Raw genomic sequence first — 229,888 nt, forward strand, 5'->3', positions numbered from 1 at the left:
ATATGAAGATACGCTCCGACGGGCCTTGTCGCGAGCAGGTCAACGCTTGCCAACTCTTTTGATTCGGTCAACAAAAAAGGCGGCCACAGCCGCCTTTCTCACTATTAAGCAGTGCGCCTTAATGCAACGCCGCTTCATCGGCTTCATTCTGCCAATCAGGATTCCGCTTGTTATAGCGAATAGATGAATAGAGGGAGAGACCGATCAACACAGCACCAATCAGGCCCGTGATAACTTCCGGAATATGGAAAAGCGTCTGCACATACATGATCACAGCAAGCACCAGAATTGCATAGAATGCGCCATGTTCGAGATAGCGATACTGACCAAGCGTCTTCTTCTCAACCAGCATAATGGTCAGCGACCGGACATAGAACGCACCGATACCAAGACCAATTGCAATCACGAACAGGTTCGTCGTCAGCGCAAAGGCACCAATCACGCCATCAAACGAGAAGCTGGCATCCAGCACTTCCAGATAGATAAAGGCGCCTAAGCCCCCGCGATGCACCATATCAACCTGTTCCTGCGACGCATCGAGAACCGCACCCAAGCCCTCAACGGCTAGGAAGGTCAGAAGACCAAACAGTGCAGCTACGAGGAACGTGTGCGAATGCTCTGCATCAAGCTGGTATGAGAAAAACAGGATCAGCGCAATTGCAACGCCGATCTCGATGCCCTGAACAGATGCAAACTTCGACATTTGGCTTTCGATGACTTTGACCCAATGCACGTCTTTTTCGACATCGAAGAAGTATTTCATGCCGACCATCAGCAGGAATGTGCCGCCGAAGGCCGCAATACCTGTGTGAGATTCCGCAATCACCCGCGCATATTCATCCGGCTGCCAGATCGCGAGTTTGAGCGCTGAAATCGGATCAGTCCACATGGCTACCGCAACAATCGCAAGCGGAAAGATAATCCGCATACCGAAAACGGCGATTATGATGCCCCATGTTAGAAACCGATGCTGCCATTCAGGTGTCATATCGCGCAGGATGCGTGCATTAACGATAGCATTATCAAACGAAAGCGAAATTTCGAGAACACTCAACACCGCACAGATGATGAAAACGGAAATCATGCCGCCGATCGTGCCGGTCGTCGAATATCCGAGCCAGAGCGCACCCAGAAGGCCAATGACCGTGAAAATCGCAGGCCAAATGAAGTATTTATAAGTGGTCATCGCAAACCGTATAATTATTGTGTCTGTGAGGCAGGCCGAACTATCGATCTGAAAATTCTCCAGATAAACGGCGCTACTCCTGCGGGGCTTATGTTATGTAAGAAGCCCCACTGCCGCGAACAAGAAAAACAATGGCAAAATTGTGTTCACGAAAAAACGCAAAACTCAAGATTACGTGATCAGTCATGCTCTCTGCCACCTTACGCAAAAAATATGTGGCAATTATCGTGTTTGATCATAAGCTCGTTACAGCATGCAAAAACTATAAGACATGATTGAACCGGAGAATAATATGCTTACAGGCCCTCAATGCCGCGCTGCTCGAGCGCTCGTAGAATTCTCCCGCGATCGACTTGCACAACTCTCGGGCATTGACGCTACTGTCATCGAGCACTTTGAGCGTAAGATCGGTACACCGACCACGGAGCAAAAACAGGCTTTACAGGATACGCTTGAAAGGGTCGGCGCTCAATTTATCTGGGAAAACGGTGGCGGCCTCGGCGTGAGGTTAAAATTCAACCGTTCTGAAGCAAAACGAATTGCCAGCTTGGAAAACGAAGGCGGTATTCCGGGTTATGACGACGTTCCATGAATGTAGACGGGACGGCCTCACCTTCGCTTCCCGACTATCATCAGACCCCCTCTAAGCTTCAATGATACAGGCGGGGTAAAACCGTTCAAAATTCAATTTTTTGGTTTATTTCTGGGCATGATTAACATATTGATACGAATAGACCTTTTGAGGTTATACTTTCATTTTTTCTAAATTACGCTCCAAGGGGATTGATCCGTGATGAAGCTAAATTCAAGCATATATAGCAGGAATTTTGCGGGTAAGACTGTGCGTAATATTGCTTTCATGAGTACCTTTTTTATAGCACCAACAGCTTCTGCTCTTGCCGCAGACGTAATCGCGCCTGCGCCTGCTCAGTCAGAGTTTCAAGATCAACAACGTTGGAGGGTGATTTTTAGCCCTTATGTCTGGGGCGCTTCATTGACTGGCAATGCCGGTTTAATGGGCCGCTCGACCAGTGTTGACGTGCCCTTCAAAGACATACTCAATAATCTCGATATGAGCTTCATGGGCAATATCGAAATTACGAACGGAACTTACGGCGCTTATTTTGACGGCCAATACACAAAGACCAGTCAGAAAGAGGATGTTCTTGACAGGCAGCTCGGCCTCGACATCACTTCGACTACTTTGACTGGCGGTGTTTTCTACCGAATTTATCAACATGATCTTGATGGTCTGACCTATTACGGTCGTCAGCGTGTATTTGCGATTGAGCCGACAGCGGGCATCCGCTGGACTCAAATCAAAGCAAAATTGAATGTCGATCCATTTACTGAAAGCCGGCAGGCAAACTGGACAGATCCCTTCATCGGTACGCGTGTATTGTATGACATCGGTGAACGCTGGAACATATCTGCCGAAGCTGACATCGGCGGATTTGGAGCTGGAACGAAGTTAAGTGCAAATGGCCAGATCTATCTCGGCTATCGTACGAGAGTATTCAATCTTCCAACAATTTGGCGTGTAGGCTATCGCGCGCTTTATCAAGATTATCACGACGACGACAGCCGCGAAAAGTTCAAGTATGACGTAACGCAGCACGGCCCGGTTGTCGGCTGGTCAGTTCAATTTTAAGAACACCACGGGTTGAAATTGCAAAGAATTAAGCCGCCTCACACCATTGGCGGCTTTTTCTTATTAAAATAAGCATAATTGAAAATTCATAGTTGCAACATTTTTCGTTCTCACTTCAACTTGAATAATGGGACCCATTTTTAAGAAATATGCATTAATGCATGATCTATATCAAAGCGCCCAATGCACTGGAGAATGAATGTCGTTGATCTTTGAGCTTCCAGTTTACGCATCTTTTTTTGTCTTTGTTATATTGGGCGTAGGCGTTTTCCTGATTGGGCGAGCGGCGCTTTTCATTCTTTTCAAACATGCAAGCCATGACATCCTCTCCATACCAATTGGCGCCTTTATTGGTACAATCGCGACTGCATGGGCGCTTTCTTTAGGGTTCGTTGCAGCAGATATATGGGCTGCAAATTCAAAAGCTGATCAGGCAACGAGCGAAGAAAGGTCATCAATTTCGAGGCTTATTGGCACCTCAAGTCCTGATATTTTGAACGAGGCTGCATTACGAAACGCTCTTATTGAATATCGCGAAGCTGTTGTGAAAGATGAATGGCTTAAAAATAACAATATCGAGCCAGCGCCACAGGTGGAGATCGCACTGCAAAATATCCGCCGTGAAATCGTTAGTCTTGCGAGGACTGATATACCCTCGCCAATTATTTCCCAGATCGTCCATGATTTCGATGAATTGCAGGATGCACGTAATACCCGCCTATCAGTAGGATCAGCGTCTATTGATATGTATAAATGGTATTTGCTATTATTCTTAACAATTCTGACCGCTATTACTATAGCAACCACCCATGCAGACAGAGTAGTGGCAGGCATAAAGGCGCTGATAATCTACTCAACCACGGCCTCTTTTTGTCTCTGGATCCTGGCAATTCATGCAAATCCTTATCAAGGGATTGAGCGGATTGAGCCATCTCTTCTTTTTACCAACCATAAAATCGGATAGGCCACCATCATCAAGCTCATGAAAAGAAACGGCCTAATAGGACCATCCCTCGTAGCTGTAGCGGCAGCCGTTTTGTGCATGGCGCCGTCGCAGTCTTCAGCGGCAACTTTTCGAGTATGTCACGGCTACGACTGCTACTATCAAACGAAAGTCATTTTAAGTGCAAAGGATTTGAGTCGCATTCGGGACTTGCTGCATAAAGGTTCCAAGTCTCCAGCTCTTGAGCGCGAAGCACTGCGCAAGGCCATTGCAATCTTTGAAGAACGCAGCACTGCTACAATTGGTGTACGGGACAAGCCTCGTATGCAATTTGGTAAAGCACGCATCAAAGGTCAGATGGATTGTGTGGATGAATCCACCAATACGGATAATTTTATACGCTACCTTCATTCTCAAGGCCGGCTGAAATATCATCAGCCTACGCGCAAAACGACACGCGGCAGTTTTTTTGATGGGCGCTACCCACACTGGACCGCTGTCATGCAAGACAATGAAGGCCTGAAATGGGCTGTAGATTCATGGTTTGAGCCAGGCGGAGGACTACCCGATATTATGCCTCTCGCTGAATGGAAACGCCGCGGTTACGGTGGAGAGAGATAAGTATCTGCATGTCGTATTTCGCATAAGCGACGACTTACAGATTTAACATTGATAACGCATAGTAAGTTAACTGCATCACCAAGGGGGTAACTATGACTATTTTGAAGAAGTCCTTTGCCGCAGCTTGCACCAGCGCGCTCGTCGCTGTCAGTATGTTTGCAGCACCTGTTGTCGAGGCCTGCACACGCGTGGTTTACCTCGGCGCGAATGATCACGTGATCACCGCTCGCTCGATGGACTGGAAGGTTGACGTCGGCACAAATCTTTGGATTTTCCCACGCGGTATGGCCCGCACCGGCGAAACAGGTCCAGATTCCATCAAGTGGACCTCCAAATATGGCAGCGTCATCGCTTCTGGCTACGATATCTCGACAACTGACGGCATGAACGAAGCAGGGCTTGTTGCAAACGTTCTCTGGCTGGTCGAATCCGAATATCCAAAATTCGATGGTACAGGCCCTGGCCTTTCAATCGCAGCATGGGCACAATATGTGCTGGATAATTTCGCAACAGTTGATGAAGCCGTACAAGAGCTTAGCAAAAACCCATTCACAATTGTAACGGATGCCGTGCCGGGCGAAAGCCGCTTGGCAACGCTGCATCTTTCGATTTCTGACGCCAGCGGCGACAGCGCAATTGTTGAATATATCGATGGCAAGCAGGTCATCCATCACAGCCCGACCTATCAGGTGATGACCAACTCCCCGACGTTTGAGCAGCAGCTTGCGCTGCATTCCTACTGGGAGCAAATCGGCGGGACGGTGATGCTTCCAGGTACAAACCGCGCTTCAGACCGTTTCACGCGTGCTGCCTTTTACATCAACGCCATTCCAAAATCAGAAGATCCTGTTGAAGCCATCGCCAGCGTGTTTGGCGTCATCCGCAACGCTTCTGTTCCTTTTGGCATTACAACTCCAGATGAACCGAATATTTCCTCAACGCGCTGGCGCACCGTGTCTGACCAAAAAGAAAAGCTTTATTTCTTTGAATCTGCACTCACGCCAAACGTTTTCTGGGTGGATCTAAAGACTATTGATTTTTCGGCTGACAAGGGAAAAGTCCAGAAGCTTGATCTCGGACCAGATCAGAAAAATATTTTTTCTGGTGTCGTGAACACTGAATTTAAGGATGCTAAGCCGTTCAAATTCCTAGGAATTTGATTGGCCTAGAATGACATTCGCATTTTCTCGCGGAGAAAAATCTGAACCAATCGCCTGCTAGAGCATTGTCTTAGTACAACAAACCAGAACGGAGGAAATCCAATGGACTGGAATCGCGTAGAAGGCAATTGGAAGCAGGCTAAAGGCAAGGTCAAGGAACAGTGGGGCAAACTCACTGATGATGACCTTGATCAGATTAATGGTCGCCGTGAGCAGCTGGAAGGCAAGATTCAGGAGCGCTACGGCATCGCCAAGGATCGTGCGAAGTCTGATATTGATGACTGGTACAAGCACCAGCAATGGCTTTCTTAGAAGCCGTAGTACCTATTTAACAATGAAGCCCCGCCTTTGGCAGGGCTTCATTTTTTATATGCGCTTAGCAGCGATCAACGCGCTGAAGCGAAGCAGACAATCCCATCAGTGAGAAAGTGTAACGGGTCTGCGTACCGCGTGCAGAAGTGGCTTGGACATTGACCGATTTGCCCGACCGCATAGCACTTAAAATACGAGCCTCATCACCAACATTCTGTGCCCATGCGCGGTTGCCTTCGCTAAAGAAGGGGAATTGCGCGCCGTCAACCATAACGTTGACGCGGCTATCTGCTTTCAATTGATAGCCCATAACAAGCTGCGGGCTATAGCTTCCGCCAGACTTGGAAATAATTATGAAATTGTCACCATGCTGCACTCCTGCCGGAAGGAAGCTCGACGGCACAGTCAATGCGTAGCATTTGTTTCCGGGCAATTGCGTGTTCTGATAGACACCCCAATCCCTGAATTCGCCGATATGGCTTGTCTTAGCCGAAGCCGCGAGAGAACTCGCCACCAACCCTGCAAGCGCCAACGCAACAGCGGTTGTTTTTCTAGTCATTGCCTGAGACCTCCTAAATTAAATTCACGTGACATGAAAAATTGTTTCATTACGTTACTATTTCTTTAACAAACTCCTAAAAACTTGTTGAACGCGCAAATTCCATAGGCGATGCGGCTAAAGCACAAAGGTTTATCGCAGGATATTTGGTAAATTTGTTTAAGAGAAAATGGTGGGCTCGGAGGAACATGAACACGGGCTTTAACTAATTGATTTAACTAGATTTTCTAGGTAGAAAGGTCGGGTGATGCCAACGCTGATGCCAACACATTTTGGGCTGCTATGGGACTTCTGTGGACGATCAGCTCAAAATGAACGCTCGCCAGGTATCCCAGTCACTCTCCCACTCCGGTGGCCTATCTGTTGCTATGATACTCTGGACAGAACAACTGGCGTCCGAAAAGCAGCCACAGCCGCCTATCTCCGACGGATCGAATTCGCCGCCGCGCTCCAGATGCTCGCGATACTGTTTAAGGGTGAGGTAATGGGTGACTTTGTTGCGGACGATCCGCAGGAATGGCCTGACCGTGGGTACAGCCTCCATTAGCCGTTCCTGTTCCTTTTCGTGGCGAGTGTAGACCTCCGGCAATTTTTCTAGCAGGTTGGCGAAGTGGGACTGCCCCGCCTTCACACAGAACCCTCCGCAGTTGTTATGGACGAACCCCATTCCGTAGAGCCTCGGAAGTTCGATGTCATAGTCGTCGATAATCTGGTGGACTTGGGCCTTGCTCAAATACGGCGGCGCGCCAAGCAATGCTTCGCACAGATACGGGTCCCAATTTTTCCTCGCTTCCTTGAGACGGTGCTCCTCGTACCAATCAAAACCGAAATGCAATACGCACTCACTCGGCTGATAGGTTGCTGCTAACCACCGAGCGAAGGTCTTACCTTTTAGCTCGACCGTACAGTGGGCCGTTCGCGTGTTGCCCTGATACCGAACGTCTCGGAAGACCTCCCACGGATCACGGCCATCCGCCAGCCTAAGAAGTTCGCACCCAAGTGCGCGTGAACCCTCTTCGATAAAACGATAGAGATCCGGGTCTTCAATTAGCGTGTCGCAAAACACCAGGAGAACGTTTTCTCTGCCGTATTTTTCTACGGCCAAGTGCGCGGCAACAAATGAAGCGGCGCCGCCACTGAAGGAGACGATGTGCTTGATGGGCATGTGAGTGATTACCAGAAAAGATGTCGATTCGATTCTACTACACCACAAGTAGCCTATTCAACTAATCGTTGAATATCTGTCGTTCAACCATCACTTGGGGTGCGCGGCCGGTGCCAACAATTTTCGGCGCTGCCCTGGGTAGGAAGGACTCGAACCCACAACGGGTGGGACTCTTAATTTTAGTTTCACAACAGATTCTTTAATGAATTGAATCGCTTAGAGAAACTGGAGCTTTGTTGGCATCACTCAAAACCACCGATTTGATGCCAACAAATACGCCAACAAATTCCGCGAGCGGGACCCACATTTGCCTGCTAAGTCATTGATTTTATTGGATAAAAAAGTCATTGGTGGGCCCGGAGGGACTCGAACCCCCAACCAAGCGGTTATGAGCCGCCGGCTCTGACCAATTGAGCTACAGGCCCACACAACACTGCAACTACCTTAAAGAAACATGGGACACAAGCTGTCAATTACACAAGTTGCCCTAATACGCACATATTCGATTGCCATTCATGCAACTCAAGTCACAATTGATCTCATTTGAAACAGTTGATTGCAATTCAACTGCATTTCAGATCAGATAATGTGGCGTTTTGCTTTAGAGGAAACTTAAATACACGAGCAACAAAGCAGAAATAGCACTATAGCAAAGAATGCTTTGTAAAAGCTGCCTCAACATTCTCTACAGGAGATCTCATGAAAAACCGCGCTACTACTCTTCTTGCCACCTCCATTTCGGCAATCATGCTTGCAGGCATACTTGCACTGCCAGCCAAAGCGCAGGAGAATCAGATGACGAAGCAGCCCGCACGCATCGCCGTTACCGGCGAAGGCAAGATGAACTCTGCACCAGACATGGCTATTCTGAACCTCACTGTTTTACGTGATGCAGAAACTGCACGCGAAGCAATGACCGCAAACAATGAAGCGATGGCCAAAGTTCTCGATGCGATGAAAATGGCTGGTGTTGAAGAGCGTGATCTCCAGACAAGCGGCATCAATATTCAGCCACGTTATGTTTACCCAGACGACAAGAATGGCCTGAAAGAGCCAAAGATCAGCGGCTATAGCGTTTCGAACAGCCTGACAGTCCGCGTGCGCGATCTGGCCAAGGTTGGCAATGTTCTCGATGAATCCGTGACGCTCGGCGTCAATCAAGGCGGCGATCTGACCTTTGTAAACGACGATCCAGCATCGACAATCAACGAAGCACGCAAGCGCGCCGTCGCTGATGCTATTGCCAAGGCGAAGACCCTTGCCGATGCCGCAGGTGTTGGCCTTGGTCGCGTCGTTGAAATCAACGAACAGAGCCGTGGATATATGCCGATGCCAATCGCACGCCAGGCCAAGATGATGGCAGCAGCAGCGCCTGAAGACTCAGTTCCAGTTGCAGCTGGCGAAAACAGCTACAACGTTTCGGTCAACGTCGTCTTCGAAATCAAAGAATAAAGAAAGGGCGCTCTAGTGTGGTGGATTTGAAGTTCCTATCATTGGTGTTGCATTCACGTTTAGGAACTTCAAATCCGTAGACCACACTAGATTCAAAAGCTTACTAGTATGGCTTCGAACCCGAAATTCGCTTCGAGAGCTGCTTCTAGGTGATACGAATTTCGGGTTCGCCATACTAGCGCCCTCCTCTTCTTTTCCGTCTTCAAACAAAAAAGCCAGCCTGAAATTCAGGCTGGCTTTTGTTCATATTAGGCGACCGTTAGCGGATGATTGGGCAACCGCGTGCATTGGCAAAGACAACGCCGGTTGGGCGACCATGACGGATGCCGCGCACCTGAACCGACTTTCCACGATACGCAACACGAGCACTACGAATGCCCATACGATGCGCTTTCATCTTGGCATTTTCAACCGAGCACGCAGGGCCACGATAAGCGGGGCGGCCATGATGACGATTGCCACGATGATCAATCTTGATCAAAGGCGAATGCGCCGACGTGCTAAACGCTGGAGCGGAAGAAGGCGATGCAGCATTTGCAGATGCACCCGCTGAGAAGACGGCAGCAAGACCAATTGCAGCAGTAACAACAAGCGACTTGAACGAAATTGCGGACATCTTGAAACCCTTTCAAACTTTTATCAGGTGATGCTCACCTGAGACGCTTAATAAGTAGTCCATGAAAGATGAACGGAAAGCCAAGCCACCGTTCATATCGCGTTCAGTTTCATAAGCATCACAAAACAATCGCGCGCGACACGACGAATATAATTCATATAAAGCAATGGCTTATTCACACTCCGTGCGTGAACAGGTGCTTACAGACTTCAATATTAAACTTAATTAATGTGCAGCAGACGCGGTTCAGTCCAGCGGAACCATGTGCTGGATATACTCTTCTTCATCGGCCAGCTCATGATCAAAGGCTGTTACTTTTCCGCGGATAGAGACGCCTGCTTCGTAGATCGTGTCCGGAGAGCCCGACACTAGCGGATGCCACCAGTAAAGATCAGCACCTTCCGCAACGAGACGATATGCACAGGTCGCAGGCAGCCAATTAACCTCATAAACAATCTCAGGCGTCAGAAACACGCAGTCAGGCACCGTCTTGCGGCGGTTGGGATAATCGCTGCACTTGCAGCTATCCTTGTCCAGCAGCGTACAGGCAACCGTCGTCCAATAGACTTCCTCGGTATCGTCATCGAGCAATTTATGCAGGCAGCATTGACCACACCCATCGCACAGGCTTTCCCATTCCTGTCGGTTGAGTTCTTCAAGAGATTTGGTCTGCCAGAAAGGTTTCTTATCCATGGGGCTGCATATAGAGCATTTGCAGCAAAAGTGCGTAGCGGTTTTGCCTTGAATAGCGTGGGCAAATCGCCGCCCTTCGCTATTGAAACAAAAGCCATGCTGCGATACATAACGCGCATCATCCTTATGATCGTAAGCGTCTTACGTTAAGCAACGCATCAATTCTGCCGGGAACGGCTATTCGCTTTGATGTTTCGTTGCGCGTTCCCCGCATAATATTCAGGAATACACATGTCTCAGTTGAACGGTTCACGCCGCAGAAAACTGCCAGCGCGTTATGCATCTGTTGTGATGCCGCTTATTCTTTCAATCATGATGACATTCGTTGTCTCATTGATCGCAACCGCAAAAAGCCTCGGCTTTACGCATCCAGATCTCGCTTATAGCTGGATGACTTCGTGGGCGCTCTCATGGGCCATCGCGTTCCCGGTCCTGCTGGCTATCCTGCCAATGGTCCGCAAGATGGTCAGCTTCGTCTGCCATCCGCACTAATAACAAATAAAACCGCGCATTATTCATGCGCGGCTTTTTTCAAAACTAGCAAAACTGATTATCGAAAAATCGTTTCACCCTGCTCATCGATAATCTGGCGACCCTTGTTGAGCGAAATGCTTGCAGCATCTTCAATGCCCGGGCAACGATCCGCACGCACAAATCGATGCTCTTTCAGTTCGCCATCAATGGTCTTGGAGATCACACCACACACCTGATACTGGCCGCCTTCACTATAAGGCGTTGCAACAATCAGGAAGTCTTTGTGCTCAAGGCGTCCGGCTTCTTTTGGTGCTGCTGGCGTTTCTTCTGCTGAACCACCGCCAAAAAGGCGTTTCAAAAAAGACATAACGCTCCCTCTCTTTCGAGCGCGTTTCGATCTGACTCTATAAGACCAGCGCTCTAAGTCTTTGTTTTGACGCGTATCCCGAAAGCCGTTTCGTACTGTGCGGAATGCGTCCTCATAAAATCGCCCGAAACCATGTCTGGCATCGGGCGAAAAGGTCTTAGCTGTCGAGGAACGAACGCAGCTTGCGCGAACGGCTCGGATGCTTGAGCTTGCGCAGTGCTTTCGCTTCAATCTGACGAATACGTTCACGCGTAACCGAGAACTGCTGACCGACTTCTTCAAGCGTGTGGTCAGTGTTCATGCCAATACCGAAACGCATACGCAGCACGCGTTCTTCACGTGGCGTCAGCGATGCCAGAACACGGGTGGTCGTGTCACGAAGATTGGCCTGAATGGCAGCATCGATTGGAAGCAGCGCATTCTTGTCTTCGATGAAGTCGCCAAGATGTGAATCTTCTTCATCACCCACTGGCGTTTCAAGCGAAATCGGCTCCTTGGCAATTTTCAGAACTTTGCGCACTTTTTCAAGCGGCATGGCCAGCTTTTCAGCCAATTCTTCCGGCGTCGGTTCACGACCAATTTCATGCAGCATCTGGCGCGATGTACGAACGATCTTGTTGATCGTTTCAATCATGTGCACCGGAATACGAATGGTGCGCGCCTGATCAGCAATCGAGCGGGTGATTGCCTGACGGATCCACCATGTCGCATAGGTCGAGAACTTGTAACCACGGCGATATTCAAACTTATCAACCGCCTTCATCAGACCGATATTGCCTTCCTGAATAAGATCAAGGAACTGAAGGCCACGATTGGTGTACTTCTTGGCAATCGAAATAACGAGACGAAGGTTGGCTTCCACCATTTCCTTCTTGGCGATGGTTGCTTCGCGTTCGCCCTTCTGAACCTGATTGACGATACGGCGGAATTCACCAATCGAAATCGCGGTTTCAGTGGCCAGCATCTGAATTTCAGAACGCAGACGATCAATCGCGCGTTCTTCTTTTGCAGCGAAATCTTTCCAGCCACGAGCCGAGAGAACACTGACGCGTTCTACCCAGTTCGGATCAAGTTCATGGCCCTGATATTCTTTCAGGAACTCCTCGCGACGAACACCAAAGGATTCAGCCAGACGTAGCAACTTGCCTTCGTTCTGAACGAGACGCTTATTGATGTCATAAAGCTGTTCAACGAGCTGCTCGATACGATTCTGGTTCAGCGAAAGCGACTTAACCGCTTTAATCAGCTGATCTTTCAGTTCCTTGTAACGACGTTCCTGGCTCGACGACAGATCAGCCGAAGCAAGCAGGCGGCTTTCAACCTGTTGGTCCTGCAACTTGCGAAGCTTGCGGTAAGTATCGGCGATCAGATCGAGCGTTTCCATAACCTGTGGGCGCAATTCGGCTTCCATAGCCGCCAGCGACAGGTTGGCTTCGTCCTCGTCTTCTTCCTCTTCTTCCGAAGAAACGTCACCACCTACATTGGTGATGTCATCATCGTCACGCGAACGGCGCGGAGCCTTGTCGTCACGTGGCTTTTCTTCTTCCACGCGCTCAACAATCGGCGCCTGCTTGGCTTCTGGGCCAGCATAAGTGGTTTCAAGATCGATGATTTCACGCAGCAGAATGTTGGATTCATTGAGCTGTTCGCGCCAGATGATAATCGCCTGGAATGTCAGCGGGCTTTCACAAAGCCCAGCGATCATCGTTTCACGACCCGCTTCAATGCGCTTTGCGATGGCAATTTCGCCTTCGCGCGACAGAAGCTCAACCGTTCCCATTTCACGCAGATACATTCGGACAGGATCGTCGGTGCGGTCGGTCGGCTCTTTCTTGGTGGTGGTGGCAGCAACGGCGGTGCCACTGGTTTCAGCCAGTTCGCCGCCTTCTTCCTGCTCGTCATCACTGCTGTTTTCGTCACGATCAGCTTCCTGCTCATCGTCTTCAACAACATTGATGCCCATATCCGACAGCATAGCCATCGTATCTTCGATCTGCTCAGATGTCACTTCTTCGGAAGGAAGCACAGCGTTCAGCTCGTCCATTGTGACGTAGCCGCGCTTCTTCGCAACCTTGATCATCTTCTTGACAGCATCGTCAGAAAGGTCGAGAAGCGGCCCGTCGGTCGCACCTTCGCGCTCGACTTCGGCTTCTTCGTTTTCCTTAGCCTTCGTTGCCATATTGCTCGTCTCCAGGCGACACCAGTCGCTTCTAAGATATATAGAGTGGCCAAACGGTTTTGCGAGAGCGCCGTTTAACTGTTGATTCTGCGAATAGCTGATTTCACGTTAATGCCGAATTAACCCTGCGGTTATTAACGAGCCCTGTTGGTTCTAAAATCCTGTGGGTTGATCCGGGAACACTGGTCGCCTTGAAGGCCCTGCCCGCTCTTTAATTCTTGCCCACTCAGGATGATTTCAGAGATCCACTCAGGGAATATTGATCAATATCAGTTCTTTAAATCCTTGCTCGAACTGTCGTGATTCCGTCATTTGTGCCGCACGTCAAGAGCGACTCACCTGATTCGGGTCTAAAAAGCGAATCATTTATTGTCGCGGCCCATTCTCTGGGCTTTTACGCAATGATACTTTCTATAAACGGCATTCCCAGCAGGTTTGAAATGCAAACTCGAAACTCTGGCGTTCGAAAGTGATTCGCCCGTTTCGAATTACGAAGCACTGGGGGCACGTCCCGACGAAAGTCCGAAACCATCAATAAGAGCTTCGGTGGCCTCTGCCTGCGCAATCTGCTTTTGAATGTCGATAAGCCGAGCAAAAACTTCGCCTGTTTCATCCGTATCAAGCGATGCTTCGACGGCGCGCAGTTCCCTATGTAGGGTGCGCGCGCGCTGATGCAAGTGAAGCGCCTGTTTTAAAGCTTCGCGCACATCATCTTCTGCGGCCTGTGCCATCGCGGTCCATTCGCGTGTACGACGGACCATGGCTTCCAGTGTTTCAATCAGTTCACCATGACCGGCTGCGACCAGCGCCTTGCGCATGGCAAAGCCGTCCTGAACATGATCGGATGCCAAAACATCAAGCATGGCGAAATGCAGTACCCTCAAAGCGTCGTGTTCAAAATCGAGCGTCGACATCGCCTCGAAATCTTCTTCGATAAGACGTGGGTGATTAAGCAACATCAAAACGATTGCCGTTTCACGCGCTGGTGCATTGCGGCCTTTGACCATGTTCGAACGCGTCAGGCTGTCTGAAAATGCCATACGCCCACCAAAGGCAGCGCCGCCACGACCTTGCTGCTGCGGCCCACGTCCCTTGCCTTTGTCGCGATTGAACGAACTGCCACCATTGCTCTGCCGCCTTTGGCCAAAAAATGCCTGCGCTCTGTCACGCATTTCCTGGCTATAATGACGCCGAATGTCCTCATTCGCGATACGATTGGTGATTTCGCGCAACCGGGCTTCGAGCTCGGCACGACGCTCCGGCGTATCAAAAACACCTGATGCCGTTTCCCGCGTCCAGACCATATCGACCAGCGGCTTTGCATCCCGCAACACAGCATAGAACGCCGACGGACCTTCCGCCTTGACCAGATCGTCCGGGTCTTGTCCTTCCGGCAGCATTGCAAAGCGAAGTGACTTTCCCGGCTGCAAAGTCGGAAGCCCAAGATCAGCCGCACGATGCGCTGCACGCACACCTGCACCGTCACCATCAAAACACAGGATCGGCTCAGGGCTGATGCGCCACAGTAATTCAAGCTGCTCTTCGGTCAATGCAGTGCCCAGTGGAGCGACGGCCTGGTGGATGCCAGCCTGCGCAAGCGCAATCACATCCATGTAGCCTTCAACCGCGATGATTGGCTTTGCCTCTTCACCGCCCTGTGGCTGACAAGCTTTTCGCGCGCGCAAACCGTTATAAAGGATGCGGCCTTTGTGAAAGAGTTCGGTCTCTGGGGAGTTCAGATATTTCGCAGGCGCATCGGCGGAAAGCGCACGGCCACCAAAGGCAATGATACGTCCGCGCAAATCCTCAATCGGAAACATGATGCGGTCGCGGAAGCGATCATAGGAAACGGCAATGCCTTCGCCGTGCACTACAAGACCACAGGCCTCAATCTGATCTTTTGCAACGCCTTTAGACGCCAAAAACTCTTTCAACGCATTGCGTGATTCAGGCGCATAGCCAATGCGAAATGCTTGTTGAGTAGCACTCGAAAGCCCACGGTCGCGCAAATAGGCACGCGCTTTCGCACCGGCTGCAACCTGCAACTGGCCTTCAAAAAACTGCGCCGCAAGTTCCATCACATCGAATAGCGTCGCACGTTGCGCCTCGCGCTTTTCCATTTCAGGATCGCGCTCAGGCATCGGCACGCCTGCCATATCGGCAACGCGTTGTACGGCTTCAGGAAAGCTTGCACCTTCCAGTTCGGTCAAAAACTTGAAGTGATCGCCGGTAACGCCGCAACCAAAGCAATGGTAACGGCCCTTGCGATCTTCGCAGTGGAAGCTTGGCGACTTCTCGCCATGAAACGGACAACAGCCCCAGAAGTCACCTTTCGAGGTGTTGCTTTTCTTACGGTCAAAAGAAACGCGCGTTCCGATCAGCGTCGAGATCGGCACGCGATCTCTGATCTCATCAAGGAATGAAGGCGGAAAACGCATTACAAGTGTCTCTTTCGGGTCAGCAAACTCTACGGTTTAAAGACTATATAGGCTCGCGCGCACACGCAGTCCATCGCCCGCGCCAAACGCTCCCCGTTAATCACATGCTCCAAGCAGCCATTTGGACATGCTGTTTTGTCACAAAACTGTCATATAACTTTCACATGTCAGTAGCCCGGCTTGATTTTAAGGGACTTCAGGCCCATATTCTCTTAATTATATGATTAGCCGGAACATATTTTTTCTCTTTTTGTTGCGTAGACTTAACTGAAATAGTTGTTCCCCCGCCTCCAAACTGAAAGGAGTTCCCGTGAACGGTTCTCTGGTCCTTTTGCATCTTGCTGGTGCTGTTGCTCTCCTTCTTTGGGCGACACGCATGGTGCGAACGGGTGTGGAGCGTGCCTATGGTGATCGTCTGCGCCGTCGTTTGCGCAACCAGATGCAAAACCCGCTGCTCTCCATCGCCTTTGGTCTTGCGCTTGCAATCGCGCTGCAAAGCTCGACGGCTGTAACGCTTCTGGTCGGCTCCTTTGTCGGATCAGGCATTGTCGGTGGCGTCGCAGGCCTTATGGCTGTGCGCGGTGGTGAGCTTGGCTCAGCACTTGTCGTCAAAATTTTGAGCTATGATCTGACTATTCTGGTGCCGCTCTGCCTTGTATCGGGCACCGTCATTTTTATGACGACGGAACGCCGCGACTGGCGACAGATCGGGCGCATTCTGGTCGGTATCGGCCTGCTTATCATGTCTCTGGAAATGACAGGTCATGCGACTGAACCGCTCCGCCAAAGCGAGCTCCTGCCAGTCATCGTCGATTATCTTTCAAGCGATCCGGTTACAGCTTATCTTCTGGCTGCCTTGATGACATGGCTGTTTCACTCAAGCATTGCCGCCGTCATTCTGCTCACCACATTTGCTTCGCGTGGATTGATCACACCCGAACTGGCCGTGGTTATGGTGCTGGGTGTCAATCTCGGCTCGTCGATCATCGCACCAATTCTCACCCGTCAGGCACCGCCAGAAACGCGTGTCGTGCCGCTCGGCAATCTGTTGATGCGTGGCGCAGGCTCACTTGTCATGCTCATCCTGTTTGAGACATTCAAACCCTCGATTGCTTTCTTGGGTGGCGACCCCGTCTCGCAGGTGGTCAACGCGCATATTCTCTTCAACGTCATCATCATGCTCGCTGGCATTCCACTCTCAGGACTGGTTCTGCGTGCAACGGAAGCATTGGTGCATCTCAACACTGATAAAAATGCCCCAACGCAACCGCTTGAAGTCGAAGAATATAGTGCGCTGGATAACGCCGTCCTCGACCGGCCGTCACAAGCACTGGCGAATGCGACGCGTGAAGTTGTTGGTGTCTGCGACACGATTGAAGTCATGTTGCGCCGCATTATCGACCTCTATGAAAAGCCCGATCAGGCGCGCATCCACGAACTCGCGGCACTCGATGACCGCGTGGATAAGAAACATGCCGCCATCAAGCTTTATCTAACCAGGCTTGCCAGCAAAAACCTCGATGAGTTTGAAGCACTGCGCATGCAGGAATTGATGGGCGCTTGTGTGAAACTTGAACAGGTTGGCGATATCATCGTTCGCAACATGCTCGCGCATGTGCAGAAAAAAATGGATCACAATCTCGAATTTACCGAGGAAGGCTGGAAGGAACTAAGCCATTTCCACGCCATGGTGCTTGCCAATGCGCATATGGCCTTTAACGTGATTGTTTCGCGTGACGGACACACGGCACGCCAGCTCGTGCAGGAAAAGGACAATCTACGCGATCTGGAAAAACAGACGAGCATGCACCACTTCTCGCGCCTTCGCGATGGTTCAACACGCAGTATCGAGACCAGTACGATCCATCTCGATACAATCCGCGATCTTAAGCAGATCAATTCACTGCTGGCATCAATGGCCTATCCAGTCCTTGAAGAACAAGGATTGCTCGGCACCACCCGCTTGAAAACAATCAAGCAAAGTTCATAAAAAACGTTCAGAAAGGTTACCGCCTTTCTGAACGCACAAAACATAATTTTACCTGACCAATGAATGATGCGGTTGCGCTAGAAATCGATCACGACTGAAGGTGCGCTACGCTGTGCCTCGCCATGGAATACGGCCTCAATATTATTGCCATCGGGATCAAGAACAAAGGCCGCATAATAATCAGGATGATAAGGACGCTCGCCGGGGGCACCATTATCCTGTCCACCATTATCGAGTGCGGCACGATAAAAGGCATCCACGGTCGCGCGATCTTTTGCCTGAAACGCCAAGTGATGCCGCCCGGTTAAGACGCCAAGCGCCGCCGGACTGTCTGCCGAGGAGACAACAAGTTCATCGGCCCAGAAGTAACCGTCAGATGTCGCATTGATGGGAATATCCAGTACAGCCAGAACAGCCGTATAGAAATCCTCACTGGCCTTTAAGTCGCGTACGACAAGCTGAATATGGTCGATGAGCCGACCACGATGAAGTTGATTTGTTTCCATGGCCGTTCATCCCATTTTTATATGTGCAACATCACAGAAACCAACTGTTCTGAGAGCCGTGAACAACCAGAATGCTTCAAGAAGATATTTCCGGCAATATAATATGCTCGAAACACACATCATGCGCAGCAATCAAAATACATTACGCATGTCACGTTAGGGACGGCCCACTCATGGGCCATCCCAAGCGGTTTACTGAAGGAGCGTTTTCACGAGAGCGCTTGCTTTCGTGAAATCCATCTGTCCGGCATAGCGTTCTTTCAGCGCTGCCATGACCTTGCCCATATCGCGCAAACCGCTCGCGCCAATATCAGCAATGACAGCTTCACAAGCCGCTTTGGCTTCGTCATCGCTCATCTGAACCGGCAGAAAGTCACTGATAATGACAATTTCAGCGCGCTCGCCTTCCGCCAATTCAATGCGATTGCCTTCTTCATAGATGCGAGCAGACTCTTCGCGCTGCTTGACCATCTTTCCCAAAATGCCAAGCAATTCTTCGTCGCCAACGGGATCTTTTCCCGCACCGCGATTGGCAATATCGCGATCCTTGACCGCAGCCATGATCAGACGCAGTGTGGACAAGCGAAGCTTATCCTGCGCCTTCATAGCGGCGGTCATTGCATCAGAAATCTCTTGGCGCAGCATATGGTTCTCCTAAAATCTGTAAACTGTTCAATTAAACCCGCTTCTATTCTAAAAGCGGGGGCATAAGCAATCACACGCTTAAATCCAACATTTCCCGAAAAGCTTGCATTCAGGCGATTGACCCGGCGTACAAGTTTCTCTATTTCTCAAAGCTTAGCAGGACATCGGCATGTGCTCACGGCGGGAAGTTTAATCCCCGCTGCGTTTTGGCGCATATATGGCCCCGAAAACACCGGTTTTCAAGTTGCTCAGCCTTGAGTGGCTGAAACTCGGATACATGCCGCATGACTGATAAACCGCAAACGCGCGCCAGACGGCAGCGCGAAACCACGCAGGAGTGCACGCCATGACCGAAGCCCCATCGAAGACAGCACCCTGGACAATTGCCAAGCGAACCGCCGTTCTCGTGCTGGCAGACGGCACCGTCATCGAAGGTCAGGGCGTTGGCGCAACCGGCGCAATTGAAGCGGAAGTCGTCTTCAACACTGCCCTCACCGGCTATGAAGAAATCCTGACCGACCCTTCCTATGCAGGCCAGATCGTCACTTTTACCTTCCCGCATATTGGCAATGTCGGCGCAAACCCAGAAGACATTGAAGACCTGACACCAGCCAACCGTCACGGTGCTGTCGGCGCGATCTTCAAGGCAGACATTACAAACCCGTCCAATTTCCGCGCCTCAGAACACCTTGATGCATGGCTGAAGAACCGTGGCGTTATAGCATTGACGGGTATCGATACACGCGCCCTCACCTCTCTCATTCGCGAGCGGGGAGCGCAGAACGCTGTCATCGCGCACGACCCGGAAGGCAAGTTCGACATTGATGCCCTGAAAGCGCGTGCTGCTAACTGGAGCGGTCTTGAAAATCTCGATCTTGCGAAAGATGTCACCATTGGCCAGAGCCAGACTTGGGACCAAACCCCATGGACCCTCGAAGATAGCTTTGGCGCACAGACCGATGCGCAATATCACGTTGTCGCACTTGATTTTGGCGTGAAGCGTAACATTCTGCGTCTGCTTTCAGGCCTCGGCGCAAAAGTTACCGTCCTGCCTGCAACGGCCACGGCAGAAGACGTGCTGGCCTATAACCCAGATGGTATTTTCTTGTCGAACGGTCCTGGCGATCCGGCTGCGACAGGTGCATATGCCGTGCCAACAATTCAGAAGCTGGTTGATAGCGAATTACCTGTTTTCGGTATCTGCCTCGGCCACCAGATGCTTGCTTTGGCACTCGGTGCAAAGACCGAAAAGATGCATCAGGGCCATCATGGCGCAAACCATCCGGTCAAGGATTACACCACCGGCAAGGTTGAAATCGTCTCCATGAACCATGGCTTTGCGGTTGATTCCGACAGCCTGCCTGAACATGTCGAAGAAACCCATGTGTCGCTTTTTGATGGCACCAATTGCGGCCTTCGCGTTATTGGTAAACCTGTCTTCTCCGTGCAGCACCACCCAGAAGCTTCGCCCGGCCCACAGGACAGCCACTATCTGTTCCGCCGGTTCATCAATCTGATCCGCGAAAACAAGGGCGAAGCCCTTCTGCCTGAACGCGAAGAAGCTGCATAAAGCTAGAAACAAAAAAGCCGGGATAAAATCCCGGCTTTTTCTTTGTCCATATTTATTAGCGATCAAATATCCCCGCTGAATGTATCGCAGGAATCGATCTTTCCGCTGTCAAACCCACGCTGGAACCATTTAGCGCGTTGCGCCGACGTGCCATGATTGAAGCTCTCCGGCACCACATAACCCTGAGAGCGCTTTTGCAGCGTATCATCACCAATCTGATGCGCGGCATTGATCGCTTCTTCAAGATCGCCAGCTTCCAGAATGCCCTTCTGGTCAGTGTAATAACCCCAGACACCCGCAAAGCAGTCTGCCTGCAGCTCAACACGCACCGACATCTGATTGGCCTGCGCCTCGTTCATCTGCTGACGCATCTGATTAAAGCGCGGCAGGATCCCAAGCAGGTTTTGCACATGGTGTCCGACTTCATGCGCAATCACGTAAGCATTGGCGAAGTCACCCGATGCGCCAAACTTGGTTGCAAGCTCATTGAAGAATGCCAGGTCAATATAAAGCTTTTTATCGCCGGGGCAGTAGAATGGTCCTGAAGCAGACGATGCCATGCCACAAGCAGAACGCACACCGTCAGAGAAAATAACCATTGTCGGCGGAGCATAGGTTTGTCCACGCGACTGAAAAATGCCGCTCCAAGTATCTTCGGTTTCCGCCAGAATAGTGCGTGCGAACTGCGTCGCCTCGTCATTGGCAACCTTGCCACCAGTGCTTTGCTGCGAAGTCTGGGTCGGGTTGATGCTGCCGTCACCAAACAGGAACGGCATTGGATCAATACCAAAAGCACGCAGCGCAAAGAACATCACAACCAGAATGAGAATACCGGAAATACCGCCGCCGCGCATGATGCGAAAACCGGGGCCACCGCCCATGCCGCCGCCGCGAAAGCCTCCGCCTCCGCTCTGTTGTCCACGAACGTCTTCGACATTATCGCTTTGTCTACGGCCTTGCCAACGCATGGACCAACTCCCCTTCACCGTGCCACCTGTGAACAGCGGCACCAAACTAACGCTTACAATTGTCGCACAAACAGTTGGTACAGCAACATAAAAAGTAAATGCGCATGAATCACAAACAAAGACGCATCTGCAACAAATGCGTCTACAAACCGGTATTACAACCAAGCTTGCCCATAAGTTTTGGTGAATGCCCGCATTTTCTTTGAAATAAGGGCATTTGTGGGGTTCCGCTTTGGCTCATCATTGCCTATAAGGCCCACTTAGCCCAAAGAATATACTTCTGCCAACCCGCCGGAAATCCGTGCGGGCTTTTCTGGCAGGCTAAAACCGAAGATAGGATGCCCCCATGCCGAAACGTACAGATATCAAGTCAATCCTGATCATCGGCGCGGGCCCAATTGTCATCGGTCAGGCTTGTGAGTTCGATTACTCCGGCACGCAGGCTTGTAAGGCGCTGAAAGAGGAAGGCTATCGCATCATCCTCGTCAACTCCAATCCGGCCACAATCATGACCGACCCGGATCTGGCAGATGCGACATACATCGAGCCGATTACACCTGAAGTCGTTGCTAAGATCATTGCCAAGGAACGCCCTGACGCGCTGCTGCCAACAATGGGCGGACAGACCGCTCTTAACACTGCATTGTCGCTCCGCCGCATGGGCGTTCTTGAGCGTTACAATGTTGAAATGATTGGTGCACACGCAGAAGCCATCGACAAAGCAGAAGACCGCGCGCTTTTCCGCGAAGCCATGGAAAAGATTGGTCTTGATACGCCGAATTCCATGCTGGCCAATGCCACCGAAATTAAAGACGAAGACCGCAAGCGTCACGAAGCCAAGCGCAACGAAGTAAAGTCGCAACACACGGGCGACGACCTCGACAAGGCGCTCGACAAGCTCGAAACCGAATGGCAGCTCGGCGAAGTCGAACGCAAGCAGCGCTATATGAGCCATGCGCTTGCCAAGGCTGCACAGGCGATGGATTTCGTTGGTCTTCCAGCAATCATCCGCCCAAGCTTTACGCTTGGGGGCACCGGCGGCGGCATTGCCTATAACCGTCAGGAATTCTTCGAGATCATCGAGCGTGGTCTTGATGCGTCGCCAACCACCGAAGTGCTGATCGAAGAATCGGTTCTTGGCTGGAAAGAATATGAAATGGAAGTGGTCCGCGACAAAGCGGATAACTGCATTATCATATGCTCGATCGAAAACCTCGATCCAATGGGCGTTCACACAGGCGACAGTATTACAGTAGCCCCAGCGCTTACGCTCACCGACAAAGAATACCAGATCATGCGTAACGCTTCGATTGCAGTATTGCGCGAGATCGGCGTTGAAACCGGCGGCTCAAACGTTCAGTTCGCGATCAACCCGGCGAATGGCCGTATGATCGTAATCGAAATGAACCCGCGTGTATCGCGTTCGTCGGCTCTTGCGTCGAAGGCAACCGGCTTCCCGATTGCCAAGGTCGCAGCCAAGCTTGCAGTCGGCTACACACTGGATGAACTCGACAACGACATCACCGGCGGCGCAACACCTGCATCGTTCGAACCATCGATTGACTATGTCGTCACCAAAATCCCTCGCTTTGCCTTTGAAAAATTCCCCGGCTCTTCACCAATCCTGACCACCGCTATGAAGTCGGTCGGCGAAGTGATGGCCATTGGCCGTACTTTTCAGGAAAGCTTGCAGAAAGCACTGCGTGGTCTTGAAACCGGCCTCACCGGTCTTGATGAAATCGCCATTCCGAACATTGAAGAAGGCGACGAAAAGAACGCAATCCGTGCGGCCATCGGCACACCAACGCCAGACCGTCTGCGTATGGTTGCACAGGCAATGCGCCTTGGCCTGACCACCGAACAGATTCACGACGTATCGAAGATCGATCCTTGGTTCCTTGAACAGATGGAAGAGATCGTTCTGACGGAAGCCCGCGTCCGTGAACATGGTCTGCCAAAAGATGCAGAAAATCTGCGTATGCTTAAAGCCATGGGCTTCTCTGATGCGCGCCTTGCAAGCCTGATCGGCAAGGATGCCGAAGATGTTGCAAAGCTGCGTAACGAGCTGGATGTGCATCCGGTTTACAAGCGCATCGACACTTGCGCGGCAGAGTTTGCATCGCCAACGGCCTACATGTACTCGACTTATGAAACGCCTTTCGTTGGTCAGCCGCGTTCGGAAGCAGAAGTTTCGGATCGCAAAAAGGTTGTCATTCTCGGCGGCGGTCCAAACCGTATCGGTCAGGGCATCGAATTCGATTACTGCTGCTGCCATGCAGCTTTCGCACTCAATGATGCCGATTATGAAGCCATCATGATCAACTGTAATCCGGAAACAGTTTCCACGGATTATGACACATCAGATCGTCTCTACTTTGAGCCACTGACTGCCGAAGACGTGCTGGAAATCCTGCGCGTTGAGCAGGAAAAAGGAACATTGCACGGCGTCATCGTCCAGTTCGGCGGTCAGACACCGTTGAAACTTGCGACGGCACTCGAAAAGGCTGGTATTCCGATCCTGGGTACCTCGCCAGATGCAATTGATCTTGCAGAAGATCGCGACCGTTTCCAGAAGCTGCTGATCAAGCTCGGCCTAAACCAGCCAAAGAACGGCATTGCCTATTCGGTTGAACAGGCTCGCCTGATTGTTGCTGACCTCGGCTTCCCGCTGGTTGTGCGTCCGTCTTATGTTCTGGGTGGTCGAGCTATGCAGATCATTCATGATGAGCGCGGCTTGCAGACCTATCTGCTCGACACTGTTCCTGAACTGGTGCCAGAAGACATCAAGGCGAAGTATCCAAACGATAAGACCGGCCAGATCAACACGCTTCTCGGCAAAAACCCGCTTCTGTTCGATACCTATCTAACACAGGCCATCGAAGTGGACGTCGATTGCCTTTGCGATGGCAAAGACAGCTATGTGTCCGGCATCATGGAGCATATCGAAGAAGCTGGCATTCACTCCGGCGACAGTGCCTGCTCGCTGCCAGTGCACACGCTTTCGCCGACAATCGTTGCCGAACTTGAACGCCAGACAGCATTGCTTGCAAAGGCGCTTAATGTCGGTGGCTTGATGAACGTGCAGTTCGCCATCAAAGATGATGAAATCTTCATTCTTGAAGTCAACCCACGCGCATCGCGTACCGTTCCATTCGTCGCAAAAACCGTTGGTACACCAATTGCCAAGGTTGCAGCCCGCATCATGGCTGGCGAAAGCCTTGAAGAAGCGATTAATGCCTATGGTGGCAAGCCACAGCCAAATGCGCGCCCGCACATCGCGGTTAAGGAAGCCGTATTCCCGTTTGCACGCTTCCCCGGCGTCGACACGTTGCTCGGACCGGAAATGCGCTCGACCGGCGAAGTCATGGGCCTCGACTACGACTATGCACTGGCTTTCGCCAAGGCGCAGCTTGGCGCAGGCGTAGAGCTTCCGCGTGAAGGCACGGTATTTGTCTCGGTTCGTGACGAAGACAAGGAACGCGTACTCGGTCCAGTCCGCAAGCTGGCAAGCATTGGTTTCAAGGTCATGGCGACTGGTGGAACACAGCAATTCCTCGAAGCCAATGGCGTGGAAGCAGTTAAGATCAACAAGGTGATCGAAGGTCGTCCGCATGTTGAAGATGCGATCCGCAATCGTCAGATCCACCTGGTCTTCAACACGACCGACAGTGCGAGCGCTGTTTCGGATAGCAAGTCGATCCGTCGTGCAACACTGATGCAGAAACTGCCTTACTACACCACCATGGCGGGTGCAGAAGCTGCGGCAGAAGCCATTGCAGCACTCAAGGCTGGTTCAATGGAAGTTCGTCCGCTTCAGGATTACTTCCGCGCATAAGCTGTATATGAGCAATTAACAAAGGCCGCAGATGAAAATCTGCGGCCTTTTTATTTTTAAGCTCTTACTTAGGATTGATGCGGCAAGCGCAGTGGCGTGGCGTTCAAGTCGATCTCAAGATGAAGCTTGGTCGGAAACAAGCCGTTATGGCCTAATCCCTTACCGATATGGATTACGGACGCAGCTTTCAGCGGCCCTTCCAGAATGGTATAGGCACGCTTTCGCGCATCTTCATCCATCCCATCCAGCGTCCCATCAATCACAATCCAGCTCGGATTTTGCAGCACCAACCGCGCCAGTGCTAGGCTTTGTTGCTCGTCAGCTGTTAGCGTCCGGTCCCAGCGCACAACACGGTCAATTTGCGGCACAAGTCGCTCAAGCCCGGCTAGTCTCAAAACTTCAGCGACCTTTTTTTTTGAAAAGTCGGTAGCGTTGAGTGGATAGACAACCGCATCATGCAGATTACCGGGCGGGATATACGGCGCATGGGGAATGAACACCACGCGGTCGCCCGCAGGCAATCCAATCCGCCCACTGCCCCATGGCCATAACCCACCGAGTGCACGGAAAAGCATACTGCGCTCAGATTCTGTGGCACCCGTTACGAGTAGACGCTCACCGGGATTAATGACCACATTTTTCTCAACCAGATTGAGACAACCGTCCGGCGCTGCAATCGACAGATTGTCAATCGTCAATTGCTCCTCCGTATTGGTCTCAACGGTAATTTGTCGATCAAGATGGCCAATTTCATCCATACGCAAAATCGCCTGCCGGAAGCTCGCGACACGCAGCAGCGTTGCACGCCAATCGGCAATCGCACCAAAATTATCGACAAACCAGCGCAGCGAATTATGCACCTGCGTGAAAGCACCGACCGCCATCATCAGACCGCCAAATGTCAGACCACCGGAGAAATAAACCGGGGCTGCGACGAGAATGGGCGCAACGATGGTAAACCAGCCATAGCCTGCCGTAACCCATGTGAGATTTGTGGTCGCAATGACGATGCGTTTGATAGCAAGCAGCACCGCATCAAGATCACGGTCCAGTCTGCGACGCTCATCGGCCTCACCACGCGCCAGCGTCACCGCGTCAATATGCTCGTTCACGCGCATTAGCGAAAAACGAAAATCGGCCTCTCGCGCATAGCGATCTGCATTGTGATTGACAAGGCTACGCCCCACAAACCAGGATAGCAGCGAAGCGGAGCCTGCGTAAAACACAGCCGCCCAAACCATGTAACCGGGAATAGAAAAACTATAGCCCCAGACATGGAAGACAAAGCCGCTCGAAAGCGACCACAGCACACCGACGAAGCTTACAAGAATGACCGTCGATTGCAGCAGGTTGATGCCGAGGTCGCTGGTTGTTTCCGCAAGGTGCCGCGCATCTTCCTGCAAGCGCTGATCGGGATTGATACCAATTTCGCCCGCTTTCGCCAGACGAAACGCCCGCCCCGGCTGCAACCATTGACCAACGAGATCGCGTGCCAGCCCATCACGCAATTTCAGCTTGAACATTTGGTTCAGCCAAGTCTGCGACACATTGAGAATGAGAACCGTGCCTGCAATGGCAAAAAAGATCAGCAACTGGTGGAAGAAAGCACTCAGATTACGATCGGACAACGCATTGTAAAAAGGCACATTCCAGCGATTGATAGCGACCTGCCCAACTGCAATCAGAACGATCAGCGCAAATATGCCGGTTCCCAGAGCAATAAGCTGATTACGCACCGGTGACACCCAGAATGCGCTCATCATCATGCGCGACTGCGAGAAAAGATCGTTACCGTCCGACAGCACTTCACCTTGCGGCTTCGTGAGAAGACGATCAGCGCCTTGCGGCTCATCCTGCTTAACTTCGGATACCAAGTCTTTCCTCATCGTATGTACGATTTCACGTTACCGCTATTACTGGCGAAATATAGTGACCAAAACCAGACGGAACCCCGTCGTTTTCAACAGCTCGCGCGTTCTTGAGCGCAGATATCATGTAACTTTCATGCGAGGGCAATCGGGAAGCTCTAAAACCTTCGGAAAATCGCATTACCGCCAAAACTCTCTTCATAGACGTCCCTCCTAATTGGGCCGACGACATGAGAAAAACTATTACGAAAATAGGCCGCCAGAGAGTGCAAAGCCTATCTTGTGTTGGTCAAATTTGTCGCATATAGTTTCTCTATCGATTTTTCGGTCAAGTGACTTTGCGACCCGCCCGGCCTGCCGTGCTTCCTGACGATCTCCTGTCCATAATTTCGATCCACAGGGACGTGTGCGAAGCATACGGACTATCGACTACTAATGTTACAAAGGAATTTCCCATGGCTACGGGAACAGTTAAGTGGTTTAACACAACCAAGGGCTTCGGCTTCATTCAGCCTGATCAGGGCAACACAGACATTTTCGTTCACATCTCTGCCGTTCAGCGCGCTGGTCTGACCACGCTTGATGAAGGTCAGAAGGTTTCGTTCGAAATCGTAGAAGACCGTCGTTCGGGCCGCTCGTCTGCTGACAACCTCGTCGCAGCTTAAGTTTCGCCGAATAGGCTAAAGCATGTCTCCCAAAAGTGGTAATCGGTTTTGAGATCAAGACATGCGTTTAAATAAATGAAGGCGGGGTAATACCCCGCCTTTTCTTTGTCCCGAGCATGTCACGAAAAAGTGGGAACCGCCTTCGCGGGAAAATCAGTCCACCGGACTGATTTCTGATCCCGCTTCGATCCGACAACGCCATGGGTTATAAAACATTGCTCACGGCAACCAATCCATGGTCACATGTCCCTCGTCAGCAGCAACGCGCGCAAGCCATGCCTGAACAGCCGGATATTGGTCCATATTAAAGCCACCGCGATGGGCCTCATGCGTATAAGCATAAAGCGCAATATCCGCGATGCTTAACGCATCCCCTGCCAGAAATGGCGTTTTCTTGAGCTGCGTTTCCATCACGCTGAGCGCCTTGTCGCCACCCTCAAGCGTAGATGCCAATCGTTCAGGCGTCGCATCACTTGCGCGCTCTGGATAAACCATCAAAGCACGACGCACCGCAACATATGGCTCATGGCTATATTGCTCGAAGAACAGCCACTGATAGACAAGTGCTCGCTCGTAAGCATCTTTGGGCAGATAGGCTGTGCCTTCTGCGAGATGGAGAAGAATAGCATTTGATTCGGCTATGAACCGCCCGTCTTCGAGTTCGAGCAACGGAACCTTGCCGTTTGGATTTTTGGCCAGATATTCCGGCGTTCGGGTTGAACCATCAAGCGCCGAAACAGTGACGTGCTTAAACGGCTTGCCGATTTTCGCAAGCAAAAGCCGTGGCTTATAACAATTTCCAGAATCTGGCTGTGAGTAGATCGTGAGCATCTGCTTCTCCTGTACCGCTATAACATGTCGATCCGGCTACACCCTGTCCAATCAGTTTCGTTGAACGAATATGCGCGGATCACTGATGGATCAGAACTTTTAAGCAACACAATTGCGCGAGACCACGGAATTTGTTGCGAAACTGCAAAGCTTTTGTTGCGATTCGTGCGCCAATGCGACATAGAAAGCCCGCAAGACCGGACCACGCCCGGTGCCGGTTATCTGATCCTGCCATCTATGGAGATCTATCATGGCATTTCTCGCCGACGCCCTTTCTCGTGTAAAACCATCTGCGACCATCGCGGTCAGCCAGAAAGCACGTGAACTGAAAGCCAAGGGCAAGGACGTGATTGGTCTCGGAGCGGGTGAACCCGATTTCGATACACCAGACAATATCAAGCAGGCTGCTATCGACGCGATCAATCGCGGCGAAACAAAGTATACCCCAGTTGCTGGCATTCCTGAGCTGCGTCAGGCCATCGTTGCTAAGTTCAAGCGCGAAAACGGTCTCGATTATAAGCCAGAACAGGTCATCGTCGGCACAGGCGGCAAGCAGATCCTGTTCAATGCCTTCATGGCAACCCTGAACCCAGGCGATGAAGTGATCGTCCCTGCACCATACTGGGTAAGCTATCCAGAAATGGTTGCGATCAACGGCGGCACGCCGGTTTTCGTTAACACGAAGATCGAAGACAACTTCAAGCTGACCGCTGCGGATCTCGAAAACGCGATTACACCAAAGACCAAGTGGCTGATCTTCAACTCGCCATCGAACCCAACCGGCTCGGCATACACAGAATCCGAACTGAAGGCACTGACCGACGTTCTCGTGCGTCATCCGCAGGTCTGGATTCTCACCGACGACATGTATGAACATCTCGTTTATGGCGATTTCGTCTTCACGACGCCGGCACAGGTTGAGCCTTCGCTTTATGACCGCACGCTCACCATGAACGGCGTTTCAAAAGCCTATGCGATGACCGGCTGGCGTATTGGTTACGCAGCAGGTCCGCTGCAACTCATCAAGGCTATGGACATGGTGCAGGGTCAACAGACCTCCGGCGCTTGCTCCATCGCTCAGTGGGCGGCTGTTGAAGCATTGAACGGCACGCAGGACTTTATTCCGAAGAACAAGGAAATCTTCCAGGCACGTCGCGATCTGGTCGTATCCATGCTCAATCAGGCAACCGGCATTCATTGCCCGACACCTGAAGGCGCGTTCTACGTCTATCCGTCATGCGCTGGACTGATCGGCAAGAAGACAGAAGCTGGCAAGGTGATTGAGTCTGACGAAGACTTCGTAACCGAACTGCTTGAAGCAGAAGGCGTTGCCGTTGTTCACGGTTCGGCTTTCGGCCTCGGACCAAACTTCCGCATTTCCTATGCGACTTCGGACGAACTGCTTGAAGAAGCCTGCTCACGCATTCAGCGCTTCTGCGCAAGTCTGCGTTAAACACTTCTATATAGATTGACGAAGGGGCCGAAAGGCCCCTTTTTCGTCTCTGCATTTCTCGTAAAATCATATGCCCCGGCGTAAAGCCAAAAAAAAAGCCAGACAAATGTCTGGCTTTGAGTTTTGAAGGTGCCATTGAGGCAAACCTCCAGAGGGGAACACTCAGCGCGCGCAAATGGGAGGAGGAAACGCAGCGCTGAGATGACTCTTATATGCCTTGTGATTATTGTTTTTGCAACTCAACTTTAGCACAATGCAGCCATGCATTTTTTGCATAGCTTCGCCATTCAATATTATCAATTAAAATCAATAGCTTGCACATTAACCAACCAATCATGTTTCTTCATACTGCATTAATGAGCCGCCTAAACGAAAGGCACATAGCCATCATGCATGCCTCATAAAATGGCAAGAAATCACATGGAAGACCAAATCAGACCACCTGACGTCTGTCATCAAACAATCATCCAACTGCAACCTATCTGTCATGAGAGGCTCCTAGATACCGTTTAAAATTCGCAGCCTCTCTCCCCCATCGCGCTGCGCCGGAGCCTATCTTGCGGATCATCCAGATTACCGACACACATCTCAGTCCAACCAAGCTGCACTTCAACGGCAACTGGTCGCCGCTTATTGACTGGATGGCTGATCAGAAACCAGACCTCATTATCCATACCGGCGACTTCACGGTTGATGGCGCTGATGTGGAAGATGATCTGATCTTCTGTCGTGAATTGATGGCAGACCTTCCCGCTCCGATGCTCTGCCTGCCGGGCAATCATGACATAGGCCATTTACCGGCAAGCAGGCAGCCGGTTAATACCGAACGCTTACAACGCTGGCGCGACCACTTCGGCCCCGAATACTGGACGCTGAATTTCGGACAGTGGCTGCTAATTGGCCTCAACAGCCTGATTATGGGCGATGGCTCCGTGCTGGAAGAAAAGCAATTCCATTGGCTCGAACAACAGCTCAACCATAGCGAAGGCTGCCCTGTCGCTATTTTTGCGCACAAGCCGCTGTTTATCGACAGCCCAGATGAAGGCGAAACCGGGCTCTGGGGCATCCCACCTGTTCCACGCCAGCGTTTGATGGAGCTTTTCGCACGCCATCACGTGCAGCTTCATGCCAGTGGCCACCTTCATCGGGCATGGTCCGGTGAAGCGGCAGGAATAAGCTATGTCTGGGCACCGTCAGCGGGCTTTGTTGCGCATGCAATAGATCGTGAACTTCCCGGCGACCGGATTGTCGGTGCTGTCATTCATGATCTTGATGACACAGCGACAAGCAAAATCGTTGAGATCGAAACACTTAGCCATCACGTCATCGACGATGTCATGCATGAGGTTTACCCAAGCAATCTCAATCGGGAAAAGCTAAAGCCTCAAGAGAACCTGCCCGCTTAAGAACATCCAATAAAAAGGCCGCGTAAGTAAACTCACGCGGCCTTTTCTCGACCTTTGAAACAGATCAATAGGTCCAGTTACGCGCCTTTGAAAACAGGAAGTCGCGGAACGCATGAAGCTTGGCCGAATTCTTCAACGCTTCCGGGTAGCAGAAGAACGTGTCGAAGGATGGAATTTCCTCAAGATCGGGCAAAAGCTGCACCAGACCGGATTCCTTGTCGGCCATATAATCAGGCAAAACTGCCATGCCGACGCCACGCTGCACAGCACGACGCACCGACAGAAGGTTATTGACCTGCAAAACCGGAATACGCGAACTGCCATCTGTACGACCGGCAATTTCCAGCCAGTTGAGCCCAGTCAGATAGCTTGGCGCAGGCTCACCGAACGTCACCACGCGATGCTGGTCGATTTCTTCAATGGAATTGAGCTTCCCGTGCTTGGAAACATAACCCGCCGATGCATAGACGTGCATATGCACGGTGAACAGGCGACGCTGGATCAGGTCCGGCTGCTGCGGCTGACGCAAACGAATTGCGCAATCCGCGTGGCGCATGGTCAGATCCAGTTCCTCATTGTCGAGGATAAGCTGCAACTGAATATCCGGGTAAAGCTCGACGAACTCTTGAATACGCTCGATCAACCAGCCAGAACCAAGACCAACCGTTGTGGTCACGCGCAGGCGACCTGTCGGCTTTTCCTTGCTCTCTGCAAGCTTGGAGCGGACATTTTCGAGCTTCATCAGCACGTCATGCGCTGTGCGATAGAGCGTTTCGCCCTGCTCCGTCAGAATAAGGCCACGAGCGTGGCGATGGAACAACGGAACTCCCACATCCTGTTCCAACGCACTGACTTGGCGCGAAATAGCTGACTGCGACAGATGCAATGTCTGTGCGGCATGGGTAAACGACCCCGCTTCCGCGGCGGCATGAAATATGCGCAGTTTATCCCAGTCGAGTGGTGCAACCACCTTCTCCCCCTCTCATTACTCCGCAGCTTCGTGCAGCGGTTCCTGTGCAGCCAGATAGCGCTCGGATTCAAGCGCCGCCATGCAGCCCATACCAGCGGCAGTCACTGCCTGCCGGTAAATATCATCGGTAACGTCACCAGCAGCAAAAATGCCCGGAACATCCGTCGCCGTCGAATCAGGCGCAGTCCACAGATAACCGTTTGGCTTCTGCTTAAGCTTGCCTTCGAACAAAGAAACGGCAGGAGCATGACCGATGGCGACGAAAACGCCATGTGCATCGAGAATATGCGTTTCGCCTGTAACAATGTTCTTGAGGCGCACACCGGTCACCGTCGCGCCCACTGGTGGCTTTGCTTCTGTGCCGACGATTTCATCGATCACGCTGTTCCAGACAACATTGACATTTTCACGCGACAGCAGGCGATCCTGCATGATCTTTTCAGCGCGGAAGCCTTCACGGCGGTGAACAACTGTCACGCTCTTTGCGATATGCGAAAGATAAAGTGCTTCTTCAACAGCGGTATTGCCGCCACCAACAACCACAACATCCTTGCCGCGATAGAAGAAACCGTCACAGGTCGCACAAGCAGAAACGCCGCCGCCCATGAACGTCTGTTCGCTTTCAAGACCAAGCCACTTGGCCTGTGCGCCGGTCGCGATAATTAGCGCATCGCAGGTATAAACCGTGCCACCATCGCCAATCAGGCGGAAGGGACGCGATTTGGTGTCAACTTCAGTGATGATGTCATAGACAATTTCCGCGCCGACTTTTTCAGCCTGTGTTGCCATCTGCTCCATCATCCATGGACCCTGAACAGGTTCGGCATAGCCCGGATAGTTTTCAACATCAGTGGTGATCATCAACTGACCGCCCTGCTGCAAACCTGTGATGATGATCGGTTTAAGCATCGCACGCGCTGCATAGATTGCGGCGGTATAACCCGCCGGACCTGAGCCGATGATGATAACGGGCGCGTGACGCTGTGACATAGGGAAATCTCCGGTCCAAAAATCGTTTCAGGCCATTTTCGGCAAGTGAGAAAAACGATCCTGCACCCTGCTTTGCCAATATCCTGATATTGTTTGACAAGGTAGGTTCACAAACCCGCCTTTGCAAGGTTTGAGCGGCGTTTGTCGGCCTTAGCCCACAGCTTGTGACCTTTCAGCAAGCCTATAAGTCACAGGTGCATTGCAGCGGGCAAATTCCCGCGTTAAAGACACAGAATACATCGCGTTTATAAAAGACGCTGGGCGCTTTCAAAAAACGCTGGAGCCGACCGCCATTTATAAGACAGTCGCCAATATCTGTGCGCGTTTCGGCCTCGTTATGGCTGTTGCAATGCTGCTGCCTGCGGCTATCGACCTGCGCGACGGCAGTGACGATTGGCTGATCTTTATCCGATCAGCTGCGGCAACCGGCGCTTTATCGTTGCTGATTCTGCTCGCCACACAAAACCAGAATACGCGCTTTACCCCGCGCCTTGGCTTTCTGCTGACAGCGTGTCTTTGGCTGACAGCAAGCTTTCTTGGCTCGATCCCGCTCTATTTCTCACATCTGCCGATCAGTTATGCGACGGCATTCTTTGAAGCGATGTCAGGCGTCACCTCGACGGGTGCGACCGCTCTGACCGGTCTTGATGATATGCAGCGCGGCATTCTGCTCTGGCGTTCACTCTTATGCTGGATCGGAGGCGTCGGCTTCATCGGCTTAGCGCTTTTGATGCTGCCATCGCTGCGCGCTGGTGGCTTGGCGCTTTTCCATATGGAAAACTCCGACAAGTCTGAGAAGATTTTGCCGCGTATGAATCAGATCGCGCTTGGCATCGTCATAGCCTATCTCAGCCTGACAGCTGCTTGCATGATCGCTTATTTTGCGGTCGGCATGAGCATCTTCGATGCGGTCAATCATGGTCTGGCAACTGTCGCCACCGCAGGTTTTTCTACCCACGACAACTCGTTTGCCTATTATGAAGGCAACCGAATGTTGCTAGTGGTTTCGACCATATTCATGGTGCTATCGGCCCTGCCCTTCATTCTCTACATCAAAGCTTTCATGCCGCGGCGCACCGAACTGTTAAAAGATCCGCAGGTGAAGCTCTTTTTCACCATCGTGATTGGTTTCAGCTTCATTCTTGCGGTCGTCTTACGCCTTGGCACGCATATTCCATTTGGCGACGCGCTGATTGCAGCATCGTTTCATTTTGTCTCGGTCATCACGACAACCGGCTTCACAACAGAAGATTATTCGCTGTGGGGACCGCCAGCCATCGGCATCTTCTTCCTCGCCTGTTTCCTTGGCGGCTGTGCAGGCTCGACCTCAGGCGGCATCAAAATGAACCGTTTGATCATACTATGGAGCCTGACCAGAGCCAATCTCGCGCGCCTCGTGATGCCGCACGCGGTCATCAAAATCCGGTACGGTTCTTCCGAAGTCTCCGGCGAGATCGCACAGAACGTCCTGCTCTATCTGTTTCTCTATATTGCTTCGCTGGTTATCGGCGCGGTTCTGCTGGCATCTCTCGGCCTGGATTTCGTCTCGGCCTTCACCGGCGCACTGACCGCACTATCCAATGTTGGACCGGGATTTGGCGACGTCATCGGCCCGGTCGGCAACTTCTCGACCATCCACGATCCGGCACTCTGGGTGCTTTCATTCCTGATGCTGGTTGGCCGTCTCGAGCTCATCACAATCTTTATCTTGTTCACACGCACTTTCTGGATGCGCTAACAACTCTTTAGATGGTTTACATCCAGTCGTTTCTTTTGGTATGAGCAAGATAGTATTGCGCTATAATGGCGCTGAGTGTTTTAAAATTACAATTGACTGAAATTTCCTTGCGCGGAGTTTTATATGCCTATTAAGGCTGATCTGGACGACATCGATTGGAAAATCCTTCGGGAGCTCCAGAATGACGGGCGCATCACCAATGTCGAACTCGCTGAACGGGTCGGAATTTCCGCCCCTCCTTGCTTGCGCCGCGTGCGCAAACTTGAGGAGAGCGGCGTCATTCGTGGCTATCGTGCCATCCTTAACGGCAACGCACTCGGTCAGGATCTTGTCGCCTTCTGTTCTGTTGGTTTGCATCGTCAGGCAGACGCCGATTTGAAGGCTTTTGCGGAGAAGACAAAGCAGTGGCCGTTGGTACGCCGTGCATGGATGGTTTCAGGCGAATCTGACTTCCTGCTGCATTGCGTTGCACGCGATCTTAACACGTTTCAGACCTTCGTTATCGAAGAACTGACAGCAGCGCCTAATGTGGACTCAGTCCGCACAGCGCTGACCATTCGTCCCGTTAAAGACGAACCTCTGATGATTCTCTGATCAGATCAAATTCCAAGAAAAGCGACTATGTCCTGCGCAGTCGCTTTTTTATTTGGACAAGAAGTCAGCTATTAAATACGCGCTCGTAAACCGCGCTGATTGCAGCGGCCTCTTTTTCGAGCGGAAACGCTTCGCGCACATATGTTAGCGCATTTTCACCATGACGCTCAGCCATCGCTGGATCCGCCAGATATGGCTCGATTGCATCACGCAACGCATTGCCGTCACCCGCAGCAACAAAACTGCCCGTGCCTTCGACAATCATTTCCGCATAAGCGCCAGCATCACTTGCAACGACAGCGGTTTGTGAAGCCATTGCCTCCAGCGGCGTCAGCCCAAAACCTTCATTGCGTGACGGGGCAACATAGAGCGTCAAGCGCCGATACCAGATGCGCACATCCGGCACTTCGCCAAGGATACGAATACGATCTTGCAAGCCAGCCGCCGCAATACGCGCTTTAAGATCATCTTCAAAAGCCTGATGCTCAGACGTGGTGCGGCCAGTAATGATTGCTGTCCATTCCGGATATTTTGGCAAAAGCGCAATCATCGCATCGACAAACAGGTCAGTGCCCTTGGAATGACGCACACGCCCAAAACAACCAATGGCATACTTACCCGGCAAGCCTGATGCACTGAACTGATCATCCTCGCCGACTGGCGGATGAAAACGTTCAAGATCAACGCCATGCATAATCACATCATGCGGCACTTCAAGAAAGCTTCCCGAGCGGCCACTGGTCGCAATCACCGCATTCATGCGGCGGATCAACCATTTGGTGAAAGGCTTGTGATGTCGTTGTGCAGCCGATGTAAACACCAGCCGCAGCTTCATGCGCAGCACGTCACGCATAAAAATTCCGGCCAGCATTTCAATGTTGCGGCGCGCATGCCAAATGCGAAAGCGTCGCTTTACGGGCTTTTTCCAGAAGGAGAAAAGAGCCGACCAGCCAAGATGCGGAAGGCTCTCAGGCAGTCCCGGTCCCATTGTGGCAATGCCCAATCCCTTTGCACGTTGCAAAGGGATGAGCTGCACTATGGTTGAAGTCACACCTGAAAGGCGGCGCTTGAAATTAGGCGCAATGACCTCAACCTCACCGACAGGGACCGTCACTTCAGACATCAGATAAACTTGAAGCTGATGATCTCATATGAACGCGAACCGCCCGGCGCGTTAACTTCAATCGTGTCGCCTTCGCCCTTACCGATCAGTGCGCGTGCGATTGGCGAAGAAATCGAAATGCGCCCCTGCTTCACATTGGCTTCCTGGTCGCCAACGATCTGATAGACTTTTTCTTCTTCGCTCTCTTCATCGATCAGCGTGACGGTGGCGCCAAACTTGATTTTGTCGCCGGAAAGCTTCGTAACATCAATGACTTCTGCGCGACCAACGAGATCTTCCAACTCGTTGATGCGACCTTCATTCAGGCTCTGTGCTTCTTTCGCTGCGTGATATTCCGCATTTTCGGAAAGATCGCCATGCGCACGTGCTTCAGCAATCGCCTCAATAATATGTGGGCGGTCAACTTGTTGACGCGTGCGCAGTTCTTCCTTGAGGTTTTCGAAACCGCTAGGGGTCATCGGGAACTTTTCCATACCCAGTCCAGTCCTTTCCATCGCCCGCCGCACTTCCCTCCGGGATTAAATGCGACGGCAGTTTGATTGCCCGCCTGATTTTGCTTCACACTGGAGACAAAACCACCGTCCGACAGATGAAATCACCCGGCGGCACACAAAAAGAAAACGGTCCCCGAAGCAATCGCTTCGGAACCGTTCAAAGAGATGTTGGTGAAACTATAGCATTTTAAAAGATCATTTCACGAACAAAAATTTCTGCCTGTTAATTATGCGCGGAAATCGCGCTATTTTTTCGAGACAGGCCAGCTTGCAGGCCATTTTTCGGGGCCACCGGCATAATTGCCGTCACAATCGCCTTTCGAGCGCTCCTCAAGAAGCACGAAGCGGACCTTGCCATCCACGTCGTCAGTCGCTTTCCAGACATCATAGGTTCCGCAATCACCAATGCCACGACCTTTGAAAAAGGCGGTCAGTGTCTTGGATGATTGCGACCAGTCGATATTCCAAGCTTGATCAACGGTGCTCGGACCATCATCGGAAATGGTCGGCAATGAGATCGGAACCACCTTGTCATCCGACTGGCTGTAAAAGGCATAGGGCTGGTTATAGGCGCCCGGAGAACCGCACGGCACTCCAATGAGGTTCGTGCCATCAGTTATTTTTGCATTAAACCCGCCACCATTCTGAAAGGGATCTCCGTCGTCAGTGCCACAAATCGAATCCTCGCCACTGAAATCTTTACGAATGGACTCTGGCAGTTCATTAATCGTTGTTATCTGTGACACATCTGGAGCGGGCGGAGCCGCCTTATTGCCCTTGCTCTGCAACGCCGCAACAGTGCCACTGAGCGCCTGTTGGTCATCCATATAGATCAGCCCGCCAACAAAACCTGAGAGCGAATAGTTGTAGGTCTTGTTATTGAATTGCAGCGTCAGCTTCTGACCGGCTTTCATGGCATCAATCAGCTTTTTTACGTCTGCTGCATTTTCATAATAGCCTTGGCCATCATCAAGTTTTAGCGCCGAAAGGTCGAAAGAAATCACCTGTTTGCCATCAACAGCAACCGCAATTTTGCCAGCCTTAGCGCCTTGATCAAACCCCGACAGACGCAACGAGGGCTGCGAATTAACTGCACTACTGCGATAAAGGCTGAACGATATCGGACCATTATCCGTACTTTTAAGTGCAAGTGTGCAATTTGAAGCAAAATCGCACTGAACCCAGCTATCGCGAATTTGCTTGAAAGCAGCAGTAGCAGGACCAGCATTGGCCAAAACAGCTGCAAGCGCAGCTCCTGCCAGAATGGCTTTGTTTCTAGTGAGAAAAAAAAACACGTAGCCCCTCCCGAAAAAGCGTTCCCAAACACGCCGCACAAGGAAATCCCTTGCCGCCGTTATCGACTATTGCCTATAGCATAGCCGCGAAGGGATGACGCGCCAAGCCGCTAACCTGATCCCGCATTTATGAGGCAATGATGACACGCGTTCAGGCAAATCTACTCCTTCTTCTGGCGGGCGTCATTTGGGGTATGGGCTTTGTCGCACAATCAACCGCGATGGCCAGCATTGGTCCATTTCTGTTTATTGGTGTCCGTTCGGCGATCGCCGCAGTCACTGTGCTGCCATGGTCGATTGCCGAAGGCAGACGCTCACCCCATAGGCTGCAACGCTCGAACTATCTTTACTTTATGTTTGTTGGTTCGATGCTGTTTATCGGCCTTGTCCTGCAACAGATCGGCTTGATCACCACGTCTGTCACCAATGCAGGCTTTCTCACCGGCCTTTATGTTGTGATGGTACCGGTGCTAGGTGTCATTGTGTTTCGCAACTGGCCGCATCCAATCGTCTGGCCAAGCGCTGTTGCCTGTCTTGCAGGGATATTTCTGCTATCCGGCGGCACTTTAAGCGCGCTCAAACAAGGTGACTGGCTCGTCATCATTGGCGCAGTGTTTTGGGCAATGCAGGTTTTGCTCATCAGCCGTGCCAATCGTGCAGGCCGACCAATAACACTGAGCTGCGTGCAGTTTGCCACCGCTGCGGTGGCTGGGCTGGCGATTGCCGTGGTGGTTGAAGACATCAATTGGAACTTTATTGCACTGACGTGGAAAGAACTGCTGTTTACCGGCGTGTTTTCATCAGGCGTTGCATTCACGCTGCAAGCTATCGGCCAGCGCTACACAACGTCTGCACAGGCGGCGATTTTCCTCTCATCCGAAGCAATCTTTGCCGCGATGTTTGGCGCGATCTTCCTCGGCGACCGCCTGACATTCATTGGCTTCATAGGCTGCGGGCTATTGTTTATCGCAATGATGGCAGTGGAATTGGTTCCGATGTTCTGGAAACGCAGAGCGGAACCAATCCCAGCAGCGGCTGAATAACCCTGCATTTCCAGCAAAAGTGCGAAAAGTAAAACTAGCCTCGAAAAATCAGTGCTGCACCACCGGCTATCAGCGCAAAGCCCATCACGTGATTCCACGTGAAAGCTTCTTTGAGATAAAAAATCGAGAACAGGCTAAAAATCACCAGCGTGATAACTTCCTGCATCGTCTTGAGCTGTGCAGCTGAATAGACTTCATGCCCGATACGATTAGCGGGTACAGCCAGAAAATATTCAAACAGCGCGATACCCCAGCTGATGAAAATCACTGTTATCAGCGGCGTGCTGGTGAATTTCAGGTGCCCGTACCAGGCAAAGGTCATGAATACGTTTGAGCCGATGAGAAGCAGAATCGGCAAAACGCTTGGCGAAATGAGTGCTGACATGGGAAGAACTTTGGGGACCGGAAGGATCATGTCGCGGTCTGGCCCTCAACCGCAAGATAGTGTTAGCAGAGTGACATGGAGATTTCGCCAATCTTATGACCACGAACTGCCCGATTATCGCCATAGGCTTTAACAGCGGCACTGACTGTTCGTTTACGCTTATGGTCTAATATGTGGGCAGAACCGTTTCCAGAATGAAAGGCAGGGACATGAGTTTTGCGTTGTCCAACCGCTTTCATCGTCTTGCATTGCCGACAGGTCTTGCACTTTTGACACTCTTAGCCAGTTGTTCGGGTGATCGTCCGCCGCGACCGCAGGCAGACATTGCCAATGCAGATATCGTCGTGCCGCCGCAAGCCCCACGCGAGCCGCGTGTTGTTGGTCTCGCTGAGGAAATCGAAAACAACGCCAATGAAATGACAACACAAAGCCAGCCGCATTACGCGGGCGACTATGGCTTTGCCACACCAGTGCAAAATCCTGTCAGCACGGTTGAAAACATTTATGCGATGTCGAATTCCGAAGCCGCCTGCCGAACACGCCTCAAGCGTCTTGGTGTCGTCTTCACCGAAAAATCGCCGATCAATCAGGGTGGAAGCTGTCGCATCAACAACCCGATTGAAGTGCGCGGCTTCAACAGCGGCAACATCGCTTTCAAGCCAGCAGCAACATTGAACTGTGAGGTGACGGAAGCCTTCGCACGCTGGATCAAGGGCGACCTGCAACCTTCAGCGCGGCTGCGTTATCTCTCCGGTATCAACACGATCCACAATGCGGGTGGTTATTCCTGCCGCACGATGAACCATCGTCGCGGCGCGAAAATGTCGGAGCATTCCAGTGGCAATGCCATCGATGTTACGAAAATCGTTCTGAACAACGGCAAGAGCATCACCGTTCGCAAACCCGGCTTCTTCGCCTTCCGCGAAAAAGGCTTGCTCAACAGCGTGCGCTCCGATGCTTGCTCTTATTTCACCACCGTTCTCGGACCCGGCTATAACCGCGAACACGCGGATCATTTTCACTTCGATCTGATGCAGCGCCGCAGCGGTTATCGCGCCTGCAAATAGCAAAAAGCCCGGACATATCCGGGCTTTACATTATTATTCCGCAGGAACCGGCGTTGGCTGGCCGGTCTTGTCGAGCGCGACCATAACAAACTCACCATGTGTCACCAGATCCATCTCTTCGGCGAGATAACGCTGTGCCCACGCTTCAACGCGAAGCGTGATCGACGTGCGCCCAACACGCGTGATTTCAGTGTAAACACAAAGAACATCACCAATCTTGACTGGCTTCGCGAACGACATTTCGCGCACAGCCGCCGTTACAACACGCCCCTTGGCACGCTCTGAAGCGCGAATAGCACTTGCAATATCCATCTGCGCCATAACCCAACCACCGAAAATATCGCCCGCTGCGTTGGTATCATTCGGCATGGCCTGTGTACGCACGGTCAACATGCCCTTTGGCGCGTTCAAATCAATCATCAATGTTTCCTTCGATCACCTAAAAGAGTCGGGTGAATTATGCGGCAAGCCGCGAAAGACGAAAAGTGCGACATGCGCACCGCAGCCATGCGATAAAATCTATCATTTAAAAATCGAGTAAAATTACAATTATTAATCATCATAGTAGAACAAGTTTGATTCTTTAAAGTAAAAATAATAAAAAGATAGTATCCTAGATTTATATACAAATATAAGGATATTCAAATGAAAACAATAATAACATCTTCTATTGTTGCATTAGGACTTTTATTTGCAAGCAATGCCGAAGCGGCCAGCGGTTTAGCGACAGCTACTATAAATCTTCGTACCGGCCCCGGTACACAATATCAATCTATGGGACGCATCCCAAATGGCGTTGTCATTGGTGTGGCAGGCTGCACCAACGGATATGGCTGGTGCCGTGTCAATTACCGCGGTCTTGATGGTTGGGCGTCGTCCCGCTACATCGCCGTGCAAACGGGCGGCGGATATACTACCAATGATAATTTCGGTCCTTCAGCAGCAGCCATTGGCATTCCACTCATTGCTGGACTCGTAATTGGCTCGGCAATCAACAACAACAATCGCTGGGATGATGGTCCCGGCTGGGGCTGGGGGCGACGCCCCTACAATACGGGCTGGGGGCCAGGATGGGGCCCCGGTCCAGTTCGCCCGGGTCCGGGTTGGCGCGGTCCCGGTCAATGGGGGCAGCCAAGGCCACATTGGGGTGATCGTCCCGGCTGGCGTGACCATCCCGGTTACCACCCAAATTTCTACGGTCCGGGCGATCGCTGGCGTCCAAGAGGACGATGGTAGGTGACGCCTCCTGACAGCCTGATGTCAGGAGCCACACAATTCTGATAAGGGGTGCGGCGGTTTTAATCGCTGCACCCTTTTCATTTGTGCTGCGAAATTCCATATTGTGTGCATGGCCTCCTCAAAAGACAAATACACTCAGGATTCGCAAGACGAAACACGCGGCTTTGGCGAAGTGCCACAGCGCGGTTTGTCAGGCACCCCGCTTTCAGGCTCAATCTCCGATTGGGCAAAAGATATAGGTGAAGAGGCCGACAAGCCTCAGCCACAAGCCAAAGCGGCGAAGGCGCCTAAAAAGGTGCCTGAACGCAGCAAAGAATCTTCGCGTAGTTCTCGCGGGACATCTATTGGCGGCGCTGCATCAGCCAAAGAACGTGCGGCTGCTGGCCTTAATCCGGTTTCGGGCCTCGACATGAGCCTCGAAGAGGCCACGGCGCTCAACCCTACGGGCGCGACCGCGACCGTACAGGCACTGTCAGACCTGATTGAATCGGGCAATCCGCTGTTCAAGAATGGCGAGCTATGGACGCCGCACCGCCCTGCCCGACCACCCAAGTCGGAAGGCGGCATTTCGATTCAGATGGAATCGAGCTTTGAACCATCCGGTGATCAGCCAACCGCCATTCGCGATCTGGTCAGTGGGCTAGAAGATCAAGACCGCACACAGGTTCTGCTCGGCGTCACCGGCTCCGGTAAGACCTTCACCATGGCGAAGGTCATTCAGGAAACGCAGCGACCTGCGCTCATTCTTGCGCCAAACAAAACGCTGGCAGCGCAGCTTTACGGCGAGTTCAAAAACTTCTTTCCGAACAATGCTGTCGAATATTTCGTTTCCTATTACGACTACTATCAGCCGGAAGCCTATGTGGCGCGGTCTGATACGTTCATCGAAAAAGAATCGACCGTCAACGAACAGATCGACCGGATGCGCCACGCAGCGACACGCGCGCTGATCGAACGCGATGACGTGATTATCGTCGCATCAGTCTCTTGCATCTACGGTATTGGTTCCGTCGAAACCTACACCGCCATGACGTTTGAGATGAAGATTGGCGACCGTCTCGACCAGCGCCAGCTTCTCGCCGATCTCGTGGCCCAGCAATATAAGCGGCAGGACATCAACTTCGTGCGCGGCTCGTTTCGCGTGCGTGGCGATACGATTGAAATCTTCCCGGCCCACTTGGAAGATCGCGCATGGCGTATTTCGCTGTTTGGTGATGAGATCGAAACCATCGCTGAATTTGACCCGCTGACCGCCCAGAAAACCGGCGATCTGCAATCGGTCAAGATTTACGCGAATTCGCACTATGTAACGCCGCGCCCGACGCTGAATCAGGCAATCAAGTCCATCCAGAACGAACTCCAGCATCGCCTTGTTGAGTTAAACAATGCAGGCCGTTTGCTCGAAGCACAGCGCCTTGAACAGCGCACCACTTTTGACCTCGAAATGCTGGAAGCAACCGGCGTTTGTAACGGCATCGAAAACTATTCGCGTTACCTGACAGGGCGTCAGCCGGGTGAACCACCGCCGACCCTGTTTGAATATATCCCGGACAATGCGCTCGTCTTCCTCGATGAAAGCCACGTCACGGTTCCGCAGATTGGCGGCATGTATCGCGGCGACTTTAGGCGCAAGGCAACGCTGGCCGAATATGGCTTCCGCCTGCCCTCCTGCATGGACAATCGCCCTCTGCGCTTTGAGGAATGGGACGCCATGCGTCCGCAGACCATCGCGGTTTCGGCAACGCCGGGCAAATGGGAAATGGAAGAAGCTGGCGGCGTGTTTGCCGAACAGGTTATCCGCCCAACCGGCCTGATCGATCCGCCAGTGGAAGTGCGTCCTGCGAAAAATCAGGTGGATGATGTGCTGGGCGAAATTCGCGAAACCGCACGCAAGGGCTATCGCACGCTCTGCACGGTGCTGACCAAGCGCATGGCCGAAGACCTGACCGAATATCTGCACGAACAAGGCGTTCGCGTGCGTTATATGCACTCGGACATCGACACGCTGGAACGTATCGAAATTATCCGCGACCTGCGCCTTGGCGCATTCGATGTGCTGGTGGGTATCAACCTGCTCCGCGAAGGTCTTGATATTCCCGAATGCGGTTTCGTCGCCATTCTCGATGCCGACAAGGAAGGTTTCTTGCGTTCGGAAACGTCACTCGTGCAGACCATTGGTCGTGCAGCGCGTAACGTTGACGGCAAGGTCATTCTTTACGCCGACAACATCACCGGCTCCATGACGCGCGCGATGGATGAAACCAGCCGCCGTCGCGAAAAGCAGGAAGCATATAATCTGGAGCATGGCATCACGCCTGCCTCGGTGAAGAAGAATATCACGGACATTCTGAATTCCGTTTATGAACAGGATCACGTCCGCGCAGATATTTCCGGCTTTGCCGAAGAAGGCGCGATGATGGGCAACAACCTGACCGCCCATCTCGAACATCTGCAAAAGCAGATGCGTGATGCAGCTGCCGATCTCGACTTCGAGAAGGCCGCTCGACTGCGCGACGAGATCAAGCGTCTGCGTGAAATGGAACTGGCGATTTCAGACGATCCGCTGGCGCGCGAAGTGGAGCTTGAAAGCCCGGTCACGGGTCGCACCAAAGGCCGCCACAATGCTGGCCGGAAGGTTCATCGCACGGTCGATGCGGAGCCGAAAAAGTCGCTTTTCGCTAAGCCGTCGCTCGACAATATGGGTCCCGGCACGGATATGGCAAAGCCGCTTTTCCGCAAGAATACGCTGGATGAAATGACCGTCAAGCGCACGGAAAAACCAGCGGGTGCGAATGATGCGATCATCCGCCGCGAACGCGCTGGCGTCGGTTCCTATGAAGACCCGGCTGAAGCAGCCCGCAAAAAACGTCGCCCCGGCAAAACTGGCCGACCGGGGCGGTAACATCACTCAGCTTGAGGGCTGTTTACCAGCCTTCAAGCACGATCTTGCCTTTGGCCTTACCGCTTTCCAGCACGCCATGCGCTGCTTTAAGATTAACGGCATTTATTGGTGACATAACTTCCGTCACCGTCGTTTTGATTTTGCCTGCGTCGATCAGCCGTGCAACTTCATTCAGAAGTTTGCCCTGTTCATTCATATCCGCCGTTTCAAAAACCGGACGTGTAAACATCATCTCCCAATGGATTGAGACTGACTTACGTTTCAGCGGCGCGACATCAAAAGTATCGAAATCGTCAATCAAGCCGAACCGCCCCTGTGGCGCGATCAATGACACAATCTCATTGAAGTGATCCATCGTCTGCGTGGTGGAGAACACAAAAGCCGGCGCACCAATCCCCAAAGCCTCGACCTGTTGTGCCAGAGGCTTGCTATGATCGATGACATGATGTGCGCCGAGCTCTTTCACCCAATCCTGTGTTTCAGGGCGCGAGGCAGTGGCAATCACCGTCAACTCCGTCAAAGCGCGTATCAGCTGAATGGCTATTGAGCCAACACCGCCTGCTCCGCCAATAATAAGAACAGCATTGGCAGCACCTGGCACTGGCTTACGAATGTCGAGCCTGTCAAAAAGCATTTCCCACGCGGTGATTGATGTCAGCGGCAGGCCAGCAGCCTGACTGTTGGAAATCGACGCAGGCGGCGTTCCCGCAATACGTTCGTCAACCAGACCAAACTCGCTATTGGCTCCCTGTCGAATATACGAACCCGCATACCAGACTTTATCACCAATCTTGAAATTCTCTACCGCTTCACCGGTTTCAACCACAGTCCCAACAGCGTCCCAGCCCAACACTTTCCACTGGCCTGGCTCTGCCGAAACGCCTTTGCGGATTTTATAATCAACCGGATTAACCGCAATGGCTTCGACCTGCACCAACAGATCGCGGCCTTTCGCAACAGGCTTCTCCAGTTCGACATCCAGTAGTGAATCTGCGCGATCCAGTTTGCCGGCGGTTTGATAGGCAACAGCTTTCATAGTCTTTGCTCCATTTGCTATGGAACAAATATTAGACTACAATCAGAAAATGAAAATACGCACAAAAATTGCACATAGTGTCGTGTTTTGTACTTAGTATATATAGGATACTTATGACCAAGGTTAAGCATTCCCGTTTTGATTGCAGCCCCGGTTGCTCCGTTGAGGCGGCGATCGGCCTCATCGACGGTAAATGGAAAAGTGTTGTGCTATTTCATCTCCTGGATGGAACGCTGCGGTTTAATGAATTGCGACGCCAGATACCCGGCGTGACGCAACGTATGCTGACAAATCAACTGCGCGAGCTTGAAGAAGACGGCCTGATTGACCGCAAGGTCTATGCGCAGGTTCCGCCAAAGGTTGAATATAGCCTGTCGCCGCTGGGGCGCAGCATCGAGCCCATTCTGCTTGCTTTGAAAGATTGGGGAGACACCAATATCAACCGCTTCGGCAAGCAACAGCCTGCGAAAACCGCCGCCTAGAAAGCGCGGCCTTTAACAGCCGCTCCTTCTATTGCTTAGTTTACTTACCGGCACTGCCCGCCATTCGTAATGCGATAGCCGGCGCGTTCCGCTTCACAGCGGTTTGAGAATGTCTGTGTAACACTCCCTCTGCGGGCACAGACCGGCATAAATTCGCGCGTGCAAGCACCAGCGCCCGGACGACCGGGTCTATTGCCTTGGTGTGGAGGCCGCCCCGGGCGCTCACCTCCCCAGCCGGAACCCGGCCCCGTAATAGGTCTTGAACTGCACTGGCCGTTTCCAACAATCCGATAGCCATCAGCACGGGCTTGGCAGGCATTGCCAAAAGTCTTTCGCGACGAACCGCGCTCGCCACAAACCGGCGCATAAATCATCGGGCACATTTGCGGCTGTGATGGCCCCGGCCTGACTGGTGGCCGATAATCCGGCCCACCTTCGGCGACGCAGCCCGCCAGAAACATGACGCCCGCCAACACGCTCAAACAACTGATTTTATTAAGCAGCATGACTCTCTCCCTCTATTATCTGAGTGCTAAAATGGCGCAAAGATCATTTAGAGCAAGAACATATTTTGGATATTCGATCTCCACATACGAACCCATATCGACATGTCAAAAACTTGCTTTACTCTGCACTCAAGGATTTCGGGGTTTATGAGCGGAAAAACTGCATGACGCATTCGCATCTGGCTATCGCAATCATTGCGCTTTTTCAGCTTTTTTGCTGGCCGGACGCTATTAGATCCGTATTCGCTCAAAGCGAAGCTGCAGTGGAAGTCTACGGTCCGCCGATGCCGCCGAAAAAAGCGGAGCCCACTGTCACGCGCATCTGCGAACTCATTGAAGAAAGCGCAGAAAAACGCGGCATTCCAAAAGATTTTTTCGCGCGTCTTATCTGGAAAGAAAGCCGCTTTGATCATCGCGCCGTCAGCCCTGTCGGTGCGCAGGGCATTGCGCAGTTCATGCCCTATACGGCCAAAGAACGCGGACTGGCCGACCCGTTCGACATCGAACAGGCAATTCCAGCCTCGGCAGGTTTTCTGAGCGAACTAAAAGGCGCTTTCGGAAATTGGGGCTTGGCAGCAGCAGCCTATAATGCGGGTCCGGGTCGTGTTGGCAACTGGATGCGTTCTGGGGGCTTTCTGCCGCTCGAGACCGAAGATTACGTGCTAGACCTGACCGGCGCACCTGCCGATAATTTCGCAGCTGGTCAGGAGATCACCAACAGACCACTTGATGCGAAGCTAAGCTTCAGCGAGGCCTGCAAACGCCTGCCCATCGTTCGCACCGCAACAATTCCAATGTCGCGGATCAAGCCGAAGCCTTGGGGCATTCAGGTTGCGGGCAATTTCCGGCGCAGCGCCGCAGTTAATCAATGGAACCGACTGCGCAAACAATTCAGCTCCGTGCTCGCCAGTCATAACCCGGTGATCAGCCGGGTGCGCACGCCAATTGCACGCCGAGGCATCTACGCAGTTCGTATTGGGGCGGACAGTCGTGGGGAAGCGGATAACATCTGCGCTAAACTGCGTGCAGCCGGCGGCGCATGCATAGTTTTGCGTAATAAATGAGCAATTGAGCATACTATACCATAGTATGAAACGATATATTGCCTTAAGCTTGTTCTTTTTTGGTATAAAATTAGCAATATTCTGGTAATTTTTATACAAAATAACAACGATACCGTTTCAAAGATAACCAATCTCATATTTGGTGAAAAATTTGCTTGCCAAACCTCGCATCTTAGATCAGTCTTCACGTGTCCGGGCAATTTGAGTACAACGGAAGACTGGAAGAACGGCGTGCCGGAACCGCTAGAAGTTCCGGGTTGGAGATTTAATCTCCGGCAATGATCGGTTCCTTTCCTAAGTCGATAACTGCCTGCATAACCCTCTGCCGGGTGTGTGGTGCGTTCGGCAGAAGTTGTAATTCCACCGTCTCTAATCAAGCGGTGGCGCCAAGGAAAAGGAACGGATCCCATGGCACAGACCGGACAGGTCAAATTCTTCAACTCCGAAAAAGGTTTCGGATTTATCAAGCCTGATGATGGCGGCGCAGACATCTTCGTGCACATCTCTGCTGTACAGGCTTCGGGTCTGGCAGGACTTGCTGACAACCAGAAGGTTTCTTACGAAACTGAACCGGATCGTCGCGGTAAGGGTCCTAAGGCCGTAAATATCTCGGTTAATGACTAAAACCGAATTTTACTGATAAAGAATTTGATCCCCGGCTAACGCCGGGGTTTTTTATTGTCTGAACTCTAACGTGATTTCTGCCTTCAATAAGCGGAAACTCCTGTTTAAGGCCGTTACCGAATACCTGATCAGAGCGCGAAATATTACAGACTCTGCTTCTAATTTACCGGATTATGGCGCTTTCCAAGATGTCCTTACCATTGTTCAGCCTCCATTCATGTCCAAACTATTAACTTGTTATTCATGATTGAAGCAGTGTGCCGATCCGGCCCTGCACATCAAAGAGATTAAGTTGTGCCTCTGAAGGAGCGGACAATGAACAAGTTACTTAAGACAGCTATTCTGGCAGTTGCCTCTATAGCAGCAGTCTCGGCACCGCTCGCAGCGGCTTCAGCAGATTCCTGGGGTCGCCGTGGCTGGGATAATGGTGGCTATAATCGTGGTGGATGGGACCGTGGCGGCTGGGATCGCCGTCCATACAGGCATCGTGACCGTGGCGGTGATGCTGTTGCTGCTGGCGTCATCGGCCTTGCAGCTGGCGCACTCATCGGTAGCGCGCTGAGCCAGCCACAGCCAACCTACGTGCAGCCAGCACCGGTTTACGCACCACCACCACCACCGCCTGCATATTATCCAGCACCGCCAGCGCGCAGTGTGCAATATCGCGCAGGTTATGAGCCATGGAGCCGTGGCTGGTACCAGTATTGCTCCGACCGCTACCGGTCGTTCAATGCAAATACCGGAACCTATCGCGGCTATGATGGCCGGGATCATTTCTGTTCCGCAAACTAATCGGATACACGAAACAAAAAAGCCGCCTCAAAAGGCGGCTTTTTTCATAACTCAAGTAGATCAGGCATATCCGAGATCGTTCAAAAACGGATTGTTGCGGCGTTCTTCGCCGAAACGCCCACCCGGGCCATGACCGCACAGGAAGCCAATATCGTCGCCGAGCGGCAGAAGTTTCTCTTTGATCGAACGAATGAGTGCGGCATGATCGCCACCCGGCAAGTCAGTACGTCCGACTGATCCGTTAAATAAAACATCGCCAACAATCGCAAAATGCGCTTCTGGATTATAAAAGACTACATGACCCGGCGCATGCCCCGGACAATGCAGAACGTCAAACACATGACCTGCCACGGTGACTTGGTCACCATCCTCCAACCAGCGATCTGGCGTAATGTTCCGCACGCCCTCGGTCAGGCCGTATTTCAGGCCAGTCGTCACCAAATTATCGAGCAAGAACTCATCGTCTTTGTGCGGGCCGATAACATCCACACCCAGTTCATCTCTTAATTCTGATGCGCCGCCCGCATGATCAATATGGCCATGCGTAATCCAGATCGCTTCTACTTTAACATCCTGCGATGCAATCGCTTCCTTGATGCGCTCAAGATCGCCGCCCGGATCAATCACGACGCCTTTTTTTGTGTCGCCATCAAAAAGGATTGTGCAGTTCTGCTGAAATGGCGTCACCGGAACGATGATTGCCTGCAATTGTCCCATCAAAAACTCCATTCAGTCAGCATGTTCAAAAATTTCCGTCGCTCATGAGATAATGCAGCGCATCACGCTTTCAAAGGCATAAAATAAAACGGGCGACCAAAGCCGCCCGTTTCCCCTCTCACAGGAAATCAATCGGTTGTTGTCCCCACAACCGCGTTATTCAGTTAGGCTTTGCTTGCCAGCGAGTTTTTGATCAGACCGACTATTGCCGTGAGAACGAGACCGCCCACACCACCACCCGCTACCTGACCAATCACACCATTAAGAACAGAATCCAAACCGCCGCCGGATAACATCGGCAGAAGCTGACCAAGAATGACACCACCAATGCCACCGGCGACAGTATTGCCAGCAGTACCGAGGCTCAGGTTTTTAACGGCGCCGGCAATATTGCCACCGACCGCACCCGAAACAAGCTGAAGAATGATAGGCAGTAGAGATTCCATAATCGTCACCCCATCTGAGTTAAATGCCGGAATAACGCGAGTCCGACTGGCAGAATCTTGAACTGAAACTTGCCAATGTCAAACAATAAGCATCCAAATAACAAAAAAGCGGCTCTAAAAGCCGCTTTTTCTGTTTAAAACAATGTTATTCTGCCGCTATTCGCTTCGGCTGAACTTCATTTACATAGTCCTGCATAAGCAAGCTCGTAATTTCGCCGGGCGTAAAGTGATATTTGCCAATCTCTGAAACCGGCGTCACTTCCGCAGCCGTACCACACAGGAAGCATTCGCTGAAATCTGCCAGTTCTTCTGGCATGATGACACGCTCAACAACTTCGAGACCACGACGCTTGGCAAGATCAATGATCGTGCGGCGCGTAATACCGTCGAGGAAGCAATCAGGCTTCGGCGTATGCAAAGCGCCTTCTTTCACGAAAAAGACATTGGCACCCGTAGCTTCTGCCACCTGACCGCGCCAATCAAGCATAAGCGCATCGGCATAGCCTTTGGCTTCGGCTGCATGTTTGGAAATGGTGCAGATCATGTAAAGACCAGCAGCCTTGGAGCGCGAAGGCGCTGTGCGCGGGTCTGGGCGGCAATATTCTGCGATATCGAGGCGAATGCCCTTCATTTTTTCTTCAGGCGAGAAATAGCTTGGCCACTGCCAGATCGCGATTGCCAGATGAATGCTATTGTTCTGTGCGGAAACGCCGAGCGACTCTGAACCGCGCCATGCAATCGGGCGCACATAAGCATCTTCAAAACCCTGCTTTTTCAGCAGTTCACGGCAGGCATTGTCGATTTCTTCAACACTGTAAGGAATCTCAAAACCAAGAATTCGAGCCGATTCATGCAGACGCTCAGTGTGCTCTGTCAGCTTGAAAATCTCGCCGCCATAAGCGCGCTCACCTTCAAACACTGCACTCGCATAATGCAGACCATGGGTCAGCACATGCACCTTTGCATCCTTCCAGGCGACAAATTCGCCGTCCTGCCAGATAAATCCGTCGCGTTGATCGAATGGAATCGCAGCCATTTTAGCATCCTCAAAGTTGGGCTTTGTTTTCCTGTCAGCCCGTTTGGCCCTGATGGGCCTTTCCCTAGTCAAATTCAGTCAGTTAAATCGATTAACTGGCAAGCAAGTCGTGTTTTTCTTTTAGTACAATGGTATTTTACGATCATGTACACTGATTTCCGCGCAAACAATTGTGCTGAAATCAGCCAGACAAAGCATGTAAAACAAAGATATTTCCGGTAATTACGGAAAATAACGCTCGCTATTATGCATTACCGTCCTTATTGGACAGTATGTCACAGCAAACCGCGTAATTATCTCTCCTCCAACATGCCCCAGCGCAAACTTTATTCCAAAAAAACCGGCCTGCACTTACCAAAAATTATCTTGGCGATTGAGTTATGTCAACAATGCTGACATATTTATCGCAACAGGATGGAGCCTAGATGTGAATTCGACCAACGACGTGAACTATATCAGCGATCCTCTGACGTGTCGGGAGGCTGACGATCTCAACGTCATTGAACTGCTGTTCTTCTCTTATCGCGATTTCACTGCCGATCCGGACCTGATCCTCGAAAAGATTGGATTTGGCCGCGCCCATCACCGTGTGCTGTATTTTATCAATCGTAAGCCGGGCATGACGGTTGCAGAACTTCTGGATGTGCTGCGTATTACCAAGCAAAGTCTGTCACGCGTTCTCAAGCAACTCATTGATACAGGCCATGTCGTTCAGGAAACAGGCCTAGACGATCGCCGTCATCGTAAACTTTATCCAACGAAAAGTGGCCGACAGCTTGCTCTCTCGATCACTCTGCCACAGTCGCGCCGTATCGCGCGGGCATTGGAGGGAAGTCAGCCTGACGACCGGAAAGTAATTGAGCGCTTTCTTTACAACATGGTCAATCCTGAACGGCGTGTTCAGATTGATGACTTTGCAGCAGCCGAAGCAGCTGTGGAAACGCTCACATAGACGCGCCACTTTCCTGTCGTTAAGATGTAGCATGTCGGCATATTCTGTCAGGAAAACCAAAACTGGTTCACCTGATACGAGATGCTTAGAGCGCATCCCGAAAAGTGTGTAACGGTTTTCGGACAAGATGCGCGTTAAAACAAAGAGTTGAGACGCGCCGATCTGATTCAATCAGATCAAAACGCACTCTAAAATTATTGCCACGCCCACACGATTATGCGTAGGGAGACGTGGAACAGGATGGGATCTAACGACGCCATGGCTCTAGAAGAAAAGAACCTTTCAGACGACGCGCCTCATCTTCTTGTTGTCGATGATGACACCCGCATTCGTAGCCTTCTGTCGCAATATCTGACGACAAGCGGCTTCCGGGTCACCATGGCAGCCAGCGCCGCTGAAGCGCGCCGCAAGCTCGAAGGCATTGATTTCGATCTGCTGATCCTTGATGTGATGATGCCGGGAGAAACCGGCGTATCGCTGACCCGTTCGCTGCGTGAACAAAAGACCGTGCCAATCCTGATGCTGACGGCTTTGTCAGAAACAGATAGCCGCATTGATGGTCTGTCCGCAGGTGCGGATGACTACCTGCCAAAGCCTTTTGATCCGCGCGAGTTAATCCTGCGCATCAATAATATTCTGCGTCGCGGAGCTGCTCCGGCGCAACCAAAGATCGAGCAGATCGTTTTTGGTCCATATACTTTCTTCATACCGCGCCGCGAATTGAAGAAGGGCAGCGAGACAATCAAGCTGACGGATCGCGAACAGGACATCATGGCGATTTTCGCTGAACGCGCCGGTGATACAATTCCACGTCATGAGCTGACGGGAACAGATGGTGATGTCGGCGAGCGTACCATTGACGTTCAGATTAACCGTCTGCGTCGTAAGATCGAGCAAGATCCAGCAAACCCGGTTTGGCTGCAAACCGTTCGTGGTATCGGCTACAAGCTGAGCATCGAATAGAGCGGAGCGTCGCAAATTTCAGAGCGTGACCGAAAACATAAATTAGCAGAAGCGTCTGGAGTATTCTGAGACGATGACGTCCCTCTGGAGAACCCTATCGCGTTGGTTTGCGCGCCGTATGCCCAAAGGGCTGTATGCGCGTTCGCTCATCATCATCATCGCACCGATGGTGTTGCTTCAGGCGATCATTGCTTATGTGTTCATGGAACGTCATTGGCAGATGGTGACGGAGCGGCTCTCAACCGCCGTTGTGCGCGATATTTCTGCGATCATCGACACGCTGGAAACTTATCCGCAAGAACCCGGATACGACAATCTCATCCGCATTTCGCAGCAACGTCTGGGACTTAATATCTCCATCCTGCCGCCGGACCCGCTACCACCGCCGGGACCGAAGCCTTTCTTTGCCATTCTTGATTACTTCCTGAGTGAGGAAATCACGCGCCAGATCAACCGCCCCTTCTGGGTGGATACGGTCGGCGATTCCGATCTCATTGAAATCCGCATCAAACTTGAAGACAAGGTGCTACGCGTCTTTGCTCGTCGCAGTCAGGCCTACGCATCCAATACCGGCATCTTCCTGACATGGATGATCGGCACCGCTCTTGTGTTGCTAATTATCTCTATCGCTTTTCTGCGTAATCAAATCAAACCGATCCAGCAGCTTTCACAAGCAGCGGAGAGCTTTGGTAAAGGACGGCCCATGCCGGAAGGCTTCCGCCCGCATGGCGCGGAAGAAGTCCGCCGTGCCGGTATTGCGTTCATTCAGATGCGTTCGCGCATTGAGCGCCAGATCGAACAGCGCACAGCCATGCTTTCAGGCGTCAGTCACGATCTGCGAACCATTCTGACTCGCTTTAAGCTGCAATTGGCCCTTACCGGAAATGCCATTGATACCGAGCCGCTTAATCAGGATATTGCTGACATGCAGACCATGCTCGAAGGCTATCTGGCCTTTGCGCGTGGTGAAGGATCGGAAGAAGCCGCGACATATGACGTGCGCCTGCTCTGCGATAAGCTCGCCAATGAAGCGCGGTTACGCGAGCGGGGTTTCCAGTATTCGATTGAAGGCGACAGCGAAGTCAATGTGCGTCCCAACGCGTTTTCGCGTCTTGTCAGCAATCTGGTCTCCAACGCCTTTCGCCACGCGCAGAATGTCGAGCTTTCCGTAACCCACGATGATGGCTGGTTAAAAATCGTCGTTGATGATGATGGGCCGGGCATCCCCGAAGACCGACGCGAAGACGTGTTCAAACCCTTTGTGCGCCTTGATGAAGCACGCACGCAGGATTCAGGCGGTACAGGCGGGCTTGGCCTCGCTATCGCCCGCGACATTGCCAGAAGTCATGGCGGCGACATTGAACTGGAAAACGCTCCCAAAGGTGGCCTGAGAGCGATTATTCGGATTCCGGCCTAGCGCATCCCGAAAAGCTGGGGAGCCTATTTCGGATAAGATGCGCGGCAAAAAAGTGTTAAACCTTATTCAGTGCCTGTGCCACGACATAGCCAAGCGCTGTTGCTGCAAAACATGCAGCCAATGAAATGCCGACGTTTAAAAGTGCTCGTCCGGGCATTCCCGAACGCAGCAAATCAACGGTTTGCATGCTGAATGAGGAAAAAGTGGTGAAGCCACCGCAGACGCCGACGAGGAAAGCGACACGCCAGATTTCTGGCAATTCAAAGCGGCTGGAAGCAATCGTCATTGCGCCGAAAAACGCGATGGCAAAAGAGCCAATGATGTTGACGACAATGGTGCTCCAAGGCAGATCACGGCTGATCGGTGCCAGCCACAGCGAAAACCAATAGCGCAACACGCTTCCAAACGCCCCGCCAATAGCGACGACAATCGTTCCCTGCATCTGTTCATTCCAATGACGTTAAGTGCGTTGAGACTGCACCTAAAAGATCAGAATAATTTGACGCCGTCTTGAACTTTTTTATCAATTGCAGCGAGAACGACCTCGCCATTTTCATCAGGGAAGCCGAGCGTCAGCACTTCGGACATAAATGGCCCAATCTGGCGCGGTGGAAAATTGACCACGGCCATGACTTGCCGACCGATCAGATCTTCCGGCTGATAGTGCTTGGTAATTTGCGCAGACGACTTCTTAATACCGATCTTGTCACCAAAATCGATCTTCAGCTTGAAAGCTGGCTTGCGCGCTTCGGGAAATGGCACCGCTTCAACGATTGTTCCCGTGCGAATATCGACCTGCTCGAAATCGGCCCAGGTAATCGTTTCAGTTCCGCTCATCTCATTCCCCCAAAATAAATCCCGGTCTCATCGACCGGGATCAAAATTCATCATGCACGTCCGACGGTTTCAAACAGAACGCTTTCCAGCGATTCACGCGCACTTACACCAGACCAGACGACAAACTGAAACGCCTGAAAATAGGTTTCGCATGCTTCCAGTGCCGCAGAAAGCAAAACTTCAACCTGACGGCTTGTCGGCTCTGCACCACCCGCAAGAAGGAGCGACTGACGATACATAATCGCGCCTTCCTGCTGCCAAAGGTCAAAATGGCCCATCAGAAGCTTTTCATTGATGAGCGACAGCAACCGCATCACTTCATTGACGCGAGGTTCAGCAACCTTGATATCAAAGGCACAGGCCAGATGCAGCGCTTCAAAATCCTCCATCCAGGAGAACGAGATATGGTAGTCAGTCCAGTTACCCGCTACCGAAATTGCAATTTCGTCGTCGCCAGTCCGCTCGAACGTCCAGTCGTTTGAATTCGCAACATGCTCAATCACATCCACCGGATGCGCGTCGCGTGCAAATTCAAGCTCAAGAAGGCTCATGTCCGTTTCCTGTTCTGCGAAGCGCCTCGAAAGGCACTTCCAAATTCCCGGCGCGCAAGTCACTGCTCGCCCGCGCCTCGCCCCGCACAAGACCAAGTGCAGAAAAAAGACACGAATTGATCGGTCGAGGAATCGACATGCTTTAAAAACATGCAACGCCTCAATGGCACACGCACATACGCAACTGATACTGGAAAGCAGCCTGAAGACGCGAAAACTAAAACTACAGCCCCTCGCCGCTGCCTACATGACCACATTACGAATCATGTAGTGTTTTCAGTCTATTGATGCTGAATCTGAACGCCAGCCCCTTTTGTCGAAAGAGGCATTAAAGCATGTGGAAATATGAGAAGGGCAGGTCGGAACCCCTGCCTTAAGCGACTCTAAGACAAGGGTTTTTGGCAGTTACAGCCTGTTAATAAAAAATTATGAATTATCTTTGGATTTCGCTGCTGCCACAGAGGTTTTTGCCGTTTTCGCAGTCGAATCAACTTCAAATTTAGCAAGACGCGCTTCAAGTGCTTCGATTTTGACAAGCAGAGCGGCGTTTTCGGCGCGTGCTTTGATCGCCATTTCACGCACTGCTTCGAAGTCTTCGCGCTGCACAACATCAAGCGTGTTGAGCACGCGTTCGCTCTGCGAGCGCAAAGCAGTCTCGACTTCGCGGCGCACACCTTGCGCAGCGCCTGCCGCATCCGTCACAAGCTTTGCGAGTTCATCGAGAACCCGGTTCGATCCGCTGGTCATAGCTTTATTCCCTATTTCGATACGGTCTTGTTGAAAACCTCAATTTGAAATAGGGCCGTCTCGGTTCTGATGCAAGTGAAGCTGTATAAACGTGATGACTTGACCACTCAGATATCGTCGCGCATGGTCCGCCGGAAAATGGAGTTATTGAATTATGGAGACTTTGCAGTCTGCCTCTGGCCTCGCCTTTCCGAATATCGATCCGATAATCTTTTCGATCGGCCCGTTTGCCGTGCACTGGTATGGGCTGGGCTATGTCATCGGCATCATGTTCGCATGGTGGTATGGCAAGAAGCTGCTTCGTAACCATCGCCTGTGGGCCAACAACCAGCCGCCAATGAAGCCAGAAGCGCTGGATGACTTTGTCATTTGGGCAGCGCTCGGCGTGGTGATCGGTGGACGTCTTGGCTACGTACTGTTCTACAATCCCGCTTATTACTTCTCCAACCCACTGGCCATTCCAGCTGTGTGGGACGGTGGCATGTCGTTCCATGGCGGCATCTTAGGCACCACAATTGCGATGATCTGGTTTGCACGCTCACGCGGCGTCAAAGTCTGGAGCATGTTCGATACGGTTGCCGCTGGCGTTCCTGTCGGCCTTGGCGTTGTGCGCGTTGCAAACTTCATCAATGATGAACTGTGGGGCCGCGTCAGTGACGTGGCATGGGCTGTGCGCTTCCCGAATGGCGGTGGCCTGCCACGTCATCCAAGCCAGCTCTATGAAGCATTCCTCGAAGGCTTTGTTCTATTCTTCGTTCTGCTCCTGCTGGTATGGGTTGGCAAAAAATTGAAAGCGCCGGGCTTTATCGCGGGCACATTTGTTCTGGGCTATGGCCTCAGCCGTATTGTCGTTGAGTTCTTCCGCGAACCCGATGCGCAGCTTGGTTATCTATTCGGCGGATGGCTTACTATGGGCATGATCCTGTCGCTGCCAATGGTCATCATCGGACTTTGGGCCATGTGGCGCGCCAACAGAGCCGCAGCAAAACATGCCTGAGGCAACGCTTAAAGAGCGGGTGAAACGACTGATCGGCACCACGGGGCCGATCAGCGTGGCCGACTATATGGCCGCGTGCCTTGGTGATCGCGAGGCTGGCTATTACACGACGCGCGAACCTTTCGGGCGCGATGGTGATTTCATTACCGCTCCCGAAATAAGCCAGATGTTCGGCGAACTGATTGGCATATGGTGTGTCGGCGTATGGGACGCACTTGGACGCCCAACCGATGCAGTGCTTTGCGAAATCGGTCCCGGTCGTGGCACATTGATGAGCGATATGCTGCGCACGATTGCAAAGCTTGCGCCACAAATGGCAGCATCTGTTCGTGTTGCCATGGTCGAAACCAGTCCACGTCTAATAGAAAAACAGAAAGAGAAGCTTGCTCCTCTTAATACTTCTGTCGAATGGTTTGAACGCTTTGCCGATATTCCAAACGGGCCACTGATCCTCGTTTCCAACGAACTGTTCGACGCAATCCCTTTCAGGCAATTCGTGAAAGCCAATGGCCGCTTTGTGGAACGATTGATCGCGCTTGATGAACAAGACGAGTTTCAGTTTGTCAGCGGCGCTGCAGGCATTGATGCGGCACTCCTGCCCACAAAACATCAGACAGTACCCGAAGGCGCCATTTTTGAAGCAGCGCCAGCCCGAACCGCATTAATGCAGGAAATCGCGCAACGCATTACCGCGACGCTTGGTGCAGCACTCTCCATCGATTACGGCCACCTACAATCAGGCTTTGGCGACACGCTGCAAGCCATGCTGAAACATGCCTATGATGATGTATTTGCCCACCCCGGAGAGGCAGACCTAACCAGCCATGTCGATTTTGACATGCTGGAAAAAACCGCGCGCCATTGCGGCTGCAAAACCGCAACCATGACCCAAGGCGATTTTCTGCTCGCCATGGGCCTCATCGACCGCGCCGGTCGTTTGGGCGCAGGACGCGACGAAACCTTCCAACATAAAATTCGCGAAGATGTCGAACGATTGGCATCACCCGATCAGATGGGAACGCTGTTCAAAGTGCTGGCCATTAGCGACCCAAAGACAACCATCTTTCCATTCGATAAGGCCTAACAAAGGCAACCGTCAAAAAGCTGCGATTGACAAGCAAACCAGCCTCCCCCACCATCCAGCCGTTTTGAAAAGAGAAAATCCATGACCGATAAGCCGCAACCGCTTCGCTCCCCTCTGCTGGATGGCCCTGCCGGAACAAACGGCAAGCGCATTGCGCATGGTTTTTTCACACGCAAGGGCGGAGTATCTGGCGGCATCTATGCAGGTTTGAATGTCGGCAGCGGTTCCAATGACGTGCCGGAACTGGTCACCGAGAATCGCCGACGCGTTGCTGAAACGCTTGGCGTTGCATCCGATCACCTAATGACAGTGCATCAGGTCCACTCGCCTGATGTGGTTTATGTAACCGAGCCGTTAAGCACGCCGCGCCCGAAGGCTGATGCGATGGTGACCAATATTCCGGGCATTGCACTTGGTGCTTTGTCGGCAGATTGCGGCCCGGTTTTGTTTGCAGATCATGAAGCAGGTGTTATCGGTTCTGCTCATGCCGGTTGGCGCGGCGCTTTCACCGGCGTTCTCGAAAACACCATTGACGCTATGATTGAACTTGGCGCAAAGCGCGAAAACATTATCGCTGTGCTTGGACCGACAATCGGACCTGACAATTATGAAGTCGGACCGGAATTCTATGCAGAATTTACCAGCAAAGACGCATCTTTTGCCAAGTATTTTCAGCCTTCCGATAAGGAAGACCACAAGCTTTTCGATCTCTGGACCTTCATCACCGACCGCCTGACTGCCGCAGGCGTGAAAGCTGATGCGCTGCGTCAGTGCACCTATGCCAATGAAGACCAGTTTTATTCCTACCGGCGCACAACGCATCGCTCTGAGCCGGATTACGGTCGCCAGATTGCGGCAATCGCCATTGTAGAAGATTAAGGAGAACCGCATGGCCCTTCACTTCGAGCCGGAAGAATTCGCCGCACGTCGCGACCGCTTGATCCTGAAGATGGAGGAAGAAAAACTGGATGCAATCCTGCTGTTTGCGCAGGAGAGCATGTATTGGCTCACAGGCTACGACACATTCGGCTTCTGTTTTTTCCAATGTCTCGTGGTCAAGGCCGATGGGTCTACCGTTTTGATGACGCGCTCTGCCGATCTGAGACAAGCGCGTCACACATCGAACATCGAGAATATCGTGGTCTGGACGGATCGCGACAACGCAAACCCGGCAATCGACTTACGCAATATTCTCACAGAGCTTGACCTGCTGGGCACACGTATCGGTATTGAATATCAGACACATGGCCTGACAGGAGCTAATGCCCGCAAGCTCGATGAACAATTGCAGAGCTTCGCTAAACTCTACGATGCGTCTGGCATGGTGGACAGGCTGCGTCTGCTGAAAAGCCCGGCTGAAATCACCCTCACCAAACGCGCAGCGGAACTCAGCGATGATGCACTGGATGCAGCCTTAAAACTCACCAAAGCCGGCGCCAGCGAAGCTGACATTCTAGCCGCCATGATGAGCGCCAATTTTGCAGGTGATGGCGACTATCCTGCCAATGAATATATCATCGGCTCCGGTGCCGACGCCCTTCTGTGCCGCTATAAATCCGGTCGCCGGACACTCTCCGCCAACGACCAGCTGACGCTCGAATGGTCTGGCGTGTTTCGCCACTACCATGCACCCATGATGCGCACCGTCATTATCGGCGAGCCGAAACCAGAACATCATCAACTCTACAATGCAGCACGCGAAGCGCTGGAAGCCGTCGAACAAGCCATGACACCGGCCTCCACCTTTGGCGATGTGTTTGACGCGCATTCTCGCATCATGGAAGCGCACGGCCTCACCCGCCATCGGCTAAACGCCTGCGGCTATTCTGTGGGTGCTCGTTTTGCGCCATCTTGGATGGACCCGCAAATGTTCTATTCCGGCAATCCTGAAAGCATCCAGCCGGATATGACACTGTTTGCCCATATGATCATCATGGATTCAGACACACAAACCGCCATGACTTTGGGCCAGACTTATCTCACCACAAATGGTGCGGCACTGCCACTTTCACGGCATTCGCTGGATATGCCCGTCATTCCCTAGAGATGATTGTCAAGTGAGCCGGGATGAGCGATAAACTCCGTTCACAGTGCAGGAGTGGTCTGCGCTTACTGGAGAATGAAGCTGAACATGAACAAGGCTCATCTTTCAATATTGCTGTTACTGACAGGACTGCTAACCGCGTGCAACAGCACGGAATCCGCATTGAATGTGCAGGGCTCCAATCAGCAACCCGCACAAACCACCCAAAATACAACGACGCCAACACCTGCCCAGCCAGCAGCAACGACGCCAACTCAAACAACAACCCCCGCCACAACACCGGCACGCACCGCGTCTCTCAAGCCGGGCAAGCTTTACATAGCGCCGATCATCGGCGCGCCGGTCAATGTCGTGACGCCCCTCACCCACCGCATCAATGACGATGCGCGCGCCAAAGGTGTTGAGCTTGCAGGCAATGGCGGGGCGGATGCTGCCTATGTTATGAAGGGCTATTTCTCGGTTCTCTCCGAAGACAACCAGACCACTATTCTCTATGTCTGGGATGTTATGGATGCCTCTGGTAATCGTCTGCATCGTATTCAGGGACAGGAAAAAGTGCCGGGCGCAGCGGCAGACTCATGGAGCGTTGTGCCCCCTTCTGCCATGCAATCCATCGCCGATAAGACCATGCAGGAATATTCGAGCTGGCTTGCGGCAAATCGCGCATGAAAAATCAGTTATCTGGCAAAAGACTGAAATCTTTTGCTGAATCAACGGTGCCCGCCTGTGGGAAAGCACTTCGAGAAGGCTTTTTACCGCAATTGTGACCTCACAGGACTTGCAATGACGGTGACTCTTTGCAATAGGCCGCTCATTCGAGAAAACCTTGAAAGCTGCGGCACTTGACACTTTGTGAAAGAGTACGCGGCTTTAAAGTTTTTAAAGGATGACAAAGCGAAGCTGGACCTGTTTCCGTTTCGCTTGAAATCAGAGATCACGTCCGTTTCACGGACTTTTTGCGACAGAACGAAACTGCTCCGGCTTCAGAGGCAAAAAGAATGAAACTTTTCGCAGGCAATTCCAACCGGGTTCTTGCTGAATCCGTTGCTAAACATCTCGACATTCCGCTTGGCAAGGCCACTGTGCGCCGCTTCGCTGATCAGGAAATCTTCGTAGAGATTCAGGAAAACGTGCGCGGCGAAGACGTATTCGTTTTGCAATCGACCTCCTATCCAGCAAACGACAATCTGATGGAACTGCTGATCATGATCGACGCCTTCCGTCGTTCATCGGCACGCCGCATCACTGCCGTTCTGCCTTACTTCGGCTATGCCCGTCAGGATCGTAAGCCCGGACCACGCACGCCAATCTCGGCAAAGCTGGTTGCCAACCTCATCACCGAAGCCGGTGCAAACCGCGTTTTGACGCTTGATCTGCACGCAGGTCAGATTCAGGGCTTCTTCGACATTCCAACCGATAACCTCTATGCGGTTCCGGTCATCGCGCGCGATGTGAAAGCCAATTACGCCACCGGCAATTGCATGGTTGTTTCGCCAGACGTTGGCGGTGTGGTTCGTGCCCGTTCGCTCGCAAAGCGCATCGATGCACAGCTCGCAATCGTTGATAAGCGTCGTGAACGTCCGGGTGAATCGGAAGTCATGAACGTTATTGGTGACGTAACCGGCAAAGATTGCCTGCTGTTCGACGACATAGTTGATTCCGGCGGCACGCTCTGCAATGCGGCAGAAGCTCTGCTTGCCAAGGGCGCAAAGAGCGTTACTGCATACATCACGCACGGTGTTTTGTCGGGTGGCGCTGTTGCCCGTATCGCTTCGTCAAAGCTGAAAGAGCTGGTCATCACTGACTCTATCCAGCCAACAACAGCGATCAACGACGCGCATAATATCCGCGTCCTGCCGATTTCCGGTCTGATCGGCGAAGCGATTGCACGCACCGCGGCTGAAGAGTCGGTTTCAAGCCTGTTCGATTAATCTAATCAGAATACCAAGACATGCCGCAAGCAATAGCACCAGCGGCATGTTGAGCTTCAAGACGATAAGCAATAATGCCGCCGCGCCTGCGATCAGGACGGCGGCATTGTCTATTGTGCTGACATCTGGCAGCGGCAGACTGAAAACGCCGATCTGATGATCGACCACTTTGCCAAACAGCACATGCAGTGAAAACCAAAGCGCCAGATTGGCAATCACACCAACAACCGCAGCAGTGATCCCGCCAAGCATGGCAGACAGCCAGCGTAGTTGCCGCAAGCGCTCCACAAACGGCGCTCCCGCAAGTATCCAGAGAAAGCACGGCACAAAAGTAAACCAGAGCGCAATCAGCCCTCCGAACAAGCCCCCGACAAGCGGCGGCAGACCGGACAGATTGGCTGCACCCACAAAGCCGACAAAAACAAGCACGAGGATCAATGGCCCCGGCGTCGTTTCAGCCAGTCCCAACCCAGTCAGCATCTCGCCGGGTTGCATCCAGCCAAAGTGATCCACCGCTTGCTGCGCGGTATAGGAAAGCGCTGCATAGGCACCGCCAAAGGTCACAGCAGCCAGCTTTGAGAAAAATGCGGCTTCTGCGGTGAACACATGGGTACTGCCAAAGACCATATAAAGCGCAATGAGTGGCACCAGCCACAGCCCGCCCCAGATCAGGGTTTGCAGCGAAAACTCGCGAAACGCATTGGGCACAGCTTGCGCGACACTAATGCTCGCTGCTCCACCTCGCAGCCAATGACGCAATCCACCCGCAAGCGCTGCCAGCACCACGACAATCGGAAATGACAGTTTTAAAAAGGCGATTGCAATGAAAGCGGCAATTGCCACCGCATAAGAAAAGCCGGAAGCCAGTGTGCGCTTTGACATCCGGTAAAGCGCTTCAAACACAATGGCCAGCACCGCCGCTTTGAGGCCGAACAAAAGTCCCGCAACAATGTCGACATGGCCGAAGGCAACATACAGTGCTGACAAAGCCAGCATAACCACAGCACCCGGCAGAACAAACAACAGCCCGGCCAGCAACCCGCCACGCCAGCCTTTCACCGTCCAACCCGCATAGGTCGCAAGCTGCATAGCTTCCGGCCCGGGCAATAACATGCAGAAGTTCAGCGCATGAATCAGTCGCTCCTGATCCATCCAGCGCTTTTCATCGACCAGAACCCGCTGCAGCATAGCAATTTGCGCAGCCGGTCCGCCGAACGACAAAAGCCCGACTTTGCCAAAAGTGATAAATAACTCTCTGAAATCAGGCTGCGGCTGTGTTGTCATTCTTGCTCTCTGTAAAATCCTCCCAGCAGTTGCCGAGGATCATTACAGTTTCATGACAGTTTGCACAGAAGCGCTTTATTCCGCAGCCGTCGCTTCATCCGCCTGATCATCCGGCGCGTTTGGATCGCCCGGTGCGGTCTCGCATTGAAGATCAGGGAAATTGACGATACGCAAGCCTTTGAAGTCATTGCGCACTACCAACAATCCACGTTCCTCAAAATAGGTCAGCAAGCGTCGGGCACGGCTCAAGGAATGCGTACCATAAGCACGCGCGAGTGCCGCATCCGAAGGGCAAGTCGCCCCTGTCACCGCCGCCTGTGCGACAATCAGAAACACGCCCTGAACATCATCTGTGAGGCTTTCAGAAAGTGCCAGCGCCTTCTGCCATGTCTCGCCGGTTGCCACATCGCTCTCAATGCTTGCTTGCGCAACGGCAAGGCGACGGCGGAACGCAGGCAAAGCCAGCGGTTCACCCGGAACGCGATGAATGCGACAGCGCACCAGAAAGTCCTGATAAAGCACCGCAACTGAACGGAAGGACGCCTCAGGATCATCAACGATCTCGCGCATCACCTTTTCAAGCAGGCTATCGCGCTCCGCCTCGATTATTCCGGGGAACAATGGCGCTTCGACAGGTTCCGCTTCCGGCTTTGGCTTTGCCACCTGTGCGAGAATTTCAGCCGTTGATGGTGCCGGAGGCGGCGGCGGCGTGCGACGCACAACCGTGCGGATTTCCTGCGGCGCAGGCGTGAAAATCAGATCGCGCGCATCTTGCGGTGCGTCAGGCAATGGCATGAGCTTTGGCGACGACGAGCGCGCAGAGGTTTCGACTTTGCCAATTTTAATCGGCAAGGGGCGACGCGACAAAGCAGGTCCAAGGGCAATGAAATGACCGCGCTGCAGATCGCGGAACTGTTCCGCCTGCTTGCGTTCCATCCCGAGGAGATCAGACGCACGCGCCATATCAATATCAAGGAAAGTACGGCCCATCAGGAAGTTCGACGCTTCAGCAGCAACATTCTTCGCAAGCTTTGCAAGACGCTGCGTGGCGATCACACCCGCAAGGCCGCGCTTACGGCCACGGCACATCAAGTTTGTCATAGCGCCAAGCGAGAGCTTGCGCGCTTCGTCTGACACTTCACCTGCAGCAGCGGGCGCAAAGAGCTGAGCCTCGTCAACCACCACCAGCATCGGATACCAGTAATCGCGCTCGGCATCGAACAGACCGCCAAGGAAAGCTGCGGCGGCACGCATCTGCTGCTCGACGTCCAGACCTTCAAGGTTCAGCACCACAGAAACGCGATGCTGGCGAATGCGGCTTGCAATACGCGTGAGTTCTGCTTCCGAACGCGCAGCATCGACAACCACGTGGCCATGAAGATCAGCAAGCGTTACGAAATCGCCTTCCGGATCGATGATGCATTGCTGCACCCATTGTGCGCTCTGCTCAAGCAGACGGCGCAGAAGATGCGACTTGCCGGACCCTGAATTGCCCTGCACGAGAAGGCGGGTTGCGAGAAGCTCTTCAAGATCAAGCATGGCCTGCTTGCCACCACCAAGCGCCGCTGCCGAGGCAGAACCGCTTCCAGCAACAGAACCCATGTCGATACCGACCTGCATCTCGTTTCCTTTGTTTCATAAATGAAATAGCGACTCGCAATACAAAGGCGGTCGATCGGCCATCCGCTTAACATTTTTGACGCGACCAATGCCACCCGTTAAGACAAAAGCCCACAGAAGCTGTGGAACGGGTTGCATGAAAAGCCCCTTTGTTCTATAGCACCGCCATCCGCGTAGACACCCTTGGAGGCAACGCGGAATGGATCGGTCCGGTCTTTCACCTTGTGGAAGGCATTACGGGCTGTTTCATGTTGTTTGTTGGAGCATGATCCCGAAAAGTGGAAACCGGTTTTCGGACAAGATCATGCTAATAAAACCGGCAGGCGACACTCCAGTAACTTTGAAAGGTAATGCCATGAGCGATACTTACGTGCTCAAGGCCGATCTGCGCAGCCGGGTTGGTAAGGGGTCCTCCCGCGAACTTCGCCGCAACGGCCTAATTCCTGCAGTCATCTATGGCGACAAGCAGGAACCAATCTCGATTGCTGTTTCCTATAAGGAAGTTTACTACAAGATCCACGGCGGCGGCTTCAAAACCACTGTTGCTACGATCGAAGTAGACGGCAAGAAGATTCAGGTTCTCCCTAAGGACTACCAGCTGGATCCAGTTCGTGACTTCCCACAGCATGTTGACTTCCTCCGCGTTTCCGCGAAGTCGGTTGTCCATGTTAACGTTCCTGTTCACTTCAAGAACGAAGAAGCAGCACCGGGCATCAAGCGCGGCGGCGTTCTGAACATCGTTCGTCACGACGTTGAACTGATCGTTCCAGCAAACGCAATTCCAGAAGCTCTGGAATTCGACCTGACCGGTCTCGAAATCGGCGACTCGGTTCACATTTCGGCTATCAAGCTGCCGAAGGGTGCAACTGCTGCCATTCAGGATCGCGATTTCACGATTGCTACCATTGCTGCACCTGCCGGCCTCAAGTCGGAAGAAAATGCAGAAGGCGAAGCAACGGACGGCGAATAATCGCTTTCGGCATAAGAGGGTCAGAAAACCATGCTGCTCATCGCAGGACTTGGCAATCCCGGCCCTCAATATGCGCGTAACCGACACAATATCGGTTTTATGGCGGTGGATGAAATATTCCGCCGCCATAGATTTTCCAACTGGCAGAAGAAGTTCAAAGCCGAGATCGCCGATGGCGTGATTGATGGCGAAAAAGTGCTTCTCATCAAGCCAATGACCTTCATGAACCTTTCTGGCCAGTCGATTGGCGAAGCCATGCGCTTCTACAAGCTGACCTCTGCCGATCTCGTTGTGATTTATGACGAGCTTGATCTTGCGCCTGCAAAGCTGCGCATCAAGACTGGCGGCGGCTCTGGTGGTCATAACGGCATCAAATCTATTGACGCGCATGTGCAGACGTTCGACGGCGGTAAAGACTATCGCCGTATGCGTCTTGGCATCGGGCATCCCGGCGCGAAGGAACTGGTGCACAATTACGTCCTTGGCGATTTTGCTAAGGTCGATAGTGAATTGCTGGATAAGTTGTTCGGCGCCATTTCCGACAACATTAGCTTACTCGCTAAAAAAGAAGACAACAGCTTCATGAACCGCGTAGCGGTTGCTATGGGCGACGGCAATCAGCGTCCCAGTGGGTTCAAGGCTGATCCTGCACAAGCAGCAAAAGCACCGCCAAAAGCACAGAGCCACATTCGACAGGCGCGTCAGAACGCAGCCAAGCCGAACATTCCGGCAAGCGGCCCAATGGCTGAAATGCTGAAAAAGCTGCTCGGCAAGAAGGACTAAACCATGAGCGATGTCGTTTACATGTTCGCCATGAGTCTCGATGGCTTCATTGCCAATGATGACGGCAGTTTTGACTGGCTGGAACAATTTCCGCCGGACGATGGCTTTGGCTTCGATGAATTCATGAGCGGCATCACTGGGATAGTCATGGGGCGCGAGACATTTGATGTTGTCGGCTTGGTACCGGAATGGCCTTATGGCTCGCTGCCAGTCGTCGTTGCAACCCATCAGACATTCGACAATTTGCCAGCAAATACCGTCACGATGGCTGGTACGCCGGATGAACTGATCGCGAAGTTGCAAGCCATGGGAGCGGATGGCCCTATATGGCTCATGGGCGGCGGCGATCTGGCGCGGCAATTTCTCGATGCCGGACTGCTTGACATCATCGATATAGGAACTATTCCGGTCATACTGGGAAGCGGCAAACCGGCTTTCAAAAAATCATCACGCCACTGGCTGGAGTTGCAATCCGCCAAGGCGCTTCATAATGGCGCCGTGCGCTCAATTTACCGCGTCAAGCGATAAGGGACGAATATCATGGGTTTCAAATGCGGCATCGTCGGTCTGCCTAATGTTGGCAAGTCCACGCTTTTCAACGCTCTGACCAAGACGGCAGCAGCACAGGCTGCAAACTATCCATTCTGCACCATTGAGCCAAATACGGGCGAAGTGGCGGTGCCTGACCCACGCCAGAGTGGCATTGCAAAAATTGCAGGCTCGAAGGAAATTATTCCGACCCGCATCAACTTTGTTGATATTGCTGGTCTCGTACGCGGCGCCTCGAAGGGCGAAGGTCTGGGCAATCAGTTCCTCGCCAATATCCGCGAAGTCGATGCCATCGTGCATGTTCTGCGTTGTTTTGTAGACGACGACATTACGCATGTTGAAGGCCGTATCGACCCTGTATCGGACGCTGAAACCGTTGAAACAGAACTGATGCTGTCGGATCTTGAAAGCATTGAACGCCGCATCGTGCAGATCCGTAAGCGCGCTTCGTCGAAGGACAAGGAAGCAACGACGGTTCTGCCGGTGATGGAACAGGCACTGGAACTGCTGCAAAATGGCAAGCCGGTTCGCTTGATGCTTAAAGATATTGCGCCAGACGATCTGCTGATCCTCAAGGGCTTGAACCTGCTGACCTCAAAGCCAGTGCTTTATGTCTGCAATGTTGCCGAAAGCGACGCAGCGAAAGGCAATGAGTACAGCGCTGCTGTCGAAAAAATGTCCAACGAACAGGGTGCGCAGAGTGTCATCATCTCGGCAGCTATTGAAGCCGAAGTCGCTCAGCTCGCTGACGAAGAAGCCAAAGAATATCTCGACGCCATGAACCTTGAAGAGCCGGGTCTCGACCGCCTCATTCGTGCGGGCTACAAGCTTCTTGACCTGATCACCTATTTCACGGCAGGACCGAAGGAAACCCGCGCATGGACTATCCGTCGTGGCACCAAGGCTCCGGGCGCAGCTGGCGTCATCCATACGGATTTCGAGCGCGGCTTCATTCGTGCGCAGACAATTGCGTATGAAGACTACATCAAGTTCAATGGTGAAGTCGGCGCAAAGGAAGCAGGGAAAGCGCGGGACGAAGGCAAGGAATACATCGTCCATGACGGCGATGTGATGCTGTTCCGCTTCAATACCTGATAAAACAAAGGCCGCTACAAAATAGCGGCCTTTTTTCTACGCATGTCTCCCAAAAGTGGGAACCGCCTTCGCGGGGAAATCAGTCCACTGGACTGATATTCTAATCCCGCTACGATGGGATTAAGACATGCGCAGGCAAAGAAACAGAGCGGCCTTCGCCGCTCTGGTGGGAGGAGACCGGATTGACTGACAAGACGCCTAAATATGCGTATGAAGATTTCACGCAAGGACTGAAGCTTCCCTTCGGTCCGCGCACTCTCACCAAAGAAGAGATTATCGAATTCGCCCGTGAGTTCGATCCGCAGCCTTTTCATCTTGATGAAGAAGCAGGCAAGGCAAGCCTCCTTGGAGGCCTCGCTGCTTCGGGCTGGCATACAGTGTCGCTTTTCATGCGCATGGTCTGGGATGCCTATCTCAAAGATTCGACTTCACAAGGCAGCCCCGGCATTGAATTCAACCGCTGGAAGCGACCAGTGCTAGCAGGCGACACACTGAGCGGCTGCTCAACAGTACTTGATCGTCGCCGCTCTAAATCCATACCGAATGTCGGATTCCTCACAGTCCATAACGAGATCGTCAATCAGCGTGGCGAGGTGGTTTGCGAGCTTCAGCATACGGCCATGGTCGGCCTTCGCAATCCTGAGCGCGAAGGAGATGCCGCATGAGTTTTATCGAAGACCATCTCGGCGAAGAACTTTCCATCGGCAGCTATACATTCACCGCAGAAGAAATCATTCACTTCGCCTCAAAGTTTGACCCGCAGCCGTTTCATCTAGATGCGGAAGCGGCCAAGAATAGCGTACTCGGCGGCCTCTGTGCATCGGGCTGGCATACAACGGCAGTGTTCATGAAGCTCAATGTGGCATCCATCGTTGAGGCAACCAAAGATGCGATGAAGCTCGGCGAGGTCCCGCCGACATTTGGCCCCTCACCCGGCTTTGAGAACCTCAAATGGCTACGTCCGGTCTATGCTGGTGATACAATCACCTACAAGCGAACGGTCCATTCTGTACGTCCGCTTGGATCGCGTCCCGGCTGGTCGATGCTTAACATGAGCAGCACCGCGTACAACCAAAACGGCAACAAGGTTTTGTCATTCGACAATGCCGCTATGGTGAAGCTGCCCGCTTAACAAAAAAGGCCCGGAGCAATTCCGGGCCGTTTTTCTGCGGGTTTTTGCGACTCAATCGCCTTCGAATTCCACAAGCGTACGCACCGGGACGCCAAGTGCTTCGAGCTTCTTGCGTCCGCCAAGGTCCGGCAGATCAATGATGAAGCAGGCCGCAACGATGTTGGCACCCATCTGCAAAAGAAGCTTCGCCGCAGCTTCGGCGGTGCCACCAGTTGCAATCAGATCATCGACCAGAATGATACGCTCACCCTTCTCGATGGCATCGCGATGCATTTCCATTTCATCAATGCCATATTCAAGGCTGTAAGCAATCCGCACGGTATCGCGTGGCAGTTTACCCTTTTTGCGGATCGGCACAAAACCCGCCGAAAGCTGATGCGCGATTGCGCCGCCGAGAATGAAACCGCGTGCTTCAATTCCTGCGACCTTATCGACCTTGTTACCAGCAAAAGGATAAACCAATTCATCAACCGCACGACGGAACGCCTGTGCGTCACCCATCAGTGTGGTGACATCACGGAACTGGACACCCGGCTTAGGATAATCAGGAATTGTTCTGATCGCGTCTTTCAAAGTGGTTTTGAGCGTCGATTCCATTTTCAGTCCTTTCAGAGGAGAAGCTTATGGCTTCGGCCCAATCATTGTATTGCCCACTCTTCAACCACGATATGGAGAGCGCGCCAAGCGGCTTCCCGTTCTTTTGAGCAACTTGTGATACTCATCCAACAAAAAGGGCGCCTCGCGGCGCCCTTTTCAACAGTCTGATTGATCAATCAGTGCTTTACATTCGACCAGATCGAACGCTTGGCGATGTAAACAAGGCCCGCAAACAGGATCAGAAAAATAATGACCCTAAAGCCGGTCTTCTTACGCTGCTCCAGATGCGGCTCAGCAGCCCACATCAGAAATGCCGAAACGTCATGCGCATACTGGTCAACCGTTTGTGGCGAGCCGTCATCATAAGTCACCTGATCATCGCTTAGCGGCTTAGCCATGGCCAGCGACTTACCCGCAATGAAGTAAGGGTTATAATGGGTGCCTTCAGCAACCTGCATACCTGCTGGCGGCTGTTCATCATAGCCGGTCAAAAGCGCGTGGATATAATCCGGTCCAGCTTCGGCATATTGCGTGAATATGTCGAAGATGAACGTCGGGAAGCCACGTTCCACTGCACGCGCCTTGGCAATCAGCGAGAAGTCTGGCGGCGCCGCACCATTATTGGCAGCGGCAGCAGCATTCACGTTCGGAAATGGCGACGGAAAATGGTCTGTCGCAATAGCCTTACGGGTGAACATTTCACCATCTGCATTCGGACCGTCTGTAACTTCATATTCCGCAGCAAAAGCCTTCACCTGATCCGGCGAATAACCAAGCGCTTCCAGATTGCGGAAAGCGACAAGGTTCATCGAATGACAGGCAGCACACACTTCCTTATAAACCTTAAGACCGCGCTGAAGCTGTCCCTTGTCATAAGTACCGAATGGGCCTGAAAAGCTCCAGCTTTCCTGCTTTGGATGATGGATAGGATAATGCTCAGGTTCCCCCTCGCCGCCACCGGCAGCAAATGCACCACCCATCGTCACACCAAGTGCCACCAGCGGAGCAATACCGAAAGCAGCGAAACTCTTGAGGATGTTTTTCATTGTTACGTCCTTCATCTCGCGCTTCAGCCTTTGATTTCCACTGGGGTAATCTCAGCCTTGCTTTCGCTCTTCTCAAGCACTGCCTCGGTAATCGAGTTCGGCAGGCGCTTCGGCTTTTCAACCAATCCAAGGATCGGCATGATGACGATGAAGAATGCGAAGTAGTAAAGCGTGCCAAACTGCGCCAACAGCGTGTATGTGCCTTCCGCAGGACGCGAACCCAACCAGCCAAGGAAAATCGCGTTGATCACGAACAGCCAGAAGAACAGCTTGAACCAAGGACGGTAAACAGCCGAGCGCACCTTCGATGTATCGAGCCATGGCACGACAAACAGGATCGCAATCGAACCAAACATCACCAGAACGCCACCAAGCTTAGAGTCGATCGGGCCAATGTTGAAAGTAATCGCACGCAGCATCGCGTAGAAAGGCAGGAAGTACCATTCAGGCACGATATGCGCCGGTGTTTTCAGCGAGTCAGCCTGAATATAGTTATCCGGGTGACCGAGGAAGTTCGGCATGTAGAAGACGAAATAAGCGAAGAAGATGAAGAAGACGAGCGCACCGAAAGCGTCCTTGATGGTCGCATAAGGCGTGAACGGCAGCGTATCGGTCTTCGATTTAACTTCGATGCCAGTCGGGTTGGTCTGGCCTGTTACATGCAACGCCCAGACGTGCAGGATAACAACGCCCACAATCATGAACGGCAGCAGGTAATGCAGCGAGAAAAAGCGGTTAAGCGTTGGATTATCAACCGCAAAGCCACCGAGCAGCAATTGCTGGATCGGTTCGCCTATCACCGGAAAGGCCGTGAAGAAGCCCGTGATAACTGTTGCACCCCAGAAGGACATCTGGCCCCATGGAAGCACATAGCCCATGAAGGCAGTTGCCATCATCAGCAGGAAGATGACCACGCCGAGAATCCACAAAAGCTCACGTGGAGCCTTGTAGGAACCATAGTAAAGACCACGGGCAATATGAAGATAAACAGCGATAAAGAAGAATGACGCGCCGTTCGCATGCATATAGCGCAGCAGCCAACCGGAATTGACATCGCGCATGATCTTTTCGACCGAATTGAACGCAATCGTCGTTTCAGCCGCATAATGCATCGCCAGCACAATGCCGGTCAAAATCTGGGCAATGAGCATGAAGCTCAGAATGCCACCGAAAGTGTACATGTAGTTCAGATTACGCGGTGTCGGATAGGCAACAAATGAATCATAGACAAGACGCGGCAAAGGTAGCCGCTCGTCGACCCATTTCTCGATGCCGGTCGAGGGCGTATATGTGGAGTGATGACCACTCATATTTTATCTCCCCAAGATCTGTTTAGCCGATCCTGATGACCGTATCGGAAGCGAATGCATATTCTGGAATGTACATGTTTTCCGGCGCTGGACCGCTGCGGATACGACCGGCGGTGTCATAGGTCGAACCGTGGCATGGGCAGAACCAGCCACCAAATGACCCGGATTCACCGAGCGGCACACAGCCAAGGTGCGTACAAACGCCGACCATGACGATCCAGTTTTCCTTGCCTTCACCTGCCGAACGCGCGACGTCTGTCGCTTCTGCATCCAAAGGAAGATTGGCATTGCGAGCAGCAATGTCTTTGAGATCGGTCAAGGCTGTAACCTTGGCGTCTTCAATTTCCTTAGCGGTACGATTGCGAATGAAAATTGGCTTGCCGCGCCACTTGACGGTCATGGATGCTCCTTCTTCGAGCGAAGATACATCGACCTCAATAGACGCTGCTGCGAGTGTCGAAGCATCGGGACGCATCTGGTCGATAAACGGCCATGCCAGTCCACCGACAGCAACGACACCGGCCATTCCCGTCGCAATATACAAAAAATCACGTCGTGTCGGCTCAGCCGTGTCGTGTGCGCTCACGTGCCAATTCCTTTTTAACCTGGATATTCAATTGATAACTCCCCTCGTCCTTCGTGCACCTGCGCAAAAGCGGTCCCGCCCTTTGCGCTCACACGCAAATTGCAGTTCTACAAGTGCTTGCAGAACGAAATTCCCTCCATCTCAACATTAAGGTGTAGGCAGGTTGAAATGCCTTGTCCAGACGCCAAGCCTAAGGGACGGCACCATGTCGCAGGGAGCGTTTTTGCGATCTTTAAATCGCTGCCAAACAAAAACCTCCGCGCAAATCTCACTTTGCGCGGAGGTTTTTATGATGCTGCAAATAGGCCTAAATTAGCGATCGATGCCCAGAAAACCGCCGGATTGCCGCGCCCAGAGGCCTGCATAAATGCCACCCTGCGCGATAAGCTCATCATGCGTGCCCTCTTCGGCAATGCGCCCCTTGTCCATAACAATCAAACGATCAAGCGCTGCAATTGTTGAAAGCCGATGTGCGATTGCGATCACGGCCTTGCCGTCCATGAGCTGACGCAGGTTCTCCTGAATGGAAGCTTCAACCTCTGAGTCGAGCGCTGATGTGGCTTCATCCAGAATAAGGATTGGTGCATTTTTCAAAATAGCGCGCGCAATCGCAATACGCTGACGCTGACCACCCGATAGCTTGACGCCACGCTCACCCACAAAGGCATCAAAGGATTTGCGGCCGTTGAAGTCTTCAAGCCTTGCAATGAACTCGTCCGCCTCTGCCTGTCGTGCGGCCTCCGCAAGATCGTCATCGGTCGCATCATCGCGCGCCAGCATGATGTTATCGCGCAATGAGCGATGCAACAGTGCCGTTTCCTGACTGACGACCGCAAAAGCGCGCCGCAGTGAGGCTTGCGTCACATCACGCACATCCTGCCCATCAACGAGGATCGCACCCTTCTCAACATCGTAGAGCCGCAGGATCAGATTGACGAGTGTGGACTTACCGGCACCGGAGTGCCCCACCAGCCCGATACGCTCGCCACCCTTGATGGAAAAGTTGATGTTATCCAGAACACCTGCAGCTTTGCCATAATGGAAAGTGACATTCTGTATATCGATCCGTGCATCCGTAATAAGCAATGGCTTTGCGTCGCGCTTATCTTCCAGACCAAGCGGTGCAGACAAAAGCTTCATCGAGTTTTCGATCAGCCCGAGCTGCCGCAGCATACCGTTTAACTGCATCATCAACCGGCCAAGCAGCATATTGAGACGCAGGATCAAACCCAGCGTGAAGGAGACCTGCCCGACGGTGATCGCGTTTTTTGTCCACAAATCGATAGTGATGCCCGCAATCACCACAATCATAACGCCCGAAAGGGCTGTCATAGCAAGTCGCACGCCTGTCAGTGAGCGCATGAATGGAAAGACTGCCGCGAGATAGCGCGTGAAGCCTTCACGCATGTAGCGCTCGTCATCATCAACGGTATTAAGCTTGATCGTCTGAATGTTCGAATAGCTATCGACGATGCGCCCATTGATCATCGATCCCGCTTCAGCAGACGCTTCCGCATTCTTTCGGATGCGCGGAAGATAGTGCCGTGCGATTAAGCCAAAAGCCACGATCCAGACAATGACTGCCGCGGCCAAGCGCCAGTCGAGCTGCCCGACCAGAACCAGCGTCGTGATGCTATAGATCGCCATAAACCAGACGACCTGAATGAGACTTTCAATCAGATCACCTGCCGCCTGTCCGGCCTGCCAGACCTTGGTGGCGATACGTCCGGCAAAATCATTCTGAAAGAAGGCGTAGGACTGTCGCTGGACATAGGAATTCGCCTGCCAGCGGATCATATTATAGAAACCCGGCGAAAGCGTCTGGCCTTCGAGCATCGTCGTCAGCGCTGTCACCACAAATCGGATGACGAGAACCGTTACCGCCATGAACAGCAGTTCCGGGCCAGCCGCCTGAAACAGTTCTGACCAGCTTCGCTCCACACCTGCACGACCGGCCTGATCAAGAATATCGACCAGCCTGCCGGTGAAATAAAACAGCCCTGCCTCAACCAGTGGCGCAAGACCGCCAACAGCCAGTGCCGTTGCAAGCGGCCATTTGGCCTGACGCGCATAATGCCAGAGAAAGGCCAGCGTTGTTGAAGGCGGTCTGAGCTTGTCCGGTTCGCGGAAGGGATCAACCCAGCGCTCGAACAGGCTGTAAACCGCTTTCATCAATTGCATATTCCTTACTGTGTCAGTTCAGCTTCGCCCTGCTCGTCAAAGCCAAGGAAGCCGCCCGACTGACGCGCCCATAGTCCAGCATAAATGCCACCGAGCGCTACAAGTTCCTCATGCGTGCCATCTTCAACAATTTGGCCCTTATCCATCACCACGAGACGATCAAGGGCTGCGATGGTCGAAAGACGATGCGCAATCGCGATAACGGTTTTGCCTTCCATCAGCGTGTTGAGGCTGTCCTGAATGGCCGCTTCCACTTCTGAGTCGAGCGCAGAGGTTGCTTCGTCCAAAATGAGGATCGGCGCATCTTTGAGCATCACACGCGCAATCGCGATACGCTGGCGCTGACCACCCGAAAGTTTCACGCCGCGTTCACCGACATGGGCATCCAGTCCGCGCCGACCTTTGGCATCGGTCAGCAAAGGAATGAACTGGTCAGCCTGTGCCAGACGAATAGCTCGCTCAACCATTTCCTCACTCGCATCCGGGCGACCATACATGATGTTCTCACGCACGGAGCGATGTAGCAGCGATGTATCCTGCGTCACCATACCGATACTTGCGCGCAGCGAATCCTGTTTGACTTTGGAGATATCCTGCCCGTCAATCAGGATGCGGCCCTTCTCCAGATCGTAGAAACGCAGCAACAGATTGACCAGCGTGGATTTACCCGCACCGGAACGCCCGACAAGACCGATTTTCTGGCCCGGCTTAATGTCAAGCGACAGGCCTTCGATAACGCCTTTGCCTTTGCCGTAGTGAAAGCCAATCTTATCGAAATCGAGCGCACCTTGGCTTACCTGCAAGACAGGTGCATTCGGAACGTCGACAACTTCATGCGCGCGCGAAATCGTGGTGATGCCATCTTCGACTGTGCCAATATTCTCGAACAGCGCCGACATTTCCCACATGATCCATTGCGACATGCCGTTGAGACGCAACACAAGGCCAATACCAACGGCCACAGCGCCGACAGAAATCGACGAGTTCATCCAGAGATTAATGCCGATCAAACCCACCGCGAAAAGCAGAATGCAATTCGACAGATAGAGCGTGAAGTGGAACATCGTGATCATACGCATCTGGCGATGCACAGTACCCAAAAAGCCATCAAGACTTTCTTTGACGTATGACTCTTCGCGGCTTGAATGCGAGAACAGCTTCACGGTCGCTATGTTGGTATAGCTATCAACAATACGACCCGTCATGGACGACCGCGCATCCGCCTGCTGTTCCGAAATCACCCGCAAGCGCGGAATGAAGAAGCGAAGCAGGATCATGTAAACGCCAAGCCACACCGCAAACGGGATCATCAGAACAATATCGGCTGAGGCTGCGATAAACAGCGTTCCAGCGAAATAGACGATCACGTAATTGAGCACGTCGAGAAGCTTCATCACCGTTTCACGAACGGCGAGCGCTGTCTGCATCAGCTTGGTCGAGATACGTCCGGCAAACTCGTCCTGAAAGAACGACATCGACTGACGGATCAGATAGCGATGCATCAGCCAGCGCACACGCATCGGATAATTGCCGAGCAATGTCTGATGAATGAGCAGCGAATGGATCAGCACCACGCCCGGCAGGATGACCAGCACAACGCCTGCAATCAGCGAAAGCCGCCAGCCTTCATTGCTCAGAAATGTCTCGCGCGACTGGTGCGAAAGCCAGTCGACTATATTGCCCATAAAGGCAAACAGAGACACTTCGATAATTGCAATCAGTGTCGTGAAAATAGCCATGCCGATAATCCACGGCCATGAGCCACGGGTGTAATACATGCAAAAGGCTACGAGCCCGCGCGGTGGTTCACGCGGAGGCTCTTCGGGATAAGCATCGAGTCGTTTTTCAAACCATGTAAACATGGTGTCCCTTTTACGTGCACCCTATAAAATTTGAAAGACAACAACAGGAACAAAAAGGGAATATTTTTGTGATCTGTGAATAAGCCAAATTCGCAACACATAGCTGCGCAGAGATGTGTTGATGCGAGCGTTTCAGCAAAGCTCTACTCTTGCAGCCCACCGATTTGTGGGCTACCCGGCTTGTATGGATCTGCGCATTGCCCTTTACCAGCCTGACATTCCCGGCAACACCGGAACCATTCTGCGCATGGCCGCTTGCCTCGGCTTCGCGGTGGACCTTATCGAGCCTGCGGGCTTCGACGTCTCGGACCGCTCGCTGAAACGCGCCGGCATGGATTATCTCGAACAGGCAGCCCTCACCCGCCACGCCAACTGGCAGCAGTTCAATGACTGGCGTCTTCAGGCAGGCAAGCGACTGGTGCTGCTTTCCACTAAGGCAGCTGTTCCCTACACGACTTATCAGTTTCAGGAGAATGACATTCTTCTGTTTGGGCGGGAGTCTGCCGGTGTTCCAGACAGCATTCAGGACATCGCCGATGCGCGGCTGATCATCCCGATGGTACCGGGTGCGCGCTCCCTCAATCTTGCGGTTTCTGTAGCACTTACAGCAGGCGAAGCTATGCGCCAGCAAAACCTCGAAAGTGATTCTTTTTCAGTCCCATAAGAGAAGAAACGGAATCAGTTCCCGAAGCAGATTTGAATGCGCCGCAATCTTGCCGGCAGCACAGAATAAACAATTCCAATATCCGGCCAGAAAGGTTCTATCTGAAATGAAACCATCGTTCCGCACCCTTACTTTGTCGGCTTCGCTTCTTGCGACCGCACTCGCTGCACCAGCATTCGCGCAGGCTTCCGAGACCATTTCGCCAAAGGTCATGGTCATCACCATGTTTGGCGAAGAAGCAAAGCCATGGCTGGAAGGTGAAAAATTCACGCAGAAGATCAAGCTTGCAGGTCTAAGTCCTGAATATCCCGAAATCGATTGCACGGCGGAAGGCCTCTGCCACATGACCACCGCCATGGGCTTTGCTAATGCCGCAAGTGCGGTTGCTGCCATGGCACTGAGCGATAAGCTTGACCTCAAGCACACCTATTTCCTGATCGCGGGCATTGCAGGCGTTGATCCAAAGCACGGCACACTTGGTTCTGCCCATTGGGCGAAATACGCCGTCGATGCGAACTTGAACCACCGCATTGATATTCGTGAAGCTCCTGAAGGCTGGCCAACAGACTTCTTCGGTCTTGGCGGATCAAAGCCGGGCGAAAAGCCAAAATGGGCAGCAGGCACAGAAGTTTTCGAACTTAACGGTAAGCTTGCCGATTATGCACTGGCAACAACCAAAGGCGTTGAGCTTCTCGACAGCGATGATGCGAAGGAATATCGCAAGCATTACACGCAAGAAGCTGCAACCAGCGCACCAAAAGTAACGATCTGCGACACCGCATCGGCTGACACTTATTGGCACGGCACCAAGCTTGGCGAAGCAACCGAACAGTGGACCAAGCTCTTGACCGAGGGCAAGGGCGAATATTGCACCTCGCAGATGGAAGACAATGCCACGCTGACCGCGCTCAAGCGCGCAGGCGATGCAGGCAAGCTCGACTTCAATCGCGTGGCCCTTCTGCGCACCTCTTCAAACTTTGATCGTCAGGGCAAGGACCAGACCGCAGCGGAATCGCTTGCAGCAAAATCAGGCGGTTTCCCGCTGGCCACAACCAATGCCTATCGCGTTGGCAAGACCTATGCAGACAGCATCATCAAGGATTGGAAGTCGTGGGAACAGGCACCGCAGACTGACGCCAAGTAAGTCGGTAATGCTATAACGACTCAAAAATCAAAGCGCCTTTCGATAATATCGGAAGGCGCTTTTTTTGCGAGCGCATCCCGAAAAGTGTGAAGCGGTTTTCGGATACAGATGCGCGTTATCTCGAAATGGCTAATTTGAATCTGAGTTCAAAGACTTAGCGTCGGAAATTGAATCAGTTCTCTAATCCGAGGTTGGCAAGCGCCGCATTGTGAATTCGATCACATCATCAGGCCGTTCGCACCAGCTCTCGATTTCAGTCCAATAGGCAGCTTTCGGAAAACTCTCGAACCATTCACGTGCCTTATCGCGTGCAGCCTGTCGCGGCAGGGCAAATGTCTCACGGACAAAGCCATCACGCGGGAGTCGACTTTTGTTCGCGCGGCCTTTTTCAAGCTGCTTGCGCAAGCCTTCAAGCGGCGGTTTGGGCGGTGATGCTTTCATGCAATTGCCTCCCTATAGGGAAATTTACGATCCCTTCAGGGATTAAGATAGGCAAGCAACACGCCTATGACGAGTCTTTTCTTGGGGAGAGGAAATTGCCCCTGCCACTCATCTTGTGTTCGCGCTATGCCAGCGCACAGGACTTTGCTAAGTCTCATTTATATAAAACGATGACGATACATTGCGTGAGAGGATACAAAAATGCAGCGCGACGAAATTCCGGCAATCATCCCGCAAGATATCGAAGAGAAAAAACTAGCTGCTCAAAACTGGTTTGAAGAACTGCGCGATCGTATCTGCGCGAGCTTCGAGCAGCTTGAAGACGACTTGCAGGGCCAGCTTTCTGATCAGGAACCAGGCCGCTTTGTCCGCACCCCATGGCAGAAGGATGAAGGCAACGGCGGCGGTGGCGTTATGTCCATTATGCATGGCCGCGTCTTTGAAAAAGTCGGCGTCCACGTCTCGACAGTGCATGGCGAATTCACCCCGGAATTTCGCAAACAAATACCGGGTGCCGAAGAAGACCCGCGCTATTGGGCCAGCGGAATTTCATTGATCGCGCATCCGCAGAACCCGAATGTGCCAGCCGTTCATATGAACACGCGCATGGTCGTGACCTCGCGCCAGTGGTTTGGTGGTGGTGCTGACCTCACCCCTGTACTTGATCGTCGCCGCACGCAGGAAGACCCGGACACGCTGGCCTTCCACAAAGCTTTCCGCTTCATCTGCGAAAAGCACAAAGACATTGTCGATTACCAGCGCCTGAAAGAATGGTGCGACGAATATTTCTTCCTGCCGCATCGCGATGAAGGGCGTGGCATTGGCGGCATCTTCTATGACTGGCTGCATTCATCCGAAGAACAGGGCGGCTGGGACAAGGACTTCGCTTTCACCCGCGATGTGGGTCGTGGCTTCTCTGTCGTCTATCCGCATCTTGTACGCCAGAATTTCAACAAAGACTGGACGCCGCAGGATCGCGAAGAACAGCTTATCCGTCGCGGACGTTATGTGGAGTTCAATCTGCTTTATGATCGTGGTACGATCTTTGGTCTAAAGACTGGCGGCAATGTGAATTCCATTCTCTCGTCCATGCCGCCAGTGGTGAAGTGGCCGTAACATTTATTAAAACAAAGGGCCGGATTTTCCGGCCTTTTCTTTATGCGTTAAACGCTGCGTGATAGCTCACTTCGCCTATTGGTATCTCGCCATTAAAAGACAGGCACTGAAAATACTCGGCCGGTACACCGGGAAGTTTTAGCCTGTCATCTGCCTTAAAGCCAAAGCGTTGATAATAACCTGGATCACCAAGCAGCACGCAGCCCTTGGCTCCCGCCTCTTGCAGTCGCGAAAGCCCATCACGGATCAATGTACTGCCAATCCTCTGGCCATGCCTTTCGGGCGAAACGGATACCGGACCAAGTCCATACCAGCCGAGATCCTCACCGTTGATAAGAACCGGCGAGAAAGCCACATGGCCAACAAGGTCATTATGTTCTTCTGCAACCAGCGACACAGTTAGGGCAGATGCCAAACGAAGCCCATCGACAATATCTGCTTCTTTCTGGTTGCTATGTGGTGCATGCAAAAAGGCCATCTGCGTGAGATTGCGAATAGCTGTCTCGTCGCCCGCTTTCTCGTCTCTCACTAGCATAGGCCTTATGCCTTTGGCTGATTGCGAAGCTTTTCAGCCTGCGCATAGAACTTCTTTTCCCACTCGTTGTGGTTATCCAGCCCTTCTTTGATGAAAGGGGTGAAAATCGCCAAATTCATCAGCGCCCAGTTGACGAAACGCGCCGGGAATTTCAGCGGCTTCACAAAATCCACAAACAGCACCACACGCGTATGCTCGGTGTGGTTCCATGCCTCATGCTCATAGGCATCGTCGAAAATCAGGACCTTGCCTTCCTGCCAATGACAAATCTGCTTATCCACGCGGATGGCAAGCTTATCGGCAGGCTCCGGAACGATCATGCCCATATGCAGGCGCAGCACGCCATTATATGGACCGCGATGCGGCGGCAGATGCTTACCCGGCTCGAAAATCGAAAACATAGCAGTCGTCAGACCCGGAATATGCTGCACAGCATTCCATGTGTTCGGACATGCTTTGACATTCTGCTCAGACTTCACACCGAAGCCCAACAGGAAGAATGTCTTCCAATGGTTGTCAGTCGAGATTGTCTTCACGTCTGACGAAATATCCTGAAACGATGGCAGCTCGCTCTGGCGCAGCAACACCTTTTCCAGTTCCGCACGAATTGCCGGATAGGCCTTCTCAACCTCTGCCGCCCACGGGAATGTCGCATTGTCATAAACGGGCGGATTGCCGAGCTTGGCATATTTCAGATTAAGCCGCTCCGCCCATGCAACGATACCCATGAAGAAACGCGTTACCGCACCCGGACGCTCCATTGGCGCAATGCCTTGCGTGCCGAAATTCTGCTTGGGATCAGAAGAAGCACTCTGCGAAGTCGATGTATCAGGATTGGACATGCCAAGACGCTTTCAAAACAAACTAAAAAACATTCGATCATAAGTTAATGAAACTATGGCTGAATTTTACAAGTCATCAGCCGTTCATTTTATTGCGATCAAGTTTGTCCAGAAGCGTTTCGCGGTCAAGACTAAAACCGGAGTCAATCCATAAAGTTTCGAGGTTGCGCAGCACTTCACCAAGTCCCGGACCTTTTTCAATGCCAAGTTCCAGAAGATCGCTACCCGTCACCGGAAAGACCAGAGGCTCATATTTTTCCGTCATTTCAAGCAGCCGCGAATAGCCGCCAGCACGGATCATCGCGTCGTCGCTGGAGGCCGCTTCCTGACGCGCCGATGCATAAGCAAGCCGGATGCGATCTTGTATCGCCTGCGAACTGCCGCGATAAATAAGTTTCTTCAACGCCTGCTCGGAAGTCTCAGACTTAACAGCGTCCGCCCTCGCCCATGCTTCAAGCCGCGCACGCTCGGCATTCGACATTTTCAGCCGCTTGCCCAGTTCCGTCATGCGTGCCGCATCCGGCGGAACAATGCTTTCAAGCCGCAAAAGCGCATCAACTGGCCAGCCAAGATCGGCTTCCGTGCGCACGAGGCCATGAATGGAATCTATGCCCCATTTTTCGCTTTCCGGCAGAATGGCACTCAGCACGCCCGACTGCCGCATCCAGAGCAGCGAGCGCGAAGGATCAGGTGCGGCCAGAAGCTTTTTAAGTTCCGCCCAGACGCGCTCGGCAGACAGTTGCTCAAGGCCGTCTTTCAGCCGTGCGCTGGCACGCAGGCCTTCCGTTTCAGGTCGCCCTGTTCCATACCACGCAAAGAACCGAAAGAACCGCAAAATGCGCAGATAGTCTTCGCGAATACGTTCTTCCGCATCGCCAATAAAGCGCAGAGTCTTTGTTTCAATATCGGCAAGACCGCCAACATAATCGATCACATCGCCATTGGCCGTTGCATAGAGCGCATTGATGGTAAAATCACGCCGTTCGGCATCCGCTTTCCAGTCGGTTCCAAATGCCACCTTTGCATGACGGCCATCGGTCTCAACGTCCTTACGCAAGGTCGTCACTTCAAATGGCTGACCATGAATAACCACTGTTACAGTGCCATGCTCAATGCCGGTTGGCACAGGCTTAAAACCCGCTTCTTTTGCCAGTCGCACCGTATCTTCGGGTAGATGGGTCGTGGCAAGATCAATATCGCTGACAGCTGTTCCGAGCAGCGTATTGCGAACAGCACCGCCCACCACGCGCACTTCACCACCGTCGCGATTAAAAGCGGCAAAAAGCGCCTGTAATGGCTTTGCATGAAGCCAGCTGGCCTTGTCAGAAATATTCACTGTATCGCTCAACGGTAGAGCCTTTCATAAAGTCCGCGAATGATACCTGCGGTCACGCCCCAGATGAATCGTTCGTGATATGGCATTGCGTAATAAAAGCGTTCCTGACCATTAAACAACCGGCTTTCGCGCCGGTGATTGGCCGGGTTCATCAGGAATGAAAGTGGCACTTCGAAAATATCCGCAACCTCGTCCGGGTTCGGATACACGTCAAAAGGCGTATTGACCACCGCCAGAACCGGGGTAATGGAAAAGCCGCTGCCCGTGAGATAGCGCGGCATATGCCCGATGATCTCCGCCCGATCAGCAATCAGCCCGATTTCCTCATTGGCCTCGCGCAGCGCTGCATTTTCCGCCGTTCCGTCCTCCGGATCTATGGCGCCGCCCGGAAACGCAATCTGGCCGGAATGTTGGCGCAACTTTTCCGTGCGCCGCGTGAGCAGCAGAGTTGCTTCCGGCCCGCGATCCACCACTGGCACCAGCACAGCCGCATCGCGCATTTTCGATGTGACCATAGATTGCGTGAAGTCCGGATTGAGCAAATGATCACCCGTCAGATCGTCATGATCCGGCTTCCAGTGACGTACGCGTTGCGCAAAATCATTCGCGGAAAACAGGCTTTGCACATGCTCATTCATGCAATGCAGCCTCCAGCGCATCCGCAGGCATCATCGGGAAAACCGTTCCATTCGAGCGCACTGCAAACATGGTCACGCCATCAACCTCAATCTCTTCGCCCAATGCCACCAGATCATACATAACCGCACGTCCGACCAGCGCCTCAAGTCGTCCACGCATAGTGATATAGGGTTTAAGACCGCCGCTTTCATCATCAACGACAAAGCGCAACGGATGCTCAGCATCGACTTCGACAACATCACCGACATTGGTGCGGAAAGTCAGTTTCTGTGCCTCACCCTCGCCAGAGACCTGCATTTCAACAGCAATGAAATGCGCGTCCTCCACCCGAATGCCAATTTTTTCCACCGGGGTTACAAGATAGGTTTTACCGTCTTCATCCTTGCGCAACACCGTCGAAAACAGTCGAACAAGCTGCGGGCGGCCAATCGGTGTTCCCATATAGAACCATGTGCCATCGGCAAGGATTTCCATATCCAGATCACCGCAAAACGAAGGGTTCCAGCGCTCAACCGGCGGAATCCCGCGCTCTTTGGTGGCGGGTCCACTGGTAGCATCAGCATGAGCGCGCGCAATCAGCGCTTCCAGTCCGCCCATATTTTCAGCATCGCGTTTTATGCTTTGCGGCGTTTCGTTGCCTTCGGGGGTGATTTTTATCATCCGACTCGGTTATCCCTGTGCGAATGTGATTAAAACTCTTAAAGTCATGAAATAGTCACCGTTTCACGGCTTGTCAGCATATATAGTGATTTAATCGATCACATGCAGGTGCGGATATTTTTGCGAGGTCCTTATGAGCGTAGTTGTTAGCCCCGAAATCGCCAACCCCGACCAGATTGTTGCCGAAGCAGAAGCCGCACTCGCCGACATCGCACGCATAAAGGAAAATGTCGGAACGGTTATCTTCGGGCAGGAAAGCGTCATCGAACGCACGCTCGTCGCAATTCTGGCTGGCGGTCATGCACTGCTCGTCGGTGTTCCCGGCCTTGCCAAAACCAAGCTTGTAGAAACACTCGGAACAGTTCTTGGCCTTTCAGGTCAGCGCATTCAGTTCACGCCTGATCTAATGCCATCCGATATTATCGGCTCGGAAGTGATGGAACAGGATGCAGACGGCCGCCGCTCGTTCCGCTATCTCAAAGGCCCGATCTTCACGCAGCTTCTGATGGCCGACGAAATCAACCGCGCCTCGCCACGTACCCAGTCGGCCCTTTTGCAAGCCATGCAGGAATATCACGTCACCGTCGCCGGTCAGCGCTATGACCTGCCCGCACCGTTTCATGTGCTTGCAACGCAAAATCCACTGGAGCAGGAAGGCACCTATCCACTGCCTGAAGCACAGCTTGATCGCTTTTTGATGCAAATCGACATTCTCTATCCTGAACTCGATGCCGAGCGCCGCATTCTGCTGGAAACAACAGGCGTTACTGAGGCAAAGCCGCATGCGGTTCTGGATGCCGAGCGTCTGCGCCAGATGCAGGCACTGGTGCGCCGTATGCCTGTTTCAGAAAGCGTCGTTGACGCTATTCTCAAGCTCGTGCGTTCTGCACGTCCCGATGCCGATAATGAACATGCAAAGAAACACATCGCATGGGGTCCGGGTCCACGCGCAAGTCAGGCGCTGATGCTCTGTGCGCGTGCGCGTGCGCTTTATGAAGGGCGTCTCGCCCCATCCGTCGATGATGTGAAAGCGCTTGCTGAACCAGTTCTGCAACATCGCATGGCGCTTAATTTTGCAGCGCGTGCGGACGGCATGCATGTGCGTGATGTCATCGCCAATCTGGTGAAGGCTTCTGCCTGATGGTGATTGGCGCAGAAGTTTCATCGGCAGACCGCAAGGATACTTTAGCGCGTGCACGAGCGCGCGCAGCCAGTATCCCCGATCTGCTGGTTGAAGCGCAACGTGTCGTCAACACTGTGATGAATGGCTGGCATGGCCGTCGCAAACGCGGCCCCGGTGAAAACTTCTGGCAGTTCCGGCCCTATGTGCAAGGCGAAACACTGGCCCATATCGATTGGCGGCGCTCAGCGCGTGACGATCATACCTATGTGCGCGACCGCGAATGGGAATCCGCACACACTGTCTGGCTTTGGTGCGATTTCTCACCCTCGATGCTTTATCGCTCGCAGCTGTCAACGGTTTCGAAAGAAGCCCGTTCTCTGGTGCTGACCCTTGCACTGGCCGAACTTCTTTCGCGTTCAGGTGAACGCATTGCTTTCCCATCGCTGTTGCAGCCCTTTTCGGCGCGCAATGGTGCGGAACGCCTAGCAGGCGCATTGATGCATGACACCGCCTCACGCCCTTTACCCGACATTGATCTAATCCGCCGTTTTTCGGAAGTTGTGCTGGTGTCAGATTTTCTTCAACCGCTTGATGAACTGACAACTTTGCTTGACGATCTGGCGAAGCGCGGAGTTCGCGCACATCTTGTGGAAGTGGCCGACCCGGCAGAAGAGACGTTCCCCTATTCGGGACGCACCGAGTTTCGCGACCCTGAAACAGGAACAACGCTTGTTGCAGGCCGAGCTGAAACCTATGCGGAAGACTATCGCCGTCTTTATATCGCACGCCGCGATACGGTGGCCGATTTTTGCCGACGCCTTGGCTGGAGCTTTACCGTGCATCGCACCGACACACCGGCAACGCAGGCTCTGTCGCTATTGCATGATGCTTTAAGTGTATCCTCTTCAGGAGGTGCGCGCTGATGAATTTCCTGCCGCTCGCTTTTAGCTCACCACTTATTCTCGCAGGTCTTCTTGCGCTACCGGTCATCTGGTGGCTGCTACGCATGACGCCGCCGCGCCCGCAGGAAGAAACCTTCCCGCCATTGCGCATTCTGGCACAGGTTTTCAAACGCGAAGAAGTGCCGTCGAAAAGCCCATGGTGGATGACGCTGCTTCGTCTGCTGATTGCAGCGCTCGTCATTCTCGCGCTTGCTTCGCCCATCTGGAATCCGCGTCCCCTCGCCCTTTCCGGCAATGAACCGCTGGCCATCGTCATTGATAATGGCTGGGCATCGGCAGAAGACTGGCCGCAACGCGTAACGGCTGCGGAAAAACTAATTGCCGATGCGGAAGGCACCAACGCACAGATTTACGTACTTGGCACCGCAGAACCAGCCAATGCCGAGATTGGCCCTTATGATGCCAGCCGCGCATTAGAACGCTTGCAAGCCCTGCAGCCGCGCCCAATCCCCGTTGATCGCAAAGTGGCATTGGATCGCCTCGCATCGACAGTGCCACAAGGCGAAAAAATTCGGCTGGCTTTCATGAATGATGGCCTGTCGCAGCCGACTGACAACGATGCTTTCGCAAAGCTTGATCAGGATGGTCGCTTGGCCTCAGTTCTCTGGTATGCGGCTGATCTTGACCGCGTTGTGGCGCTGACCAGCATCGACAACAAAGTCGACAGCCTCGAAGCAAAAGCAATCCGTCCGGAAGGCATAACCATGCCGCGCACGCTGACGGCCTCTGCCTTTGACGACAAAGGACGTCGCATTGCGGAAGCGCCACTCTCTTTCGCCGTTGGCAGCACAGAAGCGACAGCGCGCTTTAATCTGCCGGTCGAATTGCGCAATGACTTCCGCGTCATCCGCATTGACGGCATCCAGCAGGCCGGAGCCACACGTCTGATTGATGCAGGATCAGAGCGCCGCACCATCGGCCTTCTTGCCAGTGGCGATGGCGATCTCGCACAGCCACTTTTGTCGCCGCTGCATTATATTTCGCGTGCGCTCTCGCCTTATGCAAACCTGATCGAACCACGTTCCGCAGACCTGATGAAGACTGTGCCGGAACTGCTAGATGCGAAGCCCTCCGTCCTGATCATGGCCGATATCGGCACCTTGCCAAAGCCTGTTGAAGAACAGCTTTCCAAATGGGTTGAAGATGGCGGCACACTGGTTCGCTTTGCCGGACCACGCCTCGCCGGTGCCGGTGAAAATGATCCGCTTTTGCCGGTGCGTCTGCGCAAAGGTGAACGCGCTTTGGGCGGAACACTATCATGGTCCGAGCCGCAAAAGCTTCGTTCATTTTCAGACAAAGGCCCATTTGCGGGGCTGACGGTCCCGGATGATGTGACAGTCACACGACAGGTTCTGGCGGAGCCATCTTTCGATCTCAACGACAAGGCTTATGCCACGCTTGCCGATGGTACGCCGCTTGTAACAGGCGAAAGCCAAGGCCGGGGCAATGTGGTTCTCTTCCACAGCTCGCCCGATGCCACATGGTCGAGCTTGCCGATTTCCGGTTCCTTTGTCGAAATGCTGCGCCGCATCGTGTCGCTGTCGCAGCGCACCAATGCGCAAGGCGACCAGCAATCCGTTTCACTGCCACCTTACCAGCTTCTTTCTGCCTCTGGCGAACTCACACCGCCCTCGTCGGAAGCAAAGCCTATCGTCGTGGAAAAAGACAAACTGCCCGATGTCAGCATCAACACACCGCCCGGCTTTTACGGCAATGAAGACGGTTTGAAAGCGCTCAACATTTTTGAGGGAAGCAACATCAAACTGCTGCCAATGACCCCACCCGCTCTTTCTGTTGGATTAACGCCCGCATTCTATGGTGCAGACCAATCCATTTCGCTGCGCGGTCCGTTCTTTGCAATTGCCGCAATGCTTCTGGCGCTCGACACATTGCTGATGCTCTGGCTGCGTGGCGTGTTCCGTCGTCGCATGAAAATCCGCTCGAAAATTGCAGGTATCGCCATTCTGGTCGCTGCCGCTTCTGCTATCAGCCTGATACCCGTTTCCGTGCCTTACGCCCAGGCGCAACAGGTGCACGATGATAGCAAACCCGGCGATGAAGCCATTATCAATTCCGTCTCGCAAACCCACCTCGCCTATATCATCACCGGCAATGCCGCGACCGATGACATAAGCAAAGCAGGTCTGCGCGGGCTGACTTTTGCGCTTAGCGATAAAACCGCACTAGAGCCGGGTGATCCGATTGGTGTAGACCCCGCAAAAGACGAACTGGCCTTCTACCCGCTGATTTATTGGCCGATTGACCCGGATGCGCCAATGCCGACGCCAGAGGCAATCGCTAAGGTTGACGCCTATATGCAGCAAGGTGGAACCGTGCTTTTTGATACGCGCGACCAGCTGCAGGCAGGCGCAAGCCTTGATGCATCTGCCTCGCCTGCCAATCAGCGTCTGCGTACAATTCTCGACGGAATGAATGTGCCGCCGCTTGAGCCAGTTCCCGACGATCATGTGCTGACCAAGTCTTTCTTCATCATGCCGAATTTTCCCGGCCGCTATGAAGGAAGCCCGCTCTGGGTTGAGGCAACCGCAGCGACCGATGCAGCGCGGGACAGGCCAGTGCGCACGGGCGACGGTGTTTCGCCGATCATGATAACCGCCAATGATTTTGCGGGCGCTTGGGCCGTGGATGAACAGGGCAATCCGATGTTGCCAACCGTGCCCAATGATCCGATGCAGCGCATCTATGCCATTCGTGGCGGCGTGAATATCGTCATGTATATGCTCACCGGCAATTACAAATCTGATCAGGTCCATGTTCCCGACCTGCTAGAGCGGTTGGGGAATTAATATGAATGTAGAACTTGAACCCTTCCTCTCATTGCCATGGCTGATCGGCATACTGGCACCGCTGGCGCTACTCGTTCTGGCGACAATCGCGCTGCGTATGCGCGGCGGAATTATTCGTGGCCTTGCAGCCATTGCCCTTGCGCTGGCATTGCTTAATCCGGTCATCGTCAGCGAAGAACGCGAACCGCTGAAAAGCGTCGTGGCGCTAGTGGTTGATCGCAGCCAGAGTCAGCAACTCGGCGAACGCCGCGCTGATACAGATGCATCCCTTAAATCCGTGCGGGATCAGCTTGCTACGATGCCACAGTTTGAAACGCGTGTGGTGGAAGCAGCAGAACCCGGCGAAAACGACAATGGCTATGCAACGCGGCTCTTCGGTCCGCTTGCACGCACATTGCTGGATGTTCCGCCGTCGCGCGTTGCAGGCGCCATTATGATCACCGATGGTCAGGTGCATGACATTCCGACCAGCGCAAACGCTCTCGGCTTTGACGCACCTGTTCATGCGCTTATCACCGGCAAGCCGAATGAGTTCGACCGCCGCATCAAGTTCAATAAGGCGCCGCGCTACGGCATCAGTGACAAACCGTTGGAAATGTCCTTCACTGTCATTGATGAAGGCAAAAGCTTAGGACAGTCCGCCCCCGTCGAAATCCGCGTTAATGGCGAAAAGGTCAGCGAAGAACAGGCAAAAGTTGGGCAGGAAACGCCGGTCACGATTGAACTGCCGCGCGCTGGCGTCAATATTGTTGAGATCACCACGCCAACACTTCCCGGCGAAGTGACCGGTGCTAACAACCGCGCCGTTGCAACAATCGATGGCATTCGTGAAAACCTCCGCGTGCTGCTGGTTTCAGGCGAGCCGCATAATGGCGAGCGCACATGGCGCAATCTGCTGAAATCCGATGCCGCCGTGGATCTTGTGCACTTCACTATTTTGCGCCCACCCGAAAAACAGGATGGTACACCAATCAACGAATTGTCGCTGATTGCTTTCCCAACGCGCGAGCTTTTCGTCGATAAGGTCAATGAGTTCGATCTCATCATTCTTGATCGCTACCAACACCGCGATGTGCTGCCGCTGCTCTATTATGATTACATTGCGCAATATGTTGAAAATGGCGGCGCGCTGCTGGTGGCAGCAGGTCCGGAATATGCAAGCGATATGTCAATCGCCCGCACCCCGCTTTATAGCGCCCTTCCTGCAATGCCGACCGGAACGATAACGGAAAAGGCTTTTTATCCGCGCCTGACCGACCTCGGAAAGCGTCACCCGGTAACACGCGGTCTTGATGGCAGCGATCAGGAGCCACCGCATTGGAGCCGCTGGTTCCGTACCATCGACATTGACCAACCGCGTGGCGAAACCGTCATGAACGGCGCGGACGGCAAGCCGCTTCTGGTGCTCGACCGAGTCGGCAAAGGCCGCGTTGGTATGTTCCTATCCGATCAGGGCTGGCTCTGGGCACGTGGATTTGAAGGCGGTGGTCCCTATGCCTCGCTTTATCGCCGCATCGCACACTGGCTGATGCAGGAGCCGGAACTGGAAGAAGAAGCGCTGACCGCTGGCGGCAATGGCCGCACGCTCGCAATTCATCGTCAGACCATGGGCGACAATCCCGGTCAGGCAACTGTCACCACACCATCGGGCAAGGAATTGCAGGTCAACCTTACACAGGGCAAACCCGGCCTGTTCGACGGCACATTGCAAACCGATGAGATCGGTATTTTCCGTGTGAAGAATGGTGATCTGGAAACACTTGCCCATGTGGGACCAGTGGATGCGCCTGAATTTTCAGACAGCATATCAACCACTGAACGCCTGCAACCACTGGCAGATGTCACCGGCGGCTCGGTCCATCGCGTGCATGAGAGTGCGGAAAGTTCAGTTCAGGTCCCAGCCATCACTGCTGTTGCGGCTGGCCGCACGGCAAGCGGTAGCGACTGGATTGGATTGCGCGAAACATCAGACACGCAGCTTAAAAGCGTCAATCGTCTGCCATTGTTTTCAGGATTGTTTGCGCTCGCCGCCCTGCTCTTTATCTTTGGCGGAATGTGGTATCGCGAGGGACGGTAAACCGACCCCTCGCTTTCCCCTCTTTTTAACTCTCAAACTCTGTTTGCGTGCTGAACAACACCGCTCACACCATTGAGCGCATTTGGCGCAATCTCGCAGGCAAGCATCCGCCTCGGATCGACCGGCGCTGGCATAATCATCGAACCCGGCTGCACCATTTTAAAGCCGAAAGGTGCATAATAAGGCTCGTCACCCACCAGAACGATCAGCTTATGACCGGCTTTTTCGGCCGCCTCAATCGACATGCGCATCAGCTTGCCGCCGATGCCCCGCTTCTTCCACTCAGGCCGCACAGCCAAAGGTCCGAGCAACAAAGCTGGTGTCTTGCCAACCATAACCGGCGTCTGACGAACTGAACCAACCACGATACCGCCCATCAGCGCCACAAATGACAGATCGAGATCATGTGGGCCACCTTCACGAATGAAATGTGCCGCTTTGGTAAAACGGGCAGGACCAAAAGCCTCGGCATTGATCGCTTCGATCTCGATATCGTGCGCCGGGTTTTCCTGTGCGTAGGTCAGTTCAAGTTGCTGCATGGTGGATTTGCCTGAAGAGAGAGCTGGTGGCCATAAAAGCCCAATGGAATGCAATCTGCGCAGTTTGAGCGCAGTTCTAACTTTCATCGTCGGATGAAGCGCATTCCGGTCATTGTTCTCTCCAGTGCGGCGTGATTTGACGATACCGCAATTTGACAGTTGCCTAACACCAAATTGATCACAGGTAAAACAAAATCTTTCAAAACGGCGGTGCAAACTTATCTTTTTGGCACCGTTACGCACTGTTCACGCCTTGATAGGCTGTCAAACGGCAGTTTTGGCGCTATTTTCCTTATCAAAAGGAGAAATCACATGGGACTTCTGGTTGACGGCAAATGGCAGGATGTCTGGTATGACACGAAAGCCACCAAAGGCCGTTTCGAGCGCTCAAAATCACAGTTCAGAAACTGGGTCACAGCAGATGGAAGCGCAGGCCCGAGCGGCGAAAGCGGCTTTAAAGCCGAAGCTGGCCGCTATCATCTTTACGTCTCCTATGCCTGCCCTTGGGCGCACAGAACCCTGATTTTCCGCGCTTTGAAAAAGCTCGAAGACGTCATTTCTGTTTCAGTGGTCGATGCGCTGATGGTTGAAGAAGGCTGGACCTTCTATGGCACCACTGGCAGCACGGGTGACGCGCTTTATGGCGCGGAACGTCTGCACGAGATCTACACGAAAGCTGATCCGCATTATTCTGGCCGCGTGACCGTTCCGGTTTTGTGGGACAAGCAGCGCGAAACCATCGTTTCAAATGAATCGTCTGAAATCATTCGCATGTTGAACAGTGCTTTTGACCAATTCGGCGATGCATCGCTTGATTTCTATCCGGAAGATCTACGCAGCGAAATCGATGCGCTCAACGATTTCATCTATCCAAACATCAACAATGGCGTCTATCGCGCTGGCTTTGCCACCGAACAAGACGCCTATGAAGAAGCCTTCGGGCAGGTATTTAACGCGTTAGACAAGCTGGAAGATACGCTCTCAAAGAACCGCTATCTGACAGGTTCAAACCTCACCGAGGCCGATTGGCGTTTGTTTACCACACTCGTGCGCTTTGATCCCGTCTATGTCGGGCATTTCAAATGTAATTTACGCCGGATCGCCGATTATCCAAACCTTTGGAACTACACGCGTGAACTTTATCAGGTTCCCGGTGTGGCAGAGACGGTGAATATGGAGCACATCAAGGGCCATTATTACCGCAGCCATAAGACGATCAACCCGACGGGTGTCGTTCCGCTCGGGCCTGAGATCGACTTTGCCGCACCGCATGACCGGGACCGGTTTGACGACTGAGCCTTTTCTGCAACAGTCCTTTCAGAACATCTTTGTTTTCTAAAATCTTGAGCGCCTCTTTGATCCTGATCAATGGGGCGCTTTGCTGTGCGGTCCAGAGTGCGCGCATCACTACCCCAGACTACCGGGATCAAGACTTTGAGACTAAGAATTTAGGAGAGACTGATGAACCGCTTTGCCAAAGGGCTTCTCGCAGCAACAGCACTGACATTCGCCGCACCTGCAGCCTTCGCTGCTGACGCGATTGTCGCCCAGCCCGCGACCGAAATCGTTGCCGTTCCGCAGGCGCTGTCGCCATGGCAGATCCGCGTGCGCGCACTCGGCGTCGTCGCTGAAAACAAGGGCTACGTAAACGGCGTTGATGGTTCCGGTCTCGATTACTCGGAGTCGATCACGCCAGAACTCGACATCACCTACTACTTCACCGATAACCTAGCGGCTGAACTCATCCTCGGCACCACCTATGCCAATATCAACGGCACAGGCTCAATCGAAGGTCTCGGCAAAGTCGGTAAAGTCTGGATGCTGCCGCCAACGCTGACCATGCAGTATCACTTCACCAACTTCGGTGCTTTCAAGCCTTATGTCGGTGCAGGCGTGAACTACACGATTTTCTACAATCAGGATGCAGCAGGCGTTGATTATCTGAAAGTGAAGAACACCTTTGGCGGCGCGCTTCAGGTCGGCTTCGACTACATGCTTGATGAACATTGGGGTATCAACTTCGACGTGAAGAAGCTGTTCCTCGAACCAAAATTCGACGCAACACTGGCTGATGGCGTTACACAGGTTAGCGGCAAGGCCAAACTCAACCCTTGGCTGATCGGTACAGGTATCACCTACCGCTTCTAAGCATCGATAAGGGCGCGAAAGCGCCCTTTTCTTTACCAGTTTGCAAGCGGCTCCAGATCATGCAGCGCCTCTTGCAAGCGACGTTTGGTGGAAGGCGTTGTTCCTTCCGGCAATTTATCAAGCGGGAAGAAGCCAGCTTCGGCTATTTCCCTGTCACGCTGCTTTGGTCCGGTCTGCTCGAAAGCCCGACAGACATAAAGTGCCACATGATCCCGTTTTGACGCATGCGCATTCTTATAAAGCGCAAAAAGCTCAGGCCGTCCCGTCAGGCGGATATTGCCCTCCTCACGCAGCTCTTTCTCCAGCGCCTGTCCGAATGTTTCACCGCTATCGACGCCGCCGCCTGGTAATTGCCAGCCCGGAACATAGGTATGCTTCACCAGAAAAACGGAATTGTTCTTTTCATCAATCACAATTGCCCTGACACCAAGCGTCATCGGGCGCCGCAATAGAAAATAAGTATGAAATATAAAATGGCGGAAGCGCATACCGTCAATCCTGAGCAAATGTCCTGCACGCATCATTGCTACAAAGACATCAACAAAAAGTCGCTAAACACGGTTTCGATTTAAAAAATAATACAGTACACCGAAACTATGTTTCGCCTCACCCATATTTCAGACATCCACCTGTCGCCGCTGCCCCGCATTCGCTATCGCGAGCTGGCATCAAAGCGTATCACCGGCTACATCAACTGGATGCGCAATCGCAAAGGCGCGATGCATGGGACAGTTCTGGACAATCTCATTGCCGATATGCTGACCCAGAACCCCGATCATATTGCCGTAACAGGCGATCTGGTCAATCTGGCACTCAATCTCGAAATCGACGTTGCGCATGACTGGCTGCTGAAACTCGGAGACCCAAACAATGTTTCGGTCGTCCCCGGCAACCATGATGCCTATGTACCCGGTGCGCTGGATAAATCCTGCCGCAAATGGGAGCCATGGATGCGCGGCGATGGCGTGGATAACCACGGCCAGCGACCTCTGTTCCCTTATATGCGTGAACGCGGACCCGTAGCGATGATCGGTGTCTCATCTGCGCGCGCGACAGCGCCTTTCATGGCGAGCGGCGATTTCCGCTCGGCACAGGCCAAACGTCTTGCGCTTGCACTTGATGAAGCGGGTTCACGCGGACTATTCCGCGTTGTGATGATCCATCATCCGCCGATCCATGGGGCGACACCTGCACATAAGCGGCTCTATGGCATACGCAGGTTTCAAAAGGTTATTCAGAAGCATGGTGCCGAACTGGTCATCCATGGCCACACGCATCTTGCAACGCGATACGACATTGAAGGGCTAAACGGCAAAGTGCCGGTCATCTGTGTGCCGTCGGCCAGCCAGAACTTTGGTGGGCATAAACCACCTGCACGTTATAACATCTTCAACATCGACCGGAAGCCGGAAGGCGGTTGGTCATGCCAGTGGGAACAGCACGGCATTGAAGATGCGAGCGAACGCATCATCAAAATTTCAGAGCAGAAATTATATTAGAGCGCCGTGGGCCTAAATTGGCCCACAAAGGCCGCTCTAACACTGTAAATACAAAAGGCGGCATTTCTGCCGCCTTTTCTTTGATCACTTACCAACCACCCGGTTGGCCGCCGAAACAATTGCTTCGAGCGAAGCGCTCACGATATTGTCGTTGATACCAGCACCGAACAATTTGCCGTCTGGATAGGCGACTTCAACATAGGAAATAGCGGCTGCATCCGAACCCTGCTTCAGCGAATGCTCGGAATAATCGATAACCGACATCTTCACGCCGAGATATTTCGACAGCGCATCGATGAAACCATCAATAGGGCCGGTACCCTTGCCTTCAATATTCTTGGTCACGCCATTATCAGTAATTTCAGCGGTCAGAATACGACGACCCTTCTGATCAGGATCAGGATAGGTATGATGATCGACAAACTTGATGCGGCCTTCCGCCTGTTCCACATAGAGCTTCTGAAACTCTTCATGAATGCGCTTTGACGGCAGTTCCTTGCCTTCGTCATCCGTGATGTTCTGGATGATTTCGCGGAACTCGACCTGCAGATTGCGCGGCAGGTTCAAGCCGTAATCAGCCTGCAGTATATAGGCGATACCGCCCTTACCCGACTGCGAATTGATGCGGATGATCGCTTCATAGGAACGGCCAACATCCTGCGGATCGATTGGCAGATAAGGCACTTCCCAAACAGGAGAATTGGCGGTCTTGCGAACCTTCATGCCCTTGTTAATCGCATCCTGATGCGAACCGGAGAAAGCCGTATAGACCAGCTCACCCACATAAGGATGACGCTCGGCAATCTTCAACTGGTTTGAATATTCATAGACATCCTTCATGCGATTGATGTCACGGCAATCCAACTCGGGGTCGATGCCCTGCGTGTACATGTTGAGCGCCAGCGTCACCACGTCCACATTGCCAGTGCGCTCGCCATTGCCAAACAACGTGCCTTCAACGCGGTCAGCACCAGCCATCAGTCCCAATTCGGTTGCAGCAATGCCGGTACCACGATCATTATGCGGATGCAGCGAAATGATCAGGTTTTCGCGATTATCGAGATTACGGCACATCCATTCAATCTGGTCGGCATAAACATTTGGTGTGTTCATTTCGACAGTCGATGGCAAGTTCAGGATAAGCTTGTTTTCCGCAGTCGGCTTAACAATCTCCGTCACCGCATTGCAGATTTCCAACGCCACATCCAGCTCTGTACCGGTGAAGCTTTCCGGCGAATACTGGAAGCGGTAACCGCCACCAGCCTTGGAAGCCATGTCCATGATCATCTTGGCGGCATCGGTCGCAATCTGCTTGATGCCCTTGACGTCTTTGTTAAACACCACTCGGCGCTGCAATTCACTGGTCGAATTGTAGAAGTGAATGATCGGCGTCTTCGCACCTTCCAGCGCTTCAAACGTACGGGTGATCAATTCAGGACGGCACTGCACCAGCACCTGCAAATCAACTTCATCAGGCGTATCGCCCTGCTCGATTGCCCAGCGGCAGAAGTCAAAATCGGTCTGCGAAGCCGATGGGAAACCGATTTCGATTTCCGGGAAACCCATGTCGACCAACAAGCGGAACATACGTTCCTTGCGGTCGTGGCCCATTGGATCGATCAGTGCCTGATTGCCGTCACGCAGATCAACCGAACACCAGATCGGCGCTTTTTCGATGCGCTTTGCTGGCCATGTGCGGTCATCGAGTTTTGGAAACGGGAATGGCGTATATTTTACAGCCGCGTCAGACATGCTCTTGATTGGAGCTTTACGCTGAGCGTCAGAATTTTGGGCGTTCACGTTGTGGTTCATGGTCTTCTCATCCTCCCGGCGTACTGGGCAGTTCTAAACTGCGCACACGACACGGATATCTCGTCTTAAAATTCTAATTCGGATTTTGAGAAAGGAGCATGCGTCAGCGGGACTGTCATCGACCGCCGGACGCTCCTTTCAACGAGCCCGGCGATCGCCGCTAAGGCCGAGGGTAAGAAGCGAGTTTAGAACGCAAACGTTCACGCGCGCGCTGAAAGCGACGGCGGAATGTTCCAAAGATGTTGCGTTCTTCATAACCATGTCGATGCTTTTACACGCGGGGTTTCAAACGCGCAAGACGGATTTTTTTACGCAAAAGGCACAGAACTCGTGCCAATCGGCAGCTTTGCTTCATCTTCCGGCTCCACATGGATCACGACACGCGCACTTTCGATCTGCGTTTTCAGCGCATCTTCGATTCGGTCGCATATGATATGCGCGTCGCCCACGCTCATTTCAGCAGCAACAACCAGATGAAACTCGACGAAGGTAACACGACCTGCAATGCGGGTTTTGAGATCATGCACCTCAATCGCACCACCGGCATTGGCTGAAATCACATCGCGAATCCGCATTTCCTCGGAGGGCTCAACACCAATATCCATCAGGCCCTGAACCGACTTATTTATGACGCCCCAGCCCTGCCAGAGAATGTTGATGGCTACCAAAATAGCGAGCAGCGGATCGAGAATGGCCCAGCCGGTGATAACCGCGCCAACAAGGCCGAACAGAACACCCACGGACGTAAACACATCGGTCATAATGTGCTGACCATCGGCCTCCAGCGCTGGCGAACGCGCGCTGCGACCCGTGCGAATGAGCAACAGCGCCCAGAAGCAGTTTATGGCTGCCGCAGCGGTATTGATTGCAAGACCCAGCCACGGCTCTTCAATCTCATGCGGCGCTTGCAAGGCTGACCATGCTTCTTTTGCAATCAAAAGCGCTGCAATCGTGATCAACACGCCTTCGACAACCGCCGAAATATACTCCGCCTTGTGATGACCAAACGGGTGGTTCTCATCGGCTGGCTTGTAGCTAACACTGATAGCCCACCATGCGCCGAAAGCCGCAATCACATTGACGATGGATTCGAGCGCATCCGAATAAAGCGCGACAGATCCCGTGAGCGCATAAGCCACATATTTCAAACCCATAACGCCCAGCGCAACAGGAATAGACCAAGCGGCAAGGCGCCGAACTTTTACACTCGCGTCCATCACAAACCCTAATTCTTTAAATTCTTATCCCGACAAGCGGGTTTGAGCTTAAATATAAGCTCACTGCGCATTCACTCTGGCCAAGCCAGTTAGCCGCATTTCGATAGGCGTTCTATAGCCCAGAAATTCCGATAATCGAACCCCTCTTTTTTACTTCAGCAACTTAATTTTCTCTTGCGAATGCAATGCATTACAGTTGCAAATGGTTCGCTAAAGCATAATCCGACCGGAGTGAAACGAGTGTCGATAAGATTATGCTTAAGGTAAAAAGAGTTAGAGCGCCGATCTGATAAAATCAGATCGAAACGCGCTCTAGAGCAGCTCCGAAAAGGCGTTATTTTTGAACCCCATAAACGAAAAAACCGGCCGCAGTTTTCACTACGCCCGGTTCTTTGATTGTCAGATAAAATCGCGTTTAATAGTTGGTGCGGCGTGCTTTGTGCTTCGCTGCAAAATGCACCACCACATTTTCGATCATTCGCATCCCCGCATTATGACCCAACGTCATGATGGATTCGGGGTGGAACTGCACCGCCGCCACAGGCTCTTTTTTATGTTCAAAAGCCATAATGACACCATCTTCGGTTTCTGCTGTCACCAGAAAATCATCGGAGAGACGTTCAGGATCAGCAAAGATCGAGTGATAACGACCGACCGTTATTTCCTTCGGCAAACCTGAGAAGATGCGCTCTGGCTTTGAAACCCGAATACGCGACGGCTTACCATGCATCGGAATGCGTAGCTGACGTAGCGTTCCGCCATAGGCTTCTGCGAGTGCCTGAAGCCCCAGACAAACACCGAAGATCGGCAGCTCACGCTTACGCGCTTTATCGATAGTCGCCTTGCAATCAAAGTCCTGCGGTGTTCCTGGTCCGGGCGACAGCACAACGAGATCAGGATTGATGCGATCAAACACCTCGTCTGCCACCGGCGAACGCACGGTCGCAACCGTTGCACCTGTCTGGCGGAAATAATTGGCGAGTGTATGCACGAAAGAATCTTCGTGATCGACCAACAGGATTGAAATCCCCTCGCCCACCTTTGCCGCCACGCGCTCTTCAGCAACTTGATTGCTCTTCTGCGCTTCACGCACAGCGGCAATCATAGCCGATGCTTTCAGTTCGGTTTCGGCTTCTTCTTCTTCAGGATTGGAATCAAACAGCAGCGTCGCACCGGCGCGGATTTCAGCCACGCCTTCCTTGATGCGAATTGTACGCAGCGTCAGGCCAGTATTCATGTCACCATTGAAATGCATCATGCCGATAGCACCGCCATACCATGCACGCGGGCTGCGTTCGTTGTCTTCCAGAAAACGCATAGCCCAGAGCTTTGGTGCGCCAGTAACCGTCACAGCCCATGCATGGCTCAAGAAGCCGTCAAAAGCATCCATACCGTCGCGCAGACGACCTTCAATATGATCAACCGTGTGGATGAGACGTGAATACATTTCGATCTGACGACGACCGATCACACGTACCGAACCCGGTTCGCACACGCGGCTCTTGTCGTTGCGATCCACGTCGGAACACATGGTCAGCTCGGACTCGTCTTTCTTCGAATTGAGAAGCTTCAGAATCTGCTCAGAATCTGAGATCGCATCTTCACCGCGTTTTATGGTGCCGGAAATCGGGCAGGTCTCGATACGACGACCATTCACACGCACAAACATTTCCGGCGAAGCACCAACCAGATATTCGTTCTCACCCAGATTGATGAAGAACGAATAAGGCGATGGATTGATCGACTTCAGACGACGAAAAATTTCCGAAGGAGCCGTGTGACAGCGTTCATAGAAAGTCTGCCCCGGCACGACTTCAAACAGATCACCGCGCCTGAAGCTATCCTTGGCGCGTTCAACCAGCTTGGCATATTCGCCCGGATTATGATCGCCGCGTGGCAGGTCACGCTCGGCAGGTTTGAAAGCCTGTACAGGCGTCGCGCGTGCAAGATCATGCGTGGACGAACCGCCACAGCTAAACTCATAGCGGTCCACCCATGCGCGTGCGGAGTAGTGATCCGCCACAAAGATTTCATCAGGAATGAATAGCACCAGATCACGCTGATCATCCGGGCGCTTCAACTTGTACTGGATCGCGTCAAACTGGAATGCGAGATCATAGCCGAACGCACCGTAAAGGCCGAGATTTGCATCTTCTTCGGAGAAGAAAAGGCCAACAATTGCGCGTAGCACGGTGAAGACCGAAGGCATACGCGAACGTTCTTCTTCGGTGAAGGTGCCGGTGGGTTCAGCAATCGTCAGCTCGATACGATCTTCATCGGCCTTATCGACCTTCACTTCGACAAGCACCTCAACCGTCTTGAGGATCGGGCGCAGCAGGATCACGCCGCGCTTGTTCAACGCTTCAATGCGTATTTTACGTTCTCGAGACGTGATCACCACTGGCGGATCAACGATTGCCGTGTCCCATCGCGTGTAGCGGCCCGGATATTCGTAGTTGGAAGAAAACACCGCGCCGCGCCGCTCATTAAGAGCATCGATATAGGTCTCGATGGCTCCCTTATAAGCAGTCAGATGGCGCACACGTTCGACAACAATGCCGCCCGCTGTTTCGTGCGTGAATATCTCGCTATCCGCAATTTTCGCATTCATGACTGGCAATTCCCAAGTGTTATTCGTTATCGAGCACTTCCAAAGCTCAGGCCCCTCAACCAAAGCGCATCGTGCTTCGGCTTTTTATGCTCGCATGTCTTTCCCCCAAAACCGGTTTCCACTTTTGGGAGGCATGTGATGGTCTTATTCAAACAGCCAAACAAAAAGGCCGCCCGGATAATCCCAGCGGCCTGTTTCTAAACGCAAATGCACAAACGCCTGCGTGGCCGCTTTTAGCGAGCCCACCACCAGATTTTTGTTTCAATGCGCGAAATGTTCATGACGATACTGTTAGCCTTCCCTTGCATCGCTTGCAACCGGAAAATTCACGCCTTCGTCGCGCTTTGAAGTGGGAGCGCCTTAAAGCCAAACACAAAGAAAATCCGGACTCAGTGAAGCGTCCGGATTCTCCCTTTGCCCTTAATGAGAACAAACATGATGCAAGTTAGCCAGCACCTTCCATCACACCTAAACGGGTACCGCCCACAATGCCAAATGTATAAGCATAATATAACTCTCAGTATGCTGTACCAATAGCATAGATTGCATCAATACTGCAACCATAAAGTGCATTTTAGCTACTTGATACATTCATAAGGTACAATGACCACTGATATCTCAAGCTGTCGACTTTATCAGCGCTCAACCAGAGATAAGTAAAAGTATGATGTTTCAGGAATTTTGTATGAACGATTAAGCATTTTCGTCTTGCGCCTGTCCCCAATTTGGGATTCATTTCGTTCGCAGATCATTTGCAAACAAACAAAAAGAACCGTTCTTGCAGGCGGTCAAATGGGGACATCAATGAAGAATCTCGATGTGATGGACAGGAGCATTCTGTCTGCGCTTCAGGAAAATGGCCGACTGACCAACACTGAACTTTCTGATCGTATCAATCTTTCGCAAACAGCAACTGCTGAGCGCGTCAAACGCTTGACCCGCGAAGGCTATATTCTGGGCTACTCGGCACATCTATCGCCAAAAATGCTCGATCGTTCAATGCTGGTTTTCATTGAAATCAAGCTGGACCGCACCACGCCGGAGGTGTTTGAGACGTTCTCCACGTTCACGCGCGGCAATCCAGATATTCTGGAATGCCATATGGTTGCAGGCGGCTTCGACTATCTGATCAAGGCCCGCGTCACTGATATGGACCACTACCGGCGCTTTTTGTCAGAAGCCCTGCTTTCCCTTCCCGGCGTGCGTGAATCCCACACCTATGCTGTGATGGAAGAGGTCAAGGAAACATCGCATATCGCAGTTTAATTCGATCTTCATTTTGTTGAACACGAGTCACAATTTTTAAAATTCATTTCGGCATATTGCCAAAGACATAATGCGGGTATATACCCGTATTATGTCTCATTCCTGTATTTGCATAGATCTGCGTCAGGCAGCCCGAAAAACTTCAGCCATTTATGATGAAGCATTGGCTCCGCTTGGCATCAGCGTGGCGCAGTTCAGCCTGCTGCGAAAAATCTCCCGCGCATCTACGATCTCACTCACCGAACTGGCACGCATCGCTGAGCTGGACCGCTCGACCATGGGGCGGAATGCAAAAGTGTTGCAAAAAATGGGTTTGATTGAACCCGCCACCAGCAATGACCATCGCGAGACAAGCGTCGCTCTCACCAGTGAAGGACACAGACTGGTCGAGCTGGGCGGACCATTGTGGGATCAGGCCCAAAATGAAATTGAAGCGCGACTTGGTCACAAGGGTGTCGAGCAATTGCTGGCACTTCTTGGTGCTTTGTAGCGGTTGTAGCGCACCCCGAAAAGTGTGAAGCGGTTTTCGGAACAAGATGCGCGTTGAACGAGTGAATGCAATTTGACTGAAAACAATGACTGAAGCCCGCCCCAACTTTAGTTAAGTGGACGGTTTCGTCTTCCAATATGTGGCTGGTCGAAATCCAGCCGAAACAGAGAGTTCCGAAGATGATCTCAGCTCGCCTAGCCAGTTTTCTAGCGCAACGAAACATCCACTATGGATGGGTTGTCGCTGGCGTCACCTTTCTGACCATGCTGGCGACTGCCGCCGCCATGGGCTCGGCTGGCATATTGATCGAGCCGCTCCAAAGTGAGTTCGGCTGGACCAATGCGAATATCTCTTTCGCAATGGCATTGCGGCTTGTGCTGTTCGGATTGATGGGACCATTTGCGGCCGCTTTCATGAACCAGTTTGGCCTGCGCCGTGTGGTCATGGCAGCGCTTATCATGATTTCTTTTGGGCTCGTTGGCTCAATCTTCATGACCGAGCAATGGCAGATGGTGGCACTATGGGGCGTGGTCATCGGCCTTGGAACGGGCATGACCGCACTTGTCCTTGGCGCTACCGTTGCTGCGCGCTGGTTTGAAAAGCGTCGCGGTCTGGTCGTCGGCATGATGACTGCCAGCAATGCAACAGGTCAGCTTATTTTCATGCCAATTCTGGCAAGTGTCAGCCAGAATATCGGCTGGCGTTCATCACTGATCATTGTCATTTCATTCCTGCTAGCAGCCCTCGTGCTGGTGCTGATATTAATGCGTGATAAGCCTTCAGACATTGGTCTCAAGCCCTATGGCCGTACGGCACCAATGCCCGCACCCGAGCCAAAGAAACAGTTCGGCGCCATGCTTCTGTCTCCCTTGGTGACATTGCGTGAAGCATCCTCGACAACCACGTTCTGGGTCTTGTTTCTCACATTCTTCGTCTGCGGCTTTTCCACAAACGGTCTGATCCAGACCCACTGGATTGCCCTTTGTGGCGACTACGGCATTGTGCCTGTGGGCGCGGCTGGGATTCTCGCGGTGATCGGTGCTTTCGATCTGATCGGCACAATTGCATCTGGCTGGCTTACCGACCGCTACGACAATCGCTGGCTCTTGTTCTGGTTCTATGCGCTACGCGGCCTCTCGCTGATCTATCTGACCTTCACTGACTTCTCGATCTATGAACTCGCTCTCTTCGCCGTTTTCTATGGTCTTGATTGGGTTGCGACCGTTCCGCCAACGGTGAAACTTGCAGCCGAACAATTTGGCCCGGAAAAAGCCGGCATGGTCTTTGGTTGGGTCTTCACCGGCCATCAGGTGGGAGCAGCAGCGGCAGCGGCCTTTGCAGGTTTCGTTCGCACCGACTACGACAGCTACACACCTGCGCTTATTCTGGCCGGAGCCATGTGTTTTGCAGCCGCTGCAATGGTATTCCTGATCAATCGGCCCAAGTTGCAGGCAGCTTTCCAAGCATCATGATCTTGACTTGCGGCTCTTTTTGTTCAGCGCCAAAACACCGACGCTGATCAGAAGGGCCGCAAGAGTATCAGTTAGACCGGGCACTTCGCCCAACAACAAAAGCCCAAGCACCAGCGTCACAACCGGAATAAGCGCTGACAGTGCAGCCCCTGCCGCCGTACCCAACAGAACCACGGCACGGTTGAACGCAAAGATGCCAAAGGCCGACGTCAAAACGCCCTGATAGAAACCTTGCAGAACAATGTCGTTCCACGAAGTTTCACCAATCCCCTTTTGAAGAAACAGTATGTAGATCGGCAAAAATACAATCGCTGATGCGACCGAAGAAATCGCGGCCGCATGCAGGCCATCCATGTTCTTTTTGCGAAACACCATCACATAAAGCGACCAAACGAGAGCAGCGGCAAAAAACGCGATATGCCCCATCATCTCCGCGCCGCCAAATTGCGAGAAGCCTGCAATCAATGCACTGCCCAGCAGGATCAAGCCAACTCCTGCCCAGCGCACAGGCACCAGTCGTTCATGCAGTAGAAACACGCCGAAGATCGCAACCATTGCCGTCATCAATCCCGGAATAAGCGCTGCTGCATGGGACGCTGGCGCATATTGCAGACCAAAGGCCGTTAACAATGCATAGGGGAAACCAGCGCCTGCAACCAAAAGCACAAAGCCCAGCGCGCCCAATTGCCGAAAGCCAAAGCCTTTCGCCAGCACCACCGGCAGAAGAACAAGCCCCGCAACACCAAATCGCAAAGCGATAATATCAGACGGCAATAAAGCCGTTTGAAACCCAAAGCGGGTCAAAACAAATGACCCGGACCAGACGAGGACGCCCGAAAGCCCCCATATCAGTCCTCTGATTGTATCGGACTTGGCTGCTGAATTTATCGTTTCGCTTGTGGCGACCATATGCTTTGAACTCTGATTCATAAAACTGTCTGGCGACCATCGCAGAAAACTGCCGTGTCAGCGCCACGGATAAATCAGATATGAGATATTAGTTTTTCTTATCCCGCCTTTTGCCTTCGCTTGAATGCGAGATCACAAAAGCTTTCGATCAGTGAGCGAACGGGACTATCCGCCCGCGACACGATATAAACCGTGCGAAAAGCTGGCGGATCAAAACGACAAATGCGCAGATCATGCAGATCAGCACCCGGCAAACTGATCTCTGAAATCAATGTCAAACCAGTGCCATGGCGCACCATTTCAAGAACAGTCGCAATGTCACGCGTTTTCACCTGCTCACTGCGCGCGCCACTATTTTCATGAATAACGCGGTCGATAATCAACTCACATCCCGCAGCGGCGAGTAATTTCCTGTCACGAAGCTGAGCCGGGGCAAGGGTTGCCTGCTGCATAAGCGGATCATCACGCCGCCCTATAACGACCAATTCTTCTTCGCCAATGGCTTGTGCCTGCAATTCTTCAATCGGTAATGATGTGATGCCAAGATCAGCAATACCGTCTTTGACCCATTGGCTCACATCATCATGTCCGCCTTCAAAGGCACTGAACTCTACATAGGGATAAAGCCGGGAAAATGCTTTGCGCAATTCCGGCAACACATGCTCAAGCTGACTTGGAATGGCCGCAATGCGCAAGCGCTCTTGTCCGCCACTTGTCTTGCTTCGCGCCTGACTCTCGATGCGCTCAACAGCGGAAAGTGCTGCGCGCGCATCATCAAGAATAGATTGCCCAAAGGCAGTCAAAACCGCACCATCGCGTTTGCGTGCCAGCACGGCAATTCCGAGTATTTTTTCTAGCGTTGCGATCGCCTGACTGGCTCCTGATTGCGTCAACCGCAACCGACGACCAGCAGCACCCACGCTGCCCGTTTCAGCCACTGCTTCCAACAATCGCAATTGAACCAGACTGATTTTCATCTTCGCTTACCCTGCGCTTAATCGCGCAACAACGCATCACCCCAATCAGCACGACGCGCCCAACGGAAAAGCTCGCCATCCCGCTTGGTCAAAAGCCCCTCTTCCGCAGAGCCATCATCCTTGCAAAGTTTGATGGTGACCTTGCCGCCACCGACACGCGTTGGCGCGATAACCCGCGCTGACGCCGCAAGCGATGGATCGCGTGTTGCCGCAAGATAAATGAATTTCTCGTCTTCCCACGGCACTTCGGCATCCTTAGTCAAACGATGAATCCGCGACCGCGCAACACGACGCGAAAAATGACACCAATCCGGTGCCGCTATCGGACAATCCAGCTGATGGGTGCAAGGGGCTGCGATATGCGCGCCTTGTTCTAAAAGCACAGCACGTGCATCGAGAATACGCTGCCAGCCAGCCGGTGTTCCCGGTTCCACAATCACGAACAAATGTTGCGCAGAAGCCCAGAGCTTTTCAACCAGCGTCTTGCGGTCAAGCGGTGCCAGTTCATCCAGCACATAAGCAATCGTCACCAGATCAGCCTGCGGAAGATCCGGCTTTTCTTTAATCAGATCTGCCGCCCGCCATTCGGTTTGAAGACCGATATCTGTCGCAAGTTTGCTTCCCACAGCGCGGATTGCCGGGCTTGCTTCAATCATTGTGGCAGATTGCAGATCCGGCCAACAATCGCGTGCAGCCCAAAGTGCCGTTCCCGGCCCACATCCCACATCCAGCATCGTCTGAGGCACAAATTCCGGGCACACCTCCGAAACACTCTCTAAGCTTGCACGCACCGCGGCATAAGTCGCAGGAAGGCGTGCCGCCAGATAGGCCTTGGCCGCCAGATCGTCAGAAATATGCAAACGCCCATCGCGCGTTTCCGCACGATAGCGCCGCGACAGCAGATCAGATGCGCGCTTGAGGTCGGCCAGAGCCACACCTTCGAGCGCAGCATCCACGGCCTGTCGCAAGAGTGATGGTAGTTCCATTAAGGTTTAGCGCTCCAGAACCTGCTTCACGTCGACCAGATTGGAACGCACACGCAGAATGTAAAAGCCCATAGTCGTTAGATGCGATGGCGTAAACCATGCATCCGGGCTACCGTTGGAAACAATGAATGGCTGCATATCGAGCGCCGAGCGCAACTGCCGCTCCATTTCGTCCCATACGCCATCCAGATGCTTTTCTGCCAACACACCACGGAAATCCGAATGTGCAGCACGCAGGATGCCGTAATAAGCATAGAGCTGGCCATAGGCAAACCAGAAGCGATCATCAGCACGCGTATCAAACCAACCGGCATGATAATTCTCGGCGCGGTCCTTAAGGATTGCCGAGGTCGAACCCAGATCGCTCGCAATACGGTCAACAAGCTGGATCAGATTATCAGCGCGTGCATCAAAGGTAACCTGACAGGTCTGTAGACGTGTGTTGAACGAACGCAAATCCTTGATCGCCGAACGGTAATAGCTTGGTGTTGGCGTCTTAGGGCCAAACGGGCTCAAGCCAAAATACCAGGAATCTTCCGCAAACTGCAGATTTCCACGCGCCTTCTGCAGATCGCTATCAATCTGCGATGTGCCACGCAGACGGCCAATATTGTCCACCAACTCGATAGCGGTACGACGTACCGCAGCATTGATGCCACGCTGGAACGAAGCCTTATTATCGAGAAATGGTGTGCGGTCCCAGTCAATGCCAAAGAAACCAAGCTTATAAAGCAGCATGGAGGAAATCCACGCATTCTGGTTCACGTTGAAATCGGTAAGATCAGCGGCCACTTCGGCAACGGCAGATGGCGAACATTTGCGCGCAGTCGATGGAATTTGCGCTGCCTGCATCGGCTGCGTGTCGACTGGAGTTTCAGATGTAGTTTCGCTATCGCCGGTGGTCGGTGTAGTATCCGTCCCACTTGGCGTAGGTGTCGAAGGTGCTGGCGTTGCGGCCAATGGCGCAGGTGTCGTCTGCAACTCTTCACCCGGCGTCACAGCCGTTTGGTAGCTATATTTGGCCGGATAGTCGGGATCGAAGTTTGTCCAGACCTGCGTTTGCCAGATAAAATAGACGTAAAGACCACCAAATCCGATAACGAAAACCGCAACAGCGACTTTCCACAAATTTCCGAGCTTCAGAAAAAGCCGCCATAAAGCACCGAGCGGAACAGCAATTAATCGCGCCAATGCTGCGATAAATCGGCCAAGGAAGGAGAAAACGCCCCGAACTGCATTCCACACTGTCTAAAATCCTTCCTGTTGCCTGCAATCACAGGCTCTCTGGCACTTTTATCCAACCAGCAATGTCGCATATGAAATGCAACATATCACCAGCCACTAAACACGAACGCTTGTCTCGTTCTTCAAATAGAGTGTGGCTGGCTTTTCGACAACCATCGAGCAGCATCTCATGCCAATTATCGAAGCTTTTCGCGTTGCGAGGGTTGAAACGAAACAAGCCGTGGGTAACATGGCACCACTTCGCCCTGCTTCGGCCAGAACGCTTTCTGCGCCGAACTTTTGTCTGACGGCCCAGAAAAACGAGTACAACACCCCCTAAAGTCGCAATCAGAAATATTTTCGCCGCAATGGTACTTGATCGGCGAAATCTTTGGTGTTTGCTAAACGCTGGAACCGGAACAATAATCAATTCGACAAAGGGGCCCGGTTAGAGCGCATCCCAAAAGGTGTGAAACGGTTTTTGGATAAGATGCGCGTAAAACAAATAATGAGGGCGCCGGTCTGATTTAATCAGATCGAAAGCGCTCAAATGGAGAGAGAAATGAAGTCCACATCAACGCCTTCAATGAAACGCGTCTTGAATATGCTGGCGGTCACAACAGCAATCTTTGCCATTCCAGCAGCCGCCAGCGCTGCCGAGGCGGAAAGCTGCTCAACCATTCGCTTCTCCGATGTGGGCTGGACCGACATCACGTCGACCACGGCTGTAGCAACCGAGGTTCTCAAGGGTCTTGGCTATAAGACCGACATCAAGGTTCTCTCCGTGCCAGTGACCTATGCGTCGCTGAGCAAGAAAGACATTGATGTTTTCCTTGGCTACTGGAACCCGTCAATGAGTGCCGATCTCAAGCCGTATCTGGATGATAAGAGCGTTGAGACGCTGCGCACCAATCTGACGGGCGCGAAATACACGCTCGCCGTACCAAAATACGCTTACGACGAAGGCCTTAAAGACTTTAAAGACATCGCAACCTTCAAAGACAAACTCGGCGGCAAGATTTACGGCATTGAGCCAGGCAATGACGGCAACCGCCTGATCCTCGACATGATCACCAAAGATGCCTTTGGCCTCAAATCTTTTGAACTGGCAGAATCGTCGGAACAAGGAATGCTGGCGCAGGTCGCACGCAGCATTAAGAGCAAAGATCCGGTCGTCTTCCTCGCATGGGAGCCACATCCGATGAACAAGCGCTTTGAAATCGCTTATCTCACAGGCGGCGATGATTTCTTCGGCCCGAACCTTGGTGGCGCGACCGTCGAAACCAATATCCGCGCTGGCTACGCGCAAGAATGTCCGAATGTCGGCAAGTTCCTGACCAATCTTGAATTCCAGCTTGAAATGGAAAACGAGATCATGGGAAAGATTCTCGATGACGGCGAAGAACCAGCCAAAGCTGCAACCGCTTGGTTGAAGGCAAACCCTGCCGTTCTCGATAAATGGCTTGACGGCGTGACCACGCTCGACGGCAAGGAAGGTCTGCCAGCTGTCAAGGCAGAACTCGGCCTGTAATCTTCACATTAAGGGCCGCGGGCAACCGCGGCCAAATCATTTGCACACCATGAAAACGAAAAAGCACTCAGCAGGAGACAGAATCGTTGAACTGGCTGACGGACTATAAAATTCCGGTCGGACCTACCGCAAAATCGGTGGTCGACTGGCTTACCGACAATATGAGCGGCTTTTTCGACGCGTTGGCGGCTGTGATGCAGTGGCTTATCGATGGCTTGCTGTTTCTGTTGCAGCTTCCCCATCCGTTGATCCTCATCGCCATTTTTTCTGTTATCGCATGGTTCATACAGCGCCGCATTTCCGTGGTGATCCTCACGATTATAGGCTTTTTGTTCATCATCAATCAGGGCTATTGGGATGCAACGCTCAAGACGCTGACGCTGGTGCTTTCGGCTTGCTTTCTTTGCATGGCAATCGGCGTTCCGCTCGGTATCGCCGCAGCACATCGCCCAAAGCTCTATGCCGTCATGCGCCCCATTCTCGACCTGATGCAGACGCTGCCAACCTTCGTCTATCTCATTCCGGCAATCGTCTTCTTTGGCATTGGCATGGTACCGGGTCTCCTTGCCACGGCGATTTTTGTGCTGCCTGCGCCGGTGCGACTGACACATCTTGGCATCTCATCAACACCGTCATCGCTGATCGAAGCCGGTGAAGCCTTCGGCGCATCCCGTCGTCAGCTTCTCTGGAAAATCGAGCTGCCCTACGCCATGCCGCAAATTCTGGCAGGCCTGACACAGACAATCATGCTGTCGCTCTCCATGGTGGTGATTGCAGCACTTGTGGGTGCAGACGGCCTTGGTGTGCCAGTGGTTCGCGCACTCAACTCGGTCAATACATCGCTTGGTTTTGAGTCGGGCTTCGTCATCGTCGTGGTCGCCATCATACTCGACCGCATCTTCCGCGCTTCACGCGGCAAGTAGGAGATAAAGTCATGACGATCATTTCTGTAGAAGACGTCAGCATCATATTCGGCAAGAATGTGGATAGCGCGCTGGACTTAGCTGATCGCGGTGCTTCGCGCTCGGAAATTCAGGCCGAAACTGATCTGGTGCTGGGCGTGCACGACTGCTCGCTCAATATTCAGGAAGGCGAGATTCTCGTCTTGATGGGCCTGTCCGGATCGGGAAAATCGACCCTTCTACGCGCTATTAATCGGCTTAATCCTATTTCACGCGGTCGGGTTCTTATCCGCGATGGCGAACGCACAATTGACGTCGGCAATGCTGACCGCAAAACACTGCGACACCTGAGGACCGAACTCGTCTCGATGGTCTTCCAGCAATTTGGCCTTCTGCCTTGGCGTTCAGTCGAAGAAAACGTCGCCTTCGGCCTCGAAATTTCCGGCATGAGCAAGCAGGAACGTCTCAACCACGCACGCGACCAACTCGAACTGGTCGGCCTGAAAGAATGGTCTAAGCGTAAGGTGGGCGAGCTTTCCGGCGGTATGCAGCAACGCGTTGGCCTCGCTCGCGCCTTTGCAACCGGCGCACCCATTCTGTTGATGGATGAGCCTTTCTCGGCGCTTGATCCGCTGATCCGCACACGCTTGCAAGATGAACTTTTAGCGTTTCAGTCACGACTTAAGAAAACGATTGTGTTCGTTAGCCACGATCTTGATGAAGCCATGAAAATCGGCAATCGCATCGCGATCATGGAAGGCGGACGCATTGTGCAATGTGGAACACCGCAAGACATTCTGCTCAACCCAGCGGATCGATATGTTGCAGATTTTGTCGCGCATATGAACCCGCTTGGCGTCTTGCAGGCTGGAGACATCATGACTCCGTTTGACCGCAATGCAGCCCCTCGCCCGTTTGCGGCAACGACACGAAAAGAAACACTTGTTCGGGAACTGATGAAATCAGTTGCTGATAGCAGCGGCGATGTGGGTATTGTTGAGAACGGCGCTATTATCGGTAAAATCAATTCCGATGACATTGTTCGCGCGCTCTCCTGGCATCAGCAGCGCGGACAGCATTAGAACCCAATTTTCAAAACAAAAACGCCGCCTTAAGAAGGCGGCGTTTTTCATTTCTAGCAGAACCCAGCTTTACGCCTGAGCAGCCGCACGTGCTTCTACACGAGCGCGGATTGCATCAACATCCGCACGCGGCGTCGCAGCAAACAGCTTCTTGGTATAGTCGTGCTGCGGGTTGTTAAACACCTCTTCACGCGTGCCATATTCGACCACTTCGCCAAAATACATCACCATCACTTCATCAGCGATGTAACGTACGACCGAGAGGTCGTGGCTGATGAACACGTAAGTCAGACCAAATTCTTCCTGCAAATCAGAAAGAATATTGAGTACCTGTGCCTGCACCGAAAGATCAAGCGCCGAAACCGGCTCATCAAGAATGAGCAGTTTCGGATTGAGCATCAAAGCACGTGCAATCGCGATACGCTGACGCTGACCGCCAGAGAACATATGCGGGTAGCGATTGAAATGCTCTTTGCCAAGACCAACCTTGAGCAGCATTTCCATCGACTTTTCGCGACGCTCTTTGGCAGACATGTTGGTGTTGAGCAACAAAGGCTCAGCCAGAACATCACCGATCTTCTGGCGCGGATTAAGCGAGCCATAAGGGTTCTGGAACACGATCTGCACCTTCTGACGCATTTCGGCAGTCAGACCATCGCGGGCAATGTTCACATTCTCGCCGCCGATCATCAGATCGCCAGAAGTCTGTGGGTCGATCATGGTCAGGATGCGGGCAAGCGTTGACTTACCGCAACCCGATTCACCGACGATTGCCAGCGTCTTGCCTTTTTCAAGCTTGAAGCTCACGCCTTTGACGGCATGAACAACTTTTGGCTTGCCAAAAAGACCGCCACCAACATGGTAATCGCGCTTGATATCGCGCGCTTCGAGAACGATCTCGCTCATCACGCTTCTCCTGCGGCACTATTTGCCAAAACAAAGTCGGAAACAGTCGGCAGGCGATCACCCGTCGCATTTTCCGGCAAGGAGGAAAGCAATGCACGCGTGTAAGGATGCTTTGGCGCGGAAAACAACGACAACACGTCGGAGTCTTCCATCTTGTGACCCTTATACTGCACGATCACGCGATCAGCAGTTTCTGCCACAACACCCATATCATGGGTAATCATGATCAGACCCATGCCGTGCTCAACCTGAAGACGCATCAGCAGATCAAGAATCTGCTTCTGGATCGTCACGTCAAGCGCTGTTGTTGGTTCGTCAGCAATCAGCAGCTTTGGATTACACGCAATCGCAATCGCGATCATCACACGCTGACACTGGCCACCCGACATCTGATGCGGGAAGCTCGACAAGCGTTCTGCTGCATCACGAATACCAACCAGTTCAAGCAGCTCAATGGCGCGCGCACGGCTTGCAGCACCCTTAAGCCCCAGATGGCGCTTAAGCACTTCTTCAAGCTGATAGCCAACCGTGAAGCACGGATTAAGGCTTGCAACAGGCTCCTGAAAGATCATCGAAATATCGCGTCCGATAATCTTGCGGCGTTCCTTATCGGACATGCCTTTGAGGTCCTGCCCGTCAAAAGTCATGCTGTCGGCAGTCACAGTCGCGGTCTTGGGCAAAAGGCCCATGACAGCAAGCATACCCACCGATTTGCCAGAACCGGACTCGCCAACAATCGCCAGCACTTCGCCCTTATCGACCGAAATATCGATGCCATCAACGGCCTTGAATGGGCCGGTCGAGGTATCAAACGAAACCGTCAGGTTTTTGATTTCAAGCAAAGCCATCGATCAGCTCCTTTTCAGTTTCGGATCGAGCGCATCACGAAGACCGTCGCCGACCAGATTGATCGCAAGAACGGTGATTAGGATCGCAAGACCGGGGAAAGTCACAACCCACCATGCGCGCATGATGAACTCGCGAGCTTCGGCAAGCATTGTGCCCCATTCCGGTGTCGGCGGCTGCGCACCCATGCCAAGAAAGCCAAGCGCTGCAACGTCGAGAATAGCGTTGGAGAACGACATGGTTGCCTGAACGACGAGTGGCGCGAGGCAGTTTGGCAAAATGGTCTTGAACATCAGACGCAGTTTACTTGCACCGGCAAGCTTGGCTGCCGTCACATATTCACGCTCTTTTTCTGCCAAAACCGCTGCACGCGTCAAACGCGAGAAGTGTGGCAGCAGAACGAGTGTAATCGCAAGCACCGCATTGATGAGGCCCGGCCCGAGAATAGCCACCAGAACTAGCGCCAACAGCAGCGATGGGAACGCCAGAATAACGTCCATGATACGCATAAAGACAGTATCAACGCCACCACCAAAAAAGCCGGAGATGACACCAATCGTAATGCCAAGGCACATCGAGATGATAACGATCACGAAACCAACGAGCAGCGAATACTGCGCGCCATAGATGAGACGCGAAAGCATATCGCGACCGACCGCATCGGTTCCAAGCAGGAACTGCGTTGAACCGCCCTGTTCCCAGAAAGGAGGAGCCAACAGAAAATCGCGGAACTGTTCGGTTGGATTATGCGGAGCGATAACAGGTGCCAGAATAGCAACGATAACCAGCGCCAAAAATACGAAAAGACCAATAACAGCGCCGCGATTGACGCTGAAATAGAACCAGAAATCTTTCAAAGCCCGGAGTTTCCCGACTTCCATTGGAGCTTCCGGCTGAATTGCGGAGTGTGTCATGATACCCTCACTTGTGCCGGATACGCGGATTAATCAGGCCGTAAAGCAGATCGACGATCAAGTTTACGATCATGATGATGAACGCAATGATCAACAGTCCGCTCTGCACGACTGGGTAGTCGCGACGCGAAATCGAATCGAGCATCCATTTGCCGATACCAGGCCATGAGAAGATGGTTTCCGTCAGGATCGCACCTGCCATCAACACACCGACCTGAAGGCCAATGGTCGTGATAACCGGGATCATGGCATTGCGCAGCGCATGAAGACCGATAACGCGGCGAACCGGCAGGCCTTTTGCGCGAGCGGTACGCACATAATCCTCACCCAAAACTTCAAGCATCGCAGACCGTGTCTGACGCGCAATCACCGCAAGCGGAATTGTTGCAAGCACGATGGTCGGCAAAATGAGATGCGACACAGCCGATGTGAAGGCGCCCTTCTGACCCGACAAAACACTGTCGATCAGCATAAAGCCTGTAACCGGCGGGAAGTAATAGAGCAGTGATAGGCGACCCGAAACTGGCGTCCATTGCAGCGTGCCGGAGAAGAAAATGATAAGCAGCAAAGCCCACCAGAAAATCGGCATCGAATAGCCAACCAGCGAGATGCCCATCAGACCCTGATCGAACCACGAGCCGCGCTTGACAGCCGCGAGAACACCGGCAGGAATGCCCAGCAGGATCGCTACGATGATCGCACAGACAGCCAGTTCAATTGTTGCCGGAAACAGCGTGAAAAATTCTTCAATCACGGGCTTTTTCGTGACCAGAGACTGGCCGAAATCACCGTGCAGAAGGTTCCAGACATAATTGAGATATTGTTCCCATAACGGACGATCAAATCCGAGCTGAGCCAATAGCTGTGCATGGCGCTCGGGGCTGACGCCACGTTCACCTGCCATCAACAAGACAGGATCGCCCGGCAACACGCGGACGAAGGCGAAAGCCACAATCGTGATGCCGATAAAAGTCGGTATCAGATAAAGCAGTTTGTTTAAAACAAAACGGAACATACAAAAACTCCGACCGGGCGCGGAGGAAACCTCCACACCCGGCCGCTGGTGTTGTCAGATTTTACTCGGAAATATCAACTTCTTCGAAGCGATAATCACCAAGTGGGCTCTGTTTGAAGCCAGTTACCTTAGCGGACATCGGCACGAAAACAGTCGAGTGAGCGATGGTGTTCCAAGGAGCCTGTTCCTTGAAGATCACCTGTGCTTCTTCGTAAAGCTTCACGCGTTCGTCGTGGTTGGTCGTAACCTTTGCCTTCTGGATCAGGTCTTCAAATGGCTGGTAGCACCACTGAGCGCGGTTGTTGGAACCAACGCCGGCGCAACCAAGCAACGTGCCAAGGAAGTTGTCCGGATCACCATTGTCACCGGTCCAGCCAAGAATAACTGCGCCGTCACGGTCTTTTTCGCCGGACTTCTTGAGGTACTCACCCCATTCCATCGAAACGATTTCAGCCTTCACGCCAACTTTCGCAAGATCCGACTGCATAAGTTCAGCCGTACGACGTGCATTTGGCATGTAAGGGCGGCTAACAGGCATTGCCCAAAGCTTCATGCTCAGATCCTTGACACCAGCGGCTTCAAGAGCCTTCTTAGCGGCTTCTGGATCGTACTTGTCGTCTTCGATCTTGTCGTTGTAGCTCCACATTGTCGGTGGGATTGGGTTCTTAGCAACCTGTCCCTGACCCTGATAGACTGCGTCAACAATAGCCTGCTTGTTCACAGCCTGGTTCAGTGCCTTACGAACTTCAGGCTTGTCGTATGGAGCAACCATTGTGTTGTACGCGAAATAAGCAACGTTCAGACCAGCCTGCTCGTCAACCTTGAGGTTGGAATCGCCCTGAAGTTCCTTAATGTCAGCAGGTGCTGGGTAGGACATCAGGTGGCATTCGCCAGCCTTAAGCTTCTGCGCGCGAACAGCAGGATCGGTGGTGATTGCGAAAACAAGGTCATCGACCTTTGCCTTATCACCCCAATAGTCTGGGTTAGCCTTGAAGCGAACGACAGCGTCTTTCTGGTAAGCGACAAACTGGAAAGGACCTGTGCCAACCGGGAACTGGTTGAGGTCGCTCTGCTTGCCATCAGCTGCGAGCTTATCGGTGTATTCCTTGGAAATGATCGAAGCGAAAGGCATCGAGATATTTGCGAGGAAAGCAGCTTCAGGACGGGTCAGAATGAACTTGACGGTATTGTCGTCAACCTTCTGAATTTCCTTGATCAGAGTGCCCATTTCCATCGAATCGAAATATTCGTAGGTCACGCCAGACGTATATTCGTGCCAAGGATTTTCCTTGTTACCCATACGGTCATACGAGAAAATAACGTCGTCGGCGTTGAAATCGCGCGTTGGCGTGAACTGATCGCTGGAATGGAACTTTACGCCCTTACGCAGATGGAAAGTATATTCCTTACCATCTTCCGAAACTTCCCAGCTTTCAGCCAAGCCTGGTACAACTTCCGTTGTGCCGTTCTTAAATTCTGCAAGGCGATTGTAGACTGGATGCGCGGACGCATCGAACGTGTCACCGCCGGTATAGGCAGCAGGATCGAAGCCTTCAGGCGAAGCTGGCGAGCAATAGACAAAGGTCTTTGCCGATGCCGCACCGCTCATCAGAGCGACAACTGCCGTTGCCGCCAGAAGTGTTTTATAAAATTTCATTTAGTGCCCGCCTCCACGGAAATATTATTGCGCGCACCCTAAGCACGCAAGTGGCGCTTATCGAAACGTGTAGCACCCCACAATGCAAGCGATAATTTTAGAATCTTGTCGCATTCTCAACCGATTTTAGCCAAATAAATTAGATTCATATTTCTTAAGCATGCCGCTTTTTAGAAAATTGCGCTAAGCGGAGCTAATTTATAATATTTATTCGTCTCGGGGCATGCCTAATTTGAGAGCTCACAAACGCCAACACCATCACATAAGCTTGCCACCAACAGACCAGAATTGCCACAAGTCAATTAGCCCTAAATTTCTTTAGCGCGAAACATAGCGAAGAGGACCATCTGGATGCGGGCGGATAAGCCTCCACAGCCAAACCACGATAATTTGATTAGCAATCTACCGGGGTCTGCCAATATAGAATGAGATGAGACATAAGTGCTCAATAAATTTAATAATGAATTATATTCGAATATTAGAGCTTTTAAATTAAGGTTTTTCGATAGTGCCATAAATCTAAAACTGTTCAAAATGGGCTCCATCGGGTCCGATTTTATCCATTTCACCCGGTTAAAGGTGCACATTTCACGAGTTTACGGCTTTTTGCACTATTCTCGAACGGATTATCACCCCAGCTACGAGGCAGAACATGAGATAGAACGCTTATAATTTTGGGACAAATCTCTATAATTTTTTTGTCTATAATATAAGCAACGGCTTTTCAATTTCGTCATATAGTACTATTTTCGGAACGTCAGCCATATAAAATTGCTGGCAACTTTGTTAACCATATGCAGTCTTACGGGGGTATGACCGCGAATGACCATAGATAATAAATTTATTGATTTAGTAGACAATGCAGACCAGGTCGCTGATTTCTTATCAGCACTAGCTAATAATAAGAGGCTGCTAATTTTATGCAAACTATTACATAATGAAATGTCGGTAGGCGCTCTGGCAAAAGCTATTGACCTCAGTCAGTCAGCGCTTTCCCAGCACCTTGCGAAGTTACGTGCTCTCAATCTCGTATCGACGCGACGCGATGCACAAACGATTTATTACATCGTTTCGTCACCGCATATCGAACTGATGTTGTCGACGCTATCGAGTCTCTATATGAGTCCATCTCCGCGCCGACGCGAAATGGCAGCTGTGCTACATCAATAATTACAATCTCATGAGGCATAAGTCGTGCGATGAAGGAAACACAAGCCGGATCGCACGACTTTGTCGTCGAGATAACTGACGCTGATGATGCAAGGCTCGCAGCCTATAAAAACATCCGGGAGAAAGATCTGGTCGGCCGCCAACAGCGTTTTATCGCTGAGGGTAAGGTTGTCCTTAATGTTCTTTTTTCAGAATCTGCGCGCTTTGTTACGGAATCGCTTCTTATTCTCGAAAACCGTCTGAATGGCCTACAGGATCAGCTTGCACAACTGCCCGCGGGTGTAGAGGTCTATTCCGTACCGCAAGCCGTCATTGACGAGGTGACTGGATTTCATGTCCATCGCGGCATTCTGGCGGTCGGGCGTCGTAAGCCACAACCCGAACTGACGGATATGGTCAGTCAGTTGCCCGAAACTGCGCTCGTTGTGGTTTTGTGCGGCATTTCCAACCACGATAATGTCGGATCAATCTTCCGCAATGCAGCTGCTTTTGAAGCCGATTGCGTTTTGATGGACGAAACCTGCTGCGATCCTCTCTATCGAAAAGCCATACGCGTTTCGGTTGGCGCCACATTAAAGGTTCCATATTTTCACGGCTCCAATATCGAAACGATTGTGACGACGCTACAGGACGCCAAATTCAATATATTGGCGCTCAGCCCTTCATTAGCGTTGAATATCTATCAGGCGCCAAGCAACAATCGTCAGGCGCTGTTATTAGGCACTGAAGGCGAAGGGCTCCCCGCGCATCTGTTACGACAGCTCACAGGCGCTCGCATTCCAATGTCATCGCAATTTGACAGTCTCAATGTCGCTACCGCATCGGGCATTGCACTGTCGCGGTTTAGTAAGTTTAACTGAATACAAAAAAGCCTCCAGCAAATGCCGGAGGCTTTTATATTCTCTTTTACAAAATTGCCGTTAGGCAGCCGAAGCGCTGGCCGCACCAGTTACAAGGCGGCGAAGCATTTCTTCGGCGCGTGGTTCACGTTCCGAGCGAGCAATAAACCCACCGCCGAACACACGCGCCGTATTGCTGTCGTCAGAATAAAGCACGCAAGCTTGTCCGGGTGCGACGCCGCTTTCCCCGTCTACGAGCTCAACCCATGTCTTGCCATCAGCGTGATTCAGAACCGCAGGACGTGGTGGTCGCGTCGAGCGAATCTTAGCAAAGACTTCCAAGCCACCTTCCGGAAGTGCATCAAGCGCATGATCACCAAGCCAGTTCATGTCACGCAAGAATACCTTATGCGTTTCAAGCGCTTCGCGTGGGCCAACTATGACACGCGTATTGGCAGCATCCAGATGCACCACGTAAAGCGGATCGCCCGTTGCAACACCAATTCCGCGGCGCTGACCAACGGTATAGTGAACGATGCCTTCATGACGTCCAAGCACACGACCATCGATATGAACAATATCGCCCGGCGTCGCCGCTTCCGGCTTCAGCTTGGAAATGATGTCGGTATATTTGCCCTGCGGAACAAAACAGATGTCCTGACTGTCCTGCTTCTTCGCAACCGTCAGACCCATTTCTTCGGCAATCTCACGCACACGGGCTTTTGGCAGGTGACCAAGAGGGAAGCGCAGATAATCAACCTGATCCTGGGTAGTTGCGAACAGGAAGTAGCTCTGATCGCGATCAGAATCTTCCGGACGGAACATTGCACGATGGTCGCCATTCAAACCGCTGCGGATGTAGTGGCCAGTCGCCAATGCATCGGCACCGAGCTCACGCGCGGTCTGCAAGAGATCGGCAAACTTAACGGTCTGATTGCACGACACGCAAGGAATCGGTGTTTCACCGCTGACATAGGAATTTGCAAACGTATCGATCACAGCTTCGCGAAAACGCGCTTCATAATCGAGTACGTAATGAGGAATGCCTAGGCTTTCCGAAACGCGACGGGCATCTTCAATGTCCTGACCGGCACAGCATGAACCAGCGCGATGCACAGCCGCGCCATGATCATAAAGCTGCAGCGTTACGCCAACAACATCATAGCCTTCACGTTTGAGGATGCCGGCCACAACAGAAGAATCGACGCCACCCGACATGGCGACGACAACACGCGTGTCTTCCGGCTTTCCCGGCAGATCGAGGCTGTTCAGGCTCATGATAGAATCCAGCTTCCGGGCATAGGCCCTGCTTCTCAAAGTTTAGATTTGCGCCCTATATAGGTCACATGATGGGCATTTGCCAAGATGTCGCAGCAAAAACATCGCGTATTTTGCAGCAATTGCGCCACAATTTCGCGTGAGATTTTAAGAAAAATTACTGATGATCCGGGTTTTTTTATGACTTTCTCTTCAAATAAGGCATTTTTTTGCAAGTGTTACCAGATAGTTACCAGCAGTTTAGGTAAATATTAAAAGCTGTCGGGTTACTGTTGGGTTCGATTAGGTCCTTGAGTGTTGTGTAGAGAGTACAATGGCCGATCTGACTAGACCGCGTATAAAGTATGTTATCGGTCCCGATGGCAGTCCGCTGACCATCGCCGACCTCCCCCCCGCCTCGACAAGGCGCTGGGTCATTCGCCGAAAGGCTGAAGTCGTCGCCGCTGTTCGCGGTGGGCTTCTCAGCCTTGAGGAGGCATGCCAGCGTTATACATTGACGGTGGAGGAATTTCTGGGCTGGCAATCCTCAATCGACGAGCATGGTCTCGCCGGTCTTAGGACGACCCGCATCCAGCAATATAGGCACTAGGCTCTTATTGTTTCTCTGAAACAGGAAGACACAAAATCAAACCCCGGCCGGTTCACTGGCCGGGGTTTTTCTTTTGGCTGACGCGACTATATGAGAGAGGAACAAGCGCTCTCGAAGGATAGGTTAATGGCCGGGAATATAGAGATCAAAAAGAGCGACGCTGCTGATAGCGGTCGCTATGTCGTCAACATTGATGGCGATGAAGCGGAGATGACTTATACGAAGCGAAGCTCGACGCTCATTTCAATCGATCACACATTCGTGCCCGATTCGATGCGCGGAAAAGGTGTTGCACAGGCGCTTGCGCTCAACGCTGTTGAAGACGCGCGTAAAACCGGCTGGAAGATCATTCCAATATGCAGCTTCATGCAGGCGCAAGTGAAGCGCCATGCTGATTGGGCAGATGTTATCGCGGGTGCAAACGCTTAGCGCAGGTCGCGGATGCGGCTTGCAAGGCTTTTCGGGCGCGAGATGCCTTTTGTTGTTTTTTCAGCTTCAAGCAGCTTGTTGATTGGCGAAGCAGGGCCTTCATTGTCTGCTGTAACAGCAACCATTTTGGCTGCCAGCACTGCCATCTCTTCACGCAACGCGGCATTTTCTTTCAGAATATCTGCGGGTGCGGCAGTCGCTGATGCTCCATTGCGCGCATGGCGTTCAAGCCGCTCTTGCGCATCAGAAAAATCAGCAATTAGTTTATCGAGCTTCTGCTGCAATTCTGTATTGCGGCGCTTCTCGCTTTTCAGTTCAGTCTGTGCAGCAGTCAATTGCGTCGAAACCTCGTTATAGCGAGCAGATGCATCTTTACGTTCCCGACGCATTTCGCTCATCTCATTTGCCAAACGACCATGCTCGGCCTCTTTGGCACTTAACTCTATACGAAGCGTATCGGTCAGTTCTTCAAGAGATGAAAGGTGTTTTTGCAGGCGCTGCACTTCGGCTTCGACAATTTCCGCCTCTTCCGCTGCATTCTCACGTTCAATAGTGACCTCTGCTATTCGCTTGTCGCGAGCAATGAGCGTTTCGTGAAGCTCGGCCATATCGGATTCAAGTTGAACGAAACGCTTGAGTTCATCATGTTGCTCACCGATCTGAATCAGCAGTTGCACTGATTTTCCACGTTCCAACTTGAGTTGCTGTTCGAGCTTGCTGGCGATAACCGCATGTTCTGCACGTAGGCCATCACGGTCCGCGCGAATTTCTGCAAGCGTGACTGGAAGTTCAGCATGAATTTGCCGTCGCGCCAAAAAGAAGGCACGACGCCAAACTGAAGGACCAAGCAGAACCACGACGAAAACCGCCACGAGAACGCCAAGTATGAAAATGAGCGCTGACTGGATCACGGCTTTTCACATCAGGGCGCATCTCGAAATTGTGAAACGGTTTTCGGGATACGCGTTTAAAAGACAGGAGCCGCCAGCCATATAGATGACTGGCGGCTGTTCATGATAAGAATCAGAAGGGATTCCATGTCGGCGCACCCGACAATTTCAGATAACCAATATTGACGCCCAACCGCGCACCAACGCCTGTGCGGATTGGCACCAGCATGATGTTCTGACGCTTGAGTACGTTGAAACCGACGCCGGCAATAACATAAGCCGAACCAGCGACACCGGCGTAGCGGCCATATAGGCTCTGGATGTCGTCGAGGTTATAGACGAGCATCATGACCCGCGAGCCTTGTCCGCCAAAATCCCAGCCGAGCGATGGGCCTTGCCAGAATGTGCGGTGATCACCAGCATTCTTTGTGTAAAGCGTGCCTTCGCCATAGGTCAGGCCGCCAATGAAAGCGCCAGAGCCTTCTTCACCCAGAATGTAGCCATTGGGCAGGCCAAAGCTCTGGAATGCTTTTTCAACTGCACTGGCAATGCCGCCCGACGTAGAACCAAAAAATCTGTGTCCGGAATCAACAATTTCCTGGGACGAATAAGTGTTGCTGCTCTGTGCCAGCGCATTGTGCGGCACGGCGATAATGGAGATCAAGAAGGCCGCAATAAACGCTAAACTATACGTCGCGTTGCGGAACCCGATCTGCGACAGGGACGGTATGGCCATTTATAAATTCCTTTTGCCTACCAGCTTCTCTGTCTGACGCCCTGTTAAAAGCCTTGGCGTACGTCTCTTATGAACGCTTTCGCCGAATCGCGCTTATTCTAACCGCTAAATTCTTGTCTAAATCTTTATGGACTGAAATTGGCTTTAGAATGGCGGCAAAAAACAGCTTTCTTGCGGCAACCCAACGTGGCGTGTATCCAGATTCTCAAGGTTCCTGATGATGATTCGTCGGGGTTTATGCTCATCAACTGATTGCCGCCTGACATCGGACTAAATGTCGATCATCAGAGACGGTTCGCGCCTGGAGAAAACACCATGCCATTGCCTGTTACCCTGTCCGCACTCGATCTTGGTGCGCTTCTGTGCAGCCGTATCTGTCATGACATCATTTCGCCGGTAGGCGCGATCAACAATGGCCTTGAGCTGCTAGAAGAAGGCGGCGCAGATGAAGACGCAATGGCGCTCATCAAGTCCAGCGCACGCAATGCGTCCGCCCGACTTCAGTTCGCCCGTATCGCATTTGGTGCTGCCGGTTCTGCAGGTGTGCAGATTGATACCGGCGACGCTCAGCATGTCGCCACGCAATATTTCGCAAATGAAAAGCCTGAACTGACCTGGGAAGGTGCACGCGTTCTGCTTCCAAAAAACAAGGTCAAGCTGCTGCTCAACCTGCTGCTCATCAGCAATGCGGCGATTCCTCGTGGTGGCTCGCTGGCTGTTCGCCTCGAAAATGGCGACACCGATCCACGCTTTGTGATTACTGCAAAGGGACGGATGCTGCGCGTTCCGCCAAAGTTCCTCGAGTTGCATTCAGGCGCAGAACCAGAAGAGCCAATCGACGCGCATTCGGTACAGCCGTATTATACGCTGCTGCTCGCCGAAGAAGCAGGCATGACCATTTCTATTCATGCAACCGCAGAAGACATTGTTTTCTCGGCTGAATAACGAACACAGCGCACACAAAAAAGCGCAGGGTCAAACCTGCGCTTTTTTTGTTGGGTACATATAAAATAAAAGGCTCCACTTGCGTGGAGCCTTATTCATTTCAGCCTTGATAAAGCGCTTATGCGCTTTCACGCATCTCTGCACCATCTGGCTCGCGCAGCACATAGCCACGTCCCCAAACAGTTTCGATAAAGCTCTGGCTACCTGAAACGGCATCCAGCTTCTTACGCAGCTTGCAGATAAACACGTCGATGATCTTCAGCTCAGGCTCGTCCATACCGCCGTAAAGGTGGTTCAGGAACATTTCCTTAGTGAGCGTCGTGCCCTTACGGAGCGAGAGCAGCTCAAGCATCTGATATTCTTTACCGGTCAGGTGAACGCGCTGACCACCAACTTCGACGGTCTTCGCGTCGAGGTTAACAATCAGATCGCCAGTGGTGATGACCGACTGAGCGTGACCCTTGGAACGACGAACGATCGCATGAATACGTGCGATCAGCTCATCCTTATGGAACGGCTTCGTCATGTAGTCGTCTGCACCGAAGCCGAGGCCACGAACCTTGTCCTCAATACCAGCCATGCCGGAGAGGATCAGGATAGGCGTCTTAACCTTCGACAGGCGCAGAGTACGCAGAACTTCGTAACCGGACATATCCGGCAAGTTCAGGTCGAGCAAAATGATGTCGTAATCATAAAGCTTGCCGAGATCGATGCCTTCTTCACCAAGATCGGTGGTGTAGACATTAAAGCTCTCGGACTTAAGCATGAGTTCAATGCTTTGTGCGATAGCACTGTCGTCTTCAATTAAAAGGACGCGCATACTTATCCCCTTTCCGCCGCTGACCAGATTTCCCTCACGGCAGCTGACGGAACTGTCGTTGCCTTACGCATGAAGGTGCCTGCAAATGGTTAACAAAATATGATTCCGGTTGGCAAGCCTATTTCTTTAACTATTAGAAAAAAACCGTATCCAACTGAATCACAAGCAATTATTTCGTTCATTCGATACTCATGAATCACATTAAGAAAACCTCTTAAGTGATTCAATTGACTCTAGCTTTCACCTGTTACTCAAAAAGCACACCATATTTACCGAGCCTTAATTCCTAACGCGTATGATTAACGTTGCCGGTAAAGAAATGGTTACCAAAAGGCTGAAATATTAACTTTTGTTTCGCTTAAATTAACCACTCTTAACATAGGCAGCTCAGCCGACGCCCTGAAAAGCAAGGCTTTGCAATGGTTTAAGCAGTATATTACGGGAAAACGCCTCCCTTATATGCCTGTTAATAAAGTCGGGGGGAACGCCCCAACGATTAGAAAGCTGGTTGGTGTTCAAGGAGTATTGCGTATGAAGCCACGTGAAAGCCTCGTCAGGCTGAAATTGTTCCAGGTGAAGGAAAAGCGCCGTCAGTTGGGCCAACTTGACCTGATGATGGGTGAGTTCGAACGGATGGCCGGAGAACTCGACGCCCAGATTCTATCGGAAGAGAAGAAGGCAGGCATCACTGACATTAATCATTTCGCTTATCCGACCTTTGCGAAAGCTGCACGTCAGCGTCGTGACAATCTGTTTGGTTCGATTCGTGATCTGATGCAGCAGAAAGAAGCCGCCGAAGCTGAACTCGTTGTCGCCGAAGCTGATCTTGCGAAAGCAGAAGCGCTGGAAGAGCGTGACGGCGTCAAGGCACCTCGCGAAATCGTTGAGCGCCCGCTCAACCAGCGTCGCGCGATGATCGGCTAAAAACAGCCGAACTTTATTGAAAAAGGCACGGTCTCCGAGAGGACGCCGGGCCTTTTCTATTTTCAAAGCGTCAGCAGATAGTCCTCGAAACGCTGGCCTTTCTGATGCCGAAATACTTGTCCATCGCTCACAATATTGGTGATGCGATCAAGCCGGAAGTTGCGGAAATCATTGCGACTTTCACACCAGCCGGTCAGCAACCACACGGCATCAAACATCGTCAGCCCAAGCGGCCTTACGCTGCGTTCAGTGGCTTTGTCCCGAAGATCCAGATACTCGATTTTCACGATGACGCGATCTCGAACCGCACGCCTCAGAAATGACAAATGCAGATTGGCCTTGCTATGTTCTTCCGTCATTTGCGACACAGCTCTGAGCGGAAGGCTTTTATATCGATCCCCTGCACCAGACTGCATCGTCGCACTGAGCTTGCCCGATACACGTTGCGCTGCAGCAGACAATTCTTCATCACCTCTGGCAACGACCAGTCTGACGCCAAGCATAATCGCTTCGAGCTCGTCGGCATCGAAATGCAGTGGCGGCAGAAAATACCCCTTCTCAAGCTGATACCCTAAGCCAGACTCGCCTCTAATTGGTGCACCCATGGCCTGCAAGGTCGCCATATCGCGATAAATCGTGCGGGGCGACACCTCCATGATCTCCGCAAGCGCCTCCGCCGAAACGGGCGCGGACGCAGAACGAAGCCTATCGAGCAGAGAAAAAAGGCGCAGGGTTTTCATGGGGATGGTCTATAGCACACCCCTGACAAAAACTGTCAGGGGGAAGATGTATTTGCGGCACTCCAGATGAAAAGGAGTACCTCATGTCTATCCCTTACTACGAAATCGTCGTTTACAAAATCAACGATGCCACAAGCGCTGACAAAGAACGCGATAGCGCCCGCAAGATCATCAGCGCCCTGCCCGGTTTTATATCATGGGTCCCATTCACCGGGGCCAGTGATGCCGAGGATCGCGCTGATCTCGTCGCATGGGCCTCAATGGATGACGCACTCGCCGCAGCAGAACGCGTGAGTACCGCACCTGAGTTTGCAGCCTTCAGGGCGACCCTGAAACAGATGGTATCAATAGGCCATTATACGGCACCGACAAAACCAGAAGTCCTTGTCACAGCAGGGAACGGGATTGAGTTGGGCCGTTTTCGCCTGAAATCGGGCATAAGCGAACATGCCATGCGCGAAGCCTATGCTGCGATGGTCAGCAAGCACCTCTCGCATCAACCCGGCTGGAACACGCAACATCTCGTCAAACTTGCAGACGGGACTTTTGTTGATCTGGCCTTTGCCGAGAACGAAACGACTGCCACCGAAATCTGCGCAAGCTGGCAAGGCAATGCCGACTGTGACGCGTTTCTGGCACTGATTGAGCCGATCGGCATGGAGTTCGGCACGATCCTCTGACCTGATCATGCCGCGTGATGCGCTTATTGCGCGGCATATGCCAATTCACATTTGCATTCCTGCTGCAGCTAGTAGTAGGAATTGCGCGCGATGCAGAAACACGTCCCCTCCGGGCAAGACAAGGCCCGCGATAAATTCACGATTAGCCATAAACCAAAGCCAGTCCAATGGGGCTTGCTGCTGGTTGCATCTGCGATTTTCATCTATATCGGCGAGCGACTTGGGCTACCGGCCGCATTCCTCTTGGGATCGATGCTCGGCGCGATTGTTCTGGCATCACGCGAAAGCGCGATTAAGGTTCACACCCATTTCTCGCTGCTTGCGCAGGCTATTGTTGGCTTGCTTATCGCGCGTGCCATGACGCAGGAATTTTTCAGCAATATGGGGCAGCATCTGCCGATCATCCTGCTCTCAACCGGCTTCACGCTGCTCGCCAGCACGACAGTCGGCTATCTTCTCGCAAGATTTCGTGTTTTACCGGGAACAACTGCCGTCTGGGGCGTTTCTCCGGGAGCTGCCACGGCAATCGTACTGATGGCCGAATCTTTCGGTGCAGACGCTCGACTGATCGCCTTCATGCAATATCTGCGTGTTGTTCTCGTTGCGACCGCCGCCTCGCTCGTCGTGATGTTTACGACCGATATCGAAATTGCGGCTCCAGCGGCCATAGAATGGTTTCCAGCGATAAACTGGCACACACTTGGCCCAACACTTGCCTTGATCGTCTGCGGTGCGTTTTTGGGCCAATTATCGCGCATTCCAACCGGAGCAATGCTCATACCGCTGGCGCTCGGTGCCTTGTTGCAGGATCTAGGCCTGATGACCATCGACCTGCCACCATGGTTGCTGGCAGGCAGCTATATTTTCATCGGCTGGCGCATTGGTCTTGGCTTCACACGCGGTATCATTGCACATGCGGCCCGAGCCTTTCCGGCAGTGCTTGGATCAACACTTATTCTAATTGCTGTCTGCGGATTATTCGGCATGGCGCTCGGCCATTTTTTGGGTCTCGACCCGCTCACCGCTTATCTGGCCACCAGCCCCGGCGGCGCCGATACGGTGGCAATTATCGCAGCATCAAGCCATGTCGATCTGCCATTCATTATTGCCATGCAAACAAGCCGCTTTTTCATCGTGTTGCTTGCTGGTCCGGCAATTGCCCGCTTCGTTGCGTCGCGCATTGCGAAACGGCAGAAATAAGAAAGCCCGACTTTCGCCGGGCTTTTCTCAATCACTGATTATCAGGCTTATTTGCCGTGAAAACTACGGATCGCGCCAATGATCTTGTCCTGATCTTCTTCTGACAGATACGGATGCATCGGCAGGCTCAGAATACGTGCAGGCAGGGCTTCCGAAACAGGCAAGCCGCCCGGTGCAATCGGATAATGTTTGTAAGCTGTCTGCAAGTGCAGCGGCTTCACATAGTAAATAACCGATGGAACACCAGCTGCCTGAAGATGTGCCTTCAGACCATCGCGGTTTTCGCTTTCAATCGAATACTGTGCCCAAGCCGAACGATTGCCAGCAGGCAGACCCGGAACCTTGACTACATCCTTGAGCAATTCATTGTAGCGCTTGGCAATACGGTCACGCGCTTCCATTTCGTCTTCAAGGATCGCCAGCTTTTCCAGAAGAATAGCGGCCTGAATTGTATCGAGGCGCGAGTTGAGGCCAATGCGAACATTGTCATACTGCGTTTCGCCCTTGCCGTGGAACAGCACGGAGCGCAGCGTGTCAGCGAGTTCAGCATCATTGGTGAACATTGCACCGCCGTCGCCATAGCAGCCGAGCGGCTTGGCCGGATAGAAGCTTGTCGCACCAACATGGCCGAAAGCGCCGCACATGACATTGTCACGCTTGCCACCAATCGACTGAGCCGCATCTTCAATGATGAAGAGGCCTTCGCGATCAGCTACTGCGGTGATGCGGTTGTAATCGGCAGCAAGGCCAAACAGATCGACAGGAATGATTGCCTTTGGCTCAAGACGGCCTTCCTTGCGGACAGCAGCAATGGCAGCTTCAAGCTGTTCGATATTCATGTTGTAGGTGTCGGCATCCACATCGACGAAAACCGGCTCTGCACCAACAAGGGCAACAACTTCAGCGGTTGCAGCGAACGTAAACGATGGAACGAACACCGCATGGCCCGGGCCGATACCGCGTGCCATTAGAGGCATCTGCAAAGCGTCAGTACCGTTAGCACAAGCGATCACATGTTCCACGCCCAGATATTCACCGAGCTTCTTCTCAAACTCGGCCACTTCAGGACCGAGAATATAACGGCCTTCCGCAACTACCTTGGAAACGGCGGCATTGAGACGGTCTTCGATACGCGCGCGTTGCGCCCCAAGATCAATGAACTGCATGTTGGCTCCAATTTATCTGGTCCGCCCCATCAGAAGCGAATCCGCGACAATTCTCTTATTCCTTCACGCCCCTCCCTGCCATGGGGGGAGCGTTCAAAGTTTTGCGAATTTCGTAACACCAGTTGACAGAAATTTCTGTCAAAGGTTGGCTACTTAGAATGATTGACCGAACCTTCAGTCAGAATGCGCAACACATTAATTGCTTCCTGCCCATCGGTGCGCGGTGTTTCACGCGTTTCGATACAATGCAGGAAATGCTGCAATTCGCGTGTCAGCGGCATGCCTTCTTCGACAGCCACATATTCCGGCTCGACCGATTTGAAAGCCCACTGATCATTCTCACGCCAAACTTCATGCTTGTAGAATGCAAGCTTGCGATCCCAAGGTTCCGCATCGTCAAACACCAGCATGCCCTTGGTTCCGGTCACGCTCAGGCGACGCTCGCGATAAGAGTTCAATCGCGATGCAAACAGATGACCGCGAATGCCGCTCGGAAATTCGAGATGCACATGCGCAAAGTCGCTGATCTTATCAATAACCGCAGTACCCTCGCCGCGAACAGCTGAAGGCTCTTCGCCGGTAATTGCCAGAATCATCGACAAATCATGCGGTGCAAGATCCCAAAGTGCATCAAACTTGTCATGGAACTTGCCAAAGCCGACGCGGTGCGAATGCACATAGCGAACATCGCCGATGTCGCCGCTTTTCACCATATCAAGCAGTTTTTCAAAAGCTGGATGGAAACGCAGAATGTGACCGACCATGAACACGCGGTTATTTTCGCGTGCAGCTGCAACTTCTGCCTCAGCGTCTGCAACTTCAAGCGCAATCGGCTTTTCAACCAAAACGTCTTTGCCGTTCTTCACCGCTTCAATCGCATATTGCGCATGAAACTGTGCGGGCAGCGCCATAACGATGCCGTCAATATCGGGATGTGTGAAGAGCTCATCAACAGGGATATTCGGAACACCAAATTCAGAAGCAAATCGTTCTGCATTCTGTGGGTTCGCGTCAGAAACACCATGAAGGACACCGAGCCCCTTCAAGGTACGAATATGATTGCCGCCCCAATAGCCACAACCCAAAACCGCAATACGAGGTGCCATATAACTATGCCTTTGCTTTCCGCTAGTTACTTATCTACGCAAAACGTGGAAAACAAGACGAAAGCCATGCTAAGAGTGCTTGACAGGGTCCCATTACCCACATATACCGCCGCCATTCCTTGTGAAAACATTCGCTTGAGACGCTGGAAACGGTGTAGAATGGATTTTGCAAATGGTATGGCGGAGTAGCTCAGTAGGTTAGAGCAGAGGAATCATAATCCTTGTGTCGGCGGTTCGAATCCGTCCTTCGCTACCAACAACCCTCCCCACGAATTATTGCCGCTTCGGGCAAAATTTTCTCTCAACAAAACAATCAAATTATTATATCCATCAGCGAAAATTACAGCATGTCGCCCAAAAGTGGGAACCGGCTACGCGGGGCAATCACTCCACTGGAGTGATTTCTTATCCCGCTTCGATGGGATAAAGACATGCGTAAAAACACATAGATAATGCGTGTCTATTAAACGCGATACGTTGCGACACGCATTAAGAGTTGGTGGTATGATTTTTTTTAATCTCGCTTTTCTGGTGCTTCATCTGGTTTCGGTTGTGACCGGCGTTGCTGCGGGCATACTCTGGATGCGATCTGCGGGCGTTGATGTTCCAGCGATTAAGCCTTCAAAAAAGCTGCGCAAAGATGATGGCTCATTGTCTGGCGAGTGGGTTAACCAAGTCGCATCAAATCTTGATTCGCATCACAAGGGCTGGGTAAAAGCGACAGAGTATAATAAAGCCGCCGCAACTGCCGCCGCTATCGCCGCCTTATCACAGGCCGCTGTTTATGTTTTGAACATCGTGCAGAATCTTATGTCGCTATAAATTGCCGTCCAGATGTGCCAAGCTCGTCTTCGCGGACAAATCACAATACGGGGCAAAAATGAAATCATTGATCCTACTCATCACATGGATTTTCGGCGTCGCATGTGGCCTGTCACTGGCAAGCTGGCTGATGGCAAACGAACGCATCGGCGACGCAATCGTGATGCTCTACACGTCGAGCATCTTCGCTGTCGTGGCATTCGTTGTCCTTATTTATCTCGTTGCACGCCACGCATTGAATAACAAACGTCACCGATGATACTTTGCGACCACAGGCAATAGATAGATAATGTCCTCGCTCATCAACCAACCTCACCCATCCATCGACAAAGCTTCCATCAAGCAGCTGGTCGACACATTTTATGGTCGCGCGCGCGAGGATGAACTGATTGGTCCAGTTTTCACGAAAGCCGTTGCTGACTGGGATCATCACCTGGCGCAGATCGCGGAGTTCTGGTCATCGGTCATTCTGAAGACTGGCAGCTATGAAGGGCGACCCATGCCGCCGCATTTACGGCTGGGATTGCAAGGCGATCATTTTGATCGCTGGTTAGAGCTATTCGAACAGACCGCTCGTGAAGTCTTCCCGCCAGAGGGAGCCGTAATTTTTATCGACCGCGCGCGGCGTATTGCGGACAGCTTTGAAATGGCCATAGCCACGCATAGCGGGAAATTCACTAGCCCTCGCCATTCACGCAAGCCGTTATAGAAAACGCCCGCCGGTCAATTGAGCGGCGGGCGTTTTAATTTTATGCGGCGGGCTTAGTCTTTTCCGCCAGAAGCTGCTTCTCATGCCGAAGCAACATTCCGAAAAGATCACGCGGCTCGTCTGGATCGGCCAGAAGATCAAGCTGTACGTAGAAGCCGGTATCTTTCAGCTTGTCACGAACATAACGCAGCGCCGAAAAATCTTCCGTCGCAAAGCCAACCGAGTCAAACAGCGTAATCTGGCGCACATCGGTACGGCCTTCAATTTTGCCGGTAATCACTTCCCAGAGTTCCTTGACCGGATAATCGTCTGGCAACTGCTGAATTTCGCCTTCAATACGGGTCTGCGGTGGATATTCAACAAAAATATCCGAGCGACGCAGAATATCACCATGAAGCTCGGTCTTGCCCGGGCAATCGCCACCAACCGCATTGATATGCACGCCAGCACCAACCATGTTGTCGGTCAGGATTGTAGCATTGAGCTTATCGGCGGTAACGGTCGTGATGATATCCGCGCCTTCGACAACTTCCTCAACATTCTTGCAAATGACGATATCCAAACCGGTGCCTGCAAGATTGCGCGCGCATTTTTCCGAAGCGCTGCGGTCAAGATCGTAAAGGCGTAGCTTATCGATACCGAGAATTGCTTTGAATGCTAAGGCCTGAAACTCGCTCTGCGCACCATTACCGATGATCGCCATGGTGCGTGCGTTCTTTGGCGCAAGATGCTTGGCTGCAACGGCCGAAGTCGCAGCGGTGCGAAGCGCTGTCAGGATTGTCATTTCGGTCAACAGCATCGGATAACCATTGCCGACATCTGACAGAACGCCGAAAGCCGTCACGGTCTGCAAACCATCACGCGTGTTCTTCGGGTGACCGTTCACATATTTGAAGCCATAAAGTGTGCCGTCGCTTGTCGGCATCAACTCAATCACGCCTTCGTCGGAGTGCGATGCAACGCGTGGCGTCTTGTCAAAGCTTTCCCAACGGCGGAAATCTTCTTCAACATAATCAGCAAGCTCCTTGAGAAAGGTCTCTACGCCGACAGACAAAACCAGCTTCATCATGTGGTCAACACTGACGAAAGGCACGATATTGAGGTTCGGTTGGGTCATTCTAGCTCCTTACCATTCGGCGGCAAACTCTATTGGCTCGCCAGCCACGAATGCGGTTTCTGAAATCAATAATTGATGGTCGGGCGGTCCATGACACTGCGACCCAAAAGGCTCGCCATCAGGTCAACCATGACAGTTGCCGTGCGTCCGCGCTCATCGAGAAACGGGTTAAGCTCAACCAGATCAAGACTTGTCACCAAACCACTATCGTGCAGCATTTCCATAATGAGATGCGCTTCGCGGAAGGTCGCGCCACCCGGCACAGTCGTGCCAACAGCAGGTGCAATCGCCGGATCAAGGAAATCAACGTCGAGGCTGACATGCAGCAGACCGTTTTCGCTTTTCACACGATCAAGGAAACGGCGAAGAAGTGCTGCAACGCCATGCTCGTCGATCAAACGCATATCGAAAACCGAAACCTTGGTCTTCTGAATGGCTTCGCGTTCAGCCGGATCAACGCTGCGAATACCCATCATGCAGACATTCTTGGGATCAACGGCGGCGGCCAGATCAGGGAAGTAACCTTCAAAACCCTTCTGACCAGTATAATACGCAACTGGTGTGCCGTGCAGATTACCGCTCGCGGTGGTTTCCAACGTATGGAAATCCGTATGCGCATCAAGCCAGAGCACAAATTGCGTGCGGCCTTTTTCGGCAGCACGGCGCGCGATACCCGGAACAGTTCCTGCTGCGAGCAGATGATCGCCACCAAGGAAAATCGGAAAACCTTCTTCGCTTTCGCGATAGGCAGCTTCGCTGATCGCTTCGATCCATGCAACTGCATGTGGGAGCGCTTTGAGCGCCTTGTTCGGATGATCGAACGAGCGCTGCTCTGCTGGCACCAGATTGCCAAGATCTGTGTACTCGTGGCCGAGTTCTTCAATGGCTTTAGCAATACCGGCAGCGCGATAACCGTCGGGGCCCATGTTGCAGCCGAGACGTCCAGTGCCTTCCTGAACAGGCAATCCCAATATCTTGCAATGCATAAAGTAGGAATCCTTCTTTTTTCTATCTGAAATTGACCATTTAAGCTTGGCAATGTGAAGCAACCGGATTGGCAATTTTATCGGTTTGGTTTATCAGAATGGTGGATTGGCTTTTCAAAATGGAGAAAACATGGACGATCTGGATGAAAAGCTTATCACGCTTTTACGTCATAATGGCAGACGCAGCATTTCCGATGTGTCGATTGATCTTGGCGTTTCGCGCGCGACGGTTCGTGCCCGCATGGAAAAGCTGGAGCAGTCCGGCGACATTATCGGATATACGGTGATCCTGCGATCTGATGCAGTGGATCTGCCAGTGCGCGGTATCATGATGATCGAAATCGAAGGCCATGTCGCCGACCGGGTGGTAAAATCGCTTGGCGGATTTTCCGAAATTTCCGCAATTCATACCACCAATGGTCGTTTTGATTTGGTTGTGGAACTGGGTGCTGCAACACTGACCGATTTCGATGCCGTGCTACGTCGTATTCGATTGGTGCCGGGCATCAAGGCCAGCGAAACAAATCTGCTGCTGGCAACGCCGCGCTCGACGCGCGCACGTCTGTAATAAAAAAGCCGGAGAATACTCCGGCTTTTTTCACTTCTATTAGGCAAGCACAGGATAATCCGTGTAACCCTTGGCACCACCACCATACATATTCTGCTGATCCAGCTCATTGAGCGGAGCATTGTCCTTCAAGCGGCGCACAAGATCAGGGTTCGAGATGAACGGCTTGCCAAAAGCAACCACATCAGCGCGACCGCTTTCGATTTCCTGTTCGGCCAAGTCACGATCATAGCCATTATTGACCATCCAGGCAGCTTCGCCACCGGCATCACGATAAACCTGCTTGAGACGCGCATAATCAAATGGCTGCGGACCCTGCTGGAAATCACGCGGACCGCCCGTCGCACCTTCGATGATGTGAATATAGGCAAGACCGTAAGAAGCCAGCTTTTCGATCACATAATCGAACAGTGGCTGCGGATCGGAATCCGATGCGTCATTGGCAGGTGTTACTGGCGAAAGACGAATACCGACCTTACCCGCCGGGATGGATTTCGTGATAGCGTCGACCACTTCAAACAGGAAGCGCGCACGGTTTTCAATCGAGCCACCATATTCATCGGTGCGATGATTACTGTCTGAACGCAGGAACTGGTCAATCAGATAACCATTTGCAGCGTGGATTTCGACGCCGTCAAAACCAGCGACTTCAACCGCATCCTTTGCAGCCTTGGCATAGGTCGCAACAATTTCTGGCAACTCGCTCTTTTCAAGGGCGCGGGGCTCAGACGTTGGTGCAAATTCGCCGGTGCCGTCTGGATGCACCAGATAAGTCTTTGACTTTGCTGTAATGGCCGAAGGCGCGACTGGCTTGCCGCCATTTGGCTGCAATGTGTCATGCGAAATACGGCCCACATGCCACATCTGCACGACGATCTTGCCGCCGGCGCTGTGAACAGCATCGGTCACACGCTTCCAGCCAGCAAGCTGCTCATCGGAATAAAGGCCCGGCACATCGGCATAGCCCTGTCCCTGATGGCTGATCGGCGTTGCCTCGGTGATGATCAGACCGGCACTCGCGCGCTGTTCATAATAGGTGACGTTAAGGTCGTTTGGCACAGCGCGGGGCGAACGATTGCGCGTCAGCGGTGCCATAACAACACGATTGGCAAGTTTAAGATCGCCGATTGTGATTGGATCGAACAATGTGGCCATAGATGCATTTCCTTCAAGTGGGAACGATTGGGCGAATTGGTAAAATGGGCTAAAGATCGGATAGCGATTTGAGCAAGGCTGCAATTGCCTCCTCATCGCGCTTGTAGAAGGTCCATTGGCCAACACGGTGGGGCGTAATCAGCCCCGCTTTCGTCAGCACGGACAAATGAGCAGAAACGGTGGATTGCGAAAGACCACACCGTTCAAACTGACCGGCGCACACGCCCATCTCCAAAGACATGTGCTGAGCGGAGAAATGCTTCTCCGGCTGCTTAAGCCAGCTTAAAATGTCGAGACGAACAGGATGGCCAAGTGCCTTGAGTATCTCGTCCAACGGCATAGCTGCTGCTATAGATTGAATGTCCGACATCATGGTCACCTCGCTGATCTTCCTTCATATCGTCATTTCACGATATATGTATCGCTCAATTCCGATTTTAAAAGACCCTGCGCGTTCACAGGCGCGTGAACGATGAATATACATGCTTTCCTGTGGACCATTATGACGGTCGTGATTGCGTCAAAAAGCTATCCGACTATGTTCACACCAGATATTTTGAATTGGAATAAATAATGGCCAACGACATCAAGCGCATTGCCGCAATCATCGCAGCGGAAATCAACGCAAAGCCCGAACAGGCCATAGCAGCCATTGGTCTTCTGGATGAAGGCTCGACTGTGCCGTTTGTTGCGCGCTACCGTAAGGAAGTCACCGGCGGGCTTGACGACACTCAATTGCGAACGCTCGATGAGCGCCTTTCTTATCTGCGTGAGCTTGAAGCACGGCGCACCTCCATTCTGGAATCAATCCGCGGACAGGAAAAACTGACGCCCGAACTCGAACTGAAAATTGCAGGCGTTACCACCAAGGCCGAGCTTGAAGACCTCTATCTGCCCTATAAGCCCAAGCGCCGCACCAAGGCCGAAATCGCCCGCGAACGCGGCCTTGGACCGCTTGCCGAAGCCATTATGAGCGACCGCAAGCTGGTTCCAGCAGATATTGCCATACAATATGTCACCGGCGATGTTGTAGATGTAAAAGCAGCCCTTGAAGGCGCACGCGACATCATTGCGGAAGGTTTTACTGAAAATGCTGAACTGATCGGCAATCTGCGTAATTACCTCAAAGAACGCGCTATTCTGCGCTCCCGCGTCGTAACTGGTAAAGAAGCGGAAGGCGCGAAATTCTCCGATTATTTCGACCATTTTGAACGCTGGGGCAATGTTGCAGGCCATCGCGCATTGGCCATGCTCCGTGGTCGCAACGAAGATTTCCTCTCGCTCGACATCGAAATTGATGCCGACGATACTTCCCCTGTAAAACCAGTCGAACGCAAGATCGCCGCCGCTTACAATATCGGCGGAACGTTACCCGGCGACCGCTGGCTGATGGAAGTTGCAGGCTGGGCATGGCGTGTAAAGCTCTCGCTGTCCCTCTCGCTTGATCTGATGCGTGACCTGCGTGAACGCTCTGAAGAAGAGGCGATCAACGTCTTCGCCCGCAACATGAAAGACCTGCTGCTGGCCGCCCCTGCCGGTTCGCGTGCAACCATGGGCCTTGATCCGGGCATCCGCACCGGCGTTAAGGTCGCTATCGTCGATGATACCGGCAAGCTGCTTGACACAACGACAGTCTATCCTTTTCCGCCAAAGAACGATGTGCGCGGCACACAGGCCGAGCTTGCAAGCCTGATCCGCAAACACAAGATCGAGCTGATTGCGATTGGCAACGGAACAGGCAGCCGCGAAACCGAACGTCTTGTCGTGGATATGCTCAACGAATTGCCAGCGCCAAAGCCGCTCAAAGTCATCGTGTCGGAAGCAGGCGCGTCGGTCTATTCAGCCTCCGCAACCGCTGCCGCTGAATTCCCGCAGCTTGACGTTTCGTTGCGCGGTGCGGTCTCGATTGCACGCCGCTTGCAGGACCCTCTGGCAGAGCTTGTGAAGATTGAGCCAAAATCCATCGGCGTCGGCCAGTATCAGCACGATGTCGACCAGGTCCGCCTTGCCCGCTCACTGGACGCTGTGGTCGAAGACGCCGTGAACGCTGTCGGCGTCGATCTCAACATGGCATCTGCGCCGCTCCTTGCCCGGGTATCCGGCCTTGGAAAATCTCTTGCCGAAGCAATCGTCGCGCATCGTGACGAAGTTGGAGCTTTCAAGAACCGCAAGGACCTGCTGAAAGTCGCCCGCCTCGGCAACCGTGCTTTCGAGCAATGTGCAGGCTTTCTGCGTATCGCCAACGGCACCGAGCCACTTGATGCATCCTCCGTTCACCCGGAAGCCTATGGCGTTGCGAAAAAGATCGTTTCCGCCTGCGGCCGCGATGTGCGCAGCCTCATGGGTGATAGTGCTGCTCTCAAAGCGCTCGATCCGCGCGTCTTTGTCGATGAGCGTTTTGGTCTGCCAACCGTGCGCGACATCATTGCGGAACTTGACAAGCCGGGTCGCGACCCACGTCCTGGCTTTAAGACTGCGACCTTTGCCGATGGCATCGATGACATCAAGGACCTGAAACCCGGCATGGTGCTGGAAGGCACAGTTACCAACGTCGCGGCCTTTGGTGCCTTTGTCGATATCGGTGTGCATCAGGACGGACTTGTCCATGTTTCGCAGCTCGCCGATAAATTTGTCAAAGACCCGCATGAAGTGGTCAAGGCTGGCGATGTGGTGAAGGTGCGCGTGACGGAAGTGGATGTGCCACGCAAGCGCATCGGCCTCACAATGCGTAAAGATGGTGGCGAAGCCCCTGCCCCACGCAACAATGCACAACGTGATACAAAACCTGCATCGAAGCAGAACTTTGCTCCGCGCAAACAGGAACAACCATCAACCGGCGGTTTCGGCGCGGCCCTTCTGGAAGCAATGAAGAAGAAATAAACTAAATTTTATTGCCGATTGGAAAGCCGGTTGAGACTCGTCTCACCGGCATTTCATCGGTGGGAATGATCCAGCCATTGTGAATGGCGACACGCACTTCATCGCCTTCTTCCAACCGTATCGGATCGCGCACTTCAAAATGCAGGTGAATATCCGGCTTTGTCAGCGGCGATGCCTCGATGCGCGAACCGCCACCCCGATAAACGGAGCGCTTGACCCGCACGGGGATGCCGCCACTCTCGACCAATTGCAAATCCTCTGCGCGAACGCAGAGCTGCGCATTCGCACGCGGCATTTCAATGCCTGAACAACGCACCTGCGCACGGCTTCCCAGCACTAACGCCTCGCAATGTCCCGCTTGCGCAAAAGACACGACCTCCGCAGGCAGAACCATGCCATGCGCGATAAAGGACGCGACCATTTCGCTGGCCGGCTCTTCGTAAAGCTTGCGCGGCGTATCGAACTGCTGAAGCTTGCCATGATCAAGCACCGCAATCCGGTCAGCAAGCGCCATGGCCTCGGCCTGGTCATGCGTGATGTAGATAATCGTCGTACCAGTGCGCTTGTGGAAAGCCGCAAACTCGTCTTCCATCGAAGCACGCAAATGCACATCGAGATTGGCAAGCGGTTCGTCAAACAAGACCAGTGAAGGGGCTGCTACCAGACAGCGGGCCAAAGCCACACGCTGCCGCTGACCGCCCGAAAGATTGGCCGGGCGACGATCACCGAACCCATCAAGATCAACCAGTGCCAGCGCTTGGCGAACGCGGGCCTCGCGCTCGGCTTTGGCAACCTTTGCCACCCGCAGACTATAGCCGACATTCTCGGCGACCGTCATATGCGGCCACAGAGCGTAATTCTGGAAGACGATGCCGACCTGCCGCTTTTCCGGTGGCACGTTGCCGTCAACATGGGAAACGCGGCTGTCCCCAATATGGATTTCGCCGCCATCGACATCTTCAAAACCAGCAATCATCCGCAGAAGCGTGGTCTTGCCGCAGCCTGACGGTCCGAGAATAGCAACAAACTCGCCGTCCTTCACATCGAGCGACACTGCAGACAGGGCCTGAAATTCATTGAAGGCCTTGGAAACCTGTTCGATTTTCAGTCGCGCCATGGCAGCACTCCATTTGGAAGACGACGCGCAAACAGATTTGTTGCAAGCATCAGCATGAATGTCACCGCAACGGCCAGAATGGATATGGCAGCCGCATAGGCGGAATCGCCCGCCTGTTCAAAAGAAAACATCACCACGCCCAGCGTTTCCGATCCCGACGCCCAGAGAAGCGCCGAAACCGTCAGCTCACAGAATGCGGTCATGAAAATGAGCACGCCGCCTGCAAGCGTCGCTGGTGCGACAAGAGGAAATATAATGGTCCTGAGGCGATAGAAAAGCCCTGCGCCCGCAATTCGCGCTGCTTCTTCCAGCGCACGGTCGATCTGGTGAAGGCCAGCAACAGTTGGCCGCAGCGCCAAAACAAAGAAGCGTGCGAGATAAGCAAACAGGATGATCCAGAGCGTGTTGTAGAGGCTGACACCAACCACCGGCAACGGCTTCAAGAACAACAGCAAGCAAGCGATGGCCAGCACCACGCCCGGCAAAGCATAGGGCATTTCGGCTGCAAAATTGAGGATCGGCGTCCAGCGCCGTTTGCGCCATGCCAGCATATAGGCCAGCGGAACCGCGATCAGCACAGCAAACACAGCAGCCGCAAAGGACAGCATAAGGCTATTGCCAAATGCCCGCGCCGAACCCGCATGCTCAAGCATAACAAAGCGGAAATTTTCAAGCGTTGCTGTCGCAAATGTAAGCGGCACGCCATAGGCCGGAACCAGTGCTGAGAGCGTCAAGCCAATCAGCGGCAGAAACAGCACGATCACGATCAACAGCCATGCAGCTAACTCCGCCCATATAAGCCATACACCCAGCGCAAAAGGTGCTGCTGGAAGCGACGTTGAGACGATACGGAAATCGCGACGACGCGAGGCATAATCCTGTGCTGCGATCCCTGCCATAGCGATCAGACCGATCAGCACTGAAAGCACAGCAACACTCGACAGCACGGCTGGCCCACCACCCGCAAGACGCTGATAAATCAGCGTTGGCAAAACAAGATAATTCGATGGAATCCCCAGAAACGCAGGGATGCCGAAATTGCCGACACATGAGACAAAAGCTAGGGCCGCAGCACCAATGATCGATGGCGTCATCAGCGGCAGGATAATGGTGCGCAAAACGGTCCATTTGCTGGCACCGGCGCTCAGGCCTGCTTCGACCAGTTCGCGTGGGAGTTTACGCAGGCCAGCGCGCACGATCAGAAAGACCAGCGGCCCATATTGCACTCCGAGCAGAAAGATGATGCCCCAGACGGAATAAAGCGGATTACGGCTGCCAAGCGGCGGTGCCATGCCGATGAGTTTGAGCAATTGACTCGACGGGCCAAAAAGCTGAAGCCATGCAAGTGCTGTTACCTGCGGGGCAATCAGCAGCGGGGTCACATAGAAAAGCACGAAGACATTACGCCCGCGCATATCGGTCAAGCCAACGAGCAACGCCGCGACAATGCCAAAGGCCAGCGCCAGCAGCGTGCCGCCAATACCTATTTGCAGCGAATGCCATGTGGCAACCCATGTCGAACGGGTGCTTAATGTTTCAACAAGAACAGACGTTGATAGTTGTCCTTGCGGTGCAATCAACTCTAAAAGCAGCCGCATTAGTGGCAGAAGCGAAAGCACCGCAACAATCAGCGTTATACCAACAATCAGGGCCGTATCACGGCCCTGAAGATCTCGAAACATGCGCATGTTAGCTAATTATCCGCCAAACAACTCGGAGAACTGCTTCTTGTCGGCATCCGTCTGATTGAGAACCTTCTGGGTATCAATCGTCATGATGTTGATCTTGGTGCCTTCTGGCAACCATGCAGGACGGCCAACGCTTTCCTTCGCAGGCAGATAGCCCTGCTCCAATGCCAGCTTCTGGCCATCATCCGACAGGATGAAATCGACGAACTTCTTGGCACCATCGACGTTCTTGGCGGTCGCCATGATCGCAACTGGTTCGGTTACGGCAGGCACACCTTCCGACGGGAACACGAACTCAATCGGCGATCCCTTAGCCTTGGCATTGAGCGCCATGAAGTCCACAAGGATGCCATATGGCTTTTCGCCACTCGCAACCGACTTCAACACAGCGCCATTACCCTTGACGCTTGAAAGTTCGTTGGTCTTGAGGTTCTTGAAATAATCCCAACCGAGTTCCTTATCGAGCGCGAAACCGCTCAGCAGATAGGCCGCAGCACCCGAATAAAGCGGGCTTGGCATAACAACCTGGCCCTTATAATCAGCCTTGGCGAGATCAGCCCAATGTTCAGGCTTTTGCGCTGCGCCTGTATTAAAAGCGATTCCGGTGGTGATCAGCTTGGAGCCGAAATAGGTCTTGTCTGCATCGTAGCTATCCGCAGCAAAACCATCAACTTTGGCATCCGTATAAGGCAGAAGGCGCTTGTCCTTCTTGAGACCTTCCATCGTGACGGCATCGGCGATCAGCAGAACGTCAGGCTGTGGCGCGCCAGCCGAAAACTCGGCGGCGAGCTTGGTGAGGAGTTCGCTCGTTCCCGAACGGAAAATCTGCACGTCCGTATCCGGATTGGCTTTGCGGAAAGCTTCAACCGTCTTGGTCGCGTCAGCTTCAGGCTGCGACGTATAAAGTGTCAGCGTATCAGCCTGCGCAACAACGATAGACAGAGCAAGAAGAGCAGGAATTGCTGTGGCCCGCTTCAACATCTTGGTCATGGCGTTCTTTCCTCGAATTTCTATGTGGTTTTCAGCAGCATGTGCCGCTGCTCCAGCGTGATTACGCTGCATACGAGCTGAAATGGCGCAGATACTATCATATCGAGAAGCGCGATCATTCCTGTTCATGACTCACCTGTCAAACAAATCTCTAAAACATCTGCCAGAAAATCGGAACTGATTTCAGAAAGCAAAATGCCCTCCGGCAGATATACGGTCTGCGAAGGGCATGTTCAGATTGATTTGCCTTCCGCATCGCTTCCACTCTGGAAGTGATGCGGATGCCTTAAAGGGCTTAGGCTTCAAATATATGACAGCTTTAGGCTAGTTCAGATAATTATCTCTGCCGCATGTGCAACCTGTGCACCGGCTTCATAATAAGCTTCACGCAAACCACGGAAACTCTGATCTTTCGGGTCACTGACAGGCAGCGGCAGATCAACTTCGCCGATTTCTCCTGAAACCAGCTTCGCAAGATGCTTGCCGAACACTGTGCCCGGCGCGATGCCACGTCCGTTATAACCAGAGAAGCCCACAACATTGCGTGCAAGGCGATGGAACTTCGGCAGACTGTCATTGGTCATGCCAATCTTGCCATACCATTCCGACTCAAATTCCACTTCGCCAATTTGCGGGAAGAGACGCTTCAGCGATTTCTTTGCCCATGCTTTATGCACACTCGCACCCGTATTGCGCAGCGCACCGACGCTGCCAAACACAAGACGGCCCTGCTGGTCAAAACGGAACGACGACAGAACTTCCTTGGTATCCCATGCGCCCTGACGCTCAGGCAGAATGGAGCGCTTGATATTGTCCGAGAGAGGCTTGGTGGCCATGTTGAAATAGGGCAGATGCACAAGCTCGGCACGCACTTCCGGCCATGGCACATTGGTATAGGCGTTGGTTGCAACCACGACCCAGTCAGCTGTAACCGTGCCGGAAGCAGTCTTGACCACCCATTTGCCGTTTTGTTCGCTGGCACCGGTCACAGGGCTTTGCGTGAAAATTCGGGCACCAGCAGCAACGGCAGCACTGGCAAGCCCACGCACATAGGCGAGCGGCTGAATTGTGCCGGCGCGCAGATCGAGCAGCGACCCGGAATAGGCCTTGGTGCCGACCTTGGCTTCGGTTTCCTGCGCGTTGAGCAGCTTCACATTGGCACCGCGCCGCGCCCACTGCTCATAGCGAGCTTCAATATCCTTGAGGCCGTTTTTGCCTACCGCACAATGTAGCGTGCCCTGCTTTTCAACTTCACAGGCAATCTTGTGCTTCTCAATCAGTTCAAAAACCAGCTTGGGTGCATTGCCAAGTACATCGAGCAGACGGTCGCCATATTGCTGACCAAGCACGCCCGGCAGATCATCCGGCATAACCCACATGCCAGCATTGACCAGACCCACATTGCGGCCCGAACCGCCGTAGCCGATTTCAATGCCTTCCAGCACGATAGCGCTGGTACCTTTTTCAGCCAGATGCAAAGCCGTCGAAAGGCCGGTAAATCCGCCGCCCACAATCACCACATCAGCGGTGAGATCGCCTTTCAGCGCTGTGGTTTTTGGTGCAGTAGGAGCGGTCTTTTCCCAAAGACCATGCGAGCGCGGATCGTTAAGCATGGAAAGACAACCATTTCATATAATGGGAAACACGCGATGTGTCGGACTTAACTATTTCACGCACCGGAAGTCGCAAGGACAGCAATATTTCTGCAACAATTCATGCCGGTTGGGAATGACCTATACTAAAGAACGACGTTCCCCACCTGTCCTGCGATCCACTGACAGAAAACCTGCGTCAGCGGATTCTCAAGCTTACCCTCTGGAACCACCAGATAATAGTCATTCTCGGTCCGCATTGGCTGCTCGAAAAGCATGACCAATTCGCCGTTACGCAATTCCTGCTCAATCAGATAAAGCGGCAACAGCGCAAAACCAAGACCTGCGAGAGCAGCGCCGATCACCATCGAAAACTGATCAAAACGGTGGCCACGATAAGCGGACTTGCCTTCAACGCCACAGCTTTCAAACCATTGCGCCCACATTTTAGGGCGAGTTGCTAAATGCAGCAGCGGCTCGTTTTCCAGCTCTTCCGGGGTTGCGGGATGCAGCACTTTAAGAAGGCTCGGACTTGCAACAGGCACAATCACTTCTGAACACAGGAAAGTACATGTCGCATGTGCCCAGACCGGCTGGCCATAATGGATAGCCAAATCAAACGGCTGTTCTTCAAAGTCAAAAACGCCAGAACGCGAAGCAACATTGATAGCAATGCCGGGATGCTTGTCGATAAAATCCGGGATACGCGGCATCAGCCAGCGTGTACCGAATGTCGGCAGCGTTGCTACACTAAATGAAGATGTCGATTGCGCCGACGCCATGGCGCGCAGCATCGTGTCTTCCGTCTGATTGAGCAAACGCCGCACTTCTGGCAGGAATTTTCGCCCGGCATCAGACAAAAGGATGCGTTGGCGAATACGCTCAAACAGCAATACACCGAGCTGGCTTTCCAGATCCTTGATCTGACGGCTGACAGCGCTCTGCGTGAGGTTCAGTTCGTTGGCAGCTTGCGTGAAACTGCCATGCCGCGCCGCACATTCAAATGCCTGTAGCGTGGCAATATCGGGGATCAGTCTCCTGCTAAGCTTCATTCCATTCTCGCATTAACATAGTTGCGTTCGTTGCGATCATAACGGCAAATCGGCTGATATGATACATTTTCATCATAATACTGGCATGTTCCTCCTGCAAAAGACATGTCCATCCCCAAGATGACCCAAGTTCTACGGAAACCTTCGCAATGAACGAGCATAAAATCATTTCGCCAGACGCCATTCGCTCTGCTTTTTCGGCAGCCATGTCAGGCATGTACAAGGAAGAAGTGCCTGCTTATGGCACTTTGATGGAACTCGTCTCCGATGTGAACGCAAAGGTTCTCGCAGACGATGCACATCTGCATGAGCGTCTGACGGAAACCGATTCCCTTGAGCGCATTTCTGAAGAACGTCACGGTGCAATCCGCCTCGGTACTGCCGCTGAGCTGTCGATGATGCGCCGCGTTTTCTCTGTCATGGGCATGTTCCCGGTCGGCTATTACGATCTGAGTGCTGCTGGCGTCCCAGTGCATTCGACCGCCTTCCGCCCGATCGACGATGCAGCGCTTAAGCACAATCCGTTCCGTGTGTTCACCTCGTTGCTGCGCCTTGATCTGATTTCCGATGCGAAGCTGCGCGAAGAATCAGAAGAAGTGCTCGCGAAGCGCCAAATCTTCACGCCCGGCGCCATTGCGCTTGCCGAAAAGGCGGAAGCCAATGGCGGCCTTGATGAAGCCGATGCGAAAATCTTCGTTGCAGAAGTGCTTGAAACTTTCCGCTGGCACGATCATGCCAATGTCAGCGCCGAGCTTTACCATCGCCTCCACGATGCGCATCGCCTGATCGCCGACGTTGTTTCCTTCAAGGGTCCGCACATCAACCACCTGACACCACGCACGCTCGACATCGACGCCGTGCAGGTTCAGATGCCAGATCGCGGCATCAACCCCAAGGCTGTTGTCGAAGGTCCGCCAACCCGCAAATGCCCGATCCTTCTGCGCCAGACCTCGTTCAAGGCACTGGAAGAAGAAGTTTCGTTTGTCAGCGCCGACGGCACCTGGACCCCAGGCTCCCACACTGCCCGTTTCGGTGAAATCGAACAGCGTGGCGTCGCCCTCACACCAAAGGGCCGCGCGCTTTACGACAAGCTGCTCAACGACACCCGCGCAGTTGCCCGCCCTGCTCCTGATGGTTCAAACTCGGCTGAATATGTGAAAGCATTGAGCGACACCTTTGCCGCTTTCCCTGACACATGGGCAGGCGTGCGCGAAGAAGCGCTTGGCTATTTCGCCTATTCGGTTAAGGATTCCGCACGTCTTGCAGCCTTCCCGGCCAATACCGATATTGAAACTCTGATCGAAGGCGGCGCAGTCCAGTTTGACCCGATCATCTATGAAGACTTCCTGCCGGTCAGTGCCGCTGGTATCTTCCAGTCAAATCTGGGCGACGACGACGCGCAGGATTTTGTGGAAAGCCCGAACCAAAAGCGTTTCGAGGAAGATCTGGGCGCAAAGGTTCTTAATGAATTCGAGCACTATGCTCGTATCGAACGCGAATCCATCGAAGCTGTACAGGCCCGCCTGAGCGGTCTTGAAGCAGCAGAATAAAAGCATTTCCAGCAAAAGTGCGAAGCGGTTTTGCGTCGGACAATGCGTAAATATAAACAACTAGAGCAGTATCTAAGATACACAGTTTAACTTGAACTGCTCTAGTGAACCGACAGGCTAAGAGGATTAATATGAACACCGCTGTTAAAAAACTCGACGTGAAAAAAGAAGCCGCTGATCTGCTTTCAAAGCTTGGCGTTGACGCAGCCATTTACACGTCGGGCGACCTCGCTGGCTTCAGCCCGGTCTCCGGTGAACAGATCGCTTCGATCAAAACTCACAGCAAAGAAGATGCAGTCAAGATCATCGACAAGGCCGACGAAGCTTTCCGCGCATGGCGCATTGTTCCAGCTCCAAAGCGTGGCGAACTGATCCGCCTTCTGGGTGAAGAACTCCGCGCTTCCAAGGAAGATCTCGGCCGTCTCGTTTCGCTCGAAGCTGGCAAGATCCCTTCGGAAGGCCTCGGCGAAGTTCAGGAAATGATCGATATCTGCGATTTCGCAGTCGGTTTGTCGCGTCAGCTCTACGGTCTCACCATCGCAACCGAACGCGCTGGCCATCGCATGATGGAAACCTGGCATCCGCTCGGCGTTGTCGGCGTTATCTCGGCGTTCAACTTCCCTGTTGCTGTTTGGGCATGGAACTCGGCTCTCGCAATCGTTTGCGGCAACTCGGTTGTCTGGAAGCCATCAGAAAAGACCCTGCTCACCGCTATTGCATGTGACGCAATCCTGAAGCGCGCCATCAAGCGTTTTGGCGATGCTCCAGAAGGTCTGGCTGAAATCGTACTCGGCGACCGCACCGTTGGTGAAGTTCTCGTTGACAGCCCGAAGGTTCCTGTTCTTTCGGCAACCGGTTCGACCCGCATGGGCCGCGAAGTTGGTCCACGCCTTGCAAAGCGTTTTGCGCGTGCAATCCTCGAACTCGGCGGCAACAATGCCGGTATCGTTTGCCCATCGGCAGATCTCGACATGGCGCTGCGCGCAATCGCTTTCGGCGCAATGGGCACCGCTGGTCAGCGTTGCACCACGCTCCGTCGTCTGTTCGTGCATGAAAGCGTTTACGACGCGCTGGTTCCACGTCTGCAGAAGGCATATGCCAGCGTTACCGTTGGTTCGCCGCTCGAAACCACAGCTTTGGTTGGTCCATTGATCGACAAGGTTGCTTTCGACAACATGCAGAAGGCACTGAAGGAAGCAACCGCTCACGGCGGTAAGGTACAGGGCGGCGAACGCGTCGAAGCTGGCCATGAAAACGCTTACTACGTGCGTCCCGCAATCGTTGAAATGCCAAAGCAGCAGGGTCCAGTTCTCGAAGAAACCTTCGCACCGATCCTTTACGTCATGAAGTATTCCGACTTCGACGACGTGCTGGCGAGCCACAATGAAGTTGGCGCAGGCCTGTCCTCGTCGATCTTCACGCTCAACCTGCAGGAAGCAGAGCGCTTCCTTTCGGTTGAAGGTTCGGATTGCGGCATTGCAAACGTCAATATCGGTACTTCGGGTGCTGAAATCGGCGGCGCATTCGGCGGCGAAAAGGAAACTGGCGGTGGTCGTGAATCGGGCTCGGATGCGTGGAAGGGCTACATGCGCCGCGCAACCAACACCGTGAACTATTCGAAGGCTCTGCCGCTCGCACAGGGCGTTTCCTTCGACATCGACTAATCGGTCTGATTTCAGGTCAAAAGAAAACCCCGCTTTTCAGCGGGGTTTTTTTATGGCCGCAACGTATCGACCAGTTGAGATTTTTGCAATGACACGGCGAAAATGGTGAGTTCTCGAGAACCGGAGCGGAGTGTACTTTAAGGTACATGAGCACCGGAAGCGTAGAGAATCGCCATTTGCAGACCGTCAGTGCGTAAATATCGACTGGTCGATCAGCCCATGCGTTCGGAGGCGAATGACCCGGGCGAAGCCGGGAACACGACAGTACGATTGCCGTTGAGGAATGAACGGTGATGAATATGCGCATGAACTGCACGTGCCAAAACCTGCGCTTCAACATCACGGCCAATGGATACATAATCCGCAGCACTCTGCGCATGGGTCACACGCGCAACGTCCTGCTCGATAATCGGACCTTCATCAAGATCAGCGGTCACGTAATGCGCTGTCGCACCAATCAGTTTCACGCCGCGCTCATAAGCCTGCTTGTAAGGGTTTGCACCCTTAAACGACGGCAGGAAAGAGTGATGAATATTGATGATCTTGCCTGACATTTTCTTGCAAAGCGGATCAGACAGAACCTGCATATAGCGCGCGAGAACCACAAGCTCCGTGCCGGTATTTTCAACAATATCCAAAAGGCGCTGTTCAGCTTCTGGCTTGTTGGCCTTGGTCACGGCGACATGATGGAATGGAATGTCGTGATTGACGACAACCTTCTGATAATCGAAGTGGTTCGAAACAACGCCAACAATATCGATTGGCAGCGCGCCGATTTTCCAGCGATAGAGCAGATCGTTCAGGCAATGACCAAAACGCGACACCATCAGCAATGTCTTCGTGCGATGGGCATTGTCGTGGAAATCGAAATCCATCTCGAAAGGTGCAGCTATCGGCACAAAGCCATCACGCAAGACATCAAGCGCCACGCCTTCTTCGGAAATAAAGCTAACGCGCATGAAGAAGCGACCCGTGTCGAGATCGTCAAACTGGGCGCTGTCGATGATATTGCACCCCTTGCCCGAAAGATAACCCGATATGGCGGCAACAATACCGCGGGTGGACTTACAGGTGACGGTCAGGACAAAGTTATGCATAGGGGTTCCTCTATTACGCAAGCGCAACTACATCGTGATTTTTACTCTACGATGCGGTGATCGCCATGCCAGAATGCGTAATGCACTGACCGGATTGCGCTATCAAGTCGATAATGCGTGAAGAGCAAATTTGTGGGAGTATTCTCCAAAACTAAAAAGGCCCGCATAAAGCAGGCCTTCTTCATATCAATGTTGTGGCTGCGGCTCCACCGCTGTTTCATTCGCTTTTGCATCCGGCTCCTTGATGCGGAACCATGCAACATAAAGTGCAGGCAGAAACAGAAGCGTGATCGCCGTGCCAGCAATGATGCCGCCCATCATGGCGTAGGCCATCGGTCCCCAGAACACTTCACGCGCAATCGGGATCAGCGCCAGACTTGCCGCTGCAGCGGTCAGCGCTATCGGTCGCATACGATGCTGGCTTGCATCAACCACCGCATCCCATGGATGCATACCCTCCGATATGTGTTCCTCGACCTGAACGATAAGAATAACCGAATTGCGGATCAGAATACCGATCAGCGCCAGCACGCCAACGATAGCCACAAAGCCCAGCGGTTTACCGCTTGGCAACAGCGCCGCGACCACACCGATCAGTCCTAGAGGGGCAACGGCAACCACAAGGAACAGTCGCTGGAAGCTTTGCAACTGAATCATCAGAACCGTTGCCATCACGAACAGCATTAGCGGCACAACAGCTGCAATCGGCCCCTGACTCTTACCGCTTTCCTCAACCGTACCCGCCGTCACAATCGAATACCCCGCTGGCAGCTTTTCGATGAAGCTATTCACCGAAGGCTGCAACTCACTGACGATTGTATCCGGCATGGTGTTATCGTTAATGCCAGCTGCAACGGTGATGGTTGGAATACGCGAGCGACGATAAACCACTGGCTGCTCAAGCTCGTAGCGGAAATTGGCAATGGCTGCGAGCGGCACCGAACTGCCATTGCCCGTTGCGATTTGCAAGCTCTGCAATGTATCGATGGAATCGCGTTCATGCTTCTGCGCACGCACAATGACGTCAATCAGATAGATCGAATCGCGTACCTGCGTGACCGGAATACCGCCCACCACGCTATTTAAGGTCGTTGCAATATCTTTGGATGAAATGCCAAGCTTGCGCGCCTTATCCTGCATCACATCAACCCGAATAACCCGGCCCGGTTCATTCCAGTTATAGCTGACAACACCAAGGCGTTTATCGGCACTCATAACGCCCGCGAAATCCTGCGCGATGCCACGCAGCCCCTGAATATCAGGCCCAGATATGCGATACTGCACCGGGCGCCCAACCGGCGGTCCGAGTTCAAGGAATTTCACGAACGTATCTGTGCCGACATAATCCTTGCGCAGCACTTCATCAAATTTCGCCTTCAGGCGATCACGCGCTTCGACGTCTTTAGCGACAACAACCATCTGCCCGAAATAGGGATTGGCAGGTTGCACATCGAACGACAGGATGAAGCGGATTGCACTCTGCCCGACATAGGTACTCCAATGCTCAATATCAGGATTGTCCTTGAGCATTGTCTGCTCAAAGCGCTCCATCTGTGCCTTGGTGTCAGCGATTGAGCTGTTCTGCGGCAGCGTCCAGTCGATCACCAGTTCAGGGCGATCCGACTCCGGGAAGAACTGGCGTTCAATAAAGCCCATTCCGAAAACCGAGACCACAAACAAAGCGATTGTCGAAACAATGGTGATCCACTTATGGCGCATTGCCAGCAGCAGGGTTTTTGAGAAAGCTTGAAAAAACCGGCTGGGCTTATGCTCATGATGCTTCATCTTTTTCGGCAATATTGTCACGCCGAGAAGTGGCGCGAATAACACCGCCACAATCCATGAAACGATCAGCGAAACCGCAATCACCACAAACAGCGTATAAGTATATTCACCCGCCTGACTGGAATTCAGACCAATCGGAATGAAGCCCGCAATGGTGACAAGCGTTCCCGTCAGCATCGGGAATGCGGTGTGCGAATAGACGTAAGTCGCGGCTTTGTGGATAGGGTCGCCCCGCTCTAGCCGCGCCACCATCATTTCAACCGCAATCATCGCATCATCGACGAGAAGCCCGAGAGAGATGATTAGCGCACCAAGCGATACGCGTTGCAGCGAAATATCCATCAGCGACATGACCAGAAAGGTAATCGCCAGAACCAGCGGGATCGAGAGTGACACCACAAAACCGGCACGTAAACCAAGGCTTATGAAGCTCACCGCCAGAACAATCACCACTGCTTCAAACAGCGCCGTTGTAAAGCCTGAAACCGCATCCTGAACCACTTCCGGCTGATCGGCCACTTTGGAAACATTGATGCCAACCGGCAGATCGGCCTTAACCTTTTCCATCATGGCGTCGAGCTTTTCGCCAAACTCCAGCAGATTGCCGTTCGGCTTCATTCCGACCGCAATCCCGATGGCATCCTCGCCATTGACGCGGAAAATTGCTGTCGGCGGATCAACATAGCCGCGCGTGATCGTGGCAACGTCCGAGAGGCGGAAGAAGCGATCATTGACACGCAGATTGACGGCACGCAGATCATCTTCAGAGTTAAACTGACCGCTCACCCTCACGCTGATACGCTCTGGCCCGGCCTGCACCACACCCGACGGCGTAATCGCATTCTGATCCTGAAGCGCTTTCAGAATAGCCTGCTGATCGAGACCAAGGGCTGCCACCTGCCGCGTCGAGAACTCAAGATAAATCGCCTCATCCTGCGCGCCGATCAACTCAACCTTGCCAGCGCTTGGAATGGTCAAAATTTTGGTGCGCACATCTTCCGCATAATCGCGGAGCTGCCGCATCGACAATCCATCCGATGTGAAAGCATAAATATTGCCAAACACATCGCCAAACTTGTCGTTGTAATAAGGTCCATAAACGCCGTCCGGCAGGTTCGGCTTAATGTCATCCAACATATGCCGAACATCAGACCACGCCTTGGTGACTTGCTCCTTGCGCACAGTGTCTTTCAAAAACACAAACACCACCGACTTGCCGGGTGTTGTCACGCTGCGCGTATAATCAAGCGTATCAAGCTCTTCGAGCTTCTTTTCAAGCCGGTCGGTGACCTGATTCATCGTTTCATCAATGGATGCACCCGGCCAGCTTGCCTGAACAACCATTGTCTTGACGGTAAATTCCGGATCTTCTGCACGCCCCAGATCAAGGTAAGAGACAAAGCCCGCAACCAGAAACACCAGCATGAAATACCAGACCAGCGAACGATGGTTCAAAGCCCAGTCAGAAAGATTAAAACCTTTTTTCACAGGCCGCTCCCCTTCGCATCCAGTCGGACTTTTTGTCCTTCTTCAAGCTGGTTCACGCCAGCCGTTGCCACGTAGCTACCCGCTTCAACATTATTGGCCATAAAACTATCGCGCTCACGCTCTACAACCTGAATATCATGGAGGCTTACAGTCTGCGTTTTGGGATCAACGACCCAAATTGCGGTTTTACCGTCTTTTTCCACCAGTGCCTGTATCGGCAAAATCACATGATCTTTCTGCGACCGTGTGCGGCCTGCACGAATGGTTGCGCCAAGCCGGAAACCTTCCGGTGGGTTTTCCAATGCAATGCGAACGCGACGCGTGCGTGTTTGCGCATCTGCTTGCGGTGCAACTTCACGCACAGTTCCCTGTCCTGTCACGCTTCCATCAGCCTGAAGCTGAACATGAAACGGCGTTCCTGCCACAAAAAACTCAGTCATGTTGTCAGGTATATCAAGCACGGCTTCGCGAATATCCGGGCGCGCTACCGTCATCACAGCTTGCCCTGCGGCAACCACTTGTCCAACTTCCGCATTGGTGGCTGAAATAACCCCGTCAAAATCAGGGCTTAAAACGGCATAGCCACGCTGATCCTGCGCTTTTCGCAAACCGGCCTGTGCTTTTTCAAGCCCCGCCTGAGCACTGTCACGCGCCTGCTTTGCGGCATCATAATCCGCTTGAGAAATATTGCTGCCTTTGAGCAGAATATTAAGACGCCCCTCGCTCGCAGCTGCATTGGCATATTGGGCCTCAGCACTTGCTAGATCGGCCTTTGCTGACTGCACAGAAAGATCAAGTGCGGTAGGATCAAGCATGGCGACTGTTTCGCCTTTCTTGACGAGATCACCAACAATGACAGGACGCGCAATCAGTCGCCCAAGCACCCGAAAAGCGAGATCAGTCGAATAGCGCGGCTCGATTGTACCGGCAAAACTGGTTTGTATCGCAGGCTTTGGCGTAGCAATCGTGTAAAGCACGGGACGAACAGGAGCGGCTTCTGTGGACTTATCATCCTCCTTGCCACAAGCTGCCATCGCAACAAGCGTTCCCGCCAACGCAAGAGAGCCAAAGATTTTCATAGACGGCTTCATTGCGCTGCTGCCCCTTCAAGACCTTGAACAATCTCTGTCTGGGCACCCGCGCGCAACATCTGCGCACCCTTGGTCACAACGAGATCACCTTCATTCAGACCAGACGCAACGATCACCCGCTCTTTTTCAAAAGCGAGCACCTGAACCGGAACCAGCGCTGCAAGCTTCGTATCCTTAGCCACGCGCCACACAGCCGTATTTCCGGCATCCGATGTGACAGCACTCCATGGCAGAATAAACACTTCCCGCCCATCCATATGCACGGTGCCGGTCACGATTGCACCAAGCGCCATCTGCTCAGGCACTTCCGCAATACCGACCTTCACCCGCACCGTGCCGGTTTGCGCATCGACCACCGGCGAAATTTCACGAATGCTGCCTTCGGTCTTCACATCTTCATCCGAAAGCAGACCCAGCGTCACACCCATGCCAATCTTTGCATGATTGACCAGTGTTTCCTGCACGTCGAAAATCGCATCACGTGCGCCATCTTCGGCAATCGAAAAGGCGGTTTGCGCTGCCTGCACCACCTGCCCGCTCTCAACATTGCGGGCCGTTACAACACCTGAAACGGGGGCGCGCAGCTCTGTGTAAGACAGTTCGTCGCGTGCATTGCTCAACTGGCTTTCAGCGTTGGAAACTGTGCTTTGCGCGGTCCGTAAAACCTGTTGCACCTGATCAAACTGGCTGCGCGTCGTAAAGCCCTGCCCGAGCAAAGCCTGCTGGCGTTTGAAGCTTGCCTCAGCTTGCACAAGCTGCGCACGCGCTGCGTCCTGCGATGCCTGCGCAACCCGCATATTGGCTTGCTGCTCGGCATTGTCGATGCGCGCGAGAACTTCGCCCTTATCAACATGCTGACCAATTTCGACAAGGCGTTCGACCACTTGTCCATTGACGCGGAAAGAAACATTGACCAGCGAGCGGGCAGCAATCGCACCCGATAAAGTCAATTGCGGCTGATAATCAACAAGCTTACTTTCAACCACCGCAACAGGGATTGTCCCGCTCATTTCTGCATGTGCGGCATATCCAGAACCGCCGACAATGCTACTTGTCAAAAGAACCAAAGCAATAGCTCTAAAACGAACCTGTCTTATCTGCATAAGCGGAGGGGTTTTTATAGCCATTTGCACGGTTCTCGCCTGTTTCTACGGCGCGCACAATGCTATTAAATGAGTGCTAAGGAAAGCACGCCTTCTAAACATCATTAACTGCCAATTATGAATTCTCCGGAATATCGTCACCGTCTCCGGACAAAACAAGAAGCAGAATAAATTATCTGCGTGTATCCTCAATAAGTCGAACACCAGCAGCATTTAGCTCGTATTTTGTGCGCTGCGTTCGCTCATCGCGTTGACGAATGGAAATATAACCACCCTCTGCGCTCAAGTCTGCAATTTCGCGCAACACCAGTGCATGCGCCACACCCAATATTCGCGCAAAACTGCGGCTATCCGATGCAATCTCAAGTGCAGCTGCCGCAAGAATACCAGCACCCAGCCGCGAGATTCTGCCGGATTGCGCTTCGAGTGCATCGACCAGCGCCATGTAGTCAGTGGCGTCGGTCACGCATTCACAGCCTGCACTGGCCGAAATGACACGATAATCGACTTTGATGTCGGCGTATCGCTACCCTCACCGGCACTGCCGAGCGGCACTAGCACGTTCATTTCAGGGTAGTAACCAGCAATACATCCGCGCGGAATGTCATAAGGCACAAAGCGGAAATCATGCGCAACGCGTTCAACACCGTCATTGAAATCGCCGACCACATCGGCGCGATCACCCGCTTCGACACCAATATCCGACATATCGGCAGGGTTCATGAAAACCACCTGACGCTCGCCATAAACACCGCGATAGCGGTCATCCATGCCGTAAATTGTCGTGTTGTATTGATCATGGCTTCGGAAGGTTTGCAGAACATAGCGTCCCGGCTTGCCACGCGCCTGCTGATGCTCAACCGCTTCCGGCAATGTTCCGCTCCAGAATGTCGCTTTGCCTTTTGGCGTGCGCCATTCCAGTTCGCGTGCCGAATTGCGCAAATGGAAGCCGCGCGGCACCCGGACTCGCACATTAAAATCGTAGAAATCAGGCAGCACCTTCGCAATATGATTGCGGATCAGATCATAGTCATCAGCCAGAGCCAGCCAGTTAACCGTCTTTGCTCCAAGCGTCGCATTGGCCATTCCAGCGATAATACCGATTTCCGAACGCAACAATGGCGATGCTGGTTTGTTGATGCCACCAGACCCATGCACCATGCTCATGGAATCCTCGACCGTTACAATCTGCGCAACACCTTTGGAATTCAGATCAATCTCCGTGCGCCCAAGACATGGGAGGATGAACGAATCCTGTCCCGGCACCAGATGCGAATGGTTGAGCTTGGTTGCGATATGCACTGTCAGTCGTTGCGAAGACAGCGCCTTGGCAATCATCGGGCTATCCGGCGTGGCACGGGCAAAATTACCGCCAAGCCCAATAAACGCCTTTGCTGAACCGTCCAGCATGGCACCGATTGCACCAAGCACATTATGCCCGGGCGCTCGTGGTACGTTGAAACCAAACTCTTTTTCCAATGCATCCAAAAACGCGGCGGAGGGTTTTTCATTGATACCAACGGTGCGATCGCCCTGCACATTGGAATGGCCACGCACCGGACAAAGGCCCGCACCGGGTTTTCCGATATTGCCGCGAAGCAACATGAAATTGGTAATCTCGCGAATGGTGATGACGGAATGTCGATGCTGCGTAATGCCCATCGCCCATGTGCAGATAACCTTGCCAGCCTGCATATAAATGCGTGCCGCATGTTCGAGTGACTGTCGCAACAAACCCGACTGGTCTTCGATTTCTTCCCACGTCGTCGCATCGACTGCTTTGCGATAGGCTTCAAACTCGGCCGTATGCTGCGCCAAAAACTCCCGATCAAGAACCGACGCTTCACCCTTAGCGAGAGCCTCATCATCAGCCGCAAACACAGCCTTAGCCATGCCGCGAAAAGCAGCCATATCACCGCCGAGACGCGGCTGATAATAATCGCTGGCGATTGCTTCGCTACCGCCGCGCATCATTTCGAGCTTATCTTGCGGGTCGGAAAACCGTTCCAGTCCGCGCTCGCGCACAGGATTGAAAACCACAATCTTCGCACCGCGTTCGGCTGCGCGCCGCAAATCGCCCAACATGCGCGGATGATTGGTGCCGGGATTCTGGCCAACAACAAAAATCGCATCGGCCTGCTCGAAGTCCTCAAGCAGAACAGTGCCTTTGCCAACGCCAACCGCCTGTGTCAGCGCGACACCGCTCGCTTCATGACACATGTTCGAGCAGTCAGGAAAATTATTGGTCCCATAAGAACGCACAAAAAGCTGATAGAGAAATGCAGCCTCATTAGAGGCACGGCCCGATGTGTAAAACTCAACGCGATCCGGCGTATCAAAGCTCTTTAAAATGCTGCCAATAGTCGCAAAAGCCTCATCCCACTCGACCGCTTCATATTTATCGCTCGCCGCATTATAGCGCATCGGATGTGTCAAACGCCCAGTGTTTTCCAGCGCATAATCCGTCCACGAGCGCAATTCGGACACCGTATGTTCGGTGAAAAATTTAGGCGTGGTGCGTCGCTCGGTGGCTTCCCACGCGACAGCCTTCACACCATTTTCGCAAAATTCAAACGACGAGCCATGTTCCGAGTCGCCCCATGCACAGCCGGGGCAATCGAAACCGTCGGGCTGATTGGCTTTGAGCAGTGCCCGCGCACCCGTTAAAGGCGCACCGCTGGCCAGCAATTGCTTGCCGCAGCTTTTTAACGCACCCCACCCACCAGCAGCACTCGACTTTTTGCCGATAAATCCAGTGTCGTGAGTTTTGCTCATTTTGCTATCCTCGACTGCACAGCGCGTCTTGCCCGATTATCTATGTTTTTACGCCTCTTGACCTTCAATATGCGTCAAAAGTGGCCGCTAACTGTCTCAAAATTATCTTTGCTTTATACCATATGGCATCAACATCTCAGCCAAAAAAGCCACCAGATAGTATAGTCCGAAGAGTTGTGGCATCAAATAACCGAGAGCAATCGAAACTATGATGATTGTTTTCCTTGATTTCAGCAACGCAATCGGTCATTCGACTGGTAAACAAAACTGACCACAAGGGGTGGAGAATGCCCAAAATCGTCGAAATCGCTGATCTCAAGCGATTGGCAAAGCGCCGTGTCCCGAAGATGTTCTTCGATTATGCGGACTCTGGCGCATGGACGGAATCGACCTATCGCGCCAATGAAAGCGATTTTTCGAAGATCAAGCTTCGCCAGCGCGTACTGGTCGACATGACCGATCGCTCGCTTGAAACGACGATGATCGGCGAAAAAGTTTCGATGCCTGTCGCTCTCGCCCCAACAGGTTTGACCGGCATGCAACATGCGGATGGCGAAATGCTGGCTGCACAGGCTGCCGAAGCCGCTGGCGTTCCTTTCACCCTGTCTACCATGAGCATTTGCTCCATCGAAGACGTGGCATCGGTTACGAAGAAACCATTCTGGTTTCAGCTTTATGTCATGAAAGATCGCGAGTTCGTAAAGAACCTTATCAGCCGTGCCAAAGCAGCAGGCTGTTCGGCTCTGGTGCTGACGCTTGATCTGCAAATCCTCGGCCAGCGCCATAAAGATCTGCGCAATGGCCTGTCTGCCCCGCCAAAATTCACACCAAAGCATATCTGGCAGATGGCCACCCGCCCCGGCTGGTGTCTGGGCATGATGGGTACGCAGCGCCGCACTTTCCGCAACATTGCTGGTCACGCCCAAAACGTGACTGATCTATCCTCCCTTTCATCCTGGACAGCCGAACAGTTCGACCCACAGTTGAGCTGGAACGACGTTGCCTGGATCAAGGAGCAATGGGGTGGCAAACTGATTCTCAAGGGCATCCTTGACGAAGAAGATGCATTGATGGCGGCCAAGACCGGTGCAGATGCAATCATCGTTTCCAATCACGGTGGCCGCCAGCTTGATGGTGCCGTTTCCTCCATCTCGATGCTCAGGCCAATCGTCGACGCCGTTGGCGACAAGATCGAAGTGCATATGGACGGTGGTGTGCGTTCTGGTCAGGATGTATTGAAAGCACGCGCACTCGGCGCGCAAGGCGTCTTCATTGGCCGCCCATTCCTTTACGGTCTTGGCGCAATGGGCAAAGAAGGCGTGACGCTGGCTCTCGACATCATCCGCAAAGAACTCGACGTGACCATGGCGCTTTGCGGTAAGCGAAATATTAACGACATCGATCAATCTATAATAAAGTCCGTTGATTTCAAATGAACCCAAAAAACCCGGCTCAGGCCGGGATTTTCATATACAACGATTAAGTAGCGGCTTCATTAAATGCACCATTAAGTTTAGTGCCCGCTAATAAGAAGTAACGATCGCTTAAGCATATTCATTTACCATGTTCAGCTAACGGTGCGGGAACCGTACTTTTTTCGGTTGGAGTTGGATTGATGAGATATGTTTCTGCAATAGCGCTCATATCATTTGGTGTGCTGACAGCTACAAACGGCGCGAAAGCCGCTGACATTGTTTTTGAAGAGCCACCAGTAGTAGTAGCGCCACCAGCAGCCTCTAACTGGTATATTCGCGGCGACATTGGCTATAATTTCAAGAACAAGACAGATGGCAACTGGGCTTTTTGGAATCAGGACAATCCACCTTACCGCGGCATTGACGACACGTTCAAATATGACGAGTTTAAGCTTAAAGGCGGTGCCTCGTACGGTGTGGGTGTTGGCTATCGTTTCAATGAAATGTTCCGTACTGATGCCACACTAGATTACTTCCGTGCTGGCATAAATGGTACGACGGACTGTCCTAGCTACATTAAGACTGATCCCGCACATCGACTAAACATTGTGCAAGACAACTGCCATTACAAAGATAATTCGACGGCCAATGTGTGGACAGCAATGGCTAACGCCTATGTCGACCTTCCCAAAATCGGGAATGCTTTAACGCCTTACTTTGGTGCAGGTTTGGGTGCTGCCTATGTTAAATATGACAATTGGAGCACTCGTGAGGTGTGCACCGAACCAACACCCGGTGGCTGTAACTATACCAGTGACAAAGGGGGCCTCGACAGCTGGCGCTTCGCAATGGGTCTCATGGCTGGTGTGAGCTATGATATTACTCAGCAACTCAAGCTCGATCTCGGCTATCGCTATCTGCGTATCAACGGCGGCAAAGCTTACGGTTACGACAAGGAAGACAGCAGCAGGCAACCTTATCCAAATAGTATAGATGGCCCGGGAGCAACCGGAACCCAAGCCCACGACAACGGCTTCAATATCCACACGGTTCGCGCGGGTCTTCGCTACGAATTCAACTAAGATTTGAAAAATAATTAGAAAAAACCCGGCTTATGCCGGGTTTTTTTATGCCCTCGTGACAGGCGCCTTTGATAAAAGCACTGTGCGGATTGCAAAGCTGGAATGAATACGAGCAACGCCCGGCAATCGCGACAGAATTTCCTTGTGAATGATTTCATAAGCCGCAGCATTATCGGCTTCAACGCGTAAAATATAATCAGCATCCCCGGTCATCAAATAGCATTCCTGCACTTCCGGATGCCGACGCACGGCTTCTTCAAAACGGTTGAGATATTCCTCTGTCTGGCGGTCAAGCGTAATACGTACAATCGCCACCAGCCGCTCGTCTCCGCCCGATGAACCTACAATTGCGGTATATCCGCGGATAACACCACTTTCTTCGAGAATCTGCACACGTCGCAGACAGGCTGACTGCGAAAGTCCGACTTCGGCTGCAAGCTGGCTATTGGTCATACGTCCCTCGCGGCGAAGGCAGCGGATAATATTACGGTCGATGCTATCGAGTGTCGCCATGCAGAATCTTCGATCTAAAAGCTAATAAGTGCGTAAATCATGCTAAAATTCGCACAATATGCGACAAATAGCAAAAACATTCGAATAGTCTTCGATTATCATTAAATCTATCGCTTTGGGGGCAAGGAATTGTGATCCGTACCACCAAGGCGATGTGCTTTTGGGAGGAAGCGGATTAAATTCCAGTCATCCCACTAACAAATTGAGTGCACTGGAAATGAGCCCTATGTCGATGCATTTTTCTCAAACGGAACGAGACCTCGCCGCTGGTGGCGTGCTCACTATCGACCTGGCTGCTCTCCGCCACAATTATTCGACGATTGCAAAACGCATTGCGCCAACCCGTGCGGCGGCAGTGGTTAAAGCTGATTCCTATGGCTTGGGCGCGGATCGCGTCGCGCCAGCTTTTTATGAAGCAGGTTGCCGCGATTTCTTCGTTGCCCATCTTGGCGAAGCAATTTCGCTCTGCCCTTTTCTCAATCCTGATGCGACGCTTTACGTGCTGAACGGCCTCCAGCCCGGCACGGAAGCTGCCTGCGCACGCGAGAAAATCCTGCCTGTTCTCAACTCGCTGGAGCAGATTGCAAACTGGTCAGCACTTGCGGCAAGCCTCAATGAAAAACTGCCCGCGCTTTTGCAAATTGACACAGGCATGTCGCGTCTTGGCCTATCGGCCAAAGAACTCGATCAGCTTGTCGATGACCAGCATCTTCTGGACCATATCGACGTCAAGTTTGTCATCAGCCATTTGGCGAGCGGTGATGAACCGGAAAACCCAGCCAATGCGCGCCAGCTGGCAGCCATGTCAGCAGCGCTTTCCCGTTTGCCAAAAATGCCCGTGGCATTTTCAAATTCCGGCGGCTGCTTCCTCGAAAACACCTATCACTTCAATCTCGCGCGCCCGGGCGTAGCGCTTTATGGCGTTGGACCTGCAGCTGGCGAAAATCCTATTAAGCCGGTTCTCGAATTGTCCGCACGCGTCATTCAGGTGCGCGATATCGATAAGGGTGCTGCAGTTGGTTATGGCGGCACATTTATTGCCGACAAGCCTATGCGCATTGCGACCATCGCAGTCGGCTATGCCGATGGCTGGTTCCGCGCTTTGAGCAACAAAGGCTCGGCGTTTCACGGCGATACACGTCTGCCGATTGTCGGTCGCGTTTCGATGGATTCCATCACACTTGATGTAACTGCGCTTCCCGAAGGCACACTCACACTCGGCAGCATGGTCGAACTCGTCGGCCCGCATCAGCGGCTCGAAGATGTGGCGCGGGATTGCGACACCATTCCCTATGAAATCCTGACTTCTTTAGGCCACCGCTATGCCCGCGTTTACGTGGATAGCGACGCGGCAAACACAAAAGCATAAGTATAAGAGGCGAACATGCAGATCATCATTCTCGGCAGCGGCGTTATCGGCGTCACCACGGCATATTATCTGGCCAAACAGGGCCACGAAGTGACTGTCGTTGATCGCGAAGAGGGGCCTGCGCTGGAAACCAGCTTCGCCAATGCCGGACAGGTTTCGCCGGGCTATGCATCGCCATGGGCTGCTCCCGGCATTCCATTGAAAGCTGCAAAATGGCTTTTTCAGAAACACGCTCCGCTGGTTCTGCGCCTGACATCTGATCCTAAGCAATATAGCTGGCTGTTGCAGATGCTCGCCAACTGCACCGAGAGCCGTTACAAGGTCAACAAAAGCCGCATGGTTCGTGTTGCCGAATATAGCCGCGATTGCCTTATGGCACTGCGCGATGAAACCGGCATTCAGTATGACCAGCGCACGCAGGGCACTTTGCAGCTGTTCCGCGAGCAATATCAGCTCGACGGCATTGGCAAGGATATTGAAGTTCTGCGTCAAGACGGCGTGCCGTTTGAAGTTCTCGACCGCGAAGATTGCGTGCGTGTTGAACCAGCTCTGGCCCGCGCCCGCGACAAGTTCGTCGGAGGTCTGCGCCTGCCAAACGATGAAACCGGAGATTGCTTCAAGTTCACCAACGAATTGGCCAAAATCGCTGAAGGTCTTGGCGTCAAGTTCCGCTTTGGCGTCGATATTAAATCGCTGCTGATGTCTGGCGGCAAGGTTTCCGGTGTAGAAACCTCGGAAGGCATTCTGACGGCTGATCGCTATGTTGTGGCACTCGGCAGCTACACACCTGCTCTGGTTAAATCGCTCGGCCTCAATGCGCCGATCTATCCGGTAAAAGGCTATTCGATCACCGCACCGATCATCAACGAAGAGCTGGCCCCTGTCTCGACCGTGCTGGATGAAAGCTTCAAGATCGCCATCACCCGCCTTGGTGACCGCATCCGTGTCGGCGGCATGGCGGAAGTCTCCGGCTTCACCAAAGACCTGCCCGCCGCGCGTCGCGCAACGCTTGATCTGTCGGTGAGCGATCTGTTCCCCGGTGGTGATCTCAAGGCTGCAACCTTCTGGTCGGGCCTACGTCCAATGACACCGGATTCCACGCCGATCATTGGCGCCACCCGCTATGAGAATGTGTTTATCAATGCGGGCCATGGCACGCTCGGCTGGACCATGGGTCCGGGTTCCGGCAAGCTGCTCGCCGATCTTATTTCGGGCAACAAGCCAGATATTCAGGCCGACGATCTTGGTATCGCGCGCTACGCATAATGCTTCCTGAATCAATTCAACAACGATTTGATTCAGCCCTTTGAATAGGGAAGAATATTAGAAACTCGGTGGTGTGCAGGCGCTCACCACCTCACAGGCAACTGGCCCCACGCATTTAAAGCGATGCGGTAACTTGCTTGAAAAGTAATAGGCATCACCCGGCCCTAGTATCCGGCGCTCGCTACCGACCGTCACTTCAATGCGACCGGAAATCACGATGCCGCCCTCCTCGCCCTCATGCATGAGCAAAACCTTGCCAGTATCTGATCCCGGCTCATAGCGCTCTTTGAGGATTTGCAGCGAACGCGAAAACAGGTGGTCCCCCACCTGCCGATAGGAAATCGGCCCCTTGCCGATCTCCACGAGTTCATCTGCCTGATAGAAAACCTTGTGCGGTGCATCCGGCTCAAGCGCAAAAAACTCAGCCATTCCGATAGGAATTCCATCCAGAATGCGCTTTAATGCACCCACCGACGGATTGGACTGATTGGCCTCGATCAACGATATGGTGGAATTGGTCACCCCAGCCCGTTTTGCAAGCTCGCGCTGAGACAGATTCTGCCGCATGCGCACATAACGAAGCCTGCCCCCAATATCGATGCTCATCGATGCTTCCTCATACTGTTTATGATGTTCGATATATCACAAACTTTTATATCAAAGCACGTAATTTCAACGATTTAAATTTTATGAGAAAAGGACTTGTTGCCTTCAACAAAGCATGTCCTGTTGGTCGCAAATAGGAGGTTCTAATGCTTAATAACACCAACGCGCCAAGTCTTGATAACTTCTGGATGCCCTTTACGGCAAACCGCCAATTCAAGGCTGCCCCACGCCTGCTCGCAAGCGCTTCGGGCATGTATTACACCGATGTCGACGGCCATCAGGTTCTGGATGGCACGGCTGGCCTTTGGTGCTGCAATGCCGGTCATGGTCGAAAGCAGATCACACAGGCGGTCGAGCGCCAGATTTCGACCATGGACTTCGCCCCAACCTTCCAGATGGGCCACAACATTGCTTTCGACTTCGCTGAAAAGCTCGCGGCCATTGCGCCCGGCGGCCCGGATGCCAAGCTTGATCGCGTGTTCTTCACCAATTCCGGCTCGGAATCGGTCGATACCGCACTGAAGATCGCTATCGCCTATCAGCGTGCCATTGGTCAGGGTACGCGTACCCTCATCATCGGTCGCGAAAAAGGCTATCACGGCGTTGGCTTCGGCGGCATTTCTGTCGGCGGCCTCGTCAATAACCGTCGAGTCTTCCCGCAGATTCCTGCCGATCATATGCGTCATACGCTCGATATTGGCCGCAATGCATTCTCCAAAGGCCTGCCAGCGCATGGCATCGAACTCGCTGATGATCTGGAACGTCTGGTTCAGTTGCACGGCGCAGAAAAGATTGCCGCCGTCATCGTCGAGCCAATGTCCGGTTCCGCCGGTGTTGTTCTGCCGCCAAAGGGCTATCTCGAACGCATCCGCGCGACCGCTGACAAACACGGCATTCTGGTGATCTATGACGAAGTCATCACCGGCTTCGGACGCCTCGGCACGCCATTTGCGGTTGATTACTTCGGCGTAAAGCCTGATCTCGTCACCACCGCCAAGGGCCTCACCAACGGCGCAATCCCGATGGGCGCTGTCTTTGCCAGCCGCACAGTGCATGATGCGCTGATGACCGGCCCGGAAAACGCCATCGAGCTCTTCCATGGCTACACCTATTCCGGTCATCCGGTTGCCTGTGCTGCTGGTCTTGCCACGCTTGAAATCTACGCCGAAGAAGGTCTTCTGACCCGTGGCGCAGAACTGGCCGAGCATTGGGAGAATGCGCTGCATTCGCTCAAAGACGCACCAAATGTCATCGATATCCGCAACCTCGGCCTCGTTGGCGCAATCGAACTGTCGTCACGCGAAGGCGCTGTCGGCGCACGCGCTTATGACGTGTTCACCGATTGCTTCAAGAAGGGTCTTTTGATCCGCGTCACCGGCGATGTGATCGCGCTTTCTCCACCGCTCATCGTGGAAAAGGAACAGATCGACACCATCGTATCCGTTATCGGAGATGCACTGAAACGCGCAGCCTGATCACCACCCAGTCAAGCTGCAACTTGGCCGCCGCTTTCCCCTGCGGCGGCTTTTTTCTTAAGCATTTCTAGCAAAAGTGCGCAGCGGTTTTGCGTAAGATAATGCGTAAAAACAAACAGATAGAGAAATTTTGGCATTATGCATAACCAGAACTTCTCTATGAATCACATTCTGCGCAAATTGGTCCAAGGGATTCCGCGCATTATCATTTTAGCGGCCCCTACGCGCGACGCCTCCAAAAGCGTAATAACATTACGTTACATTGAAAAAATCAGCTCTGCGACGGCGTAAATTTTGCCACAAGCGCATGACTATCGCCCGGATAAGTGAAGCGTACATGCGTCACCGGCTGATCGGCATTCCAGGTCTGGCGCTCAACGACAAGACAAGGCGAACCGGCAGGCACGCCAAGCGTCGCAGCGTTTTCGTCGGTTGAGACAACCGCGCGGATGGAATGCTGCGCATTGCTCCAAGGCACGCAGGAAACAAGCCACGGACCGGGTGAGTGCTCTGCAAAATCGGTTTCTGCCGCGCTCGGCACGGCAGTCAGACTGATGAACCGTTCTTCCAGCGCAAAGACCCGCTTCCCTGCATAATGACGGCAAACAAGTTCGATCAGTGGTGTATGTCGCGGAATGTCGATATGGCGTGCATCGGCAGGGCCGCTCAGCCGCTCGTTTCGTTTCAGTAGCTCAAAACGATAAGGCTGTCCAAGCGCTGCGACCTCATCGCGAATATCATGGATTTCGAGAATTGCTGCTTGCGACTGCGGGAAGGAAACAAAGCTGCCAGAGCGGCGCTTTCGCTCAATCAGACCGGCTTTTGCCAGCTGCGTCAGCGCCTTGTTCACGGTCATGCGCGAGCAGTTATAATATTCCGTCAGCTCGTGCTCAAACGGGATGCGATGACCGGGTTGCCATTCTCCAGAAATAATGCGCGTTTCAATATCATCCAGAATACGCTGATGCAGCGATATGGTCGCTTCGCTCTGTCTGGATGAAGTATCCTGCACTTTGTTCCCTTTGATTAGTTCAGCAATTCGCCGATCACTTTCTGGAAAGCACGCTCTGCCGCATCGCGCAAGCGGTGATGTCCGCCCTCCACCTGTTTCGCGCCGCGCACCCACACATCAGAGGCACGCGCACGACCGGCAAAAATCCAGCCATCGAGAACCGCATCCCCCTTTGCATGGGGCAGGCGCTCAACATCAAGCGATACAAAATCTGCCGAAGCACCCTGTCTCAAACCATCGCCTTCGCGACCCATAGCAATATTTCCGCCTGTCAATGCACCATCAAACAAGGCTCGTCCGGTCGAGCCTTCGTTTTTCGCCAGCACATTGCGCGCTCGATGCAGCAAACGCTGCGAATATTCATATTGCCGCAACTCGTCGCCAATGCCGATCAGCACATTGGAATCGGACCCAACACCGAACCGGCCACCATTGGCATCAAACACTGTGGCATTGAACGTACCATCGCCAAGATTGGCTTCCGTAACAGGACATAGACCGGCAATCGCACCAGCCTGAGTCATGCGCACAGTTTCCTCGTCAGTCATATGCGTTGCGTGGATGAGGCACCAGCGCGACGACAATTCCTGATGGTCAAGCAGCCATTCGACTGGTCGCTGTCCGGACCACGCAATGCAGTCCTCCACTTCCTTGACCTGTTCAGCAATGTGAATATGCACTGGCGCGTCGGGCAAAAGCTTTGCCGCAAATGTCAGCTCATCCGGGGTGACAGCACGCAGACTGTGCGGGGCCACGCCAAGCACAGCACCATCAAAGCCAGAAAGCGACCTCTCGCAACCTTCAATCAGCCGCGCAAAGCTTGCTTCATCATTGATAAATCGACGCTGCCCCTCATTGGGTGCTGCCCCGCCAAAACTCGAATGCGCATAAAGCACCGGCAACAGGGTCAGCCCGATGCCCGCGTTTTGCGCTGCCGAGACAATGCGATCCGCCATTTCCGAGATATTGCCATAATGCGTGCCGTCGCGATCATGATGCAGGTAATGGAACTCACCAACGCGGGTAAACCCGGCTTCCAGCATATCGACATAAAGCCGCAAGGCGACCGCTTCCGCCTGTTCCGGCGTCATGGTCAGCGCGAACTTATACATGACGTCGCGCCAGCTCCAGAAGCTGTCAGCCGATGGTCCGCGCCGTTCAGCAAGGCCAGCCATACCATATTGAAACGCGTGGCTGTGCAGGTTTGGCATCCCCGCTACGATCACCTTATGGTGCTCGTCTCCCGGCTTGGCTTCAACGCCAGCTTCCACAGAAGCAATTTTTCCCAGAGCCAGACCAAGTCGCACATTCTCTGCCCAACCCGTATGCAAAAGCGCTTGTTTAGCATGAATAAATTGCGTTTTTTCGACCGTGGCTGACATTATGTTTCGCTCCTCTTTGCACCCATTTTGCAGCATCACTTTTCAACAGATCGCAATTGGATGCATTTTTTCTCTTGGCGGCTTCGCTAATATGTATATACATTATCGAAAAACAGGGGAAGCGAGAAAACGCTCATGACACAAAAAACGAACTTCGTTTTAACGCAGGCGCGCATCGCCACTCTATCGGAAAAGGCAGATGGACTTGGTTTGATCGAAGCTGCAGCAATTGCCGTCAAAGATGGCAAAATCGCTTATGTCGGCGCTGAAATTGATCTTCCTGCTGAATATGCCTCGCTTGAGAAGATTGACTGCGAAGGTCGCCTGATCACGCCCGGCCTGATCGACTGTCACACGCATCTGGTCCACGCAGGCAATCGCGCGCATGAATTTGAACTGCGCCTGAATGGCGCCACTTACGAAGAAGTTGCGCGGGCGGGCGGCGGCATTGTTTCCTCTGTTAAAAACCTGCGAGCGGCCAGCGAAGATGATCTCGTGCGGGAAACCCTGCCCCGCCTTGATGCGCTGATTGCAGAAGGCGTGACGACAGTTGAAGTCAAATCGGGTTATGGTCTCGATACTCAAAGCGAAGCAAAGTCATTGCGCGCAGCGCGCCGTCTGGCGAAAGAGCGCGATGTTTCTATTCGCACCACCTTTCTGGGCGCTCATGCCCTGCCGCTGGAAATGAATGGCGATAAAGCGGCTTTCATCGACAAGATCGTCAACGAAATGCTGCCTGCCATTGCAGCCGAAAATCTCGCCGATGCGGTGGACGGGTTTTGTGAAGGTATTGCATTTTTGCCTGACGAAATCGCCCGCGTTTTCGATGCTGCAAAGGCGCACGGCCTTCAGGTCAAACTCCACGCAGACCAGCTTTCCAATCTGCATGGCGCAGCTCTTGCCGCTTCATATGATGCGCTGTCTGCCGATCATCTCGAATATACCGATGCTGACGGCGCGGCTGCCATGGCAAAGGCTGGAACCGTCGCAGTTCTGCTTCCCGGCGCTTATTATTTCATCCGCGAAACGCAAAAACCGCCAGTCGATTTTTTCCGTGCGGCTGGCACAAAGATGGCGCTGGCCACCGACAACAATCCCGGCACTTCGCCGCTGACCTCGCTTCTGCTCACCATGAACATGGGCGCAACCCTGTTCCGCATGACAGTCGATGAATGCATTGCAGGCGTCACCCGCGAAGCAGCCCGCGCCCTTGGCGTGCTTAATCAGACCGGAACGCTGGAGGTCGGCAAGGATGCTGATCTCGCCATCTGGAACGTCGAGCGTCCGGCAGAGCTTGTTTACCGCATCGGCTTTAATCCGCTCTGGAAGCGGGTTTTCAAAGGCCAGATTTAATTCATATCCCCAATGGAGTTTTCCATGAGCCTTATATTGCAGCCCGGCAGCGTTCCACTCTCGATCCTCGAGAAAGTCTATCGCGAAAACCTTGCCGTTCGCATTGATCCCTCGTTCCATACAGGCGTTGAAAAAGCAGCCGCCCGCATTGCCGAAATCGCCGCGGGCGATGCACCAGTTTATGGCATCAATACTGGCTTTGGTAAGCTTGCCTCTATCCGTATTGCTCCCGAAGATGTGGCAACACTTCAGCGCAATCTCATCCTGTCGCATTGCTGTGGCGTGGGTGAACCGCTGAGCGAAGACATCGTGCGCCTCATCATGGCGCTGAAGCTCATTTCGCTTGGCCGTGGGGCATCAGGCGTGCGGCTCGAACTCATCACCCTCATCGAAGCCATGCTTGAAAAAGGCGTGATTCCGATGATCCCGACCAAGGGTTCGGTTGGCGCTTCTGGCGATCTCGCACCGCTCGCTCATATGGCAGCTGCCATGATCGGCGAAGGTGAAGCCTTCTATCAGGGCGAACGCCTGCTATCTGCTGACGCCCTCAATCAAGCAGGTCTCAAGCCCGTCGTTCTGGCTGCCAAGGAAGGTCTCGCCCTCATCAACGGCACACAAACCTCGACTGCACTGGCATTGGCCGGTCTGTTCCGCGCGCATCGTGCATTGCAGGCAGCCCTCATCACCGGCGCACTGTCGACCGATGCGGCAATGGGTTCAACTGCTCCGTTTCATCCAGATATTCACAGCTTACGCGGTCATCAGGGCCAGATCGATACGGCTGCAGCACTGCGCAATCTCCTGTCTGGTTCGGTTATTCGCGAGAGCCACCTTGAAGGCGACCAGCGCGTACAAGATCCTTATTGCATCCGCTGCCAGCCACAGGTCGATGGTGCCTGTCTCGACATTCTGCGCCAAGCTGCACGCACACTTGAAATCGAAGCCAATGCCGTCACCGACAATCCGCTCGTCCTGTCCGATGATAGTGTCGTTTCCGGCGGCAACTTCCATGCCGAACCGGTTGCTTTCGCAGCCGACCAGATCGCGCTTGCCGTCTGTGAAATTGGCGCGATTGCCCAGCGTCGCATTGCGCTTCTGGTTGACCCTGCGCTTTCCTTCGGTCTGCCAGCCTTCCTTGCGAAGAAGCCGGGCCTCAATTCGGGTCTTATGATTGCGGAAGTTACTTCGGCAGCGCTGATGAGCGAAAACAAGCAGATGGCGCATCCGGCATCGGTTGATTCCACACCAACCTCTGCCAATCAGGAAGATCACGTCTCTATGGCCTGCCATGGTGCTCGCCGCCTGTTGCAGATGACCGAAAACCTCAACTCAATCATTGGCATTGAAGCATTGACCGGCGCGCTCGGCGTTGAATTGCGCGGGCCCCTTGAAACCAGCCCTGAGCTGAAAGCTGCCACCGCCGTTCTGCGCGCGAATGTACCGACGCTCGACGTTGATCGCTACATGGCAAACGATCTCAAAGCCGCAAGCGAAATCATCGCCGACGGCTCGTTCGTTGCCAGCATCAGCACAACTATTCTGCCTGCACTGGAAGCCTGATATGAGTACCTTTGAAGTCAAACAGGGTCCATCATCCGTCATTCTCGGCCTGCCCCACACCGGAACGGATGTACCGGAAGACATCTGGTTACGGCTTAATGACAATGGCCGCATTCTTGCCGACACCGACTGGCATATCCATCAGCTCTATGACGGGCTGCTTGACAATGTCACGACCGTCCGCGCTACCGCCCACCGCTATTGTCTTGATGTTAATCGCGATCCGAATGGTTCGAGCCTCTATCCGGGCCAGAATACCACTGGTCTTATACCGACCACTGATTTCGACGGTCTCGCCATCTGGAAAGACGGCGAAGCGCCCAACGAAGCCGATATTCCCGATCGCATTGCCCGCTTCCACAAGCCGTATCACGATGCGCTTGCAGCCGAAATCGAACGCGTGAAGGCAATCCACGGCGTGGCGATCCTGTATGATTGCCACTCGATCCGCTCGCATATCCCGTTCCTTTTTGAAGGCAAGCTGCCGGATTTTAATGTCGGCACGGATATGGGCAAGACGTGCGATCCAAGGATCGAAGCTGCAACCGTAAACGTGACCCAAAACGCCACCGGCTACACATCCATCCTCAATGGCCGCTTCAAGGGCGGATGGACGACGCGCCATTACGGCAGGCCTGAAACCGGCGTCCACGCCATCCAGATGGAACTGGCGCAATCCACGCATCTTGCGACAGAAAGCGTCCCCTTCGACTACGACGTCGCCAAAGCTGAAAAGCTCCGTGTGTATCTCAAAACCATTCTTGAGCGGCTCGAAAACATTGCCGCCGAACTGAAACGCTGAGGAGAACATCATGTCCAACCCACGTCATAATGAGCGCGAAATCCGCGCTCCACGCGGCACCGAACTCAATGCCAAGAGCTGGCTCACCGAAGCCCCCCTGCGCATGCTGATGAACAATCTCGACCCGGATGTTGCAGAACGCCCGCATGAGCTGGTTGTCTATGGCGGCATTGGTCGTGCAGCCCGTACATGGGACGACTTCGACAAGATCGTTGCAACGCTGAAAACGCTCAACGACGACGAAACCCTGCTGGTGCAGTCGGGCAAGCCAGTCGGCGTGTTTCGCACCCACAAAGATGCGCCGCGCGTTCTGATCGCCAATTCCAACCTCGTGCCGCATTGGGCAACATGGGACCATTTCAACGAACTGGATAAAAAGGGTCTCGCCATGTATGGCCAGATGACCGCCGGTTCATGGATTTATATCGGCGCGCAGGGCATCGTTCAGGGCACCTATGAAACCTTTGTTGAAGCCGGCCGCCAGCATTATGACGGCAATCTCAAGGGCAAATGGATTCTGACCGGCGGTCTCGGCGGCATGGGCGGCGCACAGCCTCTCGCAGCCGTCATGGCAGGTGCCTGCTGCCTCGCAGTCGAGTGCGACGAAACCCGCGCCGATTTCCGCCTGCGTACTCGGTATGTCGATGAAAAGACCCACAGCCTTGATGAAGCTCTCGCCAAGATCAACGAATGGACCAAGGCAGGTGAAGCCAAATCCATTGCACTGATCGGCAATGCTGCTGAAATATTCCCGGAACTCGTCAAGCGCGGCGTTCGCCCTGACATCGTGACCGATCAGACCTCGGCACATGATCCGGTTCATGGCTATCTGCCTATCGGCTGGAGCGTTGCTGAATGGCGTGCCAAGCAGGAAAGCGATCCGAAGGGCGTTGCAAAAGCCGCCCGCGCTTCGATGAAGGTGCAGGTTCAGGCCATGCTCGACTTCCACAATGCGGGCATTCCAACTGTCGATTACGGCAACAACATCCGCCAGATGGCACTGGAAGAAGGTCTGGAAGACGCATTTGCCTTCCCCGGCTTCGTACCTGCCTATATCCGCCCGCTGTTCTGCCGCGGCATTGGACCTTTCCGTTGGGCAGCCCTTTCCGGCGATCCGGAAGATATTGCGAAGACCGATGCCAAGGTGAAAGAACTGTTGCCGGACAATAAACACCTACACAACTGGCTCGACATGGCGAAAGAACGCATCGCGTTTCAGGGTCTGCCAGCCCGCATCTGCTGGGTTGGTCTCGGCGATCGTCACCGCCTCGGCCTCGCCTTCAACGAAATGGTCCGCAATGGCGAACTGAAAGCACCTATCGTTATTGGTCGTGACCACCTTGATAGTGGCTCGGTTGCTTCGCCGAACCGCGAAACCGAATCCATGAAGGACGGTTCGGATGCCGTATCCGACTGGCCACTGCTCAATGCGCTGCTCAACACCGCATCGGGCGCAACATGGGTATCGCTCCATCACGGCGGCGGCGTCGGCATGGGCTTCTCCCAGCATTCGGGCATGGTGATCTGCTGTGACGGCTCGGAAGATGCGGATGAGCGCATTGGCCGCGTGTTGTGGAACGATCCGGCAACCGGCGTCATGCGTCATGCCGATGCAGGCTATGAAGAAGCGCTCGACTGGGCAAAGCAGCAGGGTCTGCGTCTGCCTGCGATCCTCGGAAACTAAGCCATGCGCATCTTACGCAGTGCCGATCACAAACGCATGCCGTGGAAAAACGGCGGCGGCGTAACGGTCGAAATTGCGATCTACCCTGAAAATGCGTCAGTCGATAATTTCGACTGGCGCATTTCCACTGCAACCGTTGCCAATGACGGCCCCTTCTCGGTTTTCACTGGCATTGACCGCACATTATCGGTGCTGGAAGGCAACGGCATTGTTCTCGATGTTGAAGGTGTGGAAACCACCCTCACCCGCGAGACAGCACCCTTTGCTTTTGGCGCCGATGCAAGCTCTAGTGCCCGCCTGATCGAAGGTCCAATCACCGACCTCAACGTCATGACGCGACGTAGAAACTTCGCGCATCAAGTCGAACGCATCGTCACAAATGATTCGGTGATCGTTGAAGCAGAAAGCGGCACCGTGCTTATTTTCTGTGCAGAAGGAAATTTCGAGCTAAAAAGCGACAGCAGAATCGCGCATCTCGACCAGCATGACTGCCTGATCTTATCGGAAGACACGCAATTTTCTGTAGAACTTATTGGTAAGGGCATCGCCTATAAGATTTCGATTATAGAAATATAATCAAAGGCTTATTCGATATTTTATCAGAGAGCCAAGCAAAGGCTTCTTTGCTTGGCTCTCTGGACAGAAATCGCGGTCCTGCTAATTTGTTTGCAAGAATATGTATATGCTTAAAACAAAAAAGGGGTTCACATATGAGAAAATCTTGGTTGGCAGGTGCCGCCCTCGCAGCACTCACCTTCGCTTCGAGCGCACAGGCAGAAACAAAAGTCGCAATCGGCTTTTCTGGCTGGACCGGCTTTGGTCCGCTCACACTTGCGAAAGAAGCAGGCATCTTCAAGAAGAACGGCCTCGACGTCACGCTCAATAAAATTCCACAGGCAAGCCGTCATCTGGCGCTCGCTTCTGGTGATATTCAGTGTGCCGCGACCACCGTTGAAACATGGATTATCTGGAACTCGGCAGGCGTTAAGTCAAAGCAGATTTTCCAGATGGACAAATCCTATGGTGCTGACGGCATCGCCGTGCGCGGTGACGTCAATTCCTTTGCCGATCTCAAAGGCAAGACAGTTGCTGCGTCCGCTCCCGGCACGTCGCCTTACTTCTTTCTGGCCTTCATGCTCGCTAAAAACGGCATGACCACCAAGGACGTTAAGATCGTCAACATGGAGCCAGGACCAGCAGCACAGGCTTTCGTTGCCGGACAAAACGATGCGGCCATGACTTACGAGCCGTATCTTTCCACAGTGCGCGCAGCACCAGATAAAGGCAAAATCCTCGCGACCACGCTGGAATATCCGGCTGTGATGGACACCGTTGGCTGCACACCGGATTTCCTTGAAAAGAACCCGGAAGCTGCAAAGGCTCTTGCCACCAGTTATTTCGAAGCTCTTGAAATGATTGCTGCTGATCCAGCCAAATCCTATGAAATCATGGGCAAGGACGTGAAGCAGTCTGGCGAACAGTTCGGCCAGTCAGCAGCCTATCTGCGCTGGCAGGACAAGGCAGCTAACCAAAAGTTCTTTGAAGGTGAATTCAAGGAATTCTCGGAAGAGGCAGCAAAGCTCCTGCTTGACGCTGGCGTCATCAAGAACAAGCCAAATCTCGACGAGATTGTCGACATCAGCTTTATCAAGTAAGTAACATCGCAACGCAGACTCGGAGTTCACTCCGGGTCTGTTTCATTTCCGCCCCTCTTATGAGAAGGCGACCGTCTTACTAAACGGATATGTCTATGCAGCCTATGCAACCAATCGGAAATGGAGCCCGGATTCTTCTGGGAATTCTGTTCTTCTTGCTTTTCTTCGCTTTTTGGGGCGTTGCAACGCTCGGAGGCTTTGTTTCGCCCACCTTCCTCGCTGATCCGATCACGATGGTGAAGGATGGATATGATCTCATTGCCAATCAGGGCTTTATGTCGGATATCGGCATGACTGTCTGGCGTGTGTTGGGCGGCTTCATCATGGCAAGCATCGTCGCCATCCCGCTTGGCATCGCCATGGGGGCCTATAAGCCGATTGAGGCGCTGCTCGAACCCTTCGTTTCCTTCGCGCGCTATCTGCCGGCATCAGCCTTCGTGCCGCTTCTCATTCTCTGGTCAGGCATTGGCGAAACACAAAAGCTGCTCGTTATCTTCATTGGCGCCGTGTTCCAGCTCATTCTGATGATCGCCGTCATCGTTTCCGGCACACGCCGTGATCTGGTGGAGGCTGCTTATACGCTGGGCGCCAAGGACCGTGGCGTTATTCGCCGTGTGCTTGTGCCTTCAAGCGCTCCCGATATTGCCGAAACGCTGCGCCTCGTGCTGGGCTGGGCATGGACTTATGTGATCGTGGCAGAGCTGATCGGCGCATCGTCAGGCATCGGCTATATGATCATCAATTCGCAGGCGCTGATGGCCACCGGGCAGATCATTTTCGGCATTATCGTGATCGGCGTGATCGGGCTGATTTCTGATCTGGCCTTCAAATATATCAACCGCTGGCTCTTTGCGTGGAGGTTTGCGTAATGGTTACGACAACCGAACAGGAACTCGTCGTCAAAGGCGTGAGCCGTACCTTTCCGGGTGTTCACGGCGGCAAACCAACACTGGCGCTACAGGCAACCGATCTCATCATTCCGAAGAATGATTTCGTGACTATTCTCGGCCCATCGGGCTGCGGCAAGTCCACACTCCTGCGTATTATTGCGGGTCTCGACAAGCCGACAACTGGCACGGTGACACTCGAAGGTCAGCCGGTCAAAGGACCGGGTGCTGATCGCGGTATGGTGTTCCAGTCTTATACGCTGTTTCCATGGCTGACCGTTCGGCAGAATGTCGGTTTCGGCCTGCGCGAAAAAGGCATGCCAGAAAAACAGGCCCGCGAGATCATCGATAGCTATATCGACAAAGTCGGCCTGCGCGGCTTTGAAAATCACTGGCCCAAGCAGCTTTCGGGCGGGATGCAGCAGCGCACGGCAATTGCCCGCGCACTCGCTAATGATCCAAAGATTTTGCTGCTCGATGAGCCTTTTGGCGCGCTCGACAACCAGACGCGTGGACTGATGCAGGAACTCCTACTCGGCATCTGGGAACGTGAGCAGAAAACCGTGATTTTCGTCACCCACGATATTGAGGAGTCGATATTCATGGCGACCCGCGTCGTCACGATGACCGCTCGTCCAGGCAAGATCAAATCGATCACGCCAGTCAATATCGAGCACCCGCGTTCTTATCAGGTCAAAGCCAGCCCGGAATTCTCTGAACTGCGCTTAAAGCTCACCGAAGAAATCCGCAGCGAAGCAATTACAGCAGCAAAGCAGGCTGCCTGAAAATTATTGTTCCTTCTGATGAGATGGTATCTTAAGAAAAGGCTGCGATGTTCTTCGCAGCCTTTTCTTTTTAGCGCTTTGGTTATGCGCTTTTTTCAGGACTTCCCACCATGGCCGTTTCAGCAGAACTTGAAGATCGCATCGTTTATGTGAATGGCGAATATGTCACCGCGCGCGATGCAAAAATCTCGATCTTTGATCGTGGTTTTCTCTTTGGTGACGGAATTTACGAAGTAACCGCCGTGCTAGACGGCAAGCTGGTCGATAGCGACCCGCATATGAAGCGCCTGCGTCGTTCGACAGGTGAAATCGGCATTCCTATGCCAATGAGCGAAGATGAGATTGTCGAGATCGAGCGTGAACTGATCCGCCGCAACAATCTCACTGAAGGTCTGGTCTATTTGCAAGTTACGCGCGGTGACGGTCGCGACCGTGATTTTGTCGCTAAAGGCTTGAAGCCATCCTTAGTTCTGTTCACCCAAGTTAAAGCCCTCGCCAACAGGCCGGAAGTCGCAACAGGCATCCGCGTACTTTCGCTTGATGATCTGCGCTGGAAGCGTCGCGACATCAAAACCGTCTGCCTTCTGCCACAGGCTCTCGCCAAGGAAATCGCCAAGGGTTCCGGTTGCGATGAAGCCTGGATGTTAGAGGACGGCTACGTCACCGAAGGCGCATCTTCGACCGGCTATATTGTCACGCAGGATGACGTCATCGTCACCCGCCCGAACAGCAATGCGGTCTTGCCGGGTTGCACACGTTTGTCCCTTTTACAGCTCATCGCGGAAACCGGCATGAAGCTTGAAGAGCGTCTTTTCACGATTGATGAAGCCTATGCTGCAAAAGAAGCTTTCATGACGAGTGCGGGTACTTTTGTAACGCCGATTTCGTTTATAGACGATAAGCCAATTGGTGGTGGCAAGCCAGGTCCGGTCGCACTCAAGCTGCGTGAGATTTATCTCGACCACGCTCGCCGCACGGCAATCTGAGAATAGTAAATCAGGCTGAAAACAGATCGGGCCGGAACTGAGTTCCGGCCCGGTTTGCTCACGCCTCCCTCTCCCAAAAGAGCGGAGCAAAAGCGCTAAAACACCTCGATCTTAAACATTCGCTTTCAATGCCCAAACATCTGAGGCGAATGAGATTTTGGGTATGGTGTGCCGAAATATCGCCGCCTCAGCGGCGCTGGTTATAGACGTCGATACACACCGCACCCAGCAGAACGATACCCTTGATGACCTGCTGATAGTCGATGCCAATACCCAAGATCGACATACCGTTATTCATCACGCCCATAATAAGCGCGCCGATCACAGCACCTGTTACACGGCCCACGCCGCCATAGGCCGACGCACCGCCGATGAAGCAGGCGGCAATCACATCAAGCTCAAAGCCAAGTCCGGCCTTTGGCGTTGCCGTATTAAGGCGCGCTGCGAAAACCAGACCAGCAAGTGCAGCCAGCACACCCATATTGACGAATGCAAGGAAGGTCAGTCGTTCGGTTTTCACCCCCGAAAGTTTCGCCGCATGACGGTTGCCACCAACTGCATAGATCTGACGACCAATGACTGTGCGCGTGGTGAGGAACGCATAGGCTGCAATCAGAACCGCCATAATAATCAACACATTAGGCATGCCGCGATGCGATGAAATCAGCAATGCGAGATAAGCGATACCGGCAAACAGCACTATATTCTTGATCACGAAGAAGCCAAACGGCTCTGTTTCCACCTCATGCGCAATATGACGCGCCCGCGATCTTGAGTTCTGCCAGACGAGAAAGCCAGCCAACACAATACCGAGGATCAGCGAGGTCAGATAGACGCCGCCCGTCGCACCAATAAACTCAGGAATAAAGCCCGACGACAATTTCTGAAACATCGGAGGGAATGGACCGACCGACTGTCCACCGAGAACCGCCAGCATCAAGCCTTTGAAAACCAGCATGCCTGCAAGGGTTACGATAAAGGACGGGATATTAAAATAGGCGACCCAGAACCCTTGCATCGCGCCGATAATACCACCCGCAATCAGGCACAGAATGGCAGCAATCGGGAACGGAATTCCCCAGCGCACCATCATCACGGCTGCAAGCGCTCCGATAAATCCGCACACGGAACCAACCGACAAATCAATGTGTCCGGTCACGATAATCAGCAACATGCCAAGTGCCATGATGACGATATAGCTGTTTTGTAAAACGAGGTTAGTGAGGTTCAGCGGCTTCATCAGCACGCCGCCGGTGACGATCTGGAAAAAGATCATGATCGCGATAAGCGAGAGCAGCATTCCCGATTCACGCAGATTATTTTTGAGATAACGCCCGATACCACTTGGCGCTTTCTGTCCGCCCGGGCTATTGTGAACTACGTTCTCGCTCATGATTGTTTTCCCTTATTGCGCATGATCGCACGCATGATGTTTTCCTGCGTCGCTTCTTCGCCAGCCACTTCGCCAACGAAGGCTCCCTCATGCATGACGACAATTCGGTCGCAGATCCCGATCAGCTCTGGCATTTCGGATGAAATGACGACCACGCCCTTGCCGCTTTCGGCCAGTGAATTTATGATTGTGTAAATGTCGTATTTCGCGCCAACATCGATGCCGCGCGTCGGCTCATCCAAGATCAGCACATCCGGCCCGGTGAACAGCCATTTCGACAGCACCACCTTCTGCTGGTTGCCGCCGGAAAGCGTGCCGGTTTCCTGATAAACATTGTGGCAGCGGATGCTCATCTGCTGACGATAGTCGTTGGCAACCTTCATTTCGCGGATGCTGTCGATCACGCCTTTTGGGCTGACACCACGCAAATGCGCGAGCGATATGTTGCGCGAGATATTCTCGCCAAGCACAAGACCGAGCTTTTTGCGGTCTTCGGTCACGTAAGCGAGGCCTGATTTGATGGCGCGGGCAACCGTTGAAATATCAACCGGCTTGCCATGCATCCGCGCTTCGCCGGTAATGTTCGTGCCCCATGAACGCCCAAACAGGCTCATAGCAAACTCGGTACGACCAGCGCCCATCAAGCCTGCAATGCCGACAATTTCACCGGCACGCACATTAAACGAAACATTTTTAACCGAGTGTCGCTCCGGGTGCAGCGGATGATAAACGGACCAGTTTTCAGCCTCGAAAATCACCTCACCAATCTTCGGATCGCGCTTTGGATAGCGGCTTTCGAGATCGCGATCGACCATTTTGCGGATGATCTCATCTTCTTCGACTTCACCCTCATGGCAATCCAGCGTCGCAACCGCGCGGCCATCGCGCAGCACGGTGATCTTATCGGCCACTTCACGAATTTCATTGAGCTTGTGCGAAATCAGGATCGACGTGATGCCCTGCGCACGAAACTCTTTCAACAATGCCAGCAATGCCGCGCTGTCAGTCTCGTTCAAGCTCGCTGTAGGCTCATCAAGGATCAGTAGCTTCACACGCTTTGAAAGCGCCTTGGCAATCTCGACGAGCTGCTGTTTGCCGACGCCAATATCCGTCACCAGCGTATCGGGCGATTCCGTGAGGCCTACTTTCTTCAACAGCACTTTCGTGCGCTGATAAACTTCACCGCGATCAATAACCCCGTAAGAACCGGGAGGGTTGACGAGAAAGATATTCTCGGCAATCGACATCAGCGGCACAAGGGCGAGTTCCTGATGGATGATGACGATGCCCAGCGCTTCGGAATCATTGATATCGCGGAAGTGCCGCTCTTCACCATCGAAGACAATCGAGCCGTCATAGCTGCCAGACGGATAAACACCCGACAGCACTTTCATCAGCGTGGACTTACCGGCGCCATTCTCACCGACAAATGCGTGAATTTCTCCCGGCATCACCGTGAAATTGACGTCACTCAGAGCCTTCACCACACCAAAAGATTTGCTGATGCCGCGCATTTCCAGAATTGGCTGACCGCCGATTTCCGGCTGATCTCCACGATCCTGAAGCCGAACAGGATTGGCTACACTCATCGCTCGCTCCCATTGCAATACAGCGTACAAATGTCTCAAAATTTGAAAGACAACGCTGTCAATTCTTTAGTCCACCCCAGTCAGAAAGCTGGGTTATCGAGAGCGTCGCATGTTTGAAAATACACACGGCGCTCTGGAACATCGGAAATTTAGAAATTACTTAATCTGGTCTTCTTTGTAATAACCGCTATCGACCAGAACTTCTTTCCAGTTTGACTTGTCGACGATCACAGGCTTGAGCAGATAAGACGGCACAACCTTGACGCCATTGTCATAGGTCTTGGTGTCGTTGACTTCCGGTTCCTTACCGCTCATCGCAGCGTCAACCATATCGACGGTGACTTTTGCAAGTTCGCGCGTGTCCTTGAAGATGGTGGAGTTCTGCTCACCTGCGAGGATCGACTTAACAGAAGGCACTTCGGCATCCTGACCGGAAACCGCAGGCATTGGCATGTCGCCGCTGCCATAACCGACGCCCTTGAGCGATGACAGGATACCGATGGAAATACCGTCATAAGGCGAAAGCACAGCGTCGAGCTTCTTGTCGGAATAGAAGGCCGACAGGATCGAATCCATACGTGCCTGAGCGGTTGCACCGTCCCAACGCAACGTTGCTACCTTGTCCATGCCGGTTTGACCGCTGCCAACAATAACCTTGCCGCTGTCGATGTAAGGCTGCAGAACCGACATCGCGCCATTGTAGAAGAAATAGGCATTGTTATCGTCTGGCGAGCCACCGAAAAGCTCGACATAGAACGGGCCTTCCTTGTTCTTCAGATCAAGCGCCTTTTCAATCGACTGCGCCTGCAAAACGCCAACCTGGAAATTGTCGAAGGTTGCATAATAAGAAACATTTGGCGTGTCACGGATCAGGCGGTCATAAGCGATAACCTTGATGCCTGCATCATTGGCCTTGGCCAAAACATCCGACAGTGTGGTACCGTCAATCGATGCAACGACCAACACCTTGGCACCCTTGGTGACCATGTTTTCGATCTGCGCCAACTGGTTCGGCACATCGTCTTCAGCATATTGAAGGTCGGTCTTATAACCGCGCTCCTGCAGCACCTTCACCATGTTGTCGCCATCGGCAATCCAGCGTGCCGAAGACTTGGTTGGCATTGCAACGCCAACGAGGCCCTTGTCCTCGGCATGTGCAAAGCCAGTAAAGGCAAAGGCGGCAAGCGCCGCTGCCAGTGTGAATGATTTCATGCCTGCCATTGTCTCACTCCCATAATAGAGCAGGCTCTTTGAGCCTGCCATTCTCCCAAATTTCCGCCCCCGCCGTAGGCCCTGCGGAATTCCTCCAAACACATCGCATTAAGCTTTTTCACGCATGTCTTTGTCCCAAAACCGGTTCCCACTTTTGGGAGACATGCTCTAGCCCGCGATGTTGTCCCATACCGCAACCGCCCGCTGCGCACGTTCGCGCACCTCAGCGACCGTCAACCCGGCCTTATAAAGGCTGGAACCCAAACCAAAGCAGCTCACTCCTGCTGCCCGATAGGTTGCAAAATCATTCTCCGATACGCCGCCCACGGCACCCACCGGAATATCCTTCGGCAACACAGCCGAGATCGCCTTGATACCCTCTGCACCCAGCACATTTGCCGGGAAGAATTTAAGCGCGGATGCGCCAGCATGAATTGCGCTGAAAGCCTCGGTCGGTGTGAACACGCCCGGCATCGTCACCATGCCATGCTTGGTCGCACGGCGAATAACATCAGGCTCGACATTCGGGCTGACCAGAAGTCGGCCACCAACATCATTGAGCCGATCAACACTCTCGACCGACAGCACAGTTCCAGCACCAATCAGCACATTGGCTGGTGCGAGCTTGGCAGCCTTTTCAATGGACACGAACGGCTCCGGCGAGTTGAGCGGAATTTCGATTGCTTCGAAGCCTGTTTCAATCAGTGCAGAAACAATCGCTTCCGTTTCTTCTGTCCGAATGCCGCGCAGGATAGCCACCAGCGGATAACGCAGCTTTGGCCATGCGATACGTTCGCTCATTGCGCGCCTCCCGCAAATGCGTGTTTTGCCGCCATAAACAGCCCATCGCGCACCAGCTCATCGGCTTCGATGCGATTGACTTTAATGCCTGCAATCTCAAGTGCCGATGCGTAAAGCGCACCCATCATCCCATCTGAAAGCAACAGCACTTCGCTCGTCTCTCCGAACAAAGTGCGACCACCGGCAACTTCCAGCCCGATCAACAGACCCGACAGACGTGCAAGCTGATCTGTCGGCTTATAATCATGCACCAGCCAGCCAGCGCGCACCGTAAAGAGCGCATTGGCAATAAGCTCTGGTGTCTCAAGTGAAGCTTTGACACCAGCCGCAAAGGCTGCACTCTTTGGATCAACCGGCCCAGCTCCTTCAAGCGCACCCGCCAGAACCGACTTGTCTTTCAAAAGCGCGAACAATTCGCCCGTCATGAAAGAGCGGTAATCACTGAGCTTGCCGTCTGCGATATTCACCCATTTCGCATGCGTGCCGGGCATCACCACCCGGGCATCACGCGTGCCACGATGCACCAGACCAAGTAACTTGGTTTCTTCGCCGCGCATCACATCCGGCGCATCCTCGCTTCGACGCGCAACGCCCGGCAACATGATGACATGCCGTTTCGCAGGCACGCGAACCGCAGCAGCAACGATACCTTCCAGTCCAGCAGGCAGGCTCATATAAGGCGCTTCAATCCAGCCGGTGCGCGAACCTGCCATGCCGCAGATCACCACCGGCAAATCATCAGGTGCATCAACCTGAGCCAGATGCCGTTCGAGCGTTACCTCAAAACCGGCCTCTTTCGCGTGCAGCAGCCCGTCGTCACCACGACTTTCAGTGAGTACATTGCCATCGGCATCCAGCGTCCAGAGGCGGAACCGGGTTGTTCCCCAGTCCGCAACTGCCGCGAATGGTGTTTTTGCGCCGGACATTTAGTGGTTATCTCGCGGCAGGCCACGCGTATGCGCAATGTCCTGATACTTAACGGCGTTTTCAAGAACCGCACCTGTTTCCATCTGGCCAACCACAGCGCGCTGAATCTCCTGCCAAGGGGTCTGGCTTTCCGGATATTTATATCCGCCAGCAGCCTCCAGAGCCTTGCGTCGCTCTGCGAGTTCTTCATCGGAAATCAAAATATCGGCAGTGCCGCGACCAAGATCGATACGCACACGATCACCCATCTTGAGCAGCGCCAGACCACCACCAGCAGCGGCTTCCGGTGACGCATTGAGGATCGAAGGCGAACCGGATGTGCCCGACTGACGGCCATCACCGATGCAAGGCAGCGAGCTTATGCCTTTCTTGAGAAGGTAATCCGGCGCGCGCATGTTCACGACTTCCGCCGCACCCGGATAACCGATTGGCCCAGCGCCACGCATGAACAGAACCGAACGCTCATCGATTTCCAGCGAGGGATCGTCGATGCGATGATGATAATCTTCCGGGCCGTCAAACACGATAGCCTTGCCTTCAAAGGCATTCGGGTCTTTGTCGTCATTGAGATAACGATTGCGGAATTCTTCCGAGATAACGCTCAATTTCATGATAGCCGACGAGAACAGATTGCCGCGCAGCACGCGGAAACCAGCATGGCTCTTCAATGGCTGATCATAGGTCTTGATGACATTGCTGTCTTCAATCGTAGCACCCTTACAGTTTTCACCGATGGTCTTGCCGTTAACTGTCAGCGCATCTTCATGAATGAGGCCCTGCCCCATCAGCTGATTAACAACCGCTGGCACACCGCCCGCATGGTAATAATCTTCACCGAGATATTCACCCGCTGGCTGAAGATTGACCAGAAGCGGAATTTCCTCGCCATATTTCTGCCAGTCGTCAATCGTCAGATCGACGCCAACGTGACGCGCCAACGCATTCAGATGGATCGGTGCATTGGTCGAGCCGCCAATCGCGGAATTAACGCGAATTGCGTTGATGAAGGATTCCTTGGTCATGATGTCTGTTGGCTTCAGATCTTCATAAACCATTTCCACAATACGACGGCCCGTCAGATAGGACACTTCCTGACGATCACGATAAGGCGCTGGAATCGCAGCCGAACCCGGCAGCTGCATACCAAGCGCTTCGGCCAGCGAATTCATGGTTGTCGCGGTGCCCATCGTATTGCAATAACCTGTCGAAGGTGCCGAAGACGCCACCAGCTTGATAAAGCCTGCATAGTCGATCTCGCCCTTAGCGAGCAGCTCGCGCGCCTTCCAGACGATGGTGCCCGAACCCGTGCGCTCGCCACGGAACCAGCCATTGAGCATCGGGCCAACCGAAAGCGCAATCGCCGGAATATTGACGGTTGCAGCAGCCATAAGACAAGCTGGCGTGGTCTTGTCACAACCAATCGTCAGCACAACGCCATCAAGCGGATAGCCGTAAAGCACCTCGACAAGGCCGAGATAAGCAAGGTTACGATCAAGGCCCGCAGTCGGGCGCTTACCTGTTTCCTGAATTGGGTGAACCGGAAATTCGATCACGATACCGCCCGCTTCACGCACACCTTCACGCACGCGATTGGCCAGTTCCAGATGATGACGATTGCACGGTGAAAGATCAGAACCCGTCTGCGCAATACCGATGATCGGTCGACCGGATTGCAACTCTTCCTGACTGAGACCGTAGTTCATGTAGCGCTCAAGATAGAGCGCGGTCATGTCGACATTGTCCGGATTATCGAACCATGCGCGGGAACGGAATCGTGGTGCTTTCGGATCGACGGGCTTATTCATTTCATTGTCCTGCGTGGGTAAGAGACCGCTGGGCGGTCCCAATTCCTTCGACACCGATCCTAAAAGTTAGATCGGCGTGTTGAATTTTAGTTTCTTCGCGCATCTTGTTCCGAAAACCGTTTCACACTTTTCGGGATGCGCTTTAATCGTCAAAAGTTTCAACCACATGCCGCTGTCCCAGAAGGAAGGCATCGGCCACATGAGTGAGTGGCGAAAGGTCAACATCGCTCTGCCCTTCGCTAACCAGCTTCACAAAATTCTGGTAAAGGCGCTGATATTCACGATCAGGCTCAGCCATTTTCTCAGTGCCTGCAATGGTCAGACGGCTACCGCCATGGCTGAGAAGCAGCGTGCCCTTGTCGGTCTCAACGCGAATATCCCATGTCTGCGGGCCGGTCTGGCGCCAGTCGAGCTCGAAGGAAACCGGCACGCCACTTTCGGTTTCAAAGCTAAGATCAGCTGCAATCGGTGCCGCACGATTTTCTGGGAAATAGAGATCGGATTTTGTCAGGAAGAACCGTTCCGGCAAAATATGCGTGACGATTGAGAGCGCATTAATGCCTGGATCGAACACACCAAGGCCACCCGGCTCCCAGATCCACTGCTGGCCGGGATGCCAATGGCGCACGTCTTCTTTCCACGACACCGCAACAGACCTGATTGCAGCATCTTTCAGAAATTCGCGGGCAGGCTCAACGGCTGCGGCTTCGCGCGAATGCCACGTTGCATAGAGCGTAACGCCCTGCTTTTCAGCAAAATGCGTCAGTGCCTGTACTTCCGAGATCGTCGCACCCGGAGGCTTCTCCAGCATCACATGCTTGCGCGCCTTCAGCGCCGCATAAGCCTGGTTGAATCGCCCCTGCGGCGGCGTGCAAAGCGACACCGCATCAATGGCGACATCGCTGGCAAGCAGTTGGTCAATATCGTGAAACGATGGCAGACCATCAAGACCGGCATTGCGGCTGGCAATCGCTTTCAGCTCAATACCATCAACGGCTTCAATCGATGGCAGATGCTGGTCGCGGGCAATCTTGCCAAGACCAACAATCGCCAGATTGATATTGGATGCGGTCGCCATTTTAGAGCGCCTTCACGGCAACATCGTCGGCTTTCGCCTGTGCCAGTCTGTTGACCAACGGATAACGGAAAGGCTTTGCTGAAATTTCGAACTGATCGCCCGTTTCCGTCTTCACACCTTCAGAGAAAGACAGTGTTGCGGTGCCAAAGAAATGCACATGAATGTCGCCCGGACGACGGAACAGTTCATACTTGAAATGGTGATGTTCCAAATTGGCAATCGTATGCGACATGTTCGCTTCGCCCGATAGGAACGGCTTTTCAAAGATCACGTCATCGCCGCGCTTAATGCGCGAAACGCCTTCAACATGATCTGGCAGAGCACCCACATAAAGCTCTGGACCGAGCGAAGCCTGACGCAGCTTGGAATGCGCCAGCCAGAGATAGTTCTGCTTTTCAGTCACATGATCGGAAAACTCATTGGCAAGGCAGAAGCCCAAGCGGAACGGCGTACCATCCGGACCGATCAGATAAATTCCAGCAAGTTCTGGCTCTTCGCCACCATCTTCGGCAAAAGATGGCGAGACCAGCTCACCGCCGGTTTCAACCAGCGCCGAACCATCGCCCTTATAGAACCATTCCGGCTGCACGCCGGTTTGGCCGGGCTTTGGCTTGCCACCTTCAACACCCATCAGGAACATGCGCATGGAATCGGTCGGCTTTTCAGCAGCCTGCGCGGCCTTGTGCATCTTGTCGCGACCATCCGCAGAACCAAGATGCGTGAGGCCAGTGCCTGCAACGATCAGGTGCGCCGGGTCGTCATGGGTGATCGGCAGACCAACCTGACCAGCGGCAAGCGCTGCATCAATATCAACTGCTTCGCCTTTGCCATTGCGTTCAACCTGCTCGCTCAGACTGATGCCCGCAGAAATTGCCGCCCAAGCCAGTTCATAGGTCGTCGTTACGCCATTGACGACATGTGCCGCACCTTCATCATCGCAAGCAGCCACACGTGTTTCTCCGCTCGCATCGCGGAACTGTACCAGACGTAACATTAAACCTCCCATTTTCCGCAAAACACTTGCGGAACATTCTTCCCGACCGCTTAAATGCATCCTAGTGCAAAAAGACAGCTCCTTCTTATTAATATGACTATTTCGCCAAACAGCATTTTGTCAAGCAAGTGAAAGCGCCCTCTGCGCGCCATGTGTGGACTGTCAGCACAAAACAGCTATTAAGTTAATGTTTTCGTTATATAATTAGATAATATGCACGTTTGTCGCACCCCATATTCCAGTTGTTTACAAGAAATACGCTTGCCATAAAGTAATATTATATGCTTGATAAACGAGAAGGCTGGGAGAGCCTTTTATTGGGAGGAACTAATATGAAACGCAGTCTGACGGCCCTCACGGCCGCCCTGTCTTTTGCTCTTATTTCAAGCGCATCGGCCGCCTCGTTGACAGTAGGCTTTTCGCAGATCGGTTCGGAATCGGGCTGGCGCGCTGCCGAAACCAGCGTCACCAAGCAGGAAGCTGAAAAGCGCGGCCACGCACTCAAATTTGCCGACGCACAGCAGAAGCAGGAAAACCAGATTAAGGCCGTTCGTGGCTTCATCGCACAGGGCGTTGACGCTATCCTGATCGCGCCGGTTGTTGCAACCGGTTGGGATGCGGTTCTGAAGGAAGCCAAGGAAGCAGAAATTCCTGTCGTGCTTCTCGACCGCCAGATCGATGCACCGGAAGACCTTTACCTCACTGCTGTTACATCCGATCAGGTCCATGAAGGCAAGGTCGCGGGCGACTGGCTGGTGAAGGAAGTAGGCGACAAGCCTTGCTCCGTTGTTGAACTTCAGGGCACCACCGGTTCTTCTCCAGCCATCAATCGTAAGAAGGGCTTTGAAGAAGCGCTTGCAGGCCACGACAATATCAAGATTTCCCGCTCGCAGACAGGCGACTTCACCCGTACCAAGGGCAAAGAAGTCATGGAAAGCTTCATCAAAGCTGAAGGTGGCGGCAAAGATATCTGCGCCGTTTACGCGCACAATGATGACATGGCCGTAGGCGCTATTCAGGCCATCAAAGAAGCTGGTTTGAAGCCTGGCACCGACATTAAGGTCGTCTCGATTGATGCCGTTCCTGATATTTTCCAGGCGATGGCCAATGGTGAAGCCAATGCGACAGTTGAACTGACGCCAAACATGGCGGGTCCGGCTTTTGACGCGATTGAAGCTTTCAAGGAAAAGGGCACGGTTCCACCAAAGTGGATCCAGACCGAATCCAAGCTTTACACGCAGGCTGATGATCCAAAGGGCGTTTACGAAGCCAAGAAGGGCCTCGGCTACTGATCTTCGCGTGACATTATTGTCTTCGGGTCGCGCCCTTTCGCGGCCCGGAGCAAGTTTTGCAATTCGCAAACGGAAGACTGCTATGGCTCGCCCCGACATCGCTGCGCGCGAGACGCCAGCAACGCCGCTTCTTGAAGCGCGCTCAATAACCAAATCTTTTCTCGGTGTGACTGCACTTGATCACGTCGATTTCGCGCTCAATCGTGGTGAAATCCACGCGCTTCTTGGCGAAAACGGCGCAGGAAAATCAACGCTCATTAAAATCTTGACCGGCGCCTATCACGGCTTTGACGGCTCAATATTGCTTGAGGGCCAGTTAATAGCGCCCGCGTCTGTGATGCAAGCGCAAACGCTTGGCATTGGAACCGTCTATCAGGAGGTCAATCTTCTTGAAAATCTGACGGTTGCCGAAAACCTGTTTCTCGGTCGCCAGCCGCGACGTTTCGGTTTCATCGACCGTCGCCGCATGGAAAAAGATGCCGCCACCCTGCTCGCCCGATATGGCCTCACAATTGATGTCGGTGCGCCATTGTCGGCCTATTCAGTGGCCATCCGGCAGATCATCGCAATCGCCCGGGCCGTCGATGTTTCCGGCAAGGTGCTGGTGTTGGATGAGCCAACGGCCAGTCTCGATGCGCACGAAGTTGAAATGCTGTTTGGCGTCTTGCGCCATTTGAAGGCCGAAGGTCTCGGCATCATCATCATCACGCATTTTCTGGATCAGGTCTATGATATTGCTGATTGCGCAACCGTGCTGCGCAATGGACGGCTTGTCGGCAGCCGAAACCTTGCAGACCTGCCGCGTACAGATCTGATTTCTATGATGCTCGGTCATCAGTTGCAGGAAACCGTGCGCCGCCAACTCACAGAGGAAGTCAGCGACAACACAACTGCCCCCATCCGCTTTTCTGGCTTTGGCAAGAAAGGCAGCGTTGCGCCGTTTGATCTTGCGATTAGACCGGGTGAAGCTGTCGGTATTGCCGGATTGCTTGGCTCTGGCCGCACAGAAACTGCCCTTCTAATGTTCGGCGTCGATCAGGCAGACAGTGGTGCACTCAGCATTGACGGCAAAGATACGAAACTACCCTCGCCCGTCGCAGCCATCTCCGAACGCTTTGCCTTCTGCCCTGAAGAACGAAAGACCGACGGCATTATCGGTGATTTTTCGGTGGCCGAGAATATCGCGCTCGCTGTTCAGGCAAAGCGCGGCTGGTCAAAGCCTATCTCATCACGCGAAAAAGCGGCTCTGGCCCAGCGCTATATCAAAGCGCTGGACATCCGCCCGCCTGATCCGGACAAGCCTATTAAGTTTTTGTCGGGCGGCAACCAGCAAAAGGCCATTCTGGCGCGCTGGCTAGCAACAGATCCGCGTCTGCTGATCCTTGATGAACCAACGCGCGGCATCGACATCGGCGCACATGCGGAAATCCTCAGACTAATTGGCGAGCTCTGCACCGAAGGCATGTCTCTGGTCATCATCTCTTCGGAATTTGAAGAACTTGCAGCCGTAGCAAACCGCGTTGTCGTGCTTTCGGACCGCCGCCATGTGGCAGAACTCAAGGGCGAAGAAATCACCGCTGACAACATCGTGCGTGCGATTGCTGAGACGGGAAGTAATAAGGAAGCCGCAGCATGATCGCTCGCATGGCCAAGAAACTTAAAAGACTGAGCCCCCAGCTGGCAGCCCTTGCGCTTATTCTTGCGGCAAACACTATCATTGCGCCGGGTTTTCTCGGCATTTCCTTTCAAAATGGGCGCCTCTACGGAAGCCTGATCGATATTCTGGTGCGCGCTGCACCTGTCGCCATTCTCGCAGTTGGTATGACATTGGTGATCGCAACCCGCGGCATTGATCTGTCGGTCGGCGCGGTCATGGCAATCAGCGGCGCAACGGCTGCATCGCTCATCGTTGCAGGCTATCCGCTGGCAATTGTCATACCCGTCGCACTCGGCGTTGGTCTGGTTTGCGGATTGTGGAACGGTTTTCTGGTCGCCGTTTTCGATATCCAGCCGATCATCGCAACACTGATATTGATGGTTGCGGGGCGCGGCATCGCGCAGCTTATCACCGAAGGCGCAATCCTCACCTTCAACGATGATTCCTTCGCAACCCTTGGCTCCGGTTCGTTTCTTGGTGTACCGGTGCCGGTACTCATCTGGATATTAGCGGGTCTCGTCGTGGGACTTGCGGTGCGCTCGACAGCACTTGGCTTTCTGATTGAAGCAACCGGCATCAACCGCCGCGCAGCCATGCTGGCCGGTGTTAAAGCCCGCTTTCTCCTGTTCAGTGTCTATGCAGTTTCTGGACTTTGTGCAGCGCTCGCCGGACTGATCGCAACAGCCGATATTCGCGGCGCAGATGCCAACAATGCCGGTCTCTGGCTTGAGCTTGACGCCATTCTGGCGGTTGTAATCGGCGGAACATCGCTGAATGGCGGACGCTTCTCGATCATGGCTTCGCTGCTTGGCGCACTGATCATTCAGTCGATCAATACCGGTATTCTGATGGCTGGCTTTCCGCCGGAATTCAACCTCATCATCAAAGCGGGCATTATCGTCATTGTGCTGACGTTCCAGTCGCCAGCCATCGTCAGCTTCTTCACCTTCCTGCGTGCTGAACGCAAAAACAATCCCGCAAAGCCAACGCACCAAGGAGCACGGCAATGAGAGTGCTTCGCAATCTGCCTTTCGTCACAACAGTCGCAATTTTTCTGCTCGCCTATGCTATCTGCGTTATCCAGTTTCCGAACATGCTTTCAACGCGGGTACTTGGCAATCTTCTGACCGATAATGCGTTTCTCGGCATCGCTGCCGTCGGCATGACTTTTGTGATTATCTCCGGTGGTATTGACCTTTCGGTCGGATCAGTCATCGCCTTTACCAGCGTTTTTGTGGCGGTCCTTGTCGGACAGCTTGGCGTGCATCCGCTGATTGCCTTCGGCCTCGTGCTGGTGATAGCCGCCATGTTTGGCGCGTGGATGGGAATGATGATCCATTTCCTCGGCATCCCGCCGTTTGTGGCGACACTTGCGGGCATGTTTCTGGCACGCGGCGCGGCATTCCTGATTTCAACCCAGTCAGTGCCAATTTCGCACCCGTTCATCGATACGCTACAAGGCTTTTATTTCCGGCTTCCAGGTGGCGGAAGGCTAACCTTCATCGCCATGCTGATGCTCGCAGTCTTCATCATTGCAGGCATCATTGCACATCGCACACGCTTTGGTGCCAATATCTATGCGCTTGGCGGCAATGCACAATCAGCCGAACTGATGGGCGTTCCGATTGGCCGCACGACAATCGGCATCTATACAATGTCCGGTGTGCTTTCCGGTCTCGCTGGCATCGTCTATACGCTTTACACATCATCGGGCTATTCGCTGGCAACAGTGGGCGTTGAACTTGATGCCATTGCGTCGGTTGTCATCGGCGGAACACTATTGACCGGCGGTGCGGGTCTGGTGGCAGGCACTTTTGTCGGGATTATGATACAGGGGCTGATACAGACCTATATCGTTTTCGATGGAACGCTGTCTTCGTGGTGGACAAAAATAGCGATTGGTATCTTGCTGTTCCTGTTCATTGCGCTACAGCGAGGACTTGTATGGTTTTCCGATCTAAGGATTGCCAAACAACGCATGAAGGAGGCCTGAATTGGGATTACTGGAAACGGCCATAACCGGACGCAAGCGGCATAACAGCCACGCAGTTGTCGTGGGTGAATTGGGTCGCGGCATTGTCGCGGGCACCATTCCCGAAGCCTCCATACTTCCGGGCGATAACGAATTGTCGTTGCGCTTTGGCGTTTCCCGTACTGTTCTGCGCGAGGCTATGAAAACCCTTTCCGCAAAACGTCTGATCGAACCCAAAGCCAAGGTCGGAACCCGTGTTTTGGGTGCAAGCTCGTGGAACTTCTTTGATCCAGATGTGCTGACATGGCGCTTTGAAGCAGGCTTCGATGAAGTCTTCGTCGATCATCTCGCTGAAATGCGTATGGCGCTGGAACCAGCGGCTGCCGCAGCGGCTGCAAAAAACGCAACCAGCGAAGAACTCGTTGAACTCTATGCTCTGGCTGCGAAATTTGACGATCCCAAGCACACGCCAGAATCCATTGCCAAGGTCGATCTGGAGTTTCATCTGGCGATTGCCCGTATGTCTGGCAACCCGTTCATGCGTTCAGTCAGCAGCCTGATCGAAGCTGCACTTGCGATTTCATTCCAGCTCTCTTCGCCTGCAAGTTCGCCCGAGGGTATTGCCGAGTGTGCGGCAAACCACATGCGCATTGCTCATGCAATTGCATCGCGCGACCGTCAGAAAGCACGCGCTGCTATGGAAAGCGTTATCACACTTGGCGTTGAACGCATCCGCGAGGAAATCTGACTGTTAGGAGATTTTGAGGTCAAACTTCGGATCACCACGCAGCGTATTACTCACGGTACAGATCTCCTCGGCCATTTCCGCAAGGCGATGCTTTTCATCGTCGTTCAGATCACCATCGAAATGGAATGTTATATCGAATCGTTCGATGCGTGACGGGCCTTCATGGGCCTTCTCGCCTTTTACTTCCACCCGAACATCCGTGAGTTTTTCACGCAATTCGAGCTTGGTGGCGGCAATGCGCGCACTCAGCGCCATGCAGGCAGCGACCGACGCATAAATCAAATCAAGCGGATTAAACCCCGGTAAGCTGACGCTGGTTACGATATCAACCGTACCACCTGTCGGCGTGGTGATCGTCGGCAGTTTGCCATGTGGCATCTCGGCGACTGCCCCGGTTTCGCGGGTTCTGACCTTCAGTTCACTCATGGCTGAACTCTCCTGTATTCAACACCGCGTGCAAGCCAGCAGCCGACGCTCAAATCTGTGATTACGCCCTTTTCGTCGCGGCGGAAAACAAGCTTCCACTCGCCGGGTGACGGTGCATCCATCGAACGCTGAACCGGCAACAGCCAGACATCAACCCCGACACTATAAAGCGGATACATGTCGCTTTTGCCAAGGAAGCCTTCAAACGCACCAAAAATTGCGCCCCCTTCGGAAACGAGCAACAGATCGGCGTCGAGTTCATCGCTATGATAGCGGCCTATAATGTCGTGTTTGGCTTCGCCTTTAACGCAGTGCATGCTCAAGCGCAGATTTTCAGTGGCCCGCACAAGTTCGATTGTCTCGCCATCGCGAGAGATCGTTGTCATGGCTGAGCGCGCTTCATTTGCGCTCACCACATCCATGATTTCCGGGCTGGTGCCAAAACGCGCCCGCATGCGACCAAGGCCAGCATCCTCAAGGCTCAGCACAAGCCCGGTTTCATCATCCAGCCACGAGCCAAACCATGCCGCATCAGCCTCCACCCGCGACACTTCGGATGACGATACACCCAAGGCAATATTCATCAGCTTGAAGGCAACCTCGGAAGCGCCGCCTTCAAAATTGAACATGGCGATTGTCGAAAGACGTTCATCCGCGCAATGCCAGCGCTGGCAGCGCCAGCCGCGCAAGGCACCACCATGACCAGTCAGGCGCTTACCGCCGGTTTCGTGCAAGTTGAGACCAAAGCCATAAGGTGCCGCGACACCGTCTTTGAAAGTTTGCGGCCCGCTCAACCGACGATAAAGCCCTTCTTCATCGTCACGCGTTGCATCAATGAACTGCTCCCATGCGATCATGTCATTAAGCGAGGCGCAGATGCCTGCATCGCCCATCCATTGAATACGATTTGTAGCAGGCAGGAAGCCGCGAACCGTATCGCCTTCATAACCCGTACATTCATCAAAAAGCGCAGTATCGGGGATAAGTTCCGCACTCTTCATGCCCGCAGGCGCAAATATCCGCTCAGACAGAAGATCAATCAACCTGCGCCCGGTATGGGCTTCGATGAGGTCTGCCAAAATGCGGAAATTGCCGTTGCAATAAGAGTAATGAGAGCCCGGTTCAAAATGCGTAGTCTTGAGGCGGCGCAACAGGCTTTGTGCCTGCTCCGGCAGAAACACACCTTCCGGATCGGCACCACAGAGAACACTCAGCGCCCAATAATCACGCAGACCAGACTGGTTGTTGCAGAGATCGCGAACGGCGGGGCGCTCATCTTCAAATTTGTCGAGATAAGCTTCAAGCGCGTCATCCAGCAACTCCGGCTCGCCAACCGAATCAAGCAGCATGGCACAGGTGAACTGCTTGCTGACCGAACAGATAGGCATCCGCGTTTCGACCGTCATGGGCTTGCGCGTGCGAAGATCTGCAAAACCCCAGGCGTGCTGCAACACGACGTCGCCATCCTTCAAGACGGCAACAACGCCGCCCGGACCTTTGTAATTTTGGGGAATGTGATGAACAAAGGCTTCAAGGGCAGACGTATCAAACTTGGACATGATCGACTCAGGACTCACATAATTCAATGCGTGGTAAGAGCCATCATTTCAAACGATCAATCAAGGCCATGGCAGCGTGTGGATTGTGCGCCTTATGGCCGCTGATGACGTAAAGATAGACATTACGAGCCACATTGTCAGCAAGTGGCGGCTTAATGGTTTTAAGGCTATCGGGCACATGACCAACCGCTATTGCTTTGGCCCGCTCTGCCCAATGGTCAAGCTCGTCCTCACCGTAACCAAGCTTCTTGTCTTCCTGTGTACCGAATATACGCAGATAGGCAAAAGGCGCGGTCATATCGGCAATTTCTACAAATTTGCTATCACCCGCAATCACCACCGCAACGCCATATTCCCGCAGAAGCGCAATGAAATCTGGCGAATTGAAACTGTCGTGGCGCACCTCCACAGCGTGGCGCAGATCACGTCCATCGACACGTTTTGGCAGAAGCTTCAGGAAAGCTTCAAAATCGGATGGATCGAATTTCTTCGTGCCCATGAACTGCCAGTTGATGACGCCGAGCTTGTTTTTCAGTTCAAGAAGGCCGCCACTTATAAATTTCTCGATACCCTCGCCTGCTTCAGCCAAAACACGTTTGTTGGTCGAAAAGCGCGGTGCTTTAAGCGAAAAAACGAAGTCATCCGGCGTTTCATCATGCCACTTGGCAAAAGTCGTCGGCTTCTGCGGGCCATAATAGGTGCTGTTGATTTCGATGGAGGTCAACTTGCTCGAAGCATATTCGAGCTGACGTTTTTTGGAGAGCTTTTCCGGATAGAAACTCTTATCCCACTCCTCAAAAGCCCAGCCGCCAATACCCACGCGGATTTTGCCTGAATTGTTCTGGCTCATTTTATCCATACCTCCACGACATGAGTTCATGAGCGTTGCTCATCATGTTTATGCTGTATTCATATCATCCACTGTGTTGTTATCTCTAATGCGTTTGTGAGGAGGAAACAAATGTTAGACCTAAAAGATCCGATCGTGATCGCCAGTGCGGTACGAACACCGATCGGAAGTTTTCAAGGCGCGCTCAAGGGAGAGAGTGCAACGGCGTTGGGCGCTGTCACAATCAAAGAAGCGGTCCACAGGGCTAAGCTTAACCCCGATCAAATCGACGAAGTGCTGATGGGCTGCGTATTGCCCGCAGGATTGGGACAAGCGCCCGGACGTCAGGCTGCAATTCATGCTGGCCTTTCTCAATACACACCCTGCTCGACCATCAACAAGGTTTGCGGATCGGGCATGAAAACCGTCATGTTGGGTGCCGATCTCATTTCCGCAGGAAGTGCGGAAATTGTGGTTGCTGGCGGCATGGAAAGCATGACCAATTCGCCTTATCTGCTTGAAAAGGCGCGCGGCGGCTATCGCATGGGCCACGGCAAAATCTATGATCATATGTTCCTCGACGGCCTTGAAGACGCCTATGACAAAGGCCGCGCCATGGGAACATTCGCGGAAGAAACCGCCGATCATTACCAGTTCACGCGGCAGCAGCAGGACGAGTTTTCTTTGCGCTCACTTTCGCGCGCACTCAAAGCCACTGAATCGGGCTTTTTCGCAAACGAACTGATTTCAGTTGCAGAGCTTGACCGCGATGAGCAGCCAACCCGCGCAAAGCCTGAAAAAATACCAAACCTCAAGCCCGCTTTCCGCGAAGGCGGCACAATTACGGCCGCCAATTCCTCATCGATTTCAGATGGTGCGGCATCCCTCACCCTGATGCGCCTGTCCCAAGCTGAAAAGCTTTGCGTAGAACCGCTTGCCATTATTCGCGGCCATGCAAGCCACGCGCAACAACCTGCCCTTTTCACCACGGCCCCGATTTTTGCGATGCGGAAACTCTTCGACAAAACCGGCTGGAATGTCCGCGACATTGATTTGTTTGAAATCAATGAAGCTTTCGCCGTTGTTGTTATGGCTGCAATGCAGGAACTCGACCTCCCCGCCGACAAGGTGAATATCCATGGCGGTGCCTGCGCTATGGGCCATCCGATTGGCTGCTCTGGCGCACGCATCATCGTCACGCTGCTTCATGCCATGAAGCAGAACGATCTCAAGCGTGGCGTGGCTTCGGTCTGTATCGGTGGCGGCGAAGCAACTGCTATTGCACTGGAAGCGCTTTAAGCGGGGGAACACATGGATATTGAAGGAAAAATCGCCATCGTCAGCGGTGGTGCATCAGGTCTTGGTGCTGCAACTGCACAGGCTCTAGCAGCCAAGGGCGCGAAAGTTGCAATCCTTGATTTCAACATTGATGGTGCAAATACGGTGGCAGCCGCGATTGGCGGCATCGCCATTCAATGCAACGTATCGGACGCAGCGAGTGGTGAAGCAGCTTTTAAGGCAATCGGCGAAAAGCTCGGATCACCGCATATTCTGGTCAATTGCGCGGGCGTGGCACCAGCAAAGAAAATGCTGGCGCGTGATGGCAGCGTCATGCCGCTCGATGATTTCCGTCGTGCTGTTGAAATCAACCTGATCGGTTCGTTCAATCTGCTGCGGCTTTTTGCCGATGTCGCATCCAAAAGCGAAGCCCTGCCAACGGGTGAGCGTGGCGTGGTCATCAACACGGCATCGGTTGCGGCCTTTGACGGACAGATCGGCCAAACAGCTTATGCAGCGTCTAAAGGCGGCATTGTTGGCCTGACGCTACCAGCTGCGCGTGAACTTGCCCCCCTTGGCATTCGCGTCTGTGCAATCGCACCGGGTATCTTTGAAACCCCCATGCTCAAAGGTCTGCCGCAACCTGCACAGGATGCGTTGGGCCAGATGGTTCCTTTCCCCCCGCGTCTGGGTCGGCCAGACGAATATGCGTCGCTTGCGCTGCATATTATAGAAAACAGCATGCTCAACGGCGAAACCATCCGGCTCGATGGTGCGCTGCGTATGCCTCCGAAATAGAGCGCATACGCGCCAAAGTCTTTCAGACATTTTGAGAGTAGGGAAATGCATAAATCAACAACCAACTCCAACACACGCAATGGCGGTCAGATATTGGTGGATGCACTCGGCATTCACGGCGTCGAGCGCGTTTTCTGTGTGCCCGGCGAAAGCTATCTCGCAGCGCTGGACGCTTTTCATGACGTAAGCGACACGATTGATCTGATTGTCTGCCGTCAAGAAGGCGGCGCTGCTTACATGGCGGAGGCCTATGGCAAGCTGACCGGCAAGCCCGGCGTCTGCTTTGTCACGCGCGGCCCCGGTGCAACCAATGCTTCCGTAGGCGTTCATACCGCCTTTCAGGATTCCACACCGATGCTTCTGTTCATCGGCCAGGTCGCCAGCGATCAAGTGGAACGTGAGGCATTTCAGGAAGTTGATTATCGCCGCATGTTCGGCCAGATGGCCAAATGGGTGGTACAGATCGATGATCCCGCCCGTATCCCGGAACTGGTCAGTCAAGCTTTCCATCGCGCGGTCAACGGACGCCCCGGCCCTGTGGTCGTCGCCCTTCCCGAAGATATGCTGACATCACACGCAACCGTCAGCGATGCACCGGCTTACAAACATGTCGAGATGCATCCGGGCAATGATCAGCTACAGGACATGAAAGAACTGCTCGAAAAGGCCGAGCGGCCACTGATGATCGTCGGTGGTGGCGGCTGGAATGCCCAGGCAGTTCGCGATGTGCAAACATTCGCTGAAAACATGTCGCTGCCTGTTGCAGCATCCTTCCGCTGTCAGGATATGTTCGACAATCATCATCCGCTTTATGCCGGTGAAATGGGAACGTCGATCAGCCCGAAACTTGCGGCCCGCGTTAAGGATTCAGACCTGTTGCTCGTGGTGGGCGCGCGCCTTGGTGAAATGACCACGCAGGGCTATGAGCTGATCAGCATTCCTGTACCAACGCAGAAACTCATCCATGTTCATCCCGGTGCAGAAGAACTTGGCCGTGTTTATCATGCTGATATCCCAATCAATGCCAGCATGGCCGCCTTCACCAAAGCAGCTGCAAAGCTTGAGCCTATTGCCAGTCCAAGTTGGAAAGCTTGGGCTGAAAGCGCCAATGCCGATTACCGCGACAATCTGAAAACGCCGACAATTCCCGGTGACGTTCAGATGGGCGAGATAATGGAATGGCTGCGCGCGCATCTCACCGATGATGCCATCATCACCAATGGCGCTGGCAATTATTCGGCATGGCCGCACCGCTTTTATCAATACCGCACCTATCGCAGTCAGTTGGCCCCAACCAATGGCTCCATGGGCTATGGCGTTCCGGCAGCAGTGGCAGCAAAACTAACAGCACCCGAACGCACCGTCGTCTGCTTTGCTGGTGACGGCTGTTTTCTGATGAACGGTCAGGAACTCGCAACGGCAGCGCAATATGGTGCCAATGCGATTTTCATCGTCGTCAATAACGGCATGTACGGCACGATCCGTATGCATCAGGAGCGCACTTATCCAGGCCGCGTTTCGGGCACCGGCCTTGCAAATCCTGACTTTGCGGCTCTAGCGCGCGCCTATGGCCTGCATGGAGAAACCGTCGAAAAGACCGCCGACTTTGCAGAAGCTTTCCAGCGGTGTGAGCAATCGGGTAAGCCGGGTCTCATCGAAATCCGCATCGATCCGGAAGCGCTTTCGCCCAAGATGACGCTGAGCCAAATGCGTGAACAGGGTTTGGCAAAGCAACGCTAAGCAAGCTTCAAGTGGCTAAAATAAACACGGCCCTCTCTATTTAAGAGAGGGCCGCGCTTTTGGCATTTGCAACGTTCTGAATGAGAAGAGAATGCCCCCGCTAGACTCTTAACTCAATCCAAAAACGTCTCCAAATGCCAGACCTGTATAACTTCAAAGTGCAGCTTTCATTTGCATGCTGCTTTCATTCAATGCTTTGACCATCAACTCCACCGCCGATGAAATCGGTGCTATGATCGGCACGTCGAACATAGCCTGAAGTTGAACGGCAGCTTCGCCCAACGGGCCACCACCAATCACCACGGCCTCCGCGCCATCGCTCAGGCAAAGCTTGACCGCCAATGCGAGTTCTTCCTGTAAGCGCTGCGGCTGACCCGCTATTTCCTTTGGATCTCCGGGCGTACAGCGGATACCCGTATAAAGATGCGAAAGACCGAGATAAGCAGCACGGCGTTCTATTTGTTCTGCCAGATCAGGCGTAACAGTTGCGACGCCGTATTTGCGTCCGCCTTGTGCTGCCACGATCATTGAAGCTTCGCAAATCCCAATGACGGGTATGTCGAGGTCTCCGCGCAAGGAATCCACGCCGGGATCTCCATAAGCACTGATGATAATACCCGCACAGCTATCTTTTCTGGACTGACCAATCTCGATAACCTGCGCTTCTGAAGCACTGAGTTGCTCACCATTGACGATCATCATTGGATTGCGTGTCGATGTTTCGGCGCTCAAGACAAGCCGTTCTCCAGCTGTCCGCTGAGCAATCTCACGCATCATTCCGCTCGTCGCTTCCGAGCTGTTTGGATTGATAAGCACGATATGAGGTGCTGTTGCTGACATTCAGACATTTTCTCCCTGGTTTTTTTGGAGTGCCATCTATTCTGCGAACAGATGACACTCCTTATTTTTGAAAACGCGCCCTTAGTCGCTTTGTATTAAATTTATGCTTTCTGCGGTGTTGCCTTTGCAAAGTCTTCAACAGCAGCGCCGGTATCGGCAGGCTGGGTCAGATCTTCCATGTCACGGCCAAATGTTTCTGGTCCAAGCTGGATGCAGAAGGCGAAAATCGCATACATCGAAGCCGCCAATGCGAAGACACCGATCATGCCGTAGCCATCAAACAAAGCACCTGCAATGATCGGAACAAACGAACCAGCGGCAGAACCACTCGCGAGAATGAGCGCAACGCCAAAGCCGCGAATGCGTGTTGGATAAAGTTCAGGCGCATAAATCCAGATCGATGTGTTGAGCAGCAATACGAAGAACTGGAACACCGCACCGAAGAACAATACGAGATAGAGGCTAGTGCCCAGATAAACGATAGCCAATGCCGCAGCACAGGCGCAAACCGAGCCAATGGTCAGAACTCTTTTACGCGGGAAGTAATACCCGAAAGCGGATGCTGCAATCGCGCCAAGCACGCTGCCGCTCTGAATGATCATTGTATAAAGCAAGCTGCCCGAAAGCGTATAACCCATCGATATGAAGATCATCGGCATCAAGGTCAGCACGGAAAGCTGTGCGCCGTAGCTCATAAGAATGGCGATAGCGACCGGGACCGTGCGACCGATGAAAGGCGGCTTGAAAAGCTCCTTCCAGCTCGACTTCACAACTGTCTTTTCACTTTCGTCAGTCTTCGTCAGATATTCTGTGACCACCAAGTTCTTTGGGCGCAGCTTACCGGATGCGAGAATTGAAAGAACCTTGTTCGCCTCGTCCGTTTTTCCCTGTGATGCAAGGAAACGTGGCGTTTCCGGCACATACATGCGGAAAAAGACAACCAGCAATGCCGGGATCGCCAACACACCAAACAACCAACGCCAGTTATTTTCACCCGGGAAAATTGTGAAGACCAGCAAACCGAATGCCGGTGCAAGGAAGTTACCGAAGCCACCCGCCCCAACATTCACGAGACCGGCTGCGGTTCCACGGAATTTCGGTGAACAGAACTCTGCAAGCATGGTCACAGCGGTTGAAATTTCACCGCCAACGCCGAAACCAACAATTGCACGCGCAAAACACAACCAGCCGAAACTTGGCGCAAGAGCGCAGAGCGCGGAACCGATCGTGAAAAGAAGAAGATTGAAGGTGAGCATAACACGGCGACCGTAGCGGTCACCAAGAATACCGGAAAGAAGCCGACCGATCGCCGCACTGGCGAATGTGATCGTATTCAGGAAGCCAATATCCGTTCCTGTGAGGCCCCATTGTTCGCGCAAGATCGGGCCAACCAGACCAATCGTGTTCTGCTCGAATGAATCAAACAGACAACCAATCAGCACAAGCACCAATATCTGCTTGTGCGCATTGGTAACGCCGATACTCCCCAGCGCCTGTTCCATTTGCTTATTTTTTGCCGACGAATTGTCGGCTCGCATCATTTGTTCCCCTGCCATAGCGGTATAACCCCTTTTTTTATTACCGGCATGAAATTATTTTTTCACCATCTAGCCAGAGAAAATTGATTTTGACAAGAGAAATTTTATTGTTTATTTTCAATAGCTTAACTTGCATAATTTTTAAGCAAAAAAGATGCACACTTCACGAAAAGGTGCTAAAACTTAATGCAACCTGAAAATAGGATTTCATAATACGCCCATGAACCCAGCAGAAAGATCCTTTCTTGCGCGCGTCAGAGACGTGCTGGACGACCTCCCCCCTGCTGAAAAACGGCTTGGTGAATTTATCTGCGATTTCCCGGGCGAGCTTGCGAGTTATTCCGCTTCCGAGCTTGCTACGCTCGCTCATGTGTCCAATGCGACGGTTACCCGTTTTGTGCGCAGACTCGGCTACGAATCCTATGAAGAATCACGCCGCCATGCCCGCGAAGAAAAACAAACAGGCTCCAGACTGTTTCTTTCGAGCGTGACTGCGAATGCAGCGGGCCAGTCCTTGGGTTCTCACATCACTCAGGGGATCGCCAATCTCGAAACAACATTTCTTGCCATTCGCGAGACACAGATCGACGCCGTGGTCGAGGCTATGCTGACAGCCCGAAAGACTTGGGTGATCGGATTTCGCAGTAGCCATCCGTTTGCCGCTTATCTGCAATGGCAAATGATGCAGGTCTTAGACAACATCGCAGCTGTACCCGGTCCAGGTCAGACCATGGGTGAATATATGGCAAGTATAAAACCCGACGATTTGGTGATTGTCTTTGGTCTGCGCCGCCGCATCGCCAAAATGGATGATATTCTGTCAACGATCGAGAAACGTGGTGCCAAGCTGCTTTATATTACAGATGAAGGTGCACCGTTCCGAGCATCCGCAAAATGGCATTTCCAATGTCAGACTTTGGCACCCGGACCCATATTCAACCACGTTTCTGTTATGGCACTTTGCCACCTACTGACCACGAGAGCGATTGAGAAAGCTGGTGCTAACGGTCGCAAACGGCTCAGAGAGATCGAAACCTTTGGTGATTTTCTTGAGGAACTTTAGCAGGGATATTCACCGCGAAATTGCCCATCCTCAAATAAAATGTCCGCCAAAATTGCTTATATGCAAATATACAACTTTCGTATGATGGAATACAATTTAAAGTAGACATTTACACCTATGTCGCAGATAACCCCCGCATTGAATCGGGGGGATCAAATTGCGTACACTTAATTTGTTTATTATCGGCTTTGGCTTTAGTGCACTTGTCGTCACCTGCATTTACGCTATCGGTGGCGGACTGAGTTAAATGGCAATCTCAAAGTAGGCTTTCGCCTAAAAAGCTTGCTGAGGCTTCACGCACGGCACCAATCATAAAATCGCTGATCACACGTATGCGCGGCGCGGCCATCACGTCGACATGGCAATTCATCCAGTATTCGCGCTCAAGATGCAGCTCTCTGGGCAACACAGGTGCAAGGTCTGCATATTGGCTCGCGATAAAATATGGCAAAACGCAAAGACCATAACCTGTCAGCGTTGCGGTCAGTTGTGCGTGAATGCTTGAGCTCTGATAATTGCATCGCTGTCCGGGCAAAATCTCGCGCATGTAATCAAGGCCGGGCGTAAAGACCATATCGTCAATGTAACCGATGAACGGATGCCCGGTCAGATCTTCACGCGTTCTGATTGGCGGATGACAGTTCAGATAATCTCGATGCCCATAGATAAACAGCCTGTAAGGCGTAATCCGCTCGCTGTGATAAGGCCCTGTGCGCGGCATATGTAAAGTAATCGATAGCTCTGCTTCACGTCGTGACAGTGACATAATCTGCTGGATCGTCACAACTTCTACGGACAGACTTGGGTAGGATTGCGCAAGCACTGGCAACCGATCCGCCAAAAAGAAATTCCCGAAGCCTTCAAGTGTGGACAATCGCACGACACCCGATAGTGCCGAAAAACTGCCCGTAGCTTCGGTCTGAAACTTCATTGCCTCACGCTCCATGACCTCAGCAGGCTGAACAAAACGTTCGCCCATCGGCGTCAACAGATAACCACGCGGGTTTCGCTCAAAAAGCTTGGTCGCCAACGCTTGCTCTAGCCGATCAATCCGACGCAAAACCGTGACGTGACTTGTGCGCAATTGCCGGGCGGCAGCCGAAAGCTGGCCGGTGCGTGCGACGGCAAGAAAATATTGCAGATCATCCCATGCAAACTGACGCACCAAGTCCTCCCTTTCAGCATCTGTACAATTTCGGACAGATGCTGTTCAAAAATTGTTATTCTTGTACGCATTTGTCAATGCTACCGTTCCGACAAATAGCCCGACGGAAGGAACCGTTCTGGCTGAAGCAGAAGGATGCGCAACCTTGAGGAGGGTTGTTATTCCACTCTGAGGAGACTGCTTTACAGGAGGATTTCGCCTCCCTTTTAGGGGCGAACAGGGAGTTTTTGGGAGGAGCACTGAATGAAACTTTTTGCACTGGCGACGGCTGCACTTTTCGCTGCAACCGCGATTTCATCCGCAGCAGAAATATCAGACGGCAAAGTCAAAATCGGCATTCTGAACGACCAGTCGGGCGTTTATGCTGATTTCGGCGGCAAGTGGTCTTATGAAGCTGCAAAAATGGCTGCCGAGGATTTTGGAGGCACGGTACTGGATGCACCGATTGAAATCATCACAGCCGACCACCAGAACAAGCCAGACGTTGCCGCCAATATCGCGCGCCAGTGGTATGATACCGAACAGGTTGACGCCATTATGGAGCTAACCAGCTCGTCAGTCGGTCTCGCTGTTCAGGCACTTTCCAAAGACAAGAAAAAAATCACCATCAATACCGGTGCCGCAACATCGGAACTCACCGGCAAGCAGTGCTCGCCTTATGGTTTTCACTGGGCTTATGACACCCACGCGCTTGCAGTTGGCACCGGCGGCTCGCTTGTCGAACAGGGCGGTGATACATGGTATTTCCTGACTGCCGATTATGCATTTGGCTATTCGCTGGAAGACCAGACTTCAAAATTCGTTACGTCAAAAGGCGGTAAAGTTCTTGGCTCTGTTCGCCATCCCTTAAGCACGACAGATTATTCGTCGTTCCTTTTGCAGGCACAGGCTTCAGGTGCCAAGGTTGTCGGCCTTGCCAATGCTGGTCTTGATACATCCAACGCGATCAAACAGGCCGCAGAATTTGGCATCGTTGCCGGCGGACAGCGCCTTGCAGCACTGCTCTTCACTATTGCCGAAGTCCACGGCCTCGGCCTTGATGCGGCGCAGGGCCTGACGCTCACCGAAGGCTTCTACTGGGACCGCGATGATGAATCGCGCGAGTTCAGCAAGCGCTTCTTCGACCGTACTGGGCGTATGCCGAACATGATTCAGGCAGGCACTTATTCCGCCGTGCTGCAATATTTGAAAGCAATCAAGGAAGCAGGCACCGACGAGACCGAAGCCGTCTCCAAGAAGCTGCATGAAATGCCAGTTAACGACGTATTCGCCCGCAACGGCAAGGTCGGACCAAATGGCCGTATGATCTATGACATGTATCTGATGGAAGTGAAAAAGCCTGACGAAAGCAAGACTCCATGGGACTACTATAAGGTGCTGGCAACGATCCCCGGTGATCAGGCTTATTTGAAGCCTGAAGAAAGCGGCTGTACTCTGGTCACGCAGTAAGAGGCTGATGGCATGAACACAGCAACTCAAAATACTACGGCTCTGCGAGAAGCAGAGCCGGCGAGGATTGTTCTTTCTGCACGTGGGCTGGGCAAGTCGTTTGGCGGCTTTCATGCGGTGAAGAATGTCGATCTTGATGTAGAGCACGCCCGTGTTCATGCGCTGATCGGCCCGAATGGTGCAGGCAAGACGACCGTCTTTAATCTGCTGACCAAGTTTCTCCAGCCGACAAGTGGCGAGATCACTCTGCTTGGCGACAACATCACAAAGACCGATCCTGCTAAAGTTGCGCGCATGGGGCTGGTGCGTTCATTTCAAATTTCTGCGACATTCCCGCATTTGACAGTGTTGGAGAATGTGAAAGTCGCGCTGCAACGCCCAAGCGGTCTGGCAACGCAGTTCTGGCGATCCTTGTCGGCGCTGGATCAGCTCGACGCAAAGGCAATTGATCTGCTGGAGCGCGTGGGTCTGGCCGATGCACGTCATGCGCTGGCTGCGGACCTGTCCTATGGCCGCAAACGTGCGCTCGAAATCGCCACCACATTGGCACTCGATCCCAAAGTGCTGCTGCTCGATGAGCCAATGGCCGGCATGGGGCACGAAGACGTGCACACCATTGCCGCCCTCATTACCGATGTGGCGAAAGATCGCGCGGTGCTGATGGTCGAACATAATCTCAAAGTGGTGGCCGACATCGCCCACCACGTCACGGTGCTGCAACGCGGCGAGATTCTCGCTTCGGGCGATTATGCCACCGTTTCTCAAGACGAGCGCGTACGCACTGCTTATATGGGAACCGAACATGAATAAAGGCCAACCCCTGCTTTCCGTGCGCGGGCTCAATGCCTGGTATGGCGAAAGTCATGCGCTGCACGGCGTAGATCTCGATATCTGGCCCGGTGAAACCATCACGCTTCTGGGCCGCAATGGGGTGGGCAAAACCACCACACTGCGCACGATCATGGGTATTATCCGCAAGCGCAGCGGAACCATCACGCTTGATGGCAAAGACATTCTGCGCGTACCGCTGCATCGCATTGCCCGCACGGGCCTTGGTTTTGTGCCGGAAGAACGCGGGATATTTGCAACGCTCAATGTGCATGAAAACCTGCTGCTGCCCCCTGTTGTTGGCAAAGGCGGAGCCATGTCGCTTGATGAGATTTATGAGCTTTTCCCCAATCTCTATGAGCGCCGTAACAGCCCGGGAACCAAGCTTTCGGGTGGCGAACAACAGATGCTGGCGATTGCCCGTATCCTGCGCACCGGTGTCAAGGTTCTGCTGCTGGATGAGCCAACCGAAGGACTTGCGCCGGTCATCATCCAGCGCATCGGCGATGTGCTGGTGGAGCTTAAAAAGCGCGGCATGACCGTGTTGCTCGTCGAGCAAAACTTCCGCTTTGCGGCAAAAGTCGCTGATCGTTTTTATCTGATGGATCATGGCGTGGTGACGGAAAACTTCCCAACCGCCGAGCTGCCCGCTCGCATGGCATCGCTCACGCAAGCGTTAGGAGTTTGAGACGATGACGATGATCTTCGGAATTCCCGTTCAGGCGCTTCTCGGACAATTGCTGGTTGGCCTGATCAATGGCTCTTTCTACGCCATGCTCAGCCTTGGCCTTGCGATTATTTTTGGTCTGTTGCGCATCATCAATTTTGCGCATGGCGCGCAATATATGCTCGGCGCATTTGTCGGCTATCTGCTGTTGAGCGGCCTTGGCATTGGCTATTGGCCAGCGCTTATTCTGGCTCCACTGATTGTGGGTCTGGGCGGCGCCATCATCGAACGCGTTGCCCTTTCAAGGCTCTATAATCTTGATCCGCTTTATGGCCTGTTATTTACCTTTGGCCTTGCACTTGTGATCGAAGGCACCTTCCGCTATTATTATGGTGCTGCCGGTCAGCCTTATGCCGTGCCACCATCACTTGCAGGCGGCAATAATCTTGGCTTCATGTTCCTACCCAACTATCGCGCATGGGTGGTGGTGGCGTCGCTCATCATCTGTATCGGCACATGGCTTCTCATTGAGAAAACCAAGCTCGGCGCTTACCTGCGCGCTGCCACCGAAAACCCAACACTGGTTAAAGCCTTCGGCATCAATGTGCCGCTGCTTCTCACCTTCACCTATGCTTTGGGTTCAGCACTTGCTGGCTTTGCCGGAATTCTGGCAGCACCGATCTATCAGGTCAGCCCGCTGATGGGGTCCAACATTATCATCGTGGTGTTTGCTGTGGTCGTGGTCGGCGGCATGGGTTCAATCCTTGGCGCGATCATCACCGGCTATGTACTAGGGCTAGCGGAAGGTCTGACCAAGGTGTTCTACCCCGAAGCTTCCAGCATCGTCATCTTCGTTATCATGGCTATCGTCCTTCTGGTGCGACCCGCCGGACTGTTCGGGAAGGAGGCTTGATATGGCTGATACTGTTCTTAAAGCAACGACGGCAAATCATCAGGCAAAAGCGCCGAACCTCAACAGCTTGTCTGCCATCATTCTGGCGATTGCCGTGGCTGGACTGATCGTAGCGCCCTTCATGGTCTACCCGATCTTCCTGATGAAGATGCTGTGCTTTGCGCTGTTTGCCTCCGCCTTCAATCTGCTGCTCGGCTATACCGGCATTTTGTCCTTTGGCCATGCAGCCTTCTTTGGAGGTGCCGCCTATGTGACAGCCCATGCCGTCAAAGTATGGGGTGTCACGCCAGAAATCGGCATCCTGCTTGGCGTGGTGGCTGCGGCCGTGCTCGGTCTTGTGATTGGCTATCTCGCAATCCGCCGTCAGGGCATCTATTCGACGATGATCACACTGGCGCTAGCGCAGATGTTCTTCTTCTTCTGTTTGCAAGCGGCGTTCACCCACGGCGAAGACGGTCTTCAGGGCGTGCCACGCGGCTATCTCTTTGGCTTAATCGATCTCAACCAACCGATGAATATGTATTATTTTGTGCTGGCAGTGTTTGTAATCGGCGTGTTTGCCATCTGGCGCATCATCAATTCGCCTTTCGGCATGATCCTCAAATCAGTCCGCGAAAACGAAAACCGCGCTGTCTCATTGGGCTATTCCGTCAATCACTACAAGCTCGCAGCCTTTGTCATGTCGGCAGCACTTGCAGGCCTTGCAGGCGGCATGAAAGCACTCGTGTTCCAGTTTGCAACACTCACCGATGTGGGCTGGCAGATGTCGGGCGAAGTGATCCTGATGACGCTGCTTGGCGGGATCGGGACGCTGATCGGCCCAATCGTCGGCGCAGCCTTCGTGGTCGCTCTTCAGAACTATCTCGCAACCTCTGACTTCCCCGTAACAATCGTCACTGGCGTCATCTTCATGGCATGCGTCCTACTCTTCCGAAAAGGTATCGTCGGTGAGTTCTATGCATCGCGGCTTGGAAAAAAATTGTTCGGATAACCGGCACTCCCGGAGCCGCATGTTCATCAGATAGCGGCTCCACCTTTTTACTGGATATGAAATCATGACCGACACCTACGATTACATCGTGGTTGGCGCGGGCACGGCTGGCTGCGCCCTTGCGAACCGCCTTTCTGCCGATCCAAATCGTTCCGTGCTGCTACTGGAAGCAGGCGGCAAAGACAATTACGCGTGGATTCATATCCCCGTCGGCTATCTTTATTGCATCGGCAATCCGCGCACCGACTGGTGTTTTACCACAGAAGCGGAAGCAGGCCTGAATGGGCGCTCTCTCGGCTATCCACGCGGCAAGGTGCTTGGTGGCTGCTCCTCCATCAATGGCATGATCTATATGCGCGGACAGGCACGCGATTATGATTTGTGGCGGCAGGCCGGTTGCGACGGCTGGGGCTGGGACGACGTGTTGCCCTTCTTCAAAAAATCCGAAGACAATTTTGCAGGTGCAGATGATCTGCATGGTGCAGGTGGCGAATGGCGCGTTGAAAATGCCCGCCTGCACTGGGATATTCTGGATGCTTTTCGTGATGCAGCGGTTGCGGCTGGCATCCCATCAACGGATGATTTCAATCGCGGTAACAATGAAGGTGTGTCCTATTTTAAGGTCAACCAGAAGCGCGGCATTCGCTGGAATACAGCAAAGGCTTTTCTGCGCCCAGCTCTTAATCGCAAAAACCTGCGCGTTGAAACGGGCGCCCATGTGCGCCGCATTGAGATTGAGGAGTTACGCGCCACTGGCGTTACCTTCGATCAGAACGGCACAACCCGCACCATAAAAGCAAAACGCGAAGTGATTCTCGCGGCGGGTGCAGTTGGCTCGCCACAAATCCTCGAGCTTTCGGGCATCGGACGCGGCGATATTCTCCAGCAGACAGACATTCCCGTTAAGCTCGAACGCAGACAGCTGGGCGAAAACCTGCAAGATCACCTGCAACTGCGCTGTGCTTATAAAGTCAGTGGCATTCCAACGCTGAATGAGAAAGCCAGCAAACTCACTGGCAAAGCCATGATCGGGCTGGAATATCTGCTGCGTCGCTCTGGCCCCATGTCGATGGCTCCTAGTCAACTCGGTGTCTTCACACGCTCAGACCCATCTTATGAAACCGCCAATCTGCAATATCACGTGCAGCCATTAAGCCTCGATAAATTTGGTGATGCAGTTCACCCCTTCCCAGCCTTTACAGCAAGCGTCTGCAATCTGCGGCCCGACAGTCGCGGCTCGATCCATATCAAATCACCAGATCACCGCACCCAACCGGCAATCAAGCCAAACTATCTTTCCGCAGAAAGCGACCGCCGAGTAGCCGCCGATGCGATCCGCCTCACCCGCCATATCGTGGCACAGGTACCTTTGCAAAAATATCGTCCGGAAGAATTCAAGCCCGGACCAAGCTATGAAACGCAGGAACAGCTGGAAAAAGCGGCGGGCGATATCGGCACAACGATTTTCCATCCGGTCGGCACGTGTCGTATGGGGGCAGATGCAGATGCGATTGTCGATCCGCGCCTGCGTGTAAACGGTATTCAGGGACTACGCGTAGCCGATGCCTCGGTCATGCCGGGAATCACGTCAGGTAATACGAATTCACCCACTTTGATGATCGCCGAGAAGGCCGCGCAGATGATTATTTCGGATAATTACTAAAGCATTTCCAGCAAAAGTGGGAACCGGTTTTGCGTTCGGAAATGCTGAAGAAATATCTATAGAGCGGTTCCAACGATGGCATATTTACGGAACCGATCTAGAACGAGATTCCTCACACCCGCACAAACTGAAAAGACAATCCGCTCACGCGACTGTGAACGCAATTTCACAATCGCTGAATCTCGTGAAGCTGAAATAATTTTTCTTGTTTCTTGTCTAATAAACGGGAATTATCGGCATCAAGGTGGGCAGGGGGAGAAAGATCATCTAATTTGATCGCTTTCCGGGACCGGCTCTCCAAAAAACTTTAGACAAGGAAAATAAGAATGTCGTCAGTCCTTTCCCGCTATTCGCTGACCCGCCGCGCTGGTCTGAAAGCCGCTCTTTTCACTGTTGCAGCCCTCACCGTTGGCTTTGCAGCTGCACCTAGCCACGCAGAAGATAAGACCATCAAGGTCGGCATCATGGGCGGCGAAGACGAAGACGTCTGGAAAGTCGTTGCTGAAGAAGGCAAGAAGCACGGCCTCATCATCGAGCGCGTAACCTTCAACGATTACAACCAGCCAAATGAAGCGCTTGAGCGCAAGGAAATCGACGCGAACGCTTTCCAGCATAAGCCGTACCTCGACGAACAGATCAAGCAGCATGGCTACAAGATCGACGTTGCCGGTTATACCGCAGTCTGGCCAATCGGCATTTACTCGCGCAAGATCAAGAGCCTTGATGAACTCAAGGAAGGTGCAGTCGTCGGCGTGCCAAACGATCCATCGAATGAAGGTCGTGCGCTCCGCGTTCTCGAAGCAAGCGGCCTTATCAAGCTGAAGCCTGAAGCAGGCATCCTTGCAACGCCAATCGACATTGTTGAAAATCCTAAGAAGATCGAAATCAAGGAACTCGACGCCGGTGTCGTCGGTCGCTCGATTGATGATCTCGATGTCGCCATCGTGAACAACGACTGGGCTGGCAAAGCGGGCCTCAAAAAGGAAGAAGCGATCGGCTGGGAATCCAAGGAAAACAACCCATACAACAACTTCATCGCGGTCCGTACCGAAGATGCAAACGCCGATTGGGTAAAGAACCTTGTTTCATCCTTCCAAAACGATACCGTGAAGGCTGAAATCGACCGCGTTTACAAGGGCACAGGCATTCCAGCCTGGAACTAATTGCTCTCTATGCCTGAAAGACCGCGCCGGAAAAGCATTTCCGGCGCGGCTTTTATTGACGTAAGCGAAAAAATTGCCCAAAAGCATCCGCGCGTGCTTATGAAAAGCCGCCTATGCCCTTTGGCGTCATTTTCCTTGAAGCCTTATCAAACTATTCATTCGCAGCCTCCCTGCTGCGAGATAAAAAATAGAAGAAACGACCGTGACCATTGAACAGCCACCTGCCGCATTAGCGCCCATCGTCGCCATGAAAGACGTGCGTCGAATGTTCGGTGAGACGCCGGCAATCAATGGCGTCTCTCTTTCCGTCGCACGCGGCGAAATTCTCGGTATTATCGGCCGCAGTGGCGCGGGCAAATCAACGCTTATCCGTTGCGTCAATGGCCTCGAGAAGCCCGACAGTGGTTCGATTCTGATTGAAGGTCGTGAGATTACCGGCCTTGGTGAAGACGCGCTGCGCCCTGTTCGCCGCCGCATCGGCATGGTGTTTCAGCACTTTAATCTGCTCTCCGCCAAAACTGTTGCGCAGAACGTTGCACTGCCGCTTAAAATTGCAGGCATGCCGAAAGCAAAACGCATCAAGCGCGTGGCCGAACTGCTGGATCTGGTCGGTCTCTCCGATAAAGCGAAGCAATATCCGGCACAGCTTTCCGGTGGCCAGAAGCAGCGCGTCGGCATTGCACGCGCACTTGCTGCTGAACCCGCCGTTCTGCTTTCTGACGAAGCCACTTCAGCGCTTGATCCTGAGACAACCCTGTCGATTCTGGCGCTGCTTAAAGACATCAATACCAAGCTCGGCTTGACCATCCTGCTCATTACCCATGAGATGGAAGTGATCCGCCGCATCGCCGACCGGGTGATTGTGCTGGATCACGGCGTCATTGCTGAAGAAGGTCCGGTCTGGAAAGTGTTTGCCAATCCGCAGTCGCCAATCACACAAAGCATGCTGCAAGTGCTGGAGCCGGAATTGCCTGCCGTGTGGCGCGAGCGTCTTGAGAAAACCGGCGATCATGCCATTCTCAAGGTCAAGCTTTCAGGTGCCGCTGCCAAAGGTGCATTCTTCAGCGAAGCAACGCTTGCAACAGGCATTCCGCTGCAACTGATTCATGGCGGCATGGATACCATTCAAGGCGAACCCGTTGGAACTATGTTCATTGGCTTACCCGCGCAGGACAAGGCCAAACTAGACGCCGCTATCGCCTATCTCAACACCCATGCAGACGCCACGGAGGTTCTCGGCTATGTCTCAGGCAATGCTTGATCTTCTCTGGCGCTCCTTCTGGGAGACCATGATCATGACCGGCTTTTCGAGCCTGATTTCGCTCGTCGTTGGTCTTCCGCTGGCACTCATCATGATTCTGACTGAACGTGGTGGCCTTGCACAAAATCTGACTATCAATGCCATCCTCGGCGCCATCATCAATGGCTTTCGTTCAGTGCCTTTCATCATTTTGCTTGTGGCACTCATTCCGGTGACGCGTTTTGTTGTCGGCACATCAATCGGTACATGGGCATCCATCGTGCCACTATCGATTGCCGCTATTCCTTATTATGCGCGTATAGCAGAAGTCTCACTGCGCGAAGTGGATAACGGTCTCGTTGAAGCTGCCCGCTCGATGGGTGCTAACCGCTGGACAATCGTGCGTGAAGTGCTGGTGCCAGAAGCCCTACCCGGCATTATCGCTGGCTTCACCGTGACAATCATCACGCTTATTGGCGCATCTGCCATGGCTGGTGCCATTGGTGCGGGGGGCTTAGGCGATCTGGCCATTCGTTACGGTTATCAGCGCTTTGAAACGCAGATCATGATTGCTGTTGTGATTATTCTTATCATCATGGTGTGCGGCATTCAGTTGATCGGCGATTATCTCGTCAATCGTCTCGACAAGCGCAACCTGCGTTCACGCAGCTAAATATTGACTGACAGGAGGGTGTTTACCGCACCCTCTTTCGAAAACCGACTTCCAACGTATTGCCATCTGGATCAAAGACAAGAGCTGCGTAATAGCCCATCTCTTCCGGCCCCTGATAGGCCGGTGGCCCGCTCTCCTTGCCGCCACCTTTAAGAGCGGCTTGATGAAAAGCCTCTACATCGTCGCGACTACTCGCATTGAACATAAGATGCAGATGATTGCCCGGCTTGCCATCAGGCTCGTCAGCGCCCGCTTTCGGCGCTTTGTGTATCCAAAGAAACGGCACTGGTGCCCTCTCCCCTCCACTGACGAAGAAGCCGCTGTCCGAATGGGCAATAATGGTGAGGCCGAGCTTAGGCATGCAGCTTTCATAAAATGATAAGCTGCGGCGAAGGTCTTTGCTTTGAAAACCGATGTGATCGAAGAGCGACATAAAGACTATTATATGCCAGCATTACATAAAGAAAAGTGGCGCTCACAACTTTGGAGAACGCCACCGTTATTCTTGCGGGAAAGATAATGATTAACCGCGCGTGCGGGCCAGACCGGCCTTGGCAGGCTGATAGCTTGCATCAAGCTGAATAGCGCGCGTGTAAGAATTGGCAGCTTTTGCCTTATCGCCGCGTTGTTCATAAACCAGCGCCTGATTGGCCCAGCTTTCAGCGATGTTTCCATCAAGCGTAATTGCCGTATTGAAATCATCGAAGGCGTTGTCGTAATCGCTCAACGCCACATAAGAAATGCCGCGGCCATTGTAAGGTTCAGGCGCAGTCGAATTGAGTGAAATCGCTTTCGAGAAATCTTCAATCGCCTGCTTATGCTGACCCTTGGCCTGATAAATCAAACCACGATTGTGATAGGCGCGGCCATCGGTCGTCTGCAAAGCGATTGCCTGATTGAAATCACTCAATGCCTGATCAAGACGTCCGGCCTGACGGTAAACATTGCCACGACCGACATAGGCTGCATCATATTGCGGGTTAATCTGGATCGCACGGCTATAGTCCTGCGCGGCCTTACCGTTGTCATTCATGTAACGGTAGATCAGGGCGCGGTTGGCATAGGCCTGATAGAAATTCGGATTAAGGGCTATCGCCTGATCAAAATCGCGCAGCGCTTCCTTATAGCGTCGTGCCTTGCCGTAAGCAGAGCCTCGAACGTTGTAAGCCTCAGGATCGCGCGGATTGCTCTGGATAACGCTTGTCAGCGAGCCAATGTTCTCATTCGACCCTTGAGCACGATCAACCGTGCTCAACGCGGTTTGCGTCGAAGAGCTCTGACAGCCGACGAGACCAAGAGCCAAGACGGCTGTTGCAGCCAATAGGCTGTTACGGGCAACAAATTTGCCGGACGAGTGCATCACCTTAAAGCGCGTTGGCAACGGCAGCGTTCCTTTCTGCGTGAGCGCAGCACGGGAGCGTACCCAAGCTTGCGTCAACTTTGTCCCCGACTGTTATAACAGCCATGATGTTTTCATTGTATAGCACAGATGAAGATAGCAGGAAAAACCGCCGATCAACTCAACTGGCCAAAACTATGTTTCTCTGACGTATCAAGCTCAACGCCACAATAAAGGTCAGTATATGGCAGCGCACTGACACTTCAAATCGGCATGTCTTATCTCGTGAAGCGCCTTCAAAGTGCGCCACAAACCTTCAGACATGCAAAAACCGGCGCAAGCCATAAGCTGCACCGGCAAGCAAAAGGCGCCACACAGGCAGCGCCAATTTCAGGTCACTTAGCGAGCTGCGGGACGACCGCCGCCGATAAGGCCTTCACGCTGAGCGCGCTTACGAGCCAGCTTACGCGAACGACGAACGGCTTCTGCCTTTTCGCGAGCGCGCTTTTCAGATGGCTTTTCATAATGGCCACGCATCTTCATTTCGCGGAAGATACCTTCGCGCTGCATCTTTTTCTTAAGAGCGCGGAGAGCCTGATCAACATTGTTATCGCGGACGAGTACCTGCACGTGTAATCCCGTATCGGTTAGAATTTCGATTTAGCCTGAGGCATTAAGGGCGTCTCTTAACGATGTTCAGCTGATAGAGTCAACTGTCTATACGCCCAAAGGCTCCCAAGCTTCGCAACTTAAACGTTGCAAATTGGGGCTGGCATTACCAGATAGCCCGGCTTTTGTCCACCTTAAGATGGCACTTTGCCCAGTCTTGGGCACAAATAATGACTTCACGACAAATTATAGTGACTAAATCGCGCCCTATAGGCTAGAGAGCCTCCACTTTCCGCACAATTCAGCCTCATTGCTCAATCATAGCAAAAAAACGGCTAATACACCGCCTTATCCCCATTCGTTGATTCCTTCTGTCGAGATTTATGTCTTTTCGCAAACGACTCGTTATTCAATTCACAGGCTATGAAGGCCTACATCCCAAAGCCGTCCGCGTGCGCCATGCGCTTGCGTTGAAGGATTTCGACCGTTTGTGGCGTGCGAAGACCAAATTGCCGCCGATGAAAGACGAGCCGGATGACTGCGGCACGTTCACCGCAACGACTCAGGGCAATGGCTGGCAGACGGAAACAGAATTCTGCCAGTTCGGCACCGCAGACATCTTTGACGATTACGCCGCTCGTTCCACGCCTAGGCGTATGCTGACGGGCTTCCGCGCCTTCATGAACATTTTCTTCACAGGCACCCTGCTCCGCTATCTGATGACAAGCTGGCGCTTTGTGATGTTCTTCATGTGGCCATTTCTGTTGTCAATTGTGATTATCGCAATAGCAGCGCTTATCGCCTATGCCCCCATGCTGGCAGGTTTCCCCGTCTGGAACCTCATCTGGTCACTGCCGATCGCCGCTGTGGTTGCAACATTGCTGGTCCGTTGGCCGGGCGACCGATTCTTCATGTCTTATCTGCTCGATGATTGGTCGGCAGCCTATGACCGCATCTATGATCGCAACGATAAGCTGAAAGCGCGCCGCAGAGCCTTTGCAGAAGCGCTGAAAAAGAAAATAGAAGAAAGCAATGCGGACGAAGTGATTATCGTCGGCCACAGCCTCGGCACAGTTCCCGCCGTTGAAGCGCTTGCAGACCTTCAACGCGAACGCCCTGACCTTTTGCGCAAGCAGCCTGTATCGATGCTAGCTATTGGTTCCTGCCTGCTGATGATCGCACTGCACCCAAAAGCAAAAGCCTTGCGCGAAGACGTTCGCGTTGTGATGGAAGAAAGCCCGGTTCTCTGGTCAGAATTTCAGGTTCTCACCGACATTATCCATTTTTATGGTTCTGATCCTGCGAAGGCGCTCAAAATCAACACGCAAAACCCGCCGCTTATCCACCGTATCCGCTTTAAGAATGTGCATAGCGAGAATCGCTACAAACGTTCAAAGGGGAATTTCTTCCTGATGCATCTGCTTTACATGCGCGGTGCAGAGAAGAAGAATTTCTACGATTTCGGCATGTTTTTGCACGGTCCGTTCTTCTTCCGCGATCTGATGACAGCGCATAAAGACAAAGCCGCCCCTCTCGATGAAGAAGGACGGCTCTTAGTTTCGTAATCAGAGGTGCTATTAGCCGCGTGGCGGCTCGACAACTGAGATGGTGATCCATGTCGCGGTTAGCGCTGGCTTCACCAAGTTTTCGACTTCCAGCGTCACTTCGTAGTGATTGACCACACGGCCTGATGGACGAATATCCGCACTCGACAGCTTAAACCGCGCACGCACGCGTGCGCCAGTCTTTACCGGCGACATGAAGCGCACTTTGTCAAAGCCATAATTGATGCCCATCGTTGCACCCTGCAACATCGGCAATGCCTCGAAAGCCAATGTCGAGAGCAGTGACAGCGTCAGAAAGCCGTGTGCAATCGTGCCGCCGAAAGGCGTTTCCTTGGCTGCGCGCTCAGGATCAACATGGATGAACTGGTGGTCATCCGTTGCATCGGCAAACTGATCGATCATCGACTGTGTGACTTCACGCCACTCAGAGCATCCAACTTCCGTACCGACTGCTTCGCGCAACTGGTCGAGCGTAATTGCGTCTTTCATTCCATGAAACTTTCTGCTGAACTGATACTCTGTTGTTGTCTATTAATAACGCAACAGCAAGACGGTTAATCAGGCAGTAACCAGTATTTCACGGGCAATATCATCCCAATGCGCAAAAACCCGTTCCGCACCCTTGGATGATAAGCGTTCAGCATGACCCTCATATGTATGTCCGCCGCCAGTATAGCCAAAAGCGGTCATGCCAGCCGCAATCGCACCCTCAACGCCAAAAGGCGAATCTTCGATCACCACGCAGCGCGCAGGATCGACACCCATCTTATCGGCAGCAAAGAGGAACAAATCTGGCGCAGGCTTGCCGCGCTTGACCATGCTGGATGAATAAACCGCATCACCAAAATATTGGCTGATTCCAGTCTTCTCGAGACTGAACGCAATACGCTCTGGCTGCGATGACGACGCCACACAACGCTTGTTGGGCAACACCTTCAGGAAATCTGCAATACCAGTTGCTGGCTGCAAATGCTCTGCAAACAAGACTTTTGTTTCAGGCCAAAACTGGCTTAGAGCCTCGTCTGGCAGATGATGGCCAGTCAGGTCGGCTATCATCGCCAGAATATCTGCCTGCTTCATGCCGATGCCTTTGGCAACAGTCCCTTCCGGCAGCATCATGCCGTAATTGGCATAAACCTGCTCAAAAGCGCGGCAGGAAAGCGGTTCGCTATCGACGAGAACACCGTCGCAATCGAAGATAACAAGGTCGAAGGGGGATGCGTTGCTCATGAGAACTCCGGTAGAATGCGTATTTTGTCGCGACAATTTAAGATGCGCACTTTTCAGTGTTGATATAGAGACTGTTCGTCAATTGCGCATCAATAACTATAGAAGCATGAAAAAATTATCGCGGAGACTCTCATGACAACGAATGTGGCACTGGTTGGACTGGCGCGGGACTTACAAATGCGCGCTCAAACAGGCAAACCAATCCGCATCGGTCTTATCGGCGCTGGCGAAATGGGAACAGACATCGTCACACAAGTGGCGCGTATGCCCGGCATTGAAGTCGGCGCTCTTTCCGCCCGTCGTCTGCCAAACACATTCAAAGCTGTTCGCACCGCCTATGGCGACGATGACAATGCGCACGAAGCTAACACCGAAAGCGCCATGACGAGCGCTATCGAAAGCGGAAAGATCGCAGTCACCAATGATAATGATCTAATCCTCTCCAATCCGCTGATCGACGTCATTATCGATGCCACCGGCGTTCCGGAAGTGGGTGCAGAAACCGGTATCAAGGCTATCGAGCATGGCAAGCATCTTGTGATGATGAATGTCGAGGCCGATGTCACCATCGGGCCTTACCTCAAGGCACAGGCCGACAAGCAAGGCGTCATCTATTCGCTGGGTGCAGGCGACGAGCCTTCCTCCTGCATGGAGCTGATCGAGTTTGTCTCAGCGCTTGGCTACGAAGTGGTTTCGGCTGGAAAGGGCAAAAATAACCCGCTTAATTTCGATGCCATCCCTGATGACTATCAGGCAGAAGCCGACCGCCGGAACATGAATGTCCGTCTGCTGGTCGAATTCATCGATGGCTCTAAAACCATGGTCGAAATGGCCGCGATTGCTAATGCGACTGGACTTGTTCCAGACATTGCCGGCATGCACGGCCCTCGCGCAAGCGTCGATCAGTTGAGCAGCACACTCATCCCGCAAGCCGATGGCGGCGTTCTGAGTAAAAGCGGTGTGGTTGATTATTCCATCGGCAAAGGCGTCTCGCCCGGCGTGTTCGTTGTGGCCAAAATGGACCACCCTCGCCTAAATGAGCGACTGGAAGATCTGAAGATCGGCAAAGGTCCCTATTTTACCTTCCACCGTCCTTACCACCTCACTTCGCTGGAAGTGCCGCTCACGGTTGCCCGCGCCGTTCTGCACGGCAAAGCCGATATGGTGCCGCTGCCAAAGCCAGTTGCAGAAGTCTGCGCTGTCGCCAAGAAAGATATGCAGCCCGGCGAAAAACTCGATGCAATTGGACAATATTGCTATCGTTCTTGGATCATGACGACACCAGAAGCACGCACCGCCCAGGCTATTCCTTGCGGCTTGCTGCAAAACGGCACCGTCACTGCACCAATCAAAAAGGGTGAACTCATCACCTATGCCAACGCAGCACCACAGCCCGGCTCAAAGATTGCTGAGCTGCGTGCGTTGCAGGACAAGATGATCTACGGCTGATCGAAATTTACCAGCGCAAATAAAAACGGCGGCTTCGAGCCGCCGTTTTTGTTTCTTGCCAGAACGTCCCGGCCTTATGAGATTCGGGGAAATGGCGTGCCGAAAATGGTGGGGTTCGAGAACCGGAGCGGAGTGTACTTAAGGTACATGAGCACCGGAAGCGTAGAACCACGCCATTTGCAGGCCGCCAGAACCCGAATCTCAAAGGCCTAGTGGTCGAGAGCCTTAACGATATTTTCAACCATCTTCTTCGCGTCGGCAAAGAGCATCATGGTGTTGTCACGGAAGAACAGCTCGTTTTCCACGCCAGCATAGCCTGAACCCATGCCGCGCTTGATGAAGAGTACCGTACCCGCCTTGTCGACATCCAGAATCGGCATACCAAAGATCGGCGATTGTGGGTCGGTCTTCGCTGCCGGATTGGTCACGTCATTCGCGCCAATCACAAAGGCAACATCAGCCGTCGCAAATTCCGAATTGATGTCTTCAAGCTCGAACACTTCATCATAAGGCACGTTGGCTTCGGCCAAGAGCACGTTCATATGGCCCGGCATACGACCGGCAACAGGGTGGATTGCATATTTCACTTCCACGCCTTCGGCTTTCAACTTGTCGGCCATTTCACGCAGCGCGTGCTGTGCCTGTGCCACCGCCATACCGTAACCCGGCACGATGATGACCTTCGATGCATTCTTCATAATGAAGGCCGCATCGTCCGCCGAACCCTGCTTAACCGGGCGCTGTTCGACTTCGCCGCTAGCGGCGGCAGAAGTGTCACCGCCGAAGCCACCGAGAATAACCGAGATGAACGAGCGGTTCATGCCCTTACACATGATATAGGACAGGATCGCACCGGACGAGCCAACCAGCGCACCGGTAATAATCAGCGCCAAATTGCCAAGCGTGAAGCCAATGCCTGCTGCAGCCCAACCCGAATAGGAGTTAAGCATCGACACGACAACCGGCATATCCGCGCCGCCAATCGGGATAATGATCAGCACACCAAACACCAGCGCCAGAATGACAATAAGCCAGAACACGAAATGGCTTTCGGTGTTGGTTAGAACGGCAATCAGAATCACGATTGCAGCAGCAAGTCCCGCATTGATAACATGGCGTCCCGGCAGCATGATTGGTCTGCCCGACATGCGGCCATCAAGCTTCAAAAATGCGATAATCGAACCAGTGAAGGTGATTGCACCAATGGCTACACCGATCGACATTTCAATCAGCGCCTGACCGTGGATCTGACCCACTTCGCCAATACCGAAAGAATGTGGTGAGTAAATCGCGGCAGCGGCAACAAGAACCGCAGCAAGACCGATCAGCGAGTGAAACGCTGCCACAAGCTGCGGCATTGCCGTCATGGCAATGCGGCGTGCGATAACTGCACCAATACCGCCACCAATGGCGATACCAAGAATGATCAGCACCAAACCACCGAAGCTTGGACGTGCCAGCAACAGTGTGGTGATGATAGCGATACCCATGCCAACCATACCATAGGTGTTACCCTGACGGCTGGTGGTTGGGTGAGAAAGGCCGCGTAGTGCCATGATGAACAGGACGCCGGAGACCAGGTAGAGGAAGGCTGCGAGATTGACACTCATGATGGCTCAGCCCTCACTTTTCTTTTTTCTTGTACATGGCAAGCATGCGCTGGGTGACGAGGAAGCCGCCGAAAATATTCACACTTGCTAGGATAAGCGCGATGAAGCCGAAGCCCGTAGCCCAACCAGAAAGCGAAAGGCCAACCGCGAGAAGTGCGCCAACCACGATCACCGATGAAATGGCGTTGGTAACGGCCATCAGCGGCGTATGCAGTGCAGGGGTCACCTGCCAGACAACGTAATAGCCGACGAAAATCGACAGAACGAAAATCGCAAGGCGGAAGACAAACGGATCAACCACACCACCACTTGCACTATGCACAGCAAGCGCTGCGGCATCGCCATAACCGCCTGCATTTTCTGCCGCCTGCCTGACGGCATCTGCCGCCTGATTGAGGCTCTCAAGAGCTTTTTCGAGTGCTGTATCGGACATTATGCCTCTCCTCCGTCAGCGGAAGTTTTTGCAGGCTTAGCGGGAGTTTTACGGACCGCCTTACGAACGGGCTCTTCAGCCTCACCTTCGATAACAGCTGCTTTTGCCTTTGGCGCCGCTTTTGGCTTTGCTGCCTTTTCAACTGCCGCCACCGGTGCAGTTTCCACTTCAGCCTTGGCAAAAGCGGGATGCACGACTTTACCCGCGTGAGTTAGAAGAGTTGCCTTTACCAGCTCTTCTTCTGGGTCAAATCGGAAAAGCTTGGCTTCTTTATCGACCAGCGTTTCGAGGAATGCATAAAGGTTGCGCGCATAAAGCTGCGAAGCTGTCGCTGCAATACGTCCTGGCACATTGAGATGCCCGACGATCTTCACACCATTCACCTCCGCAACCTCACCGGCCACAGCGCCTTCAACATTGCCGCCGCGTTCAACGGCCAGATCAATCAGCACCGAACCCGGACGCATGGCCGCAACCATTTCCTTCGTCACAAGACGCGGAGCCGGACGACCCGGAATAAGCGCCGTGGTGATGACAATATCCTGCTTGGCAATATGGTCAGCAACGAGTGCCGCCTGTTTCGCCTGATATTCCTTCGACATTTCCTTGGCGTAGCCACCGGAAGTTTCAGCCGCCTTGAACTCTTCATCCTCGACTGCAATGAACTTTGCGCCAAGTGACGCCACTTGTTCTTTTGCAGCAGGGCGAACGTCGGTCGCAGTCACAACGGCTCCCAAACGGCGTGCGGTCGCAATCGCCTGAAGACCCGCAACGCCTGCCCCCATGACAAACACACGTGCGGCAGGAACAGTGCCCGCCGCCGTCATCATCATTGGCATCGCGCGATCATAGGTTTCTGACGCATCAATCACTGCCTGATAACCCGCCAGATTGGCCTGCGATGAGAGAACATCCATCACCTGCGCGCGGGTAATGCGCGGCATGAATTCCATTGTGAAAGCGGAGATGCCAGCTTTGCCCAATGCCGCAACAGCATCTTCATGACCATAAGGATCAAGCATCGCGAAAAGCGCTGCCCCCGATCTATACCCTTTGAGTTCCGCATCGTTCGGACGGCGCACCTTCAGGATAACGTCTGCCGCTTTGGCATCCGCCGTAGTCCCTATGCGTGCACCAGCAGTGGCAAACTCGGTATCGATGATACGCGATTTTTCGCCTGCACCTTTTTCCACCACGACATCAAAACCAAGCGCGATGAATTTCTTCACCGTCTCGGCAGATGCCGCAACGCGGGTCTCAACGGGATCACTCTCTTTCGGAATGAATATAGTCTGGGCCAACTGGTTTCCCTTTCGTGGCTTGAGACGCACCGATCTAATTGGCATCGGACCGGCGCTACAAGTATTAATTTTTTCGCGTATCTTTTCCGAAAACCGCTTCACACTTTTCGGGATACGCTCTGATCCGACCTCGCAGCCGGGCAAAGTTCGAGCTTCCGGGAAGAAGCCCTCAAAATCTTGAAACAGACGACATGCATAAAGCCCCGGTAAAGCGCGTATTGCACCCATACCAAGGCATTCGATCAAATCATGCGGATGATTGCTGTTTTAAATCCCTAGAGCAGGAACCATGCAGCGGCGCAGATCAGAACAAACAGAACGGTCGCGGAGAAGAAACCTCCCGCAAAAAAACCGAACGCCATGGCAGCCAGAAGTGCGACAACCGCTACGGTGCCCCATTTAAACATGCCCATGAAACCAGCATAAGTTTTATCATGCTCGGTATAATCCATTGGCGCGCCAATTTCAGCTGGGGCCGTATTATGATGTTCTGCCATTTTTAGTTCCACCCATTGAGATATTTTGTCGAAGTCTAGACAGAATATCTACAATCTTCAATGCACTACATCACGGTCGAAGGCCATTTAAAGAAACGGCTTCCTCGGTGGCTGTCGTCATCCCTCGTTCCGCATCAAACGGCTCCGCGATCCAAATAGCTTCTATTTTTATAAATTGCTAGATTTAATTCTTTAAAGAAACTTTCAAAATGAATTTAATAATAAAAAGAAATTATCATAAATAAATTTGAGATGGATGCCTTATCAGACACCCAGCCCAGTATATTTAGCAGTTGGCATAATTGTTAGCGGCCCAACACCATTGGTAAGGCTGCTAAACATGGCGCGACGTTCATGCGGTTGCGATTTGAAAAATGGGAAACGCACGGCAACGGCGTCGCGAATATTGCGAATGGGCGCAGCACCTAACCCGACCCTGATACCATAGCCTTCGTGCTCGCGCGCTTCAGCCATAACGGTCGTACCAAAAATGCGCTTGTAAAACGCCATATGCTCGGGTTTCACCGATGCAAGGCATTGATCTGCTTCAAAATATTCAGAAGCCATCGCCGCGATGCGCAGCGTGACATAGGGGATTGCCGGATATTCGCTCAACAATTCCGGGTCTGCAGCAAAGCGTGTCGGATCGACAAAGCTCATACCGCTATTGAGCAACGGATCGAGAATATCGGGGAAAAGAGCATAACTCGTGCCGCGACGATGATCGGGCGTGATGTGATGAATACGCAGCGTGCTCACAAGCTGCCCATCGATGTGAATGCCAAACACGAAAGCGTGGCTATCGCGGTCAATATCATCGACAATTGATGGCACTGCCGCTTCATGCATTACATTCGCAGTTCGATAGGACCGATAGCGCAGACGTCCAATCTCTTCGAGATCTTCCGCATGAACAACGCGACGATATTCCACCCGATCCAGAAACTGCAATAGCTGCCGCGCGAAATTAGATAGTGGCGGTGGCCCGCCAGAGACAGCTTCATTACTCATTCAAATTGCATCCGCACCCCGTCAAATCACTGCGCAGAATAAGGTGCTTTATAAGCGTGTAAAGGTGAAAGATTGAGTTTTTATCACTTGTCGATGACATAAACTCTCATTGGCCCTATCAAGCCTTTCATCTAGCATAACCGGCAGTTGTATAAATGAGAAATGGCCGCACAAGCGGCCATCCCAAATAGCAATTCGATCACTAATCCAACTCGTTGGCCAGCGACTGAAACATGTGGATTGTTTCATCCTTCACCGCAGCGCCATCGACGTTGTAATTTGCATAGGCTGAGGTTTTCACAATCACCACATGCTTGAGCGGATTGACATAGATAAACTGGCCATAAATGCCAACACCGACGAAATCCCCCTGTGGCTCGGTTGGTATCCACCACTGATAACCGTAACCATAAGCAGCTTTTCCGTCAGACGTTAATCTACCCGGCATCAGATGGGGAGCATCCGGGGTGACTGAATCATGCACCCACTGGGCTGACACAATTTGCTCACCACGATAATTCCGCCCCTCGTTCATATAAACCAGACCGAAACGCGCAAAATCACGAAGAACAGCATTTAAACCACCTGCTGCAACGACTTCCCCCGTTGAATCAGTCAGCCAGTAGGCATCTGCTTCGGCTCCGAGTTTCGACCAAAGCCGATCTTCAAAATATTTCTGAAGAGGAACGCCTGTGGCACCTTCGAGAACCATCCCAAGCACCTGCGTATCCGCCGAGACATATTGATTGACTGTTCCTTGCGGACGTTCATTTTTAAGATGCGCGGTGAAGTCAATCACCGAGCCCGTCAATATCTGAATAATGTATCTGACGATATCGGAATTCAAATCACCATAGTTTTCGTTAAATCCAATGCCTGATGACATCTGGAGCACGTTTTTTACCGTAACGCCTTTATAACCACCCTGCGCGAGCACGGGAGCATATTGATCAACAGTTTCATCGAGTTTGATTTTGCCATCAGCAACGGCATTCCCAATCAAAAACGAAACAAAAGACTTTGACAGAGACATCGCAATCGATTGCGTGGCTTGAGTATTGCCGCGGGCATACTCCTCATGAATGATGTTACCGTCTTTGAGAACGATAAAACCAGTAGTGCCTGTCCTCTTGAGGAACGCATTAAGATCGCGCGCTTCACCCTTATAATTATAGGTTGCAGGCAAAGGCTTATCGATGACTGGCAACGTACTTACATCAGCCGGATGCGCCACCTGAACTGAACTATACTTCTTATAAAGATTGCGAAAATTAGCGTCGATCACATCGGGCTTAAACGTCTGCGCATACTGATATACTGCCCAATATTCGTGGATTTTTTTCCAGAAAATCGCAGCTCCGCCAGCGGCCAGAACAATTATGAGAATCAACATATATAATAAATATCGAAAATAACGCCTCATGTTCCCACTCTTATAAATAAAAAGAATAACGAGTACCTATCAGATTCAGACGTGTTCAAAAAATGACACTCTTATATCATCATTCTTCTATGGTTGCTGAAAGTCACTATATATAGCGGGGAGAATTTTTTAAAAAATTGGAAAAAGTAATAGGACAGAGGGTTTGCAAAGATATTTTGTAAGCTCGAACCGCCCTAGGCCACACGACCCGTGTCGTGATGGACGATAGCCTTCGCAGTCGATGAACGGATTTCATCCGCTGGCATTGGTTTGCCCATGAGATAGCCCTGCACCAGATCGGCACCGGCAGCAACACGGATCAACGCCAGTTGCTCCTCCGTTTCCACACCTTCTACGGTAACGGCTAGGCCCAACTCATGCGAGAGCTGCGTCACGCCGCGTAACAGCATGAGAGAGCGGCGATCCGTCGTAATGTCCTGCACAAAGGAACGATCTACCTTAACCTTTGTCAGAGGCAGGCTGTTGAGATAGCTGAGGCTGGAATATCCCGTTCCAAAATCATCAAGCGCGATATTAATACCCGCATTTTTAAGACGCTGCAAAACAAGCGAAGTCTGGTTCCGGTCGGCAATAATCGCGCTTTCGGTTACTTCCACTTCCAACTGCCGCGCAGGAAGCCTCGATTTTTGCAAGGCATTCGCGATAACCCGGGTAATATCGCTATTTTTCAGATCGATTGCAGACAGATTGACTGAAACCCCAACGCGATCACCCCACAACATGCAATCCTGACATGCCTGATCAAGCATAAAACTCGTTATCTGCGAAATAATTCCAATTTCTTCAGCAAGAGGAATAAACTCAGCAGGAGAGATCGGACCAAGTTCTGCATGATTCCAACGTGCGAGCGCTTCATAAGCAACCACGCGCAATGATTGCGCACTGACTATCGGCTGATAAACGACCTTAATCTCACCATTCGCAATCGCTTGTCTCAGATCAGCTTTTAACTTCTGACGTCCGCGATATTTGGTGTCCATCGCACCAACAAACAGCGCCCACTGTCTGCCCTCTTCGCTCTTTGCTTCATAAAGCGCGAGGTCAGCGTTCATATGCATGCTGGCAATATCACATTTTTCAACGCTTTCAGTGGCAATACCCGCGCTGATTTCGATGTGAACCTGATCGCCCTCCAGATCGTAAGTACCGCTTGTAATGGAAACAATATGCTCCATCACCGGATCAACTTCATCTTCACTGTTCAGGTCAAAAACAAAAACGACGAATTCATCGCCACCGAAGCGGGACGCGACATAGCGCTGCGGATCAAGCGAGTTTAAGCGATCAGCAAAAAGCCTGAGAAACATATCTCCAACGTGATGTCCGAGCGTATCGTTTACATGCTTGAAATGGTTGATATCGATAACGATCAACGCGGCCAGCGTGTCTTTATCTTTGTGTGCCAGCAGCGATCGGACCATCGTTTCAAAATAGTTTCGATTAGGAAGTCCGGTTAATCCGTCAAAGCGCGCCATATGCTGAATGCGCACTTCCGATTCAACCCGCAGCGTCACATCTTCAAACATCAGCACAACGCCGGCATTTGATGTCTG

At 52.8% G+C, this 229,888-nt stretch carries 214 protein-coding genes, 2 tRNA genes and 1 pseudogene (1 of these 217 only partly in view); 106 read left to right on the forward strand and 111 right to left on the reverse strand.

Annotated elements, in window-relative coordinates:
• Positions 1-118: 118 nt before the first annotated feature.
• Positions 119-1,186, reverse strand: a complete 1,068-nt coding sequence (locus tag ACOZHT_RS13530) for a DUF475 domain-containing protein (RefSeq protein ID WP_339511629.1) — start codon at positions 1,184-1,186, stop codon at positions 119-121.
• Between the two features lie 292 nt (positions 1,187-1,478).
• Between ACOZHT_RS13530 and ACOZHT_RS13535 the strand changes: the two genes are divergently transcribed.
• From ACOZHT_RS13535 to ACOZHT_RS13560, 6 genes are all read left to right on the forward strand, one after another.
• Positions 1,479-1,778, forward strand: a complete 300-nt coding sequence (locus ACOZHT_RS13535; RefSeq protein ID WP_339511627.1) for an XRE family transcriptional regulator — start codon at positions 1,479-1,481, stop codon at positions 1,776-1,778.
• A 198-nt stretch (positions 1,779-1,976) separates the two neighbouring features.
• Entirely contained in the window at positions 1,977-2,837 is an 861-nt protein-coding gene (locus tag ACOZHT_RS13540; protein WP_421565825.1) for a hypothetical protein, read from the forward strand.
• A 199-nt stretch (positions 2,838-3,036) separates the two neighbouring features.
• The gene (locus tag ACOZHT_RS13545) at positions 3,037-3,801 is read left to right on the forward strand and encodes a hypothetical protein (protein ID WP_339511625.1); all 765 of its coding nucleotides are present in this window, start codon (positions 3,037-3,039) and stop codon (positions 3,799-3,801) included.
• Positions 3,802-3,879: 78 nt separating this feature from the next.
• Positions 3,880-4,401, forward strand: a complete 522-nt coding sequence (locus ACOZHT_RS13550; protein ID WP_339511623.1) for a hypothetical protein — start codon at positions 3,880-3,882, stop codon at positions 4,399-4,401.
• A gap of 92 nt (positions 4,402-4,493) precedes the next feature.
• A complete protein-coding gene (locus ACOZHT_RS13555) occupies positions 4,494-5,561 on the forward strand; it encodes a linear amide C-N hydrolase (RefSeq protein ID WP_339511621.1) in 1,068 nt (355 codons plus the stop codon).
• Positions 5,562-5,663: 102 nt separating this feature from the next.
• Positions 5,664-5,873: a CsbD family protein gene (locus ACOZHT_RS13560; RefSeq protein WP_339511619.1), complete on the forward strand. Its 210-nt coding sequence runs from the start codon at positions 5,664-5,666 to the stop codon at positions 5,871-5,873.
• A 64-nt stretch (positions 5,874-5,937) separates the two neighbouring features.
• Here the strand turns inward: ACOZHT_RS13560 and ACOZHT_RS13565 are convergent, their stop codons facing one another.
• From ACOZHT_RS13565 to ACOZHT_RS13575, 3 genes are all read right to left on the reverse strand, one after another.
• Positions 5,938-6,432, reverse strand: a complete 495-nt coding sequence (locus ACOZHT_RS13565) for an invasion associated locus B family protein (protein ID WP_339511618.1) — start codon at positions 6,430-6,432, stop codon at positions 5,938-5,940.
• Between the two features lie 301 nt (positions 6,433-6,733).
• The gene (locus ACOZHT_RS13570; protein WP_421565826.1) at positions 6,734-7,597 is read right to left on the reverse strand and encodes a phosphoadenosine phosphosulfate reductase family protein; all 864 of its coding nucleotides are present in this window, start codon (positions 7,595-7,597) and stop codon (positions 6,734-6,736) included.
• A gap of 348 nt (positions 7,598-7,945) precedes the next feature.
• Positions 7,946-8,022: transfer RNA gene (locus ACOZHT_RS13575), tRNA-Ile, on the reverse strand.
• A gap of 274 nt (positions 8,023-8,296) precedes the next feature.
• Here ACOZHT_RS13575 and ACOZHT_RS13580 point away from each other — a divergent pair.
• Entirely contained in the window at positions 8,297-9,049 is a 753-nt protein-coding gene (locus ACOZHT_RS13580) for an SIMPL domain-containing protein (RefSeq protein ID WP_339511614.1), read from the forward strand.
• 259 nt (positions 9,050-9,308) lie between these two features.
• On the opposite strand, the gene ACOZHT_RS13585 is transcribed toward ACOZHT_RS13580, so the two are convergent.
• Together ACOZHT_RS13585 and ACOZHT_RS13590 are read right to left on the reverse strand one after the other, a co-directional pair.
• Positions 9,309-9,665: an antifreeze protein gene (locus ACOZHT_RS13585; RefSeq protein ID WP_339511612.1), complete on the reverse strand. Its 357-nt coding sequence runs from the start codon at positions 9,663-9,665 to the stop codon at positions 9,309-9,311.
• Between the two features lie 246 nt (positions 9,666-9,911).
• Positions 9,912-10,358, reverse strand: coding sequence for a YcgN family cysteine cluster protein (locus tag ACOZHT_RS13590; protein ID WP_339511610.1), 447 nt, complete (start codon positions 10,356-10,358; stop codon positions 9,912-9,914).
• A gap of 231 nt (positions 10,359-10,589) precedes the next feature.
• Here ACOZHT_RS13590 and ACOZHT_RS13595 point away from each other — a divergent pair, with 231 nt between their 5' ends.
• Positions 10,590-10,850, forward strand: a complete 261-nt coding sequence (locus tag ACOZHT_RS13595; protein WP_250038813.1) for a DUF2798 domain-containing protein — start codon at positions 10,590-10,592, stop codon at positions 10,848-10,850.
• A gap of 58 nt (positions 10,851-10,908) precedes the next feature.
• Here the strand turns inward: ACOZHT_RS13595 and ACOZHT_RS13600 are convergent, their stop codons facing one another.
• From ACOZHT_RS13600 to dnaG, 3 genes are all read right to left on the reverse strand, one after another.
• On the reverse strand, positions 10,909-11,199 hold the full coding sequence (locus ACOZHT_RS13600; RefSeq protein ID WP_339511607.1) for an HlyU family transcriptional regulator: 291 nt from the start codon (positions 11,197-11,199) through the stop codon (positions 10,909-10,911).
• 157 nt (positions 11,200-11,356) lie between these two features.
• On the reverse strand, positions 11,357-13,378 hold the full coding sequence (rpoD, locus tag ACOZHT_RS13605; RefSeq protein WP_339511605.1) for an RNA polymerase sigma factor RpoD: 2,022 nt from the start codon (positions 13,376-13,378) through the stop codon (positions 11,357-11,359).
• A 488-nt stretch (positions 13,379-13,866) separates the two neighbouring features.
• The gene (gene dnaG, locus ACOZHT_RS13610; protein WP_339511603.1) at positions 13,867-15,816 is read right to left on the reverse strand and encodes a DNA primase; all 1,950 of its coding nucleotides are present in this window, start codon (positions 15,814-15,816) and stop codon (positions 13,867-13,869) included.
• A gap of 310 nt (positions 15,817-16,126) precedes the next feature.
• Here dnaG and ACOZHT_RS13615 point away from each other — a divergent pair, with 310 nt between their 5' ends.
• Positions 16,127-17,806, forward strand: a complete 1,680-nt coding sequence (locus ACOZHT_RS13615) for a Na/Pi cotransporter family protein (RefSeq protein ID WP_339511601.1) — start codon at positions 16,127-16,129, stop codon at positions 17,804-17,806.
• Between the two features lie 77 nt (positions 17,807-17,883).
• On the opposite strand, the gene ACOZHT_RS13620 is transcribed toward ACOZHT_RS13615, so the two are convergent.
• Complete coding sequence (locus ACOZHT_RS13620) at positions 17,884-18,312, reverse strand: VOC family protein (RefSeq protein ID WP_339511599.1); 429 nt, start codon at positions 18,310-18,312, stop codon at positions 17,884-17,886.
• A gap of 192 nt (positions 18,313-18,504) precedes the next feature.
• Complete coding sequence (locus tag ACOZHT_RS13625; protein ID WP_339511597.1) at positions 18,505-18,957, reverse strand: GatB/YqeY domain-containing protein; 453 nt, start codon at positions 18,955-18,957, stop codon at positions 18,505-18,507.
• 346 nt (positions 18,958-19,303) lie between these two features.
• On the opposite strand from ACOZHT_RS13625, the gene carA reads away from it, so the two are divergent.
• On the forward strand, positions 19,304-20,527 hold the full coding sequence (carA, locus tag ACOZHT_RS13630) for a glutamine-hydrolyzing carbamoyl-phosphate synthase small subunit (RefSeq protein ID WP_339511595.1): 1,224 nt from the start codon (positions 19,304-19,306) through the stop codon (positions 20,525-20,527).
• A gap of 62 nt (positions 20,528-20,589) precedes the next feature.
• On the opposite strand, the gene ACOZHT_RS13635 is transcribed toward carA, so the two are convergent.
• On the reverse strand, positions 20,590-21,495 hold the full coding sequence (locus ACOZHT_RS13635) for a neutral zinc metallopeptidase (RefSeq protein WP_339511593.1): 906 nt from the start codon (positions 21,493-21,495) through the stop codon (positions 20,590-20,592).
• Positions 21,496-21,841: 346 nt separating this feature from the next.
• Here ACOZHT_RS13635 and carB point away from each other — a divergent pair, with 346 nt between their 5' ends.
• Positions 21,842-25,330 (forward strand): carbamoyl-phosphate synthase large subunit, encoded by a 3,489-nt coding sequence (carB, locus tag ACOZHT_RS13640; RefSeq protein ID WP_339511591.1) that lies wholly within the window; start codon positions 21,842-21,844, stop codon positions 25,328-25,330.
• Positions 25,331-25,398: 68 nt separating this feature from the next.
• On the opposite strand, the gene ACOZHT_RS13645 is transcribed toward carB, so the two are convergent.
• Positions 25,399-27,135 (reverse strand): ABC transporter ATP-binding protein/permease, encoded by a 1,737-nt coding sequence (locus ACOZHT_RS13645; protein WP_421565867.1) that lies wholly within the window; start codon positions 27,133-27,135, stop codon positions 25,399-25,401.
• Between the two features lie 518 nt (positions 27,136-27,653).
• Here ACOZHT_RS13645 and ACOZHT_RS13650 point away from each other — a divergent pair.
• Positions 27,654-27,863, forward strand: coding sequence for a cold-shock protein (locus tag ACOZHT_RS13650; RefSeq protein WP_339511587.1), 210 nt, complete (start codon positions 27,654-27,656; stop codon positions 27,861-27,863).
• A 219-nt stretch (positions 27,864-28,082) separates the two neighbouring features.
• Here ACOZHT_RS13650 and ACOZHT_RS13655 read toward each other — a convergent pair whose 3' ends face one another.
• The gene (locus ACOZHT_RS13655) at positions 28,083-28,694 is read right to left on the reverse strand and encodes a glutathione S-transferase family protein (RefSeq protein ID WP_339511585.1); all 612 of its coding nucleotides are present in this window, start codon (positions 28,692-28,694) and stop codon (positions 28,083-28,085) included.
• A 250-nt stretch (positions 28,695-28,944) separates the two neighbouring features.
• Between ACOZHT_RS13655 and ACOZHT_RS13660 the strand changes: the two genes are divergently transcribed.
• The 3 genes and pseudogenes from ACOZHT_RS13660 to ACOZHT_RS13670 all read left to right on the forward strand — a co-directional run bounded on the left by ACOZHT_RS13660 (position 28,945) and on the right by ACOZHT_RS13670 (position 31,553).
• On the forward strand, positions 28,945-30,147 hold the full coding sequence (locus tag ACOZHT_RS13660; protein WP_339511583.1) for a pyridoxal phosphate-dependent aminotransferase: 1,203 nt from the start codon (positions 28,945-28,947) through the stop codon (positions 30,145-30,147).
• Positions 30,148-30,162: 15 nt separating this feature from the next.
• Positions 30,163-30,352 (forward strand): annotated as a pseudogene (locus ACOZHT_RS13665) (hypothetical protein).
• 352 nt (positions 30,353-30,704) lie between these two features.
• Positions 30,705-31,553: a metallophosphoesterase family protein gene (locus tag ACOZHT_RS13670; protein ID WP_339511581.1), complete on the forward strand. Its 849-nt coding sequence runs from the start codon at positions 30,705-30,707 to the stop codon at positions 31,551-31,553.
• 64 nt (positions 31,554-31,617) lie between these two features.
• On the opposite strand, the gene ACOZHT_RS13675 is transcribed toward ACOZHT_RS13670, so the two are convergent.
• Together ACOZHT_RS13675 and trxB are read right to left on the reverse strand one after the other, a co-directional pair.
• Positions 31,618-32,523 (reverse strand): LysR family transcriptional regulator, encoded by a 906-nt coding sequence (locus ACOZHT_RS13675; RefSeq protein WP_339511579.1) that lies wholly within the window; start codon positions 32,521-32,523, stop codon positions 31,618-31,620.
• A 15-nt stretch (positions 32,524-32,538) separates the two neighbouring features.
• Complete coding sequence (trxB, locus tag ACOZHT_RS13680; protein WP_339511577.1) at positions 32,539-33,513, reverse strand: thioredoxin-disulfide reductase; 975 nt, start codon at positions 33,511-33,513, stop codon at positions 32,539-32,541.
• Positions 33,514-33,850: 337 nt separating this feature from the next.
• Between trxB and ACOZHT_RS13685 the strand changes: the two genes are divergently transcribed.
• Positions 33,851-35,251, forward strand: a complete 1,401-nt coding sequence (locus ACOZHT_RS13685; RefSeq protein ID WP_421565868.1) for a TrkH family potassium uptake protein — start codon at positions 33,851-33,853, stop codon at positions 35,249-35,251.
• Between the two features lie 123 nt (positions 35,252-35,374).
• Positions 35,375-35,845, forward strand: coding sequence for an Lrp/AsnC family transcriptional regulator (locus tag ACOZHT_RS13690; RefSeq protein ID WP_007875947.1), 471 nt, complete (start codon positions 35,375-35,377; stop codon positions 35,843-35,845).
• Between the two features lie 64 nt (positions 35,846-35,909).
• Here ACOZHT_RS13690 and ACOZHT_RS13695 read toward each other — a convergent pair whose 3' ends face one another.
• From ACOZHT_RS13695 to ACOZHT_RS13705, 3 genes are all read right to left on the reverse strand, one after another.
• On the reverse strand, positions 35,910-36,968 hold the full coding sequence (locus ACOZHT_RS13695) for a glycosyltransferase family 4 protein (RefSeq protein ID WP_339511575.1): 1,059 nt from the start codon (positions 36,966-36,968) through the stop codon (positions 35,910-35,912).
• Complete coding sequence (gene greA / locus ACOZHT_RS13700; protein WP_339511784.1) at positions 36,968-37,441, reverse strand: transcription elongation factor GreA; 474 nt, start codon at positions 37,439-37,441, stop codon at positions 36,968-36,970. The genes ACOZHT_RS13695 and greA overlap by 1 nt, the downstream gene beginning before the upstream one ends.
• Positions 37,442-37,707: 266 nt before the next feature.
• Complete coding sequence (locus tag ACOZHT_RS13705; protein ID WP_339511573.1) at positions 37,708-38,757, reverse strand: DUF1176 domain-containing protein; 1,050 nt, start codon at positions 38,755-38,757, stop codon at positions 37,708-37,710.
• A gap of 140 nt (positions 38,758-38,897) precedes the next feature.
• Between ACOZHT_RS13705 and ACOZHT_RS13710 the strand changes: the two genes are divergently transcribed.
• Entirely contained in the window at positions 38,898-39,800 is a 903-nt protein-coding gene (locus tag ACOZHT_RS13710; protein WP_339511782.1) for a DMT family transporter, read from the forward strand.
• 34 nt (positions 39,801-39,834) lie between these two features.
• On the opposite strand, the gene ACOZHT_RS13715 is transcribed toward ACOZHT_RS13710, so the two are convergent.
• Positions 39,835-40,185, reverse strand: coding sequence for a DMT family protein (locus tag ACOZHT_RS13715; protein WP_339511780.1), 351 nt, complete (start codon positions 40,183-40,185; stop codon positions 39,835-39,837).
• Positions 40,186-40,394: 209 nt separating this feature from the next.
• Between ACOZHT_RS13715 and ACOZHT_RS13720 the strand changes: the two genes are divergently transcribed.
• Complete coding sequence (locus ACOZHT_RS13720; RefSeq protein ID WP_339511571.1) at positions 40,395-41,252, forward strand: extensin family protein; 858 nt, start codon at positions 40,395-40,397, stop codon at positions 41,250-41,252.
• A gap of 33 nt (positions 41,253-41,285) precedes the next feature.
• Here the strand turns inward: ACOZHT_RS13720 and ACOZHT_RS13725 are convergent, their stop codons facing one another.
• On the reverse strand, positions 41,286-41,672 hold the full coding sequence (locus ACOZHT_RS13725) for an acyl-CoA thioesterase (RefSeq protein WP_339511569.1): 387 nt from the start codon (positions 41,670-41,672) through the stop codon (positions 41,286-41,288).
• Positions 41,673-41,897: 225 nt separating this feature from the next.
• Here ACOZHT_RS13725 and ACOZHT_RS13730 point away from each other — a divergent pair, with 225 nt between their 5' ends.
• Complete coding sequence (locus ACOZHT_RS13730) at positions 41,898-42,488, forward strand: SH3 domain-containing protein (protein ID WP_421565827.1); 591 nt, start codon at positions 41,898-41,900, stop codon at positions 42,486-42,488.
• 112 nt (positions 42,489-42,600) lie between these two features.
• Positions 42,601-45,393: an excinuclease ABC subunit UvrB gene (uvrB, locus tag ACOZHT_RS13735; protein WP_339511567.1), complete on the forward strand. Its 2,793-nt coding sequence runs from the start codon at positions 42,601-42,603 to the stop codon at positions 45,391-45,393.
• A 22-nt stretch (positions 45,394-45,415) separates the two neighbouring features.
• Here the strand turns inward: uvrB and ACOZHT_RS13740 are convergent, their stop codons facing one another.
• The gene (locus ACOZHT_RS13740) at positions 45,416-46,429 is read right to left on the reverse strand and encodes a zinc-binding alcohol dehydrogenase family protein (protein WP_421565828.1); all 1,014 of its coding nucleotides are present in this window, start codon (positions 46,427-46,429) and stop codon (positions 45,416-45,418) included.
• Between the two features lie 113 nt (positions 46,430-46,542).
• On the opposite strand from ACOZHT_RS13740, the gene ACOZHT_RS13745 reads away from it, so the two are divergent.
• Entirely contained in the window at positions 46,543-46,911 is a 369-nt protein-coding gene (locus ACOZHT_RS13745) for a helix-turn-helix domain-containing protein (protein ID WP_339511563.1), read from the forward strand.
• A gap of 44 nt (positions 46,912-46,955) precedes the next feature.
• On the opposite strand, the gene ACOZHT_RS13750 is transcribed toward ACOZHT_RS13745, so the two are convergent.
• Positions 46,956-47,417 (reverse strand): Kazal-type serine protease inhibitor domain-containing protein, encoded by a 462-nt coding sequence (locus tag ACOZHT_RS13750; protein WP_339511561.1) that lies wholly within the window; start codon positions 47,415-47,417, stop codon positions 46,956-46,958.
• Between the two features lie 164 nt (positions 47,418-47,581).
• Between ACOZHT_RS13750 and ACOZHT_RS13755 the strand changes: the two genes are divergently transcribed.
• From ACOZHT_RS13755 to ACOZHT_RS13765, 3 genes are all read left to right on the forward strand, one after another.
• On the forward strand, positions 47,582-48,481 hold the full coding sequence (locus ACOZHT_RS13755) for a transglycosylase SLT domain-containing protein (RefSeq protein WP_421565829.1): 900 nt from the start codon (positions 47,582-47,584) through the stop codon (positions 48,479-48,481).
• Positions 48,482-48,889: 408 nt separating this feature from the next.
• Positions 48,890-49,105, forward strand: coding sequence for a cold-shock protein (locus tag ACOZHT_RS13760; RefSeq protein WP_250038789.1), 216 nt, complete (start codon positions 48,890-48,892; stop codon positions 49,103-49,105).
• Between the two features lie 315 nt (positions 49,106-49,420).
• Complete coding sequence (locus ACOZHT_RS13765; RefSeq protein WP_339511557.1) at positions 49,421-49,897, forward strand: BA14K family protein; 477 nt, start codon at positions 49,421-49,423, stop codon at positions 49,895-49,897.
• Positions 49,898-49,957: 60 nt separating this feature from the next.
• Here the strand turns inward: ACOZHT_RS13765 and ACOZHT_RS13770 are convergent, their stop codons facing one another.
• The 3 genes from ACOZHT_RS13770 to ACOZHT_RS13780 all read right to left on the reverse strand — a co-directional run bounded on the left by ACOZHT_RS13770 (position 49,958) and on the right by ACOZHT_RS13780 (position 52,096).
• Entirely contained in the window at positions 49,958-50,614 is a 657-nt protein-coding gene (locus ACOZHT_RS13770; protein WP_339511555.1) for an MBL fold metallo-hydrolase, read from the reverse strand.
• Positions 50,615-50,778: 164 nt separating this feature from the next.
• A complete protein-coding gene (locus ACOZHT_RS13775; protein ID WP_250038786.1) occupies positions 50,779-51,060 on the reverse strand; it encodes a hypothetical protein in 282 nt (93 codons plus the stop codon).
• Between the two features lie 145 nt (positions 51,061-51,205).
• Positions 51,206-52,096: a branched-chain amino acid aminotransferase gene (locus ACOZHT_RS13780; RefSeq protein ID WP_339511552.1), complete on the reverse strand. Its 891-nt coding sequence runs from the start codon at positions 52,094-52,096 to the stop codon at positions 51,206-51,208.
• A gap of 427 nt (positions 52,097-52,523) precedes the next feature.
• On the opposite strand from ACOZHT_RS13780, the gene ACOZHT_RS13785 reads away from it, so the two are divergent.
• From ACOZHT_RS13785 to ACOZHT_RS13795, 3 genes are all read left to right on the forward strand, one after another.
• Positions 52,524-53,048, forward strand: a complete 525-nt coding sequence (locus ACOZHT_RS13785) for a MarR family winged helix-turn-helix transcriptional regulator (RefSeq protein WP_250038784.1) — start codon at positions 52,524-52,526, stop codon at positions 53,046-53,048.
• A gap of 240 nt (positions 53,049-53,288) precedes the next feature.
• Positions 53,289-54,011, forward strand: coding sequence for a response regulator transcription factor (locus tag ACOZHT_RS13790; protein WP_339511550.1), 723 nt, complete (start codon positions 53,289-53,291; stop codon positions 54,009-54,011).
• Positions 54,012-54,084: 73 nt separating this feature from the next.
• Positions 54,085-55,428, forward strand: a complete 1,344-nt coding sequence (locus ACOZHT_RS13795) for an ATP-binding protein (protein WP_339511548.1) — start codon at positions 54,085-54,087, stop codon at positions 55,426-55,428.
• 55 nt (positions 55,429-55,483) lie between these two features.
• Here the strand turns inward: ACOZHT_RS13795 and crcB are convergent, their stop codons facing one another.
• From crcB to ACOZHT_RS13815, 4 genes are all read right to left on the reverse strand, one after another.
• A complete protein-coding gene (gene crcB / locus ACOZHT_RS13800; protein WP_339511546.1) occupies positions 55,484-55,870 on the reverse strand; it encodes a fluoride efflux transporter CrcB in 387 nt (128 codons plus the stop codon).
• A 47-nt stretch (positions 55,871-55,917) separates the two neighbouring features.
• Entirely contained in the window at positions 55,918-56,265 is a 348-nt protein-coding gene (locus ACOZHT_RS13805) for a tRNA-binding protein (RefSeq protein WP_339511544.1), read from the reverse strand.
• A 50-nt stretch (positions 56,266-56,315) separates the two neighbouring features.
• A complete protein-coding gene (locus ACOZHT_RS13810) occupies positions 56,316-56,816 on the reverse strand; it encodes a YbjN domain-containing protein (protein ID WP_250038779.1) in 501 nt (166 codons plus the stop codon).
• A 426-nt stretch (positions 56,817-57,242) separates the two neighbouring features.
• Positions 57,243-57,563: an accessory factor UbiK family protein gene (locus tag ACOZHT_RS13815; protein WP_339511541.1), complete on the reverse strand. Its 321-nt coding sequence runs from the start codon at positions 57,561-57,563 to the stop codon at positions 57,243-57,245.
• Positions 57,564-57,714: 151 nt separating this feature from the next.
• Between ACOZHT_RS13815 and lgt the strand changes: the two genes are divergently transcribed.
• From lgt to ACOZHT_RS13845, 6 genes are all read left to right on the forward strand, one after another.
• Entirely contained in the window at positions 57,715-58,560 is an 846-nt protein-coding gene (gene lgt, locus ACOZHT_RS13820; protein WP_339511778.1) for a prolipoprotein diacylglyceryl transferase, read from the forward strand.
• Complete coding sequence (locus tag ACOZHT_RS13825) at positions 58,553-59,644, forward strand: class I SAM-dependent methyltransferase (RefSeq protein WP_339511539.1); 1,092 nt, start codon at positions 58,553-58,555, stop codon at positions 59,642-59,644. Before lgt ends, ACOZHT_RS13825 begins: the two co-directional genes overlap by 8 nt.
• An 81-nt stretch (positions 59,645-59,725) precedes the next feature.
• Positions 59,726-60,523, forward strand: a complete 798-nt coding sequence (pgeF, locus tag ACOZHT_RS13830) for a peptidoglycan editing factor PgeF (RefSeq protein ID WP_421565830.1) — start codon at positions 59,726-59,728, stop codon at positions 60,521-60,523.
• Positions 60,524-60,533: 10 nt separating this feature from the next.
• Complete coding sequence (locus tag ACOZHT_RS13835; protein ID WP_339511535.1) at positions 60,534-61,688, forward strand: Xaa-Pro peptidase family protein; 1,155 nt, start codon at positions 60,534-60,536, stop codon at positions 61,686-61,688.
• A gap of 75 nt (positions 61,689-61,763) precedes the next feature.
• Positions 61,764-62,357 (forward strand): hypothetical protein, encoded by a 594-nt coding sequence (locus ACOZHT_RS13840; RefSeq protein WP_339511533.1) that lies wholly within the window; start codon positions 61,764-61,766, stop codon positions 62,355-62,357.
• A 329-nt stretch (positions 62,358-62,686) separates the two neighbouring features.
• Positions 62,687-63,619, forward strand: coding sequence for a ribose-phosphate pyrophosphokinase (locus ACOZHT_RS13845; RefSeq protein ID WP_339511531.1), 933 nt, complete (start codon positions 62,687-62,689; stop codon positions 63,617-63,619).
• On the opposite strand, the gene chrA is transcribed toward ACOZHT_RS13845, so the two are convergent.
• Together chrA and ACOZHT_RS13855 are read right to left on the reverse strand one after the other, a co-directional pair.
• Positions 63,602-64,903, reverse strand: a complete 1,302-nt coding sequence (chrA, locus tag ACOZHT_RS13850; RefSeq protein WP_339511529.1) for a chromate efflux transporter — start codon at positions 64,901-64,903, stop codon at positions 63,602-63,604. The two genes, ACOZHT_RS13845 and chrA, sit on opposite strands and share 18 nt — an antisense overlap.
• Positions 64,904-64,978: 75 nt before the next feature.
• On the reverse strand, positions 64,979-66,523 hold the full coding sequence (locus tag ACOZHT_RS13855) for a helicase HerA domain-containing protein (protein WP_421565831.1): 1,545 nt from the start codon (positions 66,521-66,523) through the stop codon (positions 64,979-64,981).
• A 355-nt stretch (positions 66,524-66,878) separates the two neighbouring features.
• Between ACOZHT_RS13855 and ACOZHT_RS13860 the strand changes: the two genes are divergently transcribed.
• The 6 genes from ACOZHT_RS13860 (at position 66,879) to ACOZHT_RS13885 (ending at position 71,052) form a co-directional block, all read left to right on the forward strand.
• A complete protein-coding gene (locus ACOZHT_RS13860; protein WP_421565869.1) occupies positions 66,879-67,493 on the forward strand; it encodes a 50S ribosomal protein L25/general stress protein Ctc in 615 nt (204 codons plus the stop codon).
• Positions 67,494-67,523: 30 nt separating this feature from the next.
• Positions 67,524-68,276 (forward strand): aminoacyl-tRNA hydrolase, encoded by a 753-nt coding sequence (pth, locus tag ACOZHT_RS13865; RefSeq protein WP_421565832.1) that lies wholly within the window; start codon positions 67,524-67,526, stop codon positions 68,274-68,276.
• A 3-nt stretch (positions 68,277-68,279) separates the two neighbouring features.
• Positions 68,280-68,804 (forward strand): dihydrofolate reductase family protein, encoded by a 525-nt coding sequence (locus ACOZHT_RS13870; protein WP_421565833.1) that lies wholly within the window; start codon positions 68,280-68,282, stop codon positions 68,802-68,804.
• 12 nt (positions 68,805-68,816) lie between these two features.
• Positions 68,817-69,920, forward strand: coding sequence for a redox-regulated ATPase YchF (gene ychF, locus ACOZHT_RS13875; RefSeq protein WP_339511521.1), 1,104 nt, complete (start codon positions 68,817-68,819; stop codon positions 69,918-69,920).
• 182 nt (positions 69,921-70,102) lie between these two features.
• Positions 70,103-70,585 (forward strand): MaoC family dehydratase, encoded by a 483-nt coding sequence (locus tag ACOZHT_RS13880; RefSeq protein WP_421565834.1) that lies wholly within the window; start codon positions 70,103-70,105, stop codon positions 70,583-70,585.
• Positions 70,582-71,052: a MaoC family dehydratase gene (locus tag ACOZHT_RS13885; protein WP_339511517.1), complete on the forward strand. Its 471-nt coding sequence runs from the start codon at positions 70,582-70,584 to the stop codon at positions 71,050-71,052. Before ACOZHT_RS13880 ends, ACOZHT_RS13885 begins: the two co-directional genes overlap by 4 nt.
• Positions 71,053-71,103: 51 nt before the next feature.
• On the opposite strand, the gene ACOZHT_RS13890 is transcribed toward ACOZHT_RS13885, so the two are convergent.
• The 6 genes from ACOZHT_RS13890 to ACOZHT_RS13915 all read right to left on the reverse strand — a co-directional run bounded on the left by ACOZHT_RS13890 (position 71,104) and on the right by ACOZHT_RS13915 (position 78,634).
• Positions 71,104-71,649, reverse strand: a complete 546-nt coding sequence (locus ACOZHT_RS13890) for an adenine phosphoribosyltransferase (RefSeq protein ID WP_339511515.1) — start codon at positions 71,647-71,649, stop codon at positions 71,104-71,106.
• 176 nt (positions 71,650-71,825) lie between these two features.
• Positions 71,826-72,695, reverse strand: coding sequence for a cytochrome c1 (locus ACOZHT_RS13895; RefSeq protein WP_339511513.1), 870 nt, complete (start codon positions 72,693-72,695; stop codon positions 71,826-71,828).
• Between the two features lie 23 nt (positions 72,696-72,718).
• Positions 72,719-74,005 carry a cytochrome b gene (locus ACOZHT_RS13900; RefSeq protein WP_339511511.1) on the reverse strand — a complete coding sequence of 429 codons (1,287 nt, stop codon included), beginning with the start codon at positions 74,003-74,005 and terminating at the stop codon, positions 72,719-72,721.
• Positions 74,006-74,027: 22 nt separating this feature from the next.
• Positions 74,028-74,591: a ubiquinol-cytochrome c reductase iron-sulfur subunit gene (petA, locus tag ACOZHT_RS13905; RefSeq protein WP_339511509.1), complete on the reverse strand. Its 564-nt coding sequence runs from the start codon at positions 74,589-74,591 to the stop codon at positions 74,028-74,030.
• A gap of 312 nt (positions 74,592-74,903) precedes the next feature.
• On the reverse strand, positions 74,904-76,763 hold the full coding sequence (locus ACOZHT_RS13910) for an ABC transporter ATP-binding protein (RefSeq protein ID WP_421565870.1): 1,860 nt from the start codon (positions 76,761-76,763) through the stop codon (positions 74,904-74,906).
• A 14-nt stretch (positions 76,764-76,777) separates the two neighbouring features.
• Positions 76,778-78,634, reverse strand: coding sequence for an ABC transporter ATP-binding protein (locus ACOZHT_RS13915; protein WP_339511507.1), 1,857 nt, complete (start codon positions 78,632-78,634; stop codon positions 76,778-76,780).
• A gap of 184 nt (positions 78,635-78,818) precedes the next feature.
• Between ACOZHT_RS13915 and ACOZHT_RS13920 the strand changes: the two genes are divergently transcribed.
• Positions 78,819-79,298 (forward strand): tRNA (cytidine(34)-2'-O)-methyltransferase, encoded by a 480-nt coding sequence (locus ACOZHT_RS13920; protein ID WP_339511772.1) that lies wholly within the window; start codon positions 78,819-78,821, stop codon positions 79,296-79,298.
• A 106-nt stretch (positions 79,299-79,404) separates the two neighbouring features.
• Positions 79,405-80,442 (forward strand): purine-nucleoside phosphorylase, encoded by a 1,038-nt coding sequence (locus ACOZHT_RS13925; RefSeq protein ID WP_421565835.1) that lies wholly within the window; start codon positions 79,405-79,407, stop codon positions 80,440-80,442.
• 180 nt (positions 80,443-80,622) lie between these two features.
• On the opposite strand, the gene ACOZHT_RS13930 is transcribed toward ACOZHT_RS13925, so the two are convergent.
• Positions 80,623-80,883: a hypothetical protein gene (locus tag ACOZHT_RS13930; protein ID WP_339511504.1), complete on the reverse strand. Its 261-nt coding sequence runs from the start codon at positions 80,881-80,883 to the stop codon at positions 80,623-80,625.
• A gap of 201 nt (positions 80,884-81,084) precedes the next feature.
• On the opposite strand from ACOZHT_RS13930, the gene hemF reads away from it, so the two are divergent.
• Positions 81,085-81,999, forward strand: a complete 915-nt coding sequence (hemF, locus tag ACOZHT_RS13935) for an oxygen-dependent coproporphyrinogen oxidase (RefSeq protein WP_421565836.1) — start codon at positions 81,085-81,087, stop codon at positions 81,997-81,999.
• 40 nt (positions 82,000-82,039) lie between these two features.
• Here hemF and ACOZHT_RS13940 read toward each other — a convergent pair whose 3' ends face one another.
• From ACOZHT_RS13940 to ACOZHT_RS13960, 5 genes are all read right to left on the reverse strand, one after another.
• On the reverse strand, positions 82,040-82,534 hold the full coding sequence (locus ACOZHT_RS13940) for an N-acetyltransferase (RefSeq protein ID WP_339511500.1): 495 nt from the start codon (positions 82,532-82,534) through the stop codon (positions 82,040-82,042).
• Positions 82,535-82,539: 5 nt separating this feature from the next.
• Complete coding sequence (locus ACOZHT_RS13945) at positions 82,540-83,376, reverse strand: aspartyl/asparaginyl beta-hydroxylase domain-containing protein (protein ID WP_421565837.1); 837 nt, start codon at positions 83,374-83,376, stop codon at positions 82,540-82,542.
• Positions 83,377-83,452: 76 nt separating this feature from the next.
• Positions 83,453-84,724, reverse strand: coding sequence for a CCA tRNA nucleotidyltransferase (locus tag ACOZHT_RS13950; RefSeq protein WP_339511496.1), 1,272 nt, complete (start codon positions 84,722-84,724; stop codon positions 83,453-83,455).
• A complete protein-coding gene (locus ACOZHT_RS13955; RefSeq protein ID WP_339511494.1) occupies positions 84,721-85,350 on the reverse strand; it encodes a CoA pyrophosphatase in 630 nt (209 codons plus the stop codon). The genes ACOZHT_RS13950 and ACOZHT_RS13955 overlap by 4 nt, the downstream gene beginning before the upstream one ends.
• Complete coding sequence (locus ACOZHT_RS13960; RefSeq protein WP_339511492.1) at positions 85,343-86,011, reverse strand: DUF1285 domain-containing protein; 669 nt, start codon at positions 86,009-86,011, stop codon at positions 85,343-85,345. The genes ACOZHT_RS13955 and ACOZHT_RS13960 overlap by 8 nt, the downstream gene beginning before the upstream one ends.
• A gap of 133 nt (positions 86,012-86,144) precedes the next feature.
• Between ACOZHT_RS13960 and ACOZHT_RS13965 the strand changes: the two genes are divergently transcribed.
• Genes ACOZHT_RS13965 through ACOZHT_RS13980 form a run of 4 tightly spaced genes read left to right on the forward strand, consistent with a single transcriptional unit; the run spans position 86,145 to position 92,980 of the window.
• Positions 86,145-87,152, forward strand: a complete 1,008-nt coding sequence (locus tag ACOZHT_RS13965; protein ID WP_339511490.1) for a MoxR family ATPase — start codon at positions 86,145-86,147, stop codon at positions 87,150-87,152.
• Positions 87,152-88,057 (forward strand): DUF58 domain-containing protein, encoded by a 906-nt coding sequence (locus ACOZHT_RS13970; protein ID WP_339511488.1) that lies wholly within the window; start codon positions 87,152-87,154, stop codon positions 88,055-88,057. Before ACOZHT_RS13965 ends, ACOZHT_RS13970 begins: the two co-directional genes overlap by 1 nt.
• Complete coding sequence (locus ACOZHT_RS13975) at positions 88,057-90,903, forward strand: DUF4159 domain-containing protein (protein WP_421565838.1); 2,847 nt, start codon at positions 88,057-88,059, stop codon at positions 90,901-90,903. Before ACOZHT_RS13970 ends, ACOZHT_RS13975 begins: the two co-directional genes overlap by 1 nt.
• A gap of 1 nt (position 90,904) precedes the next feature.
• A complete protein-coding gene (locus tag ACOZHT_RS13980; protein ID WP_339511484.1) occupies positions 90,905-92,980 on the forward strand; it encodes a hypothetical protein in 2,076 nt (691 codons plus the stop codon).
• A 32-nt stretch (positions 92,981-93,012) separates the two neighbouring features.
• Here ACOZHT_RS13980 and ACOZHT_RS13985 read toward each other — a convergent pair whose 3' ends face one another.
• Positions 93,013-93,519 (reverse strand): N-acetyltransferase, encoded by a 507-nt coding sequence (locus ACOZHT_RS13985; RefSeq protein ID WP_339511482.1) that lies wholly within the window; start codon positions 93,517-93,519, stop codon positions 93,013-93,015.
• A gap of 312 nt (positions 93,520-93,831) precedes the next feature.
• Between ACOZHT_RS13985 and ACOZHT_RS13990 the strand changes: the two genes are divergently transcribed.
• Both ACOZHT_RS13990 and ACOZHT_RS13995 read left to right on the forward strand, forming a co-directional pair.
• Positions 93,832-94,815 carry a glutathione S-transferase family protein gene (locus tag ACOZHT_RS13990; RefSeq protein WP_339511480.1) on the forward strand — a complete coding sequence of 328 codons (984 nt, stop codon included), beginning with the start codon at positions 93,832-93,834 and terminating at the stop codon, positions 94,813-94,815.
• A 165-nt stretch (positions 94,816-94,980) separates the two neighbouring features.
• Entirely contained in the window at positions 94,981-95,667 is a 687-nt protein-coding gene (locus ACOZHT_RS13995) for an OmpW family protein (protein ID WP_339511478.1), read from the forward strand.
• Positions 95,668-95,699: 32 nt separating this feature from the next.
• Here the strand turns inward: ACOZHT_RS13995 and ACOZHT_RS14000 are convergent, their stop codons facing one another.
• Positions 95,700-96,155 carry an NUDIX domain-containing protein gene (locus ACOZHT_RS14000; RefSeq protein ID WP_339511476.1) on the reverse strand — a complete coding sequence of 152 codons (456 nt, stop codon included), beginning with the start codon at positions 96,153-96,155 and terminating at the stop codon, positions 95,700-95,702.
• Positions 96,156-96,263: 108 nt separating this feature from the next.
• On the opposite strand from ACOZHT_RS14000, the gene ACOZHT_RS14005 reads away from it, so the two are divergent.
• Entirely contained in the window at positions 96,264-97,166 is a 903-nt protein-coding gene (locus tag ACOZHT_RS14005; protein ID WP_339511474.1) for a metallophosphoesterase, read from the forward strand.
• Between the two features lie 84 nt (positions 97,167-97,250).
• Here the strand turns inward: ACOZHT_RS14005 and leuA are convergent, their stop codons facing one another.
• The 3 genes from leuA to ACOZHT_RS14020 all read right to left on the reverse strand — a co-directional run bounded on the left by leuA (position 97,251) and on the right by ACOZHT_RS14020 (position 102,806).
• Positions 97,251-98,978: a 2-isopropylmalate synthase gene (leuA, locus tag ACOZHT_RS14010; protein WP_421565839.1), complete on the reverse strand. Its 1,728-nt coding sequence runs from the start codon at positions 98,976-98,978 to the stop codon at positions 97,251-97,253.
• Between the two features lie 308 nt (positions 98,979-99,286).
• On the reverse strand, positions 99,287-100,195 hold the full coding sequence (locus ACOZHT_RS14015; protein ID WP_339511472.1) for a cation diffusion facilitator family transporter: 909 nt from the start codon (positions 100,193-100,195) through the stop codon (positions 99,287-99,289).
• A gap of 415 nt (positions 100,196-100,610) precedes the next feature.
• Entirely contained in the window at positions 100,611-102,806 is a 2,196-nt protein-coding gene (locus tag ACOZHT_RS14020; protein ID WP_339511470.1) for an anthranilate synthase component I, read from the reverse strand.
• 804 nt (positions 102,807-103,610) lie between these two features.
• On the opposite strand from ACOZHT_RS14020, the gene ACOZHT_RS14025 reads away from it, so the two are divergent.
• From ACOZHT_RS14025 to ACOZHT_RS14035, 3 genes are all read left to right on the forward strand, one after another.
• A complete protein-coding gene (locus ACOZHT_RS14025) occupies positions 103,611-104,072 on the forward strand; it encodes an Lrp/AsnC ligand binding domain-containing protein (protein ID WP_339511468.1) in 462 nt (153 codons plus the stop codon).
• 91 nt (positions 104,073-104,163) lie between these two features.
• Positions 104,164-104,562, forward strand: a complete 399-nt coding sequence (locus ACOZHT_RS14030; RefSeq protein WP_339511466.1) for a MarR family winged helix-turn-helix transcriptional regulator — start codon at positions 104,164-104,166, stop codon at positions 104,560-104,562.
• A gap of 179 nt (positions 104,563-104,741) precedes the next feature.
• A complete protein-coding gene (locus tag ACOZHT_RS14035) occupies positions 104,742-106,034 on the forward strand; it encodes an MFS transporter (RefSeq protein WP_339511464.1) in 1,293 nt (430 codons plus the stop codon).
• Here ACOZHT_RS14035 and ACOZHT_RS14040 read toward each other — a convergent pair.
• The 4 genes from ACOZHT_RS14040 to ACOZHT_RS14055 form a co-directional block, all read right to left on the reverse strand.
• A complete protein-coding gene (locus ACOZHT_RS14040) occupies positions 106,029-106,964 on the reverse strand; it encodes a DMT family transporter (RefSeq protein WP_339511462.1) in 936 nt (311 codons plus the stop codon). The genes ACOZHT_RS14035 and ACOZHT_RS14040 overlap by 6 nt on opposite strands.
• Positions 106,965-107,041: 77 nt before the next feature.
• Positions 107,042-107,920, reverse strand: coding sequence for a LysR family transcriptional regulator (locus ACOZHT_RS14045; protein ID WP_421565840.1), 879 nt, complete (start codon positions 107,918-107,920; stop codon positions 107,042-107,044).
• 17 nt (positions 107,921-107,937) lie between these two features.
• Complete coding sequence (locus tag ACOZHT_RS14050; RefSeq protein WP_339511459.1) at positions 107,938-108,906, reverse strand: small ribosomal subunit Rsm22 family protein; 969 nt, start codon at positions 108,904-108,906, stop codon at positions 107,938-107,940.
• 6 nt (positions 108,907-108,912) lie between these two features.
• Positions 108,913-110,151 carry a DUF2333 family protein gene (locus ACOZHT_RS14055; RefSeq protein WP_339511458.1) on the reverse strand — a complete coding sequence of 413 codons (1,239 nt, stop codon included), beginning with the start codon at positions 110,149-110,151 and terminating at the stop codon, positions 108,913-108,915.
• Positions 110,152-110,692: 541 nt separating this feature from the next.
• Here ACOZHT_RS14055 and ACOZHT_RS14060 point away from each other — a divergent pair.
• From ACOZHT_RS14060 to choV, 3 genes are all read left to right on the forward strand, one after another.
• Complete coding sequence (locus ACOZHT_RS14060) at positions 110,693-111,661, forward strand: choline ABC transporter substrate-binding protein (protein WP_421565841.1); 969 nt, start codon at positions 110,693-110,695, stop codon at positions 111,659-111,661.
• 86 nt (positions 111,662-111,747) lie between these two features.
• Complete coding sequence (gene choW / locus ACOZHT_RS14065; RefSeq protein WP_339511456.1) at positions 111,748-112,584, forward strand: choline ABC transporter permease subunit; 837 nt, start codon at positions 111,748-111,750, stop codon at positions 112,582-112,584.
• 11 nt (positions 112,585-112,595) lie between these two features.
• A complete protein-coding gene (choV, locus tag ACOZHT_RS14070) occupies positions 112,596-113,645 on the forward strand; it encodes a choline ABC transporter ATP-binding protein (protein WP_339511454.1) in 1,050 nt (349 codons plus the stop codon).
• Between the two features lie 69 nt (positions 113,646-113,714).
• On the opposite strand, the gene ACOZHT_RS14075 is transcribed toward choV, so the two are convergent.
• The 5 genes from ACOZHT_RS14075 to ACOZHT_RS14095 form a co-directional block, all read right to left on the reverse strand.
• Entirely contained in the window at positions 113,715-114,551 is an 837-nt protein-coding gene (locus ACOZHT_RS14075) for a dipeptide ABC transporter ATP-binding protein (RefSeq protein WP_421565842.1), read from the reverse strand.
• The gene (locus tag ACOZHT_RS14080; RefSeq protein WP_250038731.1) at positions 114,551-115,399 is read right to left on the reverse strand and encodes an ABC transporter ATP-binding protein; all 849 of its coding nucleotides are present in this window, start codon (positions 115,397-115,399) and stop codon (positions 114,551-114,553) included. The genes ACOZHT_RS14075 and ACOZHT_RS14080 overlap by 1 nt, the downstream gene beginning before the upstream one ends.
• Positions 115,400-115,402: 3 nt before the next feature.
• Positions 115,403-116,311: an ABC transporter permease subunit gene (locus ACOZHT_RS14085; RefSeq protein ID WP_339511449.1), complete on the reverse strand. Its 909-nt coding sequence runs from the start codon at positions 116,309-116,311 to the stop codon at positions 115,403-115,405.
• Positions 116,312-116,318: 7 nt separating this feature from the next.
• On the reverse strand, positions 116,319-117,326 hold the full coding sequence (locus ACOZHT_RS14090; RefSeq protein WP_339511446.1) for an ABC transporter permease subunit: 1,008 nt from the start codon (positions 117,324-117,326) through the stop codon (positions 116,319-116,321).
• 61 nt (positions 117,327-117,387) lie between these two features.
• Positions 117,388-118,983, reverse strand: coding sequence for an ABC transporter substrate-binding protein (locus ACOZHT_RS14095; protein ID WP_421565843.1), 1,596 nt, complete (start codon positions 118,981-118,983; stop codon positions 117,388-117,390).
• Between the two features lie 822 nt (positions 118,984-119,805).
• Here ACOZHT_RS14095 and ACOZHT_RS14100 point away from each other — a divergent pair.
• Both ACOZHT_RS14100 and ACOZHT_RS14105 read left to right on the forward strand, forming a co-directional pair.
• Positions 119,806-120,153 (forward strand): metalloregulator ArsR/SmtB family transcription factor, encoded by a 348-nt coding sequence (locus tag ACOZHT_RS14100; protein ID WP_310009699.1) that lies wholly within the window; start codon positions 119,806-119,808, stop codon positions 120,151-120,153.
• 29 nt (positions 120,154-120,182) lie between these two features.
• Complete coding sequence (locus ACOZHT_RS14105) at positions 120,183-121,013, forward strand: TrmH family RNA methyltransferase (protein WP_421565844.1); 831 nt, start codon at positions 120,183-120,185, stop codon at positions 121,011-121,013.
• A 60-nt stretch (positions 121,014-121,073) separates the two neighbouring features.
• On the opposite strand, the gene mnmA is transcribed toward ACOZHT_RS14105, so the two are convergent.
• On the reverse strand, positions 121,074-122,270 hold the full coding sequence (gene mnmA / locus ACOZHT_RS14110; protein ID WP_339511438.1) for a tRNA 2-thiouridine(34) synthase MnmA: 1,197 nt from the start codon (positions 122,268-122,270) through the stop codon (positions 121,074-121,076).
• A gap of 313 nt (positions 122,271-122,583) precedes the next feature.
• Between mnmA and ACOZHT_RS14115 the strand changes: the two genes are divergently transcribed.
• Complete coding sequence (locus tag ACOZHT_RS14115; RefSeq protein WP_250038723.1) at positions 122,584-122,859, forward strand: DUF1153 domain-containing protein; 276 nt, start codon at positions 122,584-122,586, stop codon at positions 122,857-122,859.
• A gap of 126 nt (positions 122,860-122,985) precedes the next feature.
• The gene (locus tag ACOZHT_RS14120; RefSeq protein ID WP_339511436.1) at positions 122,986-123,288 is read left to right on the forward strand and encodes a GNAT family N-acetyltransferase; all 303 of its coding nucleotides are present in this window, start codon (positions 122,986-122,988) and stop codon (positions 123,286-123,288) included.
• Here ACOZHT_RS14120 and ACOZHT_RS14125 read toward each other — a convergent pair.
• Together ACOZHT_RS14125 and ACOZHT_RS14130 are read right to left on the reverse strand one after the other, a co-directional pair.
• Positions 123,285-124,175: a hypothetical protein gene (locus tag ACOZHT_RS14125; protein WP_339511766.1), complete on the reverse strand. Its 891-nt coding sequence runs from the start codon at positions 124,173-124,175 to the stop codon at positions 123,285-123,287. The genes ACOZHT_RS14120 and ACOZHT_RS14125 overlap by 4 nt on opposite strands.
• 136 nt (positions 124,176-124,311) lie before the next feature.
• On the reverse strand, positions 124,312-124,914 hold the full coding sequence (locus ACOZHT_RS14130) for a DUF1134 domain-containing protein (protein ID WP_339511434.1): 603 nt from the start codon (positions 124,912-124,914) through the stop codon (positions 124,312-124,314).
• Positions 124,915-125,229: 315 nt separating this feature from the next.
• Between ACOZHT_RS14130 and chpT the strand changes: the two genes are divergently transcribed.
• Complete coding sequence (gene chpT / locus ACOZHT_RS14135; RefSeq protein WP_339511432.1) at positions 125,230-125,859, forward strand: histidine phosphotransferase ChpT; 630 nt, start codon at positions 125,230-125,232, stop codon at positions 125,857-125,859.
• Between the two features lie 118 nt (positions 125,860-125,977).
• On the opposite strand, the gene ctrA is transcribed toward chpT, so the two are convergent.
• Positions 125,978-126,679: a response regulator transcription factor CtrA gene (ctrA, locus tag ACOZHT_RS14140; RefSeq protein WP_339511430.1), complete on the reverse strand. Its 702-nt coding sequence runs from the start codon at positions 126,677-126,679 to the stop codon at positions 125,978-125,980.
• Positions 126,680-127,210: 531 nt separating this feature from the next.
• On the opposite strand from ctrA, the gene ACOZHT_RS14145 reads away from it, so the two are divergent.
• Positions 127,211-127,603 (forward strand): flagellar export protein FliJ, encoded by a 393-nt coding sequence (locus ACOZHT_RS14145; RefSeq protein ID WP_250038718.1) that lies wholly within the window; start codon positions 127,211-127,213, stop codon positions 127,601-127,603.
• Between the two features lie 62 nt (positions 127,604-127,665).
• Here the strand turns inward: ACOZHT_RS14145 and ACOZHT_RS14150 are convergent, their stop codons facing one another.
• The gene (locus tag ACOZHT_RS14150; RefSeq protein WP_339511428.1) at positions 127,666-128,343 is read right to left on the reverse strand and encodes a YafY family protein; all 678 of its coding nucleotides are present in this window, start codon (positions 128,341-128,343) and stop codon (positions 127,666-127,668) included.
• An 83-nt stretch (positions 128,344-128,426) separates the two neighbouring features.
• Here ACOZHT_RS14150 and ACOZHT_RS14155 point away from each other — a divergent pair, with 83 nt between their 5' ends.
• A complete protein-coding gene (locus ACOZHT_RS14155; protein ID WP_339511425.1) occupies positions 128,427-129,023 on the forward strand; it encodes a hypothetical protein in 597 nt (198 codons plus the stop codon).
• Positions 129,024-129,113: 90 nt separating this feature from the next.
• Positions 129,114-130,223, forward strand: coding sequence for an AbrB family transcriptional regulator (locus ACOZHT_RS14160; RefSeq protein WP_339511422.1), 1,110 nt, complete (start codon positions 129,114-129,116; stop codon positions 130,221-130,223).
• A gap of 47 nt (positions 130,224-130,270) precedes the next feature.
• Here ACOZHT_RS14160 and ACOZHT_RS14165 read toward each other — a convergent pair whose 3' ends face one another.
• Positions 130,271-131,389, reverse strand: a complete 1,119-nt coding sequence (locus ACOZHT_RS14165) for a DegT/DnrJ/EryC1/StrS family aminotransferase (protein WP_421565845.1) — start codon at positions 131,387-131,389, stop codon at positions 130,271-130,273.
• Between the two features lie 149 nt (positions 131,390-131,538).
• Positions 131,539-132,495 (reverse strand): Gfo/Idh/MocA family oxidoreductase, encoded by a 957-nt coding sequence (locus ACOZHT_RS14170; RefSeq protein ID WP_339511418.1) that lies wholly within the window; start codon positions 132,493-132,495, stop codon positions 131,539-131,541.
• A gap of 179 nt (positions 132,496-132,674) precedes the next feature.
• Between ACOZHT_RS14170 and ACOZHT_RS14175 the strand changes: the two genes are divergently transcribed.
• The 4 genes from ACOZHT_RS14175 (at position 132,675) to ACOZHT_RS14190 (ending at position 134,026) form a co-directional block, all read left to right on the forward strand.
• A tRNA-Met gene (locus ACOZHT_RS14175) sits at positions 132,675-132,751 on the forward strand.
• Positions 132,752-132,999: 248 nt separating this feature from the next.
• Complete coding sequence (locus ACOZHT_RS14180) at positions 133,000-133,317, forward strand: hypothetical protein (RefSeq protein ID WP_339511416.1); 318 nt, start codon at positions 133,000-133,002, stop codon at positions 133,315-133,317.
• Between the two features lie 58 nt (positions 133,318-133,375).
• Positions 133,376-133,576 (forward strand): hypothetical protein, encoded by a 201-nt coding sequence (locus ACOZHT_RS14185; RefSeq protein ID WP_339511414.1) that lies wholly within the window; start codon positions 133,376-133,378, stop codon positions 133,574-133,576.
• A 30-nt stretch (positions 133,577-133,606) separates the two neighbouring features.
• Positions 133,607-134,026, forward strand: coding sequence for a group III truncated hemoglobin (locus ACOZHT_RS14190; protein WP_339511412.1), 420 nt, complete (start codon positions 133,607-133,609; stop codon positions 134,024-134,026).
• 40 nt (positions 134,027-134,066) lie between these two features.
• Here the strand turns inward: ACOZHT_RS14190 and ACOZHT_RS14195 are convergent, their stop codons facing one another.
• Together ACOZHT_RS14195 and rocF are read right to left on the reverse strand one after the other, a co-directional pair.
• A complete protein-coding gene (locus tag ACOZHT_RS14195) occupies positions 134,067-135,143 on the reverse strand; it encodes an ornithine cyclodeaminase (RefSeq protein WP_339511410.1) in 1,077 nt (358 codons plus the stop codon).
• A 65-nt stretch (positions 135,144-135,208) separates the two neighbouring features.
• Positions 135,209-136,129: an arginase gene (rocF, locus tag ACOZHT_RS14200; protein WP_339511408.1), complete on the reverse strand. Its 921-nt coding sequence runs from the start codon at positions 136,127-136,129 to the stop codon at positions 135,209-135,211.
• A gap of 130 nt (positions 136,130-136,259) precedes the next feature.
• On the opposite strand from rocF, the gene ACOZHT_RS14205 reads away from it, so the two are divergent.
• A complete protein-coding gene (locus tag ACOZHT_RS14205; RefSeq protein WP_339511406.1) occupies positions 136,260-136,697 on the forward strand; it encodes an Lrp/AsnC family transcriptional regulator in 438 nt (145 codons plus the stop codon).
• 39 nt (positions 136,698-136,736) lie between these two features.
• Here the strand turns inward: ACOZHT_RS14205 and ACOZHT_RS14210 are convergent, their stop codons facing one another.
• Together ACOZHT_RS14210 and ACOZHT_RS14215 are read right to left on the reverse strand one after the other, a co-directional pair.
• Positions 136,737-137,852 (reverse strand): alkene reductase, encoded by a 1,116-nt coding sequence (locus ACOZHT_RS14210; RefSeq protein WP_339511404.1) that lies wholly within the window; start codon positions 137,850-137,852, stop codon positions 136,737-136,739.
• 49 nt (positions 137,853-137,901) lie between these two features.
• The gene (locus ACOZHT_RS14215; RefSeq protein ID WP_339511764.1) at positions 137,902-138,222 is read right to left on the reverse strand and encodes a metalloregulator ArsR/SmtB family transcription factor; all 321 of its coding nucleotides are present in this window, start codon (positions 138,220-138,222) and stop codon (positions 137,902-137,904) included.
• A 203-nt stretch (positions 138,223-138,425) separates the two neighbouring features.
• Between ACOZHT_RS14215 and ACOZHT_RS14220 the strand changes: the two genes are divergently transcribed.
• Positions 138,426-140,732 (forward strand): Tex family protein, encoded by a 2,307-nt coding sequence (locus ACOZHT_RS14220; protein WP_339511402.1) that lies wholly within the window; start codon positions 138,426-138,428, stop codon positions 140,730-140,732.
• Position 140,733: 1 nt separating this feature from the next.
• Here ACOZHT_RS14220 and ACOZHT_RS14225 read toward each other — a convergent pair whose 3' ends face one another.
• The 5 genes from ACOZHT_RS14225 to ACOZHT_RS14245 all read right to left on the reverse strand — a co-directional run bounded on the left by ACOZHT_RS14225 (position 140,734) and on the right by ACOZHT_RS14245 (position 147,171).
• The gene (locus ACOZHT_RS14225) at positions 140,734-141,849 is read right to left on the reverse strand and encodes an ABC transporter ATP-binding protein (protein ID WP_339511400.1); all 1,116 of its coding nucleotides are present in this window, start codon (positions 141,847-141,849) and stop codon (positions 140,734-140,736) included.
• A complete protein-coding gene (locus ACOZHT_RS14230; protein ID WP_339511398.1) occupies positions 141,837-143,537 on the reverse strand; it encodes an iron ABC transporter permease in 1,701 nt (566 codons plus the stop codon). Before ACOZHT_RS14230 ends, ACOZHT_RS14225 begins: the two co-directional genes overlap by 13 nt.
• 9 nt (positions 143,538-143,546) lie before the next feature.
• A complete protein-coding gene (locus ACOZHT_RS14235; protein ID WP_339511396.1) occupies positions 143,547-144,527 on the reverse strand; it encodes an ABC transporter substrate-binding protein in 981 nt (326 codons plus the stop codon).
• 329 nt (positions 144,528-144,856) lie between these two features.
• Positions 144,857-146,140, reverse strand: coding sequence for an FAD-binding oxidoreductase (locus ACOZHT_RS14240; protein WP_339511394.1), 1,284 nt, complete (start codon positions 146,138-146,140; stop codon positions 144,857-144,859).
• Between the two features lie 125 nt (positions 146,141-146,265).
• Positions 146,266-147,171 carry a LysR family transcriptional regulator gene (locus tag ACOZHT_RS14245; RefSeq protein ID WP_339511392.1) on the reverse strand — a complete coding sequence of 302 codons (906 nt, stop codon included), beginning with the start codon at positions 147,169-147,171 and terminating at the stop codon, positions 146,266-146,268.
• A gap of 149 nt (positions 147,172-147,320) precedes the next feature.
• On the opposite strand from ACOZHT_RS14245, the gene ACOZHT_RS14250 reads away from it, so the two are divergent.
• Positions 147,321-148,721, forward strand: coding sequence for a 2-oxoadipate dioxygenase/decarboxylase HglS (locus tag ACOZHT_RS14250; RefSeq protein ID WP_339511390.1), 1,401 nt, complete (start codon positions 147,321-147,323; stop codon positions 148,719-148,721).
• 131 nt (positions 148,722-148,852) lie between these two features.
• On the forward strand, positions 148,853-150,385 hold the full coding sequence (locus tag ACOZHT_RS14255; protein ID WP_339511388.1) for an aldehyde dehydrogenase family protein: 1,533 nt from the start codon (positions 148,853-148,855) through the stop codon (positions 150,383-150,385).
• A 212-nt stretch (positions 150,386-150,597) separates the two neighbouring features.
• On the opposite strand, the gene purU is transcribed toward ACOZHT_RS14255, so the two are convergent.
• The 6 genes from purU to ACOZHT_RS14285 all read right to left on the reverse strand — a co-directional run bounded on the left by purU (position 150,598) and on the right by ACOZHT_RS14285 (position 159,724).
• The gene (gene purU / locus ACOZHT_RS14260; protein WP_339511386.1) at positions 150,598-151,482 is read right to left on the reverse strand and encodes a formyltetrahydrofolate deformylase; all 885 of its coding nucleotides are present in this window, start codon (positions 151,480-151,482) and stop codon (positions 150,598-150,600) included.
• Between the two features lie 186 nt (positions 151,483-151,668).
• Positions 151,669-154,755 carry an efflux RND transporter permease subunit gene (locus ACOZHT_RS14265; protein WP_421565846.1) on the reverse strand — a complete coding sequence of 1,029 codons (3,087 nt, stop codon included), beginning with the start codon at positions 154,753-154,755 and terminating at the stop codon, positions 151,669-151,671.
• Positions 154,752-155,834 (reverse strand): efflux RND transporter periplasmic adaptor subunit, encoded by a 1,083-nt coding sequence (locus tag ACOZHT_RS14270; RefSeq protein WP_421565847.1) that lies wholly within the window; start codon positions 155,832-155,834, stop codon positions 154,752-154,754. The genes ACOZHT_RS14265 and ACOZHT_RS14270 overlap by 4 nt, the downstream gene beginning before the upstream one ends.
• Positions 155,835-155,842: 8 nt before the next feature.
• Entirely contained in the window at positions 155,843-156,973 is a 1,131-nt protein-coding gene (locus ACOZHT_RS14275; RefSeq protein ID WP_339511380.1) for an efflux RND transporter periplasmic adaptor subunit, read from the reverse strand.
• A 148-nt stretch (positions 156,974-157,121) separates the two neighbouring features.
• A complete protein-coding gene (locus ACOZHT_RS14280) occupies positions 157,122-157,394 on the reverse strand; it encodes a hypothetical protein (RefSeq protein ID WP_339511762.1) in 273 nt (90 codons plus the stop codon).
• A gap of 17 nt (positions 157,395-157,411) precedes the next feature.
• Positions 157,412-159,724, reverse strand: coding sequence for an FdhF/YdeP family oxidoreductase (locus tag ACOZHT_RS14285; RefSeq protein ID WP_421565848.1), 2,313 nt, complete (start codon positions 159,722-159,724; stop codon positions 157,412-157,414).
• Positions 159,725-160,011: 287 nt separating this feature from the next.
• Here ACOZHT_RS14285 and ACOZHT_RS14290 point away from each other — a divergent pair, with 287 nt between their 5' ends.
• Together ACOZHT_RS14290 and ACOZHT_RS14295 are read left to right on the forward strand one after the other, a co-directional pair.
• On the forward strand, positions 160,012-161,160 hold the full coding sequence (locus tag ACOZHT_RS14290) for an alpha-hydroxy acid oxidase (RefSeq protein ID WP_339511375.1): 1,149 nt from the start codon (positions 160,012-160,014) through the stop codon (positions 161,158-161,160).
• 179 nt (positions 161,161-161,339) lie between these two features.
• Positions 161,340-162,221 (forward strand): outer membrane protein, encoded by an 882-nt coding sequence (locus ACOZHT_RS14295; protein ID WP_339511373.1) that lies wholly within the window; start codon positions 161,340-161,342, stop codon positions 162,219-162,221.
• Positions 162,222-162,266: 45 nt separating this feature from the next.
• On the opposite strand, the gene ACOZHT_RS14300 is transcribed toward ACOZHT_RS14295, so the two are convergent.
• Positions 162,267-162,734 (reverse strand): Lrp/AsnC family transcriptional regulator, encoded by a 468-nt coding sequence (locus ACOZHT_RS14300; RefSeq protein ID WP_310009665.1) that lies wholly within the window; start codon positions 162,732-162,734, stop codon positions 162,267-162,269.
• A gap of 217 nt (positions 162,735-162,951) precedes the next feature.
• On the opposite strand from ACOZHT_RS14300, the gene alr reads away from it, so the two are divergent.
• The gene (alr, locus tag ACOZHT_RS14305; RefSeq protein WP_339511370.1) at positions 162,952-164,103 is read left to right on the forward strand and encodes an alanine racemase; all 1,152 of its coding nucleotides are present in this window, start codon (positions 162,952-162,954) and stop codon (positions 164,101-164,103) included.
• A gap of 15 nt (positions 164,104-164,118) precedes the next feature.
• Positions 164,119-165,369 (forward strand): D-amino acid dehydrogenase, encoded by a 1,251-nt coding sequence (locus tag ACOZHT_RS14310; protein WP_339511368.1) that lies wholly within the window; start codon positions 164,119-164,121, stop codon positions 165,367-165,369.
• Between the two features lie 57 nt (positions 165,370-165,426).
• Here the strand turns inward: ACOZHT_RS14310 and ACOZHT_RS14315 are convergent, their stop codons facing one another.
• A complete protein-coding gene (locus ACOZHT_RS14315; protein ID WP_140903681.1) occupies positions 165,427-165,975 on the reverse strand; it encodes a cupin domain-containing protein in 549 nt (182 codons plus the stop codon).
• Between the two features lie 146 nt (positions 165,976-166,121).
• Between ACOZHT_RS14315 and ACOZHT_RS14320 the strand changes: the two genes are divergently transcribed.
• Positions 166,122-167,450, forward strand: coding sequence for an aspartate aminotransferase family protein (locus tag ACOZHT_RS14320; RefSeq protein ID WP_339511362.1), 1,329 nt, complete (start codon positions 166,122-166,124; stop codon positions 167,448-167,450).
• Positions 167,451-167,461: 11 nt separating this feature from the next.
• On the opposite strand, the gene ACOZHT_RS14325 is transcribed toward ACOZHT_RS14320, so the two are convergent.
• From ACOZHT_RS14325 to ACOZHT_RS14335, 3 genes are all read right to left on the reverse strand, one after another.
• The gene (locus tag ACOZHT_RS14325) at positions 167,462-167,587 is read right to left on the reverse strand and encodes a hypothetical protein (RefSeq protein ID WP_339511796.1); all 126 of its coding nucleotides are present in this window, start codon (positions 167,585-167,587) and stop codon (positions 167,462-167,464) included.
• Between the two features lie 134 nt (positions 167,588-167,721).
• Entirely contained in the window at positions 167,722-168,462 is a 741-nt protein-coding gene (hutC, locus tag ACOZHT_RS14330) for a histidine utilization repressor (protein ID WP_339511360.1), read from the reverse strand.
• 14 nt (positions 168,463-168,476) lie between these two features.
• Positions 168,477-169,844: a formimidoylglutamate deiminase gene (locus tag ACOZHT_RS14335; RefSeq protein WP_421565849.1), complete on the reverse strand. Its 1,368-nt coding sequence runs from the start codon at positions 169,842-169,844 to the stop codon at positions 168,477-168,479.
• A 135-nt stretch (positions 169,845-169,979) separates the two neighbouring features.
• Here ACOZHT_RS14335 and hutI point away from each other — a divergent pair, with 135 nt between their 5' ends.
• From hutI to ACOZHT_RS14380, 9 genes are all read left to right on the forward strand, one after another.
• The gene (hutI, locus tag ACOZHT_RS14340; protein ID WP_339511356.1) at positions 169,980-171,197 is read left to right on the forward strand and encodes an imidazolonepropionase; all 1,218 of its coding nucleotides are present in this window, start codon (positions 169,980-169,982) and stop codon (positions 171,195-171,197) included.
• A 24-nt stretch (positions 171,198-171,221) separates the two neighbouring features.
• Positions 171,222-172,757 carry a histidine ammonia-lyase gene (gene hutH, locus ACOZHT_RS14345; protein ID WP_421565850.1) on the forward strand — a complete coding sequence of 512 codons (1,536 nt, stop codon included), beginning with the start codon at positions 171,222-171,224 and terminating at the stop codon, positions 172,755-172,757.
• A 1-nt stretch (position 172,758) separates the two neighbouring features.
• Positions 172,759-173,559 (forward strand): N-formylglutamate deformylase, encoded by an 801-nt coding sequence (gene hutG, locus ACOZHT_RS14350; RefSeq protein ID WP_339511352.1) that lies wholly within the window; start codon positions 172,759-172,761, stop codon positions 173,557-173,559.
• A 10-nt stretch (positions 173,560-173,569) separates the two neighbouring features.
• Entirely contained in the window at positions 173,570-175,243 is a 1,674-nt protein-coding gene (hutU, locus tag ACOZHT_RS14355; RefSeq protein WP_339511351.1) for a urocanate hydratase, read from the forward strand.
• A 3-nt stretch (positions 175,244-175,246) separates the two neighbouring features.
• Positions 175,247-175,819: a HutD family protein gene (locus ACOZHT_RS14360; protein ID WP_339511350.1), complete on the forward strand. Its 573-nt coding sequence runs from the start codon at positions 175,247-175,249 to the stop codon at positions 175,817-175,819.
• A gap of 134 nt (positions 175,820-175,953) precedes the next feature.
• Positions 175,954-176,898, forward strand: a complete 945-nt coding sequence (locus ACOZHT_RS14365) for an ABC transporter substrate-binding protein (protein WP_339511349.1) — start codon at positions 175,954-175,956, stop codon at positions 176,896-176,898.
• Positions 176,899-176,993: 95 nt separating this feature from the next.
• Positions 176,994-177,767, forward strand: a complete 774-nt coding sequence (locus tag ACOZHT_RS14370; RefSeq protein ID WP_339511348.1) for an ABC transporter permease — start codon at positions 176,994-176,996, stop codon at positions 177,765-177,767.
• Entirely contained in the window at positions 177,767-178,570 is an 804-nt protein-coding gene (locus ACOZHT_RS14375) for an ABC transporter ATP-binding protein (RefSeq protein WP_339511347.1), read from the forward strand. Before ACOZHT_RS14370 ends, ACOZHT_RS14375 begins: the two co-directional genes overlap by 1 nt.
• 110 nt (positions 178,571-178,680) lie before the next feature.
• Positions 178,681-179,556, forward strand: a complete 876-nt coding sequence (locus ACOZHT_RS14380; protein WP_339511346.1) for a D-amino-acid transaminase — start codon at positions 178,681-178,683, stop codon at positions 179,554-179,556.
• Positions 179,557-179,743: 187 nt separating this feature from the next.
• Here ACOZHT_RS14380 and mmsB read toward each other — a convergent pair whose 3' ends face one another.
• The 8 genes from mmsB to araD1 all read right to left on the reverse strand — a co-directional run bounded on the left by mmsB (position 179,744) and on the right by araD1 (position 189,355).
• Positions 179,744-180,949, reverse strand: coding sequence for a multiple monosaccharide ABC transporter permease (gene mmsB / locus ACOZHT_RS14385; RefSeq protein WP_339511344.1), 1,206 nt, complete (start codon positions 180,947-180,949; stop codon positions 179,744-179,746).
• Positions 180,946-182,538 (reverse strand): multiple monosaccharide ABC transporter ATP-binding protein, encoded by a 1,593-nt coding sequence (gene mmsA / locus ACOZHT_RS14390; protein ID WP_339511342.1) that lies wholly within the window; start codon positions 182,536-182,538, stop codon positions 180,946-180,948. Before mmsA ends, mmsB begins: the two co-directional genes overlap by 4 nt.
• Positions 182,539-182,694: 156 nt before the next feature.
• Positions 182,695-183,759 (reverse strand): multiple monosaccharide ABC transporter substrate-binding protein, encoded by a 1,065-nt coding sequence (gene chvE / locus ACOZHT_RS14395; RefSeq protein ID WP_094505407.1) that lies wholly within the window; start codon positions 183,757-183,759, stop codon positions 182,695-182,697.
• 159 nt (positions 183,760-183,918) lie between these two features.
• Positions 183,919-184,551 (reverse strand): 2-dehydro-3-deoxy-6-phosphogalactonate aldolase, encoded by a 633-nt coding sequence (locus ACOZHT_RS14400; protein ID WP_421565851.1) that lies wholly within the window; start codon positions 184,549-184,551, stop codon positions 183,919-183,921.
• Complete coding sequence (locus ACOZHT_RS14405; RefSeq protein WP_339511339.1) at positions 184,548-185,477, reverse strand: 2-dehydro-3-deoxygalactonokinase; 930 nt, start codon at positions 185,475-185,477, stop codon at positions 184,548-184,550. Before ACOZHT_RS14405 ends, ACOZHT_RS14400 begins: the two co-directional genes overlap by 4 nt.
• Positions 185,478-187,283, reverse strand: coding sequence for an IlvD/Edd family dehydratase (locus ACOZHT_RS14410; RefSeq protein WP_339511337.1), 1,806 nt, complete (start codon positions 187,281-187,283; stop codon positions 185,478-185,480).
• A gap of 142 nt (positions 187,284-187,425) precedes the next feature.
• Positions 187,426-188,361: a Gfo/Idh/MocA family protein gene (locus ACOZHT_RS14415; protein WP_421565852.1), complete on the reverse strand. Its 936-nt coding sequence runs from the start codon at positions 188,359-188,361 to the stop codon at positions 187,426-187,428.
• Position 188,362: 1 nt separating this feature from the next.
• Positions 188,363-189,355: an AraD1 family protein gene (gene araD1, locus ACOZHT_RS14420; protein ID WP_339511333.1), complete on the reverse strand. Its 993-nt coding sequence runs from the start codon at positions 189,353-189,355 to the stop codon at positions 188,363-188,365.
• A gap of 332 nt (positions 189,356-189,687) precedes the next feature.
• Here araD1 and ytfQ point away from each other — a divergent pair, with 332 nt between their 5' ends.
• The 5 genes from ytfQ to ACOZHT_RS14445 all read left to right on the forward strand — a co-directional run bounded on the left by ytfQ (position 189,688) and on the right by ACOZHT_RS14445 (position 195,024).
• The gene (gene ytfQ / locus ACOZHT_RS14425) at positions 189,688-190,647 is read left to right on the forward strand and encodes a galactofuranose ABC transporter, galactofuranose-binding protein YtfQ (RefSeq protein WP_339511331.1); all 960 of its coding nucleotides are present in this window, start codon (positions 189,688-189,690) and stop codon (positions 190,645-190,647) included.
• Positions 190,648-190,729: 82 nt separating this feature from the next.
• A complete protein-coding gene (locus tag ACOZHT_RS14430; RefSeq protein ID WP_339511329.1) occupies positions 190,730-192,283 on the forward strand; it encodes a sugar ABC transporter ATP-binding protein in 1,554 nt (517 codons plus the stop codon).
• A complete protein-coding gene (locus tag ACOZHT_RS14435) occupies positions 192,280-193,314 on the forward strand; it encodes an ABC transporter permease (protein ID WP_339511327.1) in 1,035 nt (344 codons plus the stop codon). The genes ACOZHT_RS14430 and ACOZHT_RS14435 overlap by 4 nt, the downstream gene beginning before the upstream one ends.
• A complete protein-coding gene (gene yjfF, locus ACOZHT_RS14440) occupies positions 193,311-194,297 on the forward strand; it encodes a galactofuranose ABC transporter, permease protein YjfF (RefSeq protein ID WP_310009635.1) in 987 nt (328 codons plus the stop codon). The genes ACOZHT_RS14435 and yjfF overlap by 4 nt, the downstream gene beginning before the upstream one ends.
• Before the next feature lies 1 nt (position 194,298).
• Entirely contained in the window at positions 194,299-195,024 is a 726-nt protein-coding gene (locus tag ACOZHT_RS14445) for a FadR/GntR family transcriptional regulator (protein ID WP_339511324.1), read from the forward strand.
• A gap of 3 nt (positions 195,025-195,027) precedes the next feature.
• Here ACOZHT_RS14445 and ACOZHT_RS14450 read toward each other — a convergent pair whose 3' ends face one another.
• Genes ACOZHT_RS14450 through ACOZHT_RS14460 form a run of 3 tightly spaced genes read right to left on the reverse strand, consistent with a single transcriptional unit; the run spans position 195,028 to position 197,859 of the window.
• Positions 195,028-195,450 (reverse strand): OsmC family protein, encoded by a 423-nt coding sequence (locus ACOZHT_RS14450; protein WP_339511322.1) that lies wholly within the window; start codon positions 195,448-195,450, stop codon positions 195,028-195,030.
• Positions 195,447-197,009 (reverse strand): D-aminopeptidase, encoded by a 1,563-nt coding sequence (locus ACOZHT_RS14455; RefSeq protein WP_339511320.1) that lies wholly within the window; start codon positions 197,007-197,009, stop codon positions 195,447-195,449. Before ACOZHT_RS14455 ends, ACOZHT_RS14450 begins: the two co-directional genes overlap by 4 nt.
• A gap of 43 nt (positions 197,010-197,052) precedes the next feature.
• The gene (locus ACOZHT_RS14460; protein ID WP_339511318.1) at positions 197,053-197,859 is read right to left on the reverse strand and encodes a DUF72 domain-containing protein; all 807 of its coding nucleotides are present in this window, start codon (positions 197,857-197,859) and stop codon (positions 197,053-197,055) included.
• A gap of 111 nt (positions 197,860-197,970) precedes the next feature.
• Between ACOZHT_RS14460 and ACOZHT_RS14465 the strand changes: the two genes are divergently transcribed.
• The 3 genes from ACOZHT_RS14465 to ACOZHT_RS14475 are packed head-to-tail and all read left to right on the forward strand — an operon-like array spanning position 197,971 to position 201,654.
• The gene (locus tag ACOZHT_RS14465) at positions 197,971-199,137 is read left to right on the forward strand and encodes an acetyl-CoA C-acyltransferase (RefSeq protein ID WP_421565853.1); all 1,167 of its coding nucleotides are present in this window, start codon (positions 197,971-197,973) and stop codon (positions 199,135-199,137) included.
• A gap of 12 nt (positions 199,138-199,149) precedes the next feature.
• Positions 199,150-199,914, forward strand: a complete 765-nt coding sequence (locus tag ACOZHT_RS14470; RefSeq protein WP_339511316.1) for an SDR family oxidoreductase — start codon at positions 199,150-199,152, stop codon at positions 199,912-199,914.
• Positions 199,915-199,959: 45 nt separating this feature from the next.
• Entirely contained in the window at positions 199,960-201,654 is a 1,695-nt protein-coding gene (locus tag ACOZHT_RS14475; protein ID WP_339511315.1) for a thiamine pyrophosphate-binding protein, read from the forward strand.
• A 153-nt stretch (positions 201,655-201,807) separates the two neighbouring features.
• Here the strand turns inward: ACOZHT_RS14475 and ACOZHT_RS14480 are convergent, their stop codons facing one another.
• Positions 201,808-202,494 (reverse strand): aspartate/glutamate racemase family protein, encoded by a 687-nt coding sequence (locus ACOZHT_RS14480; protein ID WP_339511313.1) that lies wholly within the window; start codon positions 202,492-202,494, stop codon positions 201,808-201,810.
• Positions 202,495-202,595: 101 nt separating this feature from the next.
• Positions 202,596-204,050 carry an MFS transporter gene (locus ACOZHT_RS14485; RefSeq protein WP_339511311.1) on the reverse strand — a complete coding sequence of 485 codons (1,455 nt, stop codon included), beginning with the start codon at positions 204,048-204,050 and terminating at the stop codon, positions 202,596-202,598.
• A 202-nt stretch (positions 204,051-204,252) separates the two neighbouring features.
• Between ACOZHT_RS14485 and ACOZHT_RS14490 the strand changes: the two genes are divergently transcribed.
• Positions 204,253-205,095, forward strand: a complete 843-nt coding sequence (locus ACOZHT_RS14490) for a MurR/RpiR family transcriptional regulator (protein ID WP_339511309.1) — start codon at positions 204,253-204,255, stop codon at positions 205,093-205,095.
• A 256-nt stretch (positions 205,096-205,351) separates the two neighbouring features.
• On the opposite strand, the gene ACOZHT_RS14495 is transcribed toward ACOZHT_RS14490, so the two are convergent.
• Entirely contained in the window at positions 205,352-206,260 is a 909-nt protein-coding gene (locus tag ACOZHT_RS14495; RefSeq protein WP_339511307.1) for a LysR family transcriptional regulator, read from the reverse strand.
• A 243-nt stretch (positions 206,261-206,503) separates the two neighbouring features.
• Here ACOZHT_RS14495 and ACOZHT_RS14500 point away from each other — a divergent pair, with 243 nt between their 5' ends.
• From ACOZHT_RS14500 to ACOZHT_RS14540, 9 genes are all read left to right on the forward strand, one after another.
• Positions 206,504-207,709 carry an ABC transporter substrate-binding protein gene (locus ACOZHT_RS14500; protein WP_339511305.1) on the forward strand — a complete coding sequence of 402 codons (1,206 nt, stop codon included), beginning with the start codon at positions 206,504-206,506 and terminating at the stop codon, positions 207,707-207,709.
• 12 nt (positions 207,710-207,721) lie between these two features.
• Positions 207,722-208,519 carry an ABC transporter ATP-binding protein gene (locus ACOZHT_RS14505; RefSeq protein ID WP_421565854.1) on the forward strand — a complete coding sequence of 266 codons (798 nt, stop codon included), beginning with the start codon at positions 207,722-207,724 and terminating at the stop codon, positions 208,517-208,519.
• On the forward strand, positions 208,512-209,225 hold the full coding sequence (locus ACOZHT_RS14510) for an ABC transporter ATP-binding protein (protein ID WP_339511301.1): 714 nt from the start codon (positions 208,512-208,514) through the stop codon (positions 209,223-209,225). The genes ACOZHT_RS14505 and ACOZHT_RS14510 overlap by 8 nt, the downstream gene beginning before the upstream one ends.
• Before the next feature lie 4 nt (positions 209,226-209,229).
• Positions 209,230-210,117, forward strand: a complete 888-nt coding sequence (locus ACOZHT_RS14515; RefSeq protein WP_094505359.1) for a branched-chain amino acid ABC transporter permease — start codon at positions 209,230-209,232, stop codon at positions 210,115-210,117.
• Position 210,118: 1 nt separating this feature from the next.
• The gene (locus ACOZHT_RS14520; protein WP_339511297.1) at positions 210,119-211,108 is read left to right on the forward strand and encodes a branched-chain amino acid ABC transporter permease; all 990 of its coding nucleotides are present in this window, start codon (positions 210,119-210,121) and stop codon (positions 211,106-211,108) included.
• 64 nt (positions 211,109-211,172) lie between these two features.
• Positions 211,173-212,771: a GMC family oxidoreductase gene (locus ACOZHT_RS14525; protein WP_339511295.1), complete on the forward strand. Its 1,599-nt coding sequence runs from the start codon at positions 211,173-211,175 to the stop codon at positions 212,769-212,771.
• A 326-nt stretch (positions 212,772-213,097) separates the two neighbouring features.
• A complete protein-coding gene (locus ACOZHT_RS14530) occupies positions 213,098-213,934 on the forward strand; it encodes a MetQ/NlpA family ABC transporter substrate-binding protein (protein ID WP_339511293.1) in 837 nt (278 codons plus the stop codon).
• 202 nt (positions 213,935-214,136) lie between these two features.
• A complete protein-coding gene (locus ACOZHT_RS14535) occupies positions 214,137-215,195 on the forward strand; it encodes a methionine ABC transporter ATP-binding protein (RefSeq protein WP_339511291.1) in 1,059 nt (352 codons plus the stop codon).
• Positions 215,176-215,847, forward strand: a complete 672-nt coding sequence (locus ACOZHT_RS14540) for a methionine ABC transporter permease (protein ID WP_007876310.1) — start codon at positions 215,176-215,178, stop codon at positions 215,845-215,847. The genes ACOZHT_RS14535 and ACOZHT_RS14540 overlap by 20 nt, the downstream gene beginning before the upstream one ends.
• Positions 215,848-215,869: 22 nt before the next feature.
• Here ACOZHT_RS14540 and ACOZHT_RS14545 read toward each other — a convergent pair whose 3' ends face one another.
• The 3 genes from ACOZHT_RS14545 to rpsU all read right to left on the reverse strand — a co-directional run bounded on the left by ACOZHT_RS14545 (position 215,870) and on the right by rpsU (position 217,816).
• On the reverse strand, positions 215,870-216,280 hold the full coding sequence (locus tag ACOZHT_RS14545; protein ID WP_339511289.1) for a VOC family protein: 411 nt from the start codon (positions 216,278-216,280) through the stop codon (positions 215,870-215,872).
• A 90-nt stretch (positions 216,281-216,370) separates the two neighbouring features.
• A complete protein-coding gene (locus ACOZHT_RS14550; RefSeq protein WP_339511761.1) occupies positions 216,371-217,207 on the reverse strand; it encodes a tetratricopeptide repeat protein in 837 nt (278 codons plus the stop codon).
• A 378-nt stretch (positions 217,208-217,585) separates the two neighbouring features.
• The gene (gene rpsU, locus ACOZHT_RS14555) at positions 217,586-217,816 is read right to left on the reverse strand and encodes a 30S ribosomal protein S21 (RefSeq protein ID WP_339511287.1); all 231 of its coding nucleotides are present in this window, start codon (positions 217,814-217,816) and stop codon (positions 217,586-217,588) included.
• 362 nt (positions 217,817-218,178) lie between these two features.
• Between rpsU and ACOZHT_RS14560 the strand changes: the two genes are divergently transcribed.
• The gene (locus tag ACOZHT_RS14560; protein WP_339511285.1) at positions 218,179-219,360 is read left to right on the forward strand and encodes an alpha/beta hydrolase; all 1,182 of its coding nucleotides are present in this window, start codon (positions 218,179-218,181) and stop codon (positions 219,358-219,360) included.
• Between the two features lie 12 nt (positions 219,361-219,372).
• On the opposite strand, the gene ACOZHT_RS14565 is transcribed toward ACOZHT_RS14560, so the two are convergent.
• Positions 219,373-219,849, reverse strand: coding sequence for a MaoC family dehydratase (locus ACOZHT_RS14565; RefSeq protein ID WP_339511283.1), 477 nt, complete (start codon positions 219,847-219,849; stop codon positions 219,373-219,375).
• Positions 219,850-219,918: 69 nt separating this feature from the next.
• Positions 219,919-220,590, reverse strand: a complete 672-nt coding sequence (locus ACOZHT_RS14570) for an HAD family phosphatase (protein WP_339511281.1) — start codon at positions 220,588-220,590, stop codon at positions 219,919-219,921.
• 132 nt (positions 220,591-220,722) lie between these two features.
• Here ACOZHT_RS14570 and ACOZHT_RS14575 point away from each other — a divergent pair, with 132 nt between their 5' ends.
• A complete protein-coding gene (locus ACOZHT_RS14575; RefSeq protein ID WP_339511279.1) occupies positions 220,723-222,039 on the forward strand; it encodes a 1-deoxy-D-ribulose 5-phosphate reductoisomerase in 1,317 nt (438 codons plus the stop codon).
• A 209-nt stretch (positions 222,040-222,248) separates the two neighbouring features.
• Here the strand turns inward: ACOZHT_RS14575 and ACOZHT_RS14580 are convergent, their stop codons facing one another.
• The 7 genes from ACOZHT_RS14580 to ACOZHT_RS14610 all read right to left on the reverse strand — a co-directional run.
• A complete protein-coding gene (locus tag ACOZHT_RS14580; protein ID WP_339511277.1) occupies positions 222,249-223,649 on the reverse strand; it encodes an NAD(P)(+) transhydrogenase (Re/Si-specific) subunit beta in 1,401 nt (466 codons plus the stop codon).
• Between the two features lie 13 nt (positions 223,650-223,662).
• Complete coding sequence (locus ACOZHT_RS14585; protein ID WP_250038642.1) at positions 223,663-224,082, reverse strand: NAD(P) transhydrogenase subunit alpha; 420 nt, start codon at positions 224,080-224,082, stop codon at positions 223,663-223,665.
• Entirely contained in the window at positions 224,082-225,383 is a 1,302-nt protein-coding gene (locus tag ACOZHT_RS14590) for a Re/Si-specific NAD(P)(+) transhydrogenase subunit alpha (protein ID WP_339511274.1), read from the reverse strand. Before ACOZHT_RS14590 ends, ACOZHT_RS14585 begins: the two co-directional genes overlap by 1 nt.
• 275 nt (positions 225,384-225,658) lie before the next feature.
• On the reverse strand, positions 225,659-225,880 hold the full coding sequence (locus tag ACOZHT_RS14595) for an aa3-type cytochrome c oxidase subunit IV (protein WP_339511272.1): 222 nt from the start codon (positions 225,878-225,880) through the stop codon (positions 225,659-225,661).
• Between the two features lie 264 nt (positions 225,881-226,144).
• Complete coding sequence (locus ACOZHT_RS14600) at positions 226,145-226,891, reverse strand: N-acyl amino acid synthase FeeM domain-containing protein (RefSeq protein ID WP_339511270.1); 747 nt, start codon at positions 226,889-226,891, stop codon at positions 226,145-226,147.
• 202 nt (positions 226,892-227,093) lie between these two features.
• Positions 227,094-228,314 (reverse strand): serine hydrolase, encoded by a 1,221-nt coding sequence (locus ACOZHT_RS14605; protein ID WP_339511268.1) that lies wholly within the window; start codon positions 228,312-228,314, stop codon positions 227,094-227,096.
• A gap of 194 nt (positions 228,315-228,508) precedes the next feature.
• On the reverse strand, positions 228,509-229,888 hold the 3' portion of the coding sequence (locus ACOZHT_RS14610; protein ID WP_339511266.1) for a putative bifunctional diguanylate cyclase/phosphodiesterase. Its footprint extends 915 nt past the window's final position; 1,380 of the gene's 2,295 nt are visible here — the last part of the coding sequence; its start codon lies beyond the right edge, outside the window — the gene reads right to left on this strand; its stop codon occupies positions 228,509-228,511.

Origin of the sequence: Ochrobactrum sp. EDr1-4, from assembly GCF_049199085.1 — a bacterium.
Taxonomy (GTDB): Bacteria; Pseudomonadota; Alphaproteobacteria; order Rhizobiales; family Rhizobiaceae; genus Brucella.

What these genes read in the sequence shown, in the direction of transcription:
- ACOZHT_RS13530 (WP_339511629.1), bottom strand. Translation starts at nt 1,186, where the DNA reads ATGACCACTTATAAATACTTCATTTGGCCTGCGATTTTCACGGTCATT.
- ACOZHT_RS13535 (WP_339511627.1), top strand. Translation starts at nt 1,479, where the DNA reads ATGCTTACAGGCCCTCAATGCCGCGCTGCTCGAGCGCTCGTAGAATTC.
- ACOZHT_RS13545 (WP_339511625.1), top strand. Translation starts at nt 3,037, where the DNA reads ATGTCGTTGATCTTTGAGCTTCCAGTTTACGCATCTTTTTTTGTCTTT.
- ACOZHT_RS13550 (WP_339511623.1), top strand. Translation starts at nt 3,880, where the DNA reads ATGGCGCCGTCGCAGTCTTCAGCGGCAACTTTTCGAGTATGTCACGGC.
- ACOZHT_RS13555 (WP_339511621.1), top strand. Translation starts at nt 4,494, where the DNA reads ATGACTATTTTGAAGAAGTCCTTTGCCGCAGCTTGCACCAGCGCGCTC.
- ACOZHT_RS13560 (WP_339511619.1), top strand. Translation starts at nt 5,664, where the DNA reads ATGGACTGGAATCGCGTAGAAGGCAATTGGAAGCAGGCTAAAGGCAAG.
- ACOZHT_RS13565 (WP_339511618.1), bottom strand. Translation starts at nt 6,432, where the DNA reads ATGACTAGAAAAACAACCGCTGTTGCGTTGGCGCTTGCAGGGTTGGTG.
- ACOZHT_RS13570 (WP_421565826.1), bottom strand. Translation starts at nt 7,597, where the DNA reads ATGCCCATCAAGCACATCGTCTCCTTCAGTGGCGGCGCCGCTTCATTT.
- ACOZHT_RS13580 (WP_339511614.1), top strand. Translation starts at nt 8,297, where the DNA reads ATGAAAAACCGCGCTACTACTCTTCTTGCCACCTCCATTTCGGCAATC.
- ACOZHT_RS13585 (WP_339511612.1), bottom strand. Translation starts at nt 9,665, where the DNA reads ATGTCCGCAATTTCGTTCAAGTCGCTTGTTGTTACTGCTGCAATTGGT.
- ACOZHT_RS13590 (WP_339511610.1), bottom strand. Translation starts at nt 10,358, where the DNA reads ATGGATAAGAAACCTTTCTGGCAGACCAAATCTCTTGAAGAACTCAAC.
- ACOZHT_RS13595 (WP_250038813.1), top strand. Translation starts at nt 10,590, where the DNA reads ATGTCTCAGTTGAACGGTTCACGCCGCAGAAAACTGCCAGCGCGTTAT.
- ACOZHT_RS13600 (WP_339511607.1), bottom strand. Translation starts at nt 11,199, where the DNA reads ATGTCTTTTTTGAAACGCCTTTTTGGCGGTGGTTCAGCAGAAGAAACG.
- rpoD (WP_339511605.1), bottom strand. Translation starts at nt 13,378, where the DNA reads ATGGCAACGAAGGCTAAGGAAAACGAAGAAGCCGAAGTCGAGCGCGAA.
- dnaG (WP_339511603.1), bottom strand. Translation starts at nt 15,816, where the DNA reads ATGCGTTTTCCGCCTTCATTCCTTGATGAGATCAGAGATCGCGTGCCG.
- ACOZHT_RS13620 (WP_339511599.1), bottom strand. Translation starts at nt 18,312, where the DNA reads ATGGAAACAAATCAACTTCATCGTGGTCGGCTCATCGACCATATTCAG.
- ACOZHT_RS13625 (WP_339511597.1), bottom strand. Translation starts at nt 18,957, where the DNA reads ATGCTGCGCCAAGAGATTTCTGATGCAATGACCGCCGCTATGAAGGCG.
- carA (WP_339511595.1), top strand. Translation starts at nt 19,304, where the DNA reads ATGACCGAAGCCCCATCGAAGACAGCACCCTGGACAATTGCCAAGCGA.
- ACOZHT_RS13635 (WP_339511593.1), bottom strand. Translation starts at nt 21,495, where the DNA reads ATGCGTTGGCAAGGCCGTAGACAAAGCGATAATGTCGAAGACGTTCGT.
- carB (WP_339511591.1), top strand. Translation starts at nt 21,842, where the DNA reads ATGCCGAAACGTACAGATATCAAGTCAATCCTGATCATCGGCGCGGGC.
- ACOZHT_RS13650 (WP_339511587.1), top strand. Translation starts at nt 27,654, where the DNA reads ATGGCTACGGGAACAGTTAAGTGGTTTAACACAACCAAGGGCTTCGGC.
- ACOZHT_RS13655 (WP_339511585.1), bottom strand. Translation starts at nt 28,694, where the DNA reads ATGCTCACGATCTACTCACAGCCAGATTCTGGAAATTGTTATAAGCCA.
- ACOZHT_RS13660 (WP_339511583.1), top strand. Translation starts at nt 28,945, where the DNA reads ATGGCATTTCTCGCCGACGCCCTTTCTCGTGTAAAACCATCTGCGACC.
- trxB (WP_339511577.1), bottom strand. Translation starts at nt 33,513, where the DNA reads ATGTCACAGCGTCACGCGCCCGTTATCATCATCGGCTCAGGTCCGGCG.
- ACOZHT_RS13685 (WP_421565868.1), top strand. Translation starts at nt 33,851, where the DNA reads ATGGCTGTTGCAATGCTGCTGCCTGCGGCTATCGACCTGCGCGACGGC.
- ACOZHT_RS13690 (WP_007875947.1), top strand. Translation starts at nt 35,375, where the DNA reads ATGCCTATTAAGGCTGATCTGGACGACATCGATTGGAAAATCCTTCGG.
- ACOZHT_RS13695 (WP_339511575.1), bottom strand. Translation starts at nt 36,968, where the DNA reads ATGTCTGAAGTGACGGTCCCTGTCGGTGAGGTTGAGGTCATTGCGCCT.
- greA (WP_339511784.1), bottom strand. Translation starts at nt 37,441, where the DNA reads ATGGAAAAGTTCCCGATGACCCCTAGCGGTTTCGAAAACCTCAAGGAA.
- ACOZHT_RS13710 (WP_339511782.1), top strand. Translation starts at nt 38,898, where the DNA reads ATGACACGCGTTCAGGCAAATCTACTCCTTCTTCTGGCGGGCGTCATT.
- ACOZHT_RS13715 (WP_339511780.1), bottom strand. Translation starts at nt 40,185, where the DNA reads ATGTCAGCACTCATTTCGCCAAGCGTTTTGCCGATTCTGCTTCTCATC.
- ACOZHT_RS13720 (WP_339511571.1), top strand. Translation starts at nt 40,395, where the DNA reads ATGAGTTTTGCGTTGTCCAACCGCTTTCATCGTCTTGCATTGCCGACA.
- ACOZHT_RS13725 (WP_339511569.1), bottom strand. Translation starts at nt 41,672, where the DNA reads ATGATTGATTTGAACGCGCCAAAGGGCATGTTGACCGTGCGTACACAG.
- ACOZHT_RS13730 (WP_421565827.1), top strand. Translation starts at nt 41,898, where the DNA reads ATGAAAACAATAATAACATCTTCTATTGTTGCATTAGGACTTTTATTT.
- uvrB (WP_339511567.1), top strand. Translation starts at nt 42,601, where the DNA reads ATGGCCTCCTCAAAAGACAAATACACTCAGGATTCGCAAGACGAAACA.
- ACOZHT_RS13740 (WP_421565828.1), bottom strand. Translation starts at nt 46,429, where the DNA reads ATGAAAGCTGTTGCCTATCAAACCGCCGGCAAACTGGATCGCGCAGAT.
- ACOZHT_RS13745 (WP_339511563.1), top strand. Translation starts at nt 46,543, where the DNA reads ATGACCAAGGTTAAGCATTCCCGTTTTGATTGCAGCCCCGGTTGCTCC.
- ACOZHT_RS13750 (WP_339511561.1), bottom strand. Translation starts at nt 47,417, where the DNA reads ATGCTGCTTAATAAAATCAGTTGTTTGAGCGTGTTGGCGGGCGTCATG.
- ACOZHT_RS13755 (WP_421565829.1), top strand. Translation starts at nt 47,582, where the DNA reads ATGACGCATTCGCATCTGGCTATCGCAATCATTGCGCTTTTTCAGCTT.
- ACOZHT_RS13760 (WP_250038789.1), top strand. Translation starts at nt 48,890, where the DNA reads ATGGCACAGACCGGACAGGTCAAATTCTTCAACTCCGAAAAAGGTTTC.
- ACOZHT_RS13765 (WP_339511557.1), top strand. Translation starts at nt 49,421, where the DNA reads ATGAACAAGTTACTTAAGACAGCTATTCTGGCAGTTGCCTCTATAGCA.
- ACOZHT_RS13770 (WP_339511555.1), bottom strand. Translation starts at nt 50,614, where the DNA reads ATGGGACAATTGCAGGCAATCATCGTTCCGGTGACGCCATTTCAGCAG.
- ACOZHT_RS13775 (WP_250038786.1), bottom strand. Translation starts at nt 51,060, where the DNA reads ATGGAATCTCTACTGCCTATCATTCTTCAGCTTGTTTCGGGTGCGGTC.
- ACOZHT_RS13780 (WP_339511552.1), bottom strand. Translation starts at nt 52,096, where the DNA reads ATGGCTGCGATTCCATTCGATCAACGCGACGGATTTATCTGGCAGGAC.
- ACOZHT_RS13790 (WP_339511550.1), top strand. Translation starts at nt 53,289, where the DNA reads ATGGGATCTAACGACGCCATGGCTCTAGAAGAAAAGAACCTTTCAGAC.
- ACOZHT_RS13795 (WP_339511548.1), top strand. Translation starts at nt 54,085, where the DNA reads ATGACGTCCCTCTGGAGAACCCTATCGCGTTGGTTTGCGCGCCGTATG.
- crcB (WP_339511546.1), bottom strand. Translation starts at nt 55,870, where the DNA reads ATGCAGGGAACGATTGTCGTCGCTATTGGCGGGGCGTTTGGAAGCGTG.
- ACOZHT_RS13805 (WP_339511544.1), bottom strand. Translation starts at nt 56,265, where the DNA reads ATGAGCGGAACTGAAACGATTACCTGGGCCGATTTCGAGCAGGTCGAT.
- ACOZHT_RS13810 (WP_250038779.1), bottom strand. Translation starts at nt 56,816, where the DNA reads ATGAGCCTTCTTGAGCTTGAATTTGCACGCGACGCGCATCCGGTGGAT.
- ACOZHT_RS13815 (WP_339511541.1), bottom strand. Translation starts at nt 57,563, where the DNA reads ATGACCAGCGGATCGAACCGGGTTCTCGATGAACTCGCAAAGCTTGTG.
- ACOZHT_RS13825 (WP_339511539.1), top strand. Translation starts at nt 58,553, where the DNA reads ATGCCTGAGGCAACGCTTAAAGAGCGGGTGAAACGACTGATCGGCACC.
- pgeF (WP_421565830.1), top strand. Translation starts at nt 59,726, where the DNA reads ATGACCGATAAGCCGCAACCGCTTCGCTCCCCTCTGCTGGATGGCCCT.
- ACOZHT_RS13835 (WP_339511535.1), top strand. Translation starts at nt 60,534, where the DNA reads ATGGCCCTTCACTTCGAGCCGGAAGAATTCGCCGCACGTCGCGACCGC.
- ACOZHT_RS13840 (WP_339511533.1), top strand. Translation starts at nt 61,764, where the DNA reads ATGAAGCTGAACATGAACAAGGCTCATCTTTCAATATTGCTGTTACTG.
- ACOZHT_RS13845 (WP_339511531.1), top strand. Translation starts at nt 62,687, where the DNA reads ATGAAACTTTTCGCAGGCAATTCCAACCGGGTTCTTGCTGAATCCGTT.
- chrA (WP_339511529.1), bottom strand. Translation starts at nt 64,903, where the DNA reads ATGACAACACAGCCGCAGCCTGATTTCAGAGAGTTATTTATCACTTTT.
- ACOZHT_RS13855 (WP_421565831.1), bottom strand. Translation starts at nt 66,523, where the DNA reads ATGCAGGTCGGTATCGACATGGGTTCTGTTGCTGGAAGCGGTTCTGCC.
- ACOZHT_RS13860 (WP_421565869.1), top strand. Translation starts at nt 66,879, where the DNA reads ATGAGCGATACTTACGTGCTCAAGGCCGATCTGCGCAGCCGGGTTGGT.
- pth (WP_421565832.1), top strand. Translation starts at nt 67,524, where the DNA reads ATGCTGCTCATCGCAGGACTTGGCAATCCCGGCCCTCAATATGCGCGT.
- ACOZHT_RS13870 (WP_421565833.1), top strand. Translation starts at nt 68,280, where the DNA reads ATGAGCGATGTCGTTTACATGTTCGCCATGAGTCTCGATGGCTTCATT.
- ychF (WP_339511521.1), top strand. Translation starts at nt 68,817, where the DNA reads ATGGGTTTCAAATGCGGCATCGTCGGTCTGCCTAATGTTGGCAAGTCC.
- ACOZHT_RS13885 (WP_339511517.1), top strand. Translation starts at nt 70,582, where the DNA reads ATGAGTTTTATCGAAGACCATCTCGGCGAAGAACTTTCCATCGGCAGC.
- ACOZHT_RS13890 (WP_339511515.1), bottom strand. Translation starts at nt 71,649, where the DNA reads ATGGAATCGACGCTCAAAACCACTTTGAAAGACGCGATCAGAACAATT.
- ACOZHT_RS13895 (WP_339511513.1), bottom strand. Translation starts at nt 72,695, where the DNA reads ATGAAAAACATCCTCAAGAGTTTCGCTGCTTTCGGTATTGCTCCGCTG.
- ACOZHT_RS13900 (WP_339511511.1), bottom strand. Translation starts at nt 74,005, where the DNA reads ATGAGTGGTCATCACTCCACATATACGCCCTCGACCGGCATCGAGAAA.
- ACOZHT_RS13910 (WP_421565870.1), bottom strand. Translation starts at nt 76,763, where the DNA reads ATGAAAGCGGTTTACAGCCTGTTCGAGCGCTGGGTTGATCCCTTCCGC.
- ACOZHT_RS13915 (WP_339511507.1), bottom strand. Translation starts at nt 78,634, where the DNA reads ATGTTTACATGGTTTGAAAAACGACTCGATGCTTATCCCGAAGAGCCT.
- ACOZHT_RS13920 (WP_339511772.1), top strand. Translation starts at nt 78,819, where the DNA reads ATGGATCTGCGCATTGCCCTTTACCAGCCTGACATTCCCGGCAACACC.
- ACOZHT_RS13925 (WP_421565835.1), top strand. Translation starts at nt 79,405, where the DNA reads ATGAAACCATCGTTCCGCACCCTTACTTTGTCGGCTTCGCTTCTTGCG.
- ACOZHT_RS13930 (WP_339511504.1), bottom strand. Translation starts at nt 80,883, where the DNA reads ATGAAAGCATCACCGCCCAAACCGCCGCTTGAAGGCTTGCGCAAGCAG.
- hemF (WP_421565836.1), top strand. Translation starts at nt 81,085, where the DNA reads ATGCAGCGCGACGAAATTCCGGCAATCATCCCGCAAGATATCGAAGAG.
- ACOZHT_RS13940 (WP_339511500.1), bottom strand. Translation starts at nt 82,534, where the DNA reads ATGCTAGTGAGAGACGAGAAAGCGGGCGACGAGACAGCTATTCGCAAT.
- ACOZHT_RS13945 (WP_421565837.1), bottom strand. Translation starts at nt 83,376, where the DNA reads ATGTCCAATCCTGATACATCGACTTCGCAGAGTGCTTCTTCTGATCCC.
- ACOZHT_RS13955 (WP_339511494.1), bottom strand. Translation starts at nt 85,350, where the DNA reads ATGAATGAGCATGTGCAAAGCCTGTTTTCCGCGAATGATTTTGCGCAA.
- ACOZHT_RS13960 (WP_339511492.1), bottom strand. Translation starts at nt 86,011, where the DNA reads ATGATAAAAATCACCCCCGAAGGCAACGAAACGCCGCAAAGCATAAAA.
- ACOZHT_RS13965 (WP_339511490.1), top strand. Translation starts at nt 86,145, where the DNA reads ATGAGCGTAGTTGTTAGCCCCGAAATCGCCAACCCCGACCAGATTGTT.
- ACOZHT_RS13970 (WP_339511488.1), top strand. Translation starts at nt 87,152, where the DNA reads ATGGTGATTGGCGCAGAAGTTTCATCGGCAGACCGCAAGGATACTTTA.
- ACOZHT_RS13975 (WP_421565838.1), top strand. Translation starts at nt 88,057, where the DNA reads ATGAATTTCCTGCCGCTCGCTTTTAGCTCACCACTTATTCTCGCAGGT.
- ACOZHT_RS13980 (WP_339511484.1), top strand. Translation starts at nt 90,905, where the DNA reads ATGAATGTAGAACTTGAACCCTTCCTCTCATTGCCATGGCTGATCGGC.
- ACOZHT_RS13985 (WP_339511482.1), bottom strand. Translation starts at nt 93,519, where the DNA reads ATGCAGCAACTTGAACTGACCTACGCACAGGAAAACCCGGCGCACGAT.
- ACOZHT_RS13990 (WP_339511480.1), top strand. Translation starts at nt 93,832, where the DNA reads ATGGGACTTCTGGTTGACGGCAAATGGCAGGATGTCTGGTATGACACG.
- ACOZHT_RS13995 (WP_339511478.1), top strand. Translation starts at nt 94,981, where the DNA reads ATGAACCGCTTTGCCAAAGGGCTTCTCGCAGCAACAGCACTGACATTC.
- ACOZHT_RS14000 (WP_339511476.1), bottom strand. Translation starts at nt 96,155, where the DNA reads ATGCGCTTCCGCCATTTTATATTTCATACTTATTTTCTATTGCGGCGC.
- ACOZHT_RS14005 (WP_339511474.1), top strand. Translation starts at nt 96,264, where the DNA reads ATGTTTCGCCTCACCCATATTTCAGACATCCACCTGTCGCCGCTGCCC.
- leuA (WP_421565839.1), bottom strand. Translation starts at nt 98,978, where the DNA reads ATGAACCACAACGTGAACGCCCAAAATTCTGACGCTCAGCGTAAAGCT.
- ACOZHT_RS14015 (WP_339511472.1), bottom strand. Translation starts at nt 100,195, where the DNA reads ATGGACGCGAGTGTAAAAGTTCGGCGCCTTGCCGCTTGGTCTATTCCT.
- ACOZHT_RS14020 (WP_339511470.1), bottom strand. Translation starts at nt 102,806, where the DNA reads ATGAATGCGAAAATTGCGGATAGCGAGATATTCACGCACGAAACAGCG.
- ACOZHT_RS14025 (WP_339511468.1), top strand. Translation starts at nt 103,611, where the DNA reads ATGAAGAATCTCGATGTGATGGACAGGAGCATTCTGTCTGCGCTTCAG.
- ACOZHT_RS14030 (WP_339511466.1), top strand. Translation starts at nt 104,164, where the DNA reads ATGTCTCATTCCTGTATTTGCATAGATCTGCGTCAGGCAGCCCGAAAA.
- ACOZHT_RS14035 (WP_339511464.1), top strand. Translation starts at nt 104,742, where the DNA reads ATGATCTCAGCTCGCCTAGCCAGTTTTCTAGCGCAACGAAACATCCAC.
- ACOZHT_RS14040 (WP_339511462.1), bottom strand. Translation starts at nt 106,964, where the DNA reads ATGAATCAGAGTTCAAAGCATATGGTCGCCACAAGCGAAACGATAAAT.
- ACOZHT_RS14045 (WP_421565840.1), bottom strand. Translation starts at nt 107,920, where the DNA reads ATGAAAATCAGTCTGGTTCAATTGCGATTGTTGGAAGCAGTGGCTGAA.
- ACOZHT_RS14050 (WP_339511459.1), bottom strand. Translation starts at nt 108,906, where the DNA reads ATGGAACTACCATCACTCTTGCGACAGGCCGTGGATGCTGCGCTCGAA.
- ACOZHT_RS14060 (WP_421565841.1), top strand. Translation starts at nt 110,693, where the DNA reads ATGAAGTCCACATCAACGCCTTCAATGAAACGCGTCTTGAATATGCTG.
- choV (WP_339511454.1), top strand. Translation starts at nt 112,596, where the DNA reads ATGACGATCATTTCTGTAGAAGACGTCAGCATCATATTCGGCAAGAAT.
- ACOZHT_RS14075 (WP_421565842.1), bottom strand. Translation starts at nt 114,551, where the DNA reads ATGAGCGAGATCGTTCTCGAAGCGCGCGATATCAAGCGCGATTACCAT.
- ACOZHT_RS14080 (WP_250038731.1), bottom strand. Translation starts at nt 115,399, where the DNA reads ATGGCTTTGCTTGAAATCAAAAACCTGACGGTTTCGTTTGATACCTCG.
- ACOZHT_RS14085 (WP_339511449.1), bottom strand. Translation starts at nt 116,311, where the DNA reads ATGACACACTCCGCAATTCAGCCGGAAGCTCCAATGGAAGTCGGGAAA.
- ACOZHT_RS14090 (WP_339511446.1), bottom strand. Translation starts at nt 117,326, where the DNA reads ATGTTCCGTTTTGTTTTAAACAAACTGCTTTATCTGATACCGACTTTT.
- ACOZHT_RS14095 (WP_421565843.1), bottom strand. Translation starts at nt 118,983, where the DNA reads ATGAAATTTTATAAAACACTTCTGGCGGCAACGGCAGTTGTCGCTCTG.
- ACOZHT_RS14100 (WP_310009699.1), top strand. Translation starts at nt 119,806, where the DNA reads ATGACCATAGATAATAAATTTATTGATTTAGTAGACAATGCAGACCAG.
- ACOZHT_RS14105 (WP_421565844.1), top strand. Translation starts at nt 120,183, where the DNA reads ATGAAGGAAACACAAGCCGGATCGCACGACTTTGTCGTCGAGATAACT.
- mnmA (WP_339511438.1), bottom strand. Translation starts at nt 122,270, where the DNA reads ATGAGCCTGAACAGCCTCGATCTGCCGGGAAAGCCGGAAGACACGCGT.
- ACOZHT_RS14115 (WP_250038723.1), top strand. Translation starts at nt 122,584, where the DNA reads ATGGCCGATCTGACTAGACCGCGTATAAAGTATGTTATCGGTCCCGAT.
- ACOZHT_RS14120 (WP_339511436.1), top strand. Translation starts at nt 122,986, where the DNA reads ATGGCCGGGAATATAGAGATCAAAAAGAGCGACGCTGCTGATAGCGGT.
- ACOZHT_RS14130 (WP_339511434.1), bottom strand. Translation starts at nt 124,914, where the DNA reads ATGGCCATACCGTCCCTGTCGCAGATCGGGTTCCGCAACGCGACGTAT.
- chpT (WP_339511432.1), top strand. Translation starts at nt 125,230, where the DNA reads ATGCCATTGCCTGTTACCCTGTCCGCACTCGATCTTGGTGCGCTTCTG.
- ctrA (WP_339511430.1), bottom strand. Translation starts at nt 126,679, where the DNA reads ATGCGCGTCCTTTTAATTGAAGACGACAGTGCTATCGCACAAAGCATT.
- ACOZHT_RS14145 (WP_250038718.1), top strand. Translation starts at nt 127,211, where the DNA reads ATGAAGCCACGTGAAAGCCTCGTCAGGCTGAAATTGTTCCAGGTGAAG.
- ACOZHT_RS14150 (WP_339511428.1), bottom strand. Translation starts at nt 128,343, where the DNA reads ATGAAAACCCTGCGCCTTTTTTCTCTGCTCGATAGGCTTCGTTCTGCG.
- ACOZHT_RS14155 (WP_339511425.1), top strand. Translation starts at nt 128,427, where the DNA reads ATGTCTATCCCTTACTACGAAATCGTCGTTTACAAAATCAACGATGCC.
- ACOZHT_RS14160 (WP_339511422.1), top strand. Translation starts at nt 129,114, where the DNA reads ATGCAGAAACACGTCCCCTCCGGGCAAGACAAGGCCCGCGATAAATTC.
- ACOZHT_RS14165 (WP_421565845.1), bottom strand. Translation starts at nt 131,389, where the DNA reads ATGCAGTTCATTGATCTTGGGGCGCAACGCGCGCGTATCGAAGACCGT.
- ACOZHT_RS14170 (WP_339511418.1), bottom strand. Translation starts at nt 132,495, where the DNA reads ATGGCACCTCGTATTGCGGTTTTGGGTTGTGGCTATTGGGGCGGCAAT.
- ACOZHT_RS14180 (WP_339511416.1), top strand. Translation starts at nt 133,000, where the DNA reads ATGATTTTTTTTAATCTCGCTTTTCTGGTGCTTCATCTGGTTTCGGTT.
- ACOZHT_RS14185 (WP_339511414.1), top strand. Translation starts at nt 133,376, where the DNA reads ATGAAATCATTGATCCTACTCATCACATGGATTTTCGGCGTCGCATGT.
- ACOZHT_RS14190 (WP_339511412.1), top strand. Translation starts at nt 133,607, where the DNA reads ATGTCCTCGCTCATCAACCAACCTCACCCATCCATCGACAAAGCTTCC.
- ACOZHT_RS14195 (WP_339511410.1), bottom strand. Translation starts at nt 135,143, where the DNA reads ATGACCCAACCGAACCTCAATATCGTGCCTTTCGTCAGTGTTGACCAC.
- rocF (WP_339511408.1), bottom strand. Translation starts at nt 136,129, where the DNA reads ATGCATTGCAAGATATTGGGATTGCCTGTTCAGGAAGGCACTGGACGT.
- ACOZHT_RS14205 (WP_339511406.1), top strand. Translation starts at nt 136,260, where the DNA reads ATGGACGATCTGGATGAAAAGCTTATCACGCTTTTACGTCATAATGGC.
- ACOZHT_RS14210 (WP_339511404.1), bottom strand. Translation starts at nt 137,852, where the DNA reads ATGGCCACATTGTTCGATCCAATCACAATCGGCGATCTTAAACTTGCC.
- ACOZHT_RS14215 (WP_339511764.1), bottom strand. Translation starts at nt 138,222, where the DNA reads ATGTCGGACATTCAATCTATAGCAGCAGCTATGCCGTTGGACGAGATA.
- ACOZHT_RS14220 (WP_339511402.1), top strand. Translation starts at nt 138,426, where the DNA reads ATGGCCAACGACATCAAGCGCATTGCCGCAATCATCGCAGCGGAAATC.
- ACOZHT_RS14225 (WP_339511400.1), bottom strand. Translation starts at nt 141,849, where the DNA reads ATGGCGCGACTGAAAATCGAACAGGTTTCCAAGGCCTTCAATGAATTT.
- ACOZHT_RS14230 (WP_339511398.1), bottom strand. Translation starts at nt 143,537, where the DNA reads ATGCGCATGTTTCGAGATCTTCAGGGCCGTGATACGGCCCTGATTGTT.
- ACOZHT_RS14235 (WP_339511396.1), bottom strand. Translation starts at nt 144,527, where the DNA reads ATGACCAAGATGTTGAAGCGGGCCACAGCAATTCCTGCTCTTCTTGCT.
- ACOZHT_RS14240 (WP_339511394.1), bottom strand. Translation starts at nt 146,140, where the DNA reads ATGCTTAACGATCCGCGCTCGCATGGTCTTTGGGAAAAGACCGCTCCT.
- ACOZHT_RS14245 (WP_339511392.1), bottom strand. Translation starts at nt 147,171, where the DNA reads ATGAAGCTTAGCAGGAGACTGATCCCCGATATTGCCACGCTACAGGCA.
- ACOZHT_RS14250 (WP_339511390.1), top strand. Translation starts at nt 147,321, where the DNA reads ATGAACGAGCATAAAATCATTTCGCCAGACGCCATTCGCTCTGCTTTT.
- ACOZHT_RS14255 (WP_339511388.1), top strand. Translation starts at nt 148,853, where the DNA reads ATGAACACCGCTGTTAAAAAACTCGACGTGAAAAAAGAAGCCGCTGAT.
- purU (WP_339511386.1), bottom strand. Translation starts at nt 151,482, where the DNA reads ATGCATAACTTTGTCCTGACCGTCACCTGTAAGTCCACCCGCGGTATT.
- ACOZHT_RS14270 (WP_421565847.1), bottom strand. Translation starts at nt 155,834, where the DNA reads ATGAAAATCTTTGGCTCTCTTGCGTTGGCGGGAACGCTTGTTGCGATG.
- ACOZHT_RS14275 (WP_339511380.1), bottom strand. Translation starts at nt 156,973, where the DNA reads ATGGCTATAAAAACCCCTCCGCTTATGCAGATAAGACAGGTTCGTTTT.
- ACOZHT_RS14280 (WP_339511762.1), bottom strand. Translation starts at nt 157,394, where the DNA reads ATGGCGCTGGTCGATGCACTCGAAGCGCAATCCGGCAGAATCTCGCGG.
- ACOZHT_RS14285 (WP_421565848.1), bottom strand. Translation starts at nt 159,724, where the DNA reads ATGAGCAAAACTCACGACACTGGATTTATCGGCAAAAAGTCGAGTGCT.
- ACOZHT_RS14290 (WP_339511375.1), top strand. Translation starts at nt 160,012, where the DNA reads ATGCCCAAAATCGTCGAAATCGCTGATCTCAAGCGATTGGCAAAGCGC.
- ACOZHT_RS14295 (WP_339511373.1), top strand. Translation starts at nt 161,340, where the DNA reads ATGAGATATGTTTCTGCAATAGCGCTCATATCATTTGGTGTGCTGACA.
- ACOZHT_RS14300 (WP_310009665.1), bottom strand. Translation starts at nt 162,734, where the DNA reads ATGGCGACACTCGATAGCATCGACCGTAATATTATCCGCTGCCTTCGC.
- alr (WP_339511370.1), top strand. Translation starts at nt 162,952, where the DNA reads ATGAGCCCTATGTCGATGCATTTTTCTCAAACGGAACGAGACCTCGCC.
- ACOZHT_RS14310 (WP_339511368.1), top strand. Translation starts at nt 164,119, where the DNA reads ATGCAGATCATCATTCTCGGCAGCGGCGTTATCGGCGTCACCACGGCA.
- ACOZHT_RS14315 (WP_140903681.1), bottom strand. Translation starts at nt 165,975, where the DNA reads ATGAGCATCGATATTGGGGGCAGGCTTCGTTATGTGCGCATGCGGCAG.
- ACOZHT_RS14320 (WP_339511362.1), top strand. Translation starts at nt 166,122, where the DNA reads ATGCTTAATAACACCAACGCGCCAAGTCTTGATAACTTCTGGATGCCC.
- ACOZHT_RS14325 (WP_339511796.1), bottom strand. Translation starts at nt 167,587, where the DNA reads ATGCCAAAATTTCTCTATCTGTTTGTTTTTACGCATTATCTTACGCAA.
- ACOZHT_RS14335 (WP_421565849.1), bottom strand. Translation starts at nt 169,844, where the DNA reads ATGTCAGCCACGGTCGAAAAAACGCAATTTATTCATGCTAAACAAGCG.
- hutI (WP_339511356.1), top strand. Translation starts at nt 169,980, where the DNA reads ATGACACAAAAAACGAACTTCGTTTTAACGCAGGCGCGCATCGCCACT.
- hutH (WP_421565850.1), top strand. Translation starts at nt 171,222, where the DNA reads ATGAGCCTTATATTGCAGCCCGGCAGCGTTCCACTCTCGATCCTCGAG.
- hutG (WP_339511352.1), top strand. Translation starts at nt 172,759, where the DNA reads ATGAGTACCTTTGAAGTCAAACAGGGTCCATCATCCGTCATTCTCGGC.
- hutU (WP_339511351.1), top strand. Translation starts at nt 173,570, where the DNA reads ATGTCCAACCCACGTCATAATGAGCGCGAAATCCGCGCTCCACGCGGC.
- ACOZHT_RS14360 (WP_339511350.1), top strand. Translation starts at nt 175,247, where the DNA reads ATGCGCATCTTACGCAGTGCCGATCACAAACGCATGCCGTGGAAAAAC.
- ACOZHT_RS14365 (WP_339511349.1), top strand. Translation starts at nt 175,954, where the DNA reads ATGAGAAAATCTTGGTTGGCAGGTGCCGCCCTCGCAGCACTCACCTTC.
- ACOZHT_RS14370 (WP_339511348.1), top strand. Translation starts at nt 176,994, where the DNA reads ATGCAGCCTATGCAACCAATCGGAAATGGAGCCCGGATTCTTCTGGGA.
- ACOZHT_RS14375 (WP_339511347.1), top strand. Translation starts at nt 177,767, where the DNA reads ATGGTTACGACAACCGAACAGGAACTCGTCGTCAAAGGCGTGAGCCGT.
- ACOZHT_RS14380 (WP_339511346.1), top strand. Translation starts at nt 178,681, where the DNA reads ATGGCCGTTTCAGCAGAACTTGAAGATCGCATCGTTTATGTGAATGGC.
- mmsB (WP_339511344.1), bottom strand. Translation starts at nt 180,949, where the DNA reads ATGAGCGAGAACGTAGTTCACAATAGCCCGGGCGGACAGAAAGCGCCA.
- mmsA (WP_339511342.1), bottom strand. Translation starts at nt 182,538, where the DNA reads ATGAGTGTAGCCAATCCTGTTCGGCTTCAGGATCGTGGAGATCAGCCG.
- chvE (WP_094505407.1), bottom strand. Translation starts at nt 183,759, where the DNA reads ATGGCAGGCATGAAATCATTCACACTGGCAGCGGCGCTTGCCGCCTTT.
- ACOZHT_RS14400 (WP_421565851.1), bottom strand. Translation starts at nt 184,551, where the DNA reads ATGAGCGAACGTATCGCATGGCCAAAGCTGCGTTATCCGCTGGTGGCT.
- ACOZHT_RS14405 (WP_339511339.1), bottom strand. Translation starts at nt 185,477, where the DNA reads ATGTCCGGCGCAAAAACACCATTCGCGGCAGTTGCGGACTGGGGAACA.
- ACOZHT_RS14410 (WP_339511337.1), bottom strand. Translation starts at nt 187,283, where the DNA reads ATGAATAAGCCCGTCGATCCGAAAGCACCACGATTCCGTTCCCGCGCA.
- ACOZHT_RS14415 (WP_421565852.1), bottom strand. Translation starts at nt 188,361, where the DNA reads ATGGCGACCGCATCCAATATCAATCTGGCGATTGTTGGTCTTGGCAAG.
- araD1 (WP_339511333.1), bottom strand. Translation starts at nt 189,355, where the DNA reads ATGTTACGTCTGGTACAGTTCCGCGATGCGAGCGGAGAAACACGTGTG.
- ytfQ (WP_339511331.1), top strand. Translation starts at nt 189,688, where the DNA reads ATGAAACGCAGTCTGACGGCCCTCACGGCCGCCCTGTCTTTTGCTCTT.
- ACOZHT_RS14430 (WP_339511329.1), top strand. Translation starts at nt 190,730, where the DNA reads ATGGCTCGCCCCGACATCGCTGCGCGCGAGACGCCAGCAACGCCGCTT.
- ACOZHT_RS14435 (WP_339511327.1), top strand. Translation starts at nt 192,280, where the DNA reads ATGATCGCTCGCATGGCCAAGAAACTTAAAAGACTGAGCCCCCAGCTG.
- yjfF (WP_310009635.1), top strand. Translation starts at nt 193,311, where the DNA reads ATGAGAGTGCTTCGCAATCTGCCTTTCGTCACAACAGTCGCAATTTTT.
- ACOZHT_RS14450 (WP_339511322.1), bottom strand. Translation starts at nt 195,450, where the DNA reads ATGAGTGAACTGAAGGTCAGAACCCGCGAAACCGGGGCAGTCGCCGAG.
- ACOZHT_RS14455 (WP_339511320.1), bottom strand. Translation starts at nt 197,009, where the DNA reads ATGTCCAAGTTTGATACGTCTGCCCTTGAAGCCTTTGTTCATCACATT.
- ACOZHT_RS14460 (WP_339511318.1), bottom strand. Translation starts at nt 197,859, where the DNA reads ATGAGCCAGAACAATTCAGGCAAAATCCGCGTGGGTATTGGCGGCTGG.
- ACOZHT_RS14465 (WP_421565853.1), top strand. Translation starts at nt 197,971, where the DNA reads ATGTTAGACCTAAAAGATCCGATCGTGATCGCCAGTGCGGTACGAACA.
- ACOZHT_RS14470 (WP_339511316.1), top strand. Translation starts at nt 199,150, where the DNA reads ATGGATATTGAAGGAAAAATCGCCATCGTCAGCGGTGGTGCATCAGGT.
- ACOZHT_RS14475 (WP_339511315.1), top strand. Translation starts at nt 199,960, where the DNA reads ATGCATAAATCAACAACCAACTCCAACACACGCAATGGCGGTCAGATA.
- ACOZHT_RS14480 (WP_339511313.1), bottom strand. Translation starts at nt 202,494, where the DNA reads ATGTCAGCAACAGCACCTCATATCGTGCTTATCAATCCAAACAGCTCG.
- ACOZHT_RS14485 (WP_339511311.1), bottom strand. Translation starts at nt 204,050, where the DNA reads ATGGCAGGGGAACAAATGATGCGAGCCGACAATTCGTCGGCAAAAAAT.
- ACOZHT_RS14490 (WP_339511309.1), top strand. Translation starts at nt 204,253, where the DNA reads ATGAACCCAGCAGAAAGATCCTTTCTTGCGCGCGTCAGAGACGTGCTG.
- ACOZHT_RS14500 (WP_339511305.1), top strand. Translation starts at nt 206,504, where the DNA reads ATGAAACTTTTTGCACTGGCGACGGCTGCACTTTTCGCTGCAACCGCG.
- ACOZHT_RS14505 (WP_421565854.1), top strand. Translation starts at nt 207,722, where the DNA reads ATGAACACAGCAACTCAAAATACTACGGCTCTGCGAGAAGCAGAGCCG.
- ACOZHT_RS14510 (WP_339511301.1), top strand. Translation starts at nt 208,512, where the DNA reads ATGAATAAAGGCCAACCCCTGCTTTCCGTGCGCGGGCTCAATGCCTGG.
- ACOZHT_RS14515 (WP_094505359.1), top strand. Translation starts at nt 209,230, where the DNA reads ATGACGATGATCTTCGGAATTCCCGTTCAGGCGCTTCTCGGACAATTG.
- ACOZHT_RS14520 (WP_339511297.1), top strand. Translation starts at nt 210,119, where the DNA reads ATGGCTGATACTGTTCTTAAAGCAACGACGGCAAATCATCAGGCAAAA.
- ACOZHT_RS14525 (WP_339511295.1), top strand. Translation starts at nt 211,173, where the DNA reads ATGACCGACACCTACGATTACATCGTGGTTGGCGCGGGCACGGCTGGC.
- ACOZHT_RS14530 (WP_339511293.1), top strand. Translation starts at nt 213,098, where the DNA reads ATGTCGTCAGTCCTTTCCCGCTATTCGCTGACCCGCCGCGCTGGTCTG.
- ACOZHT_RS14540 (WP_007876310.1), top strand. Translation starts at nt 215,176, where the DNA reads ATGTCTCAGGCAATGCTTGATCTTCTCTGGCGCTCCTTCTGGGAGACC.
- ACOZHT_RS14545 (WP_339511289.1), bottom strand. Translation starts at nt 216,280, where the DNA reads ATGTCGCTCTTCGATCACATCGGTTTTCAAAGCAAAGACCTTCGCCGC.
- ACOZHT_RS14550 (WP_339511761.1), bottom strand. Translation starts at nt 217,207, where the DNA reads ATGCACTCGTCCGGCAAATTTGTTGCCCGTAACAGCCTATTGGCTGCA.
- ACOZHT_RS14560 (WP_339511285.1), top strand. Translation starts at nt 218,179, where the DNA reads ATGTCTTTTCGCAAACGACTCGTTATTCAATTCACAGGCTATGAAGGC.
- ACOZHT_RS14565 (WP_339511283.1), bottom strand. Translation starts at nt 219,849, where the DNA reads ATGAAAGACGCAATTACGCTCGACCAGTTGCGCGAAGCAGTCGGTACG.
- ACOZHT_RS14570 (WP_339511281.1), bottom strand. Translation starts at nt 220,590, where the DNA reads ATGAGCAACGCATCCCCCTTCGACCTTGTTATCTTCGATTGCGACGGT.
- ACOZHT_RS14575 (WP_339511279.1), top strand. Translation starts at nt 220,723, where the DNA reads ATGACAACGAATGTGGCACTGGTTGGACTGGCGCGGGACTTACAAATG.
- ACOZHT_RS14580 (WP_339511277.1), bottom strand. Translation starts at nt 223,649, where the DNA reads ATGAGTGTCAATCTCGCAGCCTTCCTCTACCTGGTCTCCGGCGTCCTG.
- ACOZHT_RS14585 (WP_250038642.1), bottom strand. Translation starts at nt 224,082, where the DNA reads ATGTCCGATACAGCACTCGAAAAAGCTCTTGAGAGCCTCAATCAGGCG.
- ACOZHT_RS14595 (WP_339511272.1), bottom strand. Translation starts at nt 225,880, where the DNA reads ATGGCAGAACATCATAATACGGCCCCAGCTGAAATTGGCGCGCCAATG.
- ACOZHT_RS14600 (WP_339511270.1), bottom strand. Translation starts at nt 226,891, where the DNA reads ATGAGTAATGAAGCTGTCTCTGGCGGGCCACCGCCACTATCTAATTTC.
- ACOZHT_RS14605 (WP_339511268.1), bottom strand. Translation starts at nt 228,314, where the DNA reads ATGAGGCGTTATTTTCGATATTTATTATATATGTTGATTCTCATAATT.